Genomic DNA, 230,686 nt, shown 5'->3' on the forward strand with positions numbered 1-230,686 from the left:
TAATTGTATCAGGCCTACCAGCCTCTACCGTAATTTCACGAACCTGCTTCATATTTGGAAATGATTCGTGCATCTTAGCATACAGTAAGTCCATTTCTTCTGCTGTAATACTAGTAGGTGTCCCTCCGCCATAATAAATCGTCGTAATGTTAATTCCACGTTCCTTTAGAAACTCACCAATTTTTTCCATTTCGTAATGTAATCCGTATAAGAATGAATCGACTGCACCTTGTTTCCCTTGAATAGCATAAGCTGGGAATGTACAATAAGCACACTTAGTAGGGCAATATGGGATACCTATATAAAGACTAACCTCATTTTGTAAGTTATATAAATCTGGTATTACTTTTAATTGACGATCGACGATTGATTGCATTAATTCAATTTTTTCGTCATGGATTAAATAGTCATTTCGTAGCTCATCATGTGCCATTTCCTTTGACATACCAGATTTAAGTTTGGAATGAAGGAGCTTAGTTGGTCGTATACCAGTTAAGATTCCCCACTTTTGCTGGATTCCAGTATGCTCCTGTAGTAATGATAAAAAGACAAAGTTAACTGCTTTCTTTTTAAATTTAAATGATTCTCGATCATCTTTACCATCTACATAGCCTGTAGTTGCTTCGAAATTCGTACCTAACCTACCAACTACTTGTTTATTAACTTCATCTAACACAAAACTTACTTCTATATCTGCATCTATTTTTTCTAACGATACATCACAGTCTTCAAAGAATAGTTGAGCTAATAGCTCTAACGGTCTTTGAAAACGAATATCCTCTAAACCTTTAATATATATTTTCATTTTATTATCACCTTTTTAAGTTATCACTTAAGTATAAAATTAAAGAGTAACAAGGTCAATTATTTAAAATCCACTAAAAAAGCCTGGTTTTCGAAGAGAATTCTCTTGAAAGCCAGGCTTTTATTTATTTTTCGATTTTTAAATGTGTTTTTAAGAATGGCAGTGGGAATTGTTTCCTGAAATGCTCCTTGATCATATAAGGAACACCATTTTGATCATTAGATCTTGTAATCCAGTCTGCTACTTTTTTAATCTCTACAGGAGCATTTGACATAGCAACTCCTAAACCTGCATGCTCAATTAATGGTAAATCACTAAAATTATCTCCGATTACAACCATTTCGTTATAAGAAATTCCTAAATGTTCACCTAATCGTTTTAATCCTGAATATTTTGAAATTCCTTTTCGAACGATTTCAATTTTACGATCTTCATCACATAAGCAATCAAGATGTGGATACTTTGCATTCAATTCTTGTTTCACCTTATTTTTCTCTACTTCATCAGAGAAATAACATTCGATTTTTAACGGTGCTATTGAATTTTCCAGAATGCTATCTGAAAGTGATTCAACAAATTGGATTGGATAAAAGACAGGATCAGCATTTGATAAAACTGCTTTTGCCACTAAATTAGATTGTAATTTTTTTCGATTTCCGATTGAAAAATGTTCATGTGATAACCGAATATTACAATCATACTTTTCTAGTTTTTTAACGATGTCATAAGCTTCTTCCTCTTCAATTCTCTTTTCAAATAATGGTTCATCAAGCTTTGAAGAGATAAAGGCACCTGAGTGAGAGACCATAAGGTTATTAACCTTAAGAGCTTTTGCAATTTTTTTTGTAGCTTGGAAATTTCTACTTGTATATAAGGTTACATAAATCCCTTTGTCTTGAACGTATTCAACAGCCTCTTTCGATTCTTTTGAAAGTTTTCCATTGGATTGCAATAAAGTACCATCTATATTAATTGCAAGTAACTTATAAATCACTTAATCTCCCCCATTTCGCGAAGAAATACCTTACTAGAAATATATGACATGCTTCATTTAATTAGAACATTATAGGCTTTTATTATATCCATTCTTATTTGAAGTCTCTCCTATGATAAAAAAGGGATAAAGAAAGGCAGGAAAAAGTAAAAGAATGAAAGATCCTCTTCTTATCCTGCCTTTTAAATATTAAAGTTCAAGTAAAGCTTTATAAAATTCTTCTAATGGACTCATGACAATTTTATTTACATCTTGGATGACTAAATTGAGTCTTTGTTCTACTTGCATTAAGTTTGCAATTAAAGGATTTTGAGACACTCTTGCAACAATTTCTTGTCCTTTTGCATTTTCTTCAGGTGTAACTGCTTCACCTTGATACATTTTTTGTTGCATCGCCTTTTGGAAATTTTGAAATTCCATAAATAATGGTTTTGCATTTGGATCAGCTAATACTTGTGAATATAGTGATTGTAAGTTTTTAAATTCAGGTTGCTCCTTAAAAGCGTTTTGTAGTGAGTATGCAATATCATAAATATTTACAGCCATGTTACTACCTCCTATAAACTTTTGTATCTCCACTATAGCAAACATTCTATTATATGTCAGTCTTTCTAAAATAAATCAAACTTTCTTCCCTAAAAATTTCCTAAAGGCATTCACCAACTAGGCGAATATCACATAGTATACAACGACAATTATTTTGGAAAGGAGGAGAACCATTGCAATCTTTTCCTAAAAATCAAGAACCCCAATCTTTTGTTGTAGTAACTGATTCAATCAATGAGGATTCATTAAATCCGCTCGGTTCAATAACGACACTTTGTGAGGAACTATCAGAGTTATGCGGAGACTCTGATATTGATTTCTATGTAACGACATTTAAAAAACTACTAACGAATGAATTAAAAGGATATAAGCGTTCAGATAATGGCTGGACTTTAATGAATGTACCTGCCCCTTCCATCATTCATAACCGAATTCATTCAAGAAGACTTGAACGAACGAAAGAGTTTAAATTACTTAATTCTTCGCTAACAAGTCAACAAATACCTTTTTTTAATGCTCGCTTCTTAAATAAGCTTGAAGTTTTTAAAGCTCTAATCGATTCAGCCTATATAAAGCCATACGTTCCATATACTGAGGAATGCTGCTCAGTTGAACAATTAGAGAATTTTATTCAAAAATATAAAACGGTTTTTATTAAACCAATTCACGGTAGCCAAGGTAGAAACATTTTTAAGGTTACAAAAGATAAAGATTTGTATCGTTTAAAAAATAGCCAAAATTCCGAAGTAGAAGTTGAATATAAATCAATTTCTCAACTATTTCATCCAATTAAACAGCAATTAAGTAAGCGTACTTTTATCATCCAAGAAGGCTTACCTTTAATTAGTAAAGATGATCGACTTGTTGATTTTAGATTTTTATGTCACAAAAATAAATTTAATAAATGGGAAGTAACTTCAACTGTAGCAAGGATTGGCCACCCTACGCAGTTTGTAAGCAATTTGGCACGCGGGGGTGACCTTCAAAAAATTGATCAGTTTTTAAGTCAATATTTACAAAAGAAGGAGCGAATTCACTTTAAAAAATTATTGATAGAATTAGCCATCGAATGCTGTATATGTATAGACTCCTCCTTTGATGGATTATTCGCTGAGTTTGGAGTGGATCTTGCTATAGACAATGAATTTAACCCTTGGGTTATCGAAATAAATTCAAAGCCATCTAAGGATTTACAAGTTTCAGAATCAATTCAAAAAATTAGACCTTCAACAAAAGCTATTTTTTCTCTTGTTCAATCATATTTATAAGTACAAGGAGTGAAAAGAATGAGAATAGGTTATTTATCTCTTAAAGAAAGACAAGAAGGTGAATACGTTCAGCATATGGCGAAAGAAGCAAGTAAACTTGGTTACGAATTCGTTCAATTTACCCCTTTTAATATTCAACCAGCTACTGAAGAAATTATGGGTTGGAAGTATATAGCAGAAACAGAACAATGGGAGAAAACAACATTTGAAATACCGAATTATATTTATGATCGTTGCTTCTATTCCCCAAGCATTAAAAGTAAGCAAGCAAAGCCTATTGTTGACTGGCTAAAAAAACGTAAAGACATCACTTTTTTAGGATATGGACTGCCAGGAAAATGGGAAACTTATCAAGCTCTAGCAACTGATGAAAGTTTAAATCCATATATCCCTAAAACAAAAAAACTATTACACTTAGCTGTATTTTTTGAAGAACTTAGAAAAACGCGCAAGCTCGTCATTAAACCAATCCATGGTTCAAGAGGAATCAATATTTATTTTATTACGTTAAGTGCCTATTCAATTAGTGTTTCAACACAAAAACAAAAGAAAGTAATTGAAACTGTTTACGAAACACGTGATGAATTTTTTGAGTGGCTACAACCGATTGTTGAATCAAAAGGATATGTTTATCAAAATTATCTAGACCTCCAAACAAAATCGCGTGAAGCATTTGATTTAAGGATCCTTTTACAAAAAAATGAAAATGGTGAATGGCAAGCAGTTGGCAAAGGTGTTCGCATCGGTCAGCCTAATTCAATTGTTGCAAATTTAAGTGCAGGAAGTAATGCAGTTCCATTTGAAGAATGGATTACTCAATTTAGTCAAAGAACTGCTTTAATATTACAGCAAGATATTGAGACAATTTGCAAACAATTACCAGTCACCCTTGAAAAGAATTTCCTTCCTTTATTTGAAATTGGTTTAGATTTAGGTATTGATTCAAATCAAGCCATCTGGATTTTAGATGTTAATTCAAAGCCTGGTAGAAAAGTTTTACTTCAAACCGACCCTTCTATCCAGCAGAAGCTTTACTCAGCACCCATACAGTATTGTTTACATTTACAAACGAAATCTAAAAGCGAAAGAAGTGAAATTAAATAATGAATGAAGTTTATAAAATCGTTACTCATCGACAGAGTAAGAATCTAGTGTGTATCCCTGAAGAGCTTACTACTTCTAGAAATATTGAATATATTGCTTTTGGTCAAAAAAAATACCCTTGTCAACTAGTTACGATGAATACACTTCACCATATTATTTCGATATCAGAGCATTTAGTCGAAATGCTCTGTATACCTTTTGAAGGTTCTATTGAGCCTATTATTATCGGAAATACTTTACAGCTTGGGCCGCTCGTCGGAATTTTCACCGCCGGCTTTACTGAGTCACTACTTCGCCCTATCGGTGATCGTAGCTTTATGTTTGCAAACTTAATTGCAGAAAATAATCACAAAAATAGCTTTATCTTTGTATTTGGTACTCACGGAATAGATTGGGAATCTGAAACCGTTCAAGGTTATTTCTTTACAAATAAAAGGTGGATCAAGGAAGTCGTTCCTTTTCCAACGGTTATTTATAATAGGTTACCTAATCGAAAAGTTGAGGTTCATAAATCAATTAAACGCGTACGTCATAAATTAGAAAAAGAATACAAAATCCCATGGTTTAATCCTGGATTCTTCAATAAATGGGACTTATATTTAAAATTAAAAAATGAAGAATCAGTTGCACATTATCTCCCAAAAACAGTAAAGTTCCATAATTTTGACACGATTGAAGAATTATTATCGCAATACCAATTTGTATATGTTAAACCTGAAAATGGTAGCCTCGGTTCAAAAGTCATTTTAATACGTTATCATCGAGACGAAGGAATTTATTATTGTCGATATCGTGATTTTGAAACAAATAAACTTCAAAAATTCTCATCACTACAATCTTTAATTAATCATGTTTTTCGTAGTACGAAGTTACACGACTTCATTGTACAACAAGGAATTTCACTGATTCGTTACGAGCATCAGCCTGTCGATTTCCGAGTTCATACAAACAAGGATGCTTTAGGAAAATGGCATGTAACGGTTATTGCCGCAAAAGTAGCAGGAAAGGGTAGCACAACTACTCACTTAAATAACGGTGGTCGTGTGAAAACTCTTGAAGAACTATTTGACCAGGAAAAAGCGAAAAGAATACATGATAAATTATCTACGGCTGCATTAAAAATTAGTGAATCTTTAGATCGTCAAGTAGATGGTCATATCGGAGAAATTGGATTTGATATAGGTGTTGATAAGGATGAAAAAATTTGGCTTTTCGAAGCGAATTCTAAACCTGGAAGATCAATCTTTTCAAATCCTAGTTTCCAAGAAAATGACAAACAAATTAAAAAACTATTTTTGGAATATGCTACTCATCTTTCCAAAAAGGGTAATGAACTCGAGGTTTCAATGAAATGATCTCTGTTTTTTATCATCTTGATAAAAATACTTGGTCACATGACCATAGTGAATCAAGATATTCCATAGGCCATAATCGGCATACTATATTACCATCTCAAAACGATCGTTCAAATTCCATACAATTTCAGGTAAAAAAAAAAGGAACACATTTAGGCCCTATTATTGGTATTTTAACAAACGAAGATCGGCTACCTTTTAGTGGAAATATTAAGACCTTTAAAAGAATTTGTAAGAAGGTATTAACTGAAGGCGGTATACCTATCATATTAACTCCTACCGCCCTCTCTGGTAAATCGGTTAAATGTTATACGTTTTGTTTTAAAACAAAAAAATGGCTTAAGCTATTTTCTCCTTTACCAGACGTTATTTATAATCGCATACCATCTGTACAGTACGAATCTAACGAGGATTATAAAAATTTCCGAGTAAAAATCTCTGAACTAGACATTCCTTTTTTTAACGAATCATATCTCTCAAAAATACAAACAACGTCAATATTATCTTCAAACGACTTTTTAAAAAATTATATACCAAAAACAATCGGTTTAACTAGCGAAAAAGATTTATATTTCTATTTGAAAAAATGGAAATTTCTATATGTGAAGAAACATAATTCTTCAAAGGGATTTGGCGTGTTTAAGCTCTCCTTGAAAAGCGATAAAGAAGTCATAATCCGTAATGCATTTCATGTGGAATTGGTGAAATCAATTAGTGAATGTTGGAAATTTCTAAGTTCATTAAGCGAGGATTTTATTTGTCAACAAGGAATAGTGAGCGAATTACCAGATGGAAGAAAGTTTGATTTACGAATTCTTGCACATAAAAGTGAAAATAACTATATTCTTTCTGGTATCGGTGTAAGAGTAGGAACATTTAATGCCATAACAACTCATGTACCTAGAGGTGGTAGCATTATTACGATTGAAGAACTACCGATTGAATTAAATTTTTCATTATTACAAGAAATAGTCAAACAAACAGGAATTGCATTAAATATGGACGATGCACATTTTTATGAATTTTCAATGGATATCGGAATTCAAAACAATCATTACTATATTTTTGAAATTAACTCTAAACCAATGGTCTTTGACGAGATTGCGATCAAAGAAAAAGGACTTGAAAACTTAATTCGACTATTTTATGAACTTTCGAATTTTTAACAGTAGTTACACAGCTACTGTTCTTTTTTATTTTATATAACAATGATAAACTAATATGAAATAATGCTTCGGAAGGTAATGAATAATGAATATGATTGATAAAATTAAGACATTATTTGGGAGTGAGTCTGTTTCAGTCACTCCTGATGAAAATACATATATGGATTACTCTTGGTTTTCTACTGAAAATCAAGAAATATTCGGGATTAAAAAAAATTCAATATCAGAGGAACAAAATAACCTACTGGAATGTCTTTTTACAAAATTAGTATCAGATGCAATTTTGCTGCCATCTGAACAAAGCGAGTGGTTTCAATATTTATTTTTAAGGAAAGGACATAATCCTTTCTCTTTCGAAACCGAAGTTTCTCTCCCTACTTCAATTCGTTTTATTCATTTTTATAGCAATCAGTTATTCTCTAGTAAAACCGAGTTTGAAGAAGCAATCAATGCATTCTTTCATAAAGAAGTAATAGTCGTTTGGAATTCGGCTAAGGAAGGCGTCATTATTGAAAAAATAATCGATCAACCATTTAACAAAGAATTTTTAGAGCATATGCAAGAAATCATTGCAGCTGACTTGTACCATGATGTCACCTTTTTTGTAGGAAAACGCTATTTACCATTAGCGAATCTAAGCCTTTATTTTGATATTGAACATCAATGTTTTAAAAAAGCATTATCCGTAAAAAAGCAAAAAAATATTCTTTGGTTATCAAAAGAAATGCTTTATTATATCCTCTCTTTTTTACCAGATGATTTACAAAAGGAATTACCTAATTTATTTTTGAATGATATGAAAATTGATGATCCAATTCTTTCAACGGTAAAAATCTTTCTTCAACAAAATTTAAATGTTACTGCTACTTCAAAAAAAGCTTTTTTACATCGAAATACTGTTCAATATCGTCTTGATAAGTTTTCGGAACAAACTGGTATAGATTTAAAGCATTTCGAGGATGGATTAGTTATATTTTTAGCCATTCATTTACTTGAGATCGGGATTGAAAATTAATTAAAGCCTATTTTGTGCACCTTGTACAAAGTAGGCTATTTTTTTTTGTGAACCTTTGCCATTGTTTATAAACGCTTAAATGTTTACAATAAAACCAATGAAACCGATTACAAATAGTTGGAGGTAATACTAATGGCAGAATTAAAATTAGATCACATTTATAAAATATATGATAATAACGTAACAGCTGTAAAAGATTTTAATCTTCACATTGAAGATAAAGAATTTATCGTTTTCGTTGGACCTTCTGGATGCGGTAAATCAACAACACTTCGAATGATCGCTGGTTTAGAGGATATTTCAAAAGGTGACTTCTTTATTGATGGTAAACGTGTAAATGATGTTCAACCAAAAGATCGTGACATCGCAATGGTATTCCAAAACTACGCACTTTACCCACATATGACTGTATATGATAACATGGCTTTCGGATTAAAATTACGTAAGTTTGACAAAGCAGAAATTGATCGTCGTGTAAAAGATGCTGCACGTATATTAGGTCTTGAGGAATATTTAAATCGTAAACCAAAAGCTTTATCTGGTGGACAACGTCAACGTGTAGCTCTTGGTCGTGCAATTGTACGTGATGCAAAAGTATTCTTAATGGATGAGCCATTATCAAACTTAGATGCTAAATTACGTGTTGCAATGCGTTCTGAGATTTCAAAATTACATCAACGTCTTCAAACGACAACTATTTATGTAACACACGATCAAACAGAAGCAATGACAATGGCTACACGTTTAGTCGTAATGAAAGATGGTATAATTCAACAAGTAGGTACACCAAAGGAAGTTTATGATCGCCCTGAAAACGTATTCGTTGGTGGATTTATTGGTTCACCCGCAATGAACTTTGTTTCTGGTAAAGTTGAAGATGGTTACTTTAACTTAGGCAGCAAAAAAGTTGCTATACCTGAAGGAAAAATGAAAACATTACGCGATAATGGATATGTAGGAAAAGAAGTAATTTTAGGAGTACGTCCTGAAGATTTACATGACGAACCAGTATTTATCGAAGCGTCTCAAGGTACAGTTCTTGATTTAAAAATTGAAGTAGCTGAGCTTTTAGGAGCTGAATCAATGCTTTACACTAACTTTGAAGGTAATACTTTAGTAGCAAGATTAGATGCACGATCAACATTTACACATGGTCAAGTAATTAAATTAGCAGTAGACATGAACAAAGTTCATTTCTTTGATAAAGAAACAGAATCTCGTATTCGATAATTCAAGAATTAAACATAAAATAACGCGGTACCATTTATATTGGTACTGCGTTATTTTATTTTCTCAATAATTTTAAGAAAACCTTCATTACAATCTGGACAATTAAACATATGTGTACAATACTGATATGAATTATGCTCTGTTAAACCATCAGCTTTTGCTGAAATGTCATAATCTAAATATGGACTATATTTATCTTCGTAATCAACAGCTCTGCCTTTATCTTCACAATGATTTTCACAAATAGGACATTTTAGTTTATAATGTTCAATGCCATTGCACAGTGGACAAATACCATCCATAAATAAGCTCACTCCAATTTTGTTTAGTTCATTAAGAAAGGATGGAGATTAATCTCCATCCCTTATTAGCCATAGATATTATTTTGAATAACCACCTAAGCTTTGTTCAGCCATTTGAACTAAACGTTTAGTGATCTCACCACCTACAGAACCGTTAGCACGAGCTGTAGTATCAGGACCTAAGTTTACTCCAAACTCAGAAGCGATTTCATACTTCATTGCATCTAATGCTGATTGAGCACCAGGTACTACTAAGTTGTTGCTGTTTCCGCTGTTGTTGTTTGCCATGTTGTCTCACCTCCTTAAGTAGTGTAATGATAGTATGACTCTAATCGATTAACATATGTATGTTTAGCTAATGTAAATTTTGGAAAAAACAAGTTAATTTGTTTATTAGCGTATTTCACATAAAAAAAAGCACTAGATTAACATCTAGTACTAGTTTTTTACACGATATTGTAAAATATTTTATTTTACTATTTACTGTATTAATTGTAAAAATTGTTTAGTTCTTGCATGTTTAGGATGTTCTAAAACATCTTTAGGATGACCTTGTTCAACAATATAACCACCGTCCATAAAAATGACTTCATCCGCTACATCTCGAGCAAATTTCATTTCATGTGTAACGACAATCATTGTCATTCCCTCTTCCGCTAACTCCTTCATTACCTTTAAAACTTCTTGTACAAGCTCAGGATCTAATGCTGAAGTTGGTTCATCAAATAAAATGACCGTTGGTTCTAAGGCTAACGCTCTAGCAATCCCCACACGCTGTTGCTGACCACCTGAAAGTTGATGTGGTAATAAATTTATTTTCTCTTCTAATCCTACTTTAGTAAGTAAGTCTATTGCTTTCTTTTTTGCAACATCTTTTTTAAATTTTTGTACAGTTACTAAGCCTTCCATAACATTTTCTACCGCTGTTAAATGAGGAAATAAATGGTGTTGTTGAAACACCATACCTGTTTTACTTCTTAGAGAAATAATTTCTTTTTTCGTAACTTTATTAGAAAAATCTATTGTCTGTTCATCAATGGTTATTTTACCATCAGTCGGATGCTCTAAAACATTAATACATCTCAAAAATGTAGTTTTCCCAGAACCAGAAGGGCCAATAATAGCAGTAACAGTACCTTTTTCCACATTTAAGCTAACATCTTTTAATACTTCTAATTCACCAAAACTTTTTTTAATATTTTCTAGTTTTATCATATGTTCTTCCTCCATTACTTAGCAACATAGCGTTCAACTCGAGCTTCTAATCGACCTTGAATGATTGAAAGGAAGAAGCAAATTATCCAATAGATGAATGCAGCTTCTATATAAACAACTAAAAATTTATAGTTCGTTGCAGCTATTTCCTGGGCTGTTCTAAACATTTCAGTTACTAAAATTAACGAAGCCAAAGAAGTGTCTTTTACTAAACTAATAAAAGTATTTGATAATGGCGGTAATGAAACTCTAGCCGCTTGAGGAATTATAATACGTTTTAATGTTTGATTATATGTCATGCCGATTGAATAAGCAGCTTCCCATTGCCCCTTGTCAATCGACTGGATTGATCCTCTAATAATTTCGGATGCATAAGCACCAACACTTAATGAAAAACCAATAATGGCAGAAATATAAGGTGAAATTGTTACATGTATTGAAGGTAAACCATAAAAAATAATAAATAATTGTACTAAAAGAGGGGTTCCTCTAATAATTGAAACATAAAATTTGGCTACTCCATTTAAGAATTTATTACCTGACAGACGGAAAAGAGCGGTAATAAATGCTAATACAAGACCTACTACAAATGTAATAATTGTTAATGGAATAGTACCTATTAAAGCAGTTTTAACCATTGGAAGGAAAGAATCCTTCACAATGGTTAAATTGTCAATCCACTCTTGGCTGAGTATATTATTTAAGTCCATCTTTACCGAACCATTTTTGTACTATTTCATCATACTTCCCGTCTTTTTTCATATCTGCAAGTGCTTTATTCACTGCTTTTACTAATGAATCATCATCTTTACGGAACATAAATCCACTGTTAGAAGCATCGTTTTCTAAAGCTGCAATTTTAACTTTTTTGTCGCCAGTTTCATTTAAATAGTTTTGAATTGATAATTTATCGTTGATTGTAACATCAGCACGGCCAGTTTCAATTAATTGAATTGCTTGGCTAAAACCTTCTACCCCAACTAATTTAGCTCCATATTTCTTAGCTAAATCACCATAATTACTAGTTAAAGATTGAGCAGCATTTAAGCCTTTAATTCCATCAAATGAGTTAACATTTGAATCTGATTTTACAACTAATGCACCTGATGAAGTGATATATGGATCAGAGAAATAATATTTTTTCTCACGATCTGGTCTAATACCAACTTCATTGGCAATGATGTCAAAACGTTTTGCATCTAACCCTGCAAACATTGCATCCCATTGAGTTTCAAAATATTTTGGTTTTACTCCTAAACGTTTTGCAACTTCATTTGCTAAATCAACATCAAAACCTGTTAATTTACCAGATTTATCATGGAACGTGAAAGGTGCATATGTACCTTCAGTACCAATATTCAACTCTCCGCTATCCTTCACTTGAGTTAATAAATCTTTTCCTTTTGCAGTTTCTTCTTTTTTATTTGTATTGCAGCCTGCCATAACACCAGCTGCTAAAAATAACGAACCTAATGTTAAACCAATTTTCTTAATATTCATTTTTTAATCTCCCTTAACCTTATCGGAATTGTTTGTTTTGAATTGTGTGTCTTAAATATATTGCATGTATTAAAAAATTACAACAAAAAAATCTTATATTTTTATTATTTTTCTTTTTGTCTTTTTAATTCTATTTTTATAATTGAAAATGAAAGTTAGAAAAACAGAGCGTCTAAGGAAAATAAATTTATCATTACCCTTAAATTACCAATATAAGAAAGTAAAAAACGTAATCAACTAAGTAAATATTGTCATATTGATTTCTTTTATGTCCATACTGAATAAATTAAGCACTCAAATCATAAAAAACTCGGCTCCTAAGAACCGAGTTTACTTTGCAAATGGTTTATTTTTACAATTACACTTTGTATTCTTCTATTTTGAACTTCTTTAATGATGAAGGTGAGATTTTTATATTGCAGTAATTCTCCATTTTTTGGTATATGTTTAAAACTTTCAAATAACCATCCACCTAATGTTAAATATCGACTACTAGGCTTTTTTATTTTAAATCGATTAAAAAAACTCGATAAGTCAATTGAGGCTTGGAATTGGTATTCATTCTCATTTATTTGGAAAAAATCTTCCTCTTTCTCGTCAAATTCATCTCTAATTTCCCCAACGAGTTCTTCTATTATGTCTTCAAGCGTAACGATACCGGAAGTACCTCCAAATTCATCTACAACAATTGCTAGATGTGCATTTTGTTTTTGAAGAATTTTTAACACTGTTGAAATTTTCATTGTTTCCATCACAAAAATCGGCTCTCTAATCAACTCATGAATAGTAACTGTTTGTTTTTGTATAAGTTGAGTTAAAAATTCCCTTTCTGAAATTACACCAATTATATGATCAATATCCTGCTCATAAACTGGGATTCTAGAATACCGTTCTTGTAGAAATAAATTACATATAGAGTGCACAGATTCATTTAGATCAACCGCTACCAAATTTGTTCGGGGTGTCAATATGTCATTTACTTTTTTTTCTTTAAAAGTGATAGTTCTTAAAAATAATTCATCTTCGTACAAGTTAATTTGTTCTTCAACATCAACATCAAATAAATAATGATGTGTTAAAAGATGTTTTTCTTTTGAATCTACATTTTTTCGATCCTTTGATTCTTTAGAAAAAAGTCGGTTAATAAAGTTTAAAAAATTTTTTATACCATTACCCGAGGGAGCATCTGACAAGCACTTCACACCCCTATAACAAATTTTTAAATTATTAACTATCGACAATCCTTTACAAATATTTAATTTATATGTATTCAATAAAGGTAAAATTATGCAAAAAAAAGCCTCTTACTTTTAGAAAAGAAGAGGGGGGAAAAATGAGGTATTGTACGAAACGATTAAAAATAAGCTGATTGAAATAGTTAATAAATAACTAGTAGAAGAATTAGAACCTCTGCTCAAATCAACCTTACAACCATATTTTATAATAAAATGAATTGAATTGGCGTTATAAGTTGTTAACTTTTTGTGAATTATTGTACAAAGTATAACACTATAAGGTTTAAGTATTAATTTGTTTAATAAAACAAAAAAAGAAGGTATAAAGACTATGGCTTTATCCTTCTTTGTAATCTGATCTTTATGATTTTACTGCCTGAATAAACTCATTTTTTTTTATTTCAACTAATTTAACTTGATGTGAATCTAATTCAACAACTTTGAATTCAAAGTCCTCAAATAAAACAGATTCACCTTGTTGGATGTCGTGATTTTGGGTTAAAATCCACCCACCAATTGTATCAACATCATCTTCCTCAACATATAGACCGAATAAATCATTAATTTCAGTAATTAATACTCTACCGTCTACAATCTTATGTGATTCCGAAATATGTTGAACAGCTGGTTTTTCATCATCATCATATTCATCACGTATTTCTCCAACAATCTCCTCAAGAATATCTTCCATTGTTAATAATCCCGCTGTTCCTCCATATTCATCATACAGAATTGCAAGTGGAATACGTTTCTTTTGCATTAACAATAATAAATCATGGATTGCGATTGTTTCAATTACCTGAATTACTGGACGAGTATAGTTTGCGAAATCGTATGTTTTTTCAACTTTTCCATCAAGATAGCGAATAAAAAAGTCTTTTACATTAACCATACCTAATATATCATCTTTATCTTCACCAAAAACTGGATAACGTGTATATTTTTCGTTTTTAATTATTTCAATTTGTTCTTCAATTGGGTCTTCTGCATATAAACCGATAATTTCAGTACGAGGGACCATAATTTCTTTTGCAAGTCGGTTATCGAATTCAAAAATATTATTTAAATATTTATACTCAGCCTGATTAATTTCTCCGCTTTCAAAGCTTTCTGATAAAATAATTCTCAATTCTTCCTCAGTATGAACTTCTTCTGATTCAGATGCTGGTTTAACGCCAAATAATCCTGTAAAAAATCTTGCAGAACTATTTAATGCCCAAATAAATGGGTAAGCTATTTTATAGAAAACAATAAGTGGAGTAGAAAGTATTAGTGTGATTGATTCAGCTTTTTGAATAGCAACCGTTTTAGGTGCTAGCTCACCAATTACAACGTGAATAAATGTCATAAATGAGAAAGCTAAAATAAACGAAATAGTTGTAGCAATTGTTCCGTTTAATCCAAGAAATTCTACGACTGGGTGTATTAGATTCTCAAACGTTGGCTCACCTAAATAACCTAATCCTAAAGCTGTAACCGTAATACCTAATTGACAAGCTGATAAATATTCATCCAAACTCGTGGTAACCTTTTTAGCAGCTACTGCACCTCGCTTTTTTTCGGCTACTAGTTGATCAATTCTACTTGATCTAACTTTCACTATCGCAAATTCTGCTGCTACGAAAAAAGCTGTAAGTGCGATTAAAACTGCAATCATAAACAAGTTAACTATGTCCAATGACGAACTCGAGTATAATACTCGAGTATTCACCTCCTGAGAATTTCAATCTACAAAAATATAAAATTATTATTTTACTTACTTAATAGATTACCATAATTTAGTAAAACATACATATTTTATAGCTTTAATAAATTGTTAAGTTTTAAATTAATTTAGTTATTATTTTACAAAATGTTTCAATGTTTCAAATAACGGAAATGTATGATGTGACAATGTATCTACTAAAACATTTTTTTCACAATCATTCATACCCGAAATTACTGGTACTAATTGAGCTAATTTAGCTTCAAGCTCAATAATTTGATTTGATATTTGTTGAATTTGTTCAAAAACACAATTTTTTTGATTATAATTAGTTTTCAATAAATCTTTTATCTCTTCTAAGGATATTCTCATTTTTTTACAATGTTCAATAAATCTGAGAGTCTCAATTGCCTCTGTGGAATAATACCGATAGTTTGATTCTGAACGTTTTGCTTCTAGTAACCCTAATTTTGTATAATAATCAATTGTTCTTTTTGAAACTTGAGCTATTTCAGCTAACTCACCAATTCGATACTCGATCCCAAGTGACAACCCTCCCCCATTTTAAGTAATATTACTATTATATAATTTTAAAAGTATACAGTCAAACGTTACAGTTCTACATAAATTTCGTTAAAAGTAAGAAGTTGGTCGGATGATTTCCTCTCCAGGTACTCGCTTTCCATAGGGCGTAACCTGAGTATCCTCGGCAAGCCTGCGGGGTCTTTAGGCTTACCTCATTTCCTATAGGAGTCGAGCAACTTACGCTCCGATCTTTTTCATTATTTTTTGTTGTTTGAACTAAACCTATAAAAGTTCTAGATTCACAAAACGCCTTTCAATTAATAAATAAACTGGAGGTGTAATTTTGAAATTAAACAATAACATAATTCATAAGGTTCCATTTTTACAGTCAGCAATTTCTGACTTAATGTTTGGTTTTTACTCATATAAATCTACTAATTTAAATACTACAATCAATAACATTCCCTTTTCATTAATTTGAAAATTACATTTTTTTGTGAAATTTTTATTATTTTATTTCATCTTTTATTGACCAACGTATATCAGTAGTTTAAAGTTAGAATATTAAAAAAATAACTAGTGAGGATGATTTTTATGGAACGCGTTTTTAATTTCTCTGCTGGCCCATCTGTCTTGCCTGTTCCAGTATTGGAAAAGGTACAAAAAGAGCTTGTTTCTTACGGTACTTCTGGTATGTCTGTTATGGAAATGAGTCATCGTTCGGCTGAGTTTGAAGGAATTATTAAGAAATGTGAAGGCTTATTACGTGAACTTTTAGAAATTCCATCAAATTATAAAGTGTTATTTTTACAAGGTGGAGCATCAACTCAGTTTTCAATGATTCCATTAAACTTACTAAGAAAGTATAAAAAAGCTGCTTATATTAATACAGGAACTTGGTCAAAGAAAGCAATCTCTGAGGCAAAAAAATATGCAGATGTTGATATTATTGCTTCGTCTGAGGATGAAAATTTTTCATATATTCCTAATTTAGAAGATTTAGCCCTTTTTGAACCATACGATTATTTACATATTACAACGAATAACACAATTGAGGGGACAAAATACTCTACTTACCCTAAAACAAATTCTCCATTAGTTGCAGACTTTTCTTCAAATATTCTTTCTGAACCAATTGATGTCTCACAATTCGGTTTAATTTATGCTGGAGCTCAAAAAAACATCGGTCCAGCAGGGTTAACAATTGTCATTATTAGAGATGATCTCATTGGAAATGCAGATAAAAATTGCCCGACAATGCTCGACTACAAAACACATGTAGAAGCTTCTTCACTTTACAATACACCTCCTACATTTAGCATTTATGTAGCGATGCTAGTTTTAGAATGGATTAAAGAATCAGGTGGTTTAGATCGTATTTATCAAACCAATCTTTTAAAAGCTCAATTATTATATGATTTTATCGATCAATCTGACTTGTTCTCTTCACCAGTTAAAAAAGAGAACAGATCACTTATGAATATTCCATTTACATCAACTTCTGATGAATTAAATAAGCAATTTCTTGCTCAGGCAAATTCAGCCGGCTTGGTGAATCTTGAAGGTCATCGATCAGTTGGGGGAATGCGAGCTAGTATTTATAATGCGATGTCATTAGAAGGCGTTGAGAAATTAGTTCATTTTATGAGTCAATTTGAAAAGAAAATATTAGAGGAGATTGTAAGATGATAAAAATTCAAACATTAAATAATATTTCTGAGCACGGAATAAAAGAATTTCCTTTGGAAAACTTTTGCATTAACAATGAATTACATGAACCGGATGGAATACTTTTAAGAAGCCATAGTATGCATGAAATGAGCATTCCAAGCAGTGTAAAAGCAATCGCAAGGGCTGGCGCTGGTGTAAATAATATTCCAATTGATGAGTGTACTTCAAGGGGAATTGTTGTATTTAATACGCCTGGTGCAAATGCAAATGCAGTTAAAGAACTAGTTCTCACAAGTTTATTCCTTTCTTCACGACGAATTATTGAAGGAATTGAGTGGACTCGTTCATTATTTGGCGAAGAAAATGTTTCCAAAATTGTCGAAGCTGGTAAAAAAGAATTTGCAGGAGCAGAAATCGCAGGAAAGAAATTAGGGATTATTGGTTTAGGAGCAATTGGTGCACTTGTAGCAAATGACGCTCTTGCGTTAGATATGGAAGTATATGGATATGATCCTTATATTTCTGTCGAAACTGCATGGCGATTATCTAGAAATGTGCAACGAATAGATAATTTAGAGCAGATTTTTTCAACGTGCGATTATATAACAATCCATGTGCCTTTAACACCGGAAACAAAAGGATTTGTGAATGAAAAACTTTTATCTGGAATGAAAAAGGGAGCAAGATTACTTAATTTTTCACGTTCTGAATTAGTAGATGATGTTGCGCTTGAATATGCGTTGAATAACGGGACAGTTGGAGTTTATGTGACAGATTTTCCAAATGAAAAAGTTATTGGTATGAAGAATGTCATTCCAATTCCTCATTTAGGAGCATCAACAACTGAATCAGAAGAAAACTGTGCCCGAATGGCAGCAAAACAATTAAAAAATTATTTGGAAACAGGTAATATTAAAAACTCGGTTAATTTTCCAAATGTAGAATTACCTTATACAGGGAAAAAACGTATTACGATTGCACATAAAAACATTCCAAATATGGTCGGTCAAATTACAGGATTACTAGCAAATTATCAAGTAAATATTGCAGATATGCTTAACCGAAGTAAAGGTGCTTTTGCTTATACAATGATTGACCTTGATGAAACAATCAATGGTCCAGTTGAACAGCTGTTAAGAGATATTGAGGGTGTTATTTCAGTAAGAATCATCTAACCTTCAAACTGCCCGTAAACGCTCGCTTTCTTCGTTGCTTCGCCTGTCCGGCGCTCATTACCGTCCAAGGTAACTCCGCTTTTCACTAGGCTTCGTCCTCGAAGGAACTCAGATTTTTTGGTTTATCTTCACAATGAAGCGGTAGGATCATTAAGAGTCCTACCGCTTTTTATTTATTTTTTATTCAAAACAATTTTCAATAATTGTCGCAACGCCTTCTCCACCACCAATACATAGGGTTGCAAGACCGTACTGTGTCTCTCTTCTCTTCATTTCATGAATCAATGTAACTAGTATTCTAGTTCCACTCGCTCCAATTGGATGTCCGAGTGCAATCGAACCTCCATTTACATTGACAATATTTTCGTCAAAACCGCATTCCTTCATGACAGAAAGCGATTGCACAGCAAATGCTTCGTTCGCTTCAATCAAGCCTATTTCACTTAATTCTATCGATGATTTTTCAAGTGCTTTTTTAGCTGCAAATGCTGCCCCAATTCCCATTATGCTTGGATCAACACCTGCACTACTATTTGCATTAATTTTTACTAATGGTATAATACCTAGTTCTCTTGCTTTACTTTCACTCATTAATACAACTGCTGCTGCGCCATCATTTATACCTGAGGCATTTGCTGCTGTAACTGTTCCATTTTTTTCGAAAGCTGTTCTTAGTGATGAAATTTTCTCTACTGTAGCACCAAATTTTGGATATTCATCCTCTTTAAAGATGATCGGGTCCTTTTTCCTTTGTGGAATTTCAATTGAAACAATTTCATCTTCAAATTTACCGGCCTTTATTGCATTCTCGGCTTTTTGTTGGCTATTTACCGCAAACTCATCTTGTTTTTCCCTAGAAACTTCATAACGAACTGCTAAATTTTCAGCTGTGTTTCCCATATGATAATCATTAAAGGCACACCATAGTCCGTCTGCAATCATACTATCAACAATTTGTTGATTGCCCATTCTATAGCCATCTCTTGCACCTTTAAGTAAATAAGGAGCTTGACTCATATTTTCCATACCGCCAGCAACTATAATTTCAGCATCTCCTGCTATGATGGCTTGAGTCGCTAAATGGACTGATTTTAATCCAGAACCACAAACTTTATTTATCGTCATGGCTGAGACAGTATTTGGAAGTCCTGCCTTTAATGCTGATTGTCTAGCTGGATTTTGACCTAAACCAGCTTGAAGTACATTTCCCATAATAACTTCATCAACCTGATTTTCTTGAATACCCGCTCTATTAATCGCTTCTTTAATAACTTTAGCGCCTAATTCTACTGCACTCACATCTTTCAATGTACCACTGAAACTTCCGATTGCAGTTCTAACTGCACTAACAATTACAACATTCTCACCCATTTTATTTCCCCCTTTTTTCATCCTATTTAACCAAACAACATGAAATCTACTATTAACTTTTTATGTTATAAGCTTTACATTTTTCATAAAAAGTTGACTTACTTATTTCTAATAATTTTGCAGCTTCAATTTTATTACCTTGAGTTTCATTTAGAGCTCTCTTAATTGCTTCCTTTTCAGTCTCTTCAATCATTTCTTTTAAAGATTTTAAGGAATTTTGATTATTTAATTGAGATGCATTTTTTTCGGATTCGATTGTATTTTTTTGATTAGTTGGATTTTCATATAAATAAAGAGGTAATTGCTTTGGTGTAATCACTTTACCATTTAGGACATTTATGCATCTCTCAAGTACGTTTTCTAGTTCTCGAATATTTCCTGGCCAATGATGAGACTTAAGAATTTGAAAAACTTCATTTGAAATTTGAATTCCGTTTCGATGAAATTTCCTTTCGAGTTTTTTTATTAACGAATTGGCTATGAGAGGTAAATCATTTATCCTTGATCTAAGTGGAGGAATGTCTATTTTAATTACATTTAAGCGGTAATACAAATCTTGGCGGAATTCTTTTAATACTACCATCTTCTCAAGATTTCGATGCGTAGCGGCAATGACTCTTACATCAATGGAAATAGGAGAACTTCCACCAACTCTTTCAATCTCTCTTTCTTGAAGTACTCGTAGTAATTTACTTTGCATATGCAAAGACATATCACCAATCTCATCTAAGAAAATCGTTCCTCGGTTCGCAATCTCAAATTTCCCTTTTTTCCCGCCTCTTTTTGCACCTGTAAAAGCACCTTCTTCATAACCAAAAAGCTCTGATTCTAGTAAATGCTCTGGAATTGACGCACAATTTACTCTTACAAATGGAAAGTTTCTTCTTGGACTAGCATCGTGAATGGCATGTGCAAACAATTCCTTACCTGTACCAGATTCCCCAAAAAGTAAGATTGCTGATGAACTTGCAGACACTTGCTCTGCCAAATTTTTTGCAGCGTTAAAGACTGGCGTTTCACCAATTATTTGATTGAATCTATATTTACTATTTAATTCTTTCTCAAATTTCCTTTTATAATAGTTTAATTCTTCTACTAAAGGTTCTACTTTTTTAGAATACTCAATCCAATCTTGCGCATTTCGGAACATTACCGTTCCGACAGCACCTACTAATTCATCACCTACATACAGCGGATAACGATTTGCTACCATTTCTGTATTTTTTATTGGATGGATCTCCGCTACCTCCGCTTGACCGGTTTTGGCGACTATATGCATTCTAGAGTTTTCAATAACATCTTCTACAGGCATCCCAATTACTTCATGAGCAGAACGCCCAACAAACTCACAATATGATTCATTCATATACAAAATTTTCCCTTCACGGTTAACGACAACAATCCACTCAGTTGCAAGATTAATAATCTCGGAAATCCAATCAAAAGGCAGACTCTCTAACATACTATTCATACCATACCTCGCTTAAAGTAGTAGAAACTAGAAAGGATAAGAGCAGGAATCTCCCCCTGCTCAAAACAACCATTTCACTCTTATCCTACTGAACTGTATATCCTGCATCAATTACATTCGCTTGTCCTGTAATCCCGCCAGTATATTCACTAGCAAGAAATACTGTATAATTTGCAATTTCTTTTACTGTAAGTAATCTTTTTTGAGGTACTAATGGATAAATTACTTCTTCAATTACACTTTCAATTGGTACATTTCTTGATTTTGCTAAGTCAGCCAACTGGTTTTGAACTAAAGGTGTATCCACATAGCCAGGGCAGATTGCATTGACTGTTATACCGTCACTTGCACCTTCTAATGCAGCAACCTTTGTTAAACCAATAACGCCATGCTTGGCAGAATTATAAGCAGCTTTACCAGCGAATCCTATTAACCCATTGATCGAAGCCATATTAATAATGCGACCATACTTTTGCTTTTTCATAATTGGAAATACATGTTTGATACTAATAAAAGGTGCAGTTAACATGACCTTAATAAGTAATTCGAATTTTTCAGTAGGGAAATTCTCAATTGATGAAACGTATTGTAATCCAGCATTGTTTATTAAAATATGTAATTCACCAAATTGATCGATTACTTTACGGAACGTGTCAACTACTTGTTCTTCATTTGTTACATCACATGCATAACCGATCGCATTAAACCCTAGCTCTTGTAATGAAGTAGCAGACTTTTGAACATTTTCCTCATTTAAGTCAGTTAAGACAACTGTTGCTCCTTGCTCTGCAAAGGTTTTAGCAATTTCAAAACCAATTCCACTACCGGCACCAGTTATCAGTGCAACCTTTTCAGAAAGCATTTGCTGCATTTGTTTGCCTCCTTTTAAAGATTAGTTCACGTTATTTAATAACTTCGGACTAATTGTAAAAGTAGCCTCAGTTTTTTCAGAAATTTCTTGAATCGTTGCTCCACCAACGCATTCTACTAAAACCATTCCATTTTCTGTAAAATCAAAAACTGCTAATTCAGTAATTAATCTATTCACTACGCTTTTTCCAGTTAAAGGTAAAGTACATGCTTTTTTAACTTTACTTTCACCGTATTTATTTGCATGTTCCATCACTACGACGATTTTCTTAGCACCATTTACTAAGTCCATCGCACCGCCCATACCTTTTACCATTTTCCCTGGAATCATCCAGTTAGCAAGATCACCAGTTTCTGAGACTTCCATGCCACCTAAAATAGCTAAATCAATATGGCCTCCTCTAATCATTGCAAAAGATTCAGCGCTATCAAAATAAGAAGCACCTTTCGCAGCAGTTACTGTTTCTTTACCTGCGTTGATTAAGTCAGCGTCAAGTTCAGTTTCTGTTGGATATGGTCCAATACCTAGTAAACCATTTTCAGATTGTAGCATTACTTCAATTCCTTCTGGAAGATAGTTTGCTAATAAAGTAGGTAGTCCAATTCCAAGGTTTACATACATACCATCTTGAATTTCTTTAACCGCAGTTTGAATAATTAATTGACGAATATCTTTCATGTTATTAGCCTCCTATACTCCTGTAGTCATTCTACGTTCAATTCGTTTTTCGTATGTTTCACCGTGGAATACGTGTTGTACATAAATGCTTGGCGTATGAATTGCATCAGCATCAAGCTCTCCAACTTCTACTACTTCCTCAACTTCTGCAATTGTGATTTTTCCAGCCATCGCAGCAAGTGGGTTAAAGTTACGAGCAGTTTTTCTAAAAATTAGATTCCCTTGCTTATCAGCTTTCCACGCTTTAACAAATGCAAAGTCTCCTACGATCCCTTCTTCTAATAAATAAGTTCTTCCATTAAATACTTTATGTTCTTTTCCTTCTGCGATTGGTGTACCTACACCTGTTGCTGTGTAGAATCCTGGGATTCCAGCACCGCCTGCACGAATACGTTCAGCTAGAGTCCCTTGAGGAACAAGCTCTACTTCAAGTTCTCCACTTAAGAACTGCTTTTCAAAAATTTTATTTTCTCCAACATATGAAGAAACCATTTTTTTAATTTGTTTATTTGCTAATAAAAGACCAAGACCCCAATCGTCTACTCCACAGTTATTACTTACGATTGTTAAATCCTTTGTCCCTTTATCTCGTAATGCTAAAATCATTTTTTCAGGAATACCGCAAAGACCAAAGCCACCGACTATAATCGTAGCTCCATCATGAATTTGTGAAACAACCTCTTCAACTGAAGTAATTACCTTATTCTTGCCCATTATTTTGCTCCCTTCAAAAGTAAGATTAGTAGTTTAACATTCTTAAACAAGTCCTGTAAGTTTAAATACTGCAATGATTAAGAATACTGCAACTGTTTTAATGATTGTTATTGCAAAAATATCTTTATATGACTGGCGATGTGTTAAACCAGTTACAGCTAATAATGTGATGACTGCACCATTATGAGGCAAAGTATCCATACCACCTGATGCCATCGAAATAACACGATGCATTACTTCCGGCGGGATATTATATTTATTAATAGCCTCGATATATTTATCAGACATTGCACTGAGCGCAATACCCATACCTCCTGATGCAGAACCTGTAATACCTGCTAAAGTTGTAGTCGTCACAGCACCATTTACTAATGGATCCGTAAATGTATGAGAGATACCTTTACTTACCATTCCAAATCCAGGTAATGCAGAGATTACTCCACCAAAACCATACTCAGCACCAGTATTCATAGAAGCAAGTAGTGCTCCACCGATGCTTGCGTTAATACCTGTCTTTAGATTAGTACGCATATTCTTATAGCCATAAATCATTGCTGAAAGAATTCCAATAACTAGAGCGCATTCAACTGACCAAATACCAACAACTGCAGTTATATCAACAACCCCAAAAGCTTCTAGTCCAATCGATTTAAAATCAAATCCATTTGGATACCATTTTGGGAATGAAACGACAAAAAATTTATTTGAAAAACCAACTAGTAAAAGTGGTACAAATGCTAATATCTGTTTTATAACTGGTGTAGAGGTATTTGTCGTTAATGAAGGAACTTCTGTTTGAGTTTCCTGAGCAGCAGCTAGTTCTCCATTAAATCCTAAATAACCTTCACCCGCTTTTTCTGCTTTTTTGCGTCTGGATTCTAAATACCAAAGACCAACTGCAAGTACAAAAACAGCAGCTAAAATACCTAGAAATGGTGCAGCATAAATATCTGTTTTGAAAAATGTAGTTGGAATAACATTTTGAATTTGCGGTGTACCAGGCAATGCATCCATCGTAAATGTAAACGCACCGAGTGCGATCGTTCCAGGAATCAATCGTTTTGGAATATTCCCTTCACGGAATAAGTTTGCAGCAAATGGATAAATAGCGAAAACAACAACAAACAAGCTTACTCCACTATATGTTAAAATTGCACCCATTAATACAATCGCTAAAATAGCTCTTTTTGCTCCAACTAATTGAATAATCGTTTTTGCGATTGATTCAGCAATACCAGACATTTCAACGACTTTACCAAAAATTGCACCAAGTAAAAATACAGGAAAATATAGTTTTATGAAACCAACCATTTTTTCCATGAAAATATTACTAAAGAATGGAAGTATATAACTTGGCTCAGTTAAAAGTACTGCAAATAAAGCACAAATTGGTGCAAATAAAATAACAGAAAACCCACGATAAGCAACAAACATTAAAAGTCCTAATGCTAATAAAATAATTAAGATTTCCATAATAACCTCCTTGTTATCTTTACGTATTGGCACTTTTTGATAACGCTTTCATTCAAACTGTTTAACTAGTTTAAATACCACTATTTACTATATTTTGCTCCTTTCACAGAATGTCCTTCTGCTTTTATATAAGCAAATAGTGTGCCAAGTTATTAATGGATCGTACTAAAACGGATGTGTATATTTTTAGGACCGTGCCTTCACACAAAATATTTATTTTATAATTCTAATAATATTAAGTTAATTTATAATTTTCAATATTTTTAATCTGTTTTTTTCCGAAATTTCGGAATTCCACTCCAATAAAATTCCGAAAACCTGGAAATTCCAGAAATTCGGAATTTTATTTTTGAACATTTTATGAACTTTTTATAGTGAACAATAATGATGAATTAATTTTTCCATCCAATCATGAACTTCTAAAAATTGAAACCCTGCTTTTTTAGCTTTCTCATTACTCAATGATTGATCGCTATAAGCATCAAATGGTGATTGATATTCGAATGTACCATGAGACTTAATAATAGCCTTTTTTCCAGTTTCCTTTTCACAAAAGTTTATTATTTCTTTAAATGTTATTTCACCATTAGAACACGCATTAAAAGGACCACTTTTTATCGATTCATTTTCACCTAACCAAAGTAAAAACTCAGCGGTTTCATCAGAATCGATAAAGGTCATCTCTTTGTTTAAATCAGATATAATGATTCCTTCGTTTCTTGATACTTTATTAACATAGAAGAGTAATCTCTTCGTATAATCATCCGGTCCTAAAACGATTGGGAATCTAGCTGCAAACACTGGGAAATTTGCTTCTTGATATAAAACAGCCTCACAAAGACGCTTCCCTTCCGCATATGAATATTCATTATCAATGTTATACTTAATAGCATAATTGTATGGAATGAAGTCAGTTTCCACATGGTTTAATCCCGTATCATAAACCGCTAAAGATGAAGTGAAAATATATCTTCCAACATGATTAGCTAATAGTTTAATAATTTCCTTCGCTTCATTTGGAGTATAACAAATATTATCATAAACAAGGTCCCATTTATGAGTAGTTAAACTAGTTAATGTTTCAGGGTTTCGTCGGTCGATTATAAATCTACTAACTCGATCTCCAAACTCATCTCCTGTAAGCCCTCTTGTTGCGATTGAAACATCATAACCTTTTTCGATTAGTTTATGAACAAGTCGTTTTCCGAAAAACCTCGTACCACCTAATACTAAAACTTTTTTCATTTTCTAGCCTCCAAAGAAAAATACACGTATTAACTATTCGCCATAAAGCAACAAAATACCTTTTTATAATAGGAAACAATATGATTAAAACTATTCTAATCAAAAAATAGAACATTAATAGCCAAGCACTCTCATCAATTCTATATAAGTTTATCATTAAAAAAGGGCGTCTCAAAAGCACTTTGACTTTTGAGACAACCCTTTATTGTCAGTTAGTAGATTTCAATCCCCTTCCAAACTAAGAAACTGTTCATTTCGAAAGCTATAAATATACTAACAAATATTACTTAATTATAACTGTACGTTATAATTTAACTCTATTTAACATGGTTTAAAACTTGAATAGTAGAAGCTGAACTTTGGTTTCCTGCACTATCTGTTGAAGTAACTGAAATAATTATATCTTTCTTTTGTTTAGCAATAGTGATACTAAATTTCCCTGATGCATTAGCTGTCCCTTGTGCAACGATTTTATCATTAATTTTCACAACAACTTTTGAATTTGCTTCTGTTAATCCTGAAATTATTGTATCATTTTGATCAATCGGATTAATGCTCGGTGCATTAGGCGCTGTACGATCTAATACTGTAATTGTTGCTGGTTCACTACGGTTACCAGCTGCATCAGTTGCACTCACTGTTAATACCGTTTCTGCTTTTTGTGTGCTTATATCAATCGTATATTTTCCGTCTGCATTAGCTTTTCCTGTTGCAATCGTATCATTATTGTTTTTTACAATAATTGTTGCATTTGCTTCCGCAGTACCAGAAATTGTCGTATCATTGTCATCAATTGTATTGATTGTTGGTACATTTGGTGCTGTAATATCCACTACAGTAATAGTTGTTCCACTACTTACTTTACCATCATCATTTGTTGCTGTAATCACTAAAACAGTACCTGCTTTTTGTTTTGCGATTGGAAGCGTAAAGTCACCTGCTTCATTTGCGTTTCCACTTGCTACAACAGTTTCGCCTGCTTTTACAGTAATCGTAACATTTGGGTCTGTTTTTCCAGAAATTGTTGTATCACTGTCACCTAAGCCTTTGACAACTGGTGCGTTTGGAATTGGCACCACTTTTGTTGTTAAACTCACAGTGTTTGATACACCCGCGTTTAAGCCACCTGTAATCGATACTCTGAATTGATAATTCGTGTTTTCAGTTAAACCAGTTACAGTTACTTTGCCATCAGTCACAGACAATGTGCCGTCTGTTGTTGCCGTTTGCCAGCTTGATCCATTATTTGAAGACTGCTGGATTTTGATCGCTGTTGCATCCACCGCTGGGTCCCAAGTGAATGTTGCTTTGTGTGCACTGCTATCAACGTTTTTGAATGTGTTTACGCTTGATGCGATGCCAAGCACATTAAAGTAGTCAGTTGCGTATTTTCCATCTACCATCTCTTTTGGTGTGATTAAAGCATCAAAGTTTGATTTATACAAGTTACTTACTAAGAAATTCATATCTTTCTTATCTACAATCCCATCTTGGTTTAGATCTTCGATATTGAATTTTGTTGTATTTTGAACTCCAAACATTTTCGCAACTTGTTTCACGTCTAAGACGTCAATCACGCCGTCGCCGTTCACATCACCAGCTAGTCCATTCGGTTGTCTGGATGTAGCTCCAATATAGCCACTAAACGCACCGACATTGTCTCCCCATGGAGTCTGCGTATTCATTGTGATGGTCTGAACGCTCTTTAAGTGCCCTGGTGCTTCGATGATTACTTTGAATGGGTCTTTTGAAATCGGAATGTTTAAGATATTGACATACCCTTTCGCATCAATCGTTCCTGGGTACTTAGAACCATCCGAAAGTAGTGCATATGCTTTCGCATTTAGTTTTGTATAGTCCATCGTTACATTGTTCGCAAACGCTTGAAGCCTAACAAAGGATTGAACTGAATTATGCGTCGGAAGAACTTGGAAGCTGTTGACACGACTTAACGCTGTAATGTTGGTCGGCTGCGTTTGACCATACTGCATCATGCTGAAGTTGGTCATTACATCATCCTCAACCATATTCCCATATAAAATATTAGCCGGCCCTTGTGGATCATCGTTCTTCACCTTTAGGGTTACGTTCAAAAATGGCATCTTATCGCCGCTGAATCCTATGAAGTCTTCTCCGCCGCTTAAATGAGCGCCAACATTGATCATGGTTTTAGCTGAATAAAGAGGGTCAGCCGTTGCAACAGGCGTATCTATATTTACCTTCACGCCATGATCATCTGCCCATTTTTGGAATTCAGGTGCAACCGTCACCCCTTGCAAATCGTACACATCTTTCCAGTACGTTGCATTATATGTCCCTGACATCATTTGTTGAACATTGTGTAGGTTCAGTGTCATCGTGACTGTATCATTCAGAGTCACTTTTTGTTTGTCATACGTCGGCACCATATACGACGTGCCTTTTTTAACAAATGCATATTGATGGAAATCATTGACTATTTCCGCGTTTCCTGCTACATCATTTGGGAAAAGTGTGACGACTGCTGGACCGTTTTCAATGTCCGATTTTTCAATCCCGAATTTCGTATCCCCATTTGGATCTGTCGGGAATGCCCCATCCGGATCGTCAATGCGATTATAGTAATAGAACAACGTGTTATTTGATTGGGTGATGCCTAGAGGAGCCAACTGAGCGGTTCCTTCATCGTATAAGTTGGCATGAACCCAAAACGCATGATAAGTATTACCATCTTGTTTTTCATCCGTAAAGTCTGAATCACTCAGCTCGTACACGCCTGGAGCATGATCTTTATAAGTCAATTTCGGCAATTGGTTGTCCACTATAAATGGCATCGACTTCTCATACGTTTTCGCATACATATTTGTCGTATCTGTTGCGCGTAATTTAATCGTGTACTGACCTTCTGGCAAGGCTGCTTTTGTGAACTGGCTCGTCAATTCTTTCGACGGATCTCCGATAAATGGATAGTAATTAGCTGCATCAAAAGGAGGCATAACTAAGAACTGATCCGTTGGCGCTGTACTTGCACTAATTGGCGATGGGTATGTTGCTCCAAGTGCGTTGCCATTTTTGTCATAAATTACCGCCCACACATATTTCATCGGACTGTTTAATGTGAAGCCGATATTTCGTGCACTGCCAAGATTAAAAAATGAAGGGATGACCGCCTTTCTAGTAGTGGCCGCATTGTCGTCCATCTGCAAGTTGCTGATTCCTTTTTCCACCGAACGAACAGCCAATGGCATGCGGTACGTTTCACTTGGATCATCATGATTTACAATGTTTAAATATCCTTCGTATCGACCATAATCTGCACTACTTGGTACGTTCACGGTTGCTGTAAAGCTTGTTGTTTCACCTGCTTTTACTGTTAGTGATGGTGAACTTGTTGTCACTGTAATGCCGTTTTTAGTTGCATCACTTACCGCTGCATTTGGTTTTATGAAAGTTGCAGATATATCAAACGTTTTGTCAGAGTTTCCTCTATTTTTTACTTTCACTGTACGATTACTTGTATTGACCGCACCGTCTTTTCTATACACTGCGCCAAACGTTAATGAACCTTTTTCGTAATTCATGTTCACAGTATTACCACTACTATCAATGTTTGCAGTTGTATCTTGTGCTTTAAAGCTCACGTCACGTTTTACTGCTTTCACTACATTGACTAAACCAGCACCTTGTTCGTATACAGAGTAATCTCCGTCTAGATTTCCAGAAGTGTTCGACAACGCTGCTTTCACGTCAGCTGGTGTGTAGTCTGGATGTGCTTGTAAGATTAGCGCAGCAATTCCTGCGACATGTGGCGCAGCCATCGATGTACCTGATATACGAGCATACGCGTTACTATAGTCTACTTTATCTGGGCTATGAACGAAATATGGATAAGTTGAGTACACTGATACACCTGGTGCCACAACATCTGGTTTAATATCATATGTCGAAGTGACTGGTCCCCTAGAACTAAAGCTTGCTAAGTGGTTCCCTTCTGTATTCGTTGAACTTACATTCGTAAAAGTGATTGTATTTGTGCCTGTTACACTACGTAAACGTTCACCATCAGCTTTAGTCATACGGAATGTTGGTATAAACCCATCGTCACTTGCTAAGTAACTATCAATGTCACCGTCAATATTGTTAGTCATAATCGCTGCAACCGCGCCTGCTTTCGCTGCGTTTGTTATTTTTTCAGCTAACGAGAATGTCCCACGTGTAATCAGTGCAACTTTTCCAGTTAAATCGATTGGATTACCGTTCGCATCTTTAAAATCAGCTGCTTGTGCTAAACCAACATCAACGAATTGATAAGTTTTATTCTCAAGATCTGATAATTTATCGGTATAACCTTTTCCAAGCAACTTGAAGTTAGTAAATGTTTCATTCCCTACTTTTGCTGATGCAGTCGGGATACTTACCGGGAAATCACTTGCACCAACCGTAATTGCAAGCGCTGATGCACCTGGCGTACCTAGTGAGCCTGCACCCGGACCTGAGTTCCCTGCTGAAATTACACATGTTACACCTGCAAGAGTTGCGTTATTAATTGCCACAGCTTCTGCTGATAGAGGATCATTACTTGGTGCCCCAAGAGATAAGTTGATAACTTTCATACCATCTTGTAAAGCTTTGTCAATCCCACCAATAATCGCATCTTGAGCCCCTGTACCGTAAGGACCAAGTACACGATAATTATACAAGTTTACACCTGGTGCAACACCTTGTGCTGGTAACTCTATATTATTTTTCGATTGAGCTGCAATCGTACCTGAAACATGTGTACCGTGGAACGTATAATACGGTTCCCCACCATCACCTTCAGGTTTGCCAGCTTTTACCCAATCTTCAACTGTTGTTTCCATTGGATCAGCATCGTTGTCAACAAAATCCCATCCTTTAACTGTTGTTGGATCGATTTTGCTAGCATCTTCTCCACTTTTTGCACGGTAGCCTTTATATACGTCTGTTAAATCTGGGTGATTGTAGTCAATCCCTGTATCAATAACCCCTACATTGATTCCTTTTCCAGTAGTACCTTCTTTATGCAAATCTTCAATACCTGGTAATGGAATGTAATTTTCTGGTAAATTATTCTCACCTTGTTCACTTTCAGCAGAAGCTTTCATTTCTCTTGGGTCAAGCTTTACTATGTCATCGTTTAATACACGACTTACTACACCAGAATCAAATAATTTCTCAACTAAATTACCTGGTAGTGTCATTGCCACCCCGTTTAATGCATGTGTGTATTCACGCGTAATTTGAACGGTAGCATCCCCAGCTGTGTCTGTTGTTTCATTAGATCCTTCATTTGGTGCGATACTTAATGCTGATACTGCATTTACTGAATTAGTTTTACTTGCACTATTATTTAACCCATTTACAAATGACTTGAATGTAGAATGTGATGAATTAACTGCGCTATTTTCTGCGCTTAATGTCGTTTTTTCACCAGCCACTTCTTTTTGTAGGACACTTATTTTTGCTGGCTCTTGCGTAAATTCGACAATAACCTTGACCGGTTTTGAACTTTTCGTATCAATTTTTGGCGAAATCTTTACATCACTTTCTGTTGATATTTTCTTTAACGCATCGATTTGATCAGCTGTTAAGTCTGGTGTGCTTGTTTTTTGTGTATGTGAACCGACGACAGTATTTTCTGTGCTAACATTTGGTGTAGCTGCTAGTACATTAAATGGAATCATCGAGCCCACGACCAGAGCACTGATCGTTGTTTTAGCTAAACTCACTTTGAAGTTCCTTTTACTCAAATTGTTCTCCCCCATTTTTAAAATTTTGACAATTTTCTTTCTTTTCATCATTTTATCGTCAGCAATTGACATTGTAAATTGGGGAATTTCACACAATAAAGTTTGAATTTCTTCAATAATCGATCTATTTTATAGGTCTATTTACCCGAAAATATTTAAAATACTATATTTTCAGACATTTTAAACTTGGGTAATTTTGAATTTATTCCACATAAAATTTTTCCTTGATTTTCTTATTTAAAATCATTAACATTTTTTAATTAAAATTTTCGCATTGATCATCAATGAAAACATTTAAGAAACTATATCGATATAAAAAAAGTTATGTTTTCCGCTTAGATAGACAGTAAAAAAGAAAACATGCTATGGTGTTTTTAATTGTCTACTTGAGTAATGATTTTTTCTATGGAGAAAAAATGAAAGAATTTCTAAATTATTCTGTAGAAAAGTGAAGAGTTATAGTTTGAAAGTGGGATTTGAACGTACAGGATAAAAAGAATAAACAGACACACCAGGAGATAATATATCAGGCTTAACATCATAGTCCGCTAGAACTGAAACTTGCAGGATGTGTGCCTTCAGTGTTTACTGTACCTAAACTTGTATACTTAATAGAAGAAGTTGCAACCGCAGCTTTTAATCGTTCTCCATCTGCTTTCGGAAGACAACTTTATCTCGGAAACTATCTTCTGTTAGTCTCTTAGTCGCGATTGAAACCTCATAACCTTTATCTATTAATTTATGAATAAGTCGTTTTCCGAAAAAACTCTACCAAGTTAGTTTTTCTAGATGGCTTTTTTTTACGATTTGGACAAAATCAATTAAAAAGAGAGCCCCATCTAAATGATTAGAGGCTCTCCATTTTTATTATTATTTGTTTAAAACGACTGTTTCAGTTGCAACACTCACATTCCCAGCTGCATCTTTTGCCGTTACAGAGATAACTAATCCAATGTAATCGCCATACGATTTATGTGGTATTTCTAAACTGAAGTTCCCATTTTGATCTGCTTTTACTTCTGTCACTACATTGTTGAATTTTATAGCAACCGTCGCATTTGCTTCGGTTCTACCTGTAATTTTTTGGTCTTTTTTCGTAACTGTATTAATGATTGGTGCATCTGGTGCTGTACGATCTAATACAACAATCGATGCTGTTTCACTTTCGTTTCCAGTTGCATTATTTGCACTTACTGTTAATACACTGTCTGCTTTTTGTGGTTTAATTTGGATACTATAGTTTCCACTTGCATCCGTTTTTCCAGAACCTATTACAGTATTATTGTTTTTCACAACAATATTGACATTCGCATTTGCTTTACCAGTAATCGTTGTATCATTATCATCAATTACATCAATTGTTGGTGTTAAAAGTAATGTTGTCATCTGAATAACGTTTGATTTTCCACCGTTAAGTGTACCATTCAAACCACCCATTACAACCAATCTAAAACGGTAGTAAGTACTATCACTTAATCCTGTCACTTTCGCACTAGTTGAGCTAACTGTAATCGGTGTTTCCAGTTTTGCATCTGTCCAAGTGAAGTCATCTGGCCACGTGATACCATCCTTACTTGATTGTTGCTGAATTTTCACTCCGCCCCATACACCAGCAGGATCTACAGCTAACCAATTAAGTGTAGCTGAGTTAGCATTTTTCGTTGAAACTTTAAACGTGTTTACATTGCTGTATACTTTTGCTAAATTGAAGAAATCTGTTGCATACATATCCTTGCCATCAACTTTGATCACTTCTTTTGGTTTCGTCGTCACATCTGGATTTGATTTATAAATATTTGATGCAACTGACTGCATGTCTTTTTTATCAACAATTCCGTCTTTGTTAAAATCTTCAATTAAATAATTTACATTATCTTGTTGGCCCATTTTATCAAATACTTGCTTCGCATCTAACACATCAATCATGCCATCGCCGTTTACATCTCCAGCTACAGCCGTAGGTTGAGTACCTGCAACGAATTTAAGCTCTCCAATATCTTCGCCCCAAGAAGTCTTTGTTCCTAACTGGACTTTTTGAATGCTCTTTAAATAGCCTGGAGCTTCAAAAACAATATCATATGGATCCTTTGAAAGTGGAATTCCATGAATATCGATAAAGTTATCATCTGCAACTGTTCCTGGGTATTTTTTCCCATCAGAGCCTTGTGCGTATGCACTTGTTACAAATTTCGAAATACCATTATCTGCAAATGGTGAGCCCACTCCTGGAAGACGTACGTATGATGTTACATACGAATGCTTAGGAATAATTTGATAACTGTTTATTTGATTAAAAGAAGGAATGATTGTTTCATTCGTTTCTCCTTGCTTTGTATAACTAAATGTCGTTGTATTTTTTTCACCATCCAATGTATCCCAAAGAATGTTGAATTCATCATTTACTACTTTGAACGTTACATCAAGAAACGGAATATCTCCACTAAAACCTTCATTACCAGTAATGTGCGCACCTAATTTTACTATATTTTTAGAGTTCGTATAATCTGGATCTGGTTTAATAACTGGATCGTCTACTGTGACTTTCAGACCATGAGTGTCTGCATAATCCTGGAACTTTTTATTAACCTTTACATCTACAAACTGAAGATAGTCTTTATAGTAATTAGCATTGTAAGTTCCTGACATTAGTTTCTCAACATTATTCAAATCTAATGTCATCGTCAATGTATCATTTAATGATACTCTCTTTTTATCGTAAGTTGGAACGACATATGGTGAACCTTCCTTAATAAACGCATAAGGATAAAATTCATTCAACAGATGAGCGTTACCCGCTTTATCCATTGGGAATAAGATCATTGTTGCTGGACCTTTTTCAATATCTTGTTTTTCGATTCCAAATTTCGTATCTCCATTGTTATCAATAGGGAAATCTCCATCTGGGAAAAACTTTTGGTTAAAATAATACCAAAGAGTGTTAGATGATTGTGTTAAGCCAAGTGGTGCTAATTTACTTGTTCCTTCATCGTATAAATTTGCATGAATCCAAAATGCATTAAATGCATTCCCACCCATTGTCTCCGTTGTAAAATCTGAATCTTTTAACTCGTATACCTTACCTGGAGCATGATCTTTAATTGTCAGTTTTGGTAACGTGTTATCAATGACAAATAGTTGTAATGGTGAAAGGTATTTAGTTGTTCCGTCTAAATCAACCGCACGTATTTGTGCATAATATTGACCTTCTGTTAATTTACCGTGAGGCGTTGTACTAGGCAATGTAATCACATCATTCGGATTGCCCACATACTGATAATAGTCTCCCGTATCAAACCCTGCAAATATATCTCTATCAAGTAGTTTTGTTCCGGCGTTTGATACTTCTTCTCTTCGATCAGTCACTCCAAGCATTTTACCATCTTTGTCATAGATAAATATACGAACCGACTTCATTGGGCTATTTAATCTGTATTTCAAATAGGCTAAACCTGGTGTACCCTGAAACGGATTTGCAGGAATCCAACTCACTTGGCTAATCGCTTGAGTAGCCATTGTGCTATTTCCAATACCTCGATCAACGACATGAACAGCGAATGGTAAACGATAAGTCTCGCTAGGATTATCATGGTTTACAATATTCACATACCCTTCATATCTGCCCGTTGTAGCAGTTGTTGGAATACGAATTGTTGCTGTCAAATCCGAAGATGCTCCACCAGCAACAGTTACTGATTGTAAAGATGTCTTGATCTCTACATTATTGGATGCTGCATCAAGTACACCTGTTTTTGCTTTCGAGTATTCATAACTAATATCAAATGATTTCGATTCGGATCCTTTGTTCTTAATCGTAACCGTTTTAACGCCTTCATTTGTATCGCTTGTTTTTTTATAAATTGTCCCATAAGGTAGCGAGCCTGTTTTATCGTCAATCTGAATATTCTGCGCACTTCCTGGATCATAATTTAGCGTTTGATTTTTCACTTCAATCGCTACATCTGAGTGAACAGCTTCTTTCACATCGACTAATCCAGCCCCTACTTCGTAGACAGAATAGTCATCTGATAATTTATCTGCTGTATTCTGTAACGCCTCTTTCACTTCAGCAGGTGTGTAGTTCGGGTGCGCTTGTAAAATAAGTGCTGCAATTCCAGCTACATGTGGTGATGCCATTGATGTACCAGAAATACGAGCGTATGCTGTTGAATAATCGATTCCAGGTTCTGGACTATGAATGTATTCTGGATAAGAAGAATAGACAGATACACCAGGTGCTACAATATCAGGTTTAATATCATAGTTATCAGAAACAGGTCCTCTTGAGCTAAATCCTGCTAGATGATTTCCTTCTGTTAACATCGAACCGAAGCTTGTAAACGTAATGGAAGCTGAACTTGCAGCAGTCTTTAAACGCTCTCCATCAGCTTTTGTCAGGCGGAATGACGGGATAAAATCTGTTTCTTGTGCTAAATATGAATCAATTTCCCCATCTATATTGTTATAAAGAAGGACAGCTACTGCGCCAGCATTTTTTGCATTTTTAACTTTATCCGCTAATGCATATGTTCCACGCTGAATTAAAGCAACTTTTCCTGTCAAATTAATTGGCTGACCATTTGCATCTTTAAAATCATCGACCCCACCTAAACCAACATAGACAACTGGGTATGATTTGTTTACTAGTGAGTTTAAATCATCATTGAAGCCTCTACCTAACAACTTCATATTGTTGAACTTTTCAGACCCAACAGTAGCTGATGCTGTAGGGATATTCATTGGAAAGTCGCTCGCTCCTACTGTAATAGCTAATGCGGCTGTTCCTGGAGCACCAAGTGTTCCTTCGCCTGGCCCTGCGTTTCCTGCTGAAATGACACAAGTTACGCCAGCAATTGTCGCATTATTAATGGCGATCGATTCTGGTGCTAGTGGATCATTAATTGGCGCACCTAAAGATAAGTTGACAACGTTCATACCATCCGTTACAGACTTTTCAATTCCCGCAACTATCGCACTCTCAGATCCACTTCCGTATGGACCTAACACACGATAGGAATATAATTCAACATTAGGAGCAACACCTTTAGCCGGAAAACGAACATTGTTTTTTCCTTGCCCTGCAATCGTTCCCGACACGTGTGTACCGTGATACGTCACATATTCGTGACCATCCACAACTGGAGACCCAGCTTTTTTCCAATCGTCAGGAGTCGTCTCCATTGGATCCGCATCATTATCAACAAAGTCCCAACCTTTAACGGTTTTCGGATCAATACTCGCTGGATCGACATTATTTACTTTACGATATCCTTTATATGCATCCGTTAAATCTGGATGATTATAATCAATACCTGTATCAATAACACCGACTTTAATGCCTTTTCCATTAATGCCTTCATTATGCAAATCTTCAATTCCTGGAAGAGGAATCGAGTTCTCTTCTATTGTGTCCGGGTAATTTTGTTGGTTCAGTGCACTTTGCTGTGTATCTTCTTGTCCGTTTTGGTCAACCTTTACCACTTCATCCTTATAGATTTGGTTGACTAATCCAGACTCTAATAATTTCTCCACTAGCGTTCCAGGAAGTGTCATCGCTACACCGTTAAACACTCGTTTATATTCATTCGTAATCTGAACTCCAGATTGATTCGACGAATTAGATGAAGCTTCAGTACTTGGCGTGTAACCAAATGTACTGATCGTATTTACGCTTGCTTTCTCTGGCAACATTTTTTCAACAAACTCTTTAAACAGTTTATGGCTATCATTAACATCTTGTTTCGCTTCTTTTAATGAAATATCATTTCCTGCCACTTTTTCTTGAAGTACAGCGATCTCTGCCGGAGCTTGTTTAAATTCGACAATCACACGAACCGGTGCAGAGTTGTTCACAGCAATATTTGGATCAATTTTGGTTTCACTACTTGTACTAAAATGGTTAAGAGCTGTTGCCTGCTCTGGTGTTAAATGATTTGCATTTGATAAACTACTTGTACTTGTACTTGTAGCCGTTCCTTGAATTGTGTTTTGGATATTGTTTGCCGCCAAAACATTATAAGGAACAATTGTAGAAAGTAAGACACCACCGATTGTTGCACTTGCAAGTACTTTTCTAATTTTGTACTTTCCCATTTGTTCTCCCCCTTTAATTGTCAGTTGAAAAGCTTGTTCCTCTCTAAATACTTGAATCTTATAAATATTCTAAAAATAAATACTAAAATTATTTTACTAAAGTCGACAAAACTCTTGTATTGGGGGAATTTGGTACTTTCGCTGTCGACTTTAATGATTTTAAACTCTGAAACTATTAATTTTTGAGAGGTATATCCATTGATAAAATGAAATAGCATAGAAGAATACTCTCATAACTGAGAACAAGGTCACTTGCTGAAACTTGGGGGAATTTGGCAAATTATTATTATTTTTTTTAACGTTTTTTTGTTATTCCAAATATTTACATCATTTTTAATCTTAATTTAATAATCTATGAATAAAGAACTGTCGAAAATTAAGTACAAATTATTTGAAGTTAAGATTTAAGTGGTTAGAAAGAATGAGGAATACTATCCTTCTGTGTAACAGGGATTACTAATTACTTATCAAAATAAAAAACATGAAATACGTTAGTATCTCATGTTCTAGCAAATGTCCTTATCTATTTTTAATAACAATATAATGAGTTTCAGGTCTCGCATTTAATCTAAGTGGTATTGTCGTAGTACCATATCCATTACTTATTAGTTGAGTTATCCCCTCATACACATGAGTTTTACCTTTTTCATAAGGACCATATCCGAAAATCCTTATTTGGCCTCCATGAGTATGACCACTTAAAACAAGTGATACTCCATGTTCCATCTCTAGTAACTTCAAAATTCTTGGATTATGACTAACTAAAAGCTTAAATGTATTTGGTTTAACATCTTGAAAGGCAAGTTCAAGATCAACCTCTCCTGTTTTCAAATCATCTACCCCAATTAATGTCCATTCTCTTTGCAAATGATTTATCGTAACTGAAGAATTTTTCAAAACAGTTACATTCCACCTATTAAAAATAGTCAGTAAATCCTTCTTTTCAATTTCGATATCATTATTTCCCCAAACAAAGTAGACTTTTCCAAGACTACATAGTTTTTGAATATTTTGCTCGACCCTTTTAAGAGGCACGCCTTTTTCTAGTAAATCCCCGCCAATTATGACAAGATCAACTTGATTAGACATCCTATTTATAATAGAAGAATTTATTTTTCGTCTATGAATATCTGAAATAAACATTATTCTAATTGGCTTTTCAAGAGGAGCATTTGAAAAAGAAAATTCATGTTTTCTTACTATATTTAAATGAGCCTCTATAAACATATAAACTAACAACAGAAAACCTAGTAATATAAAAATGAAAAAATAAATCATATAGCCCTCCATTTCCAACATTAAAAGAAATACCTACTCGCCTATCTTTTCTAAAAAGGAGTTTTGCTTCTATTATTTAATGTCCTTGATAATTCTCGCTGGACTACCTCGCTCACATTAGCCGCCTTTAAAATCGTTTTCCACCTATCTTTTCCGGCTTTTCTTCTCTATTTCATGTTAAAGTATTATAAAAATAAACCAAAAATTGATAGGAGGTATTTCATTGGATTCAACGATTTACTTGTCGTTTATTGGTGTGTCCTTATTATTAATAATTGCACCTGGGCCTGATAATATTTTTGTTATGGCACAAAGCATTTCATTTGGTAAAAAAGAAGGAATTGCAACCGCATGTGGCCTTTGTTCAGGCGTTACAATCTATACACTTGCTGCTTCAATTGGACTATCCGCCATCTTGTATAAATCAGATGTTGCTTTTTCCATTTTAAAATACTTAGGTGCTTTTTATTTACTGTACTTAGCGTATCAAGCCTTTCGTTCAAGCAATGAAGTAGGCTCATTCACGAAACCAAAAAAACAAACTTTACCAAATTTATATCGTCGCGGATTTTTAATGAATGTACTAAATCCAAAAGTTTCTTTATTCTTCCTAGCGTTTTTGCCTCAATTTATAGACAAAAGCGGTATGGCAGTTCCTCTACAGATGATTGTTTTAGGTTTAACTTTTATGGTATTAACTCTCATTGTATTTTCAATTATAGCTTTTTTTGCAGGTAGCTTAGGTGAAAAATTGTTACAAAATGAGAAATCATCTAAAATTATCAATCTAGCACAAGGCATTATTTTTACAGGAATTGGATTAAAACTATTCTTTATGGATCGATAAAATTATGATTATATAAGTAGTCGTGAACAGAAAAATGAGTACTGTGAGTAGTACTCATTTTCTTTTTTGGGGAAGTAAATTTTGGATTTCGTTATTTTTTAATTGTATCACTATCTATTGTATCGTTATCTTTTGAATTTAGTAGGTTTCACCCTATTTATACAAGTTAAGTAAACCATTTTTTGCAGTTTTGGATTTTTTAATTAGATTTAGCTATTAGCTATTTTAATTGCACCTTGGCTGATTTATTTGCACTTTGTTAAATTTAATTGCAGATTTCGGATTTTTATTTGCACCTCATCAAACTCGTGTTTCTTCAGCTCTATCTTTTTATAATATTTTCAATTCACCAGCTTTAATTATACCCGCTTGTTTTAAGAATATGTAGACGATATACGAAACGATCCCTGGTACTAATACGTATGTAACAATCATTGGTATAATAACTGCACTTCCATAAGTAGCTAATAAATTCATTGGGGCAACTAATGCGCATAACCCTAAACCTGCGATTTCTTTTGGTGCTTCAATATGAAATAAGAATGCTGATATCGGTCCTGCCACTGCACTTGCAACTATGGTCGGTATAAGTATTTTAATATTCCTAGTTACATTTGGTAGCTGTAATTTTGGCGTGATGATTAATAATCCAAGAATACTACCCGGATCATTCTCTCGTGCAGAGATCACAGCTAAACCTACAAATTGTGCTGCACATCCCGCTAATGCAGCTCCTCCGGCTATTCCATCTAAATTCAAAGCAATTGCTAATGCAGCAGAGGAAGCAGGCGAAACAATTAAAATCCCCCAAACGACTGCTAATACAATTGAAGCTATAATTGGAGAACCTTCTGTTGAACCTTTAATAAAATTCCCAACCGCTATTAAGATTGGAGAAATCCATTTTGATAAATATAATCCAACTAAACCTGAAATTAAGATGGCAAATAAAGGCACAACCATTAAATCTAGTTTCGTTTTACCTTGAACTGCTTTTCCAATCAGAATTGCAACTAAAGCTGATAATAACGCTCCTACTGGTTCCCCCATTTTAATGGTCATTGCCGTATCTACCATTAATAATGCCCCGGAACCGATTATTGCAGCGGCCATTGCTGAAAAAATGATTAACGTACTTGAACCTAATAAAACAGCTATACCTGCACCAATAGCTGGTGCCATTAATAACTTAGTTGATAATCCAATCGTCATTAAAGATTCGAAATGAAAAATTTTCCCTATACTTTCAAGTAAAGACCCGATACCAATCATGACAAAAACAGCATGTGCTATACCTTCTGATGCTCTAAATACCCTACTTTTTTCTTGCGTACTCATATCATACCTACCTTTTTTTAGTAACTACTTCTATTATTTGCATAATGAATAGAAAATTATTAATAAATAGAAGCACAAAAAAGCGTCCAAAGAAATTGGACGCTTTCAATAGGGAAATTATACTATATTAGTTGTAATGCTTAAACACTCTTCCGCTTTCATTAGTTGTTTCCAAACTTCATTTGTAGAAGTTCCACCTTCACTAATTCTTGCTTCCATAACCGTTTTTGGATTTAATGTATGATAAATATCTTCTTCAAACACTTCATTAATCAACTTAAATTCCTCAAGACTTAATTCCCCAAGAAACTTATGATTCTCTATTGCATATAGAACCGTTTTTCCAACGATTTCATGAGCTTGGCGGAATGGGATATTTTTTCGAACTAAGTAATCTGCAAGGTCAGTAGCGTTTGAATAATCATTTTTAACAGCTTCATACATACGATTTTCGTTTACTTTCATTGTATCGATAATCCCCGAAAGTAATTGAAGTGCTCCCACTACAGTATAAACAGTATCGAACATACCTTCTTTATCTTCTTGCATGTCTTTGTTATATGCTAAAGGTAGTCCTTTTAAAACAGTTAATAACCCGATTAAACTGCCATAAACTCTCCCTGTTTTACCTCGAAGTAATTCTGGAACATCTGGATTTTTTTTCTGCGGCATAATACTAGAGCCGGTACAAAAAGCATCGTCTAATTCGATAAACTGAAATTCTTGGCTAGACCAAATGACAAATTCCTCTGATAGTCTAGATATATGTGTCATAAGTAATGACGAATCAGAAAGGAACTCTACGATGAAATCACGATCGCTTACTGCATCTAAACTATTATGATAAATGTCACTAAAACCAAGTAATTCAGCAGTTCGATGACGGTTAATTGGAAATGTAGTTCCAGCTAATGCACCTGCACCTAATGGTGAAATATCTACTCGTTTTATACTATCTTTGAAACGGCTCTTGTCACGCTCAAGCATCCAAAAATACGCAAGTAAATGATGTGCAAATGAAACAGGCTGTGCTCTTTGTAAGTGCGTATACCCAGGCATAATTGTATTTACATGCTTTTTTGCTTGCATAACGATTTTATTTTGAACTTCTTCAATTAAATCAATAATGGAGGACGTATTATTTTTTAAAAAAAGGTGCATATCCGTTGCTACTTGATCATTTCGACTACGACCTGTATGTAGTTTTCCTCCTACAGGACCAATTTCTTCAATTAACAGGCTTTCGATATTCATATGAATATCTTCATTTTCAATACTAAATTGAACCTCATTTTTCTCAACTTTTTTTAATATATTATTTAAACCTTCTATTATTAGTTCAGCTTCATTGATTTCAATTATGCCACATTCTCCAAGCATGGTTGCATGCGCGATACTACCAGCTATATCTTCTTTAGCCATTATTTGATCAAATTCAATTGATGCCGTAAATTCTTCTACTAATTGGTTAGTCTCCTTCGTAAAACGTCCGCCCCAAAGTTTTGACATAACTGCCTCCTTCATCCAACCCTATATTTTATTTAGTTAAAACTGTATTTTTCTGTGTAACTTCGCTATATACCTTTGTTGGTAATCCCCATAGTTTAATAAAGCCTACCGCTGCATTATGATCAAATAAATCACCCTTTGAATAGGTTGCAAGCTCTTCATTATATAGACTAGTTTCCGATTTTCTACCTACTACTGTATGAGTGCCTTTAAATAATTTCACACGAACAATACCACTTACTGTTTCTTGTGTTGTATTGACAAAAGCATCTAAAGCACCCATTAAAGGTGAATACCACAATCCATCGTAAAGCATTTTAGAAAATTGTTGTTCAATACTTACTTTAAAATTTGTCACCTCACGAGGCAATGTAAGGAACTCTAATTCTTTATGAGCATTGATTAAGATTAGCGCTGCTGGATTTTCATATACTTCACGTGATTTTATGCCTACTAATCTATTTTCAATATGGTCTATTCTTCCAACACCATGTTTTCCACCAATACCATTTAATTGTTCAATTAGTTGAACTAAGTCAATAGGCTGACCGTTCAGGCTAACAGGTACACCTTTTGAAAATTCAATTTCAATATACTCAGGAAGATCTGGAGTATTTTCAATTGCATTCGTCCAATCAAAAGCTTCCTCTGGTGCTTCATTCCATGGATTCTCTAATACACCTGCTTCACAAGCTCTTCCCCATATATTTGCATCAATTGAAAATGGATTATCTAGATCGACCGGAATTGGAACACCGTTTTCATGTGCGTACTGTATTTCCTCATCACGAGTCATGCCCCATTCACGAACAGGCGCCACTACTTTTAGATTCGGATTCAAGGCCATTACTGAAACTTCGAAACGAACTTGATCATTTCCTTTTCCTGTACAACCATGTGCTACTGCAACTGCACCTTCTTGCTTTGCTACATCTACTAATAGTTTTGCGATTAAAGGTCTTGATAGAGCAGATGATAGTGGATACTTACCTTCATATAATGCATTTGCTTTTAGAGCGGGGACAATATATTCATTTGCAAATAAGTCCTTTACATTGATCATATATGACTTAATTGCTCCTAAATTTAACGCCTTTTGACGAACAGCTTCAACATCTTTTCCTTCACCTAGATCAAGACAAAGTGCAATCACATCGTAGTTATATTTCTCTTGTAACCATTTAATACAAACTGATGTATCTAAGCCACCTGAATATGCTAAAACAATTTTTTCATTTCCCATGTTATTACCCCCGATTAGATTTTTAGAATAAATTTTTAGAATTATAAATTTCCCATTAATGCAACTAAGATCGCTTTTTGAGCGTGAAGTCGATTTTCGGCTTCATCAAATACTACCGAATGCTTACCATCAATTACGGAAGCTGTTACTTCTTCCCCTCTATGTGCAGGTAAGCAGTGCATGAATAAATAATCATCTTTTGCGTTTTCTAATAAGTGATCATTTACTTGATACGGGCTAAAATCTCTTAAGCGAGTTTCAGCCTCTTCCTCTTGCCCCATACTGGTCCAAACATCCGTAATCACAACATCAGCTCTACTTACACCATCTACAGGATTATTAACTACTTCAATAACACTTCCTGTTGTTTTTGCTACATGCTTCATTGATTGAAGTACAACTTTATTCGGTTCATACCCAACGGGACATGCAATTGTTAAATAAACACCAAGCTTAGCTGCACCTTCTATTAGAGAATGACAGATGTTATTATTTCCATCTCCTACATAAGCAATCTTCAAACCTTTTAATCTACCTTTATGCTCAAGAATTGTTAAGAAATCAGCCATGATTTGAGCAGGATGGTGCAGATTTGTTAATCCATTAATAACTGGAATTGACGAGTGTTCAGCAAACTCAGTCAACATCTCATGAGTATTTGCTCGAATCATGACCCCATCTACATAACGAGAAAATACTTTCGATGTATCATGAACAGTTTCGCCTCTACCAAGCTGTAAATCTTTACTACTCATAAAGATTGCATGACCACCTAATTGCATCATGGCAATTTCAAATGAAAGTCTCGTTCTAGTAGAATTCTTTTCAAATATCATCCCTAATACTTTGTTTTTTAAATAAGGATGTGCCTCTCCCGCTTTTTGCATATTTTTCATCTCTAATGATTTTTCAAGTAAGAATAATAATTCACTTGATGAAAACTCACTTATAGAAAGAAAATTTTTCCCTTTAAAATCCGACCATTTTACAGAGCTAAAATTTCCTTTTGTAACATTCCCTTTTGTCTTTTGAATATAACCATTTTTCTTTACATGATTTTCTTTCAATACTTTGCTCATAAATCCATCCCCTTTTTTTAGAAGCTCAGATTCTTATATAATGAATGATTATACACAAATATAAATAATTATACAATTGGTTTTTTAGTTTTTTTTGGTAATTTTTTATGAAAAATTTTAATGCATCACTAAACCCCTTAGAAACACACGTTTTATACTAATAAACAAGATAAAAAAAACGGTTAAAATAAAAAAAGATGAACTAACCAATCATATATAATGATAGGTTAATCCACCTTTTTTAATATTTATTCATTTACCAAGAAATGACTTTAACATCCATAGCATCTTTTCAATTTCAGCAATCTTACCAAGGAATAAATCAGCTGTTTCTTGATCATCACTTTCTTCTGCAATTGAGATTAGATCACGCGATTCTTGTACAATTTTTTCATAGTCTTTAATCAAATCAGACACCATTTCTTCTGCAGAAAACGTATGATTACCTTCTTTAATCGTAGCCGTTTCTAAGTATTCACGAAGTGTCGCAATTGGTTTTGCCCCAATTGTTAAAATACGTTCTCCTAAATCGTCTACCATTACTTTTGCATCGTCATAATACAATTCAAATTTTTCATGTAGAGTAAAAAAATTCGGTCCTTTTACATACCAATGATAGTTATGTAATTTTACATATAACACATTCCAATTTGCCAGTTGTTGATTTAATAGACTTTCTAAATTTGCCAACTTCATTCACACTCCAATTTCTTTGTTAACATACAAAGAAATTTTTCCCAAAAAGTGTGTAGTCTATTCTATTTTTCCCCATGAATGTTCAATTGTTGTTCGAAATAGTTCGTTTAAGTTCTCTATATTCACCTTGTTTGATTCAGTTATCCCCTTCACATATTCTTCAAAAAACTGAATTTTATGTTCAATAAAATCATTTAATACTTTTTTTCTAGGCTCTCGATCTAATTCTTCACCTTGTTTTTTTCGGATTAATAACTTCTCTACTTCTTCTAAAAAATCCTGTTCTAACCCCTTCATCTCTAAAAGATCATCAAACAAAATTGGAGGAATTTCGTTGTGTTTTTGAATCCATATACAAGCTAAAATTGGTCTTAATACATAAAAATACTTTTTAATCTTAACTTCTTCACCTTGCAAATAATCACGGTAATTCCCTTTGGCCATATGGAGATAATGGTAAATACACGCCTTTTTAGAAAGAATTTCATTACCGATTTTTCTTAATTCTTCTGAAATCGTTAAATCATCATGATAAACAATTGGAGACCGTAACCATTCTAATAAGGCTGGGTTTGACTTTGCGAAAAGATTAAGTGCCTTTTTTAAGTCCCACCCACTAAAGTCGAGTAAATCATTGATTGGATATTCAATTACATCCCGTTTTTGGTTAATGCTTAAATACCAATCTTTGCGGTGAACATAGACAAAACGTACATCATAATCGCTGTCTTTAGAAGGAAAACCCCACGCTCTACTGCCGGATTCAACTGCAAATAGTATTTTTACGTCATGTTCGACTTCTATTTGTTTTAGTTTTTCTGATATTATTTCCTTCATATTTATCCCCTCCCCCGTCATTAAATGCTTTAGTATAAATAGTTTTATAAATATTAGGGAATATAGATGGAACTTTACTTTCAACTTTTATTATAGAATAAAAATAACTCCTAGATATGTGTTCTTCCTTATATATCTAATATATTGCTCGACTTTTGATTTCTTGGTGATTATGACTATTATCTAAAATTAACAATTTACAAAATAAAACTTTGACTTCAACGAATAGCATTTCCAAGTTTTCACTATGTTCTGAGTTTTGGTTATTGTATAAGCGCTTATTTTATTTTCCATGGAAAGTACCGCCGAAGTTTATTTAATTTTTAACTTGCGATTTCCTTACATCACATGAACGTAAATGGAAATCGAGGATTGAAAAAGGAAAAAGACAGTCGTTTAATGACTGCCCTTTAAAAACTCTCTTAGCCTATCTGATAACTCATCCATATTTTGAATTCCTTCTTTAACTGTTTGAACGGCCATTTCAAAATTTGGTTCTTTCATTTGCAATTCTTCATATAACCAATCATATAGATTTCCAGCGTCGGAACATAATTGATTTAAGCATTCCTTTTTGTTGGAAGGAAAAACTAAATCTTCTAACGATAGTTCTCTATTTTCATTAGCTAGTTCATTTCCTATTATCTGACTTCTTTTCAAATTTTCTTTACCTAATTCTTCTACTTTATCCCACAATTCTTCACTCATTCGATCACCTACAAATTCTCACTTTAAAGGAGTTTCCATTTCTTTAGTAATTGTGTTTACTCCTAGATACTTTCCTTTTCTCACCTCAAGCATAGTATCTCCAAATACATAAAAAAATGACTGAACTCTTCTAGCTAAGATTTAGTGCTGTCACTATCTTTTAATCAATATCATTTCTCCTACTTCAAGGTGATTCAATAAGTTGGCAAATAGTTCAATCAAATTCTACAAACTAGTCTTCTTATTAATGTAGAACTGCATGTACACTTGCTGGGACTTTCTTTTTACCTTTTTTTGTTTTTTTATATGTCACTACTTTATCATATAAATACTACTGCTCTTGATCGTCGAAGATAAATTACTCCATATGGCATTTGCCCATTTAAGTCCTTGCATATATTATGAGAGAAAATACAGAGAATTAATCTAGATTCCATCATAATATTAACTAGTATAATTGATAGGATGTGGCCTAAGTGGAAAACTTTATTTATGTCTTAAAACCAGTTCGATCAACTTTTTTAAATGACTCAACGGAAGAAGAACAAACTATTGTATCAGAGCATTTTCATTATCTACAGAATTTAAATAAAGAAAAGACAGTCTCTTTAGCAGGAAGAACCGAACAAGCTGAATTTGGTATTGTCATCTTAAAAACAGAAAACTTACAGCATGCAGAAGAAATCATGCAAAATGATCCAGCTGTTAAAAAGAATGTTATGACTGCTGAATTATATCCATTTTTAATTGCTTTAAATTAAATATAAAAAGTGCAACGAAATTGACTAATTCAGGCCATTCCCGATGCATTTTTTTACTTTTAATTACTTTAAATTAAAAAATATATTTTCTAATTCTTTTAACGTAGTAGCGTTCTTAGCTACTTGAGATTTTTCTTGATAGAAACTAATATTACTAAAACGATGTAATAATAAATAGGTCATTAATTCTTTTTGTAATCCCTCGTTTAATTCATTATTCATATAGCCATAACTCTCTAGAAAAATCTTATTTAGTCCTTCAACAGGATAAAACATAAACGCTATTGGCCCAAGTAAATCATATTTTGAGTTTCCTACAAAGCAATCAGCAAAATCAATTAAACCAGTAATTCTCCACATGTCATCAACTTTATTCATGATTAAATTAAATGGAGTGTATTCTCCGGTTAATAACACGATTTGTTCTTTTCCTTGCAATGTTTTATCTTCTACATAGCTTGTTAATTGGGTAAATAATTCATCATTCAGTCCGTTATTCTTATGATGGTTTTCAACTTGCTCTATTTGATTTGTCAAAAATTGTTTCCAATAATCATAATCATCTTGTTTTGTTGTGATTGTTGCTTCATGGATTTCTTTTATTATTTTTCCTAAATCAAACGCAATTTGCTTTTTCTCCTCAAAAGTCAGGTCATCAAAGACATCAATTAAAAGAGTCCCTTTCAGTTCACTCATTACTAAATAGCTCCAGCCTTCAAATTGACCAGTTGATATTAATTTAGGAACATCTACAGATAGAGTTCGGTTGTTTAAAAACTCAAGAACCTGCTTCTCTTTTATGAACTCGTCATTCACATAAGAAGGATATAATTTAATTACAATTTCACCATTTATACTAAAAACTATATTTCCACCGTACGAAAATCGAGTAAGCTTCTCATAATCGATCTTTTCTAACTCACAAATTTTACGGATTTTACCTTCCCAAAAACAATTTTTCTCTCGCATTATTCTATATTTTTCTTTTGTTATTTTATAAAGATAGGTCATCCATTCTACCTCAATTATTGAATTATTTTTTTTATTAATTTTCCTTCTACGCAGAAAGATTTTGATTTAGTACTGCTCTTTTTTTAATATTAAGTACAAATAAAGTCGCGACTAAACAAAAGATACCTGCTGCAATAAAGATTGATTGGTAGGCATTTAACCAAGAATAAACTAAACCTCCACCATATGCCGCAGCTCCAGCACCTAATTGATGGGCAGTATAAATCCATCCATAGATTACCCCTACCTTTTCTTTACCAAAATGATCCGTCGCTAGTTTAATAGTTGGTGGAACTGTAGCAATCCAATCCATCCCATAGAAAATGGCAAAAACACTTAAATAAATGATTGAATTAGTAGATAAAGCAAAAGGTAGAATAAGTAGTGATAATCCTCTTAAACCATAATACCAAAATAACAACCAACGATTATCAAAGCGATCAGAAATATATCCAGATAATGTCGTTCCAATAATATTAAATATTCCCATGAATGCTAAAATACTAGCAGCCGTCACTTCTTTATATCCATAATCGATACAAAGTGAGATGAAATGAGTACCAATTAAACCACTAGTTGAAAAGCCACAAACGAAGAAACTTCCCGCTAATAACCAAAAAACTTTCGATTTAGCACCTAATTTTAACCCATCAAAAGCTGCCTTGACTGGATTAACATTGCTCGCTTGCTTCTTATTGCTTTTTTCAGCCCCTAAAGGCAACACCCCAACATCTGATGGGTCATTCTTCATAAAAATCCAAAGTAATACATAAATGAAAACCCCAAAAGAAAAAATGGTTAAAACGGCATTTCTCCAAGAATAATTTTCAACGATATATGCCATAAGCGGCAAGAAAACAAGTTGACCAGCTGCTGAACTAGAGGTCAAAAAACCTAACGCTAAACCACGCTTTTTTTCAAACCAAGTAGTTGCAACATACGCATTTAAAACCGTCAAAAATGTCCCCGCACTTAATCCAATCATAATTCCCCAAATAATAAATAAATGCCAAATTTGCGTCATAATGGTTGTTAGTAAAATAGCAACTAATAATGCTCCCATGCCTACTAACAATACACTTCTTACACTAAACTTTTGATATAAGCCAGCAATAAATGGACCAGAAAATCCAACAAGAGTTATACAAATCGCAAACGCACCAGAAATTGATGCTCTATTCCAACCAAATTCCTTTTCAAAAGGAATCATCATCACTCCCGACATCGTATTTGTTACTGCAGCAATAATGACGGATAAGAAAGTAACAATTAAAATAATCCAAGCATAATGTATTTTTCCGCTCTTCAATCAAACTCCTCCTTCAATGTTAGACCATGATCTTTCTCTCATTTAATAACATTTTTTTAAGTTGATCTACACTATTAACAATTGCATTAGCTCCTGCATCTGTTAATTCTAATTCACTTCCATATCCGTAAGTTACTCCAATCGAGTCAATTTTAGCGTTTTTCGCACCAATTATATCGTGAAATCGATCCCCAATCATTACCGAATCTTCCTTAAAAAGATCATTATTTTTTTCAAAAATATACTCAATTATCTCGCTTTTATTAATTCTTGTGCCGTCTAGTTCACTTCCAACAATTTGAATAAAGAACTCATCAAGTTGGAAATGGCTTACTATTTCCCTTGCGAAAATAGTAGGTTTTGAAGTTGCTACATACAATCTTTTTTTCTCTTTTTGCAAATCGCTTAGAAGTTCACGTATCCCATCATATACTTTATTTTCAATCTTACCACTCTGCGAAAAGTATTCGCGATAAAAACAAACTGCATTTAATAATTCTTTATCATTAAGTTGACAAATTTCAAAAAATGATTGCTGAATCGGAGGTCCAATAAATTTTAATAGCTCTGATTCTAATGGAATAGCTTTTTTCATTTTCTGTAATGCATACTTTACCGAGTTCAAAATCCCTACCTTTGGATCTGTCAGTGTACCATCTAAATCAAACAAGATTGTATTATATGTCATCACTTTCTTCCTCCATCATTATTTCTCCACAAAAAAGCGTTAGCATTTTTAGCTAACGCAAATTGATTCATTTAAATTTTCCATTCTTTTTTCAACATACTATAAACAGCTATATCATAATACTTTTCTCTAATTTGCTGTGCTTCTCTTTGGATACCTTCTTGTTTAAAATTTAATCGTTCAGGAATTGCCCTACTCTTCCCATTTTCAACAGCTGCTCTAATCACAACCCGATTAAGATTCAGTTCATCATAACAATATGAAACTAAACCTTCTACAGCACGAGTCATTATTCCTTTCCCTTGTACATGTTCACTTAACCAATAGCCGATCTCAGTTGTTTGATTCGACCAGTCTATATAATGTAATCCTAACATACCTACTAGTTCATTTTTATAAAAAATCCCCGCTTCAAAACCATTATTATCTGCAAATTTTTGTAACCACATAGGTATTATCGATTTTTGATAATCCTCGATCAATGGAATATTTTCAGCCCAAATCAACCATTCTTTTAAGGAGTTTTGATTTTCCTTCAGTACCTCAACTAATGTTGCTGCATATTTCGGTGTTAATAAATTGATTGATAAATCCTCACTTATATGAACCTTAAACATGTCCATCCTCCTTTTTTTACTAAAACATTATTCCTAATTAGGTAATTACATTTCTTTAGATTTAGGAGAATTATTTTAACCAAATCTAATTTCTGCTTTTATATTAATCTACTTTAATTCTCTATTAACTGCTCTAAATCCTCTCACTTTCAAAAAAATTCACACCTACAATGTAAATCCATTGCTGACCGACATAAAATCTACATTTTACGTGGTTTTTTAATCTATTTTTGGAACAAGTTTCACAATCACTTGCCTAATCACTAGTTACATAGTATATTTTTTCACAAGGAATATTAAAAACTTCTAATTATTCCTTAAAAATAAATATCAAACTTGAGGTAATTTCATGCAAAACTGGATTATTGAAACAATGGATACATTTGGCTATTTAGGTATCTTTTTATTAATTGCATTAGAAAACATATTTCCTCCGATTCCTTCCGAAGTAATTTTAACGTTTGGCGGGTTCATGACTACAGAATCTTCACTATCTAAAATAGGTGTTATTTTCTTTTCAACTTTAGGATCAGTAATTGGAGCAATTATACTTTTTTGGATTGGTACATTACTAGATATAAAAACGTTAGAAAAAATCGTAGACCGTTGGGGGCATTTTTTACGTTTAACTAAAAAGGATGTTCATAAAGCAGACGAATGGTTTTCAAAATACGGTGTTTGGACAGTCTTTTTTTGTAGACTAATTCCATTAATACGTAGTTTAATTTCGATACCAGCTGGAATGGCTCGAATGAATTTTTGGATCTTTTTGTTATTTACAACTTTAGGCTCATTAATATGGAATACAATTTTAGTTTTAGTTGGTGCATCAGTCGGTGCTTCCTGGGAAAAAATCGTCGAGTATATGGATGTGTATTCAAGTATTATTTATGGAACATTAGCGATTGGATTGGTCGTTATGATCTTCCTTATTATCAAAAAAAGAAAACACTCTGCTTAAATAAGAAGAAAAAACTCAGACTAATTTGTTTAGTCTGAGTAAGTGTGTAGACAAATTTCTAAAAACCTGATTATCAGACTGATTGCAAGCGCTTGTCTTTCGAGGCGCGAAGCCTGATGAGGAGCGGAGTTACCTTTGACGGTAATGAGCACCGCAGGCAGGCGAAGCAACGAAGAAAGCGAGCGTTTGTCAACAGTCTGACTCAGACAAATTTCGTTTAGTCTGAGTTTTTTAGCTTTATTTATGTCTTAGTACTCTCATCGAATTCAGTACTGCTAATACAGTAACACCAACATCTGAAATGACTGCTTCCCACATTGTAGCTATTCCGATCACACCTAGTAATAAGAAAAATCCTTTCACTGCTAAAGCAAAAAAGATATTTTGCCATACAATTTGTCTTGTACGTTTAGCGATTTTAATTGCATCTACAATTTTTGAAGGTTCATCCGACATTAATACAACATCTGCAGCTTCGATCGCTGCATCGGAACCAATGCCACCCATTGCAATACCTATATCTGCTCGAGCTAAAACTGGTGCATCATTAATACCGTCCCCAACAAATGCAATCTTTTCTTTCGATGATTTTATCTTTTCAATCAATTCAAGCTTTTCTACTTTCTGATGTGGAAGAAGCTCTGAATAAATATCATCTATTGATAATTCCTTACCAATACTTTTCGCAACCGAGGTGGCATCACCGGTTACCATGACCGTCTTTTTAATTCCAACTTTTTTAAGCTCAAGTATCGCTTTTTTCGCATCATCTTTTAGTTGATCTGCAATGATAATTGACCCTATAAAATGCTTATTTTTTGCTAAGTAAACTGTTGTGCCGACTTCTCTTGTTGGTTCATATAAAATTGAATGACTTTCCATTAGTTTTGAATTTCCTACTAATAGTGCGTCTCCATTAATCGTAACGCTAATTCCATGTCCGGCAATTTCAGTATAGTTAGATAGCTTTTCTTCAACAATATCTTTACCATACTTTTGACGAATTGATAATGCGATAGGGTGAGTAGAATAAAACTCTCCATAAGCAGCTAATTCCAATAACTCCTCTTTCGAATGACCACGAGTAGGGATAATCGAGCTTACTTGGAATTGTCCTTTCGTCAACGTTCCAGTTTTATCAAACACAATATATTTCAAATCATTTAATGCTTCTAAATAATTACTTCCCTTTACTAATACTCCCGATTTTGAAGCTGCTCCGATTCCACCAAAAAATCCTAAAGGTATTGAAACGACTAAAGCACAAGGACATGAAATAACTAGGAAAATTAATGCTCGATATACCCAATCATATAATGTTTCACCTGGAATAATAATTGGAGGGATGACTGCAATAATAGCTGCTGTAATAACAACGATCGGTGTATAAATCTTTGCAAATTTAGTGATAAAATTTTCAGTAGGTGCCTTTTTATTTGTTGCATTTTGTACAAGTTCTAATATTTTTGATACTGTCGATTCATTAAATTCCTTCGTCACTTCAATTTCGAGTAAACCTTGAACATTTATAAATCCACTTAATACTTCATCACCTTCAAATATTTCTCTTGGTAATGACTCACCTGTTAATGCAGAAGTATCAACACTTGAAAATCCACTTTTTACAATTCCATCTAACGGAACCCTTTCCCCAGGCTTAACGATGATCAGATCACCAATTTGAATCTTTTCAGGAGATACTTGTTCAGTTTTTTCACCATTTTTTAAATTAGCATAATCAGGACGTATATCCATTAATTTTGAAATCGAATTCCGTGATCGATTTACTGCAATACTCTGGAACAATTCACCGAGCTGATAAAATAGCATTACCGCAACAGCTTCGGGGTACTCTCCAATAATAAATGCACCAATTGTAGCTACTCCCATTAAAAAATTTTCATCAAATACTTGCCCTCTAAAAATATTCCGAATAGCTTTTAAAACAACGTCAGCACCGGCTATTAAATAGGCAGCTATAAAAAAGATCAATTGATAGAGCATTGGTACATTAAGTAATTGAGCTAAAATTAATAAAGCAGTACCGCTCCCTAATTTAACAATCAGTTTTTTTGTTTCAGCATTCATTCCCTGTTGCTTCTCTTGCCCTAGTTTTGAATCCATTTTTGAAACAGGATTAATATGCGGTTCTAATACACGAATCTTATCTTTAGCGCTCTCGATAACTGATTCTTTTTGTTCCTCACTCGTCGTAATTGTCATCGTTAATGTTGCAAAATTTACTGCACATGCATCAACGCCATCAAGAGTGGAAACTCCTTTTTCAATCTTCATTGCACAATTAGCACAATCAAGACCTTCTAACTTTAATTCACTATTTACTTGCCTTTGCCCCCTACTCACCAAACTCAACTCCTCTCTCAAGAAACACCTTTATTAATCCTCTAAAATATGTTCGAGTGCTTGATTGAAAATTTGCGTAACATGATCATCTGCTAACGAATAGTAAACTACTTTACCTTCTTTACGATTTTTTACTAAATGCGCCTGTTTTAATACACGTAACTGATGTGATATAGATGATTGAGTCATTTCTAATAAGTAAGCTAAGTCACATACACACATCTCAGATTGACTAAGTGCATGTAATATTCTCGTTCTCGTCTTATCTCCAAGAACTTTAAAAAGTTCTGCTACTCCTGTTAGTGTTTCTATCTTTAACATGCTTTCTTTTACTGAAAGAATTATATCCTCATGCATAACGGTTTGTTGACAAGCTTCTTCACAAACTTCGTCAACTTTCTTCTTTTCTTCAATCATAAACTGTCCTCCTATGAATATATGAACAATCATTCATATGATATCTATACTATATTATATGAGTGATTGTTCATATGTGTCAAAATATTATTTGTAAAATTTAAAGGAATATTTCATATGATAAAGAAATGATTAGTAATGCATATAAAAGGAGAAAATTTAATGACTCTAATAGGATATCTTTTTTGGGGAATTTGCTTAGTAGCCGTAATATTTACCTTTTTAATCGAAAAAAAATTAGGAACAACTCCTCCTTATAAAACAGAGCATCAAATATTATTTGAAGAAATTACGAAGATTGATCGAGCTTTAGTGCATGAATAAATATTAAAAAAAGTCAGACAGTTACCGTAATTACTCAGTAACTATCTGACTTTTGATTTTGTCCTATATCCTTAACCCTGTTCTTTTTGCATAGGGGTATTTGTCGGCTTAGCATATCCTTCTTTGTATTTATTATCAATGACTTTTCGAATTTCTAACGGCGTTTTTCCTTCTTGCTGTAATTTCGCTGATTCAACTGCAATTTCCATACAGTTGACACATGAAGTTGCATGGCTATCCCACACGATTGAACCATCTTCTTTTACTTCATGAATAAAGCAATCTAAATTACTTTTATGACCTACACTCTCACCGCAACCACAATAACACGGAATATTTTTAAGTAAATCAACATGTTGTGATGCAACCATATAAATTTGTTGAATCTGTTGTTCTTGAGCGCTTAAAAACTTCGGTAAAGTTTCTTTATTGATTGTTTGTTCTCTAATATCACTTGTTTGAATATGCTCTGCATGATTTTCGTGGTTCTTCGTATTATTCGTTTCAGCTTGTTTGTTACTGCATCCTGTTAACAAAATGGAAACCGTTATAGCTGAAAGTACATTATGAACTGTTTTTCGTTTCATCCTTTTCCTCCAATAAATGCACGTTAATCTTATTTTAATAATTATTGGAGTGGAAAACAAATTCTTTTAACTATGAATAAATTACTGAATCGATCACCATTTGCAATAAACTTGTGAATAAAAAGAAAAACCTAATCAAAAAACCAGCCCATGCAAAACGTCTATATTTTTCCCATCGTTCCTGATGATCATTACGTTTACAGATCCACATTAATAGCCAAAATCCAAGTGGTAAAATTGGTATTTCAATACGATATTGATTAAAATTCAAATTAATACTAAAGACAAATAAACCGATAAGTATTGCAATAATAGCCTTCCATATTTCTGGCTTCAAATCATTTGTTCTATAGATCCAAATAAATAAAATTCCAAGAGTTATATAATTTACTAGCGTAATAATGATGGTAGAAATAAAGTGAAATTCATCAAAATGGATATTAAATTCCATTAGATTTCTCCTTTTAGTTAATTGGATTATTTCTAATAATTATGACGATCTTTACGATAATATTTAGTTAATTCCTCATTTTCATCATCAATTGCTTCTAAAATTAAATTAAATCCTTTTTTCTCAAGGATTTTTACTGAATAGATGTTTTTTGCTTCAACGGTAGCTACAATAAAATTTAACTTTCTGATTTCAAAACAATAATCTTCTATTAAACTAGCAATTTCAGAGCCGTAACCATTTCCCCATTCTTCTTCAGCTAATCGATAGCCTATTTCAAACTCATCTGAATCATTTTTTATGACTGCACATGTTCCAATCAATTGAATAGTCCCACTTTTACTAACTGCCATTACTTCAAAATCAGCATTTTTCTCCTCATACAATTGAAGAATCTTATTTAATTCAATTTCAGTTTCTTCTAATGTTTTGGGACGATTTGTTATGTATCTCATTACATTCACATTAGATTGAAGTTTGTGTAAATAATCTAAGTCGTCCATTTTAAGCTTTCTTAAATATAGTCGATTTGATTTTATAATCATGTTTATCTCCTGTTTCTTTCTAATAAAAAGTCACCATATTAATAGGTGACTAATCAAATTAACAAATACATGTTTTTTTCTTTACTCCGAGCTTTCCCCTCGCCTCGACCTTTTCAATATAATCAGTTGCTAGAGGTACCTTACAAGCCGTATCTCCTACGTTCACGTGGACTTTTCCAATCTTTTGACCAACCATCATTGCTTCAACTGTAAGACTTGGTACATAACTTCCTACTGCAATTACAAACCCATTCATCGTATAACGAACTCTATTTTTTGAAGTATGTATATTACTTTCAATATAATTAAGTAATTTACGAACTTCTTCCTTATCAATCTCTTCATCTGGTGCAATTGATAAATAATGACTATAAGTACTCCATCCACAATTTTCAATCAATTCTTCATCTGACTTCAACCATTCTCTAGCTAATTCAATTGCATACTGGCTTTCTGCGGCAACAGCACCTACAATACTTTCAGAAATCATATACCAGTGAGCTTCTTTCGCCCAATTTTGAAGCTGTTCCTTTGTCATTAACTTTGGATTAATTGATAAACCTGCCAAATACATTGCATCTGAATTTCCTGTATGAAAAAGTGATAATGCTAATTCTTGATCCTTTTTAACAGATTTAACAAGCTTTTTCAGATCACCAATTTTAACGCCAAAGAATGGTTCCTTGGCACCATGTCGCAAAAATGTTTTTTTCGTTTGCTCAGTGCCCATTTCCTCTAAAGATTTCATAATTTCTTCTAATGTCATCATCTTCTCCCCCTTAATAAAGGTTTGTTCCGTAACATCGTTGTCTAAAATGTATCCTATCATACATATCCAGGAAGGCATGATGCAATAAATTTAAATTTATAAACTTTTTAAAATCTGTCACATATTATTTTAATAACAAATCACCTATCATTATTTAATTAAGATGAGGTGATTAACTTGATAATATATTCAATAGGTATATTTGCCCGGAATATAAGAAGAACTGAACAAACTCTTAGAAATTGGGATAATTCCACAAATTTAAACCGTTTCATGTTTCTGTTAGTGTACACGTTATTTTTCGTAAGAACAACTGAATCATTTCTTAAACTTCTTTTATCTAATGTTATAAATATGGAAAATTTAATTCCAATTATTACTGTATTTAGTTGTAGACTTCAATACAAACGAGAAAATAAAGTTAAGAAAATGATTAAGGAGTTCTTAAGATGATACATGGGAAGAAAGTGAGATTAAAACCAACTAAAGAACAAGAAATTCAATTATGGAAATCAGTAGGTACGGCTCGATGGGCATATAATTGGGCATTAGGTAAGCAAGAAGAGAATTATAAAAAAGATAAGAAAGTCCTTTCTGATAATTTGTTGAGAAAAGAACTAACTGTATTAAAACAAACAAATGAATATTCCTGGCTGTATGATGTATCAAACAATATTACCAAACAAGCGATTAAGGATCTTTGTGAAGCCTATAAGAAATTTTTTAATGGATTAACAGAAAGGCCTCGATTTAAGAGTAAAAGAAAGTCAAAACCTTCTTTTTACAATGATAATGTCAAACTAAAAGTTAAAGGGTTTAAAGTATTAGTTGAAAAAGTTGGTTGGATCACAGTCTCTGAAAAGGTTCCAAACGCAAAATACTTCAATCCTAGAAACAGTTATGACAATAAATATTGGTATTTATCTTTTGTAATGGAAATATCAAAACCAAAGCTTGAATTGACAGATGTCTCATTAGGAATTGACGTAGGAATAAAAATTTAGCTGTCTGTTCAGATGGTAAGAAAACGAGAAATATTAATAAAACAATTGTGATGAAAAAAGCTGAGAAACACCTACGTAGGTTGCAGCGTCAAGTTTCTCGAAAATATGAAATGAATAAGGAGGGAAATCGTTTTGTCAAAACAAGCAACATTATAAAAATCGAAAAAAAGATACGACACCTACATAGACGTTTATCAAATATCAGAAAGAATCATATTCATCAAACAACATGTGATATCGTGAAAACCAAGCCATATCAAGTTGTAATGGAAACATTGAACATTAGAGGGATGATGAAGAATAAGCATCTCTCTATAGCCATTGCTAAGCAATGTTTGCACGAATTTAAGAGACAAATTAAATACAAATGTGAACAATATGGAATCGAATTTATTGAAGCTGATAAATGGTACCCATCTTCAAAAATGTGCTCATGTTGTGGACGGATCAAAAAAGACCTAAGACTTTCTGAACGAGTATATAAATGTACTTGTGGCCATGAAATGGATAGAGATTTGAATGCTTCTATTAATTTAGCGCGATATCAATTAGCAAATTAACACTTTAATGTTAATACTAATGTGTAGGATTCGTTGTATCCGAATTTACGCCCTCGGAGTGTCATATCAAACGAAAGTAGCTTGTAGTTTAGCCAAATCGGACACTTAGAACAGGGAAATAAACAAAATTTTGATTTTTATAAATTTTTTGGCAACGGAAAGTATATAATGAACTATTTTTTTCTATTCATCATACTATTCTGTCTTACATTCTCAGCCTGTTCAAATAATCAGATTGTGCATGAGGTTCATCTAAATAAATCAACAGTTTCAGCTGCAAGAAATGAAGACTGGTCTTACACAGGAAAAACTGGACCTAATTTTTGGAGTTCAATCAATAAAAAATATGCACTATGTTCAAATGGAAAACAGCAATCTCCAGTTAATATTAATCAAGCTATAAAAAAATCACTACCTTTAGGTATAAACTATCATAATGATCTTTTTAAAATAGAAAGGTCACAGTACACGGTAAAATTCATTCCGGTTAATCACTCCAACTCAATTAATTTAAATGGAACAGCCTATACATTACTACAATTTCATTTCCATACCCCAAGCGAGCATACAATAAATGGGAAACATAGTGATTTAGAAATACATTTTATAAATGAAAATAAAAATAAATCTATTATTACAATCGGAGTACTTGTAGATAGAGGGAGATTAAATAAAGAATTCCAAAAAATCTTAAATGCAAATCCTATGGATGAAGATCTTGGTGGAAAAGTTGTAAAACTAAATTTGCAGCCCTTCATTCCCTATACTAGTAAAAAATTTTCATACACCGGCTCATTTACAACTCCTCCATGTACTGAAGGGATTAAATGGATCGTCTTTAACAAACCAATACAATTTTCCGAAGAACAAGTCCAGTCTTATCAAAACTATTTCAAACCAAATAGCCGTCCCGTTCAGCCATTAAATGGTAGAGATTTATTTGAATCTTGGTAAACATAACAGGTTCATGAGTCACTATAAATGCTCGAATTTGAAATTTACTTACTCATAACAGGTTCATCAGTCACTATTATTGCAGGATACTGTAAACAACTTACTCATAACATCCTGTAGTGGAAATCAACCACACCCGACTCCTTTTACGAATATTTGATAATTAATTGATAAGATTGTTTTTCAACAACACAAAAAAAGTTATCCTACCTAAAGGATAACTTTTTTTGATTAAATCATTATTCAGCAGTTTTTTCATCACGATGAACTACTTCTAATTTTCCTGTATGAGGGTCAATTACTAAACCATGAATTTCAACCTCTTTTGGAACAAGTGGGTGGTTTTTAATAATTGAAACACTGTGGTTAACACTATCGTATACATTTGTAAAGCCAGTTAACCATTTATCTAAATCTAGACCTGAAAAACCTAAAATTTCTAGGTTTTCTTCTTTAATTCCTCGTTCAATCATTTTTTCTTTCATACGTGTAGGATTTGTATTACCCATTCCACACTCATGGTGCCCGATTACTAAAACTTCTTTAGCTCCTAGTTCATAGATTGAAACTAGAATACTTCTCATAACTGAACCAAACGGATGGGCAATAACTGCTCCAGCTGTTTTAATCATTTTCACGTCACCGTTTCTAATATCAAGAGCCTTTGGTAAAAGCTCAACTAGACGTGTATCCATACAAGTAACAACTACAACCTCTTTATTCGGAAACTTTGAAGCTATGTATTGCTCATATTCCTTATTCTCAACAAACTTCTTATTAAAATCTAAAATTTGATCTAACATAAATTCCCCTCCAAACAAAAATAAAGAGCATTTTTCCTATACCTATATTGAAGGAAAAGCTCAAAATATACAACTATTTTGCACACATTTATAGTATTATTCTAAAATTATGTTTTCATTTATACCATTTTATTTTTTGTTTTTTGTATGATAAAAATACCGTTAGGCAATTATTCAATCGATATGCTTTTTTTTAATTTCCATTAATTTGTATCAAATTTTTTTATTTTTAAAGTTTATATTGTACACTAGACTTAGTCTTTAATAAGGAGGGAATTAAAATGAAGTTTGAACATTCTATTGCATTACATAATGGAGTTAAAATGCCTCAATTAGGTTTAGGTGTGTGGCGTGTGTCACAAGAAGATGGTGTAGATGCAGTCCGAACAGCTATCGAAGTAGGTTATCGTCATATTGATACTGCAGCTGTCTATCAAAACGAGGAGCAAGTAGGTGAAGCAATTCGCCAATCTGGTGTTTCCCGTGATGAACTTTTTATTACAACAAAAGTTTGGAATGCTGATCAAGGATACGATACAACTTTAAAAGCTCATGAAGAAAGTCTTAAAAAATTAGGCTTGGACTATGTTGATCTTTATTTAATTCACTGGCCAGTAAAAGAAAAATATTTAGATACATATAAAGCATTAGAAAGACTTTACGATGAAAAGCTTGTACCAGCAATTGGTGTTTCAAATTTTCATGTCCATCACTTAGAAGATATTGCAGCTCATCGCAATATTAAACCAATGGTCGATCAAGTCGAATTGCACCCAATGTTTCAACAAAACGAATTACATGAATATTGTCATAAAAACGGCATTGCATTAGAAGCATGGAGTCCATTAATGCAAGGTGGCGAAGCTTTAACAAATCCTGTTATAAAAGAAATTGCGGATCAATATGGTAAATCAACTGCCCAAGTCATCATCCGTTGGCACTTACAACGCAATGTTATCGTTATTCCTAAATCAATCACACCTTCACGAATTCAAGAAAACTTTGAAGTATTTAACTTCGAGCTTTCATCAAATGATATGCAACAAATCGCTACACTTGATGCAAATAAACGTGTAGGTCCAGATCCTGATAATTTTGATTTCTAAGAGGCAGGTTTGGGTATAGAGGAAATTTATAATAAAGAATTAGAAATGGCTACCAGTCTTTTAAAAGGTAGCCATTTTTTCTTATCCCTGAGATTCTTATGGCACGAACTTAAAATTCATTTAATAAATTTATATAATCAAATTAAATAAATTTCGATTCGTTCTTTCCCTCCCCCTATATTGTTTCGCTTTAACTTTATTCCCTTAATTTCTCCAGTTCGCTTAATATGTGTTCCACCGCACGAAACTTTACCAAAGCCTTTGATTTTCCAAAATCTTCTTTGATTTTCTAGGTCATCAAACTCACTATTAATTTCCAAATCTGCATCAATCAACTCCTTTGCTTTTGTCTCTAAAAGTGGGAATGTCTCAGAGATTTTTCCATCCCAATAGAAATCAATTCTTGCTTTATCACTAGTAATATTTGCACCAATTTTTTCAGGATTATGATAGTTCTGATACATTAGCTCCAAGATGATTTCTGCAGCAAAATGTAGCTTCATAATTCGATATCGTTTCTCCCAATCGATTTCAATCACTACTTCTTGCCCTTTTTGAAGGTCATGATTTTCTGGTAAAGTGTAGATAATATCTAATCCGTCCTTCTTCGCTTCAATCACCTCATAATTACCAATTCGCCCAGAATCTGATTGTTGCCCACCCGAAAAAGCATAAATAATGGTTTCATTTAAAGTCACATTCCTGCCATCTACTTCCGTAACAATTGCAGTGGCCTTTGTACGATAAGGATCTTCCCAAAATAGCTTTTTTACCCCCATTAATTCACTCCTCAACTTACTTTGTTACAACTTCACTACTTTTTACTAATTCAATACGTACTTTTTTCAGCCCATCTTTTTCATCAACATATGTACTTAAATTCCAATTTGCTGCAAGAGTATGTTTAATTAGATTGATTGCTTCTTCAGATAAATAAATTCCTTGAATTGCAGTTCCCATATCTTCATAATCTTTTTCAACTTCAATGCCAAATTTATATCTTAATAAAGTCATTAATGAGCCTTTTGTTAAAAATTTGATTTGATAGCCTTCATTAATAATTTTATTAAAATTCTCTACATTGTTTTTGTACAGGTTTATTAGTGTTTCCCAGTCAGGAAAACCATTACCATATTGATTTAAAAACTCGAAATTCTCTTCTTTCACAGCGTTTATTAACTGAATGTTTTCTACACCGGCACTACGTAGACTTTCAATCATAATTGCATTATTTATAGCAATACTAACAAAGCTCATCTTTGTTCTCCCTTCGAATTAAAAGAATATTCTTTTTATTAAACTTTATCATAATATGCGGCACTAAACTATTAATTTGATGAGATTTACACAAAGATGATGTGGATAGGGAAATCTTTGAAACTTTACGTATGTTTACTAAAAAAGGACAATATTATTGATGAATAAATAGCTTGAAATTATTACTAAATACGTAAAAACCACAAGATTCCTGTTACATATCTGAACTGGACCCAAAAAGTTAGACACATATTTTAATTATGCTACTAGTGAGGATTGGACCCTGTATTGTACAGGGCTCAATCCTTTTAATTTTGTCTTAATTCGTTTGTGATTGTAGTAGTAGATATAATTTTCTAATTCTAAAATGAAATCTTCGATACTCTTAAATTCCTGAAGATAAAATAATTCAGACTTTAATAAACCAAAGAAGTTTTCCATAACTGCATTATCTAAACAGTTACCTTTTCGGGACATACTTTGGATAATTTTGTTTTCTTTGAGTAGATGCTGATATTTTTTCATTTGGTAATGCCATCCTTGATCTGAATGTAGGATAGGGGAGTCACCATCATTAAGGCGTTTAAAAGCTTTATCTAACATTTTTGTTACTAATGGAAATACAGGACGTTTTTCAAAATTATAAGCCACGATCTCACCGTTATATAGGTCGAGGATAGGCGAAAAGTATATCTTCTCACCAAATAAATGAAATTCCGTTACATCAGTAGCCCACTTTTCATTAGGCTTTGATGCGTTAAACTCACGATTAAGTAGATTTGGAGCTATTCTACCAACGTTTCCACGATAAGAACGGTACTTTTTAACTCTTACAAGGCTCTTTAATCTTAATTCAAGCATTAATCGACGAACTGTCTTATGGTTAATTAAAAGACCTTGATTACGCAATTCTAAAGTAATTCGACGGTACCCATATCTCCCAAGATGTTCATGGAAAATTTGTTTGATAGATTCCTTTACTTCAACATACTTATCAGGAGTTTTAATTTTATTTACCCAGTAATAATAGGTACTACGTGGAATCTCAGCTATTTTTACTAAATCAATTACCTTGTATTCGTGCCTTAATTCATAGATTACTTTCGCTTTTTGTCGTTCTGTAATTTTCTCTCCTCTTGAACTAAGGCATTCAACTTTTTTAAATATGCATTTTCCATTTTCAATCGTTCAATTTCAGCTAATAATGCCTCTTGTGATCCTTCTACAACTTGTTTTTTCTTAGTTTCTCTTTTCATAATTGGACGCCCCCGTTTTTTTGAATAAAGGGCGTCCACACCTTTCTCCTCTAAAATGGATTGCCATTTAAAGATGGTTGATGGTGCTGGGATATTAAAAGCAGCAGCTGTTTCTAAGACTGACGACCCTGTTTCGTTCATATACGTTAATACGTTCATTTTAAACTCGCCAGAGTAGTTTGTATATCTAGAATTTAATCCCTCCAATCCATGCGTATTAAAGAGAGCTACCCATTTTTGAATATGCTTATGGTAAATACTATATTTTTTTCCAATACTTCTTAGTGATCCTTTACCTTCTAAGTACTCGTTAACAACAGTTATCTTTTGATCTAATGTAAATTTAGCCATAAAAAAACTACACCTCCGATTGTTAGCCGTGTCTAACAATCGGGGTCCAGTTCAATCTTGTGGTTTTACTTTGTGTTTGGAGATTAATCCAGCTTATCTAAATTGTGTTTAAAGTGATGAAGGCAGTTGTTCCAACACCATTTTCACTTGTAATTTGTAGATTGCCACCATAGTTTTCAATTAGGTCTTTTGCTATTGATAAGCCTAAACCATTACCGCCGTTAGCTCGACTTCTCGCTTTATCAGCTCGATAAAATCGGTCAAATATATGATTGATATCTTCTTCTTTAATACCGATTCCGTTGTCTTTCACTTTGATTTCGATCTTGTTTGCAACTTGAGCAGTAGTTATATCGATAATGGTGTGTTCTTTACTGTATTTAACTGCATTATCAAACAAAATAATTAATATTTGCATTAAATGTTCTCTTGCAATATTTGCTTTATCGTCTATTTGATTAGGAGTATGGAAGTGAATTTCCAAATCTTCATGTAACAGCTGATAATTGTTTATGATTTCATTTAATACTTCATTAATATTTGTTGGAGCGTATTGTTCAATCTTTTCGCTATTTTTCTCTAGCTTTGTTAACTGTAGAAGCTCATTCGTTAAAATAATCATTCTGTTTGTTTCATTAATACATGTATTTAATGAGTTTTCTAAAACAGTTTCGTCTTTTTTCCCCCAGCGATTAACTAGTGATAAGTGACCATGAATGATTGCTAAAGGTGTTCTTAATTCATGAGAAGCATCTTCAACAAATCGCTTTTGTCTTGTAATTGAAGCCTCTAACTCATCCATCATTTTGTTAAAGAGTAGACCGAGTTCAGATAGCTCATCTTTTGTTTCTCCTACAAAAACTCGCTCTTTTAATTGATTATTTTTTATTTTAATCATTGTTTGATTTAAATTCTTAATAGGATTTAATATTTTTTTTGATAAGAAATAACCACTTAAAATACTTAAAATTAACGATATGGTTGTTCCTAGAATGAGAATCATGAAAGATTCTTTAATTAATTTCGAAAAGATTTCTACATTCATTGCAACTTCTAATACGCCATCAAAATTCTTATAATGTAATGACTTACTCTTAATTATAATTTCTTGATTGTGTAATCTATATTTTTGAATTTCCCCGAAGGCATTTTTATTAATATGAATTTTAGGCATTTTTCTAGAAACTGTAAAAATAACTTTACCATCTTTATCTAATAATCGAATCATTTCATTATTTTGTATTATTTTCTCAAAATACACTTTGTTTTCCACTAAAGAGCTAGCACTTGGTTTCTTCGTTTTATATTCTTCATCTAAATAAGCTGACGTTTCATTTAATCTTTTTTCAATTCGATGTTGCTGCTGATTCATGACTGACATTTGAATCAAAGCAGATTGTATAAGATTACATAATGTAAATATGAAAAACATAAGCACAGCTATTGTAATTGTTATTTTCCATCTAATCGAAAGCTTATTTAACAAGGTAAGATTCACCTCTACATCCTCATTACATACCCAGTACCCCTTACAGTATGAATATAGGTATTATTTTTATCATCTAGTTTTGTTCTTAGGTAGCTAATATAAACATCTACTACGTTAGTTTCAATTGTAGAGCCATAGCCCCATACAGTTTCTAATAAAATTTCTCTAGTTAATACACGATTTACATTGCTCATTAATAAATACAATAAATCGAATTCTTTTTTAGTTAAATCTATGATCGCTTCATCCTTTTTAACAACTCGAGCTGCAGAATCTAATGACAAATCTTTAAACTTTAAGCAGTGTAAATTTGTTGAACGGTCGATACGTCTAAAGATTGCTCGCATATGAGCTAAAAGTTCTTCAATAACAAATGGCTTTGAAATATAGTCATCTGCACCACTATCCAATCCTGAAATTCGATCAAAAACACTATCTCGTGCTGTTATCATAATAATTGGTGTGTCTTTATGCGCTCTAATTCGTCTACAAACTTCAATACCACTTAAATTAGGAAGCATTAAATCAAGCAAGATTAAGTCAAACTCTTGGTCGATGGCTTGGTTTAAACCGTCTCTACCATCATTTGAAATATGAACTTCATTTCCTTCATACTCTAATTCTAATCGTATAAAATTTGCTAATTCTTTCTCATCTTCTATAATTAATATTTTTTTCATATATTTTATCCCTCATTTTTTTATAATTACATCTATAAAATTATTATTTGTATTGTATAAGGATATCTGTTTAAGATGAAAATGGCTTTACGAATATTTTAAAATTAAATTAGAGTTTTATTAGAAATTTTTAATTTTTGCACTTAATAACTTTGATATTACTACCTATTGTGTACATTTTCTAATAATTCAACTTAAAAACGATTAAAATTTATTTAAGAATAAATTTAATGCTTTCAAAAAAGATAAGGTAAAAGCTTCTTACTTTCGTTTAATTTATCTAATTTTTAAAGATAATTTCTTAAGATTTCAAAAAAAAAAGGCTTTAGCATTTGCTAAAGTCATTTTCATACTAAAAATATTTTTTTATCAATTAAGTAAGTCGAATCAAGTTGATTCCCACTATAAAAATCAATTTTCCTAATCTTCTTGACTTATTTATAATTAGGAAACTGAATCGGAATATTTAGTATATGTTCTGGTTGGCCGTCTTTTGCACTTGCTACATATAATGTAAGTACCCCATTTAGACTAGTTGGCTGATTATATTTAATTACTAATTTAAAGTTCCCCCATTCTGGTGCACCTATATCAGCCATTGTGTGACCTTCTGCTAATACATTATGACCATCTTCTATTCGATAAAGAAATGTTGCTTCAAAAACACTAGCTTTCCCTTCAACAATTAACACATTTTTACCCGTTGAGTCATTTACGACTGAAGTGACTTTAAATGCATCGTTTTCAACTGGTGTAAATACTTTAACTGGTGGCTTAGTTTCATCCTTTTTTGGCGGATTATTAGTTCCTTTATCTGGTGTATTGCCCTTATCAGTACTTTTGTCGGTATCTTTTGTATTACCCTTATCAGTTGTTTTTCCCTTATCAACTTGTGATGACTGATTATCTTTTTTGCCATTACCGTAGTCACTTGATTGACAGCTTATTAAACAGAATATGCTTAAAATTATAAGTCCAATAAATAAAAGTCTTTTCATTCGTATATTCACCCCTAAATTTAATTTATAGCTGAAAATTAAATATTGTTCTGAATTAAACTATATATTTTTATCAAAAGATGAATTGCATTTTTATCGAGGAGGACTTCTAAGAATAAGAATGAATTTTTAAACAAATTAAAAGAACGTACTAGCAAGTTGTATTACAATCGGTAATGTTAGACTACTTAATATAGTTGATGTAATTACAGTTTGTGCTGCAAAACTTGCATGCGGACCTTTGAATGATAGTAATGCACTATTTCTTGAACTTGGGAAGGCACTACCTATAAAAAGGGCTTTTGCAACCACACCTTCAAAACCGAAAATTTTTATAAGTGCAAATGCAATGATCGGACCACCAATCAATCTTAAGAAGTTACTAATCGCTAAATTGTTCCAGCTAATTTCTTTCCCCGATTCAGCTAATTGAGCTCCAAGTGTAATTAACGCAAATGGGGCGAATGATTCAGTAATAGGATTTAAAATGGTAACCAATTCATGATTTAATTTCACATGAGCTATTTGAAGAATAAAGCCAAGTACCACACTATATATGATTGGTAGCTTTAGCATTTTCATAATGGCTTCTTTCATTTGAACTGAAGCCTCTGCATTATATACTCCAACAGTAAATGTCATTATATTTTGAAACAAAACAATTAAAACTCCAATACTCAATGCAAAAGGATCATTTTTAAAAACTAACGCATTTACTGGCAACCCAAGATTTCCGGAGTTATTTAATGCAATGCTATTAGCAAATGTACCTTGCATAGATTTTTCAATTCCTCTCCATCTACATATCAATGTTGAAATTAGAGACATGGCGACAAATTGAATAACCAAGTAAAATAAAACACCACCTGCAACTTTACCAGATAACGGACTATCATATATTTTCATAAATACTGCTACTGGAAGAAATAAATAAACTAAGAGGGTTGTTAAAGTACGTAAGTGAAGTTTAAAAAGACGATTAATCAAATAGCCTAATATAACATAAAAAAATAGAGGTAGCATAACTTCTATTAGTAATTTTATGACCATTCCTTTTCCTTCTTTCAGATAATCAACCGCTTTTTTTATCTACATTTCTCGGTTAAAAATTTTTTCTTTTTCTTTTTGAAATTCACTATTTGTGATCACCCCGTCATTTTTTAATTTATTTAATTTACGAAGTTTCACTTCAAAGTCCTCTTTCTCTCTAGTAATATACTTTTCAACAGTAACATCATAATTGGATATACCACGATCACTAAAAACGTTGTATCCATTAATTATGGTAATCATTATCGCAATTCCGGTCCATAACAATCCGAACAGCCCAACTTGTGGTATTACAATTGTAAAACCAAGGACAATAAAAATAATGCCAATCAATAAACCTAAAAATGACTGCCCTTTACTTGGTTTAACTCGAATCTTTCTCAAATTCTCCACCTCTTTTCATTTTAAAATTAATTTCTGAATGAAATAGAAGCTTTGACGGTTAAATTTGATAAAATATTATTTTGCTTTCGAAATACTATATTCGACAAATTATGTTTAAATACCTATTGCAAAAATAAAAAACCACCAAATTAAGTGATTTATTAATTTTTTATATTAACTTATAAAAGAGTTATTTTGAATATTTTTCTTTCCATTCACTTAAATAGAAAACTTCATTTGTTTTTATAGATTCTCCATCAAGTAGCGCTATAAATTCTAAACTATTTCCATCAGGATCTCGGAAATAAACACTTGCTGCTGGCATCCAAGTATTTACTACTGGTTCAATTGGATTTAATCCAAAAAAGTTTTCAGTTGGTAACTCATCGTGAATATCTTCAAGATGATCTGATTTAATTAACTTTAATTACAAATTTAAGGAGGTTAGTAGGTGATTTTCAAAACAAATAAGCTTACTATTCGTAAATTAAAAGAAAATGATGCTCCCCTTCTAGCAAAATGGCTTTCAAACCCTAAAGTCCTTCAATATTATGAAGGTCGAGATAATCCGTTCAACTCTGAAAAGGTTAAAAATATTTTTTTTACTAAAGGTCCTTCTATTCATATGTGTATTGTAGTTTATGAAAACATTGAGATAGGCTATATACAATTTTATAAATTAGACGATGAATCAAAATTTGAATATGGATATGAAAATACAAGTGAAATTATTTACGGGATGGATCAATTTATAGGTGAAATTGATTTTTGGAATCGTGGGATTGGAAGTTTACTTGTCTCATCAATGGTGAATTACTTAGTTAATAATCAAAACGCAAAAAAAGTAGTAGTAGATCCACAAACATGGAATGTACGCGCGATTAAATGCTATGAAAAATGTGGATTTAAAAAAATTCGATTACTTCCGAAACATGAGTTACATGAAGGTGAATATAGAGATTGCTATGTAATGGAATATCGTTAAGACTTGAAAGAAAATAAGTCCTTGAAAAAAGTCAGATATCATTTTTTAAAACTTTGTCTACTAATTAAGGGATCTCTCAAATTTCGAGAAATCCCTCATGATTTTATATAAATTTCTAGTTATTGTACAAAAATTTGTTTTAAAGGTTGTTCGGCTGGCCCTTCTAATACGTCACCATAAATTGAAAATCTTGAGCCATGGCAAGGGCAATCCCATGATTTTTCACCGTTATTCCACTCGACTTCACAACCTAAATGAGTACAAGTTGTGTCTACACAATGAACTTTACCATTTACATCTTTATAAGCTCCAACTCTTTTCCCATCTAGTGCTACAACTGAGCCTTCATCATTGTATAACTCTTCTATTTTTCTAGAAACAGGTTCTAATTTTCCTTCAATTAAATGTTTAGCAACATCTAGGTTTTGCATTAAAAAATGCTTGATACTAGGGTCTGCTTGGAATCTCGAAGGAGTGAACACATCAGCATCAACAGCTTCTTTTTCTAAAATTAAATTACTTATTAACTGGGCAGAGACCGTTCCACTTGTCATACCCCATTTACGGAAACCAGTGGCTACGTAAATGTTTTGATGTTTTGATGATAGTTTACCAATATATGGCATTTTATCTAAAGTGATTAAATCCTGGGTAGACCATCTGAATAATACATCTTCAATTCCAAAGGTCTCTTCACCAAAAAGTTTTAAATTTTCATAAAAACTCATTGTACGAGTTTCTACACCAGTTTTATGACTTTCTCCACCAATTAATACTAGTTCTTCATTATTATATTTAAATGATCTTAGAGACCTTTTCGGATTTTCCGCATTAATGTACATGCCTCCTGGATATGCTGTTTTTACTTTTGCAGCTAAGGCATATGAACGATCAGCATGTAATTTCGTAAAAAACAATTGATTTCCATCATAAAAAGGAAAATGGGATGCACTAACAACATGCTTACATTTAATTTTTCTTCCACTTTGAGTGACAACGACTGGACTGTTACCTGTTTCAACGTCAATGACTACAGTTTCTTCATAGACCTTTAATCCGTTTTCGATTGAAGCTTTTAATAAATGAATCAAGTATTTTAGTGGGTGAAACTGAGCTTGATCCCTCATTGTTATAGAATATTTTGTATCAAAAGGTAATAATGTTTTAACTGCTCCAAATGAGTCGATTCCTAATTTTTCATAGGCTTTCAATTCATTTTCTAGATTTCTTACATAATCATCTGAAGTCGTATAAATGGTTGCATCTTGGGTCTCATAATTACATTCTATTTGGTTATCATTCGTATATTTTTTAATAAAGTCCATTGCATTTTTAGTAGAATGATAAAAGATTTTTGTTTTTTCTAATCCAAAATGTTGAATTAGCTCATCATAAATTAAATCATGCTGTGCTGTTACTTTGGCAGTCGTGTGGCCAGTTGTCCCATTAATTATTTTATTCGCTTCAATTAAAGCCACCTTCATACCAGCTTGCGTTAAAAAATATGCGGTTGAAATTCCCGTAATTCCAGCACCAACGATTACAGCATCAAACTCTCCGTCATCGTTAAACGGTTCAAAAGTAGGAATATTTAGTCCACTTCTCCATATTGGCTTTGAATGCTTCGGCAAGCCATTATAATCAATCTTTTCAATCATCTTTGAATACCTCCATTTATGTTATGTGGTTATTATTACCAAATTGATGGATGTTCATTAAACTAACTTTTCAATACTACTAATTAGTAAATATTGTTAAAATGGAGATAATGATGAAATGCTCATCTAAATAGTAAAAAATTAGTTAATAAATAGTAAAGAGGGTAATTTACATGGCTTATAGAATTAAAGACACTTTAATTTCTGAAAATGATTTAAAAAATAGAGTAAAAGTACTTGCTGAGCAAATTGAACATGACTTTAATAACGAACCACTAATCCTTGTAGTTGTTTTAAAAGGATCATTTGTATTTGCAGCTGATCTAGTTCGTGAAATGAAAAGTAATATTAATGTAGACTTTATTTCTGTTTCAAGCTATAGTAATCAAACTGAATCAACTGGAAAAGTAAGACTGTTAAAAGATTTAGATGAGAATATCACAGATAAAAACGTGGTAATAATTGAAGATATCATTGATAGTGGTCTAACATTGCATTTTTTACGTGACCACCTTCAAATGCATAAGCCAAAATCGATTAAGATTTGTACTTTATTAGATAAACCTGAAAGAAGAAAAATCGATCTACCAGTTGATTATGTAGGTTTTGTCATTCCAGATGAGTTTATCGTTGGCTATGGAATTGATTACGCACAGCAATATCGAAATCTACCGTATATCGCAAATGTAGAAGAATATTAATTTTATAAAAAAACATGCCGTTTGATTTTTTATCAAACGGCTCTTTTTATTACTTGTTAACTTTTTTATTAATTAGGTCAATTAATAAATTTCGATCCTCAGGAAAACTAAGCTCTAATTCAAGAATTTCATCTGCTGATTTCCAAGCAATTTCATATATTAATTGATCAGGGTCTTGAATTTTTGCATTACCACCAATAATTCTAATTTCAAAATAATGTACTTCTACTTGAAAACCATACGAGATACCTTCTTTAATAAACAATTGCTTAATTATTTCAACTTCATATCCTGTTTCTTCTAGTACTTCTCTTATACAGCACTCTGCAATCGATTCATTTTGTTCTAACCCACCTGATGGAGTAGCCCAAAGCTTCTGTTCATTAGGCTTGCCTTGAAGTACCATTAAAACCTGCCCTTTACGATTGATACAAATACCAGTTGCCCCAATCCATTTCTGCATGATAAGCCACCTCTTTTAGTTACTTTATATAATCTAGCTATTCGATCATTTAATGTTTTATCCTGTTGAAAATGGTCCTTTTGATATTTATATAATTTCTTGGGAAAAATAACTTAAAATTAGTAAACGGGGTGAATTTATGAATCGCAAATTACTATTCATTTTCTTGGGCGTTATTTGTTTAATTTTTCCGAACTTAACTTACGCCGAAACTACTGTTAACCCATTAAAAATTGCGTTTGTTCGCGATGGATTCGTTTGGATAAAAATAAATAATAAAGAGGAAAAAATAACAAAAGCAAAAGGGGTTTATTCGAATCAGCCTGAGTGGTCTTTTGATGGGAACTATTTAATGTATCAAAAAGAAATACCCACTGGTCCTACAGCATCATATCCAACTCGCTCAGAAATATGGATTTATAATATGAAAACAAAAAAAGAACAAAGAATTATTTCTGATGGCGAGAATCCTAAATGGTCCCCTACTAAAAATATTTTTGCATTTCTTGATAGTGGTGTATTGAATGTTTCTGATTTTAATAATTTTTACAATATTGCACTTGGTGTGGATGATTATAATTGGTTTCCAGACGGTAAAGGCTTTATAGCTTCATCAGCCGCAGTACTAAATCCGGACGGTTGGACAAATCCAATTTTATATAAAATCACCTTACCAAAGGATTTAAAAAACATTACTAGCGCAACAAACACTGTAAAACAATTTTTTGTTGTTCCGAAAACATTAACAAAAGGCAATACTTCGATTCCTTCCATAAATGCGTCAACATTTCAATTTTCGCCTGATCAAAAATGGATTTCTTTTATAGTTAGCCCAACAGCTTCTTGGTCTATGGATAGCGACATGCTTTGTATCATTTCTTCAGATGGAAAGGTTTTTGAAGTTCAAGATGAGATTATTTTACATTTAGATAATCCAAAATGGGCTCAAACTAAAAATATATTAGGATATATTGCAGGTGGAGGTCGATTAGTTTTTGGATACAAAAATAAAAAGATGAATATTACTGAAATGCCAGCATTTACATCTACAAATTTAACACCACCTCATTATGCTGAATTAGGATTTACATGGTGTGACGACACATCGATTATTGTTTCAAGAGTAAAAGAAAGTGAGTGGTCAAATGATGAAAAGAAACGACCAAAACCATCATTAAACGTGATTAATCTTTCTACTCATAAACAATTTAAAATAACGAATCCACCAACTGGAAAAGGAGATTATAACCCAGTCTACTCTAAGTCTACCAACAAAATAACGTGGACCAGAAAAGGCGAATTAGATGTTCTTGGTAATGTATGGATCGCCAATTTGGATGGTAGTAAACCTAAAATTTTATTAAAAAATGTTAGTTCATATTCTATATTTGAGCGGTAAAAAGGATGAGGATGAATTTTTTCATCCTTTTTCCATTTCAAGACCATTAACGAAAAAATCATTTCGTAATACTGGTACTACTTTAAATTGGTTTAATTGGCTACAATGGGTTACATCATCTGCAAAGCCCTTCATCCTTAGCTCTCTTCCACTTCCACATTCCCAAATCAATTCTTTAATTTTATGTTTCGTGTGAAGAAACGCACCAATACAAACTTCCGCTTCTGGTGATTTTGTTCCTACTAACTCTGCTAAAATTGCTCCTGCTCCTAAATAATCTTCAATAGAAGGTCGCAGTGCATCCTCATTTTCATGTAAATCATTCCAAACCTCACCACACGGAATAACTGTTATATTAACATTTTTTTCGTTTTTAAGGCGATTAGCCAAACTTGCAACCGAAGACGCATTAAGTAAAGTACCAATCAATAACGCGGGCACCTTTGAAGCGATCCATGAACAAAACGCCCCATTTAGAGAACATAAAACAAATTTCTTATCGGCATGACGTTCATTAAATGAAACCGGCGAAAGTGTTGCCTTCCCTAAAACTGCCGCTTCATTTCTTCCTAAAATATACTCCGCTCCAATCTTTTTAGCATAAGCTTTCCCATCTAAATTTGGTGGATATGGATAAACAATTGCGTTTTGAAATACTGCTGTGACAACGGTCGATGAAAAACTAAGAACATCAACAATAATCGTAATATCCCCGCGTTCCGCTGCTTCCCTAGCTCCCCTTTTTCCCCACTCTACTCGGCATTCATAATTAGATTGATCGAACATGTTCTCATCCCTTTATTAATCTTTTAAAATCGTCAAACATAGAAAAAGCAATACTCTTTAAAAGTATTGCATCAGTGTGTAGACAAAGTATAAGATTTTCAGACTACTTGCAAATGTTTATCGAGCAGTCGAAAACTGTTAACGATATGTAACTTCTGTATACCCTAAACTATTTTTAGTTGTCTTCATCGGCTTCTTAGGATAATAGAACACTAAATTTTTATAATTCATCTTATATTTACTTGTTTTAAAGTACTTGTTCAGATACACCGTTCTCATTTTTTCACCATTTACATAGATTGCTTTTCCTTTAGGGCGATCCTTATCAAATCCATAAATTAGTTGATCGTTAAAAAAATGCATTCCCTTTCCATCTCCGGCATACAAATGCTCTGCACCTGAAATTGAAGCAAAATTCATATATAAAAACGATGATGTTTTAAATACATATATACTATGCGGTATATCAGTCATACAAAGAATGTATGGACTATTCGGAATCTTAACCAATTTGTAGTCCGCTTTTTTTAATTCTGGTAAATCCTTATGAATAGCGAAACTAACTGCTTTTTCCTTTGAATTAAAATTTATTGATATATAAGTAGATATGCTCACTAATGCTACAAAAATTAGCACATATGTAATAACCTTTTTACTCATGATATAACTTCCTTATTAGACATTTATTTTATTCAGGAAAAGAGCATACACCTAAACGATTTCCTTCTAAGTCTTTAAATTCAAACCATTTAAACGTTCCATCTTCATTCAATTGCTCTAATTCTACATCATGTTCTTTTAAGTGATTATAAGCTTGTTCGATATTTGGAGTATAAAAATTAAAACTCATATGCATATTTGGATTTTCTACTTGATTTGTTTTTCTCACTAACGTTAATGGTGTTTCCCCAATATTTAATGCCGCATATCCATTTATCTGATCGTTCCATCTAACCGTAAAACCCAACACCGAGCAATACCAATCTACTGCTTTCTCAAAATCAGTAACTTGCAGAAAAACTGTATCAATTCTTTTAAAATGCTCTGACATAGCTAAGTCCTCCTTTTTTACTACTTACTATTTATTCAACACTTGTAAACTATTTCCTTTTATATTTCATGTTAAAAATAAAGGGATTTCACTATAATTAGTCAATTATTTTTAAAGATTCAAACTAAACTATGGAGGGGAAATATTTGATAAAGATTGTGAAAGTAAAAAAAGAGAGGAATCAAAAAATTACACAATTTAATGCAATTTTATATTTATGAAATCGGTGAAAACGGTTCTTATCACAAATTTAATTTGGAAAAATGCTGGCAGGATCTAGAATATACTTGCTCATAAATAGTTCATGAGTTACTAAATAAGCTAAAGTTAGTAAGCAGTCTGAAAGCCACCATTTATAGGTGGCTTTGTTTTGTATCATAGATTTAATTTGCTTTGAAATTATAAAGTGGTTTAATGACTTTAATAACTTCGATTGCATCCTTAGTATTTTCAATGATTTCTTTCATTTCCTTATAAGCCATTGGACTTTCGTCAAGTGTGCTCTCTAATACTGATGTACTCCAAACATCCTTCATTGTTTCCTTAAATTCATCAAGTGAAAGAGTTGCTTTTGCTTTTGAACGACTGAGAATTCGACCTGCACCATGAGGGGCCGAATAATTCCAATCCGGGTTACCTTTTCCGATTGCAATCAAACTACCATCTCGCATGTTGATCGGAATTAATACTTTCTCACCTTTTTGAGCAGAAATTGCACCTTTACGAAGAATCATATTTTCGATATCAATATAATTATGAACAGTTGTAAATTGTTCAACAACTGTTAAATCCATATTTTTTACGATTTCATCAATCATTGCCTTCCGGTTCCATAAAGCATATTCTTGGGCAATTGCCATATCATGCATATATCGATCAAACCAAACTCCTTCTAAATAAGCTAAATCCTTTGGAATATATTGCGATGGAAGGCTTTTTAGGGCAGCCTCAATTTCTTTTTCGCGGCCTTCATCCCTTAATTGTTGTATGACTTTGGAACGATTTTCTGACTGGCTCTTTAACAATTCATACGCCTTTTTCTGATAAAATTCCGCTACAACTTTTCCTAAATTTCGGCTTCCAGAGTGAATGACAAAATAAATATTCCCTTCTTCGTCAGCATTACATTCTATGAAATGATTTCCACCACCAAGTGAACCTAAGCTAAGTTTTGTTCTTATTTCATTTAATTCTTTAAAGCAGTACAGCTTTGAAAAATCAATTTTCTTCACAAATTCATGCTTATTATTTCGAATTGAAAACCCTGATGGAACATGTTTACGAATAACAGCATCTAGTTTTTGAAAATCGATTTTTTTTTTTGAAACTCTTATTGTTTCCATTCCGCAACCTATATCGTACTTTAAGCTCTAATTTCTTAGAGAGTGGACTATACCTTCTCTACAATCATCGGAGTATGCAGCTCCTTATGTAGGCTCACCGTGTTAATTATTCCATCCGACATTAGGAAGCAGAATAATTCTGCACAATCGTCTGCTAACAACGTGCAAGTCTCTGAACCATTTGACTATGTCACCATAGCCTCTGGCTGCTGATTGCCCTCGACTATAATTTACGTTAGGGTTTCCAGCAATTGAGCGAGTTTTTTAACGTTGGAGCCGTTTTAGTTAACCCCAACAAGATTTGGAACGATTTTATCTTGAATCGTCATTGTCGTTCCAATTGTACATCCCTTACCTGCATGAGTATCAGGCATAATTCTAATTTTAGAACTTTTCACGAACTCTTGATTACATAGTTCAATAATTTGTCCAATTGCTCCTTGTTCCACATTATCTGTAAATATTTTAGCTTCATTAAATGAGCCTTTAACTGTAAGCATCATGTTCTCCTTCAATTAGTTTTTTTTAAGGTCTAACTTTATAAAACTATTTCAAAGCATTTGATAATAGTTCTAGATTTTCATTAATTTTATTAGCTACAATTATTTGTAGATCACTTTAGATTTTTTCTAAATTTAATGAATACGAAAGAAATTCTTCTTTTTCAACTTTATAGCCATTTTTTTCATACAAAGCTTGTGCCGATTTATTATCAATAGCTGTTTGTAAATCTAATGCTTTTGCTTTCGATTCAATTGCAAACTTCTTTGCTGCATTTAACAACAATTGAGCTACTCCTTTTTGCCTTGCCGTTTCAGTTACATATAAGTCATTTAAAATCCATAACTTTTTCATGGATACTGAAGAAAATGAAGGATATAACTGAGTAAATCCCATATATTGATCTTCTGCTTTCACAAGAAAAATAACAGAATCTTTGTTATTGATTCGTTCCGTTATAAAATCAATCGCTCCGTTTAAATTGCTTTCTTGTTTATAAAACATTCTGTACTGATCAAATAAATTTGCTACTTCTCTAATATGCTCTGATTTTGCACGAACGACTTCCATCATGTCACCTCTTCTAACTATTAATTAATCTATTAGTTAGTTCGGTACATTTCATTGATTTCCTCTAATCGCTACAAAGAATACAAAACCTATGAAAAATAGTAATTTTTAATGGTAAAGTTAATAATATAAAAATGATCTATCAAATTTCCAAAATTTAGGTTTTCATATGAATTAACTTATAATAAGATTGAAGATGAAAAACTAATTTCATTTTTTATATTATGTGAAAAAATTAACATTCTTACTTGGGGTGATTAATAATGAATCAAAAAGCGCTCATTATTATTGATTATACGAATGACTTTGCAGCAGATGCTGGTTCATTAACTTGTGGCAAACCTGCACAAGTTATTGAGCAAAGTATTCTTCAACTAACTAAAAGTTTCATTGAAAATCAAGAATATGTTGTTTTTGCAGTAGATGTCCATGATGAGCATGATCCGTTTCATCCTGAAACAAAATTATTTCCACCTCATAATATTAGACATACAAAAGGTAGAGATTTATATGGTGGATTAATGGATTTATACAATTCAACAAAAGGCAATTCAACTATTCAATGGCTCGATAAAACTCGTTACTCCGCTTTTGCAGGAACAGACCTTGAAATAAAACTAAATGAAAGAGACATTAACGAACTTCATTTAATAGGAGTTTGCACAGATATTTGTGTATTACATACCGCGGTCGATGCTTATAATAAGGGTTATAAAATAGTCGTTCACGAGCAAGCTGTTGCAAGCTTTAATGCAGCTGGGCATGAATGGGCATTAAGTCATTTCAAAAATACTTTAGGGGCGGAAATAAGATGAATTACAACTTTCAAGATGATAGCCTTGCACTTCATACAGACCTTTATCAAATTAATATGGCGGAAACTTATTGGGGAGACGATATTCACAATAAAAACGCTATTTTTGAACTTTATTTTCGTAAACTCCCATTTGGAAATGGATATGCAATCTTTGCGGGTTTAGAAAAAATAATCAGTTATCTACAGAACTTTAAATTTAGTAGTTCAGATCTTGACTATTTAAAAGAAGAACTCGGTTATAAAGATGAATTCATTCAATTTCTGTCTAATGTAAAATTCACAGGTTCAGTTAGAGCAATTCAAGAAGGTGAATTAGTATTTGGCAATGAGCCAATCATAAGAATTGAGGCACCACTACTAGAGGCACAATTAATTGAAACTGCCTTATTAAACATTGTCAATTATCAAACATTAATTGCTACGAAAGCATCAAGAATAAAACATATCGTTGGTAAAGATACATTAATGGAATTTGGAACAAGACGAGCTCAAGAATTTGATGCTGCTATCTGGGGAGCAAGAGCCGCTTTTATTGGTGGATTCCATGCGACTAGTAATGTTCGTGCAGGTAAATTATTTAATATTCCTGTTTCAGGTACACATGCTCATGCGCTCGTGCAAGCATATCGAGATGAATACATAGCTTTCAAAAAATATGCAGATCGTCATTACAATTGTACATTCCTAGTTGATACATACGATACACTAAAAAGTGGTGTGCCTAATGCGATTAAAGTCGCAAAAGAACTAGGTGACAAAATTAACTTTGCAGCTATCCGACTAGATAGTGGTGACTTAGCCTATTTATCGAAAGAAGCTAGAAAAATGCTCGATGAAGCAGGTTTCGTAAATACAAAAATTGTTGCTTCGAATGATTTAGATGAATATACAATTTTAAATTTAAAATCGCAAGGAGCTAAAATTGATTCTTGGGGAATCGGAACAAAGCTTATTACAGCATATGATCAACCGGCTCTTGGAGCTGTTTATAAATTAGTCAGTATTGAAGATGAAGATGGGAAAATGATTGATACAATAAAAATTTCTCAAAACCCTGAAAAAGTAACAACTCCTGGACTTAAGAAATTGTATCGAATTATTAATACAATTAACCATCACGCTGAGGCTGATTATATTGCCCTTGAAGATGAAAATCCAGGGTCTGAGGAAAAAATAAAGTTATTCCATCCGGTCCATCCATATATCAGTAAGTTTGTAACTAATTTTGAAGCTAGAGAACTTCATCACCAAATCTTTACTAAAGGTGAATTAGTCTACAAAGTGCCTACAATTAAAGACATTCAAGATTTTGCTGAAAACAACTTAAGTTTACTTTGGGAAGAATACAAGCGTGCATTAAACCCTGAAGAATATCCTGTAGACTTAAGTCAAAAATGTTGGGATAACAAAATGGAAAAAATAGCAGAAGCTAGAAAGAAAACAGAGGAAATGAAAAATGGCTAAAATTGGGATTTATGGCAGTTCGTTTGATCCGATTACAAACGTTCATTTATGGACTGCAAGTACGATTGCTCATCGTTGTCAATTAGACAAAGTTATCTTTTTACCATGCTCTTCAAAAAGAAGAGATAAACAATTACATAATACTGATGAACATCGTTGGAATATGTTAAAATTGGCTATTCAAAACAATTCAAAGTTTATTGCAGACGATTATGAAATGAGCAAAGAGGCATGGGAAGTATTCACTTACTATACAATGAACCATTTTAAAGCGAAATATAGTGAAGATGAAGTTTATTTCATAATGGGAGCTGATCTCCTAGAAGATATTGCAGAAGGAAAATGGAAATACGGGGATCAATTAGTTTCCGAAAATAAATTCATTGTCATGGCCCGTGATGGAATTGATATGCTAAAGACCATCTCTCGTTCTCCTTTATTAAGAAATAATGATAATGGTTCAAGATTTCATCTAATTGATAAAGGACTAGCGATGGAAATTAGTTCAACATATATCCGTGAAGAGTTTGCTAAAGGCGGCGAACCAAGATATTTATTACCTGAGGATTGCTACGCTTATATTAAAAAATACAATCTGTATCAAAAGGAGAATGAAGATTGAACAGTTTACAAAAAGAAATCGTCGAAGAAATGAAAGTAAAGCCAGTTATCGATCCTAAAGAGGAAGTAAGAATAAGTGTTGACTTCCTAAAAAGCTATCTTAAAAAACATCCATTTTTAAATGGTTTTGTATTAGGTATTTCAGGTGGTCAAGATTCAACTTTAACTGGTAAACTTGCACAAATGGCAATAGATGAATTAAATAGTGAGCAATCAGAAAAAAGTTATCTGTTTATCGCCATTCGATTACCATATGGCGTACAAATGGACGAAGAGGATTGCCAGGAAGCGTTAAAGTTTATCCAACCGTCTAAGACTTACACAGTGAATATTAAAGCTGCTGTAGATGCTAGTGTTAATACATTAAAAGATATTGGCATTGACCTTACTGATTTTGCAAAAGGAAATGAAAAAGCACGTGAAAGAATGAAAGCTCAATATAGCATTGCTGCTATGAATGGGTGTGTTGTCTTAGGCACTGACCATTCCGCTGAGGCTGTTACTGGCTTTTACACTAAATATGGCGATGGTGGATCAGACCTTTGTCCGATTTTCCGTCTAAATAAGCGTCAAGGAAAGATGCTACTAAAAGAATTAAATTGCCCACCTAAGCTTTATGAAAAAGTTCCGACAGCTGACCTTGAAGAAGATCGCCCACAATTAGCTGATGAAGTCGCTCTTGGAGTTACATATGATGACATCGATGATTATTTAGAAGGTAAAGAAATTAATAGTGAATCTCAAGCAAAAATCGAATCATGGTTTAATAAATCTAGACATAAGCGACAAATGCCTTACACTGTTTTTGATAAATTTTAATTCATGAAAGCTACCTATTTTGGTAGCTTTTTCACTTTTGTGCTCAATTAGTGGATATGAAAGTTAAAATTGGACAACGTAATAATACAGTCATTAAGAAAGGAATGTTCATATTATGTGGATTTTATTTTTTATTCTTTTAATCTTATGGGTATTAGGTTATTTTACTTTCCATATCGCAGGCGGACTAATTCATATTCTATTAATTATCGCAATTATTGTATTTATCGTTAATCTATTTAAACGTAAAAAGTAGCAAACTTTTAGAGACTTTTTCTAGAAACTGAGAGCTTGATTTTTCAAGCTCTTTTTTCTTATGCATTTCTATTCCTAATCCTGCAATTAAACTCTTCTATATTCCTCTATTTTTGAATAAACTTCTATGAATGTCATAAATAAAAGAGGAGCGAAATTATGCCAGTTAGTATGGAGCCTCCTATATCTGTGGAACAAATGCTTCAAACAATTCGTACAGGACTTCCAAAAACACTTGAACCTAAAAAGATAATAATTGTTGGTGCTGGGATATCAGGTTTAGTAGCTGCTTCACTTTTAAAAGGAGCAGGACATGAAGTGACAATTCTAGAAGGAAATAATCGAATTGGTGGGCGTATTTTTACGAATCGTAATTTTTATGCAGGACAGTATATGGAAAATGGTGCTATGAGAATACCATCTATTCACTTGCTTGTATTAGAATATATTAAAAAATTTAACCTTCCTTTAGAAGAATTCATTAATAGCACCCCAAACGATATAATATTCGTAAACAATGTAAGAACCATTCAAAAGCTTTATGAAAAAAATCCAGACATTCTTAACTTCCCTACTTCACCAACTGAAAAAGGCAAAACAGCTGAATATTTGGCCCAATACGCCATGCAACCTGTAACTGACTTCATTAAAATGAATCCAAAAAAGAATTGGGAAATCGTTATTAAATTACTTGATCGTTATTCGATGGAATATTATTTGAAATATAATCCTTATGGCAGAACATTATCAGTTGGAGCCATTGATATGATTAAGGTTATGCTTGGGATGGAAGGCTTTCCTGAGCTTTCATTTACTGCCTTACTTCGAGAAGTAATGATTCTATTTACTCCTGGACTAAAGTTTTATGAAATAAAAGGTGGAAATGATCACTTACCATATTCATTCTTACCTGAATTACAAGAAAATATTATTTACCATCAAAAAATGAAAAAAATTGAACAACATGACTCTTCTGTAACAATTCATACTGAGGATACACAAACCTCGCAGCCATATACAATAAGTGGAGATTTAGCCATTATTACCATACCTTTTTCACTACTAAACTTCGTTGAAATCATTCCACGTGATTTATTTTCTTATAACAAATATAAAGCAATTCGACAATTACATTATGTTCCTTCGACTAAAATTGGTTTACAATTTAAAACTAGATTTTGGGAGAAAGCGGGTTTTATTGGAGGAAAAATGATTTCTGATCTACCTGTTCGTTATTCCTATTTCCCAAGCCAATCCGTTGGTTCAGAAGGCCCAGGTGTCATATTAGCAAGCTATACATGGGAAGATAACGCATCAATTTGGGATAGCTTAACTGAAAAAGAACAAATCGAGAATGCGCTAGAAGATTTATCAAAAATTTACGGTAAAGAAATATATAATGAGTTTATAACTGGTAATACATTTAGTTGGTCAGAAAATCCTTTTTCTGGTGGAGCTTTTGCTATTTTCAAACCTGACCAGCAAACAGAGATTTCCCCATATATTTCAACTCCAGAAGGCTTGATTCATTTTGCTGGTGATCACACCTCTACAGCCCCAGGTTGGATTCAAGGTGCAATCGAATCTGGAATAAGAGTAGCTTATGAGATTAATGATTTACCTAAATCAACAGCAAATGAGAATTTTGAAACACATAATCAAGGTTAAGAAATAGAGTTTTGGATTTCGAACCCTAGATATGCCACGAAATTCAAGAAAAACATTAAACCCACAAGAAAGAACTTGTGGGTTTTCATTTTGATTTTATCCAATTTTTAAATAACCTACTGAAGGAACAAAAGAGTATCCTTGATTAATAACCATATCTGTAATTTCTGTCGTTTCAGTATCTCTGACTTGATGAAATAATTTATATTTTATTGATTTTACTTTCTTTCCTCTTAATACATTATTTAAATAAATTAACTCAATTTCTAAAAAAGGTATCCTGTACTTTAAATTATTCGTGATTCTATTTGTGATTAGTTCATTAAACTCAATATCGGCATTATTAACTGAATTTTTTTTCATATCATCTACCAATTTAGTCTGTTTATCAGTAAATTCACTAATAATATATTCGATTTCCACTTTTGAAAGGGAACGAGTTTCTTTTAATGGCAATGTAACTTGATTTGTTTTTTCTTTACTAAATAGTCGTTTAAAAAATTTAATCATAGTCCCGTCCTCTTCAATTTTTCTTATTTATATTTTGTCATGATTAAACAATATTGTAAAATTAATTTTTTAGGCACTAATACTATTCTATTATTAAACCGAAATTCCTTTGTAGAACTGCCTCTCTTTTTAATTTTTTAATACAAAATTTAATAATTCCAAGAGTCAGTGATTGAATTCGAAAATAAAAAACTTAATCAGATAAAAAACACCTAGAAATAGGTGTTTTTACTCCGTTTCACATGCATAATTATCATGATCACGATCCATTTGCGATTGGTAGGCTTTATTCCCTTTTGGTACTCCATTTGGATAGGCTTTTCTTAAGTCTGGGCAGTTTTTAAACTACTGTTTATTATTATCGACTTTGCTTTGTATTACATATTTAGGAATATAATGATCTCCATAAATAAAACGTTACGTAAGCTTCCCAGCCCTTCCATTTTGTAGCCATTTTTTTAATTTCTTCAATTGAAGGTTTTTTCTCTAATAATAGTTGATTTTTTAATGCATTATGTATTCCTACATCGGCAATTGGAAACGCGGATTTCTCTTGTAAACATTTCATCAAAACGTAATCAGCCGTCCAGTTCCCAACTCCTCGAATTTCTAATAGCTTATTTAACTTTTTCTCGTATGAATCTAAACGATTTAGAGATTCTTTTGAAATAAGTCCATCTGTCATTAATTTTGCGATTCCAATTACGTATTCAGCTTTTCGTTTAGTAAATTTCAAACTAGTTAATTCGGAAACTTCGAGTTTTGATATTACATCTGGAGTTGGAAATAGCCAAAATATTTCATCCTTCCACCTAAAGCTTTCCCCATATTTTTCAACAAAGCTTCTTTTTAAAGAAAACGCAAAAGTAAGATTGATTTGTTGACCCATAATTGCCCATGTAAATGCTTCAAATAAATCAGGTATTCCAATTACGCGAAGTCCAAAATGCTGCTCAATTAGCAATTGTAGCATTTGATTATCTTTACCTAATTGATAGAACTCGGTTAGGTTTCTGCCTAAATCAAATAAATTCCATATAAATGCTGCTGCAGCTATTTTTATTTCTTCACTTGGATTTTGGTCTGGAAAATCAATTAATAATTCGTTAGGATCCCTGCTTACTTTTAGTAAAATTAATCTATTTTCTATTTTAATAAGTTTTAAAAAATATTCCTCTTTAACTTGATGAAGTACCTCATTTTTAGATCGTGCTAGAAATACTAAGCATTCATTAAAACTAAAATCTTTTGGTGTTAAGATGGATACCGAATTCTTATTTTTATCTAATACAAGTGATGCATTGAATTCTTTATACATATTAATCACCTCTTTCCTCAATTCATAAATTAACAGTTTCCTTATCTTGCTGTACGAACTTTCCCCGCTGTGATAGATAGCTATGTAAGATCATACCGATCATGATAATAATCATGCCAATCCAAGAGATAATTGATGGAGATGCCGATGATAAGAAAATCATTTCACCAATTACTGTGAATAATACTTCCATGGATTGGGTTGCTTCTACTGCTCCTAATTTTTGCATATTTCCCCTTACTAAATCAGTAGCTTGAAAAAATAATACAGTAGCAATTACACCCGATGAGATCGCTACAATTAATGATTGTGATACTTGGTTTTGACTTGGTAGTCCTTCAGTATATAAACCATAGATTGATAGAATAAACCAAAACGGTAAACTGGCTAAGGTCATTCCTAAAACGCGTTGATATACATCCAGCTTTCCATCACATAACTCCATCATTTTTCGATTGCCAAGTGGGTATGCAAAGGAGGCAATAATAACTGGTAAAATACCTGTTAAAACTGTTGAAATAGCAATTTTTGTAGCTAACTCAATCTGCATTAATAAAATACCAAATATAATTAATAAAGACATGCCTAATCCTTTAAAAGGAATTTTCCCACGAACCTTTTGGATTGATGTTTGAATTGAAATGAAGAAAAATGGTGCTAAAAGTGACCCAGATATAATTGTTATCTGCCATGAACTTGCTATTAGCCATCCTGGAGAATAAACTGCTGCTAGGCAAATTGGTGCATAAAATAAACCGAATCCAATTGTTGACCAGATAATCCAACTTTTTAATTTGCCTTTCATTTCTTTCAATAGATTATACAAATTTCTTCTAGAGATTACGATGATCAGTAAAAAAGGTACCATAAAAAAGTATCTTAACGATGCGCTCCAAATCCAACTTCCACCAGATAATTCCATCGAGCGATTTAAAATAAATGTGATGGAAAAGAAAAATGCCGCTAATATTCCTAATAATATCGGGCGCATAATACCACCTCTATAACAATTTCAATTATCTTTTACGATAAAATGATTTTCGGTTGAAACTTCCTTTAATTTTTTCCGCAAAAATTCAGGGTATAATTCAATTTCTTCAAGATTATCTATACTCACCCATTTAATAATTAATCGATTACCCTCCTTACCTTAAAATGATTCATTCATTGAATTCTCTGCCTTTATTTTAAAGTAAAAACCAACTTCGTGAATATCATTTCCTTTATAAGAAAAGAAATTTTCTACCGTCCACATCATTTGATCAATTTCAATTTCTTTTCCTAATTCTTCATTGAACTCCCTTTTTAAACTAAATGTGACTCTTCATTTAATGTTATTCTATCACCCGGTAAGGACCAAATTGTATCACTTGCTAGTCTATGAATTAAGACATGCCATTTTAAATCTAAATACCTGCTACCCTTATATTAAATACTTTGTTCTCTGACTTTAATACAACATCCATTATTAAGACCTGACCTTCCATGTTATTTTGCGGCTTTTTCAACTAAATGAACCCCTCCAACCCACCAGTCTATTCCATTTAAATTCATTCGATTTGCTTTTACCGTTAGTACGTCTAATCCCCATTTAGTTAATGCAATTTTTGCTTTTGGGTTATGTTGCTTATAACTTGGTAATTCACTGTCACTACTTATTAAAGGGTAATCACCTTTCATTAATTCATTTAAAATTGCTGCGAAATATAAATCGCTTAATCCATCATTAGTTCTTTGTCTAACAAGTTTATTAAATAGTTCTGCAAAGGAGTTAATACCTTCATTGATCATTGATAATGCTAAAAATTCAACTTCATTTAACCCATTCTGCTGAGAAGGAAAATATGTCATATGACTTAATAAAGCCTGTTTTAGAAACGGAAGCGCATGACATTTTTGAATAAAATCTTCAAGTTCATCTAGATTATTTGAACAATAAGCTTTCCATCCAGCACATGCTTCTTCTATTTCTTCGTCTGTAACTTCTTGTTTAGTTGGAAGTAATCCAATTAATTGTTCTGAAGATAATTGACCTAATCCGTGAAATGGTACAATTCCTTCATAATCATTTATGCTAACCATCGAAATTTTTTGAAATCCAAGTGCCGATAATTCAGATATTAAATAAAGTATTGCCACCTGATCGTATCGATCATGTTCGAACCATAGGACAACTTCCTCAGAACGAGATAGTTCATTTAATAATTGATATTGGCTTCGGCAATTTTCAACAAAAAAACTCGAAGGAATTTGTAGCTTTTGTTCAAAAAATTCTGCTCTTCTTTTATATGTTTCTTCTAAAGTCCAATCTCGACTCAGTGGCCCAAAATCGTACATTTCTCGCCATACAACAATATTGTCATTTAAAGACTTTATTTTTTCTCCAACTACATCACCATTTACAATATGATTCATCTTTCCATCTACTTTCTCCATTTGCTTAATTAAAAAGAAAATACAGTTCTTAATTCTACTTATGATCGTAGATTCCTTTTTTATCAAAATAAAAACCACCTATATAAATAGGTGGCGAGACATTTTTTATAAAATAGGGTTCTAGTTAATCTCTTTTTTGTTTTTTTCTACTAGAAGACTTCTCAACACCAGTTTCAGATGTTGTAGTCCCTTGACCTTGTACATTTGGTGATCCTAAACCAACTCTAGATGGATCTTTTTTAGTTTTTCCCATTTTAAACACCTCCATCTTTACTTTTTCTAAACCTAAACTTCTTTATTCAAAGAATATTTTTCCTGTAAATTGCAAATCTTATATTTCTGAGGAGGTGTTTTTTATGGCTAGAATCGGAGTAGAACAATCTTTAACAAATGTTCAAGAAGCATTACGTTCAGCGGGACACGATGTTGTTGAATTAAAACAAGAATCAGATGCAAATGGTTGCGATTGCTGCGTAGTAACAGGACTTGATTCAAATGTAATGGGAATGCAAAATGTAGCTACACAAGGATCAGTAATCGAGGCAAGTGGCTTAACAGCTGATGAAGTTTGTCAACAAGTTGAAAGTAGATTACAATAACAAATTACAAACTAAAGTTATATTAAACATTCTACAGAAAACTCGCCGATTGGCGAACTTTAAAGCGAAGACAGAGACTCAGTTGCATTTCTCCAATTCCTAAATATGCGACTATTTCAAATCCCCTTCGCCGCTAGAATATTTATACTTACTAATGTGAAAAAAAAGGTAAGCAAAATTCAATAAAATTTGCTTACCCTTTTTTCAAATTTTAAATTTAATCCACCGTATAGCAAAGCTCCCATTACAATAAAAACCGGATGTAGCTTTACTTTCTCCATTAATATGTAACTAATTACTCCTAAAAACAAAAACTGTCTAATACCAATTTGAGAATATGAATCATGAAATGAATTATAAGCCATAACGCCAAGTAAAACTGCGATTGTTGGATTGACGTATAGTGTCATTCGTTTAACTTGAATCGAATGACGATATTTATACAAAATTCTCATTAGAGTCAACATGAGAATTAGGGACGGTGCAACTGTAGCGAATACAGCCAAAATTGAACCTAGTATACCACCTTCATGGAATCCGATATACCCTGCCATTTTCGTAGCAATTTTTTAAAATTTATTTTAAACTTTATAAAATTAAATAATTGCTTAAAAAAAGCACATTCTTTATCTAGTCTTAAATGTTATTATATTCAATTTCCATTGTGTTTAACCAAGTTAAAGGAGTGCACAATTTTAAAAACCTTACCGCAATTCGATAAGGTTTTTAAATTGCCTTTTAAATTTCCTCACTTGAATTAAATCTACATAAAAAAAGAGATAAGGAATGTATCAATCCTCTAATTAATGTAAAAGATAAAATTAAGGGAGGTGTTTTTTAATGGCAAAAGATGTACTTTGTGAAGTTGATAACTGTAAATATTGGGCTTCTGGAAACAAATGTAGTGCGGATTCCATTTATGTTGTGAGCCATAAAGGGAAACAAGCTAAAAACAATGCTGAAACTGATTGTAAAACATTTGAAGCTGGAATGTAATATCTTAAGGGTAACCTAATTGGTTGCCCTTATTTATTTATAGTATTGATAATAACTATCATTTTCATTCAAATTTATTCCAATTATTTTATATTATTTACATCTCAATCTTGGATCTGTTTCAATTAAATCATAATTTATTGGCTACATTTCAAAAAAATTATCCCTTTCAACTTTACACACTCTTAAAGCGAAGGATTCATACCAGTCTTTTTTCCCACGTTCTTGAGCAACTTTATGAGCTGCGTGTTCTTTCCATGTCTTAATAGCATCCAATGACTCCCAATACGAAACCGTTATCCCCATTTCATGATCACGAGCGCTTTCAACTCCTAGGAATCCTTGTTGAGTCGATGCAAGTTCAACCATTTTTTCAGACATCTTACTATACCCATTATCTCCATCCGTTCTTTTAGAACAAAATATTACAGCAAAATATGGAGGATTTGGCGTTTTAGCAAATGAACTCATTTTTATCCCTCCTTCTTCTATTAATCATATTTGATGAAAGAATTAAATAACATAGACAAATTCAAAAAATACAAATAAAAGGGCGATACTCAAAGTATCGCTTTCAGATTGTTGAAATATAAAATGGTCAATAGGGAAAACGGACATTAATATTGTAGACTTTTTTGATGAATAAGTTGATTGGAACGAAAGGGATGCTCGACTCCTATTGGATTAGCGGGAAGGCTGAGACTTTTAACAGCACGAAAGCGATACTCAATGTATCGCTTTCAATATTACTCAAAAATATAAGGATTACCGCTTAAGTTGCTTCTCATTTCTTCTGTTACTTGAATATCCTCTTGTTGAGAGTTTTGTTCTAATGCTTCATTCATTCCACTACCATCATAATGTGCTGGTTTATTTTCCATTAAAATCACCTTCTAATTAATATTAGTTTTATGCCGTAAAACTTCATTATTAGAATATCCAATTCTGAAAAATAAATTATAAAAACGATGCAATAAAAACGCATCGTTTTATATTTTTAGATTAATTTAGTCTCATTCACTTTATTTGTTAAAACAAAAGAATAAATCGCAGAAAGTAAAGCAAAAATAACAATAATTCCTCCTACTAAAGCATTCATTGTTACTGCATATTGAGTAACTATGATCCCACCTAAGCTTGAACCTAAAGCAATTCCTGTATGTGAAAAAGAGTTATTTAATCCAACTTGAATATCAGCCGAATCTTTTGCCACCCTCGCTAGACTATCTTGAACTGCTGGACTAATTGACCAAGATACAGTTCCCCAAAGAACCACTATAATAAATAAACTAATAATTGAACTAGGAGCGAATGTTAGAGTTAAAATAGAAATAGCTAATAAACCTAAATTGAATACTAATGTTTTACTTCCACCAAATTTATCAGTAGACCAACCACCTAACCATCCACCTAAAATCCCTGCCATACCAAATACTAATAAAACAATACTGATCATATTAGTGGATAATCCCATCGTTTTCATTAAGTATGGTGTAAAGTAAGTATAAATTGTAAAATGTCCTGTTAATTGTAAAAAAGATATTAGTTGAATCGATAAAATACGTTTATTTTTAAGTGTTGCTACTTGCTTAATCAATGGAATTGTAGGCTGACCTTTAACTTTCGGTAAGAATTTATAAATCCCCAGCATAGCCAATAAGCTTAATAAACCGACTAAAACAAATGTCATTCTCCAACCGAAGTTTTCACCGATCACTGTACCCAATGGGACACCAAAAACTAGTGATGAGCTGATCCCCATAAAAATAACTCCAATTGCTCTACCTCTAATTTCAGGCAAAACGATGTTTGTTGCAGTCGTTATAGAAACAACAATTACAACCGAGCAACTTGCTGCAAGTATAATACGTGCGATTAATAATACAGCGAAATTCGGGCTAATAATGGAAAGAATATTTCCAAAGAAAAATACAGCTAATGCGATCAATAGTAATTTTTTACGTTCTATTTTTGAAGTGATCGCTATAAAAATAGGAGCCCCAAAAGCAAATACTACTGAAAAAATTGAAACTAGTTGACCAACCGCACCAACTGAAACATGTAAATCCCCTGCAATCATTGACAGTAAACCAGTAATAATAAACTCAACGGTTCCTGCGACAAATGTTGCAATAGCTAAAATATATATACTTTTATGCATTGCTTAACTCCTCAAGTATGATGCTATTTTCATTCATAATAATTTTTTGTCACATTAGTTTATTATATAGATATAACTAAAAATGTCTATGCAAAAAAAAACGAACCTACTTTAGGTTCGTTTTCAGAGTGTTGAAATATAAAGACGTCAATAGGGAAAACGGACTTTAAATGAACATTTAATAATGATAAAATTAGCATTTTTTGAATGATTTTTTAATGTTTTTAAATGTTAATATGTTTGAGCAATTTCATTATTTCAATAACAATAGAAATGATTTTTTTAGACGTTAAAAATATTATAAGCTTTTTTTAGAAAACAAATTCGATTGTTTAGTTTAATAAATGTTCAATATTAATTGATCTACAATCTGATTAAACTTATATTACTCTAAGGAAAGGCTATTTGATTAGGGTTTATCGCAGACATTTTTAGATGAATAAGTTGATTGGAATGGAGGGATGCTCGACTCCTATGGGATAAGCGGGAAGGCTGAGACCCCACAGGCTTGCCGAGGCCACTGAAAAAGTAAATTTTGATCAAATTTTGCTTTTTACGAAAAATCAATTCCCATAAAAACCTCGATTTTTATAGATAAAGTGGGGATGGAAATTTTAGGGAATTGAACTTTTTCAAAAATCATAGAGTTATTCAGCGGCCTAGGCTTGCCGAGGAGGCTCAGGTCTCGCCCCATGGAAAGCGAGCATCCTGTAATGGAAATCAACATCACTCTACTCCTTTCACGAAAATTTGATAATTAATTGACAATGTATTTTTTCAACAGCATGAAAACGAACCTACTTTAGGTTCGTTTTGACATTACTCTTCTTTACTGTCTTTATTTGAATTAACTAGTTTTATACTTTGCTCTTCTTTATTTTCAACTAGATGTTGTAAGATGGATAATTTATTTGCCCAAAATTGCTCGTAATATGATAACCATTGTTTAATCTCTAAAAATGCTTCTGGCTGTAGTCTGTATCTTCTTTCTCTGCCAACTTTCCTTCCACTAATTAATTCAGCTTCTGAAAGGATATGGAGATGTTTTGCAATTGCTGTTCTGCTCATTGGAAAATTACTTGATATCTCTGAAATGGGCAATTCATTATTAGCTAATAATTTAAGTACTTCTCTTCTAGTAGGATCGGCGATCGCTTGAAATACGTCATATTTTTGTGCAGAACTGGACACTAGTATTCAACAACCTTTTTAAGCTTCTGAACAATACCAGCCCAACCACCATTCATATTGTCGCGTACTATACCACTTTTTTGGTTTGGTTTTGGAAGAATTTCTTCAGCAGTTTTCCATCCACTATGGATTAACGTAAATTCAGTTTGATCCCCTAAATCTTTTAAATGAAATGATACTACCCATCCATCAACATCCCAAGTAAATGATACTCGATTTGGTTCATCAATCTCCAAAACTTTACAAGGTGATGGACCGAATGGACCTTGCAAATGAAACTCGTGACCTACGACTGGTTTAAAGTCATTTGGCATGAACCATGCAGATATACCTTCTGATGTTGATACGACCTCCCAGACTTTTTGAATTGGTGCATTATATATTAGAGTTTGTTTAATATCTTCAACTTGGTTTTGTACGCCCATTCCAATCCTTCTTTCTAGTTAATATAAAACCTTTTGGTTATTTGAAATTATATACAACCATTTGGTTTCATGTCAATCAAATTTTACGTACTTATCTTTTCCGTAAGTTTTTAAATTATTAGAAGTCGAAAAACTGCCTTACACTATGAATTTCCCTTAAACAACAAGAATATTTTGTGAAAAGAATAGTATTTCTCTTTATGAACTATTAGAGTTATATGCAGTTGCCCGTGGTGAGCTTGTAACAAATAAAGATAAAGCAGATACGGTGTTTTCATTCAATGAAGAAGTTACACTGTACCGTTATGATTTAATAGTAAGTGAGTTTATGAGCTGAGTTTTACCCCCTAGACAATTTAATAACGTCTGGGGGATATTTAGTTTCCACAAATCATTGTTATAAATTCAGCACGCTCAGTACAAAACTCATATTCCACTTTAAAACCAAAATTTTCATACAGCCGAATTGCTCTTTTATTAAACTTAGCAACTGTTAATCTTAATGTGGAAAGATTAGTCACCTCTTGAATTTCCCCAAGAATAAATTTGAAAAATTCACTCCCAAATCCTTTCCCCGTTAAATCTGGTCTAACTCCTAATCCGATATCAGCCATCCTTTTTTCATAAACACCAAACTCGTTCCCTTTTGGTACTTGAGCTGACTGACCAATACAATAAAAGCCAATTAAGTTATCATTTTGGTCAATAACTGCTAAATACTGATTATTTACTAGCTCATTTAGTCCTTCTTGACTTAATTCATTATTATAAAAATCGTAAGGGTGAGCATAATTCCAATTAAGAATTTCTTTAGCGTAAGACTCTGTCATATTACTAATGTATAATTCCATGATTTCTCCTCATTATCTAATTATTAAAACTGCAAAATAAAAAGCATTACTCATTTAAAATAGAGTAATGCTAGATTTAAATTAAAGTCTATCTAAACTAAAAAACCTGATCGAGCATAATAAAATTACGAAACTACCCTATTTTTAACAAAAAAGAATACTCCGATATTAATTAAAAAAATTCCTAAAAAGGCTGATAATAATAACTGAACACCCGAAATCAGGCTTGCATTATCACTAGCATTAAGGATCCACCAAATACTCGCAATGCCTAGAATGAATAGGTTAATATTAAATGCAATCGACATAGTAGCTAAAACATTGTGTGTTTTATTTTGCATTTTAACCTCTACCCACACAGATAAAATCAAGGATACGAAAATAATACTAAGGAATTCAATAAACTGTAGATTCATTTCTTATTCCTCCTAAATTTTATTTGGCAATCAACTTACTTAGGTTATTCTTTTGATTCGTTATAAAAGAAGTAATTCCTTCCAAAAAATAGCATTATCTGTTTAAATAAGGACTTGTACCTATAACTTTTGATCTAAAATCCATCGAACTTAAATAAAAAGGAACTTGTTCAATAAAATGTCAAAATTCTCATCTATAAGTTGTGTCTGATATATAGTTCAACATTCAATAAAAAAGCAATCTTTTCACAAAGATTGCTTTCCTTTTTTGTTTATTTTTCATATTGAGTCCAACTAGATCCATGGATCTTATTTGAAACATCAATTATTTTCTTCTTAACTCTTTGTTCTTCAGAGCCTTTTAAAAATAATGGTTGGTAATTATTTCGGCTCGATACTGAAGAAATTGAAAATGGTACTACTTTTATTTCTTTTTGATTTGTGAGTATTCCATTATTTAGATGAAAAGTTTGTTGGAAAACAAATGTATCTTTATCTTTTGGATTTTTATTTCCTCCGAACATAAAATTCCCTAAACTATATACGATAAATTTCCCTTTATACTCTTCAATTCCTTGAACAACATGTGGGTGATGACCGACTATTAAATCTGCTCCATGGTCGATTGCATAATGAGCTAAATTCTTTTGAGTACTATTCGGTACGTAATCTCGCTCGATTCCCCAATGGAAATGGATTAGAATAATTTTCACACCACTTTTTCTTAAATTTTGTATATCATTATTAATTTTCACCCTTAAGTCAGGTGAATCATTCCAGCCTTCATAACCTAGTGCACCAACTTTAAAACCTTTAATCGTTGTTACATATTTGTTGTTATAGCCAAAATAACCTATTTTTTCTTTTTTCAAATTGTTAATTGTATCTTCATATCCTTTTTGCAAATAATCATGACTATGGTTATTAGCTAGATTGACCGCTTCAATACCACTTAAAGTTAATATTTTAGCATAAGAAGGGCTCCCTTTAAAACGAAATGTTTTAGTTGCTCTTATCTTTGCATTCGTTAACGTCGTTTCTAAATTAACTGTAGATAAATCATCTTGTTTAAAGATATTATTTAGCCCTTTTGTAAAATAAGCTAATCCATTTTTATTTGCTTCTGCTGGAAAAGAATTAATATATTGAAAATCCTCATCCGAACCAAGTGTAAAATCGCCAGCTGCGCTAATTTTTATAGTCGTTTCTATGTTTTCTCTTTTTGCCGTATTGTTATTTTCTGGCTTTTGAACTGGTGACTTTATAGCTGGTTTTTTAATCGATTTTGGTTTATCTCCTACTTTATTTTTAGTCGTCTCGTTTTTTACTAAATTGCTTTCTTCATAAACTTTCTTATAAACAAAATAACTAAATCCTGATATACAGCCAAATAGAACTAATATCATAATCCAAATAAATATTTTTTTACTATTTCTTTTTTCAGTATTTTTATCCTTCCGACTCCTCATATGTTTTTATTTCTCCTTTTTATATCTTTGCTAGAAATATATTTTCGATTATTAGATAAATAAAAAAATTGTATTTCTTTTTAGTACGGATGCATGAACCTCCCCTACTACATTTAGACAAAGATTTTACATAAAATCGCTCAAAATTTTGATAAAGAATACTCGTAATTGACGAGTCTAAGCGAAGCAAAGGCGTAGTTCCACTTAAGGTCGAGTATGACTCCTCGCTGCCAATTTATACTTACCTCAAGAGAAAAAAGAGAAAGTGAGCTTTTCCCTCACTTTCTATAGAAAAAACTATATTGTTTCTTAATTTTTCAACGTTAATACATATGCCACAAATTCATTTAGATTATCTTTTAACATCACTTTAGAAACCAATATTTTTTTACCAGATGGACTCCAAGTAATTGGCCCAGCAATCTCGTCTAAATCAGTCGATAATTGTGTTATCTTTCTAGATTTGACATCGATTACGAATAATCCTCTTTCTCCCTTATCTTCCGAAATTACGGAAAAAGCTAATGTTTTAGAGTTTGGGGACCAACCTGCACCAAAAATTTGAGTACCAGTAGCTAAAGATACAGTTTTCCTTCCGTTTTCATCGGTAATAAATAACTCTCTTTTCGTTGCTGCAATTTTTCTAACAATAGCGAATTGCTTATGATTTGGAGATGGAATAACCCATTCAACTTTTTGCTCGTTGTATTTTTTTCTTATTAAATTAACTTTATCAGAGTTAGCATCAATTTTTTTTACTTGTCCATTTAGATCAGCTGAATACATTTGCTGAAATATTGTTGAATAAATGATTGTCTGATTGTCGACCCATCGTCCTTCTGTCGCAAATGCATAAATGGTATCAGGCTCTGACACTTTAACCTTCCTAGTTCCGTCAGAATTTATAATAAAGCCTGTGCCAGAATTTCCATCCTCTGTTTGCTTATAGAAAATATGCTTTTTATTAGGTGAAAAAACGGCACCTACTTGATTATGCTCCTCACTTGCTAATGCTTTTGATTTGTTTGTGTTTAGATCATAGGAGAATAAATTAATGTAATAAGTATAATCACCATTATCTGTCATTACTGATTTTGGTAATTTTGGATTTTTTTGTTCAGTTAAAATCGTATGATCATCCAACCAATCCGTCCCACGAATACCCTCAAAACGATCTATTTTCTCAAGGGCTAACTCATTTGTTACAACCTCTTCATTCCCTGTTAATACGGTAATTTTTTTATGTTTTTTATCAATTACAATATCTTCATTTTGACTTTGACATCCAGATATTAATAGTATTGTACTAAATAGAAAAAATATTTTAATCAAATACTTTTTAAACATAACATCACCTTTCTAAATTCTTATAAATTTTATGTTACGTTTAGAATGTTTCTATTTTTAACCTATCTTGTTTCAAATTTGTAAACTTTTACTTCGCTAACGGAAATGTAATGATAAAATTTGTTCCGCTACATTCTATCGATTCAACACGAATCGTACCATTTTGCTTTTCAATTAGATCCTTTGCTAAAGCAAGCCCTAAACCCGATCCTCCAGATTGACGAGAACGATCTTTATTTACGGTAAAAAATGGTTCAAATATTTTATCCACTAATTCCGATGCGATACCAATACCCGTATCTGATATATTAATAATTAAATGATTATTTTCAATCCTATTTGAAACGTATATCTCCCCATTTGTTTTATTATATTTAATGGCGTTATCTAATAAATTCAAAATGATTAATGTAAAGCTTTCTTTATCTATAAGAATCGTTGCGTGTTGAAAATTTGTACGGATAGATAAACCAAACTTAGTCATTTTCCCTTTCATTCTTAAACAAATATCTTCTAAAAGGGAATATACATCGACTTTTTCTTTTACTATTTCAAAGTCATATTTCTCAAGTTCTGCTAGCTTTAATATCTTTTCAACCATATCGTAAAGACGAAGCGATTCTTTTCCTATACTACTTATTGCTTCTTCTAATAGTTTTGGATCATCCGAATACATGTCTAATAAATCAATATAAGCCCTAATTACAGTCAGTGGGGTTTTAAACTCATGTGTAATCGATCCAATAAACTGCTTTTGTTGTTTTTCTAAAACTTTAAGCTTTTCAACAGCTAATTGCAGATTTTCTTTTTCTTGTTGAATGCCTTTTATATTATTTTGAATTTCATTACTCATGTAGAAGATCGCTTGGCTTAAATAACCCAACTCATCTTTTCGACTTAAAATAGAACGGTCTGGATAGTTACCTAATTGAATTTCCTCCGTTACTTTTCTAAGTTTTAAAATACTCATAACAAGAGAATTAAAAAAGAAATATCCTATGATAAAACTTAGAATTGTAGTTACTAAACCTATTTTAATAAACAGTTTAATTGTATTATCATAAAAATTCTGATTATTAATTAATGAATAATCGAACTGAACAACCCCAATTTGATTATTAGCATTATAAATTGGTGCAAAATAAGATAATGTTTCACCGCTCTCCTGATATGCAATCTTACCTTTTAACGCATAACTTAAGATATCTCCTACATCCCTTGTAGATTCTAAAGGAAGAGAATCTCCTACAACTTTTCCAGACATATTAAAAATTGTGACATGAAGACTACTAATAATCCCAATCTGTCTAGCAATTTCCCGACCATATCGTTTGAAAAAATCTTGAGGATTCTCTGATGTTTGGCTTAAATAAACTTGCTTTACATATACATTTGCTAATTTACTTTGCCTAGCAAGCGTTTCTTCAGTTTGTTTTTGCTGGTTTTGTTTGATACCTTGTAAGACTAATATACTTAATACAATGACAGTTCCGATTAATAGCATGGCTAAAAATAAGCTCGACTTAACTTTAATACTCAGTTTCATTTATTTTCACTAGATATCTTATATCCGACTCCAAAAACAGTTTGAATCAAATGTTGATAGGAATTACCGAGCTTTTTACGTAAACGTTGGATATGAATATCGACAGTTCTCGTTCCACCTATATACTCCAACCCCCACACTAAATCTAATAATTCATCTCTAGTAAAAATTCGATCCATATTTGAAATTAATAAAACAAGAAGGTCGAATTCTTTAGGGGTTAATTCTATATTTGTTCCATCAACTGTCACTTTTCTCTGAGCAGGGATTACTTGTAGTTTGCTAATTGAAATGCTCTTTTTTTCTTCAGATGTTGATTGTTTTTTTAATCTTCGAAGTAAAGATCTAGTTCTAGCAAGTAATTCCCTAATATCAAACGGTTTTGTTAGATAATCATCGGCTCCAAACTCTAACCCTAAAACGCGATCAATAATATCATCCTTAGCTGTAAGTAAAATAATGCCAAGTCCTTCTTTATTTCCTATTTGTTTACATAGGTCCAAACCGTTCATTACAGGCATCATAATATCCGATATTAAAATATCTGGATTAAAATCTGGAATCTTATCTAATGCTTCTTTTCCATTAAATGCATTTTCTACGATAAATCCTTCTCTACGAAATGCGTAAGTTAATGGATCGACAATACTTTTTTCATCATCTACAATTAATACTTTTCCTTGCAATTGCCTCACCCAAATTCATAATTTTTACTTTTATTCTTTTTTACTTAAACTTTATTTTTGGATTATTAATATTTTCCTTAGGAAAAATTATAGATGGCTCAGTACTGAATTACTAAACGTTTTTACTATTTATGCAAAAAATTTACATCTTTGAAACATCTTGTTCTTTTTTTTATTCTTTGTTCTTATCATTCATTAGTTTGGACAATATTCTAGTCCTTTATCTGACATCATACATTTAGTAATGAGTACAAATGGGAGGGATTCCATGGAAAGTTACCATATCCGAAATATGCAAGATAAATGTAAAAAATATAAACTCTGCCATGTAGTGTTTCAAACTTCTGAAAGAGCTTTATTAGAAGGAATTTTATTAGATAATAATTCGAGTAGCGCGGATTTACTCGTCCCAGAAGACCTCGCCGCACCTGAATCGCGTTATTTTGAAGTAAGACAAAATGGCGGCGAAACTTTTCGCCCTAGGTACCGAATATATAAAAAGGTCACTGTACCACTTTCTTCAGTTGTAGCAATATACTTGTATCCGTATTACTACCCAAGTTATCCATATATTTATCACAGAAATTATCACCCTCAATAGTAAAAGCATCTACTGTTAATAGATGCTTTTTCATTTTAAGTATTGAAGTTTTATTCCGCTACAAATGCAAGTATTGATAAAGGTTTGATTTCATTAGAAGTAATAGATTCTTCTAGCATTTTTACTTCTGATCGGATCAATCCATTTAATTTACTTGGTATATTCTCAATATTATTAAGTTCACTATCAATATCTGCTAAAATCTTATTAACTTCCCATCTACCATCTTGTAATTTTGGCGAGAATATAGATGTTTCATTTTTTACGGTCCATCCTGAAACTTCACATATATTTTTAATATCATTTGGAGTAAAAAGGGTGCGAATGTTTGATTCACTATTCTGTTTTAATGACTCATACTGAGCTTGAATTAAAATAGATAATAAATGTGGGTATTGCTCAATTGAGCTAATTCTTGTATCCCATTCGGCAAAGCATAATCTTTTACCCCATTTTTTAATCTTTTTTAAGACAGCAATTAATTCTTCATGTGAATTTAAATACCAGGAACAGTGAGACATCACAATATAATCAAACTCATTTTCATAGAAATCAACAGTTGGTGATAATATGTCAACTTCAAAATCCATCTTTAATTGTTTACTTAATTTCGATTGTAATAGGAAGTCTGCTGAATCTCCTAATGAAATTGGACTTCCGTATGTTCTTGGGCCAATATCGATTCCATGAACAAATCCATTTTCACCGACAATATATGCTAAAACGGCAGTCGTATCGCCTTGACCACAGCCGATTTCTAATACTTTACTACCCTTTTCTATATTCCAAAACTCAACTAATTTAAAACGATGTTCTGTTTGAATTCTTTGGATATCAGACATCCCCTTACTTGATGCCATACAATCAATCACTGATTCAACTGCATTTTTTAGCATTGAATTCCTCCTAAGCGATAAAAGGTTTTATGAAACTAGTTTTCGATTACTTTTAAATTGATTTTATATTAATCTAATTTAAAGTTTACCTCTCCTACACCTAAATCTACATTTATTGTTAATTTAACATCAGCTTTTTCGTACGCTTCATTAACATAAACACCATTTCCTTTCGATATTAAATCGACTACATTTGCCTTGCCAATCCCCTTATTTAAATTTATCTTTACACCCACATCAGAAGGTAACACGATGGTAGTTTTTCCAACCCCTGTTTCAATATTTGCTTCAAAGCTTTTATTCCAGCTTCCACCTAAATTAACATTAAGCTCCCCTACTCCGGCCTCGATCTCTAATTTATTTAAATTCAATCCACGTAAATCAAGATTTGTTTTTGATGCGCCAGTATTAACATCTAAATCAATCGGAAGTTTATTCGAAAGCTCCAAATTCCATTCATTCTTTAATTTACCAATTTTCACTTTTGGAAAATGCTTTTTAGATTGCTCAATTCTTACTTTTCCCGTGACATCTTTAAGCTTATATGATACATCTGGATTAAAATATTTATTGTTATATTCAATTGTTCCGTCTACCCAATTTTTTGTACCCTCTGAAAGGTTCATGACGCCAGCACCTAAATCTAAACTAACATCTAATTTTTTAGCTTGATCTTTATGAATAGAAACAGTTTCTTCTTTTACCTTTTCATTGTTAAAAATTGAACAACTAGAAAGAATGAATACCGAGGAAATCATTAATAAAGCAGAAATAATAAATTTTTTCATTTTTTAACCTCCAATTAAAAACTTCTAATAATCACATTTTATGGAAATTAAAAAATCAAGATAACATCCTACAGGATCAATCCGTCTACGACCAAAGTATGAAATGTAAAAAAAGTACGAGATATCCATTAATAATTATTAGATTTTTTGACAGCATTCTCCTTTAATTGTTTATAAAAGAATTCCAACTGAACTAGTCATACCTTCAAATTCAAATCATTACATACGTTTTCTTGAATGCGAATAAAATGTAATGAAGGAATTGTAAAGGAGGAGAATCTATGACGAGTTCTCCACTAACAACTGATCAAATGATTTCAATCATTCAATACGGCTTTAGAAAAACTAACTTCTCAAAAAAAGTAGTTATTGTAGGCGCTGGAATGGCCGGTTTGACCGCAGCTTCTTTATTAAAGGATGCAGGACACCATGTCACAATTTTAGAGGCAAATGATCGAATTGGTGGTCGTGCTTATACTTTGCGTGCGCCGTTTAGTGATGAGTCATATTTAAATGCTGGTCCATTACGAATCCCAAATGTCCATCAATTAACGTTAGAGTATATTAGAAAATTCAATTTGCCAGTAAATGAATTTATTAATGAAACCCCAAACGATATCATTTATGCAAATGGAATAAAAACGAATCAAGTTAACTATAAAAGCAATCCAGACATATTAAATTATCCAGTAGCACCAAACGAAAAAGGAAAAACTTCAGATACATTATTGGATCATACATTACAGCCATTTATCAATTTTATTAATCAAAATCCATTAACTAATTGGGAAATAGTCGAAAAAAGGTATGGTAATATCTCATTTGGTTCTTTTTTAAATTCGTACTTTTCAATTGGTGCAGTTGATATGATTGGGGTGCTCCTTGATTTTGAAGCATTTATGGGAATGTCCTTTTTAGAAGTATTAAGGGAACAGGTCACTTTTAAATCAGCCACGAAATTTTATGAAATAACAGGAGGGATGGATCTATTACCAAAAGCGTTTCTTCCTCAATTAAAGGATAGTATACTATTAAATCGAAAACTGACTAAAATTATTCAAAATGGTAATTCTTTAACAATCCAAACAACTGACAATAAAACTGCAAACCAATACAATATGAACGCAGATCTTGCTATCATAGCTATACCATTTTCACTTTTAAGATTTGTGGAAATTGAGCCATTTCATTCAATTTCTTATTACAAGCGAAAAGCAATTCGAGAAATAAACTACATGTCTGCAACAAAAATTGGAATTGAATTTAAAAGTAGATTTTGGGAGAAATATGGTCAATTCGGAGGTATGTCTACAACCGATTTGCCTACTAGACTTTCACTCTATCCTAGTACTAGAATTGGCACCACTGGTCCAGCAGTAGTGAATGCAAGCTATACGTGGGCAGACGAGGCGTTAACATTGAGTGCCTTAACTGAAGATGAGCGCATTCTTTATGCTTTACGGGACTTGGCTAAGCTTTGGGGCAACCAGGTTTATTCTGAATTTGTAACCGGTACGTCCTTTAGCTGGAGTCAAAATCCTTTTTCAGTTGGTGCCTTTACATTTTTTGAACCGGGGCAAGAGGAAGAACTGAATTCTTATATTTCTTCTCCTGAAGGCAGATTGCATTTTGCAGGTGAACATACTTCAAGTTCCCACGCTTGGATTCAAGGTGCTATTGAGTCTGGGATACGGGCAGCTAATGAAGTTAATAGCATATACTAAACTACTTAAAAGTAAGAAAGACCGGGTAAGCACAGCACGGTCCGATTTTACTCTAACAAGTATTTTTCACTTTTACGTTCACTCATCTACTCGTAGTTTTTATCAAACGTTTTGTTTAGGTCTGTTCAACTTGCCTAAACGAAACCTATTTTTTAAAATTACTAACTATTATTGAATCGGACCACCTGGCCTAAATCGGCACATCATAATTTCATCAACAAATCGGCCATTAGCTTTTATATTCCCTCTTTTAACACCTTCAACTTTAAACCCAAACTTTTCATATAACGCTTGTGCCTTAGGATTGGTCTCTAATACCCCAAGCTCTACTCTTTCTAGCATTAACCAATGATCTGCCAAATCTAGTACTTTCGTAAGCAAAGCTTTTCCAATTCCTTTATTATGATGATTTCCATCAGTTGCGATAAATAAATCCCCTACATGAGACCTGCGACCTGTTCTTTGCACTAAACCAACTAACCCTACTACATCTCCATTACATTCTGCGACAAATTCAAATTCGTTTGCTTGTAAGTTTCTAATTCTATTTTCCATCATATCTACTCTCATACTAGGTAGAAATATCATATATGGAAAAACATTTTCTTGGGTGCATATACGATGAAGTGCCTTAGCATCATTTATTTCTACTGGTCTAATCGATATTTCCATCTATGCTCACTCCTAAGACTTTTGTCCTGATGATCCTTTTCTCTTGTATTTTTAACCTTATATAAAAGCACAATTTCTGGACTCAAGTAAGGAATCCCTTCATTTGTAACGCGATAAAATGAGTCAAGCTTACAAGTAATCGATTGATCTCTTCTAAATTTCCAATCATTTAATTCGATTTCATTTAATAATACTTCTAATTCATCTTTTGTCTTATCATTTTTACCATGTATTTCATGAATAGGTAGTTCTAAATATTCATTCTTCCAAGTTGATACTTCCCCTTTAATGACTTTATTAAACGTCCAGTTATGTAAATATTCTTTAAGATATAGTTGCTCCTTACGTGCAATGGCAATTTCAATATCATGGTGATTTCTCGTTTGTTTTTCTAAGAAAAGGTCAATTGTCCATCCACCAGCTATATACCATCCTTTATTAAAATTCTTCATTCGTTTATTTATTTTATAGCATTGTTCAAAAGACATGACGTTCCCACCTCCTAATTAAAAAAGTACCACACAAAATGTATGATACTTATTTATTGATTTATTTAGTTCTAATAAATAGTAATTTTTCTACCTTAGGATGAATTGGCTCGTCTGCATAAGAACGATTTGATCGATCATATGGTTGAAACCCATCATCTGCAGACTCACTTTGACCAATCTCATCCGAATAAAGTTGTGTCCCTGAATCATCTGAAACAATTGAGGTATCCGAACCATCAGAAACTAAATTAGGACCGTAATTAATAGATAGTACAGTGAACAAACACAATATTGTTATAACGTTGAATAGTCTTTTCATCATGTTATTTCCTACTTTCGATAATTTTTAATAGAGTGCTATTGTATTCTTTATATAACATGTTTTGTTTTTCTAACGATTCGTGTTTTTCATAGTAATCTGTCACAACATCATAATATTTGATTAATTTTTCATGATCATTGGTTTGAACCCATAATGGCAAGCCAACTTCACGTAAATATGTAACTAGATTTGCTTCGTCCTTTTTTGCCTCTAGTAATAAAACCTTCATCCGAATATAGGATGCACTATTTTTATCCTTTATTTTTGAGAGATTCTTACATAACAACTCAGTAGCCGTCTCGTAATCATTTATGATCATCATATTATTCGCTATATTTGAAATGACTAAAAAATACTCTTCAGTCCCCTCCTGTATATTAGATAAATACTCTTGATAATACTTTATTGCTTTTTTATGTTGATTAGAATGATAGTATAAATAGCCTAAATTATGTAAAGCACTCATATGTATTGTTTTATCACTTAATATGACAGAAGAATCTAGTATTTCAATTAGGAATTGCTCGGCTCGATCTAAAAACTTGCTCTTAATTAATTGAAGTGAAAGTAACATTTTTGCATCAAGGATTCGTTTAATATTATTATTTTGTAGAAAAATAGGAATTGATTTATTACAAAAATACATCGATAAGGATGTCTGATTAATAAAGCTATAAACTAAAGCTCTATAGAAGCAATATTCCTGGAAATCTATCTCGAGGTTTGGCGTAATTTCTTGTACTTCATCCATTACTAGAAGTGAGTCATTATATCTTTTTTCTTTTATGTAATATATTGATAGTGTAAACAAATATTTTATCGTTTCATATTGGGAAAATTTCTTCTTTTTTGCCTCAAGTTGTTTCCATTTTTTCTTCGCCATTTTAAGATCTTCAATAAAAATATAATATCTCCATATTGTAATACAAAAATCATTTGATATATTAGTAAAATTTATACTTTCCTCTTTACCAATCAATTCATCAAACAGCATTTTACTAGAATCATAGTCAGCTCGTTCGATTGAATTCCATAATCGTTTAAGTTGACCAGTCACTTCATCGATACTATCATTTTCATCTATTTCAACTCGCATCTTTTTTAAAAGCAATTCAATCGTTTCTATACCGGCCTCTTTTGTACCGTTTTCAATTTTACTTAAATGCGAAACAGAGCATATTCCTTCACATAATTTCTCCTGGGTCCACCCTAATTTTTTTCGATGATGAAAGATCATCATGCCATAATCCATAATAAAATCTCCTGTTCACCTTTATTTAAAATAGCTAATTATATGACTAGAAACTATTAATTTGTTATATTAAAATTTTTAATCTTCTCTTAATAATTAAATTTTATTAGATTTTCTGACATATTAATATACTTTTTCGATTTTTTTCAGACAAATTATATTCAAAAAATTTTCCCAATACAAAAAAGTCAAACAGAATGGTATGATTTTAGTACAAGCAATTAAACGATACTAACGACTAATAACTTCATTAGTATTTTTTAAATGCACCCCCATTTAATAACCAGTTTTAAAGCAAGATGTAATCATTACATCTTGCGATTTTTTTGATTAAAGCCATTTTTATTTCTAAAAAAATAATTTAAATATAGTTTTCCAGCCATCAAGTAATTTAATAAATTCAAGCTAGTAATCTTCCAAATTAATTTATACTCGTAGAGGTCCTATATGACAAAAAAACCACTCACTTTATATTTGGTAATTATTGGAATAACCATCATTATTATATTAACATTAAAACTATCTATTGAAAAAGAAAAACAGAAGAGATCAGACGATGAAGCGTCTACAGAATTAATAATTGAACAAAATGTTCAAAACTCCGTAAGAAACTACATTACAGCTTTAAAGTGGAAAGATGTTGAGATTTATAACTCTGTTGTAGTAGATTCATTAAAAATCAGCAATCACTCTTACTACTTTTCTAAGATAATGACTAACGTAATTGATGCAAAATTCATCGGTGACAATTTATCTGTCATTCATTTAAATAAGAATGCTCATAAAACAACGGTACATATAAAATACGAAATAACATTTGTTGACTGGATCAAGCCTGAAGGAAAATATAAAAACGGTAGAAATATATGTAATGTAACGATGGATCTTGTTAAAATAAAAAATAAGTGGGTCATTACAAGTATTTATGATTTAAAAGTTATCTGAATAAAAATACGTTCTCAATAAAGACCATAATAAATGAAGAAAATCCACTAGGTGATAATTTTTCCCTGTGGTTTTTTTATGTATTTAATCTTTTTTCTTGCCTTTATCTATGCATTTTCAAAAAAAAATTGGATACAAAAAAGGAGGTCTCAAAAGTACTCTGACTTTGAGATCTCCTTTTTAAGTCATCTGTAGTTTCTTCCCAAATCAATTAGCCTAATTACTAAAAAAACCGGATTAAATTGTGTCTAAATCTTTCAGCAACATATCTTTACTTTCTTCAAACTTTACATCTTTTACATATTCATACGCTTTAGTTTTAGCAGCTAAGCTTTCAGTAGACTGATTTAGTTTTGCATACGCTCTTGATAAGGCCTCATATGCATATGCAATGTAAAACGGCTCTAACTCTGCTTCTAAACTAATCTTGACACATTTTTTTGCGTAATCTAAAGCAGTCTCTCCTTGTCCTATAACAGCATATACCCGTGATAATTGCCAATATCCAATCGATATATTTCTTGGTGTATGGCTCTCTACTTTTGTCCAATGCCAAAAAGAGCTGTGACATAAATGAACCATTTCTTCTGTCTCACTTTGAGATCTATTTTCTACTTCAAGTAGATCCCACACTTTATTAAAACATGAAGCAGCAAGCTCCCTATGTGTGAAGCTATTTTGTTTAATCGTCTCTTCCATAATTTACTCCTCCATAAACAAAATCAAGAATATGTATTACTCAAATCTAGCTATCATTTTTATTCACATACCGAGTTTGAGTCAGCATCACAGCTAACTTTCGTTTCAAAGCTTGTTGAGCTATTTTTAATTTGAATAACTGCATTTCTTCGTTGCTCTTCTAACTTCAATCCTTTTTCACCAACGTATTGTTCATAATAGTTTATTTCTTGTTCTTGTCGCTCGTCAGCATTAGCATTAAAGCTCATTAAAATACCTACTGGAGTTGCTAAAACTAACAAAAATACACCAATTCTAAGAGCCGCGTACTTAAATGCTTTGTACCCGTTTTTTAATAATTTATCCATATGTATAGATCTCCTCAAATTGAATATAATATTCGAAATTCTTTAGCAATTATTGACTAACAATACTATTCTCTGTACTATTCATATTTTCCTGTCTGCCAATTATGGATCAAAAAAATTCTATAGGACATTCTGACCAAATTCTTAATTAAAAAAACAAAAAACGCATTCATATAAATGAAAATCAATTCATCTATATGAATGCGTTTATCGTAATTCATTATCTTTATTGTTGCTAAGCTTCTATTCACCTAAATCTACATTGTGGTAAACACGTTGAACATCTTCAATATCTTCAAGAACGTCTAACATTTTTTCGAACTTTGCAAGGCCATCTTCTGGAAGAGTTATATCATTTTGCGCTAACATTGTTAATTCAGCTACTGTAAACTCCGTAATTCCTACGTTTTTAAACGCTTCTTGTATTGCATAGAATTGGTCTTGATCAGCGTAAACAATAACAGCGTCTTCTTCTTCTAAAATATCGCGAACATCAACATCTGCTTCCATTAAGATTTCAAGAACTTCATCGGAAGTTTTACCTTCAAGTCCAATTACAGCCGTTGCATCGAACATATATGATACTGAACCTGTTACCCCAAGGTTACCACCGTTTTTACTAAATGCAGCACGGACCTCTGCAGCTGTACGGTTTACATTATTAGTAAGTGCATCAACAATTACCATTGATCCATTTGGTCCGAAACCTTCGTAGCGAAGTTCATCGAAGCTTTCTTCAGAACCACCTTTTGCTTTTTCAATGGCACGATCAACAATATGTTTCGGTACACTATAAGTTTTTGCACGCTCTAGTACAACTTTTAAAGCTTGGTTTGATTCTGGATCCGGCTCACCTTGCTTCGCTGCTACATATATTTCACGTCCAAATTTTGCATAAATACGACTAGTATTTGCATCTTTTGAAGCTTTCTTCTCTTTAATATTATTCCATTTACGACCCATCTTGTTCCACTCTCTTTCAACTTTAAATCTACGTTTAATTTACTATGTATTTGACTTTCGCCAAACATTTACCATTTAATATTATACCTCATTTATACTTTTTTTCGAAATTAATCGTTACTAAAAATTAGTGGAAATAAAAAACATTCCTTCTAGTTTTAGAAGTAATGATTTTATTTTTATATAACCTTTACTTTTATCAAATAAGTAAAATAATTATTCCCCTTCCAAATACCTTTTACTTCATAAATCCTTTCCCCTTTTTTAGATCCAAGTTGGAAAGAGTAACTTCCATATTTATCTAAATTATGGTCATAAATATATGATTTTTTAGTCCCAGAGTGCTCTAATATTTCCACATTTTCGGGTTGTTCCGAAAAATAAATCTTTAAAAGCTCTCCTTCAAAAACTGGAATAGCAACTTCCTCTTTAATATCTTTATAAGTACCATTTGTTGATTTATCTTTATCTAATAATTTTCCCCAAGAATAATTTGCTATTTTATAAGGAATTGTTTTATCTGCTAACTCAAACTTAACTTCCGGTTTTTCATCTTTAGACAAAATAGTTTGATTAATAATGATCGAAATCGTAAAGATTGCCACTAAATATAAGATCACTTTTTTTAACATCGAACTTCCGCTCCATATTTTTTCATTTAATAAGTTTAATGTAATCTATTTTTATTAAATTGTATATTGGGAAAATTCTGTTGATTTCCACAAATATTTTCAGTTAATTCCGAATATTCGTTTCATTATAAAAGTATTTGTATTAACATATTTTTCTAAATAAGTTAACAAACTAATAAAAAAATTAGGGTAATATGATATGAGTAGTCATAAGTATTTATATTTAGAAAGGATTGAAGACATGTTTAACAATAATCCAGAATATTGGATCTCTAAACTTGGATTAGAAGCACATCCTGAAGGGGGATATTACAAATCTACCTATCAATCAAAGGAGCAAATAACTGATCGTGAATTAACGGTAAATTATGATGATCATAGATTGCTTTATACTAGTATCTATTTTTTGCTACAATCGCATGATATTTCCCATTTTCACAGATTAAAGTCTGATGAATTATGGTATTTCCATGCAGGCAGTTCATTAACGGTTCATGTTATACATGAAAATGGTCAATACGAAGAAATAAAATTAGGACTTAATTTAGAAAATGGAGAAGTTCCGCAATATTTAGTACCGAAAAATTCAATTTTCGCTTCTTCAGTTATGCAAGAAAATACTTTTTCATTAGTAGGCTGTATGGTTTCACCCGGATTTGATTTTAAAGACTTCGAATTATTTACTCAAGAGCAATTGCATAAAAAATACCCTGAACATAAAGAGATTATTAATAAATTAGCTTATAAGGTACTTCCTTATTAGGTCAAAATAAAGAAAGTGAGCTTTTAGCTCACTTTCTTTCAGAGTGTTGAAATATAAAGACGTCAATAGGGAAAACGGACTTTAAATGAACATTTAATAATGATGAATTTAGCATTTTTTGAATGATTTTTTAATGAATTTAAATGTAAATGTGTTTGAGCGATTTTATTTCCTATAATACTAGTAATGATTTCTTTAGAAGTTAAAAATATTATGGGCTATTTTTACGAAAAAAAATTCGATTGTTTAGTTTAATAACTTTTCTATATTAATTGATCTACAATCTGATTAAAGTTAGATTAATCTAAGTAAAGGCTATTTGATTAGGGTTTATCGCAGACATTTTTTGATGAATAAGTTGATTGGAATGGAGGGATGCTCGACTCCTATGGGATTAGCGGGAAGGCTGAGACCCCGCAGGCTTGCTGAGGAGGCTAAAGAATCTCGCCCCATGGAAAGCGAGCATCCTGTAATGGAAATCAACATCACTCTACTCCTTTTACGAAAATTTGATAATAAATTGACAAGGTTGTTTTTCAACAACGTAAAAGAAAGTGAGCTTTTAGCTCACTTTCTTTATTTTTGAATAGGGTAATGAAACAACTAACTAAGAGTTAAGAGATCTTATTTCATTGGAGTTCTCGTTACGATTTCGTCATTTTTAATTTCTAGATAGATTTAGCCATTTAGTGATTACTTCATATTTAAATAACTAGTACTCACAAATCCTTTTTTACCATTGTAAGAAACGATTGCCCAATTATAATCCATTTGAGTTTTCCCTTCAGTTTGATAGCCAAGGAAGCTGACTTTTGCACCTTTTGGTATCACTGTTAGAACTTTATATTTTGTACTTGGCCCAGTACGTAAATTTAAATTAGCTTTTGTTGTAACAGTAGTTGGTACTTTTTGTAAGTATTTAGTACTTACATAAGCTATACCATTTTTAGTAGTTGTTGTTTTAATTTGCGCCCAGCTTGCATTATAGAATTTCACAATCTCAATTTGATCTTTCTTTCTTAAAGTGTCTACTACTTTTGAACTTGTATTTGGAGCACTTCGTACGTTTAATACACTTGCTGTTACCTCATATACACTAATTGGAGCATTTAAAACCGCTGCACTAACATGTGTCGGGCCGGCTGTTATACCATTTGAAACTAATAAAGCGCCAGATAAGGCCATAGTTGATACAAAAGCTTTTAATAATTTTTTCTTCATTTTAAATTCCTCCTCTCACTTTACATCTCAATAATATTGAATCAATGTTTCAAAATTGGTCATGAGATGTATCCAAATTGTAAACTTTTCAATTGTTCTGATTTGATACACCTAATAGGAAAAATTTGCATATCGTTCCAAATTTATGGACAATCTAAATTTTGTATTTGTATGAATGGAGGAAAATTATGGATAACCAAGCGAATAATGAAGAAATATTAACCAATCGGCAAGGCCATCCAGTAACAGATAATCAAAATGTAAGAACCGTTGGTAATCGGGGACCTACAACTTTAGAAAACTATGATTTTCTTGAAAAAATCTCTCATTTTGATCGTGAACGAATTCCAGAACGTGTTGTGCATGCTCGTGGCGCTGGCGCACAAGGATATTTCGAAGCCTATGGAAAAGTAGGCGATCATGCAATTTCTAAATATACTAGAGCAAAATTATTTCAAGAAAAGGGGAAAAAAACACCTGTGTATGTTCGATTTTCTACAGTTGTGGGTGGTGGCCATTCTCCAGAAACTTTACGTGATCCACGTGGTTTCGCTACAAAGTTTTATACTGAAGATGGAAATTGGGATTTAGTCGGTAATAATTTAAAAATCTTTTTTATTCGTGATCCATTAAAATTTCCAGATATGGTACATTCATTTAAACCAGATCCAGTAACAAATCTCCCTGATCCTGAAAGAATGTTTGATTTCCTTCATCTAACACCAGAATCCACTCATATGGTTACATTTATCTTTTCACCATGGGGAATTCCAGCTAACTATCGACAAATGCAAGGGTCCGGTGTTAATACATATAAGTGGGTAAACAAAGATGGCGAGGCAGTTCTTATCAAATACCACTGGGAACCGCTAAAACAAGGAATAAAAAATTTATCACAACGTGAAGCAGATGAAATCCAATCTACAAATTATAATCATGCAACTCAAGACCTTTACGAAGCTATTGAGAAAGGTGATTATCCAGAATGGGAATTATGTGTACAAATCATGAGTGATGATGAGCATCCGGAGCTTGATTTTGATCCACTTGATCCTACAAAACTATGGGATCCAGAAAAGTTTCCTTTTTTACCAGTTGGAAAAATGGTATTAAACAAAAATCCAGAAAACTATTTTGCAGAAGTTGAACAAATTGCATTTGGGACAGGTGTACTAGTAGACGGACTGGATTTTTCAGATGATAAATTACTTCAAGGTCGTACTTTTTCGTACTCAGATACACAACGATATCGAGTTGGAACAAATTACTTACAACTACCAGTTAATTCACCAAAAAATCATGTAGCAACAAATCAACGTGATGGACAAATGGAATATAAAGTTGACGCTGCGCCAGGTCAGAACCCACATGTGAACTATGAACCTTCATCTCTAGGTGGATTAAAAGAAGCGCCAAAGAATGGAAAAGATCATGAACCTGCATACAATAATAGGTTATTACGACAAAAAATTGACCGACCTAACGACTTTATCCAAGCTGGCAATACCTATCGTGCTTTCGACGAAACTGAAAAAAGTGAACTAATTTCAAATTTAGTAAATGCACTAAAAGTATGTAAGCCTCATATCCAAGAAACGATGGTTGGTTATTTTACAAAAGCTGATGAAGAATACGGACGTAGAGTGCGCGAAGGTTTAGAAAAAGCGAATCGTAATCGAACTGAACACACTAGCACCGAAGCAGCTGATGTCTCGTCTGACAAAGCCAAAAACATGGGTCATGAATCGGATCGATATTAAAATTGGGATAGGCAGACGCCTATCCTTTTTAGCGTAATAGTTTATTATTATAAAATTCGAAACGAACAACGACAATCCCCCTTACTTTTGCTTTTGGTTTTTTACCCACTATTTTGTTTCCTATTAAGAATCCCAATTCAAGATGCCTTCAGATATTCACATATCTCTTCATATGCTACGTTTATCTTTTTCATTAATTCTTCTGTACCTTTATTTCGGTCTGGATGATACTTCTTAGCTAATTGTTTGTATTGGTTCTTTATGACATTTAAATCTCTTGTATCAGTAGGTAATTCTAATATCTTAAGTAACTTAGTGATATAATCCTCTCTTTGCTCACCTGTTCCTTCTGTAATATATTTATCTATTAGATTGAGCGCTTGCTCACTTAACTTATCGAACGTTTGGTAAAACGAGCTAATATCTGTATTAGATACAGTTATATGGTGATTACTATAACTTGTAATGATCTTCCTTTTTACTAACATATTAAACACAAGTAGTTCTTTTAAAAATAAACAAGTTCTATTATAAAGGTGTTGATCTACCAATGATGCTTCTAATTCATTTAACAAAGCAGCCGCTGTTCGTCCAACACTCACTGTCGTGTAATCTATACCAGCATAAGTATTTCCATATCGATCAATAACAGGGTGATAGCTACCATTAATATAAAAGTGCATAGGTACTATTCGATTATCACTTATTCTTTTTAGAGCAATTTTCAATTCCCCTGTTGAATTACTAATTTGTAGTACTCCTTCACCAAATACATAAAAACATTCATCTTTTATGGTTGGAGTATCATAAGTAAAGATGGGTCCCTTTGCATAAACATGAATCTGTTCAATATAAAATCCTGTTTCAAATTGACCAGCTGGGTAATAGGTTGAACCATTACTTGTACCTTGATGACTATGAACTTCACTTGAACCTGAAAAAAAGATCGATTTAATAATAAAAAATGCAATGATTAAAAAAATAAAGAACCCCACTATTCCTATCCCTCTCTTGTATTAATAATCAATAAAATTTAACCAATATATAAAATGCATCTTTAAGTATACACAATCAAAAATGTGATAAAAAGATTTTTTTAGATAAAATGACCTATGTAATAGACCTTATTACCCATCAAATCTCCTATTCTGTTTCTTCTATATTCTAAAATTGATTTTAATCATTTTCAGGATGATAGCGACCAGAATTTTTGACTTAAAACTTTTTCTATAGTTGATGGATAAAAGATTATTAACTGAATATTGCAACTTAAATATTCACAATGAAAAGTTAAAAGTTTAAAATAGGTTTGTAAGGACGATGATAATACATATGAAATTAATTGAGAGTGGGCTGATACTTAAATGAATAATGTGACTAAATTTAATATTTTCAAACCAGCAAAAGAAATATTCGAAGCATTTGTTGATCCAACTAAAATAGGCAACTTTTGGTTTTCTTCTAGCTCTGAACGATGGGAAGAAGGTAAAGTCATTACTTTAAAATACGATCTTTACAATGCTGAAGGTAAAATTAAAATCATCGAAGTTGAAGCAAATAAGAAGATTGTGTTTGCTTGGGGACCTACAGAAGAAGGAAATATCGTAACGATTACATTAAATGAAAAAGATCAAAAAAACACAATTATTGAAGTGGTGGAAGAAGGCTTTAGTGAAAGCAACCCTGAATATGTTCATCATTTAATCGACAATAAAGAAGGCTGGGTATTTATGCTTAGCTGTTTAAAATGTTATTTAGAATTTGGCGTAACAAAGTTAAGAGGCGGATTAGTGAAATAATTTTAAAATAATATGAGTAGTCAAAAGGGCTGTCCCATGAGTTAGGTTAACTGACTTTTGGGTGCCCTCTTTTTAATTGTAAATGGAATAAATTATTCGTATAGAATTCTGAAGCTTTAACTTAGAGGGGGAACTCACGGGTGCTTATCATTTGAAGTTGAACTAATTGATCTTTTTTTAGATATGCATGTAGACTAAAAAATGGACACACTGAAATGTTTCTAATGTAAAATAAACAAATTAATTTTTAACTTTTCTAAATTGTTCTCCAATATCTATCGAAAAAAAAGAACCCTAAAACATAATGGGTTCAATATAACTCTTTATCTTCGTTGATTCGAACCCCTTACATAAAGGATAATAATCGCAAAAATAATCATTCCACAAACAATAAAAGGCATTAGGCCTGAACTGTAAACCATATAGACTCGAATATGACGTATTGCATTGATAACTATAAAAAGTACCATGCATAACCATAAAATTACAATAAGAGCCGCATTCTTATTTTTTCGCATAAACATCAGCCCCTTTCAATAAAGCAACTACAAAAAATACTGTTTGTTTTATTATATAGTCGAATTAGCGAATCAATGACCATACGTTTTTGAGTATATGTAAAAGTTTAAAAAAATTAAAAGGATAGCTAGGTTAATATAACTAGAGCTATCCTATGGCTTCCATTAATGATAAATCGAAAAATCTATAATATTTGCATATGGCACATCATTTTTAATCTTATTTTCTAAATCAACAAGTGTATATTTTTGCCACTCCTCTAATCGATTCATATCCCATTTTTGGACAAATAAATGGTGCAAAAATATTTCTCTCAATTTAAGAAAGATCGGGATTTGCTTTACTATGTCATTATGAAGGAAGTTTTCTAGTTTATATCCTTTAAAAAAGTTCACCATAAAAATTTCAATAAACTGTTCATTCATTTGGTTAAAAGAGTTCTGTTGCCAATATGCATGATAAAAAGCTGTAGCAAAATCCTGTGCGAACCAATTAAATGCACAATCATCAAAATCGATCGTATAAAGAGTATTACCGACTAAAATTATATTCCCTTGATGAAAATCATTATGAATAATTCCAAATGTATCGAAAGTCACTTGAAATTGTAAAAGTTTTTCCATGTGTATATCATAAAACTCTATCATATTAGGATCTAACTGATCTCTAATCCCAAAAACATCAACACGATTAGGTGACCAGGCAGGACGATGAACTTCACTTAATTTATACTTCTTGGATAAAGAATGCATCTTTCCTAAATTTTTACCCCATTGTTCAAACAGGTGTTTATTCCAATGGTTAGGGTTTGATACATCAATCTGCTCGCCATCAATGTACTCAAAATTAGTTATGACTCTTCCATCATCTTCTCTTAAATTACGATCCGCTCTTGGAACATTTACTCCTTGCATATGTAAATAATTTATAAAATCAATCTCCTGTAACACCATTTCTTTTGTTCTTCCTAATTTAGACTGCCTAACCACCCTATTATAATCTTTATCATAAAATACATCATTTTGGAGCCCACCGCTTAAACGAACTTGATTACTTTGCTTCCTTTTCATTGAGAGTCCCTACTATCTTATAAAATTTAATACAATCCCATTTTTGTGTTCAGAACAAAAATATATTAAGATATTTTTAAGTGTTTAATCTTTTCTATATAAAATTCTATCTATTCAATTTAAGGAGTTTTCAAAATATGAGTATGCCTTTTGAATTTAATTGGTTAATTGTAACGAACGATCACGCCGTTAGACACGAGAACAATCTATTCACGCTAGAGCAAAACGGATACCATTTATATCCTATTGATACACCCATCAATGTCTCGAGAAAGAATGATGAAAAACCTTTTGGAGTAGCTGTTATACAGAAAATCGAATGGAGAAATAAAAATACTTATATGCTTTATGAACTAAAAGCAATTGATACAGTTAATTAATTAACAAAATTAAACAGAAAAAGTTCAAGAATAATACTTGAACTTTTTTATTCATATTAGAAGTTATTCTAAACATGTTTTTTCAACCCAGAGATTTTAAATACTTTGAATAGATAATTGGTGCATTATTTTTACTAATCATCTCAATAATACCAATCTCCTGTATTTTTCCTTCAATTAGATCCTTTCGATATAAACAATAATTATACGCTTCTATTAGTTTATCCGGTAACAATCTATTAGCTATAGTACAATTTGGTACCCACTTTTCAGGTAGATAGATAGACTTTGGATTATCATTAAAATGTTTAAACTGAATTTGAAAATTCTCATGAAACTCAATCAGATTTTTAGTAGTATGTGGTGAAAAATACAATATGCCAGTATTTAAAAATGATCCAATTGAATTAAAACTAATATCTATTTCCGGCTTATTTTCATAAAAATCATCTAATTGTTCAATAAACCTTTGCTTATCTAAGCTATGATAACTTGCTAAAGTAATATGCGGTTTACGGTTTACTACTTGATCAGCATAGAATGAAATGGATTTTTCTCTTAACTCTGTCCAAATATCTTTAATAATTTGTTCGGTTTCTGCATCAAAAAACCCTACAACTACGTACATCACCTCTTCCTTCTTTCAAACTTATACTAGATCCATATGCATAATAAAGAGCTCACCTTTTCTCCCCATTACTCTCTTTCCTTTATCAATAAATCCGCTTTTTAAATAAACATGCTGTGCAGCAATATTTTTATGATTCACTCCCAAAATAATTTCATCTCGTTCAGGGAAGTTCGCTTTTACAAAAGAAGGCAATAAACTTAAAGATTGTTTCGCAATCCCTTTTCCTTGAAAATTTGTATCAACAGAATAAGCCCTTAATAGAATTGCATTTTTATTATCACTATATTGTCTAACTCCATCCCAACCATGCAAAACAAAAAATCCTACAACATCATTGCTACTCAAAATTAAAATGGCATGACGATCAGCCTCTAATACACATTTTTCTATATTATCTATAGGTAGACCAGTAAATTTTAGATGCTCATCAGCTAGAAAATAGTTTTTTAATTGATCATCATAATGATCATTATAAAATTGTAAAGAAATAGTATTTGTCGGTAATAAAGAATTAGACATGAAAATATCCTCCAAGAAAAATAGAATTACAAGAATAGTACAACAATTATAAGTGTATTTCTACAGTGTTTTTTTACTAGATCATTACAATTCTTAAACAACTATTTTGAAATCATGAAGGATTAAAACCTAATATGTAGTCAAACCACTTCTTTAGTGGTTTTTCCTCAATAGTTTTCTTAAATTAAAAAACCTAAATTTGCTCAAATGGTTCTGGATACTTTTGCTGAAAATACAATAATAAATCGCTTTTCTTAAGAAGGAGATTCAAACAAATTTGCTGACTGATCGCAGATTTAAATACAAGTTTATTGCAAAACTGACACTTTTCCTTTTCAATAAATGCATGTTTAATAGACAAAGGGAAAATCGTTTTTTGTTTTCCTGCTAATAATATGTAACTTTGATGTTTTACAGAAAAGCTTATTTTATAACCTTCGTATCCCCCAAGCTTACTAATTACCACGTTTTGAATATCTAAGTCTTGAATCACCATGTGTAATAGCACCTCCGTTTTCAACAAAATATATGACGAAATGCTATTTTTATGTCTCATTATCGTTAAATATTTTCATAAAAAAATAAAAACTACCCAAAAAGTAGTTTTTTATCACGATTTCTTTATTAATTTATTATTTTACTTTGGTCGACGGTTGTCAAAAGCCATTTTATATCTGATTAAAATTGTTCAGGATAATGTTCTTGGAAATAAGCTAATAATTCTTGTCTTCTATTAAATAATGTTGGACAAACTTGTTGACTAATATTTGATGCTAAAACTAGTTTATTGCAAAGCTGACATGTTCCTTTTTCATTAAAAGTGTGAATTAAAGACAAAGGAAATAATATATTTGTTTTGCCGACTAAAAACACATACTGCTGTTGATTAATCGAAAATCTAATTTTATAGCCTTTATAATCCGTATGTTTTGCAATTTGTACGTTTTCAATATCAAGTTCAAACTTTGTCACTTTTAATTGCACCTCCAATTAAAGGATAGGATTAAGATTTTAATAGACTTTTTACACTTGTATTTCCTGACAACTTGTATAATCTATATTATTAGTTTACTTAACAAAACTTTCACAAAGAGCAATAATCTTATCTATATTTACTAAAAACCATTACAGCTTTTTTCATTTTATTAAATAATAAGAGTTTCATATTCTTCTTTGTTTTTTTTAGTAAATTTTGTTGCAAATTTACTTTTCCGGAAAAATTTGACACTAAATATGTGAAGATTCCTATGATCTTATGTTAGAATTTAAACTGAATGTGATCTCACATTTTAAATAATTTAATTACCAAGTTCATGTAATCTTAGATTTGCCCTTACTATTAAATGAGGTAAGGGATTTTTCTTTGTTATTTCAGTTATTGGTTAGAGGGAAGGTTAGTAATGAAATCGAAATCAGCAAGTACCTTAATAAAGTTAAATTTGAAAGGAGAAAAAAATAAAACGCGAACATTAAACTCATTGGCATTAGTTGGACTTGCTTCAACATTAACAATTCAAATTCCATATAATACTACTGCTGCTGCAGCCTCGATTGATTCCAAGAAAACTCTGCAATCTAGTAAACTTTATTCAAATAATACTATTAGTACATATAAATCAACGGGTAATGGTGTCCGTGTAAGATCTGGAGCTGGTACTTCTTATCAGATTTTAGGCAGTGTTAATAAAAATCAAAAACTAGATGTCATTTCATTGTCTAATGGTTGGTATAAGATAAAATTTAATGGATCAATAGGATATATTAGTGCATCTTATGTAGGAAAAGTTACCGAATCGAATAATAGTATAAATAGCCAAGTGATCAGTTCGGGTAAATACATTTCTACTGGTAATGGAGTCCACATAAGATCAGGTGCTGGAACTTCTTATCAGATTTTAGGTAGTGTTAATAAAAATCAAAGACTAGATGTAATCTCAGTTTCTAATGGTTGGTATAAAATAAACTATAATGGAGTAACTGGATATATTAGTTCATCTTACGTTGGGAAAGTAACCGAATCGAATAATAATAATCAATCGGTTGGTACAGGTAACTACATTTCTACTGGTAATGGAGTCCGCATCAGGTCTGGGGCTGGAACTTCACATCAGATTTTAGGTAGTGTTAATAAAAATCAAAGATTAGATGTAATCTCATTATCTAATGGTTGGTATAAAGTAAAATATAAAGGGACAACAGGGTATATAAGTGCATCTTATGTTGGAAAAGAGACAGGTTCAAATACGTCAGATTCAAATAAGACGGATTCAAACAAAGTAGATTCAAGTCAGACAGATACAAATAAAGTTGATTCAAATAACTCTCAATCATTTGATGTACAAACTTTAATCAACTTATCTAAAAAGTATTCAGGTGTACCTTATATTTGGGGTGGAGAAACTCCATCAGGTTTTGACTGTAGTGGTTTTATTTCTTATGTATTCAAAGAATCTGGAATGACACTTCCTAGAACAAATGTTGCAGGTTATTGGTATAATAATTCAAACTTAAAAACCGTAGATAATTTTCAACCTGGAGATTTAATCTTTTTCCAAAACACTTATACTTATGGACCGTCCCATATGGGTATAGTGATTAATAATAATGAATTTATCCATGCAAGTAGCAGTTCAGGAGTAACTATTTCTAAAATAAACAATTCCTATTGGAACCAACATTTTTTAGGATTTAAAAGATATAAATAATAGCAGGTTCAGGACGCAAAATGATGATAATTACAACTTAATCATAACGGGTTACAGTGGAAATCAACTACTAATCTACTAATTGACCTATTCAGTTTTCACAAAAAAAAAACACCTTTTACGGTGTTTTTTCTTCACGCTGTTGAAAAACTACCTTGTCAATTAATTATCAAATTTTCGTGAAAGGAGTAGAGTGATGTTGATTTCCATTACAGGATGCTCGCTTTCCATGGGGCGAGATTCTTTAGCCTCCTCGGCAAGCCTGCGGGGTCTCAGCCTTCCCGCTAATCCCATAGGAGTCTATCACCCCTCCGCTCCAATCAACTTATTCAAACAAAAAAGTTTACAATAAATGCTAGTCAAATAGCCTTTACTTAGAGTAACCTAACTTTGTAATCAGCTTGTACATCAATTAATATCAAACAATTATTAAACTAAACAATCGAATTTTTTTTCTTAAAAATAGCCCATAATATTTTTAACTTCTAAAAAAAAATCATTACTAGTGTTATTGTAATAATGAAATTGCTCAAACACATTTACATTTAAAACCATTAAAAGATCATTCAAAAAATGCTAATTTTATCATTATTAAATGTTCATTTTAAGTCCGTTTTCCCTATTGACGACTTTATATTTCAACACTCTGAAAAAACACCTTTTACGGTGTTTTTTCTTTATTGATTACTCGTAATGATCTCCTTTAATTCAGACCAGCAAGTAATACGTGGGATGTCCAATCCTCTATTATATGAAGTGTCTTTCACGTAAGCTTTTAAAGGTAATTCTGATAGTGTGTTCAATATTTCTGGTTTATCATCAAAATAGTAATCTAACGCTAATTCTTTTATTATATGAATTTTTTCTGAATCTTTCATTCCGCAATAAAATCGATCTTGATGAACTGGAAATCCATTTTTTAATAACCATTCTTTTGTTCGTTCACCATATTCTTTATTTCTTGCTGTCACATAGTAAATTTCGTGTCCCTGCTTTTCTAATTCTTGTAATGTTTCAACAGCATATGGAAATGGAGGACATGTAGTAAAGTATGTCTCTTCTAGATTACTTTTCCACATATTGCTTCCTTCTTCTGCCGTTAAGCCAAAAGGTTCGTGAATTTCAACAGTTTTTAATTCATTGTAAGCTTCTATCGGAATATTTTTATTTAATTTTTTATTATAAATGTGAAAAGCATGCTGTCTTAAATCAATTAAAGTATCGTCTATATCGAATCCGAATTTCATTCTAAAAGTCCTTCCTCATGAAGTAGTATATTTTGGATAGCCTATGAATTTATAATCAGGACCAATTTTCGTTAATTCAATCTCTTCAAGTTCAATCGCTTGTCCCATTTTATCAAGCCCAGTACCTTCTAAAAATGTAGGTGCATTTTTTCCACCTATTAATTTTGGAGCTAAATAGACAATCACTTTATCAACTAAGTTTTGACTCATAAAGGAAGCATTCACCTCTCCACCACCTTCTACTAATAAAGAAGAGATTGAATGTTCACCTAGAACTTTTAACATTTCGTTTAAATCAACTCTATTTAGATCGCTCGTAACAAATACTTTAACACCTAAGTTTTCTAATTCACTTCTTTTTTGTTCAGAGTGTTTTTGACTTGTGAATATCCATGTTGCAGCTTGCTGATCGGTTACTACTTTTGATTCTAAAGGAATTTTTAAGGTTGAATCTAGAATGACTCGTACTGGATGACGTCCGTTTGGAATTCTAGTTGTTAATTCTGGATTATCTTTTAATACTGTGTTAACACCAACTAATATCGCGCTAATTTCATTTCTTAATTGATGAACATCATTTCGAGCTTCCGCTGAAGTGATCCATTTACTATCAGAGGAATGGGTAGCAATCTTCCCATCTAATGTAGATGCTGATTTCATTACAACAAAAGGAATGTTTTTAACAATATATTTGTTAAATACTTCATTCATTTTGATCGATTGCTCTTCGCAAACTCCGATGATTACTTCAATTCCCGCATCTTGAAGAATTTTTACTCCTCTTCCTGCAACTAGCGGATTTGGGTCAAGTGTAGCAACAACAACTTTTTTCAAGCCTGCACGGACAATCGCCTCTGCACAAGGACCAGTTCGTCCATGATGAGAGCATGGCTCAAGCGTTACATAAATTGTTCCACCTTCAGCTTTATCGCCTGCCATTCTGAGTGCATTAATTTCAGCATGAGGTTCACCCGCTTTTAGGTGAGCACCTATTCCAACAATACGATTATCATTTACGATTACAGATCCTACTAGTGGGTTGGGGTCGGTTTGACCTTTCGTAGCCATTGCATTTTGAATAGCTAAATTCATATAAAATTCATGATTACTCACTTGTACGTCCTCCTTTAAAATGACCAGAACGAACAATTTTAGTCTCTAAATACTTTTCGTTATACTTTGATTTGTCTCCCCATAATTGAATTCTTCCAGATACATTAGCTCCAGATTTTTGAAGTGCATCCAATTTTCTTGGGTTATTTGTAATTAAAGTAACCGGTTTTGAGCGAAGCGTTTTTAATACACGAATAGCATCTTCGTAGTTTCGTGCATCATCCACAAAACCAAGCTCTTCATTTGCCTCAACAGTATCATATCCTTGCTCTTGGAGAACATATGCCATAGCTTTACTAAATAAACCGATTCCTCTTCCTTCATGATTTGCTAAATAAAATAATGCTCCTGATTCATTTGAAGAAATCATTTTCATTGCTTCTTTTAATTGGAATCCACAATCACAACGTTTACTTCCAAAAATATCGCCCGTATGACAAATACTATGCATTCTAATAAGAGCATCTTCTGAATTCTCAAAGTCACCATAAACTAATACGCTTGATTGTTGCATTTCTGCTAAATTTGAAGATGCTAATTTACTAATAATTTTTTCCGTGTTATATGATCCATCACTACAAAAATCTCCTTCGATATCCTCACAGCGTAGCCAACAATACCATTGAAAAATAACTGTTTCTCCATCTAAATTTACTGGTAGTTTAATTGGTCCAACTAAATAAATTGATTTATCGTTATTTTTTATTACATTAATTTTCTCTTTTAATAAAGAAACTACTTTTTCATTGATCATGAGGCTTCCTCCTATTTACTTACACGATTTCATATTAATATCATATATTTCAAAATTTTTACTTGTCCATTTTTAGACATTAAAGGCATTCTTAATTCATATCAAAGTGATGTTTAAAATTACTTTCCTGTGTTAGTTGTTGCTTTTGTAAGTTTTCAACTTCTTCTCGTCTAGCATATTCAAATTTCTTTAACACTATTGTACTAGTATCTTTATTTCGAATAGCTTCTTGTATGATTACTGCTAAAATATCTGCATCTTTCATGGCAATATTTACACCAAGCGCAGCAGTTGGACTCATCGTGTGTGCCGCATCACCCATTATAATTAAGCCATCTTTTACCCATGTTTTACTACGGCTACTTTGAACATTTAATAAAACAAAATCGTTCCAAGATTTTATATTTTCTTTGACAGTTTCAGTCAGTTCTGGAAATACTTCGATTAGCTGATTTACAAAAGGATTAAAAGATTTACTTCTTAAGCTCGGGAAAGAACCTTCATCTATATTCCATCCGATTTGGATAAACCCACCTGCTTGAGTAAACAAAGCCAATTGTTGTTTATTTATCAATGTTAATCTAACTGTTGGATCCCAACCTGCTGGTCTGGGTACTTTAGCCCAAAGGAGATCGTATCCATGTTTAACAATATCTGTTTGAATTTTTGCTAATTTACGGATCGTTGAAAATCGACCGTCGGCACCAATTATAACCGAGCTATTAATTGTTATATCAGTACCATTTTTTATTGCTTTAACACCAATATAGCGACCAGTTTGATCTTCTATTAATTCAGACACACGTGTGCCCATTAAAAGTTTGAAGTTTTCATATTTATTTGCTTCTTTTAAAATAACATTTAATAAATGATTTTGTGGAACATGAATACCAACGTGTTTTAATCCTTGGGATGGAAAAATACTTTTTATTATTTTATTATGATTCCAATATTCAACACGATCCATTAGCAATAGTCCGTATTCTTTTACTTTTTCATAAAGATGATGTTTTTTTAATATTTGTTCACCATCAGAATTTAGATGTTCCCCTCTAAATTCTTTATCAATTCCGCTATGTCGTTCCACAAGAACTGTCGAAATATTATTTTTTGCAAGCAAATAAGCTAATAGTGCACCACCTGGTCCTGCACCAACGATACATACATCTGTATTCAAATTCATGTTGTTTGCCACCTATATAAAGACATTTATTATTTTTCTAAAAAAATTATTTAGTTACTTTATGTAAGTAAGTTTAATTTAGTAATAAAGTTACGTCAAGTAATAAATTTATGTATGGTAATCTTGTTATTAATACAAATTTAGTTATAATATGGATATAGGTGAGGTGGTTTTAAATGGATTTTTCTTTATTATGCCCTCGGTTTGAAAAAAGCGTAGAGTTAATTAGTAAACGCTGGGCAATTCTTATAATTTTTCAACTTCTTTCTGGATCACAACGATTTTGTACAATCGAATCAACTTTGCCAATTAGCGGGCGCGTCCTTTCAGAAAGACTAAAGGATTTAGAACAAGCAGGTATTGTAAAACGAGATGTCTACCCAGAAACTCCAGTTCGAATTGAATATTCTTTGACAGAAAAAGGACTGGCTTTAGAACCAGTTATTAAGGAATTAATGAAATGGTCGCAAGATTGGACAACAATCGATTAAAAATGGTTTTTGTTTTTTGGCTTCGCCTGTTAATTATTTTTTAGAATTCAAATTCGAATAAAGGGGATATCTCATCTGATGGAATTCGAACTATGAGACATCCCTTATTTATTATAATAAAAAGGCTGCCTCAAAAGTACTTTGACTAATGAGGCACCCCTTTTAACAGTTAAATAAATTTCTTACACTACTCAAAACTTGCTCGTTTATTGAATGTCTAATTCACTCTTAATCGTATCAATTGTCTTACCTTTTGATCTCTTAACTGGTTTTGGTGCATTGTCTACAACCGGATTTTGCATAAAGTAGTTCTTCTCAACGAATGCAAAGTCCTTCGCATCAACCGTTCCATCAAAATTGATATCTGCTGAGCGTTTGTTTGTTCCCCAATATGTTTCAATTGCTAGAGCATCATTAATATCAATTACATTGTCTTTATTAACATCTCCTGCAGTTGCTTTATCAATTGTTTCTACACCGATTCTCTTATTAATACCGTACATATTACCATCCATTGTGTTGAATACTCTGTCAAATTTTCCATATGTTGTAAAATGTCCTGGAATATCCGTGATGACTGTAAATTGATCCTTTGTAATCGGTAATCCAGTAATATAAAATTGTCCAAAACCATCCATTGTACCTGTATAAGATTTGTCATTGCTATCAACAATCGTTACATTTGCTCCAATTTTCGTATAATCCGTTTTTTTCAATGTTCCATCTGCATTTTGGAGGCTTTCAGGATGAATATAACTAATTACACTTGAGAAATTTGACAATACTAATATTGGTGCAATATAAGTAAATGGTTTTGTTACGGTATTGTCTACACTTGTAAAAGTTGATGTTACTGTTCTAAAACTAGAAGTAGAAATAACATCTTTTCCTTCTGGTATTTTAATCGTTACGTCAACCATTGGAAGATCACCTGATACTTCTTTTGAACCATCAAATGTTACATTAACTTCAGAGTTAACAGTCGTACTAGATGGATTTGTCGTTGTCACTTTTAATGAACCACCTAGATTTTCAGCTGCAGGGTTTAATGCAATTTTTATAATATTTGTATCAGCAATATTTGTCGTAAAGCTATATATCGCCTTTTTTAGTTTGTTTAGATTATTAGCAGTAAGTGTAATCGTATTTGTCTCACCAGGATGTGTAATTAGTTTATTTAATCTTGTTTTTGCATTAGGTTGGCCGTAAACATATTGAGTACCTTCTTTTACGAAGAAGTATTGCTTATCACCATAAGCATTTGATGCTAAATCGCCTCCAATGAAACGAAGAGAAGATGTTGCAAGACTCGGTACCATTTCAATTTCATCTTTAGCAGAATTTCCATTTTCGTCCAATGTAAGTTTTCCACTCATAAACGGACTATTATAGAAATAACCAATTGTATTTGTAGATTGATCTGCTTTTATACCTTTTGCATTCAAGATTTCAACTGACTTATCGTTGATAGTAGCAGTATATGGAATGGACTTTTGATCTTCTTTATACTCAATGAATGGATTGCCTTCTTTTTCGCCTTCAACATTTACATTGAATTTACTTGGCATTGTATTATCAATCAATAAATCTTGTGATATCATAAATGACTTTCCATTATCATCATATCCAATTAGTTTTACCTTATATAATCCTTCATTTGCTAAAACTGCTTTTGAACTAATTGGATTATCAGGGTTATTTGTAAAAGGATAATAGACTCCTATACCTGCTGAAATTTGATATTGTACACCCTCATTAAATGAAACACCATCAAATGTATTCAAAATACCTAAGTCCTGTCCAGTCGCTGCATCAGAGAGTACTACATCGATGTATCTCATATGTGACTTTAAAGAGAATTTAGCGAATAAGTTTGGATAAAATAAAGGGTTATTTAAATTATTTCGATCTGTTGACATAGACTGACGAGTAAAACTAAAATCTTGAAATCCTTTTTCTACATAATGTACACCAAATGGAACACGATATGTTTCAGATGGATTCTCTTTATTTGTATACACTAGATAACCTTCATAAATTCCTTTTTCAGCGGTGTTAGGAATACTTAACTTAATATTTGTTTTCTTTTGGCTAATTCCTTGTAATGTAACTGAGGTTGGAGCTTGAACGGTTACACCGTTTGCTGCTGGATCTTTTGAACCACGTAGATTTGATTGAAAATTAACTTTGACATCAAATGTTTTCGTTTCTTCTCCTCTGTTCATTAATATAATTGAACGTGAATCTGAGAAGTCTTTTCCGTCGTAAGCTACATTACCAAAACTTAGCGCACCAGTATCCTCATTTATTTGTTTTTCTTTACCATTAATAATCATTGGTGTTTTTTCTTGTACTTTAATTTCAATAGTAGAATGGATTGCATTATACGGATCAATTCGTCCAGAGCCTTGTTCAAACACGCTGTATGGCTTGCTTAATGAATCTGCGGTGTTCATTAAAATTGCTTTCACATCTTCTGGTTGTAGACTAGGATAAGCCTGTTTTAATAATGCAGCAACACCAGTCGTAAACGGAGTAGCCATTGAAGTTCCTGACAAACGTTGGTGTGCAATTTTATAATCTGAAGGATTCTCAGGATTATTTATAAAGCCTGGTACTGTTGAAAGTACATTTACACCTGGAGCTGTAATTTCTGGTTTAATATCATAAGTCAGCCTTGCAGGTCCCCTTGAACTAAAGTCTGCTAAAGTATCCCCTTGTGTCTTTACTTCACCCATATCTGTGATCGTAAAGTTGCTGGAGCCTGATTGTAATTTTTGTTTTAAAGCAATTCCCTCAGCATTGGATAAACTAAATGAAGGAATAAAATTTACGCCTTCCCCTATGTAACTTGGAATAAATCCTTCAGTTGGATTATCGTTGTACATTAATACCGCAACCGCACCTTTAGATTTAGCTACAGCAATTTTGGAATCCAATGTATAAGTACCGCGGCTCATTAGAACAATTTTACCATTAACATCCTTACCAGTATAAGCTTCACCTAAATTCACATCTACTACTGGGAAAGTTTTCCCTTTAAGTTTTGTAATATCATCATTGTAACCACTTGCCATTAATCTTAAATCTGCAGAAACGTTATCCATTGAACCATTTGCAGACATTGTTGTAATTGGTACATCACTTGCTCCAACTGTTAATGCTAAAGCTGCTGTACCTGGCGATCCTAATGTATACATCTTATTCCCTGTATTCCCCGCAGCAACAACTGCTGTTACTCCATTTAGTACTGCATTGTTAATCGCAATACTTTCGGCAATCAGTGGATCATTATAATTTGCACCCAATGATAGGTTCATAATATCCATTCCGTCAGCAACCGCCTGGTCAATTCCTGCGATGATATTTTCTGTCGAACCACTACCACCTGGTCCTAGTACACGATACACATAAAGATCAGCATCTGGAGCAATACCAGTTGTCGCATATTCACTTTCATTTTTTCCTTGTCCTACAATCGTTCCGGATACGTGCGTTCCATGTTTCGTTACATAACTTGCTGCACCTGAAGTTCCTCCTGGCTTACCAACTTTTACCCAATCAGCATAACTTGTTTCCATCGGATCGGTGTCATTATCTACGAAATCGTATCCACCTTTAAATGCTGCCTTAATGTCTGGATGGTTATAGTCAACACCTGTATCCAGTACTGCTACCTTTACTCCTTTACCTGTATAACCTTCTTGATGTAATTTATCTATTTTAAGATAAGTACGCTCGTCTGCCATTCCTTTACCAGTCGATTTCTCTGAAACTTCTTTTCCTTCAACCGGAAGCTCAGCTTTTACAGTTACATCACTATAAATTGCTTGTACAGCAGATGACTTCATTAAATTTGATAGTTTATTTGCAGGAACTTCTAAAGCTACACCATTAAAAGCATGTTTATATTCTCGTTTTATTTTATAATCGCCATCAGATTTCGTTTTAAATAAAGCATCCAAATCTTCTTTAAAAGTTGAATGATCAGCATTTGCATTACTTTGAGCTTTTTCTTCTGATAAGTCTTCTCCTTTTAAAGCTGCTTCTAATACAGCAATTTTTTGTGGCTTTTGCTTAAATGAAACGATTACTGAAACATTTTCTGAACTATTCAAGTTCACGCTCGAATCTAGAAAAAGTCCTGTTTGATCAGCAGTTGAAAGCTTTTGTAATGCCTCTCTTTGCTGTGGAGTTAAATTAGCTAAAATTGATTCTGCAGTTGAAGCATTTTCAGCTTTCGTTACATTAGATACAGTACCTAATGAACCTAAAACAAAACTAGTTGATAAAACTGCAACTGAAAGGCTTTTTACTAGTTTATGATTACCTGTTCTTCTTAACATACTCTTCCCCCAAATATTCTAGTATCAAAATGAAATCTCTTAATGGTAGAGGAAATTGAATCTAAAATAATTGTAGTTTTATATTCAATCATCCCTCATCATTAAATATTTCCTTTGTAAATTAATTATCTAGAATTTTCAAATAATTTACAATTGGGTTAATAGCTGTCAATTAAATCAATACTTTTACAATTTCTAGTCATTTTTTCGACAATTTTCTACTAAAAACACTACGAAAATTGAGCACTTTATTATATTTTTAAAACCTGAGTGGCCTTCTTGCTTGAAGCATTTAGATATTTTTCAATGAAATTAATTGCAGTACTAAAAATGGAGACAAAATTTTTCATAAAAAAATATATTAATAAAAAAGGCAATATTTCAATTAAGAAATGAGCCTTTTTGTTTTACCAATATATTATTTAGTTTAATTTTAATCTTTAAGGCAACTAATCAAATATACCCTGTCTTTCAAAAATCATTCTTGATTATTGGATCGTTCTTTTTCCTTCTTTCTTTTTAGGAAAACAATTAACCAAATGATCCCTATTAAAAGTAATAATCCGCCTCCGATATAATACCAAAAATGATTATTTTTTATTTCAACTGCTTTATTATTCAAATCTGTTGCTTCTTTTCCAATTGTAAATAACTCATCCCATTCCCATACTTGAGTTCCGATGATCGCTTTCATCTTTAATCGGTATGTTCCTGGTTCAATTGGATCATTATTTAAATCGATTGCGTAATCAAAATTTGAATTAGGGGCCATACTCATCCCCGTTTTTTTCGAACTATATAAAACTTTATTGGAACCTTTTTTAAAGATTTGCGCATCTATACTCATATCCTTCACAATGGAGGATTCGCTATTTTGGATTGTCGCGGCAATTGCTGTACGATAATTAACTAATTTAGGTTTAATGTCAAGTAAATGTAAATCCGGCTCGACTTCCTTAGTGTTTTTCGATAATTTTATACCAACTACATATGCGTATTCATTTTTTATATTAATGCTCTCACTTTTTGAACTTTTTTCAGATTCATCGACCTTTTTCTTAAAATGAGCGGCACCTAAAATAACTCCATCATATTCATCTTTCGGCATTGTAATCGAAAAAGACACTACCTTTGATTTACCTGGAGGAATAACAACTTCTTTTTGAGGTTCTTTTATTAAACTAGTTAATGGATTCTTTAATGTTTTATCTGCATCTTTACTATTCCATTTAGAGTAATCAATCAGTCCATTATCATTAGTCGTTGCAAAAGTAATATTCCCTTGGATCGTTTCTTCTTTGTTACTATTATTAAAGACCTTGATTTTAAGATCCTGTTTTTGTCCTGGAGACATTTTTAAATCAAAATATGATTTCAGATGATCAATTTGATTTGTTGGAATGATTGCTTTTACAGAAAAATCGATATTATTCTCTGCTTTTACAGATAGAGGGATAAACGATAAAGTTAACAGAATAGCAGAAAAAAATAGCAATAATTTTTGACGTATAAGATCCATTTTTATATTCCCCCTTTAGAATAGAGACTTTATATCACATTCCTATAAGACATTTAATAAAGTTTCTTCTAATAGGTTCAAAATAATATAAAGTCCATTCCATTAATTGTTATTTTTCAAATTGACTACTATAAACCCGGAGCATCCGTTAATGTCCAGGTAATAATTGCCTCATGATTACCAATCGTTGCTGACCCTGCAGGGATCGTCAAAGTAACATTGTCATTTAATGTCCCATCATTCACTTCTGGATTTGGCCCAAGCCAACGAGTTACCCATGTACCATTACCATTACCTGGAGATGCGGAAACAACAGTTGAAGCTGTACTTCCGTCAGTATTTAAAGCAATTGTTTCAGTTGCTACTGGAGACCCACTTGTACTTAATGAAATAACGGAAGCATTATTAAATGCAATGATTGCACCAGGTAGTGAATCCGCTGTTCCATTTGTAAATTTACTTGCTTTAGCAGTTACAGACCAACCTGCCCCTGTACCACGGCGATCTGACACTTGAATAAATGGCTTTTTAGATTTAGCCGAATAGACTTCTGTTTTATTTGAAATCTCATTTACTCCGAAATCAACTGATGAAACATAATCTAATGTTAATGAACCAGCATTCCCTGTTGGCGGATCTGTTGGATCAGTAGGACCTGATGGTTCTAATGGTTCAATTGGATTTGTAGGATCAACAGGTGTAACTGGACCTGTTCCAGCAACAAATTTTATGGATGATATTGAATTTCCTACAGATGATACCTCCGCAAAAGTTGAGTGAGCAGCTCCAACTAATGATGACATCCCTATTACACTAACAAGCGCGACTTTTGTAAATTTCATTTCACTTTACTCCTTAAAAAATTTATTTTTGCTTCCACGATGTCATTATATCGCTGTAGTAAAGTGATTCCCATGATGTTTTTTACCTTTGATTTAGGTAAAAATAATATCCTGTCTTCAATAAAAATTCACATTTAACTCTAAAAATCGCATTAAAAGGTGTTTTCCAATAGATGAAATAAACTTTCACTGAATGAAGACGGAACATTAAAAGCAATAATAGTAATAAATTGGACAAAATTTTGGAGATTTTGAATGGATAAACCAACTAAACGTAAATTACAAATAATTAATATTTTAAGTAAACAAGATAAGTGGTTTAAAACAGAAGAGTTAGCAAATGAGTTACTTTGTACTGAAAAAACAATTCGAAATGATTTACAGGCAATTAACACACACCTACCTGAGGGATGGCAAATTGAAACAATAAAAGGAAAAGGAATTTATATTAATAAACCGATTTCTTCATCGATTAATGAAATTCGTTCACTTTACGTAAAAAATTCATTGAGTTTTCAAGCTATTATGCTAATACAATTTACTCAAATTAAAAGTATAGCAGAATTAGCAAACGCGCTTTTTACACAGCAACCTGCTGTCTATTCAATACTTGATCGAGTTGAGGAATTATTAGAGGCCTACCATTTAACTTTAAAACGTGGCCCGCTCGAAATCGTAGGAAGAGAATTTGAAATTCGGCTATTGTGTGGTGATATCCTAGATGCTTTATGCGCTTATTCAGATGATCAAGAATGGCCACTTGAAGGATTCTCATTTCAAGATATAAAAAAAATAGTACTAGATACTACTGAAAAGTTTAAATTATTCCTATATCCATCTACTACCAATAAGTACATCTATTTACTTGGAACGATGTTGTATAGAATCGATAAAAAAATGCAACTTGAATTAACTGAGCATTCGATAAACAAGATTTTAGAATCAAATTTTTTTAAAATTGCTAATGAAATTTGTAATCATTTAGAAGTTCACTTTAAACATCATATTTCTATGAATGAACGAGTTGCATTTTCATTATTAATATCAACTCTTCCATATTATAGTTTTGACAACATGAAAAAAAACGAATTTCTTTATTTATATCAAAATCAAAAAACGAGGTATTTTAAGGAACTCTATCACTTAGTTGAACTATTAAAGGAAAAAACAGGTATATCGTTAGATGAAGACGAGGATTTTCTTTACACATTACATGACCAATTCCAAAGATACTCGTTCATTTTATACTCAATTGATAAAAAAGAACCATCCTATTCAATGGACCGCTATGTTAAAAATCAGTATTCAGACCTATATAAAAATGTATCAAAAGCCTTAGAAATCTGGACGAAAAAATATTCATACCCTGAAATCACTAGAGATAAAATTGCGAAAGTTGCATTAAATGTACAAGCATCTAAAATTAATTTCTCTTCTTCAAGGAAGAGAGTCTTGTTATTAACAAGTAATGGTCCAGGAGTTCATCGTTATATTGAAACGAAATTGGTTACTGCTTTTGGACATAAAATTGATTTTATTCTTCCTAATTTAGGAGAGTTTGAATCAACAATTATAAATGAACTAAACATCGAATTTATTATTTCAGATTTCTTACTTGAAGGAGAAATCATTCATCCTGTTATTACAATTGATCCTGTTCTTACGCAAAGAGATATTGATCAAATTTCAAATTTCTTAAGTAACACGACATAAAAAAGTAAGGCGAAATAAGCCTTACTTTTTGCATTTTGACTATCTATTTTCCAACTGTTGTTTAATAAACTGTGCAATTTCAGCGTTCGCTTGCTTACTAATAATGGAAGCCTTGTCCATTAGCTGAAAATCATGAAACATTCCTCTCCATACTTTACATGTAACATCTACGCCATTAGCATTTGCCTTTGCCGCATAAGCTAAAATATCATCGATTAACTCTTCCCTTGCGCCTGCATGGATCAGCATTGGAGGTAAACCTTTTAAATCACCATAAAGTGGTGAAATTAAAGGATTTTTCCGATTTTTATTCCCTACGTATGTATCAACAATATTGATATCATTTCCATGATAGCTTGCATGAATACTATCAAAATCTGAAGTGTATAATTGACTTTCTTTCGTTAAGTCAGTCGCTGGAGAGATCCCTACAACAGCTGTAGGATAACTTCCATTAGAAAGTTTTATTTTATTTAACAAAGCAAATGCTAAATTACCACCAGCACTATCCCCAACGATAACAACTTTAGAATTGGGACCATAATTTTTTCGGAAATAATTATAAACTTTTTCAACATCAGTTAAAGCTGCTGGATATGGATTTTCAGGTGAAAGTCTATACTGTATCGTTAATACCCTATAACCTGTCTCCCTAGCTAAGATTGTTCCTAAATTCCTTGAAAAAACTAACCCACCTCTGGACCAACCTCCGCCGTGTATATAAAAAACAATCTTATCTTCATAAGATCCATTTGGAATTAACCATTCCACTTTTGTTCCTTCAATAATATCTCCCTTAATTTTAATATTTGAAGGAGTTGGGACTATTTGTTTTTCAATTTCGATTCGTTTTTGCTCTAATGATGCCGTTCTTCCTTCTTTTGCTTTTTTAATATTTAATGCTCTAAGAGCTTCCGAGACTTTGTCGGGTTTCTCATTTTGATAGATAAGGGAAGATTTACTTTCACTTTTCACAGTATTTTTTGAAGCAACTAAATAATTCCCGATTAACAAACAAGTCACTAGTGAAAGAAATAAAAAAGTTTTTTTCAATTTAGCTCCCTACTTTACTGGTATTTTTTATCTTCTAATATTAAATTTTCCATTTTCTCATGAATTACTCGGAAATAAAAAAGGTGCACAGAAATTGTGCACCTTTTTAGAGTAGACTTTAAAAAGTAGGTAAATTACTTAAATTATTTGTAGGATCTCCATCAGGATAAGAACGAAGTGTTTTATGTGGGTTATCTCCACGAGTTAGCCCTGTGTTCACATCTTCAATTTGTTCAAGTTCTGCCATCGCAATGGCTTGCTCAATCCCGACTATTTCACCATTTTGAAATTTCACATCTGTAATATCACCATCGCCATTTTTTCGTACTGCAACGATATGTAATTTATTTGGATCATCTTGATGTTCAGGATGTCCGATACCACGATTTTGAAACGACATACCAACACACCTCCATTTATTAGACACAAAAATAGTATGGCGAGATGAAAATAGGTTTATCCTTCCAAATTATTACAGACTTAACTTGTTAAACATTTCACAAATTATTCACAGACATATTGCCACAAACAATATACGATAGATATGTGATCATCAATCCAAACAACTTTCGAAAGAAGGGAAAAATATGACTACTGTTTTAGGAATGACAAGAGAAGGCAGATTAATTCACAAAATTGGTGATGGTTATTACCGATATACAAAATTAACTAAAGACGAACTAAAAACATTAAATATCCTTGTTGGTGAAGGGATGGTGACTGTCGTAAAAAAAGGGATCGGTTATGCGGCTCTTGTTAAACTGACTGAACAAGGCAAAATTATTAATAACGAATGCTCATTTAATTAAATTCATACAACCATGAAAAGTCTTAATTGCTTAAAAATCAAGTTACCCCTTTAATTTAAAGCTTACATAATTAAGCATACTTAAAGGGGTATAGTTTTAATGAAGCGACAATGTTTTTTTGATACATTCTTTAGTGAATCATTTGTTTATTCAAATGGCATAATAGAATTTATAATGTTTATTATTGAATAATTTATTCGCCTACTAAGCCATCACCATCTCGATCATCCATATATTTATAGAGCCATGAATTGCGCGTAATTGGCATTTTAAAGCCAGCAGCTTTGGCTTCAGCGATCGTAACACTTCCATTATGATTGGTATCCACTTTACTAACATCTTCATTACTATTTTTCGTTTTGTTTGCAGGTACGTCTGTTTTCTTTGGCGTACTGCTTGCAACTTTTGTGTTCCCTAAATTTTTGTTCACTTCATCTGGGTTTACATTATCAAATTCATCTGTAATGGATCTGCCCTGAATTTTGTATGTGAATTTATAATGGTTAGGAATTTGCGTTTTAGTATTTAGATATTGAATCACTGCTACGAAATCAGTGCAACCTCGTGCATCTCGAATCACTTTTTCCATATAAGCTTGATCACCGTGCCTATTAAGATTACTGTCCTGAGGTGTAATGTTATATGCGTTTGATACTCCCCCAAGCGAATCAGCAATCACATGCCCTTTATCCAAGGTTGAACTCTCTGTACCAGGAACATTTGCTTCATCAGCGTAATATCTACCTGATGACAAAACATGGTCAATATTTGAATTTTGAAGTGTTATCTTTTTCGCCTCAACGCGTATTAGCTGACCGTATTCATTTGTATACGCCCAATATTCCCGTTCTCCATATCCAACATCTACTTTGACATTCGGCTGTCTATGTCCTGACATATCCCCGCCGTTTACTACAATTAGGGTATATTTGCTGTAATCAAATCCGCCCGTTGTACCTGTTGCCTTTGAAGTGCTAGATGCAGGAGCACTTTTGTTGGGTTCACTATCAATCGTTGGTTTTTCTTTGTCATCTGCAGATGTACTCTTATTGACTTCAACAGTATTAGAAGCCGTGCTCGTTGGGGTTTCCACTTTTTTTGACGAAGTCTGTTCAGTGATTTTACCGCAACCCACAATTACTGATAGTAAAATCACAGTAAATAAAATCAACAATATTCTTTTGTTCACACTTCTGCACACCTTTCTCGTGTTTCTACTCTAGAAAAATCATATATAAACGATAACACATTTTGATCTTTTGTTGGAATTTATCTATCGTTGGTTTTGAATCCTTATGTAAATATCCAGCCAATTAATTGAATAAGAAAATCAACAATCTACTTTAACATAGCCTAAAAAAAACGCTATCTCATAATGAAGATAACGTTTTAGACTGATTTCAACTTTGTTCATTTAAAACCTGTGCCAACCCAGTAAAAAACTTTAATGACTCTGGATTAGCAAGCGAACCTTGATTGACAACTTTTTCAGGAGAAAAGCCTAATAATATTTTACGTATTGGAACTTCTAATTTCTTTCCACTCAATGTTTTTGGAATTTGATCAACTTCATAAATTTCATTAGGGACAAAACGCGGTGAAACCTTGTGTTTAATTTCCACTTTTATTTTTTCTTTTAATTCATTTGTCAAAACAACCCCATGTTTAAGTACTACAAATAATGGCATAAATGACTGACGGCCTAGTAGTTCTAAATCGATGACTAAACCTTCCATTATCTCATCAAGTGACTCAACAACTCGATAGATTTCGCTTGTACCTAAACGCACTCCATGTCTATTTATTGTTGAATCTGATCTCCCATAAATGACACAACTACCTTTTTCATCAATTTTAATCCAATCTCCATGTCTCCAAATCCCTGGATAAACTTCAAAATAACTTTCAAGATAGCGCTCTTTATTCGAATCACCCCAGAAATAAAGCGGCATAGACGGCATAGGAGAAGTAATCACTAGTTCCCCCACCTCATTAATAACTGATTTACCTTCATCATCAAATGATTGTACGTGCGCCCCTAATGAACGAGCTTGGATTTCTCCAGCATAAACAGGAAGAATCGGTGAACCTCCAACAAATGCTGTGCAAACATCAGTACCTCCACTAGTTGAAACAAGCCAGATGTCATCTCTTATATTTTCATATACCCAGGAAAATCCTTCGACTGATAGTGGGGATCCCGTTGAACAAATAGACTTTAATTTAGAAAAACTATGTCTATCTTTTAGCTTTATTGCGTGCTTCTCACATACGCTTAAGAATCCTGCACTTGTACCAAAGAATGTTACACCTACTTCTTCTGCAAGGTCCCATAAAACATGTAGACTAGGATAAGTTGGGCTTCCATCAAACAATAATATCCTACTGCCAGATAACAATCCTCCAACTAATTGATTCCACATCATCCAGCCAGTAGTAGTAAACCAAAAAATGACATCATCATGATTTATTCCTTGTTCAACTACTAATGTCTTAAGTTGCTCAATTAATATTCCACCTTGACTTTGTACAATTGGTTTAGGTAAACCTGTTGTCCCCGAAGAAAATAGAATCCATAGTGGATGATCAAAAGTAACACTTTCAAAAGTAAGTTCACTGCTTCCCACTAATAATTCATTCCAGAAAACGGTTTCGTTTTCCATTTTGTATTCATCATAATTTACATATGGCACTAAAATTGTCTTCTTTAATGTAGGTAATTCAGACTGTAGCTCGTCAACGCTTGATAACTTATTTTGAACTTTTCCATTATAAGAATAACCATCCACCGCAAATAAAATAGTCGGTTCGATTTGTTTAAATCGGTCAATTACACTACTCGTTCCAAAATCCGGTGAACAGCTAGACCAAATTGCTCCAATGCTCGCACAAGCTAAAAAGGCAATGATCGTTTCAGGGATATTAGGCATATACGCCACAACTCGATCCCCAGTTTTAACACCTAATTTTCTTAAAGAATTTGCGACCAAGCCTGTCTTTTCCTTAAGCTCTTTCCAACTTATTTCTGTTTTTGGAGTAATTTCCGATTGAAAAATTAATGCAGGTTGGTCTCCTTTATCATTTCGAAATACATGTTCTGCATAATTAATTTTAGAGCCGGTAAACCATTTTGCGCCTGGCATTTTTCGCTCTTCAAGAACATGATCGTATGGTGCATGGGAAATTACATTACAATATTTCCACATGCTTTCCCAAAAGGACTCTAGTTCATCCACAGACCATTTCCATAACTCACTTTGTGTATTAAAAAATAGATTTTTTTCATTTGCGAGCCAGTTCATAAAATGGCTAACACCAGCATTTTCAATTTGCTGCCTAGTTGGTTCCCATAATAAAGCACCTTCAGTAATCGCTTTCATTATTACTCCTCCTAAATTAGCAATCTATTTATTTTAAGAACACAGTAAGTGCACATAACTCAAACCTTTTGATGAAAACTCAAAATAATCTTCCCATTATGTATTAGCTAAATATTTTTTTCTAAAAATACTTAATATTTAAAAATTAACTATTATACTATTACACACTAAATTTACTGTCAATATCGAAAATGAATCATCGTTCAACTAAAAGCACATTTTTAAATTGAGCTTTCATATAGCGTTCTAGTTAAATTAACCCAAAAAACTTCATACCTTATCCTCATAGAGACACTGTTGATATTTAATTTGATTAAATGTAATATATTAATTGATAATCCTGCAGGTTATTATTACCAACTTTACCATTAATTACCATAAATGTATTATAACTCGTATATACCCAGAAATATGGTCTGGGAGTCTCTACCTAATTCCCGTTAAGAATTAGACTACGAGGTAATTTTTACTTTATTAGTAAAAAAAGCTGAATTTAATAAAGGATAACTATGTCCTTTTGAATAACTACTTATAAATACTCTATTAATCTTAGACTATTTAAAAGTGCGTATTCTTCACCTATTTAAAGGACTTTATATACCTTTAAAATGTCAACTTTTTTGCGAACCAAGATAAAGTAGGACTTATCTCTTAAGTGGAGAATACGTCCTACTTTATCTTGGTTTTTTTATGTCACTTAAATGTTTTCTTACATTTGTTTATAGAAGGGGTTTATTGATATGTATAAGGCCATGTATCATACTTTTGACCACTTAAGATTATCTGACAAGCAAACGCAAGAAGCTAATATTGCGTTCTTACATGACTTTAATGCAGTTTTAGAATCCCCCCATTTAAAAAAATTAGCAAAAAAAACACAGTTAATTCCCAACTCAGAGCATTGCCATAATCGTTTGTCTCATACTATTGACGTATGCCATGTTTCAAGCTTAATCGTGGAACATCTAAATAATTATTTTCATGAGGATAACATTACCCCAATAAATAAAGATTTAGTAAAGGCTATTAGTCTAGCTCATGATATTGGTCATCCACCATATGGACATACCGGTGAACGCGCGCTAGATGAAATGATGAAAAAAATGGGTGGATTTGAATCGAATGCACAGAGCATTAAAATTTTAGTTAATAGTTCGAATGGTTTTAAATACAGAACCCTTACAGCCTTAATGAAATACAAAACCAAAATTCCTTTAATTAGAGAAGAATATAACGGTTTAATCAAAGGTTATTACGGATATATGGCAGGATATTTAGAACCTTTATTTTTGACATATCAAGAAAATGTCATTGAACAATCGATTGTAGACATAGCAGATACGTTATCTTATGCCCTATCAGATCTAAAAGATTTAATTCTATTTTATGGAGAAAATAGATTTGCTCAATTACTTAAAAGATATTTTACTGAAGGCGCGATGCTAGAGGAGACAATGCTTTTTTTCCCTGAAATTAGTAGATCTGAATTACTTTATTTCATTCCAAAGATTATGGAAGACATTATGAATAATATACTTGGGGAAATTTTACAAATTTACCGTAAATTCATAGCAGAACCACTACAATCTATTATTCATGATTTTATAGATTCATTAGTGATCAAGATAAACTATGCACAACCAATGTATAGTAAATTGAGTCTCCCAATAGAAAATGAACTAAAACTTTTTCTATTAAATCAAATTACAAAGAAATGTTTCTTAGAAAGAAACGTTAATAGAGAAATAGATAAAAAGATTACTCATAATATACAGCTCACCTACGATTATCTTTTTAACTTAAATAGTGAGGATTCCTTGTTGAAATTAGATAAGGAAGTTTTGCAACAATTGATCAATATCTCTAATGTTATTGAGCGTTCTCGGTTTGTATGTGACGTAATATGTCATTTAAGTGATATGGAGATTGGAAATTTTGTAAGAAAATCCAATAAAAAAATAATTGTAGTATAACAGGAGGAAATAACATGAGTATAAATGTAAAACAATCTGTCGAGCAGTTCAGTTTAAATAGTAAAGAGTATTATGGAAACAGATACGAATTATATGAAAGATTACGAAATGATGCACCTGTTTTTTGGCATGAAGAAATGCAATCCTGGTTTATAACTAGGTATGAGGATGTGTCCAAGAATTTACTAGGAGATAAATTTATTTCAAGTAATGTAATTCCAAATAAAATGAGTAATCTCGCTGAAGGAGAAGATCAACATTTTAAAGATATTATCGATATCATTAAGACTTGGATGGTCTATAATGATCGACCAATTCATTCACAATTAAAAGGTTATATGAACAGAGCCTTTTTAGTTAATGAAATCGAACTTATTGCTCCTGAAATTCAGAAAATTGTTTCTACAATCGTAGATAAAGTACTTGAAAAAAACATAAGCTCATTTGACTTTGTAAAAGAGATCGCGCACCCTATTCCTGCGATGGTACTTTGTAAAATGTTAGGAATTCCTGGTGAGGAGGTTGACAGATTCATTAAGTGGTCTGATGATATCGCATTATTTATGCAAGATTTCGTTGTGTCTCATGTACCTAGTAAAGAAATTAGTGAACAAGTTAGAGGAAGTGTAAGAGAAATTTGGACATACCTTTCAGATGCGATTGCGGAAAGACGAAAAGAAAAGAAAAATGATTTATTAAGTAGATTAATCTCTGAGACTCCTGGTGAAGATGGTGAACTTACTGATGATCAATTAATTGCTCAAACAATGCACTTAATTTTCGGTGGACATAAAATTCCTCAATTTGTGTTAAGTAATACATTACATCTTCTATTTAAGAATCAAGATGTTCTAGAAATGCTTAAAAAAGATATGTCTCTTCTTCCAAAAGTATTAGATGAGACAATGAGACTAGAAGGGCCAATCCAATATATTGTTAGACATGCTTCAAATGATATCGAATTACACGGACAGCAAATCAAGAAAAATGATTCTGTTTATTTCTTCTTAGCTTCTGCTGGCCGAGATGAGCGAGTATTTGCAAATCCTGACAAAATGGATATAAGTAGAACAGGTTTCCGTCATGTAGCTTTCGGTGGTGGTTATCATACTTGTATAGCTGCTGCTTTCGCTCGTGTAGAAATCATGGAGATTCTTAAGGAAGTAATAACTCGTTTCCCAACAATCGATTCTTTATATGATTTAGAAAATCCAGAGTGGACTGCAAACCCTACTTTCACTGGAATGATCCAGATGCAAGTAAAAATCTAGTATTACTAGGATATTTGATAGGAATAGAACAAAATTCTATTCCTATTTTTTCTAAGTTAGAGGTGATTAAAAATTGAATAATTGCGAGTTTCATAATACCACCATTTTAGTTGTTCACGAAATTTATGGTATTAACAAACATATAAACGATATTTGCGACAGTTTAAGTAAGTTAGGATTTACAGTTGTATGTCCAAATTTATTAGGTAATATAGAAAATTATTGCTATAAAGATGAAAACAAAGCTTATCAGCATTTTGTTCATAAGATTGGGTTTGAGTTAGCTACTAATAAAATTATCGATCTTGCAAAAGAACTTCGAACTAAGTGTGCTAATTTGTATATTTTAGGTTTTAGTGTAGGTGCAACAATTGCATGGCTATGCAGTAAATATGATAGGTTATTTGATGGGGTAATTGGATTTTATGGTTCGAGGATTAGGGACTATTTAGAGGTTAGTCCAAAATGTGAGACCTTACTAATTTTCCCAACGAAAGAAAAATCATTTGCTCCCGAAATTGTCATAACTGAATTGAAAACAAAAGATCGGATTCAAATTATTAAAGTAGAAGGAAGTCATGGTTTTACTGATCAATCAACTTCTAATTATGATCAGTATGCTACTGAATATTGTTTTCAAAAAATGCGTGATTTTATTATGAAACAAAATAATAATTTTTCCGTAACAGGAGGAATCAAATGACCGATCAAAGATGGATGTCTTTACAGTTTTTTGGGTTTTTCTTCACTTTCGGAATCTTCGTGCCTTATTGGTCTGCTTGGCTAACAACAAGTAAAGGTTTTACAGCTGATGAAGCTGGACTAATCATTGCTTCAGGTTTAATAACAAGGTCAATAACAACCTTTTTTATTTTTCCATTTATAAGTAGATACCTAAATTTAGCTAGATTAAATCAAGTAGTTTCCTTAACTTCTGTTACGCTATTAATCATATTAATCCCGTTTAATAGTTTAATTGCAGTAGCTGTTATTACAGTTTTACTAAGCCTTGTTTATCCAATGCCTTTAGCTATGTATGAGTCTATGGCATCTATCCTTATTAGGGAAAGCAAAATAGAGTATGGAAAGAGTAGATCATATGGCTCAATTGGCTATATTATTTCTCTATCATTAACTGGAATACTCATATCTTTAAAAAGTGAAAATGTAGTTATCTACTTTTTGATAATTGGATGTGTGCTACTTTCTTTATTAACATCCATTAACGCTCCTTTACCTTTAAAAGCAAAAATAACATCAAAGAAAGTTCCATTGTTTAAGTTGTTTAAATCAAAAGCATTTTTAATAGTATTAGCGATCTGCATCACCCTTCAAGCTGCACATGCAGCATATTATAGTTATGCTGTTCTTTTCTTGAAAAATATTGGGGTAAAAACAAGTTTTACAGGATTCATCTTAATCATCGCAGTGATATCAGAAATTGCTTTCTTCTATATATCAGACTCTCTATTTAAAAGACGATCTGTTCCAGTTTTATTACTGTTTAGTGTAAGTGCTTCAATATTAAGATGGGTATTGATCTTTTCTTTTAACAGCATTTCAGTTTTTGTATTGTCTCAATTATTACATTCTATTACTTTTGGGCTTACTCAATATGCCTTTGTGAAATACTTAGATGAAAACATTGAAAATAGGTACTTCCCCTTTGCTCATGGAATTTATGCAGCTCTAGGTTTAAGTTTAGGTAGCGGTATTTTAACATTAGTAAGTGGTTACCTGTACTCTATATCTCCATCTTTTGCTTTTTTAGGAATGGCATTGGTCTGTATCCCCTGTTTAGGGTTGTGTTACTTTTTGAAATTAGCATTAGGGGATCAAAATAACTTAACAGGAGAGATAAGTGAAAATGTTACTAGTAAAAGAAAAAGTGTATAGTACTAACAAGTCTGTAAAATCTGATGAAACGATTCATACAGAAGTATTTCAAATGAATGAAGAAAAAGTGATTAAGTTGAAATTTTTGAGTTCAAATTCTCCTAGAAATCAAGGTGTCGGATTTATCTCAGAAAATGGAATATCAATCAACGATGCCCCAAAACAAACAAAAGTGACTATATGGAGAAATGAAATTCAATCAGAACTGATCTTAAAATGCTCTAGTGGCTTTTTAAATGTTTTTAATGTGTGGGAAGAAGAACGAATGGTAGGATTCCATGATTTTCAGTCTGGTATGAGAATCAAAAAGGAGAATGATGTCATGTTCTACAATTGTAATGATGCTTTTGGGAATGGTGATTTTACCTCTCTAGTATTCTCGCTTCAAATATTATAAAGCTAAATAGAAAAAAAAATTCAATTGTCTATCCGATTAAAACTAACAAAAAAGCAGAGTTGAATTTCTCAACTCTGCTTTTTACTAAAAAACTTATATTTTCTTTTCCGTAATCCAAATTATCTTTCCCTGTCTATTTTTGGAAAGAATAGGAAAAACTAAATTAAGATTCGATATAGTAAACTTTTGTTCAATCTAGAAAGTAGGTATTAAACATGACGGAAGATTTTTTTGCTGATTATGAAAAATTTGTTGTTCCACCTTCATATCAATATACAGGTGAGAAACGAAAATTTAATCCTAAGGACTATGCATCATATTACATCTTAACAGTCTCATTATATGACTCTCTTATATCAAATTGGAACGATGCAGCTAAATATAAAATAGACGTCAAAAACTGTATAGATCACGTATTAAAGGATTTTAATGAAAAAAAAGGTGGTAAATATCATCTTCAATTACTTGAATTTGAAAGTGATAAATCCTATTTTGTCATTGCCTTGTCTATAAAGAATAAAATTGAAAAAGATAAAATCAATGGAATTATTTCAAAGTATATTGAACAACTTGTATCAAACTCATTTTATATTGGACAGAGCTGGTACTGGCTAATTGGTCAAAAAGGAAAAAGAGACCGAAAACTCTTCAATATATCAATAAAGGAATACATGCACTAGCCTATATTATTCGGCATTATATTTTTCTTTTATTTAATAAAAGGATTTATTGATCTATTTTTTTCTAACCCAATTCCTATTCTTACTATTAAAAATATCCTCCTCTCTTAAATTTCCCCCTCTAAACAAGCTTTAACAAAGCTACCTAATTGTTCTTTATTCAGAACGAACGAATCCTTGAATTTTAAAGTTGTTCTAATCATCTGTATCGATTACTTCATAAGCTTCTTTACTATTTCCACTAAGAAAAATGAGCCAATCAACTAATCGGCTCATTTCTAATACTTATGTCAGCTATTGTAAGTTAATTTAGTCCTTTAAACCCATACTTCTCTAATATCTTCATAGACTCATCATTTTGAAGATATTCATAGAATTTTTTAGCTTCTTTCGGTTGCTTGCTATTCTTTATTACGCCTAACGGATAAATAATTGGATCATGTGTATTTTCAGCTGCTGTTGATACAATCTTAACTTTTGTCGATGTCAGCGCATCTGTCTTATATACAATCCCTGCGTCCACATTATTTGTTTCAACATAAGAAAGTACTTGTCTAACATCCTTACCATAAACTACTCTTCCTTTAATTACTTTCCAAACATGTAAATTTTCCAATGTTTCTTTACCATATTGTCCTGCTGGTACAGCTTCTGGCGTACCGATTGAGATTTTATCTGCTTTCGTAAGATCTTCAAAAGAGTTAATTTCTTTTTTTGTATCTTTTGGTACAACTAATACCAGTTCATTCCCAACTACATCTTTGCCTTGGCTCTTATCAATTAAACCATCTTGTACTAAATTATTAAATTTATCCTCTGCAGCCGAGAAGAAAAGATCCACTGGTGCTCCTTGAGAAATTTGTTGTTGTAATGCTCCCGATGCTCCAAAGTTCAAGTTTATTTTTACATTAGGATTAGCTTTTTCAAAGTTTGCTTTAATATCATTTAGTGCATCCTGTAAACTAGCTGCTGCTGAGATCGTTAATTCTACATTCTTTTGAACAGTTTCTTGTTTCTTGCCTGCAGACTTAGAAGCTTGTTCATTTGTTGAACAACCAGATACTGCTAGCCCTAATATCATCGTTATCGATAATAATAAAGAATATAGTTTGTTCATTATTCATCTGCCTTCCCTTTTAAAACATAACTAGTTATATCTAATTATATTTAGTTATAACTAAATAAGAAATAGAATTTTAAAATTTACATTAAATTTACTAGGAATATGCTTTTTAAAAGGCATTGAGTTAAAATAGAAAATGGAGGGATGTAAATGACGACGGAACTTTTCTATACTATCGAAGAAGTCTCACAGTTTTTAAAAGTATCGAAATTAACCATTTATGACCTTGTCAAGAAAGGTGAATTACCTATATTCCGTGTAGGAAGACAGATGAGAATAGCAGCAAATGACTTGGACAATTACATAAAAAACAATAAAACAAATCAAAACACCACATTACTTACCTCTGTTTTTGAACCTCGCAGAAGCGATCCAAAAGAATCAAATCATGTTGTTATTAGTGGACAAGATTTAGTTTTAGACATGCTCGGTAAACAGATCGAGAAAAACTCAAGATATAAATCTTTAAGATCTTTTACTGGAAGCTTAAACAGTCTTATTTCCATGTATAATGGAGAATGTGACATCGTTAGCCTCCACCTTTTTGACGGAGATACAGGAGAGTATAATGTACCATATCTTAAAAAAATTTTAGTGGGTCATCCATTTATTTTATTCAATCTGCTATCTAGGAAAGCAGGTTTATACGTTAAAAAAGGTAACCCTTTAAAGATTACCTCTTGGAAAGACTTAGAACGTAAAGATATAAAGATTGTAAATAGAGAGAAAGGTTCAGGTGCGCGAATTCTTCTCGATGAACAGCTACGTATCAACGAGATTTCTTCTAAAAATATTAACGGATATGAACATGAAGAGAGCAATCACTTAAGCGTGGCCTCCGCTGTCTCAACTGGAGTAGCAGATGTTGGAATCGGAATTGAAAAAGCTGCTAAAATTGTAGGAATTGATTTTATTCCACTAATAACAGAACAATATGACCTGGTTATATTAAAAACCCCTTCAAATGAACAACTGATCAGTATTGTCACAGAGATTTTACAATCAAATCAGTTTCAATCAGAGGTTTATTCTTTAGGAGATTATGATATTTCTAGGACAGGGAAAATTATATTTCAGACAAATTAAGAGAAGGCTACTGAATTTGTTGCCTTCTTTTTTGCTGTTTATTGGAGAAGTAAGAGTCATTCTAAAAAGACCAAATCATTTATGATTTGGTCCCTATATTTAAAATATTTACTATAAAGAGTTAAAACAAACACACATCATACATTGTATTAACAGAAGATTTTTTATGTAAGGATTTAATTTCCTCTTCAATTTCCCGACAATTCCTTACGATTTCTTTTATATGTGAAATAATTTGTAAACAACCAACTGAAGGCACAACTTTCGATTCGTTTTCATACTCAATTAGCTCTATGCCAAATTCAATTTCTAAACTAATGATTGATTCTTTCATGTCAGCCTCTTTAATAAAAAATTTCTGTGCTGCAATCGTAAAGGAACCACTCTCTAAAACTTCACAAAGATGACTTAATTGTTCAATTTTCATATTTCTTCCCCCATACTCTACGATGTTCCCTTTCCTAATCTAGTTCTATTATATTAAGTGTTGATGTGATTTTAATTTTGAATAAAAGTATCAATTTGTTTTTTCTGAATAAATGATGATTTTTCACTGAATTAGTTTATAGCTGCTATGTGATCTCCTTTCTAAAAACCAACTGACCAAATTCAAATGATTCTAACTCAATAAAGGAAAAATTCTACAATCAAAATTGATTTTCCTTTGATTTAAACTTGGGTTATTTTTGCCTTGATTTTATTGAATTTTCTAGTTTGACACTGCTAATTTCAAAAGAAATCTATGTTAAATAGGACAATATTATATTACTCAAATAGAAAAACCACCTATAATTGGCGGTTTTCTTAGGGATTCTCTATTCTTGAAATCTTTTTACCTATTAATATTGATTTGGGGTAATTTTGTTAAATAGTATTATTTTTTCCAATGAAACCTAATGATACCCTAAATTTCTAAGCAAAATTTAATTATTAATACAGATTAAATCACTCTATAATTGCATATAAGAAATGGTAGATAGATAGTCAATCTAATTTGCACATTTGGGGGAATAACAATGGTTTTCTTTTATCAATTCGGAATTTTAGTTGTTATTATTGGAATCGTTCTCTTCTTACTGTTTTATAAGGTCTTTATCAAAATAGGTAGATTATTTAATAATCATATTAAAAACATAAAAAAAGAAATCGGGAGAGATGAAGAGTGAACGGATTGAGAAGTCTGATTGCAGGCGGAGTTATTATAATTGGAGGTATTATTTACGCAATTGGTGGTATGTCGCATATAAGTGTTGGTAGTATTGGTATTGAGAAACATATGAGTGGAGAAATTACTGAAGTCCCCCAAGGTTTCCATTGGACTGGTTGGGGAGTTTCAGTACAAGAATATCCCACATATACACAATCATTAGTTTTATCAAGTGACAAACACGAAGGTGGTAGTTCTGATCAAGAATGGTCAGTAGGTACTGGAGATCAGCAAGAACTACCTGTTAATACAAACTTAACATGGAAAATTTCAACTAAAAATGTAGCTAATCTTTATCAATCAGTAGGTGGAAAAGATATTAGTTACATCAAAAATAACATCGTCAAACCTACAATGAAAAATGTTGTTAACAAAATTACACACAAATATAGTTGGAACGACATTAAAGGTTCAAAACAAGCTGATATTACTGAAGAAATCAATATTGCTCTAGATCAGGAACTTGCAAAACAAGGTATTGAAGTCGGCACTTTTGGATTTACCCACGTAGGATCTCCCGCAGGTATGGCACAGTCACAAGCACAATTAGCAACTTCTGAATTGAACGTAAAAAAGGCATTAGCTGACCAAGAAAAAGCTAAGATTGAAAATCAAACAAAAATCCTAAATGCAGAAGCAGATGCTAAAGCAAATAGAATTTTATCAGACTCACTTACTCCAGGATTATTAAAGAAAATGGAAATGGATGCAAGACAAAAATGGGGTTGGGTTACTGTTCAAGGTGGGACACCTCTAGTTCAAGCAAAATAAACAAAGAACCAACCATCTAGAAGCATTCATTAAAGTGATCTAATGTTCATGAATTTGATTTAGAATGTTAGTTTAAAGAAGATTTTCAACCCTGGCGTCAAGCCATTTTAGACATTAATTGATAATTTTATTACTCCCAAAACTTTTTAAAAATAGAAAAATAATAAAGAAATAATCCTCTCTGCAAATAAAAACTCTTTCTTAATTTTTAGAAAGGGTTTTTATTTTCTATAATTTGACATAAAAATGATGCAAGAAAACTATAGATGTATGATATTCTCTAGATGTAATAAAAACGGTTTAAAACGGAGGTAAATATTGAGAGTTTAAGTTAGTAAGTCTGGTACAATTGAATGTTAAATTTCTTATATTCTATCATAATCATTTCTAGCTTTTTTATCTTATTTTTTGTTCATGAAGAAAAAACAGTTCACTATGTGTTTGATACACTTCAAACTTTTGGGAATTTAGAGCTATCTCGTCCAACAAAGACGAGTGTTATGGCTTGTCAAATTGGTTCTCAGCCCGGTAAGGTGCTAGCAATTCGTCCAGATAGCTTGAGCTACTGTAATTCCTTGTTGATCCTTATTTTGGAATTCTTCCAAAGTTTCGAAGTTAATCGATTGTAGAGAACTGTTTTCTTTTTATAAACAAAAGAAAGGTGCCCCTTAAAAGTTTTACTTTTGGGACAACCTCTTTTCTCGTACTATTCATATCGAAGAGCTTGAATTGGATCAAGCTTAGACGCTTTATTTGCTGGAAAAACACCAAATACGATTCCAACTAATAAAGAGAATACAAATGATAACAGCATAACTGGTATAGAATATGCAATTGCTGTTCCAGTCGTTATAGTGAATATTTTTGCACTAATAACGCCTATTACAACGCCTATTATTCCTCCAAGTGCACTTAATACCATTGATTCAATCAGGAATTGAAGAAGAATACTTCCACGCTTTGCTCCAATTGCTTTTCGTATACCGATTTCTTTTGTACGTTCTGAAACCGATACAAGCATAATATTCATAATACCGATACCACCAACAATAAGTGAGATCGCAGCACTTCCACCTAGCATTAATGTCATCGTTTTATTAACAGATGAAGCAGTTTCCATTAAATCCTCTGGACTCGAAACGCTATAGCTATCTTCATCGCCAATAATCGTTAACATCTTTTGTTCGATTCTACGCAATGTAAAATTAATCATATTTTCATTATGTACTTTTACATAAACAGAACCAATTGAAGAAGTAGATGCCAAGCGCTGAGCTGTGCTAAGCGGAACAAAAATTGTACTGTCCCCACTTGTACCTAATGAACTACCAACTGATTGAAGTACCCCAACAACTCTAAATGATGTCCCATTCACTTTAACGTATTGACCAACTGGATTTCCAAAACCGAATAATGTTCGTGCTGTGCTTGAACCAAGTACTGCTATTTTTGAGTGATTATCATTATCTAAATCTGCGATAAATCGCCCTGATTGCAGCTCCAAATCACGAACTTTTAAATAAGGTGAAGTTGTTCCTGTCATTGACACTTGCGCGTTCGTTTGTCCGTTTTTTACAGTTACTCTTCCAGAGACAGTCGGAGCAATTGCTTCAACATCACTAATTTCCTTAAGTTGATTGGCATCATCTTCTTTAAAAGTTACATCTGAGCCAGTAACACTTACTGTTAATACATTTGTACCTAAGCTTCCTATTTGATCTTGCACTTCTTTCGTTGATCCTTGTCCAATCGCAACCATCACAATAACGGAGGATACACCGATAATTATACCTAGCATCGTTAGGAAGGCTCTTACTTTATTTCCTTTAATGCTCTTAAGCGCCATTCTCAGTGTCTGCAAACCATTCTCCTCCATTCTCGTATAAATTGCCATCGTGAATTCGCACAACACGATTTGCTTGTTTTGCTACTTCTAAATCATGTGTAATTAAGATAATCGTATGCCCTTGCTCATTTAACAAATTCATAATCTCCAAAATTTCCTTACTTGTTTTACTATCAAGAGCACCCGTCGGTTCATCTGCTAGTAAAATAGGAGGGCTTCCAGCAAGGGCACGCGCAATTGCGACACGCTGCTGCTGCCCCCCTGATAATTGTGTAGGTAAATGATTTGCTCGATCTACTAATCCTACTTTTTTTAACGCCGAAAGAGCAATTTCTCTTCGTTCAGCTGTTTTCATCCCTCTATAAATGAGAGGAAGTTCTACATTTTCTACTGCAGTTAACTTTGGTATAAGATTGAAATTTTGAAAAATAAATCCAATCTTTTCATTTCGTATAGTCGCTAGTTGCGAGCTCTTCATTTGCCCTACATCTTCATTATCAATCAAATATCTACCAGAATCGGGTCGGTCTAAGCATCCAATCATGTTCATAAATGTTGACTTCCCTGAACCTGATGGACCGATGACTGATATAAAATCACCCTTTTGGATATCAAGCGATACACTCTGAAGAGCTATTACTGTTTCACCGCCAAGTTCATACATTTTCGTCATGTTTTTTATTTGAATAATCGGCTCAAAGTTAGTCATTATTTACCTCCTTGTCCGCCACCTGTTTGGATTCTTTCAGTAGTTCTTCCTCCGAAGCTACCTCCACCTTGGAAGCCACCACCTGGAAAGTTGCCACCTTGCATCATAAATCCACCAGAATTACCTCTAGATTGAACGCTCGGAATTTCAATAGACTCACCTTCACTTAATCCACTTGTAATTTCTACATTCGTATCATTAGAAATACCAGTTTTTACTGTAACTTTCTTTGTAGATTCTCCAGCATCATTTGTAGATGAAGCAACTAGTACATATTTTTCATTTCCATTTTTATACACTGCTTCTACTGGAACATATAGAGTATCTGCTTTACTTTGTATTAAAATACTTGCTTCAGTTGACATACCAATTTTCAAACCTTTTGGATTTTTAATTTTTACAGTTACATCAAATGTTGAAACGCCATTTGTCGACGTGCCTTCATTTGCTACTTTCGTTACAATCCCATCGAATGTTTGACCCTCAAATGCACTTGCTGTTATTTTTACTGACTGACCAACTTTTACCTTAGTGATATCTAATTCATCAACACTGATTGTTGTTTCCAAAGAACTATAATTTGTTATATGTGCCAATGTCGCAGAGCTTTGTACAGAATCTCCACTATTAACAGCAAGACTAGTAATTGTACCAGCAACTGGAGCCTGTAAGATACTACCATCTGTAAATTTCACTAGTGTGTCACCAGTTTTTACAACTGAGCCTTCCTTCACAAATACAGTATCCGCTACTAAACTACTACCTCCTCCAGTACTAGAGTTATTTGAGGAACTGTCACCATCTTCTCTGGTTATCGGTAATGTGACTCCATCTTCATCTTCCATACGCATTAGAACTTTTCCTTGCGATGCTCCGCTACTGCTACTTACATAAACCTTTGTAATTTCTCCATCTTTTGGAGCCGTAACAACATCACCATTTTTAAATGTCACAAGTGTGTCACCCTTATCTACTGATTCTCCAGAAGAAACACTTACACTATCCACAACTAGTATTGTATTTGCCGCAGTAACATCTTCATCAGTATTTGCAGTTACCGAACCCGATCCTGTAACAGCTACTTCTAACTTTCCTTTTTGTGCCGTAATTGTTTGTGCTGTAGCCATCACATTTAGGGCTTGATTTGCTTGACTCTTACTATATATGAACCAACCACTTCCTCCTCCAACAGCAACAACTATAAATGAAATAATAACCCACTTTTTCAATTTTCTTTTCTCCTCTCCATCATTGAGATTGATATGAATAGATACCCGATTATCCTTTACATTTAAGAAAATCAAGGCTTGTCTTTCGTTTATACAGTAAACATACTCTAGTAGTGATCGCTTGTATTAGAGCTCGTTTTATTTATTTTTTTGCTCCTCCTAATTTCATTTGATAAGCTCATTTTGGATTGTGTACCTTAAATTTCCCTTAACAAAAATCAATGCTTTTTAATGAGGAGAGGATATTGGTCATATTCAAAGCATTTAAAACGCTTAATTTACGAGTATATAAAAACCCCCTTCTATGTTTTTGAAAGGGGATTTACTTGTAATTATCGATCTATTTAATATCTATTTCTTCCATTTAAATCTACAAAAATAGGAGTCGATTAAATACAATCAACTCCTTCGTACTTTTTGTATAAAAATAGTGCTTATTCATACTCTATCATGTTCAATCTTTAGTATGATTAAGTGGAAAATACCTATCCGTCTACCCTTAGTATCGTCTTTTTCCCACAAAAATCAAACTATTCTTATGCAACAAATCTGCCATTTAGGACAATAAAAAAATCGACTATTTTGCAGAATTTTATACTACATACGCATGCGTTAGTTACTTAAAGGATCTTCAATTTAAAAGAACTAATCTTTTTTTTATAGAAGTGTATTAACTTGTCCACCACCATATACCAGTTAATACAACATATTCGTAAGTATAGAAACAGTTCAAATCTATCTTTTAGTAATTCTTTCCATATATGTTTATTCATTCCTTAAAATGTTATTTTATGTAAAAAACATATGACTTTTTTCATATTTCAGGAAAAATATACAGATTATATTGGAAATTTTTAACTTAACAGGTAATAGTTACCAATATAATTGAGGGCAAAAGTAATATACAAAGTAGTACAAAAATCATAACAATATATAGTTAGTTAAATATAGGTCAAGTCTAGATATCATCTGAGGAGCTTGCTAATAAATATAGAAAAGGTGATATTGTGAGCAAGGAAGACAAGAAAAAAGAGCATTGTGAATGCGAATGTGAGGACAAGCATCATCATGAACAACACCATTGTCACAAATGCTGTTGTTGTGAAGGGCCAAGAGGGCCAAGAGGTAAAAAAGGTGACGATGGTAAAAGAGGTAAAAGAGGCGCAACAGGTGCTACTGGGGCAACTGGGGCAACTGGCGCAACAGGAAATACTGGAAATACGGGTCCAGCTGGCGCAACAGGAAATACTGGAGCTAATGGTGCGACAGGTGCAACAGGAAATACTGGAGCTACTGGAGCTACTGGTGCGACAGGTCCAGCGGGTTCAGGCGTAGAAAAAATCTATTTAGCATCAGATCAATCAATCGGAAACAATGATTTTATGGGACTAGGTACTTCCTCATCTATGTTTATCCGAAATAACGTTGTCATTGCAGAAGCTTCAACCATTACTGGATTAGTTTTTAGTATTCGAACAAATTCGTTAGGTGTAGGAGATGTCGCAACAGCTCAGATTTATGTTAGTTCAAATTGTGGCGCAACTCCTGTAGCAACTGGCATTATTGCAACTATTATTGGGCCAAACCCTCCAAATTGTTGTGCAATGGCAATCTCTTCTTTTGCAGTTAAACCATGTGATTTAGTTTCTGTCAGAATTACAACTGGTGGCGGAGCTTTCCCTGATGGTGCAGCAGCAACAATTCTACTAACGACACCATAAAGTTAAATGCATTTATGGTTTGGCTATTTCATTTCCAAAAGAAAAAGGATCTTCGAATGAAGGTCCTTTTTTGTTAATTTAAAAACCGAATTTACGACTCATGATCTTTGATCTTATGTAACCTAACGCACCTTTAGTTTAATAAGGATAATGAAATAGAATTCTCAAAACACCCCATAGAAGTAACCCTGCAATAATAACTAGAACTCGAATTACCCAATTCTTCACTCCAAGGCCTCCTGATAATTGTTTAACTAACCTAACATTTTTGTTAAATAAAAAACCGACTAACAGCCTGCATTCTTTTTTGAATAAGACCACTTCAAAAAGCATATACAATGATATGACTTTTAAAGTGGTGAAACGTTACCAGGTCTTATTATTTTTTTCGTTGTTTTTTATTTCGTTCTACAAATAAATGATATTCTTGAAATTCTTCTTCAAGTTTATCTAGTATTCTACCAGTTGAATGTTCATCGGATAATTTTTGACAATACATTTCTATTAAGAATTTTCCTGCTTTATAATTTATAAGAAAAATCGGATAATCTGATTCATATCTGTTATTTCTTTTCCCTTCTACTAAAAAATGTTGAGTCATCTTTTCACCAAATATTTTTATATGAAGTTTTACTAAATCCTCATATTTTTCTTTCTCTTCCTGGTTAAACATTTGTATTTCCCCCTATGTGTTCTTATTGAACTAACGCATGCAAAAGTTGAACATGATTTTAGGAGCTATTTGATCAATCAGCTCCTCTTTCACTATTTGGCAGTATAGTTTACTTTATGTTTTTAAATCAACTGAAATCTTTACTACTATGTTATTCATTAATGATTTGTACTTCGAATTTCGGGTGAATAGATAATTGTGGATAATCTTTACGCCAATTCACTGATTTCCATTCATTTGAGTAATATGCTTTCATTTCCTTCCCTACACCAATCACGTCACAATTTGCTTTTTGCAACGTTTCAATCGTGGATTTAGCTAACCCTTCCATCTGTTTACTTAGCATTTTTTCCATCTTATGAATGTTCGATTTCTTAAATTTAATTGTTTCTGTACCAATCACATATGAATTAATCTTTAAATTGACTCGGATGACTACATTAGGCAAACCCTTTGATTTTTTGGAAACAGTGGTCTTTGAGTCTATTTCTTTTATGGCATATGCATATTCGCTTTTGTTCTCTTGATTCGCTAACTGTTTTTCCTTATTTTTTTCAAGGAAATCTCCTGTCAGATTCAATCGAACAAAATGCTTACCTAATAGCATCATCATCATGGTAAGTTGGTCTTTTGATAGTTTCACCCCAGTGTTTACACCCTGTCTATATAAATACGCACCACTTAATTCTAACGCATTATCTGACTGCTTAATAACAGGTATTGCAAGGTCTTCCATCTTGTCTCTTTTTGATAATATGATGTCCATCATGGAAGTAGATGGAATCATTTTTCTACTCTCCATTGTAAAAATATAGTCATTTAAATCTTTTGTAAAATCTTCTTTTTTTTCAACTTCATCTTTTAAATATTTTTGTAGATTTCCTTCAAAGATAACAACAGGGACGTCTACTGCCCCATACGGCGCATTTAGCATAAAAGATAGATTTGAGACAGGATACTCTTTTGCGAACTTTTCACTTAGCAGATAAACCCTTGTACTAACGCCATAAAAAACTCGATTTGAATAACCACCTCTACCAATTGCTGATAATAGACTTGACCCCTTAAGTGTTGTAAGACCCATTTTAACCTCCCCACTACCTTGTCCGCTGTTTTTTAGTTTAGTATCAACGTAGTAAAGATTAGCTTTATTACTTTCATTCAAATCTAAACCCGCAACATCCATTAATTTAAGAGTACGTAGTGGCAATCGATCCCAACACCCAGTCAATAGCGGAATTAATGATATAATTAATAAAACATTATTAATTTTTTTCAATTTCTTTTCACCACTTTATATAAAGGTAATTTTCCCCTATTTTGACCCTTAAACTTTTTCCTATTCATTTTAGGAGTAATTTTAAGACGAAGTTGTTAAAGTTAATTTGAATAAACATAAACAAATTAATTTTGAGCCACTTTACTGTTATGATAAGTTTTTATATTGATTTGTCTTCGGTAAAGGACGATAAAATGTCATTGCTCTGGGTAGGAACTGGTTTTTTATTATTTATTAAATTTTGTGGATGGATGAATCTAAAACTTGAAGATTAAAAATAAAAAAAGAGAGGAACTCACAAGAAAAGGAGTTTCTCTAAAAAATAGGTGATATTGGTAAAAAAGTAAAACAAGAAATGTAATATTATTATATAAAAATTAATATTAATTGTTTCAGTTATATGCCCCTTTATTGGAAAAATTTAACATTTATTATGCAACTAAACTGCCAAGGGTTTTTATATTCCATGATAATTCAGTAGAAGCATAATTAGCAGTACTTAAATATTTAGAAGAAATCGTCTCTTCAGGGGCAGATCATCCATTACCGATACAATTTCTATCGGTTGTGTTCTATATTGTATTTTTGTATCCTATTCAATTTGTATATACTAGGGTTTTTTAAGCATTTAACTGTCTAAAATTAATCTTAACTCGCTACGAGCGGACGGGAATCCCAACTGTTATATGATCCACCTATGTTCGGTTAGACATGAAACTATTAGGTAGTTTAGTTAAATAAGAACTGCGTAACAAAAAATTAAAAGGCATTGCTCTTGAGCAACGCCTTTTTCACATATTAATTTCCCCTAACAATTAGCAATCTTTTAATCTCTATCTAAAAAGAATTCCATATTTATTCTTTATAAAAGCTTTTAATAGATCCATCTTCTCTTTTGAATCTATGATTTCAAATGGAACATATACTTCATGTTTTTTTAGGAGAAAATTTCTCTTTTCTTTAATTTCAAAATTTAATATTTGTTGGACTTCTTTTTGAACAGGCTTCCCTCTAGTAGATTCTGGATTGCCTGAATCGACATGATGAATTAAGCAATGGTATTTTTTATCTCCATATAGAGTCGCAAATTTTTTAAACGCACCAATTAAGGAAATAGGCTTATACCCTATCGACAAGCTCTTTGCCGCCATTGTACATTTCATTGGACCTAAACTGTTGAGTTAGGTAGAGATTCAAAATCCCCCTCTTACCTTTCGTCCAAGTATTAATTATCCAATTAAGTAAAAAGTAATTCATACAAAAAACCACCTTATATAGGTGGTCCTAAATATACTTCCGATGAATATTCTTCCCATCATAACTAAACAACACTGACTTATTCTCAATATTCGTCTCCAATCTCCAAATGAACCCCTCTACCCCACAACTGATGAATATAAGGCATTACCTTCTCAACATACTTCACATCAAGTTCCATATGTTCATAGGAATGTTTCAAATAAAGCTCACCATTTTTTAAATAATCGCCCTCTTGAACAACTATATAAGGGAATCCTCCATTCACCCTACTAACTACAAGTTGATCTCGTACATTTTCCCATGCCTTATCAGTGACTTTATATTCCTTACCTTGTCGTTGGAATAAATACATATCTTCACGCATGACAAGGTCTTTAGTTAAGTAATTTCGTATAAATGAACTATCAGACTCTAACTCTCGTACTTCAAACATTTTTTCTCGATCGCTGCCAGGTTTAACACCTAACTCTCTCATTTCTTTGGTCGGATTATTATATCGCTCTTCAATATCTTCAAACATTCTTAGTCCTAAGTAGTATGGATTAATACTTGTTTTAGAAGGTTGAACTACTCCTGCGTTTAGTTTTGCGTATTCAATTGCTTCGTTTGAATCGAGGTTTAGTTCACGCATGATGCGTATGTGCCAAAAACTTGCCCAGCCTTCCGTCTCCTTAAGATTTTAAAGACCTACCTTATTGCAATAGAAAAAGGATCTTACTTTAAGACCCTTTTTCTATTTATATCACTGTTACTATTATACTTATGGAAAGTGTATTTGAATAAGGAACATTATTATTTTCAGTAAATACATATTAATTTTAGCGGCAATAAAAAAGTCAAAAAAGATGAATCAATCAATGATTTTTCATAAAATACAAAGCTTAGTGCATTTCTTATATCTATTTAATTACACTTTATTAGTAACTTGTTTTGTATCTTTTTTATAAATTTTTTCCCAAGGCGTCCCTAAAAATGGAAGAGCCCAACGATCTAAACCATACCATCCCGCCACTTTCCACCCTAGAACTAGCCATGTAGCTAAAATAAACAATAGTGGATTAGAACTAAGTGTTCCCGCAAATAAGTAACTTACACTCATTAAACTACCAAAAAATGCAGCAATTCCTGTAAGTAATCCTAATATTAAACCTAATCCTACAAGAACTTCACCATATGCTACTAAATAAGAAAAGAATTTAGCATTTGGAAGTACCGTATGCTTTAAAAAACTAGCATACCAACCTGTTACATCTGGGTGCAGCATATTAGAATTAGCTTTTGCTAAAGCTCCTTGAGTAAACCCTTTTACTACAACACCAGCTTTTGATCCAGTCCAAACATCTGAATTTACTTTATCCCATCCAGCAGAAAGCCACTCATACCCCAAGTAAAAACGAACAAGTAACCAAATCCAAGCAGATTTACTACTATTAAATAAAAAATTAGAAACGGGATTATCAGAAACAACAACATCATATCCGTCTACTTTTTTATTTACCATTTATTTGCCCCCTCTTGTACGAATTACTATTATATATTTATTAACAATTAAAAATATGTACAATGTGAAATTTAATGTTTCGGTGGAGGTTAAAAAGAAATTTATTATTTATTTTTTTAAATTTGATATCGCATAATCTGTCCTAAAATACTATTTCTTTCTTTATTATTGGTATGACATTAATTTATATGAAAATTGTATTTAATTTAAATCATATATCTAATTGTTTAAACAATGAATCCAAGCCTTTTTGCCTCATATGTCAGCAATACCGAAATTTCGGATGGGCTATATTGATTAATTCTAGTGTTCATTGAGATATGATCTTTCTTGCTAATTTAATTAGCTATACCATATCCTGTTACAATATGATCTACATCATATTTGATGTTGTTTCGACTGATTTAAAAGATAGGTAGAGATTAATTTTTGAAACAGTCCCATCCTTTGTTGTCGCACTTTACAATATTTGTAAATTTTACAGAAAAATAGCATCAAGTTAAACCAAAATTACCAAGTTATTATTTAACAATGAATACTGGACAAGCAACTTTTTGCACAACATAATGACTGACGCTTCCTAAGAACAACTCTTTCAGTTTACTCAATCCACGACTTCCCATTACAACAAGATCGGCTTTATTATTATTGATAAAATCAACAATCGTACCAGAAGGGATTCCTTCCAATACAAATGTTTTTGTACTGTTAGGAAGTTCTTTCAGCTTTTGATCTACTGCATTAAGAGCTATTTTTGCTATATCGTATTCTGTTTGGCGAATCTCTTCCACATTCAAAGTACCATAGTAAGTAACATCAACAGGTACATGAAATACTGTAATTACATTCAATTCGATACTTTTATCTTGTTTTGCCATCGTAATTGCCATTTCCAAAGCCTTTTTACTTAGCTCAGAATTATCATACGGAACTACAATTCTTGAACATACATCTAACATCTATTTGATCCTCCTATATTAATTTCTATTATTATTTTTAAATAAAATTTTAGTAAGTTCATAATAAAAATATATTTTATATTAGATACTCACCCTACTAATCTCACAAGCTTTGGAAGTAAAAAAATTTGTAAACCTTGCTTAAAATAAAATTCAATCATTTAACGATTAATACTGGACAAGTAGCTTTTTGCAATACATAATGACTGACACTACCTAAGAAAATTTCTTTTAATCCACTCAAACCACGACTTCCCATCACAACCAGATCGGCGTCTTCCTGCTTAACGAAATTCACAATCGTTTCAGTAGGGTTACCTTCCAAAACAAATGATTTTGTCTTGTTTGGCAGAGAATTTAACTTTTTCTCAATTTCATTAAGTATTTCCTGAGCTGCTGAGATCTCTGCCTCAAGCATCATTCGGTAATACGAGACGGTATAAGGAATATTTACAACTATAATAACTATCAATTCTATCTCTTCATCTTGTTTTGCTATATTCATTGCAGTTACTAATGCCTTTTTGCCTAATTCAGAATTATCATATGGAACTACAATTTTGGAACATACAGTTAACATATATTTCAGCTCCTTCCAGTAAATCCTATTCTCACGTTTAAATTAATATCACATCATAGTTTTTAATAGGCAAAAATATGTTAACTTTTTTAGTTAAATTGAAAACACCATTCAAATCGAATGATGTTTTAGTCTAATCATATTTGTACTACTTATACATTGTTCGTCTTTTGTAACATTTTTTATCCATCTAAAAATCTAGGATTAAATATACTTCCGATGAATGTTCTTCCCATCATAACTAAACAACACAGATTTCCCCTCTATATTCGTCTCCAAATGAACCCCTCTACCCCACAACTGATGAATATAAGGCATTACCTTCTCAACATACTTCACATCAAGTTCCATATGTTCATAGGAATGTTTCAAATAAAGCTCACCATTTTTTAAATAATCGCCCTCTTGAACAACGATATATGGGAATCCTCCATTAACTCGACTAACTACAAGTTGTTCTCGTACATTTTCCCATGCCTTATCAGTGACTTTATATTCCTTACCTTGTCGCTGGAATAAATACATATCCTCGCGCATGACGAGGTCTTTAGTTAAGTAGTTTCGTATAAATGAACTATCAGACTCTAACTCACGAACTTCAAACATTTTTTCTCGACCGCTGCCAGGTTTTACACCTAACTCGCGCATTTCTTTTGTTGGGTTATTATATCGCTCTTCAATATCTTCAAACATTCTTAGTCCTAAGTAATATGGATTAATACTTGTTTTCGATGGTTGAACAACGCCTGCGTTTAGTTTTGCATATTCGATTGCTTCATTTGAGTCGAGATTTAGTTCTCGCATGATTCGGATGTGCCAGTAACTTGCCCAGCCTTGTTTCTCTTAAAGATCTTCTTTTTTCAAAGTTAATATTTAGAATTTATTAGTGTTAGTGCAGCTAATAATGATCTTAACCGATTAGAAATCTAGAAAAAATGAAATAACTATATATGGCTTCTTTAATTTGACAAAGAAGATGCTTCATATTTAGGGATGAACTGAAAAAGCAGTGGACTATAGTTCCACTGCTTTTTCATATTTCATGCAAATTTTAATAAACCTTTACCGTTCTTGTTGCACTAATTAATTCTTTGGCATCCTTTACCGTTACATCTAAATATGTACCAGCTTTTTGCTTTGGTATATTTACTTTAAAATCCCCGTAGATATTTGCTTGAGACGTATAAACTTTTGTACCAATTTTTACTGAAGCAACTGCATATTTTTCAGTTTTTCCAGTAACTGTTGTTGAATAATACCTAACTGAACTCACAACGGGTATATTCGGTGCGACACGAGTAACTTTTAAAGAGTTAGCATTACTAACTTTTCCTGCAACAGTTGCAGTTACATTAATTGATATCCCACTGTTTTGGATCGGTATCGACACTTTGAAATTCCCTACACTATCAGCGTTAGCACTGTATGAATTTGTGCCAATTTTAACAGTTACTACTGCATATTTCTCGGTTTTTCCGGTAACCGTTGCAGCTTTATTGTTGATTGGATTAACAGCAGGTACATTCGGTGCAACTTTAGTAACCCGCATATTTTGAGCTAAACTGATGTTACCTGCTTTATCTTTCGCCGTAATGCTCAATTCCACGCCACTATTTTGAGTAGGTATCTTGATAGTGAATTTACCTAAAGAATCAGCATTGCCACTATATGATAATTTCCCAGCTGTCACAATAACCGTGGCTGCTTTTTCTGATATCCCAGTTACTGTGGTAGATTTGTTTGTTACTGTATTAACTACCGGTATATCAGGAGCAACTCTAGTAACCTGCTTTTTCATTGGTAAGCTGATGTTACCTGCTGCATCCTGCGAGGTAATGCTTAATTCCACACCATTGTTTTGAGCAGGTATCCTAACTATAAACTTTCCATCAGTGCCAGCAATGCCGCTATATGATAACGTGCCCGCCTTCACGAAAACCTTGGTTGCTTTTTCGGTTATCCCTGTTACTGTAGTCGATTTGTTTGTTACTGTATTAACCACTGGTATATCAGGAACTATTCTTGAAACTGTCACCTTTATAGTCTGACTTTGATTCTGGGCAAGATCAGTTGAAGTAACAGAAATCACTGTTCCACTATGTTGAACCGGGATAATTATTTTAAATTGGCCATTTGCATCAGCAGAAGAACTGTAAGTTTTACTACCTATAACAGCTTTAACAGTTGCTTTTGCTTCTGTTTTCCCTGTAATTTCAACTGCTTTATTGTTAACTGAATTAACTGACGGTTCTGATGGTGGAGTTTTATCAATAACTGTTGTCCTAATACTAGGACTCACATTATTTGCAGTATCACTTGCAGTCACGGTTAAAACAGTACCTGCTTTTTGCAGTGAGATCGGTATTTCAAAACTTCCATCCTCTTTAGCATAGTCTTCAGCTATAAGTTCCTCACCCTTCATGATGATAATCTTTGCACCTGATTCTGAGTTGCCTTTAACTTTATTCGATGCATCTGTTACTGGAAAATCAAATGAAAGTTTCAACCATGGCGGTGTAACATCTTTCACAGTTAATCGAACGGATTCACTACTATTGTGGAACAGGTCTTCTGCGAAAACTTCAATCATCGTTCCGGCTGCTTGTGGTTGAAATTCTATTGAAAACGTGCCATCCTCCGCATAGGCCGAGCCGATGACTGTTTCTCCAGCTACAACTTTAATAATCGATCCTTTATCCGTAACACCACTAATTTTTGCCATTTGATCTGTTATTTCATTAGTTAAGAGCTGTGGAACTGCTGGTGGTGTTCGGTCCACCACAGTAACATGCTTAGCCTCGCTAATATTTCCTGATGCATCTTTTGCAAATATAAGTACTTGTGTATCTGCCTTTAATTTTCCGATAGCTATTGAAAAATTACCATATTCATCTGATACATCAGTACCAAGTGATTCACTAGCGATCATTGCCTCAACGGTAGAAAATGGCTCCGCTTTACCTGTGATTTCTACTGCACTATCAGTCACTTCATTTACGATAGGAACTTCTGGTGGTGTTTCATCCAAAACTGTCACTTTGGTGATTGGGCTGGTTCTATTAAAGCTATCTCTAACCTTAATCTTTAATTCTGTTCCAACTTTTTGAAGTTTGATTGGAATCTGGAAGCTTCCATCATGATGCGAATCTCCTTCACCAATCTTCTCATCGCCATTATAAATTTCTACAAGGCTATCCGCATCGGTTATGCCGCTAACCAATTGATCACGATCGCTTACTTTTGCTACAACCGGTGCTTCCAATGCTCCTATTGGGTAACTGTTATCAAAAGGTTTATACGAAATTGTTGATACATCTAGCTTGTCACGATAGTTAATATTATCATTCACATCAACTATCCCTTGGCTAATTTGTTTTGTATCAGTCACGCCCCAATAATTATTTTTCCCATCAAAAAGAATCCCTTTATATCCAGAGATATCCACCTTCAGCCGAGGGTAACCGAAAAAATTATTTTCGTTAATAAAAATGTTAGCAATTCCACCGTCAGGATCTCTACTAGTCAACTTTATGTCTGGAACATAATAGTCAAGTGGATTGATGAAAGTGTTATTTTTAATAATAATCTTCCCAAGACCATTATTAACATTTAGAGTTGCTTTTTGGCTAAAAAAGTTATGTTCAATGATAGAATCCAAAACTGATGAGGAAAGCGATATGGATCCATTTCGATACTGGTTATAGCGAAGAGTAACATTTTTATTTATAGTTGTTACTAGAAAACCACCATTGTATCTTGATGGATAAAAATGGTCCGCATATTCAATTTGAATCATGCTGTTATTAAAATTACTGCCCTTTACATAGACATCTTGCAACTTGATCCGCTCTTGTTCTGTACCAACAGCAATTAATTTACCATTAACCGAAATCGGCGATCCATTTTTCCCAATCAGCTCAACCCCAGGTTCTATCGTCAGTGTTACCCCAGAATTAATCACGATGGGACCTGTTTGAATATATGGTGAGCCCTCTTTTGTTAAAACTCGATCTTCGCTGATTACCCCACTAATAACCGAAGAAACCGTGTTAACTTGTTTCTCGATATAAGCCGATGAAATGGATCCAACATATTGCCCATCTAGTGTTTTCACTGGAAACCAGACAAATTGGTTCTTGCTTGTCTTATCCTCATCAAATTCAAATGGACCCTCAATGATTAAAGATGTATTAATTGGCAAAACTTTTTCAATACCCGATGCACCTGGTCCTTTTCGTAAATTAACTTTATCCTTTGTTGTCAGTACTCGGTCCCCTGCTTTTAATTCAATAGTTGTCGCATGAACACCCTCTACAATATATTCGGACTTTAAGAATTCAATAGGGTCATCACTTGTTCTATCATAATTGAAATCCTTTACATCAAATGGATACCTTGCTAAATCGGTACCGTCCAAATAACTATCTTTTTTGATTTTTCCGAAAACTAACTCTTGATATGCTTCATGATTAATTTCTCCAGTATCTTGAAATAAAGGGCTATTCACTGGCACGGTACCATTGTACGCCATAACAGGAAAATACCAATTTTCAATGATATCTCGTCCTGCTCCATTAATGTGCGGAAGCGATGTCAAACTGGCCTTGTCATTAAGTATACGTACGCCTGTTTCGATATTGTAAAGGATATCATTCTTTAAGCGTTCTTTCTGTTCTTCTGTTAATGTTTTATCTGTGATTTGCATAATCCCAATTCCATTGTCCTTCGAGATGTACGGCTTACCATCTACGAATTGTCTCCAATCGGATTCTTTTGTGGCAATACCTTTTACAACTTCTGGGGGAATATCTGCTTGAATTGCAGCGTTTGTCAACAAACAGTTAATATGTTGGAAAGTTGGGTTTTCATTTGATGTAATGGCACCATATTGATTTGCACATTTCAAAGCCCATTCTGGTTCTGATTCTGCTGTGGCTTTCCCATAAAACAAACTGATCATACATACCGTTAGTAATCCGGTTTTTAATAAAAAAGAATTCATTACTCCTCTCCAATCTATATAATTATGTAGTTATCAATCTATTTTAACATACCAAGTGATGTCAGATTAAGTGTTTCTCCTTGTTGTAATATCATGCATAATGTCTGGTATTCTATATAACTCATTTTTAATTGCACCCTTTCCAACTCATATTGATAATCTCGATTCTTTTACTGGGTTGAATATTCTAATTTTCATTAAAAATTCTAATCACTTATACAACATAAATTCCCATCAGTGCATTCTAAATAAATAAAAACCACCTATAAAAAGGTGGCCTCAAATATACTTCCGATGAATATTCTTCCCATCATAACTAAACAACACAGACTTATTCTCAATATTCGTCTCTAGATGAACGCCTCTACCCCACAACTGATGAATATAAGGCATTACCTTCTCAACATACTTCACATCAAGTTCCATATGTTCATAGGAATGCTTCAAATAAAGCTCACCATTTTTTAAGTAATCGCCCTCTTGAACAACGATATATGGGAATCCTCCATTTACTCGACTATCTACTAGTTGATCACGTACATTTTCCCATGCTTTATTAGTAACTTTATACTCCTTACCTTGTCGCTGGAAAAGATACATATCTTCACGCATGACAAGATCTAGTTAAGTAGTTTCGTATAAATGAACTATCGGACTCTAATTCTCGTACTTCAAACATTTTTTCTCGACCACTGCCAGGTTTTACACCTAACTCTCTCATTTCTTTGCTTGGGTTATTATATCGCTCTTCAATATCTTCAAACATTCTTAGTCCTAAGTAGTATGGATTAATACTTGTTTTAGAAGGTTGAACTACTCCTGCTGGCAGGTTAGTCATAATGAACAAAACGGATTCAATTTTACTTTTCTCTACACATAAATTTCGAAACTCGCTGTCTTTTGCTACAAACTTTGAATAGTAATTCCACTTGAAACACAGGACGTTTTCCTGTCAATTCTTTAAGAATATTAGTCACAAAATCCACATTACTCCCCTTAAAAGTTTTATTTGTAGTTTATACATCATTTTTTTTGTTTATCACAATATAAGGATAGACCATCATGTCACCTGTTGATGTATCTTTCCCAATCTTCTTTATTTCCCACTGATTTTCATGATAATTAGACTTGGCACAATTTAACGCCTCTTCTTGATTGGAAGCACAGACCACGCATTCGTAACTTTCTGATTTCAAAAGATACAAATACAATGGAGGAAGATGAATGTATTTGCGTAAGCCTATTATTTTCTCTAATTTTCTTTCGAACATCTCAAGGTTATGTAATGAATGTTTGTGTTCTGTATTGTTACTCTCCATGTCTCCCAAATAATGATCGACTTCTTTCACATATCCATCTGAAAACTCCACCCGAGTTATGCAAGTTGGATGGTCAGTTGCAAACACATCTGGCTCTGGATAGCTAAATGACTGATAATCGAACTCTTCCAGTAACATTTCTAATTTCTTGATTTTATTCTTGGTAATCATGAATTCTTCTTCACCAAGACGCGCAACGTACATTTGTCCGTTCCATTTAACAGTACCATCGTTTTTAACTTCTACGTCATACACGGGACAAGTGCCGTAGCACATTGTTCTGGACAAAAAGATTGTAGTAAACATTTTCACACCGCCCAAATGTATTATTTATAAATGTATAACCATATTTATTTAAAACAGGTATAGGCACCAATGGTTTGGTACCTCCTCTTAAGTATTTCCCTACATGTAAGTGCTTGATTTCAATTTCCCATTTTTCATTGTGAGATGAAATTCAATTGTTGCAAATATCAAACACACCTTCATCATCAGTCTCTACTTCAACTGCACTTATAGCAGGAATGTTTTCAAGAAACTTTCTTTTTCTATAAAATGTCTACAATTATAGGGGAATGATCACTGTATCTGTGCCATTCTTCGTAATCTCCAATAGTAAATTTCGTAACATTTTGAAGTAATTCTTCATTAACAAAACAATAATCAATATGAAATGGTTTATCAGCATGATTATAATGATAGTAAGTTGCTTTACTTTCCCTTCCATATTCTTCATGATTTAAAGAGTGATAGCAACTTTCAATATTATACCTACTAAATATATCGATGATTTTTTCAAACCCTTGGCCTCTTGAAATTCCAGAATAACTAGTGGCTAATTTTTTATCTATATTAAAATCACCGATAATAATAACTCGTTCATTTTTAAGTAAATGTTCATATTCCATTAATGCTGTATAAAGTAATTTACCATAAGAAGAATAACCTGGAGTCCGTATCATCCAAACTGCGATCAATATAAAATCTGTTTTCCCTGTTACTTTAATTGGAATAAACCACTCATATTTGATTTTATCTTCAAGGAGTGAAAATTGATAATCATTTGAAAATGAGAATATTCCTAAACCTATTCCACCTTCTTTTCCTTTCCAAACAGAGTCGAAATGTTTGGTATTTTGAATTTTTGATGGGTGCACACATTCTGGTATTACAGCAATATCAGAGCCAACTCCCAATAGCTTTTCATACTTTTCTATACTAAGAAGCCCTCGTCGGCAATTCCATGAAAGTATTTTCATTTATAATCCTCCAATATATATAAGTAGGGAATCTCTAACTTGTCAATTACTTCAATTCTATAATTCACATATAATACCTTTTATTTCACATCTCCAGTAACAAATCCTTTTTCAATACAAAGTCTTATAATATCATCAAAAATTTCTTGAAACACTGTACTATTTTTGAATCTTCTACGTCTATTTTTGCTAAATGTTCATATATAAAAGTGAAATCTATTTTTTCTTTAATTTGGCGTAAAATATGGTTACTTGGTACAAAGTCATTTAAATCAATAAACTCTAATTTATTTATACTTTCTTCTTTTCTACCCATCATAAGAATTCCTCCAATAAAAAACCTGTATATACTAAAATCTACACAGGTATACAGATTCCTATTTAATTTGTCAACAGCCCCATTTGGGTGCTTTTTCTTGTGTAAGCCTCAAAACGTGGCTATTGTATTTCCATATTTACAATTATGGCCTGAAATTCACCTGCTCCCTCAAGCTTTTAACAGTACCAGTTCACCAGGTACTATGACTTACTTTATCTCCAATGTTCCATTCTATTGTTTTAAGTATAAAAAAAGTTGTTAGATTTTATAACAAATGGACTGTAACATTTAGTGACTTTTCATTTTTATTAGTCATGGAGTGTATTTTAATACGTTCATTCATTGTATCCTTTACATCAATCATCCCAATAAATAGCTTGCCTTCAACCATTTCTTCGTTTTTTTCCTTTACGTAAACTCCTTCATGGTTGTCTTTAATCAATTCCATATAGTCCATTAGTTCACGTAATCCTGTAACAGCATATTCGGTACGATCTGTATCTTTCACTTCACCAATAATGATTTTTAATAATTCACCCTTTCCTTTTGTATAAACCTCTACAATTATATCTGGTCTACCACGCCAAAAGGTATTAACATCAAAATGGCTTTGCAAACTAGTTTTTGCAATCCTCAAAGCGTCTTTCATTGAACTTAGTTTTTTCATGATAAATGGGTGTTCATCTCTAGCAACTTCTTCAGAAGATATATTAAACGAAATATTAGAAGATCCAGTAGAGTTGTGATAAATTTGGTATAAATGTCCATCTGTTTCCCAGCTTGCAACAAGATTGTTCCGTCCATCAATAAGACGTAACCGGGCATTTTCTGTGCTGTTTTTGATTAATTGTATTACCCAGAACAACTCAAATAACACTTCTTCTTTTTCAGGAAAGATAAAGGTTTCAGTAATCAATGCTTCCAAAACTTCCTTGTCAATCTTCCTTGTCATAATTTCTCGATAATCCATGAGAAGTTTAGCAGCTTGATTGTATAAAGAATTACGGTGCCTCAATGTTTTCATAATCATTCGGTTAGTGACCTTGCTGTGATTCGAATCTACCTTTGAAAGATAGATATTTTTTCGAATCATTTCTTCAACAATGTCCTTCAGTATTTTCCACTCAGAAAAATACGAGTAATTCTCAAGACGAGTAGTATCTATTTTAAAAAATAATATGTTATAAAGTGTATAGAGCAACTCTTTTAGGACGAGGTTTTCAGTAATATCATAGGATCGAATTGATTCATTGCATGAAAAAATTGTATGGTCTAGATGATTTATCTTTAGACGTTCTTTCACGGTATTTGACCAATGGATTTGTCCTCGTACTTCTCCCATATAAGTTTCATTTGTCATTCTTGTAGAAGTTTTAAAGTTGCGAATCAGTATAGGCAATTCCCGAACAAACTGCTTAACATCATCACGAAGTAAATAATGAATCATTAACAGCTGTTCAAACTGCGATATATTTAATTGTGCCTTCTTGATAAAAGAATTTATCCCAATCTTTCCATCTTTTAGATAAATAATCAGAAAGTCACTAATCTCTTCCATGATTTCAGTCCGATTCATCATTTACTCCTTAATCTGATAAAAATCATATACAAAATTTATCAAACGATCCTTCTCTATTTCTTCCATTTCTCCAACTCTATTAACAAACTCCACGATTTGATGTTCCATTAACCCCTCAAACTGTGGTAGGGCATATAAAATAACCGCTGATGTAAAATCACCCTCCTCATACGAAAACTTCGCTAAGTCCTCCACAATTGCAGGACCCATTTGTCTGTATTCGTTTATGATTTTCCATAATTGTGCTAGTGGACGAATATAGTTATAACCCTCAAGCTTCCAATGAGTTAGATAAGATACAATTAGCTCCTCTGTAATATTCTTAGGAACACCTACTGGGATGAAGGCAAATCGTCTCATAAAAGCATAGCTCATTTCATAAAGGGATGCTTTATCAAATGTATTCATTGTCCCAATTAACCGCCAATCATTCGGAATCATGTAATCGTAATCATTTTTGGAGATGTTTCCTAGCGTTTGCGGGCGGACCATAACTTGGTTCCCACTTTCAGCCGTAAATGGAAGTGTAATCGGATCTCCAGTTAAAGCCGAAAAAAGTGCTCCGAACGCTTTATCAATATCCGCACGATTCATTTCATCTATTATTAACCATTCATTTTGCTGTTGATAGGTATTCGGATTTTTAAAGCACGACAAAAATAAACCTGGTTTAAATGATAATGTTCCATCAGCTAAGGGGCGATAACCTCCAATGGTTTCATAGGTTGACCAATCTGAGGTCGCTGTAGTCATTTGATAATTAACTCTGTAACTTCGGCAAATTTCCTTTGCCAACTTCGACTTTCCGGTCCCAGGAGGACCGGTCAAAATGACATTTTTACCATTCTTAATAGCAGTTTGGGCCTGCTTAATAATAATTTGTTCATCTTCAAAATGGAGGTTTCCAATTGTAATTGGTGTTGTAAAATCAATTTTTGATAATTTGAGTACATCTGTAGATATTTCTGTCTCCTCTAAAGCAAGAATTGTTTCATACTCCTCTTTTGTCAATTTAAACAAGCTTCCTTGTGCAGCATTTTTTACTGGAGAAGAGTTCACCAATCCCTCCACTGCCAAAATTTGAGCCCAAGAGATGGGATTTACATCTCTTATATAACGGAAGGAAACCCCGTTAACCGGCTCAGAAAATCCCTCATGTTGTTCCTCATGGAATCCTTTCAAAACCTCTCCTAACGCTACCACTTCTTTTCGGGGTGTAGATTCATAAAATATGATTTTATCTTTTGGTTGAGCGGATTGAAAAGCATTGAAGATCCTTCTCTTATTCCCTTCTTGATTGTAAGCAGTATAAAAAACTGCCTCCCCATTCTTTATCTTGCTTACATCCCAAATTGATGGATTAGCTGTTAGCCAAAAATGCTGTACAGATTCGTCTTTAACCCCAATTTCCAATCCGTTCATTAAGAGATTATCCCTCATCTCATAATTAAAAATTGCTGACTCTATTTGTACCTGGTTATGGATACGATAAGGGGAACGTTTCTGTGTTTCAAATAGATTCAAAATGTATTGGAGTGTGTCTTTATAATTCTCTTCTAATGTTTTAGGAAGTGACTGAACATCCACTAGCGGCATATAGTAGAGTCTTACATTTCTCTCTAAACTCTTTGAAAAAGGATCGGATGATTGAACACTTTCAAGTTCTTTTGCTTCAGTGAAAGGAATAAGCATGAAAGTTTGATTTTGTTTATTGTTATAAAAACCTGATAATAACCAACTACAAAAGTTTATATGTATTGTTTTTCGATCCTTTGGATAGGTGATCGCAAGTCTTTCATCTCCTGGTCCTTGTATACCAAGTTGTGTCACCATGTCTTGAATAAAATTAAAGGCCCAATTTGCTTCATCAAATGAATTAAAGACATTGCCTTTTCCAATAAGCTGCTCTAAATTTTTGCCCTTAGTCTGGGAGAAGTCCATACCAATAGTTTGGTCTGTCCCTTTTAATACAATAGAGAATCCATTTTTTAACAAAAAGTTATTGGATTCATCGCCACCGCTAAAATTATAGAGGTCATCGCCATTTGCAATTTCATTTGCAAACCTAATCACTTCCTTCGGTGGGTATCGCTTTCCATCGAAATACAATTCAAACTTAGATGGAGGCCGTAAATTTTCTATTCCCATTTGGTCAATTTCTTCTAAAGCCTTAATGATATGTTCCCTAGTAATATTATTAGGTATTGACATTTACACAGTTCACCTTTCTGCCACACTAACATTTACTTATTAAAGGTCTTGCTGTTCAAAGGTTCAGTTTATCACTATTTAATTTATATATTGAATCGAATTTTATACATCGTTAGACAATTCAACGATTACATACACTGAAGTATCCCTGATGTTGCATAAAATAATGGGGGGATATTCAAAAAAACTTACTCAATTATATGGTCCGATTGTTCAGGAACGCTACATGAATATCGCTAGGCCATTAATAGATTTTAAGTTACAGTGATAAATAGAGTTGATATATTTTTTTTTCTAAAATTAATTTATATTTTAGGAACCTTTTATTTATCACTTTCGTCTAATGTATGTGAAGAAAGGGGGATTTAGATGCAAGTAGAGACAATAGGGGAAGAAATCTCAAGTTCATCTGAAATCAGTCACATGTCCAATGAGCAACTGTTAGTCTGGCTGATGGAGGAGTACGGCAATATGATTGTTCGTCTTGCCTATACATATGTTAAACAAAAACAAGTAGCAGAGGATATCGCGCAGGAGGTATTTATTAGCTGCTATAATGGACTCGATTGTTTCCAAAAGAAAGCTTCATTCAAGACGTGGCTTTACAGTATTACCGTTAATAAATGTAAAGATTATGTTAGTAGTTGGTCTTATAAACATATTCATTATAAAGATTTCTTTAGTATGTTAAAGAAAGACACTTTGGTGGATTCCGAGGTTATGGATCGTGAAAAGAATGAGGTTATTTTTAATAAGACGCTAGAACTACCAATCAAGTTGAGAGAGGTAATTATTCTTCATTATTATGAGGATCTGTCGATAAGCGAAATCTCCGAATCGTTAGCAATTAATTCAAACACAGTCAAAACCAGGCTTCATAGAGCAAGGAAGAAGCTCAAAGTTTTTTTTGAGGAGGATGAAATTAATGATTAATAAATGGAGATATCCTAAGGATCTGGTTCTGCGTTTTGAGGAAAAGCACAAACAACTTGTTTTAGAGTCTATTAAGAAAAGAAAGACACTGTTGTCCCTTTGAGTCATAAAAGTTCAAGGAAAATCAGGAGATCATTATATGGGATTATCGCAGCTGCGTTTTTAATTCTTTTAACAATAACATCCACTTATGTTTCTCCTGCCATGGCTAAGGTAGTCGCAAATATTCCTTATTTTAGATTATTTATTGACCAGAAAGAATATAAACAGGCATTAGATTCCGTTATTTTTGAAGTAGTTCAGGAAAAAGGATTGGATATATATCAAATGGATGTATCTGTGCATGATAAAAAATTAACTCTTACACTCGTAGGCTCAAAGTTTCATGTCGATAAACTGCGATCTGACGTTATAAAAGATATTAATGCAAAGTTGATTGCGGAGAACTATGGGAAATTTGATATTACTGTAAAACGGGTAAGTCCTAAAGTTAGAGAGAATATAGGCAGAGACTTGACCCCGTTAGAAAAGCAGTTTGAACAAAAATCGAGGGAACTTCAAGCAAAGGTAGAGGAATACCTAAAGAATAACAAATACATAACTCCGTTTCCTCCTCAAGTGCGAATCAATAAACTTGAAAAATATATATATGTATCAATTACAAAAACAGAGAAAAGAGATGCTGAGTTGGATCAGGCGATGCGAGATCTGTCCAAACCATATGGTAAAGACTTTGAAATAGATATACGGAAGTCAGATATGACAGCTCGCCAACAAGAAATAAGATGGGAAAATAACGGTATCATTGATATCCTTGCCAGTGGACTAATGGAGAATAAAGAATTTAAAGTAAGGGGCTTCTCGTACTCATTTCATCCACTTCCTCTATTAATTGAAGTAAGAGTTACATTGAAGTCAACAGACCCGAAAGCCAAAAAACTGGCAGAAAGAATACAGCAAGAAATCAATACCTTCATCAAGACGGACAAACTCACAATAGATGTGAGAAATGACCCATATGTGGTTACTGTAATTGGCAAGGATGAAAAGAAAATAACAAAAAATAATGCGCCTCGATTATAAGTTGGGCGTTTTATTTATTCACTGCCTAGTTGAAGAAAGAGTTAGGGAGATATTTGGGATTCAAAATCCCCCCTTTCCTTTCGTCCGAGTATTAACTGTCCAATTAAGTAGAAAGCAATTCATACAAAAAACCACCCAATAAAGGTGGCTCTAAATATACTTCCGATGAATATTCTTCCCATCATAACTAAACAAAACAGATTTATTCTCAATATTTGTCTCCAAATGAACCCCTCTACCCCACAACTGATGAATATACGGCATGACCTTCTCAACATACTTCACATCAAGTTCCATATGTTCATAGGAATGCTTCAAATAAAGCTCACCATTTTTTAAATAATCTCCTTCTTGTACAACGATATACGGGAATCCTCCATTTACCCTACTAACAACTAACTGATCTCTAACATTTTCCCATGCCTTATCAGTGACTTTATACTCCTTACCTTGTCGCTGGAATAAATACATATCTTCGCGCATGACGAGATCTTTAGTTAAATAGTTTCGGATAAATGAACTATCAGACTCTAACTCTCGTACTTCAAACATTTTTTCTCTTCCGCAGCCAGGTTTAACACCTAGCTCACGCATTTCTTTTGTTGGATTATTATATCGCTCTTCAATATCTTCAAACATTCTTAGTCCTAAATAATACGGGTTAATGCTTGTTTTTGATGGCTGAACTACTCCTGCATTAAGCTTTGCGTACTCAATTGCTTCATTAGAATCAAGATTTAATTCTCGCATAATTCTTATATGCCAATAACTTGCCCAGCCTTCATTCATAATTTTTGTTTCAAGCTGTGGCCAGAAATAAAGCATTTCTTCTCGTAACATAGTCAGGATGTCACGTTGCCATTCTTCTAGTTCTCTAGAATATTCTTCAATAAATAATAAAATATCTTTTTCGGGTTGTGGTGGGAATTGTTTACGTTTAATTGGGATCAGGTTTGAATCATTTTTCTTTTCTTTACTTTGATCCATATTCCATAGATCATCGTATGGTGTCACTCTTTTTTTCTCTTTCATTGGGAAATCAGTTTCTAAATCGTAAGCCAGTTTTGGTCGCATCAATGATGGATCAATATGCTCTTGAATTGAGAGTACTGCATCAAGGAAATTTTCTACTTCTTGTTTTCCGTATATATGTTCATAGTGTTTAATTCGTTCAGCAGTAGCTGCCATACTTTCAACCATATCTCTCTTCGTGTTTGAGAAACGAATATTATTTTTAAAGAAGTCACAGTGAGCTAAAACGTGTGCAACGATTAATTTATTTTGAACGAGAGAGTTTGTATCCAATAAAAATGCATAACATGGATCAGAGTTGATTACCAATTCATAAATTTTGCTTAACCCTAAATCGTAATGAAGCTTCATTTTATAAAACTGTTTTCCAAAGCTCCAGTGGGAGAATCTTGTAGGCATACCGTAAGCGCCAAATGTATAAATGATATCTGCAGGACAGATTTCATAGCGCATTGGGTAAAAGTCTAGCCCAAATCCTCTCGCAATTTCTGTAATTTCGTCAATAGCATATTCCAACGCTCTATAATCACTCGCCTTCATCACACTCTCCTCCTGTCTCTTCTTATATTATTCTATGAACTGAAATTTGAATTAATGTAAAAATAGTCATATCTCTACTATATTCATTTGCCTAATTCGAAATTTTTTGAAATCATAAACAAAAAAAAACGTATGAAAAAAATTCATACGGTAGTTCATTTTATTTGTACAATGTGATTGATATAACTTTATTATTTGAATTTTTTTATTTTTGTGTAAGAAAAATTTTAAGGCTGTTCGGAGTACATACTTTCTCCAGTATTGCTTATTATTTTAAGCTTATTATCCCTGTTTCTTTTAAAAGTATACTTAAGTTTTGGAAAAGATTTTTTCTGAAATTGTAGGCAGCGAATCTCTGTTTAATTGCAATAATCGTAATTAAATACGGAATCGCAATTATGTTCCATTTGTCAAAACCAATAAAGTATTTCTAAAATACAAAAAACACAACACTATACTTCCTGTTTTCCCTATCCTTTCAGCACTTAACCATCCTTTTTTTACCTAACCACTACCGTAACCTTTTGTTAAATTCTCTCATGGCTAATTAATTTTTTTCGCCATAAACTATGTGTACCCTCTAAAAAGGAGGTTCACAATGCAAGTACAATCCGATTATGATTTAGCATTGTATTACACTTATTGTTGTCAATGGGATAAGCTTCTCGTGTTAATGGTAAATACGAAAGACGAACTTTTTTCAAAGCGTATCGAACATTTTCTACATGCCTTTAAATACGAGAGGGACTTAGCGATCATTGATGAAAAACTAAAAGGTATGTTCCAACATATTGAGCATGCTACTAGGGAAGAAAGTGCAGAGGAACAATCTTTTATCTCATCATTAGAGCTTAACTAAAAATAAATGAAAAGAGCGACTAAATAGTCGCTCTTTTTTTAGACTAATACTTCAATTTTTTCCATAAATGCTTGTTGTAAACTATCCAATTTTTGGATGCTATCTTGACGAGATTGTCCAACAATTCCGAAATAGAACTTGATTTTTGGCTCAGTTCCAGATGGACGTAAGCACACCCATGAACCGTCTTCTAGTTGATACTTTAATACATTTGATTTAGGTAGAAGTATTTGTTCTTTTTCTCCTGATTCTAAAGTCGTTTTCTCTTGAAGTTTATAGTCTTCAACTGTAACAACTTTTAGACCATTTATATCAACAGGTGGGTTTTGACGGTAATTTGTTAAAATCGATTGGATTTTTTCTGTACCTTCTATCCCTTTTAATGTTAACGACTTTAATCCTTCTAAGTAATAGCCATATTGCTCATATAGGCTATTTAGGCCTTCATATAAAGTCATACCTTTTGTTTTGTAATAAGTAGCTATTTCTGCAGCTAGTACTGTTGCTTGGATTGCGTCTTTATCACGAACAAATGGTTTAATTAAATAGCCATAGCTTTCTTCATAACCAAATAAGAATGAGTATTCGTTCGTTTGCTCATATTCTTTAATTTTTTCACCAATAAACTTAAATCCAGTTAGTGTATCGATTGTACTAACACCGAATTTTGATGCGATTACTTGACCAAATTCAGATGTAACGATTGTTTTAAGTAATAGTGCATTTGAAGGTACATCTTGCTGGCTTAATAAATAATGAAGCATTAATGCTCCTGTTTGATTTCCAGTTAGGACTACATATTCACCGTTTTCATTTTTTGTAGCGATTCCTAATCGGTCCGCATCAGGGTCAGTTGCAATTAATACATCCGCATCAATCTCTTTACCGTAACGAATTGCATATTCAAACGCTGCGTGTTCCTCAGGATTCGGTGATTTTACAGTTGTAAAATTCGGATCTGCTTTTGCTTGTTCCTCAACAATTGTTACATTTTCAAAGCCAACTGCTTTTAATGACATCGTTGCAGGTAGTAATGCTGTTCCATGTAATGGAGTAAAGACAATTTTTAAATCCTTACCATGTTCTTGAACTAAATCGTTGTTAACAACAACAGTTTTTAGTTGCTCTACATATAATTTGTCCATTTCTTCATCTAATCTATGTATTAAGCCTTTTTCAACCAATTCTTTTTCTGAAGATACTTCAATTTCCAACTCATTTTCAAATGAATTAACGTATTCAATTACTTGATCAGCAGCTGCTGGTGGTAATTGACCACCGTCATCACCATAAACTTTAAATCCGTTATATTCAGGTGGATTATGACTAGCTGTGATGACAATTCCACCGAAGCAGTTTAACTCACGTACTGCAAATGATAATTCAGGTGTAGGACGTAATTCATTGAATACATACGCTTTAATACCGTGTGTCGCAAGTGTTTTTGCTGCTTCCATTGCAAACTCTGGACTTTTATGACGAGAATCGAAAGCAATTGCAACTCCACGGTTTTTTGCTTCTTCTCCAAAGCTTTCAATATATTTTGCAAAACCAGCAGATGCTTTACGAATAGTATAGATGTTCATACGATTCGTTCCAGGTCCGATTTCTCCGCGCATTCCACCAGTTCCAAATTCTAAATTTTGATAGAAGCTTTCCTTAAGTATAAGGTGATTATTCTCAAGATTAATTAATTGTTCTTTAAGTTCTTGATCTAATGTCGGTGATTGAATCCATTTTTCATAAGTTGCTTCCCATTTCATTTTGTTATCCTCCTATACTTAATCAGAGTTCAGATTCGATAAAAGTCTTACGAACTCCTTCTATATAACAAAAGTTTACAATATTCTTACTAAAATTTCTATAAATGCACTGTTTTAAATCTGAATGAGATTGAAAAGTATGAAGAAAATAAGAACTAAAGGAGGGCGAGGTTCATGCCAGAAATTAGATGTAGTGTTGCAAATTGTAATTTTTGGGGGCAGGGAAACTTTTGCCAAGCAGACTCAATTCTTGTTCAAACCGAAGCATACGAATACTCAAATGACTTTGATTTAACGATTCAAAATGCAGTCTTAGACGGTGAGATAACTACTTCTGCTGTACATAGTGGTGAAACTTGCTGTCACACGTTTCGACCTAAATATTAATAAAATGGTGCCATTTACATTTTTTGTAAATGGCACCATTTTATTAGTTTAGCCGTTCACAATTACTCCACCATTAACATGAATGATTTGTCCTGTAATATAGGAAGCTTCATTGCTAGCTAAATAAAGATATGCTGGTGCGAGCTCTACTGGTTGCCCAGCACGTTTCATCGGAGTTGTGCTACCAAACTTTGCTACTTCTTGTTCATCAAAACTTGCTGGGATCAACGGGGTCCAAATCGGTCCAGGAGCTACACCATTAACACGAATTCCCTTTTGAGCAAGATTTGTAGAAAGTGAACGAGTAAATGTGACAATCGCTCCTTTCGTCGCAGAGTAATCCAATAATTGATCATGTCCTTTATAAGCAGTTATTGACGCTGTATTAATAATAGAGTCCCCTTGTTTCATATGTGGAAGGCAAGCTTTTGATAAAAAGAACATTGAAAAAATATTCGTTTCAAATGTTCTTTTTAATTGCTCTTCCGTAATGTCTTCCAAGTTCTTTTGAGGATATTGAACAGCTGCATTGTTCACTAAAATGTTAATTTTTCCGAAGGTTTGAAATGCATTTTGAACGATTTGTTTACAAACTTCCTCTGTTCTAATGTCACATCTCATTATTTCACAATTTCCACCAAAATCATTTATAAATTTCTTTGTATCTTGTGCATCAACATCCTCATCTAAATATGGAATAAAAACTGATGCCCCTTCTTTCGCAAAAAGTATTGCAACTGCTCTTCCAATCCCACTATCTCCCCCAGTAATAATGGCTACTTTATCCTTTAATTTACTACTTGGTGTGTAGTTTGGATCATCTGATATCGGTATTGGCGTCATTTCCTTTTCGATACCTGGTTGCTTATTTTGATGTTGCGGATTAAATTTAGTCGGAAACTGTTTCTGATTCATTTACTACATCCTCCTTTTAAATAATTCAGATTTAGCATACCCAAATCATTCTTTTTGGAATACTAAACATAATCGAAATCGTTAAAAGAGGTTAATCTAATAAAAACACTTGCACTTTTACAATAAAACGAATATTATTAATAACTGTTGAGTATATCATTCGTATTTTACAAGGAGATCTATTATGTTTAAATTAAAAGAGGCTAACACTTCGTTTAAAACAGAAATTATAGCTGGTTTTACCACTTTTTTAACAATGGCTTATATAATAATTGTTAATCCTATAATATTATCTGCGGCTGGCGTTCCATTCGACCAAGCATTTACTGCAACAATCATTGCAACTTTAGTCGGGACATTATTTATGGCATTGTTCGGAAACTACCCAATTGCAATTGCACCCGGAATGGGAATGAATGCATATTTTGCCTATTCAGTTGTTTCAAAAGCACATGGTATTTCATATCAATTAGCATTCTCAGCTGTATTTATTACAGGTATATTATTCGTTATTCTATCTTTAACTAAATTTAGAACGCATTTAATAGATGCTATTCCTAATACATTAAAACATGCAATTAGTGTTGGTATTGGATTATTTATCGCTTTTATAGGCTTACGTCTTTCAGGTATAATCGTTGCTAATAAAAGTAATCTTGTCGGATTAGGAGATCTCCATTCTCCTGGAGTAGTTCTTACTTTAGTCGGAATTGCAATTACAGTTATCTTATTTGCTTTAAATGTAAATGGAGCTTTATTCTTTGGAATGGTCGCAACAACAATCATTGCGGGATTTGCTGGAAAATTACACATTAAAGGTAGTATTTTCTCTTTACCTAAATTACCTGAGCATATCATTGTTGCTAATCCAATTACAGCAGCTTCAGATGTCATTCATTATGGACTATATTCAGTTGTCTTTTCATTCTTATTAGTTACAATTTTTGATACGACAGGTACATTCTTAGGTGTAGCTTCACAAGCTGGTTTATTAGATAAGAAAGATGAAAAACGTACTGGTCGTGCGATGCTTTCTGATTCATTCGGTACAACAATTGGAGCTATGTTTGGTACTTCACCTACAACAGCCTATATCGAATCTACAGCAGGTGTTGCTGCTGGAGGTAGAACAGGTTTAACGGCACTTGTTGTTGCATTACTATTCGTTTTTGCAGCATTCTTTAGCCCACTTGTTAATTCAATTTCTGATGTAGCGGCAATTACATCACCATCATTAATCGTTGTAGGTTGCTTAATGATGGGTAGTGTTCGTCATATTGAGTGGGATAATTTTGAAGAAGCATTCCCTGCATTTCTAGTTATTATCACAATGCCACTTACATCAAGTATTGCTACAGGTATTGCTCTTGGGTTCATTACCTATCCATTATTAAAAGTCGTTAAAGGGAAAGCTAAAAATGTTAAACCAGTCATTTATATATTTGGTATTTTATTCTTAATCCAATTGGTTTTCTTCCCACATTAATATTGAATAATCAAAAGCACATTGTCTTTAAACAGATTAATGTGCTTTTTTATTTTTTCTTTAGGTACTAGCCTTTCCTTGATGGGACATCTATGCATACTTTGTTTATGTAGATTATTAGAGGAGGTGTTCTACGATGTGGAACAACCAAGATCAAGTCAACATGAACTCAAGTAGATGTAGACGTAATGACTGTGATTGTGATGATTGCAGAAGAAGACGTTGCGATTGTGATGATTGCCATCGAGATCGTTGTGATTGCCATAACCATGATTGTCATTGCAGATGCAGATGCTGTTGTACTAGAAGAAAAAGTAACTGTGGCTGTATGAATCCGTGTTTAGGTGTCGATATGGTAATGTTTGAAATGATGATGAAAAACATGATGAACAATAATAACAACAAAAATAATAATAATAATAAGGATTAATCTATTTTCTGCCTCCCCCAAAAAAACAACCTGAATTTAACAGGTTGATCAAACTGATGCAAACGCTCGCTTTCTTAGTTGTTTCGCTTTTTTGATATGCTTTGTACTTTGAAAGCCAAGTGTTTTCAATCAGTCTAAATAGTTTAGTTTAATTTTCATATATATTAAAACGACCTGATTAACAGGTCGTTTTTTCATACGATATAAAACCTAAAATTTGTTCACGAAGTCGCTTAGCATCTTCATAGCCTTCTTTATAAAGCTCTAATAAACGCCCTTTATTTCGTTCAATTCGTCCAACCTTTAACTTTTGTACAGGACGAATGACTAATATATTTCCAGCTTTTTCTTGCTCCTCAATATATTCTAACTGCTTATTATAAACTTCATATCTTTTTAGTACGGCCTGAACAAGTCCAGGATAATCTTTATACTTCTTTTGCAAATACCAAGTTCCTTTTGAAGACTTTTTACGATAACCAGCATTTCTAGTTAGAACAACTATATTTTTAAGATTGCCATCCGCTTCAGATTTACCAATCGGAATCGGATCTGCAATGCCACCATCCATCAAGAAATGATTATGAAACTGAATGATTGGTGCCATTAACGGTAAAGAACTAGATGCTCGAATTATATTTAACATATCTGTTGATTCTACAATTTGATCCTTATCAAAATAGACAGGTTCTCCTGTAACACAATCAGTCGTACCAACTACAAATTTTTGCTCAGCATTATAAAAAGAATTAAAATCAAATGGATCTAACTCATTAGGAATAATATCAAATAATAAGTCCATACCAAAAAGCTGCTTATTACGAATTAAATTTTTAAAAGAAATATAATCTGGATGCTGTAAAAATTCCGTATTTACTCGTTTATTACGACCATGTTGTTTTGATAGATAAGAAGTACCCATACAAGCACCCGCAGAAACACCTATCACATAAGGAATTTCTATATTTTGTTCTAGAAAATAATCAAGAACACCGGCAGTATAAATCCCCCTCATTCCTCCACCTTCGAGAACTAAGCCCATTCCATTCATTTTCACAGCCCCCCTTTTTCAATTTGTTTTGGATAATCTATTTAAACATTTTATTATATGAGGTGACGAAAGGGAAGAAATTAGAGTTGTGTGTGGATAAGGTATTTAAATCTTAGTTAGCTTGATTAACCTTTATGGTGATTTTAAATTCCACTAAGCTGTAATTAAAATCGTGTATTGTAATATAACCCTGGGTATCGCAATTAATTCTAGGAAATCGCAATTATATCCTGGAAAATGGCAATTAAAACCTGGTATGTAATTAAATCATTAATTTTTACTTTTCAAACAAAGTAAACAGACCCTATAAAGGTCTGTCCGCTTGTCTTCATTCTACTTCTTCTTTGTTTTTCCCGGCTCGAATATTTCTTTAACACCTTTAACATTTTTCAGAGAAGTAGTATGATATGTTCCATTTGCCCAATCTTCCATTTGATCACTATACCATTTGCTTCCGAGGTTTCCGGATTGTCCTGGTCCGACTACGTTTACTGATTTACTTAAATTTGCAAAGTTCACAACAGTTCTCCATGATGCACCATGATCTACGATTCCTTGGTCATCGTATCCTGCTGCTTTTACTGTAGTTGCGCTACCTCCTACTGGGATAGGATCTCTTGCATTAAAGAAATAGCTTAAAATTTTAATACTGGATAATGGGTGTTCGAAAGCAACTTTATGGTGATCACCCCATTTCCACTTAGCTGCATTTTCACCGTCGGTTTTGCTAATATTTTTAATTGTTGTTTTGAAGGTTTTTAATAAAAGTTTATCAATTCCGCCTTGTTCATCAACCCAGATTACTTTTTTCCCATTTAAGCTGTCACGTAGCAATTGATCGACTACGACTTTACGGTCTCCAAATAAATCCATCATTTCGTTTGAGATTTGTTGATCGAACAATGCTTTATTTATTTCAGTCATCCACATTTGGAATATGAGAGGAGAAGCTTCATCTTTATCATCTATAAAATTCCATTTTTCAAGTTCCCTTAAGGCTAATTTTTCAACAGATGATAATTGATCTTTATTTTGTTTTATTGACTTAATAAACTTTGGTGCATGTTCTTTCGCTTGTAAGTTCATTTCGTCCATTTGTAGCTTTTGCATATCTTTTACAGTCAGCTTGTTATTCTTTTTTAATACTTCCTGAATGCGTAATTGACGGTAAGGCTGTGCCCATGAATTTGAAATATGGTATGGATATGAATCGTCCACTACTTTATTATTTGCAGATGAAATAAATCCTTCTTTTGGATTAACGGTTGTTGGTAATTCATCATATGGAATAGATCCTTTCCAACCGTATTCACTAGTCCAACCTGGTACTGGCATTAGCCCATCACCTTTTTTACGGATTGGAATTTTTCCATTCGCTCGGTAGGCAATTGTTCCGTCATCCGATGCAAAAACGAAATTTTGAGCAGGAGCTTCAAATAAAGCTAATCCTTCTTTAAACGAATTCCAATCCTTTGCAACATCAAACTTTAAAACGGCTTCTAGCTCCGTTGTTGGTTGTAGCGCTGTCCATTGTAAAGAGAATACAGTATCTTTTCCAGCATCGCTTGCAAATTCCGAAATCACTGGACCATGTCTCGTAATCATAACAGGTAAAACCTTATTCTTTTTACCTTTAATTTTGATCGTTTCATTTATGACCTGTGCCTTTTCCCATTGACCATCATATAAAAATTCGTCTGACTTATTTGGATTTCGTTTTTCTATATATAAATCTTGTACATCCGGGCCAACGTTTGTTACTCCCCAGGCAATATGTTCATTATGACCAACGATGATTCCTGGAACCCCTGCAAAAATTACACCACTTACATTCATATCACCAGACTTTAATTGAGTTTCATACCATATTGCTGGTGTCGCTAATCCTAAATGAGGATCATCTGCTAATAACGGTTTACCGGACTTAGTTTTAGATCCACTAACAACCCAATCATTACTTCCATTCCAAACAGGTGGAATAATTGCGCTTGCAAAGCTCTTTTCTACGTCTATTTTTGAAGTATTACTTGGAATAATATACGGATCTAGATCATTATTAGCTGGGAAGAGCTCCAAAGCCTTATCCTTTGGAAATTTATTCATTGCATAATAACGAAATGCTTGTTCATTCCAGTGACCGCCTAAATCAAATGCCATATATTTACCAATTACAAGTGAGTCAATTGCTGTCCATTTAGTTGGTTTATATTTTAAAATTTTAAATTCAACTGGTAGTTTATTTTCCTTAATTGCGTATTTTATGTACGCATTTACTCCTTCTGCATACCAATTTAATACATTTTGTCCATTTTTATCGTATTTGCTGTAAGAAGCTTCAGCAGCTCTTCTTAAGCCAAGCGTTCGAAAATATGAGTCACGATCCACTGTAGCGTCACCAATTACTTCACTTAATTGTCCGGACGCTTGTCTTCTGCTTAAATCCATTTGAAATAATCGATCTTGTGCTGTTACAAAGCCTTGCGCAACATACAAATCATGTAAACTTTTAGCACTAATATGAGGTACTCCTTTACCATCCCTAACTACCTCTACTTTATGGTTTAACGAACTGATCGTTAAATCTCCTTTAATGCTTGGTAATGATTTTTTGGTTAAGTACAAGCCCGTGCCCACAATTATTAAGACGAAAACGATTAAGATAGTTGATGTAACTTTAAACCACTTCGGAAAGCGCTTCCGTTTTTTTGATATCTCAATAGGCGCACTCATTTTTCTCCCTCCTGCTTAAACTGCATATAAAACATATACTGTATAATAATTCTGCAAGTCTTATTGCATTCCTTCTTATGACGAATGGGGTATAATACTATTTATTAACATTAAAGGAGTGTATGGAAATGTCATTAAATTCTTGGTTCAAAAAGGGCATGACTTTTCAAGAATATGTAGAAGCAATGAATGTAAATAAAGAAGAACTTCTAAAAATCTATCATGAAGTTACAATTCCTGAAAGTACACAAACAAAACTTGAACAATTAAAGAATCTTAATTGGAAGGTTGTTACTTTAACTGCAGATTGGTGTGGAGATGCATTACTTAATGTACCAGTTATTCAGAAAATGATGGAAAAAGCAAATATAGATACTAGATTCCTAATACGAGATGAAAACCTAGAATTAATGGATCAATATTTAACGAATGGTAAATCTCGTTCTATTCCAATTTTTGTTTTTATGGATGAAAAAGGAAATGAAGTAAATGTATGGGGTCCACGTTCTGCGGAGATTGAAGAAATTGTAGTTGAAATGAAAAAAGAGCTTCCAGATAAAGAAGATCCAAATTTCCAAGAAAAACAAACTGCTGTTTTTAAAGCGATTCGAACAAACTTCGTTGAAGACAAAAAATACTGGAATTCAGTTATAAATAGTGTAGAAGAGAAATTATTCTCATAAGAAAAAGTATTGGTTATTTAGTTGAAAAATTTTCAATTAAATAGCCTTTTTATTTATAAAAAATGATATCGTAAAATTCTAATAGATTTTCACAATAAAAATAACTAATTAAACCACCAAATGAGATGAATGGACCAAAAGGAATCGGATTTCGTTGCTTTAATTTACCGGACAATAGTACAACTAACCCGTAGAAACTGCCTGAAAAACATGCAAGCATAAATGCAATGAGGGTTAGTTTCCAACCTAAAATGATTCCTAGCACACTAAATAACTTTATATCTCCTCCTCCCATACCACCTTTACTAATTAGATTAATTAGAAGCAAAACTACAAATGCTCCAAACGCTCCTACTATGCTACTCCACCATGGATTCAATGGAAATAAGATTCGCTCAAAGCTAAAAATAAATAAAAAGAATACTAGAATCCGATTAGGAATAATCATAAAGTTCATATCCGAAACAACAATAATGATTAATAAAGAAATTATCGAAAGAGCGATCATTAACTCTTTATGAAAACCAGTTTCATAGATGGAAAAAACAAATAATATACCTGTTAGTATTTCAATTAATAGATATTGTTTGGAAATTAGCATCCCGCAACTTCGACATTTCCCTCTTTGGAGTAAAAACGAAAATACCGGTATTAATTCTAAGGAACTCAGTTTATGTCCACAATTTGAACACGAGGAACCCGGTGAAATAATCGATTTCCCGATTGGTACCCTTAACCCAACAACATTAAAAAAAGAACCCAATACTAGGCCAAATACAAAAAAAACAAAGTAGACTAATGCTATAATTATCAACTCCTTTAAAGTTATTTAACTAATTTAGTTAAGGGTCATTATATCATTGGAACATACTCTACTTATTGATTAAAAAAGAAAACTTTATGAAAAGATAAAGAAAACTTACCATTTGGAAAAGACAGAGGCGTAGTTGCACTTATCCTTTTTTCTAAAATTGGTATTTGCATCGGATACTCCTCCTGGCTGCTAATCGATCCTTTCTTAAAGTACAAAAAAAAGCAATCTACCATTCTTAAGAAAAGTAAATTGCATTTATGATTATGTTTATTTGATTACACTACCTGAGCCAGCGAATTTCGGTTTCCAATATGAATTAGAAAGACTGACAACAGCTACTCCCTTACTTGAAGTCGCTGAAATAAAATTATTATTTCCCATGAAAATTCCTACATGGCTAATACCTTTTTTGTATGTATTTTTGAAGAAAACTAAATCACCAGGAACAGGCTTTTTAACAATTGAGCTGACAGTATACATTGACGAAGCAGTTCGAGGTAATGTAGTACCTACTTTTTTGTATACATACCCTACGTAACCTGAACAGTCAAAACCTTTAGTACTTGTACCACCAAAACGATATGGTACTCCAGTATATTGTTTAGCGATTTTTGTTACCTGATTTTTCTTTGAGTATGGGTTATATGTAGATGCTGCTTGTGATTTAGTCGTAAAAAATACCATGCTCAGTAAGCATACGAAAGCTATAAGGACTTGCTTTTTCATCTCTTTCTCCCCCTTCATTGATAATGTAAGTCTAACAAAATACAATTTTGAAAGCCATTACAGGAGTGTTACAAATTGTCGAAGTGTTTGTAATACTATAAAACCTTGTTGGTTTTTGCCAAAAATATGCAGCAAAAAATGACTATCATTCGACAGCCATTTTTAGGGTATTGAAATTAGAACACTAATTGAACTTAACTCATCAAGTTGTGAGCCCCATTATATAGGGATGTTCTTATTTGATTTATCGGTGAAATCTAGTGTTAAAAAGTTCGGATCAATCTTTGACAATTGATGAGAAGATTTCATTTGTTTTTACTGGATTATGTTAAGTTTTGGGTCGTTCAAAGTCTTAATTTAATGTTATTTCTACTATTTTTTAATTATATTATTCTATTACCGTATGTTTCGTAGTCCTATTTGCAGTTTTCATAATTTTTATTGCAGTTTCAGCTTTTTTATTTGCACTTCCACAGATTTCCCCCATGGAAAGCAATCATCCTGTACAAAATGAAAACAGACTGTCATTTGACAGCCTGCTTAGTAAGTACCATATAAAAAAATTAAATTAAGCGATAAACTCTAGCTTCAAAAGGTTTAAATTCCATGTTTTCAACTAATTGGTGATCTGTTAATTCAATGTTCGTTAAACTTAATTCTGCATTCTTTTTCGTAAGTTCTTTCGGTAAAGTAAATTTTTGTTTCTCTGATGATAAATTAGTAAGCACTAAGAATGTTTCTTTTTCACCATTTCGAGTGTATGCATAAACAGGTTCATTTTTAACGTCTAGATATTCATACGGTGCATAAACTAGTGCATTATTTTCTTTACGTAATGTAATCATTTTTTTATAGAATGATAAAATAGAATCTGCGTCTTTTTCTTGTATTTCAACATTTATTTCATTAAAGTTATCATTCGTTTTAAGCCATGGTTTACCCGTTGTAAATCCTGCATTCTTAGTACTATTCCACTGCATTGGTGTGCGAGAATTATCTCTACCTGTTTTCCATAAAATGTCTAGTACATCTTGTTCAGTTGAACTATTTTCAATCATTGTATTATACATATTTTTAGCACTTACATCATTATAATCGTTGATTGATGTGTAATGAACATTTGTCATGCCAATTTCTTGCCCTTGGTAAATGAATGGCGTTCCTTGCATAAAGAAATACATTACTCCAATAGCTTTTGCTGAAATCTTCCAAAATGCTTCATCATCGTTACCTAATGTACTGACTGCTCTAGGAATATCATGGTTCTCTATAAATAATGCATTCCATCCATATCCTTCTAAGCCAGTTTGCCATTTAGTAAGTACTTCTTTTAAATCAGCAATCGAAGTTTCAGATTCATCGGTTTTCTTCCAAAGATCTAAACTTTCGAATTGGAAAATCATATTGAACTTACCTTCTTTTTCTCCAACCCACAGGTGAGCATCTTTCGTTGTTACACCATTTGCTTCACCGACTGTCATGATGTCATACTTATCAAATGTTTCACGTTTTAGTTCATCCAAATAGTTGTGAATTCCTTCTTGATTCATGTGCATATCAAAGCTTGCCACATATTTTTCTTTATTTGGATTTGGCATATCTGGAAAACCTGGTCGTTTTCTTATATGACTGATCGCGTCTACTCGGAAACCGTCAATTCCTTTATCTAACCACCAATTAATCATATCATAGACTTTTTGTCTTACTTCTTTGTTTTCCCAATTTAAATCAGGCTGCTTTTTGGAGAATATGTGTAAGAAATATTCATCTGTTGCTTCATCATATTCCCAAGCAGATCCACCGAAAATACTTTCCCAGTTATTTGGCTCATGGCCTGATTTTTTTCCTTCTCTCCAAATATAGTAGTCTCTATAAGGATTATCTTTAGATTTTTTAGATTCTAAAAACCAAGGATGCTCGTCACTTGTGTGATTGACTACCAAATCTAAAATTAACTTCATTCCTCTTTTGTGAACATTCTCTAATAACTCATCAAAATCAGCCATTGTTCCAAACTCATCCATAATGTCCTGATAGTCTGAGATATCGTAACCATTATCATCATTTGGTGATTTGTAAAATGGACAAATCCAAATGACATCTATTCCGAGCTCTTTTAAATAATCTAATTTCGAAATTACACCTCTTAAATCACCAATTCCATCACCATTTGAATCCATAAAGCTACGTGGATAAATTTGGTAAGCAACCGCTTCCTTCCACCAACTTTGATTTGTCATAATTTCTCTCCTCCAAATTCATAAAAGCGTTTTCATCATCGACTATATTAGTAGCCTTCATTAAAAATTAAGTACAATTTCATTGCAACCGTTTGCACATTATTATCTTAACATTCAACTAACTATAGTTCAATAACCGAAATACTTTATTAGAACTTCCTTTTGCAGCCTTATTTTAAAAACCGTTTTCAAAAAACAAAAAAAAAGGCAACTTAAGATCTCCCTTAAGTCGCTTATAGTTCTAATTTCTTTACATCCTTTACCCTTGCTGAAGGATGAATTTGAACATCTTCTGTATATTCCACAAGGTCTATTACACATTTTGGTCCAATTGTTACAGCATCGCCTCGTACTACACTCGCTGTTGTATAATCAATCTTTACAGCACTTCCCTCAATTACATCTGATTTGAAGTTCAATCGATTGTTAAAAAGTTTACTAAAAACACGTGAAAATATATTATGGTCATCGAATCGACTAATTTCAATTGTTTCTCCACCAATTTCAGGTATATAACTAAATCCATTATGAGATAAATAGCCGAATCCTCCATGGGTAATTTTTACGTTTTCAGCATTTAATAAACCATTCATTGATAAGTGACCTTTAGCTGTAAATACTTCACATTCAGATCCTTTTTCTGTAGAAAGCGACCCTTTTACAGTAATTACTTCAGCCTTTACAATTCCTGTCGTTTTCATTGAGCCTGAAACATTAATACTTTGAACATTTAGGTCGCCCTTTGTTTTAAAGCTACCGCTAACATTCACATCTCCACCAGAAACTTTTCCATCAATTGAAGCCGAACCACTGACACTCATTTTTTTTGCATCAACATCACTTAGACATTTAGCGCTACCACTGCAATTAAAATAATTAGTTTCGACTTTTCCATTGAACTTTGCTGAGCCACTTACTTTCACTTCATCACAAAAAATATCACCTAGTATGCGTCCGCTTCCACTAATTCTAACGTCATCATATTTGCCAGTACCAATAGTACCTGACCCGTTAATAATTGCATTCTGCTTTGATTGCACGCTCACAATAATCTCTCCTCCATAATTTATTTAATTGATTTATTTAAATAGCTCGAAAGAGTAACATTGATTAAGATCGAATCCTTTTGGTCAACAAACGTCTCATGATTTCCAATAATCCATGTACCCATACCAAATTTTCGAATATAAATGACAGTCGCTTCATCCATGTTAATTTGGTTTTTATGCGTTTCGACCAAATTTAAAAATTGTTTTATTTCATCTATTGTTACACTTCCATTTGAAAGCCACTCGTTTACAAAAAGTAACGAACATAGTTGAACCGTGCCTAAATGCTCTAATTTAGTATTTGGAAAAAGTGATTGATATATTTGTACGACTTGTTTAGGGATTTGCTCCAAAGATAAAGTAGCATTCCCACGATCAGAAACGATTTCTTCATTAATTGAAAACACTCTAGCAATATCATCTAATGATTGATCATCCTTTAACTCTTTTATTTTTTCAATCCGATCTAAAATTTTCTGTTTTGGAAAAAACGTTTCCTGCCCAGTAAAGCTTGATTTTTTCATAAACCACTCTTCAGGAATGATGTTTTTCCTTTTCCATCTATAAAGCTGTCCGTACGATATGCCTGTAAGTTGTAGTAAATCTTTTTTGGAAATTAATTCTTCACTCATATGACATTCCTCCTGACACGAGTATAACAAAACAATGTTTCATTGTAAAGTGTTCGGATGTAGCACTTTTGACATAATTCTTATTCAATTTCACAACAATATTTTGCGTAACATTGTTTTAACAAAAGTCATTTTCATATAAAGAAAACTCGTCGATTAAAGCCTCTTAGAAAGAGACGTAGTTGTACTTATACTTTTTTCATAGAATTGTCTATTACGTCGAGTATTCCCAAAATTTCTTGAAGTGAAAAAAATACCCAAAATCCATTTATTCATGAATTTTGAGTAGCTATCTCATTTTAAATCTATTTAGTTAAATGCATCTTTTCTTCCAGCCTAAATTAAATCTACATCTTCTTTCTCAAGGACTACACTTACTTGATATTCCTTCAGATTAATGATTCTCTCGCTCGTAAATTTGATCCCTTCGTTTTGTAGCAAACGCTTTTGTTTTAAAAATCCTTCTTCATCTTGGATTCCTATTTCACCTTTAGCATTTATAACTCTATGCCATGGCAATTGGTATTTTTGGCCCATCGAGTGTAAGATTCTGACAACCTGTCTAGCTCCTCTCGCACTTCCTGCCAATTTTGCAACTTGACCATATGTCATTACTTTTCCTGGTGGTATATTTTTAATAATTTCAATCGCTCTACTTGTAAAAGATTCCATTTGTTCCCCTTCTAAAATTCACATTTTGGGCTATTTTATATTAATTTTATCACATAACTTATTATGCCTATTTATTATTATAATAGTGTCCGTTTCTACTATTAAAGAATAGTCTAGTTAGTAGATTTAAATATAATCGGGAGGATGATAATGAATTGAATGCTAATTTTTTAATAGCTTTACGAGAAGGCCTTGAGGTTTCTTTAGTAATCGGGTACTTACTCATTACTTTAATTCAGAGTAAAAAAGAGCATTTAATTAAGTCAGTAGTTTACGGAACAATACTTGGCGTAGTAGTTAGTATTTTTGCTGGATTTTTCTTATTTACAACATTCGGTGAACTAGTTGGAAATGTTGAACATACTATTGAAGGTGTAATCCAATTAATTGCAGCATTGCTAATCTTCTATTTTATCTACTGGTTAAGTGGTCAAAGTAGCATAAATATTTCAGATAAACTAAAATCAGAAGTTAAAATTATGGACAGTAGTGTTTCATTATTTTTAATGGCAAGCGTATTTGTGATCCGGGAAGGTTTAGAGCTAGTTCTATTTGTTTTATCAAATGCTCATACAATCGCCTTTGTTGGTATGACTTCTATCTTACTAGGGATTTTTGCAGCTGTCTTAATTGCATATGTATTTATCAAGACTACAATTAATTTAAATATTAAAGTGATTTTTACTTTACTAGGTATTCTATTAATTTTCTTTGGCGCTAAAGTATTCACTGAAGGTCTTTTCTCTTTTATCGATGCTACCCCACTAGTTGAACAAATCATCTACTATGGATTTGTCGTCATTTCACTATTTATTTTATTTAAAAACAACATACTATCATTTTTCAAAAAATAAGAAAGCTTTATCTTATGCGCCTGGCTTTAAGTACTTCAATACGAGAAGAAAACCTACATGATGTGGGTTTTCTTCTTTATTCTAGTTTCACTTTTGCAATAAACATCACTTTTCTGTATAGTTTTTCACATTCATACTATAATATTTTTATAAGATAAAGAAAGGTCGGATACAATGAAAATTACAATTTCCGAAGATGCATTAAAATGGTTTCAAGATGAGATGAATGTCAAAGGAGGAGACACAATTCGTTTCTTCGCGCGATACGGTGGAAATAGTACAATACATAAAGGCTATTCTTTAGGTGTTACTAAAGAACAACCTGTGGACATCGGAGAATCTATTACGATTGATAACGTAGTCTATTTTATAAACGAAACAGATTTATGGTATTTTAAAGATTATAATTTAAGCGTAATTGTAAATGAAAATAATGAATTGCATTTTGATTATGAACCAAAATAATAAGGGGAGCTTAGGTAGAGTTTATGCCTAAGCTTTTTTTGTTTATTGTTCTGTTGAAGTAGATTATTGAGTTTCTTGTACTTGTTACTGGCAAGATTGCAATCATTAATTCTGATATAATACTTGTTGAATTAGTCGTCCTGGAGGAATTTATTTGGAAAAAGATATTAGAAAAGGCCTCATTTATGGCTTTTTATTTGGAGTAGCAATTGCGATTTTATTTATTAAACATTATGAAATTGTCACAAATTCTGATGGAAATGAGATCAATTATTTAAGTATATTTGATTATTTAATCATTATTTTAAAGCGTGGTATAGTTGGTTCTTTTAGTGGAGCAATGATTGCTTTTATTATATTTAAACTAAATTCTTCTTTAAAACTAACTAAAAAAATGAAACTTGGTGGCCTTATTTTTGGCTTATGCGTAGTGGGACCGGTTATTCAATATTTAGTGTCTTTAAAATTAAATGAATTGTTACTTTTCAACTGACAGAATTTAGCTTGAGGAATTGGAGGGATTCACTTGATAATGACAAGTTTGTCAGCTTTTTAATAAGTGCTTGGATTCTTAGCTCGTTTAAATTTGAACAAATATTTGTTCAAGTGTTTAAAGAACTTTAAAAATAATACAAAAGAGTGCCCCACTATTTAAGTGAGGCACTCTCATGCTGTTGAAAAACTACCTTGTCAATTAATTATCAAATTTTCGTAAAAGGAGTAGAGTGATGTTGATTTCCATTACAGGATGCTCGCTTTCCATGGGGCGAGATTCTTTAGCCTCCTCGGCAAGCCTGCGGGGTCTCAGCCTTCCCGCTAATCCCATAGGAGTCGAGCATCCCTCCATTCCAATCAACTTATTCATCAAAAAATGTCTGCGTTAAACCCTAATCAAATAGCCTTTACTTAGAGTAATCTAACTTTAATCAGATTGTAGATCAATTAATATCGAACATTTACATTTATTAAACTAAACAATCGAATTTGTTTTCTAAAAAAGCTCATAATATTTTTAACTTCTAAAAAATCATTTCTAGTGTTATTGAAATAATGAAATTGCTCAAACATATTAACATTTATAACCATTAAAAGAGCATTCAAAAAATGCTAATTTTATCATTATGAATGTTCACTTAAAGTCCGTTTTCCCTATTGACGATTTTATATTTCAACACTCTGAGAGTGCCCCACTATTTAAGTGAGGCACTCTTCTTTAATTATTCTTCAATCTTTTTCTTTTTGCTTACTAACTTATAAATAACTGGGATGATGATTAGTGTTAAGAATGTTGAAGTTGTTAAACCACCAATTACAGTTACTGCTAATCCTTTCGAAATTAAGCCAGATGTTGAATTTGAAAGGGCCATTGGTACTAATGCTAGAATTGTCGCTAATGCTGTCATTAGGATTGGACGTAATCTTGTCTTTGAAGCCTCAATTAATGCGTCAGTTACATCTAATCCATTTTTACGGTTATGCTCAACACGGTCTAATAATACAACCGCATTCGTTACTACTATACCGATCAGCATTAATAGTCCGATCATTGCACTCATTGATAGTGTTTGCTTACCAATAAATAGCGCTAAGAAAGCTCCGACTGGTACGAAGATTAATGATGTTAAAATAACAAACGGTGTTCTTAACCCACCAAATGTCATACTCATGATTAAGAATACTAATCCAACAGCAACTACCATTGCTATTCCTAAACTGCTGAATCCATCTGAAATCATATCTAAACCGCCGCCAATTTTCATATCGACGCTTTTTGGTAAATCAATTTTATTTAAATGATTTGTTACATCTTTTGTAATTGCTGCAGTATCTTTACCTTTTACTTCGGCACTTACTGATGCATACATTTTTCCATCATCATGGTTGATTGAAACTGGTGCATCTTTTTGAGAAATAGTTACATAGTCTTTAATTTCTTTCGGACCTGTTGCAGTCATAAATTTAATTTTTTCAATATCTTCTTTTGAAGTTGCTTTCGTTTTATAACCAACAGTAAGCTTATTTGTTTCGCCATTTAAATCGTAATCACCGATTTCAACGTCGTTAATTTTTTCATTTATAGCTCCCATAACTTGGAACATTGAAATATTTTCATCGCGTGCTTTATCGTTTAGTGTGATTTCTAATTTAGGTTGTACATCTTTTAAATTATTAGAAACATTTTTCAGACGATCATCACTATTTAATTCTTTTTCAATTTTTGAGGCTGCTTCTTTTAAATCAGTAAAGTTAGCAGAATATAAATTTACATCAATATTGTTCCCTGTTGGAGGACCATTTTGAGAAAGTTCTTTTGCTGTGATTGTTGTACCTTTTACTTTCGCATCAACAATTGAAGGAACCTCTTTGTTGATTTTTGAAAGTTCTTTATCCATGTTCTTTCCATCTTTAAGATTAATTTGGAAGATTGCTTTATTTTTGCCACCATCCATATTCATCATAAAATCACGTTTACCACCAACAGTAGCTTGTACACTGTCAATTTTGTCTGAATCGGCAAAGTATTTTTCTAATTCTTTTGCAACGATATTTGATTGATCCACAGTACTATTCGATGGAAGAGTTGCTGTCACTTGAAGTGTTTTATTTACACTACCTGGTAAGAATGAGAATCCTAACAAAGGAATCATCGATAATGAACCAGCTAATAAAACGATTGATAATAAGATAACAATCCATTTACGTTTTAATGCCGAACGAAGTAACTTTTCGTAACTTCTCATAAAACGAGTATCATTACTATGTTCTTTTAAAGGTTTTGATAAGAATTTTGCTCCTAATGTTGGAATTAAGATAATCGCAACAATTAGAGATGTTAAAATCGAAACTACTACTGAAATAGCAAATGGTCTAAAGAATTCTCCAATAATACCACTTACAAATGCTAAAGGTAAAAATACTACTACAGTTGCAAATGTAGATGATGCAATGGCACCAATTACTTCTTTAGTTGCATATAATGCCATCTCTTTTTTCTTATATTGATTACCTTTTTGTTGTTTCCACCTGTATATATTTTCAATTACAACGATACTATCATCGACAATACGTCCAATCGCAACAACTAGACCACCTAATGTCATAATATTTAATGTGTAACCTAATGAATTTAATACTGATATTGTTGCAAAGATTGATATTGGTAATGATAAAATTGAAATGAATGTCGCTCTAATGTTTCTTAAGAATAAGAGAATAACGACAACTGTAAATAACGCACCTAATAAACCTTCTTTAATTAAAGAACTAACGGATTTCTCGATTTCTTTACCGTTATCCATAATGACATGCGTTTCTACATTATTATCTTTCTTAAATGATTTAATTTCTTTTTTAACTGCTGTTGCTACATCCGCTGTATTTGAATCTTGTGTTTGTGAAACAGATAATATATAACTTTCTTTTCCGTTATATCTAGAAATTTGATCTTGAACTGATACGACTTTTACATCTGCAATGTCAGCAACCGTAACATTTTTTGATTTTACTGTTTGTGCTTGTCCTGCACCTCTACCTAGTTGTGCTCCTTGAGTCATCGTACCCATTTGTGAACTTTGAGTAGCTGCACTAGATAAAACTGTTTTTTTGATTTGATCGACTGAATTTAACGTACCTTTCATTCGAACAGAAACTGTTTTTCCATTATTCTCAACAGATCCTAATGGCACTACATAATCAAGACCTTGAATTGCCGTTTTAATTGTATCTAAAGAAATCCCTTTTTCTTCTGCTTTTTTATTATCTACAACGATTTGAATTTCTTCTTCCTTTGTTCCTTGAAGACTTACATCACTAACACCAGTGGTTTTTTTAATTTGAGGAAGTAAATCTTTTTCAATTGATTGTTGTAAGTCTTTTACTTGACCGTTATTTGCAATTGCAACTTGATAAATAGGAGCAGAATCCATCGCAATACGTTGAACTGTCGCTTCTGCTTTATCTGGTAACTTAGTTTTATTGATTACATTATCAACGTCTTTTTCAATTTTATCCATATCCGATCCAAAGGGATAAATTAAAAAGATTGAAGCCATATTTTCACTTGATGTACTTGTTAACTGATCATAGTTTTCAAGCTTCATTAAACCTGATTCGATTGGTTTAGTGACTTCAGTTTCTATATCCTCAGATGATGCACCAGGATATACTACCTGTACTGCAACAGCTGGAAATGAAACATCAGGAAATGTTTCAATTTGTATTTTTTGGGCTGAATAAATTCCCCCAACTAAAACAAGAACACTTAATATAATAACTGATATTGTGTTCTTCAAACTTAATTTCGTTAAGCCTGCAAACATAATGTATCTATTTCCCCTTTCGATTCGTTACAATTCTAATACGTGATTAGTTTATCAAATCTATATGAACAGAATATGAACAATTAAAAACATAATTTGAACTTTTTAAATTTACAAGCTTTTCGGAAGCATAATCGTAAAGCTAGTTCCTTTTCCAACAACACTTTCAACCTCTATTTTCCCATGATGTATTTCAATAATTTTTTGAACAATCGAAAGACCAAGACCGGTTCCTTTTTTATTTCTAGAACGGTCTGCTTGATAAAAACGTTCAAATATCCGCTCAATATCTTCCTTACTTATTCCTAATCCACTATCGCTAATGATGACGTGAATAGTATGATCCAATTCCAAAATATCTACTTTAATATACCCAGCTATACTTGAGAACTTAATCGCATTTTGAAGTAAATTAATCCAAACTTGTTCAAGTAGTAAACGATCTGCTACAATTTCTGTTTGGGGTAAATTTAAAACTAATTGAAGCTTTTTACTTTCCCAATGTGGCTCTAACGCCAAAATAATCTTTCGAATTTGCTCATCTAATTTGTAAGTCGTAGGCAAAAATGGATGTTGCTCAGAGTCTAATGAAGCTAGCTTTAATAATCTTTCACTCATCATAGAAAGACGTTCACTCTCTTCCTCAATAATAGATAAATAATGTTCCTTTTTCTCTTCAGCTAACTGCTTATTTCTTAAAACCTTTGCAAATCCCTTAATAGATGTTAACGGTGATTGAATTTCATGAGAAACATTTGAAACAAATTCACTTCTCATCTCTTCTAACTTGTTTAATTTGTTCGTCATAACATTAAAGTTTGAAGCAAGTAATCCGATTTCATCCTTACGTTTAATCGTTACTTGAACATCATAGTTACCTTTAGCTAGTTCTTTTGTAGCCCGAATTAGTTCTTTTACTGGCTTGACTAATAACTTAGCAACAAATAAAAATGTTACTGATCCAATGATTAATGTTGTAAGCAAACTAAAAAATAAAACTCTATGCATTTTAAAGAACCCACGATCAATATTGGGCTGAATAAATAAAGCATATTGATGCCCATCTTTTTCAAAAGGTAGACCGATTAGATATCCTTTTGTTTGAACAACACTTTTGTTTAGTACATTTAATACTTGTTCTTTTTTTATATTCTTCTTTTTTAGTGTTGTATTTTTCAAAACGATTTTACCCGACTCATCATACAGTGATATATAAAAATTTTTACTAAGAATTTGTAAGGTCGCATCTACTCCATTTTGATTATCTTGTTTAGAATAGATAGAAATAAAATTTTCTCCAACATCAATTAAATCACTTTGTACTTCTGTTTCAACATGTTTTATAAAGTATTTTGAAGCGATAAAAAAAGTAATGACTAAACTTAACAAAATAACTGAAATAAAAATTAAAACCAATCTCGTATACATGCTTTTCATGCGTTATTTTCCTCTAATTTATAACCTAAACCTCTTATTGTAACGATTTCGACTGTAGCCTTTAACTCTCTTAGACGCTCTCGTATTCTCTTTATATGCACATCAATTGTGCGTTCATCTCCTTCATAATCCAGTCCCCATATTTGCTCAATTAAATCATTTCTCGTAAAAATTCTTCCTGCTTGACTTGCAAGCTTTAACAATAATTCGAATTCCTTTAATGGTAACGTAATCGATTGATCATTCACTGAAATTTCATATTTAACTTGATTAATCGTTAAATTACCTACAAAAATAGTATTATCAGATAGTACTTGAAATCTTCTTAATAGAGCTTTTACACGGGCTACGATTTCCAAAGGATCAAAAGGCTTAACAACATAATCATCTACCCCAAGATCAAAGCCTTTTAATTTATCTTGAGATTCACCTTTTGCTGTAACCATCAAAATCGGAATATCATAATACTTTTTAACCTCTTTTGTCAGCTCATAACCATCTACTTCAGGCATCATCACATCAACTACTACTATTTGAATATTATTTTCTTCCATTAACATTAATGCTTCTTGACCATTTTCTGCCTCAATAACTGTATAGCCTTCACCACTTAAAAATATAGAGATTAACTCCCTAATATTTGGATCATCATCGACAACTAATACTTTTACATGATTCAATAAAATCCACCTACTTACATTTACAAATAATTATGTACATATTATATAAACTCATTATGAACTAAATATGAATTATGGAACCAAAACTAATATATAAAAAAGAGAATGGCTAATTGGCCACTCTCTTTAGGAAGTTTTAAATATTTTTTACCTATTTTAAATTAGTGATTTTCTAAAATACTAATCAATCTATTCTCACAACTTTACCTGATTTTCTCTCTCGAGCGATTCTCTTCCTATTCCCAGACTTTCTACATTTATATTTGCCATTTTCATCATCTACTACTGAATCATTACGAGTCATAAATACTGCTATTAACATAGTTAAAATAAGAATCCCACCAAATATATACATTTCTAGCACTACATAACCCCCACTTACTTTATCAAAATTGAATGCAAAAAAAAGACACTAGGAAAATCTCCAGTGCCTTAATAAGACATCATTTTGGAAACCTTCTCCCTACACGCCTACGAGGTTAGCTGTCGGATTCGGACCTAAAAAGTAGCCCTACCTAAAAAGGATTCACCCCAAAGTACAATTGCACAAAAATTGGTTCCCCCGCTTCAAAATTGAAATGTCTCTCAATAATAGAAGAAACACTCAACTAAAACTCAGCGATCTATGGTCATTTAATTTTATGTATATTACTTAAATTACATATCAACTACTAAATTGTAAACTATTTTACTACTTAAAGAAACTAATATGTCTTTTGATTAAATATGCTGGGCGTATAAATGACCATTATAATCATCTTATCCATACCAAGATGTTCAATATTACTTACTCTTAAAGGAGCTTGAGTTCATCTCTGTTATGAAACCTTAATTCACATTGCTAACGTATGTATTCGTTGACTAAGATCCTTAAAAATAGAAAAAGGATTGCCGCAGCAACCCTTTCTTAGCCCAGTTTATTTCTCCCAAAGTTCAACCAATCTACCTTCAGGATCTTTAATCCATGCAAACTTACCATAATCACTAATCTCTTTTTCCTTTGCAAGTGGTATACCTACTTGTTCAAGATGCTTAATCGTCTCTTCTAGATTATAAACTTGAAAATTTAACATCACTTGCTGTTCTGTAGGGAAATAATCGTCTTCTTCCGTAAAGAAAGAAAAGATTGTTTCATTTTCAGAATCGGGTTTAATAATAGTGCCATTCCAATTTTCTATTTCAACATTGAGCACTTTACTGTACCATTTTTTTAAAGCACCCAGATTTTTAGTCCTCCAAAATATTCCCCCGAAACCCTTAATCATCATAGTCTACTCCCTCACTTTTTATAAATTAAAAAGCACTTTTGTTTACTTACTTTGCATAACTTTCTCAATTCGACGATCCGGTAATAACCACATAATTGCAACGATGACATAAATTATTTGAGCGAACCAAGGCCAGATTAAAGACGTGCAAACTGCAGATAAGTAACAAACCAATGAAGCTTTTCCTTTCCAATCATTACCTACTGCCTGTTTTAACTTTGAATTCTTTCCCTCTTTTCGGATAATTATACCTTGTAATATGAAGTAAGCTATTGCGGCCGATAAGAGTATTACTCCATAAAGCATTGTTGGATATGGCTTATAATGGTTTTCTCCCATCCAACCAGAGGCAAATGGAATTAAGGATAACCAGAAAAGCAAATGAAGATTTGCCCACATGATTGATCCTGTAACCTTTTGTAAAGTGTGTATCATATGATGATGGTTGTTCCAGTAAATACCTACATAAATGAAACTAAGTAAATAACTAAGAAAAGTTGGGAAAAGTTGTAATAAGTCTTGGATATCAGGACTGTGAGGAATCTTAATTTCTAGGACCATAATTGTAATTATGATAGCAAGTACTCCGTCACTAAAAGCTTCCAATCGATTTTTATTCATTGTTTACTCCCTATTATTATTTGTCTTGTTCTTTTATTTATATTTTTATCTATTTAAATTTCTTATTTCTTCGTAAAAAATAAAATGATCATATAGTTTAGAGAATGCCCGTCACTTAACAAGCTTTTGTTCTAATTCACTTTTTTGGCGCAAGTGATGACGAAAATGCATATAAACCAAATCATACCATTCCCTTGCATTTAGCCATCCGAACCCTCCATGTTGGACTTTGTAATTTGGGTTAATATGATCCACTTTCGATTCCCAATGGCTCAACCTTAGAATTACTTGATCTATTCTGCTGATCAGCTCTTCTTTGCTTTCTGAATTATTAGGTGGGTCATTTAGTTCATCTGGTAATCTAATTTTAATTGGTGGAAATCCCCCAATCTTATATAACTGCTCACCAAATTCCGTTTTTCCAAGGGGTTGTTCATCATTTAAGGTGGCACAAGTTTCCATGCTATCTAGATATTCATGGGCACAAATGATTAAATGGTCATACATTTGACCAATAGACCAAACTGCCTCTTCAGATTTATACCTTAACTGTTCCAAAGAGTAATTGTGAAGTTCGTTTTTGTATGTATTAATCAGTTCAAGTTCATTCAGGGTAGATTCCTCCTTTGTATTCACTTAAATCTAAAATTTTACATTTTTGGCATATGTAACTAATCATTCAATATTCGTTTACAAATACCTTTTAAAAAGTACCTAGCATCTATCTCAATTAAAAAATCGACTTTGCAGTCGATTTTTTTTGTACATCTAAATTATACTTTACATACGAACTTTAATAGAGTCCAAATTACTTATATAAAGTATTATTTAGATAGTGTAGAAATTCATATTAACTTTCTTTCCTTTTAAATTGCGTATTATGCAATCTTTGGCTTTTGAATTTTTATAATATATGTAGATTGGGTAGTTTGTGGAATAGGCTATAAGACGGCCTAAAAATTTTGGGATGAAGTTGGTTAAACTGTTAACTTTCACTTATGATTCAAAAAAGTTTCAATTGCAGTAACTAATTTTGTTTCATCTTTTTTTGTCTTTCCTTCTATTTCACTAGTTGTGAAACTCATTAATTTTTTGTTTTGATTGTAAAATGTAATACTGTATAACCACCCCTTTACATCAGTCTTTTTATATTGGGCAATTTTAATATCTTTAATATCACTTATAAAGTTATTAATTACGTTCTGTTCTGTTGTTACTGTGTTCTCCCCATTCTGACCGTTAGTCACTTCAATTTTATTAATTTCATTTAAATTTATGTGATACACTTCTGAAAAACTCTTGTTTTCCGTATCACATCCAGATAGTAATGAAAATACAATAAAACAAAGAAGTATACATATAATTTTTTTCAAATTTACTCCACCTTCAAATAGTTTTAAGTTAATTATATCAACTTAACGACTTGTAAAAATTGGGGGAATTTCGAATTTTTTCATATAAATTCAGATAATTCTTATGTACCATTAATTACATACTGTCTTAATAAAATAAATAAAGGGCACTGACTAAGTCAGCACCCTATGCGACTATCCGTCACACAAAAAGACTACCTAAGTAGTCGATCCTTGTACAACTTTTTTAATCTACTTTTTCTACCAATGATTGATAAATTTCCTTCAGTGACCACACTTTCCCTTTTTCATCTTTATAAACGACATGTTCACTTTGAAAGTGGGCAGGGGAATCCAAACCTGCAGCAGCAGCTAACCGAAATAAACCTTCACGCATTGAAATTAGATAATTCGCTGTTCGGTATTTTTTTTCATCAATGACAAGGGCTTTTTGTAAATCAGGATCAGTTGTGGCCACACCGACTGGACATGCATTGGAGTGGCATTTTAATGCTTGAATACAACCTATCGTAATCATAAACCCTCTTGCGATATTAACAAGGTCAGCCCCCATTGCTAGTGCAATTGCAACTCGATCTGGCGAAAATAATTTTCCTGAAGCTATTATTTTAACTTGGTCACGTACACCATATTTTCTTAAAGCATGATCCATTAAAGGTAATGCAGATTTAATTGGCAACCCTACACTATCCGCCAGTTCCTGGTATGTGGCACCTGTCCCCCCTTCACCACCGTCTACAGTAATAAAGTCAGGGCCCTTCCCAGTACTTTTTATCTGTTTTGCTAATTCATCAGCTTCGTGACCACTTCCAATAACCACTTTCATTCCTACTGGTTTTCCAGTTTGTTCTCGAATTTGTTCCATAAAGTCAAACAAAGAAGGAAAGTCCTGAAACTCTCGAAAACGATTAGGACTGTCAATCGATTTAAACGGTTCTACCATTCTTATTCTTGCAATTTCCTCTGTTACCTTTTCGCCATCAATATGCCCACCACGTGTTTTGGCACCTTGGGCTAATTTAAGTTCAAAAGCTTTCACTTGAGGAATTTTACTTTTTTCTTTCAAGGCATCCCAATTAAAATTCCCCTCTTTATCTCTAACCCCGAATAAACCTGGACCAATTTGCATGATAATATCAACGCCACCCTTTAGATGGTATTCAGACAAACCACCCTCACCTGTATTCATCCATGTCCCCTTCGCAATTGCTAATCCCTCTGAGAGTGCAGTAATTGCCTTTTCACCTAGGGATCCATAACTCATAGCAGACATACCAATCTGGCCTTTTACAATAAAAGGATACCTCGTGTTTTTACCTATCACAATTGCATCACTATCATCCAATAAAAATGCAAGTGAATCATTTTTCTCTAATATTTCTTCCTTCTGTGTAAATAAAGGCTCATTAATCAATAAATATCGGTTTGTTGTTACGTTTATTTGCTGGTCCATTTTTAATTCTTCTGACAGTTTTGGAAACATCGAATTTCGAATATAATATCCTTTTTCTTCAAAGTCTCTTTTAGACCCAAACCCAAGGACATCTCGTTTATATTTTGCTTTTTTGACAATATGCTCATATTCTTCTCTAGAAAAAGGTTTCCCTTCTAGGTCACTATTAAATAAATACTGACGTAGCTCAGGACCGATAGTTTCTAAGAAGTACCTAACTCGTCCGATTACTGGATAATTACGGAGTATTGGATGCTGCTTCTGTCTTCGATCTATAAAAAACAAATATAGAGTACCTATTATTAAAACTAAAAGTATTAAGGCAAAAAAAATGAATCCAAGGATAATTAAAACATTTGTTATATTCAATTATAATTCCCCCTTGAAAAAGTTCCGTAACATAGCTATGAAATTTATTTTAAATTAAAATACTTCATTCTTACTCTCCTTAACTGAGTTTACATTTTATTCTTTACATATTTCCTGCCAATTTATACTATGCTTTCATCATCGAATACACTCTTATTCAGCTATAAAGCCTTATCTAATCATTTGAATATTTTTCAAGAGATGTTTGAATTTCTTTTCTTTTCCAAATAAGAGGTCTTCCTTTTTTATATAGATCCCATTTAATATTTTCATTTAAAAATATTCAAAAAATCATAAATTAGTCCTTTCATAATTTAACTTTAATACTAATCGCAAAATAGTCTTAAAATTAAAATCTAATTAACTTTTTAACTACAAAATAATAAGTTATTAAATTTTCTAGGACGTGTTAATATTCTTCTTGTTAAATAGTGGAATAATATGGAATACTAAAGCTAATAACTATTATTTTAATTGTTGAATAATAACTTCAGGAGTGTCTTATGAATAAGATTAGGATTAGTAAAGTAGGTTTATTTAAACTAATTTTCATTTCAATATTACTAGTTACATTTATATTCGTTGGAAAAAACGTACTATTAAACTTCGATTTTAAAATGTTCTTTAACTATATGGAGTCTCTTACATTAATACAGTACTTTTTAATTTTTGCATTAGGTATATTAGCCGTATCTCCAATGTTTTTATATGACTTCGTACTTGTAAGGCTATTGAATTTAGATTTCAGTTTTCGAAAAATATTAATGGTTGCTTGGCTTGCGAATACTTCCTCAAACCTAATTGGTCTTGGTGGGGTTGCAGGTACCACTATTCGAACACTATTTTATCGAAAAAATCGCACCGGACCAGAAATTGTTAAAGCAGTGAGTAGTGTAACGATATTCTTACTTTCTGGATTATCGATATTGAGCTTAGTTTTATTTACTGGAATATTTGATCTATCATTTTTAAATGAATATAAGTATTTATATATCGCTATTATCATTGCAATTTGTTATTTCCCGGTAATGTTTTTAGTCGTTTATTTAAAACGTAATTTTTTCTCGGAGAACTTCTCCGCAAAATATATGCTTTCATTGGTTGTCATTTCCTTATGTGAATGGTCTTTTATCTTATTATTCATTTACTTCATTTGTTTATTTTTACATATCGACATTTCAATCATTGAGGTTTTACCTGTTTTTTTAGTAGCATCTGTTGCAGCACTTTTAAGTATGATTCCAGGCGGCCTTGGATCTTTTGATTTTATTTTCTTACTAGGTTTTACATACTTTGGAATCGATAAGGAAACGACACTTCTTGTTTTATTGATTTATCGTTTCAGTTATTTCTTTTTCCCGTTTGCTTGCGGTATTATTTTAGCTCTTAAATTATTATGGAATAAAATCAATCAATCATTTAATAATATTCCAAATCAAATTTCTACTTATTTAGGGCATAAACTTATTACGATTTTAGTTTTTTTATCTGGTGTTATCCTATTAGTTTCTGCTGCTGTACCAAGCATGCTTTTAAGAATTAGTCTTTTAAATTTAATTTTACCTTCGACAATTATTAATATTTCACATTTAATTTCAGTCACAGCAGGCTTTACATTGTTAGGACTCTCTCGTGGAATTGATTATAAAGATAAAAGAGCATGGTATATAACACTTTTCATGCTAATTGTCGGGGCAGTTACAACGTATTCAAAAGGATTAGATTATGAAGAAGCACTTTTTGTATTAGCAGTTGCATTTATATTATTTATTTCAAAGAAACAATTTTATAGAGAAAGTTTCGTTTTAACTTGGGGTAAGCTTATTGTTGATAATTTTATTTTATTTTTCTTTTTAGGTAGTTATTTACTTATTGCTTATATCAATCTACCTCAAACAAATGTCAAAATACCTGCTAAATATTTACCTTATATACTGGTTAATTCGAGAGATATCGTGATTAGTGCAGTTCTTGGTTTTGCAGCTGCTTTACTATTTTTTTATATCGCATTTTTTAAAGTTAAAAGAAAACAATTTGAATTTATAAATACGAAAGCTGAAGAAGAAAAAATAAAAGAACATTTTAATAAGTATGGTGGTACAGAGCTTTCACATTTGGTTTTTTTACATGATAAATATTTATTCTGGGCTCAGGATGAGACAGTATTATTTATTTTTCAGCCATATGCAGATAAATTAGTTATTTTAGGTGACCCGGTTGGTGAAAAATCTCGTTTATATCCCGCTATTGAAGAATTATTAAACTATGCCGATCAATTTGGATATACACTCGTCTTCTACCAAGTAAACTCAAATTCACTATCCTATTTACATGAAAATGGATTTGATTTCTTTAAACTTGGTGAAGAAGGATTTACTGATATTTCAACATTCACTTTATCTGGAAAACGTAATAAAGGAATTCGTGCACTTTACAATAAATTTGAACGCGAAGAATATAGTTTTGAAATTGTTGAACCACCTTATTCAAATGAATTCTTTACGGAATTAAAGGAATTATCTCAAGAGTGGCTGAAAGGGCGAAAAGAAAAAGGATTTTCACTTGGCTATTTTGATGAGGATTACATCAAACTTGCGCCAGTAGCTATTATTAAAAACAATGAAAATAAAATGATTGCATTTGCATCCATTATGCCAAACTATAATGATCATACGATTTCAATTGATTTAATGCGTCATAGAGTTGACGCTCCAAAAGGAATTATGGACTTTATGTTTGTTAACTTAATTGAATGGTTTAGGTCTAGAAATTTTCATTATTTTAATGTCGGTATGACACCTTTAGCAAACGTGGGTCTATCTAAGTATTCATTTACAAGTGAAAAAATTGCAGCGCAAATTTATCAATATGGACAATTTTTATATCACTTTCAAGGTTTAAGAAGCTTCAAAGAAAAATATGTTAATTCTTGGACGCCTAAGTTTTTGGCGTATCATAAAAAAACATCCTTACCAATCACAATGCTACAAATAACTTCATTAATTTCTAGGTCTAGAAAAAATTAAATTTACAGCCAGTTAATGTATTGAACATTGACTGGCTTTTTTATGTTGGAGAAGCCTTTTCCCCCTTCAAACCTACTCAATTAATAATTAAAATAAATAAATTGGTATAAAATAATCGTTATTATCGCTTGCAAAACTATTTTTCATCAGTTATGATTGTGTCATATTAAATTGTGCACAACTAATATGTAAGGATGTTGATTCGAATGAATAAAGAAAATCAGCTTTTGCTTGAAAATCAATTATGCTTTTCAATTTATGCTTGTTCTCGAGAAATTACTAAATTATATCGACCAATTTTAGATGAAATCGGTATAACGTATCCGCAATATCTTGCCTTGCTTTCACTTTGGGAAAAAGACCAACAAACTGTGAAAGAACTTGGAGAGACTCTTTTTTTAGACTCAGGAACTCTTACACCAATGCTAAAACGAATGGAATCTGCGGGACTAATTTTCCGTAAACGTGATTCAAGTGATGAGAGAAAAGTATTTATTACATTAACTGAAGAAGGTACTAAATTAAAAGAAAAAGCTTTTTGTATACCTGAGAAGTTTTTCAAGGAAAGTAATACTACCCAAGAGGAATTTTTAACAATATTAAACCAAACAAAAGCATTATTAAAGAAAGTTCAATCTGCAAACGAAAATAAAAATAGATAATTTATATTAAGGAGAGATTGTAATGGAAAAATTATATACTGCTACAGCAACTGCAACAGGTGGACGTGACGGAAGGGTTATTTCATCAGATGATTTTATTAATTTATCACTTAAACCACCAGTGGAATTAGGCGGACCTGGTGGAGCAACGAATCCAGAACAACTTTTTGCCGCTGGCTATTCAGCTTGCTTTGATAGTGCACTAAATTTAGTAGCTCGCCAACAAAAAATTAAATTAGAATCTACATCAGTTACTGCAAACATAACAATTGGTAAAGACCCTGCTGATGGAGGTTTCAAATTAGCTGCTCAACTTGATGTAAAAGTACAAGGTGTTCCAACAGAGGTAGCTGTAGAACTAGTAAAAGCAGCTCATGGCGTTTGCCCATATTCAAAAGCAACTAGAGGAAACATGGATGTACAATTAAGAGTAATCGGATAATATTTAGCATAATGGGAGAAGGAGAAGAAAAAGTTTTTACTTACACCTTCTCCCTCTATCCCTATCCTTGTTCTATTATCGTTTCATATTTCAATGAATCATCTTTTGTGAAGAATTTTCTATAGGATAGAAGTGTTGAGGAGAATACACTAATTGCGATTGCGCCAATTAAAATACATTCTATGAGCAACTGATATTTAATCGCATATAAAGGACTTATACCTGCAAAAATCATTCCCGTCATCGAGCCTGGTAAAGTAACAATTCCTACTGTTTTAGCTCGATCAATTGATGGAATTAAGGCAGCCTTAATTGCATTTTTTATGACACTATTTGAAGCTTGTTTTGTTGTTGCCCCTAAGCATAATGCAGCTTCAATTTGATTTTTATTTGCCCGAATTTCAGCTCTGAGCCTTGTTAAGGCTAAGCTATTTGCATTCATTGATGTACTAATAATCATACTAGATATTGGAATAACATATTGAGCTTTTAATGCAATTTTGTTTGCTACCAATACGACTCCTAAAGAAATCATAACGCCTAGCAAAATACTAATAAATGAAATAAAAAATGCGCCTTCAATTTGTTGTGACCTTTTACTCGAAGTATAAGCACCGAATAAAATCATACAAAATAAAATAATGATGACAATTAAAAAATGCTCAATTTGCAGTATGTATTCAAGTACATAACCCATGATCATTAATTGAATGACGGCCCTAACTGAAGAAATGCCAATGTCTTTTTCAACACCAAGCTTTTGATAATAGGATAAGGCGATAGCAATCATAATTAATAAAAATGTCAAAGATACTCCTGTAATATGCAAATTACCTTCCATCATTTCACCTCTTTAAGCAATTGTAGAAAGAAAATTTTTCCCTAGTTCTGTGCTTGGATTCATAAAAAATTCATTAACTGGACTCACTTCTACTAATTTACCGTCAATTAGTAACCCTACTCGATCAGCTATTTGTTGAACTAAATCCATATTATGTGTAACAAGAATAATCGTTAAATTTTCTTCTTTTTTTAAAGTTACTAGAAGCTCCTGAATATGTAGAGTCGATTGTGGATCTAATGCTGAAGTAATTTCATCACATAATAAAATAGTTGGTTTCATTACTATTGCTCTTGCGATCGAAACTCTTTGCTGTTGACCAATCGAAAGTGTTGAAGCATTACGATCAAGTAATTTCGTCTCTAATCCTACTTTTTCTAATAAAGATTTCGCTACTGTTTTGGAATCTGTCTTGTCATAGCTACTATTTATTTTGACTCCATACAAAATATTATCCTCAACAGTCCCTTCAAATAATGAAGGAGTTTGTAGGATCATTACAGCACTTTTTCTTAAATTTTGAGGAGTCATTTTGTATATTGATTGTCCATTTAAATGAATTTCACCTTGACTAATTGACTGTAATCGATTTAATGTCCGAAGCAATGTCGACTTCCCCGCTCCTGAAGTTCCAATTAGGCAAAAAATCTCACCCTTATTCGTTTGAAAATGAATGTTTTTAAGGATTGAACTTCCCAAAATATCTACACTTATATTGTTAATTGATAAGGACATTCTCTCTCACCTCTTACTAAATGAAAGGTGCCCTATACAAGGACACCTTTTTATAATTAACTAAATTATTTTTCTTCCACGGCCATGAGGTATGCAAAGTGGCGTTCCGAATAATGGATCCTTCACAATATCGCAGTTCATACAGAAAACGTCACAGATTAAGTTCTGATTTATGATGTTTTCTGGGTCTCCTTCTGCGTATACATCACCGTTTAAAATTGCAACAACGTTGTGTGCATATCGACATGCTAAGTTTATATCATGTAGTACCATAACAATTGTACGCTGCTCTTTTTCATTTAATTCGTAAAGTAAGTCTAAAATCTCGATTTGATGTGTTAAATCCAAATAGGTTGTTGGTTCATCTAATAAAATTGTATCTGTGTCCTGAGCCAATGTCATCGCAATCCAAGCACGTTGACGTTGTCCACCAGATAAAGAATCGACTAATTGATCCTTTAATTCATGCATATTCGTCATTTTCAAAGCATGATTTACTTTTTCTTCATCTTCTTTTGACCATTGTTTTAACCAAGTTTGATATGGATATCTTCCTTGTTTTACTAATTGAAAAACGGTTAAACCTTCTGGTGCAACAGGACTTTGAGGCAGGATTGAAAGATTACGTGCAATTTCCTTTGTAGGTCGCTTACTAATTTCTTTTCCATCAAGTAAGATCGTTCCACTTTTTGGTTGAAGTAATCTTGCAAGTGAACGAAGTAATGTAGATTTTCCACATCCATTAGCTCCAATTAAAACTGTGATTCTTCCTTTTGGGACTTGAAAATTTAACTCGTTTATAATTGTACGATCATCATATGATAACGTTAATTTTTCTGTTTCGATTGCGCTCGTTGACATCTAATCACCTTTTTCCAGTCTTAAATAATAAATAGATAAAATATGGTGCACCAATTACAGCAGTAAATACACCAGCAGGTATTTGAATTGGACTAAACACCGTTCTTCCAATTGTATCAGCTACCAATACCATGATGGCACCGATGATTCCAGATAAGGGAATCAATACACCGTAAGAAGCACCAACTATTTTCCGAGCAATATGAGGTGCAATTAGTCCAACAAATGCGATTGCTCCTGCAAATGCAACTGCACCAGCTACTAATGCTGTACTTATAAATAACAAGATTAGGCGATTTTTTTCTACCTGAACTCCTAAGCTTGTTGAAACTTCATCTCCAAGTTGCTGCGTATTGATCTGTCTAATAAACGATAATGCTAATACGATTAAAACTAACGTCCAGACTGAAATGATTTTAACTTGTTCCCAGTTCGCTCCATAGACGCTCCCGGTTAACCACATATTCGCTTCAGTTGCTCTAAAAATAGGGCCAATAATCATAAAGAATGAAGTTGTCGCTTGAGCTAATGCCGAAAATCCTACTCCTACTAAAACTAATCTTAATGGTTTTAATTCCCCATCCTTATAAGCTAAAGCATATACAAAAACTAAACTTATGATGGCACCGATAAATGCCGCTAATGGTAGCCATTTTATACTTACTGTTAATTGATTAGTACGATTATCACTAAAAATAGCGAAAAATAATACAACGGCAGCGCCAGCTCCACCTGTTATCCCAAGAATATCTGGAGATGCTAGTGGATTTCTAACTAGCCCTTGAAGAATTGCTCCAGCAATCGCTAAAGAAATCCCAGCAAAAATTGCAATGATGATTCGTGGCATTCGAAATGCTTGAATAAATAATTCATCTATTTTTTCCCCTTCACCAAAAATAACAGATAATACTTTTGGAATTGAGATATAACGGTCACCTATGGTTAAGCTCACTATAAATGAACTGATCAGTAAAAGAAGGGCAATTATTAAAACGGAAAATGATCGTTTATTAAATAGTAGAGAAAAGTACTTGTTTCTTAATTTGATCATGTTCATTTTACTGTACCGCCTTTTCTTGCTAAGTAAATAAAAAATGGTGCACCAATAACTGCGGTCATAATACCAACTGGCGTTTCTTCTGGCATTAAAATGTAACGAGATCCTACATCAGCTAAAAGAAGTAAAATTGCTCCGAAAATGCCACAAAACGGAATCATCCAACGATAATCATTTTTAACGAACATTCTAACTATTTGAGGGACAATTATACCGACTAATCCTATTGGTCCTGCTATACTTACAGCACCACCGGCTAAAATGATGACTAATACAACTAATGTCGTTTTTAATAAAGCTGTATTTTGACCTAAAGCTCTAGATACATCTTCTCCTAACATGAATGTATTAATCTTCCCACCAAGTGCAAATGAGACTACCCAAGCTATTACGATATATGGTAGTACCATATGTAAAGAATCAAGTGAACGCCCTTGAACAGAACCAGCTAGCCAAAATAGTACTTGCTCTAATGCCACTTCGTTAGTTACTAGCAAACCTTGGGTGATTGAGCTAAACATAGCTGCAATTGAAACACCAGCCAAAGTAATTTTTAATGGTGTCGCTCCGTCTTTCCCTATTGAACTTAAACCAAATACAAATACCGCTGATAATGTAGCTCCCATAAATGAAAGCCATATAGTCGCATTAGGTGATTGTAAATGAAAAAAAGTGATACTAAGTACAATTAACATCGAGGCACCAGCGTTAATTCCTAGAACGCTTGGTGATGCTAGAGGATTTTTAGTTAAAACTTGCATAAATAAACCAGCGATTGCTAAACTTGCTCCTACTATTGCAGCAATAATGGCTCTTGGAACTCGAACATTTTGAATAATTAACTGTTCATTAGACCCATCAAATTGTGTAAATGAATGAATTAAGCTTGTAAAACTAGTATCCGTATACCCTAGTAAAATACTAGAAAAAAAACAGATCACTAATAATAAAATACAAGCAACTAATACAATAACTCTTGATCTTGGATGAATAAGCATTTTATATCCCCTACTATTCTATTCTCTTCTATTAGTCTAAATGATATGAATTATCAAGTCAATGAGAATGATTTTCATTTTCTTGTTGACTTCTAATCAAATCTTAATCTATAATGCTATTTGTCGAGGCAAATGATAATCATTATCAAACAAAAAGGGAGACCATTCTATGAAAAAACTAAAAATTTCCTCACTAATTGCTCTATTCATTGCAGCAATTATGGTATTAGGTGCTTGTGGCACAAAAAAATCAGATGAAGCTTCTGGTAAAGAAAGTAAAAAAGCAAATACAATTACGATTGAGCATGCAATGGGTAAGACAAAAGTTCCTCTTAATCCAAAAAGAGCTGTTATTTTAACAAACGAAGGAACTGAAGCTTTACTAGCATTAGGTGTGAAACCAGTTGGTGCTGTTAAATCATGGACAGGTAACCCTTGGTACGATCATATATCTAAAGATATGGATGGCGTAGAAGTTGTAGGTGTGGAAAGTGAAGTTAACCTTGAGAAAATCGCTAATTTAAAGCCAGATTTAATCATCGGTAATAAAATGCGTCAAGAAAAAGTATATGAGCAATTAAGTGCAATTGCACCAACCGTTTTCGCTGAAACATTACGTGGAGACTGGCAAGAAAACTTCAAATTTTACGCTAAAGTTTTAAACAAAGAAGAACAAGGTAATACAGTATTAGCTGATTATACAAAGCGTGTTGATGAACTTAAAGGTGAATTAGGCGAAAAAGTAAATCAAAAGATTTCAATGGTACGTTTCATGGGTGCTGATGTACGAATCTATCACCAAGATACTTTCTCTGGTGTAATACTTAAACAATTAGGTTTCCAACGCCCTGAGGAACAAAATGCTCCTGATTTTGCTGAAAAAGGTGTAACAAAAGAACGGATTCCAGCGATGGATGGAGATTACATATTCTACTTTACATTTGATGACGGTAAAGAGTCAGGCACTAAGCTTGAAAAAGAATTTACAGAAGATCCTTTATTCAAAAAGTTAAATGCTTCTAAAAATGGGCATGTTATTAAAGTAAATGATGTAACTTGGAACACTGCAGGTGGAATCAAGGCTGCTTACTTAATGTTAGATGACATTGAAAAGATTTTTACTAAATAATAGAATTTAAAAAGGTTTACCTTTATTGTCAGATTGAATGACAATTTAGGTAAACCTTTTTTGTTAAAGTCAGGATCTACTAATTTCCATTCCTGCAATACTTGCTTATCCCACTTTCCCCTCTTCTTCAGCATTTCCTGCAAATAATGTAAGCAGCATATGCTCTTGGTCCCAATATTCATTGTTAAATTTTAGACTATTAGGGGTTTTTGCAAATGTTTTGAATCCTAGTTTTTCATATAGTTTTTTTGCTGTTTCATTACCTTCTACGATATTTAATGTAAGTTGTTCAAGTCCAAAGCTTTTCGCTAAGTGGATCGCTTCTTCAATTAAAAGATAGCCTGCCCCCATTTTTCGAGCGCTAGGAGAAACATAGACAGACTCAATTTTTCCTTTATGCTCTGCTTTAACTTTTTCAAATGTTTTTAAAGTTGCTACTCCAATTAATTTCCCTTTGTCAGTAAATGCACCGATCGTATAGTTTTTATCTTGATCCAATATTTCTGCTTTGTATTCTATAGGGTCATCTTGATCAAGTATTTCATCCATAGTTGTAATAAAAACTTCAGGATTCTCATTTAAACCTTCTAAACGAATATTAAGATAGATTTCTGCATCTTCTTTAGTTAATAAACGTATTTTCATAATTTTCCCTCCGTAATTGTTGCAAAGTATATTGTATAGAACAAATGTAAGGTTTTCAACGCTTTCACAAACGATACTCTAACAAACTGATATTGTCACAAACTTGTAAAAAACATAAAAAAACGCTTGAATACCAAGCGTTTAAACGATCCTCTTATCATGATTTTTCACAATTCCTGTTACAGAAATGTTAGGTTTGTCATAGTCATTAAGTAAACTTTACTAAATCTCGGAATCTAGTTTTTTATTAAATAAACTCTTTCTGGCCTGCCAATCGTTCCATACGCTAAATCCGCTAATACTTTCCCTTCAGATACTAGATATTCTAAATATCTCCGGGCAGTAGTACGGCTAACGCCAATTTCTAATCCTATATTCTCAGCAGTCATCCCGTTATGAACTTCTTTTATCGCAAATAACACTTTATCTAAAGTAAGCTTATCAATGCCTTTAGGGTATATACTTTGCTCTTCAATTATCGAATTATTTTTTCCGATTAAACCATCTATTTCTTCCTGAGTTAGATAAGCACTTTTGGATTGTAGGCTTTGCACTTTATTTGAATAATTTACATAACGAATTAAAGACTTTTTAAACCGATCAAAAATAACTGGCTTAATAATAAAATCAAATACACCATAATGTAAGGCCTTATTAACTGAATCGATTTCTTTAGATGCAGTAATCATAATAACATCTGCCAAAATTGAATTTTTTTTCATCCATTGTAAAAAATCTAAACCATTCATATCCGGAAAATAAACATCTAATAATACTAACTGCGGTTTTAGAATTTCAATTAAATCAACTGCATCTTGATAATTTGTTGCAATACCAATTACACTAAACCCTTCTATTCTTTCAATAAATCGCTGATGAATTTCTGCAATTCTACTATCATCTTCAACTATTAACACTTCTATTAAATTCTTTTTCATCGTATCTGTTACTCTCCTTTTGGCTTTTCGGAATGGCAACAATAAATGTAGTTCCCCCATGTTCGTTTGAATGAAAAGTAATTTGTCCGTTTAATTTATGGAGCAATCTCTGGACTAAGTGAAGTCCAATCCCTGAGTTTTTAGATTGCTCCTTAGTAGAAATACCATATTCAAAAATCTCATCGATTAATTCCTCAGGGATACCATTTGCATTATCCTCAATTTCAATCACTAAATCTTCACCTAAATCAGTAAGAAATAGTGAAACAAGCTTTTCTGATTTATTTGTTTCTAATACTGCATCGAAAGCGTTATTTAATAGATTTCCGATTATCGTTATTAAATCTTCCCTATTAATTTCTTTTGGGACATCTGCAAAACTACTATTATAATCAATGTTAAAGTCTACTTTTAACTCATTAGCTAAACTGATTTTGCCTAAAAGAAGTCCTGCAACAACTGGGTCTGAAATTTCTTCCATAATAAAATGGATAATATTTTGAGTTATATTTGATTCCTTTGAAATTAATTCAATCGCTTCTTGATAGGATTCAAGCTGTATTAAGCCTAAAATTGTATGCAATTTATTAGAATATTCATGTGCCTGTGCTCTAAGGCCTTCTGAATATGCTTTTATTTGCGATAGTTCATTTAGTAATTTATTCAATTCTGATTTTTCCCTAAAGGTTGTTACTGCTCCTACAATTTTAGAATTCACTCCTACAATCGGTATACAATTAATAATCATTACTTTTTCATTTATTAAAAACTCTAAATCATAAATTGGCTTACCAGTTTCCACTACTTTCTTAAGATGCGAATTATGCAATATGTCTTCTATTTTTAATCCTCTAAGCTTTATATTATTAGGAATAGACAGTACTTTATGAGCATTTTCATTTACTACCGTAATTTCTCCGTATTCATCAATCGCAATAATCCCTTCATGAATCGATTCTAATATTGCGTGTTTTTCTTTGTACATCCTTCCAATTTCTTTCGGCTCCAATCCGAAGATCGATTTTTTAATATTAAATGAAATTAAAAAAGCTGCTCCTATTCCAAGAAGTAAGATGACAATACTATTTTTTATTAGTTTTTTACTAAATGCATTTGCCTCATGGTCGATATCTTTTATTAAGTAGCCTACAGAAACAACTCCAATTACATTTCCATTATCATCAAAAATAGGAGTTTTTCCCCTTAAAGAAGGGCCGAGTGTCCCAGTCGATTCCGATACGATTTCCTGTCCCTTAAATACTTTATTATTATCCCCCCCTACCATTTTCTGACCAATTAGTAATGGGTTTGGATGTGAATAACGTATTTCATTTTTATTTCCGACAACGATAAATTCCGCTCCAACCTTCTTTCGAATCTTTTCAACGATTGGCTGAATGATTCCTGATGGATTTTCACTTGAAAATGCTTCACGTACTTCTGGCATATTTGCCACTGTTTGAGAAATGGCTAAAGCCTTTAATCCCTTTTCATGTTTAAGGTTTTTTAAAAACATTTCTTGTGATACTATTTCAAAAACACTACTAATAACTAAAATGAGAACAGAAATAAAGATGATTAACTTATAATGTAAACGCATAAAATTTCTCCTTATATTTTTATAATAATCAAAAAACTCCTTTTATTAAAGGAGTTTTGTTAGAAATTTATGCTTCTACATTAATAACTACTTCCTTACCCTTCAATTTAATCATAATTGGAATGAGGATCCAAAGTAATCCAATTATTAAAAATACTAATGAAATAGGATGAGTAAAGAAAATACTATAATCACCATTTGATACAGTTAAAGCTCTTCTTAAATTATTCTCAATCATTGGACCTAAAACGATTCCTAATACTAGTGGTGCGATTGGAAAATCATTTTTTGAAAGAAAATACCCGAAAATACCACAAGCTATTAATAGAAGTAAATCATTTACAGATACTTGTACTGCATAAACACCAAATATTGAAATGGCTACAATTAGTGGCAATAAGTATTTCTTTGGCGTTTGAATAATCTTAGCAAATATTTTTACTAAAGGCATGTTTAAAATAATCAGCATTACGTTACCAATAAACATACTCGCAATTAATCCCCATGCAACATCAGGATGTTCATCGAATAGAAGTGGTCCCGGTTGTATGTTATACATCATTAAAGCACCCATTAGGATCGCAGTTGTTCCTGAACTTGGAATTCCTAAAGTTAATAAAGGAATCATCGCTCCTCCAGACGCGGCATTGTTAGCTGACTCAGGAGATGCAACACCAGCAATTGTACCAGTTCCAAACTTTTCTGGCGTTTTACTAACCTTCTTTTCTAAAATATAAGCAAAAAATGAAGCTAAAATAGCACCCGCTCCCGGTAATAACCCGACGAAAAATCCTAATATAGAGCCCCTAGCGATTGGTGCTACACTTTCTTTTAATTCTTCTTTAGATGGTAATAAATTATTAATCTTTGCCATCTCTCCATCTTCTACTTCATTTTCAATAATTGTTTTAAATACTTCCCCTAGAGCAAATAATCCTACCGCTACTGTTAAAAATTCTAACCCCTGATATAGCCATGGGATGTCATATGTAAAACGAGAAACACCTGACACGGAATCAATTCCAATTGTAGCTAGTAGTAATCCAAAGATTGTCATAATTAATGCTTTTGTTACCGACTTTCCTGCTAGTCCACTTACTGCACATAAACCAAGAAGCATTAATGAAAAATATTCTGCTGGTCCGAACTTAATTGCTAATGCAGATAATGGTTTTGCTAAAACGATCAGTGCAATAAGAGTAAAAATTCCTGCTACAAATGAACCAATTGCGGCAATTGACAAAGCACTTCCTGCTCTACCTTTTTTAGCCATTTGATAACCATCTAAAGTCGTCACTACCGATGAAGATTCACCTGGAGTATTTAATAGAATTGATGTAGTAGAACCACCATACATAGCACCATAATAGACACCAGCTAATAGAATAATTGCACTACCCGCTGCTTGCTCAGGTCCTAAAAAGCCAGTTACCGAAGCAGTAACAGGTATTAGTAACGCGACCCCACTCATTGGCCCAATACCAGGTAATACTCCTACTGCTGTACCAATTAATACTCCGGCAAAAGCAAACAATAAGTTGTACCATGTAAATGCAGTTTCAAATCCCTGCATTAAATATTGAAAAGTACTCAAGTTAATAACTCTCCCTTCTTTTTTCTAAAACCAAATTGACCAAACAGGTAAAGTTCCTTTTAATACATCCACAAAAATGAAATAAATAATGAGTGAATAACCTAATGAAATCGAAAGTGATTTTATCCAGTTTCCACGCTCCATTGTTTGAATTGCTACAATTAAGAATAAAAACGAACTAATAATAAAACCGATTTTCTCAAGTAAAAGCGCATAAAGAATAGCTGAAGCTAGGATGATAAAAAATTGCTTATAATTATATTGAACTGCTTCCATTTCTTTTCCCTTATAAAAAAATGTTTCGTAAAATAACCTACAGCTTAATAAAGAAAGCGCACAGCCAAGTATAAATGGAAAAACATTCGGACCAACCACACTTCCATAAGCAGTGGCTGCTATACTCCGACTTTCTATAATAAAAGTAATACCTGTAATAAGAAAAATGATTGCTGCTAATCGATCAAATTTTTTATTCATGAATCTCACCTCTTTATGTTCAGTAATGGAAAAGAAGGAGTGTTTTCCCCCTTCTTTATTTCAACTATTTTTTCATTCCTAATGCTTTTAATAAATCTTGAACTTGTGTTTCTTGTTCTGATAAAAACGAATTGAATTCTTTACCATCTTTATATTCTGGTTGCCAGCCTTGCTTTTGTACTTCTTCTTTCCATTCTTTTGTTTCAACTAATTTTGAAATTGTCTTTTCCCAATAGGAGTATGCATCCTTAGACATTTTCTCCGGCCCAAAGACCCCACGCCAAATGATAAACTCAGCATCAATCCCTTGTTCTTTTGCTGTTGGAAACTCAGACAATACATCTCCTTGTAAACGTTCAGGTGATGTTACTGCTAAAACTTTAACTTTACCTGATTTAACAAACTCAAGCGTACTAGATACATCTGTCGAAATGACATCCGCATTATTACCTAATAATGCTGTTATTGCTTCTGAACCACCATCATAGGATACATACTTAATTTTCGTAGGATCAATTCCATATTTATAAGCAGGTAAAATTCCGATTAAATGATCCATTGACCCTGGAGCAGATCCCCCAGCTAAAGTAATACTCTTCGGATTCTTTTTAATATCATCTAAAAGTGACTTTAAATCCTTATACTTAGAATCAGCCTTTACAACGATTGCACCATAATCCTTTGTTAGCTGAGCTAAAGGTGTACTATTTTTATAGCCATAAGGACTATTTCCCTCTTTTTTCAAGTTGTTAATGATAATAGGTGGTGAGTTTACAAATAATTTTTCATTATTAGCTTTATCTTGGGTAGCATATTCAGCCATGAATACTGTACCGCCACCGCCTGGCTTATTTTCTACCGTCATAGGTTCTTTAACAAGTTTTGTTTCACTTAATACTTTAGTGAACGATCTAGCTGTTAAATCCCATCCGCCCCCTGCTCCTGATGGTGCTACAACCGAAATTGCCTTATTAGGATAAGATGAGTTATTGCTTCCTGTTGATACACTACTACTTTTACATGCTGCAAGACTCACAGCGATTAAAGAAGTCATTACAAACAAACTAGTCTTTTTAAATTTCACCTTTAGTTCCTCCCTTTTTTGAAAACGCTTTCTAATACAAGTATTATAGTTTAATAATTCTGAAAAAAGTTTTTATGAACGTTAAAGACGTAAAATCCATTAAAACCATTTTGTTCATAAAAACCACAATAAACAAAACTCTCCGATTGGCGGAACTTAGGCGGAAACAGATGCGTAGTTGGATATTAAAAATTACTTACTAATAGTAGGTTTACGGGGAACTTGATCCGTTGGGAATTGAGAATTACTTCCTCATAACGGATTTATGGGGACCTTGATTCGCTAAAACTCAAAAATTACTGACTCATAACTGGCACAAGAGGAACCATATACGCTAGAATGCGAAATTAACTTACTCATAACAAGTTATAATGGAGATGAACGAAGATACTATAAAAAACTTATATTTTGAACAGCCTATAAAAACAAAAAAAAATACGAGTCTGAAATGATATCAGACTCGTATTCTTTTATCTTACTTATGAATCCAAACAGCACCAGCTGAATTATCTTTTGCTTCTCCAATTACTTGGAATTTTAATCCGTAGTTAGGTACTTTTCTTCCTGCATCAGGAATTAAAGTATTTTGGTAACTACGTGAATCATCAAACTCTGTTACACCAGTTAGTCCTTTATAATCAAAGATCCCACGAGATGGTGAATTAAAGTAGAATTCAGGAGATTCGTCATAACTGAATGCTGCATCGGCTACTTGGTAACGAGTACTTTGTGACACAGATGGTTTACCATTTAAAGTACCAATAATAGCTTCTGGATGAGCGTCTACAACACCTAAGAAACCTTCACCAGGGTGAACACCTACCCAGTTTTCTGTGTAGCTATCATCCCCATACCAAACTACTAAACCAGTATTATACTTAACCCCACGAGCATATTCTAATGCTTTATCAGAGCCATCATAGTTTCTCCACTCTAAGTAGTAGTAGTGATTTTTAAAATCAGTACCATTTGATACAGTTGCTTTGTCTAATGCAAATGCTGGAGTTCCTTCAGCACCATCAGTAAATTTAACTGCACCGTCAACAGTTAATTTTGCTTCGTCGAAAGCAAACCCTTCAGGAGCTAGTCCACCATCAGTTACATATTCAAACTGAACTTTTACGTTTTTGCCTTTGAATGCAGATAAGTCATAAACTTTATCTACCCAAAGTCCTTTAGATGTTTCAAGTCCACCTGCAGTATTTTCATCACCAATCGTATCAATTGTTGCAAGTTTAGCACCAGTTGCTGCATCTAATACATTTACAAATACATAATCGTAACCATATTCAACTTCATAGTTTGCTTTTACTGCGAAAGTTGCAGTTGTAGCTGTTGTTAAATTAAATACTGGTGAAGTCATTTTAGTGTGAATGTCATCGCCTTTTGTACTATAGTAGTACTTTGCACCAAATTGAGGTTGAATTTTACTTTTTACTTCTTTCTTTGGTAAGTTAACTTTTACTACACCTGGATTATTAGATTTAGTAACACTTTGGTCAATAAAAGTAGCAATACCTTTTTCATCAATATCCTTATAGTCTACTTCGGTCATATTTGCCCAGTTTCCACCATAAGTTTTTTGGAAGTACTCTTTGTTTTGTGGTGAGAAACTTGTAGGTGTTGTACCAGCGATTGCACCGTTCCAACTACCACCACTCATGATTGACCAAGAAGCAACTGGTTCACCATTTCCAGTGTACGCGGTATCGTACTCATCTGGTAATCCTAAATCATGACCAAATTCGTGAGCGAATACACCAACTGCTCCATCTTCTGGCTCAATAGTGTAATCATATGCAGCCATCAATCCGTTCCAATTTGTAGATTTTGATTTTGTTCCTGAGAAAGTAGTTACTCCATTTAAAGTCCAACGATGTGACCAGATTGCTTTATCTCCTAATTTACCGCCACCAGCTTCTTGACCAGTTCCAGCATGAAGAACCATTAAGTGATCCACTAATCCGTCAGGCTCATTAATATTTCCATCGCCATCAAGGTCATAAATATCTAGATCATCAAAATCAGCTAAATTAATACCTGAATTAATTGCAGCACGTAGTGATTCTTTAACTAGATCACGAGGACCTTTTGGTGCTAAGTTATCATGGCCACCAGTTGGGCTATCATCGCCATAATCAGCTGCATTACCAGCAACTGTTAACCAGTTTGTAACAGTCCCCTTAACAGTATAGCTCCCACCAGATTGCTCTTCATAAAATTGTTTAAACGTTTTTACTTTAGAGCCATCGTATAAAGTAAATTCTTTATCTCCAAAAAGCATGTCTTCGTAATGTTTTTTGCTGAAATCATCAGAGTACATGTATCCATTTTGTTTATCAATATTGTTATGTTTGAAATCAGCGAATTCAGTTAAAATTACTAATACCTTATCTTCACGAACTCCGCCGTTATAGCTAGCCTGTTTAGCAGAATCAACTTTTACTACACCAGTTGGTTTGCCTTTTTTATAGTTTTCATGGCCTTTATTTAATTGTGATAGAAGTTGAGCTTTGCGTTTTTCTAGTGTTTCTCTCTGCTTATCAGCAATTATTGAATCTGATTGTGCATTAACTTTCTCTTTATATGCACCTTGTTTTTCTTTTATGTATGCTTGTACTTTTTCTTTAGCTACTTCAGCGCTATCTGATTCTTTGATCACGCCTCTGTCTCTTAAAGCTTTTTCTAATCTTTCTTCATCCACTACGTTTAAATCTAAATAAGGACTTTCTACTAACTGCTTACTTTCAGTAGGAATTGCCGCTTTTGAAGTAACTCCAGTTGAAAAAATGGACATACTTAAAGCTGCTGCAAGTGATACACTCGATAATACCTTCCAGTATGATGGTCTTGCCATAAATCTACACCCCTTTTCAGAATCTTCTAACAAATTATATAGTACTAGCTTAAGGGGTAATGTACAATGAGTAATTATGAATAATTTCTAATGATTAACTTAATCTATTTAATCCATTTTTAATGATTTTTTAACATTAGGAATAGGTACATATACTTATTATGGTGACAAGAAAATACATTTTCTCTTTTTATCAATCAAATTTAGAGGAGTTTATGATGAATTCGACAATAAAAAAAGATTTCTTTTTAAAACCAACTTTACAATTAGCAAAGGAGCTTTTGGGTTGTAAATTAGTTCATCGTACTGATGAATTGGAACTTTCTGGAATAATTGTAGAGACCGAGGCATATATGGGCCCAGATGATCGTGCTGCACATAGTTTTCAAAACCGACGTACGAAGCGGACAGAAATTATGTTTCATGAGCCAGGATTCATCTATACTTATCAAATGCACACTCATACTTTAATAAATGTTGTTTGCGGGGAAGTTGGCATACCTAATGCAGTATTAATTAGAGCACTAGAACCTGTGGACGGGATTGAAAAAATGATCGAATTCCGAAAAAATCAGCCCATTTCTAATTTAACAAATGGACCAGGTAAGCTTACAAAAGCATTGAATATTACGATGGAATCTTATGGAAAACCAATTTGGCTCCCCCCCGTTTACATTAAAGAAGGAATTAAACCAGAACATATTAGTAGTGGACCTAGAATCGGTATTGAAAATACAGGTGAAGCGAGGGACTATCCATGGAGATTTTGGATTACGGAAAATAAATTTGTTTCAAGGTAATAAAAATACCCAGGCTGTTGATGAATTCTCACTTTCAAACAGTCTGGGTATTTTTAATTTCAGATCCTATTTTAAACATCATTCATCAGATGAAAAAACTGCATTTTTTATTTGCTCTTCCAATTCCAAACGATATTCTAAAACTTGGTACTTATTCCAACTTAATCTATTCGCCATATAACGAATCACTTCGTTTTTATACTTATTAACTAGATCAATATGAAAATATAAAAATCCAGTTCTCCTAATAAAAAAGTCGACTGGCTTTACAATCATTTCGTTTTGAATTCCATATTCTAGTTGTAAAAATAATGATAGTGGTAGATTAGAATCATTTTTCAATTCACTAAATGATATATTCATTAAATGTTCTATATTCGATCCGTATATTTTACTTAATCTTTTATATTCCGATTCACTTAATCCAATGGCAATACCAGCAGATGAAAATCGTTTTTTAAAGTAATTAAAACCTTTTGAACCCCCAACATCGCCGCCGGATATTGGTAAAGTTTTAGTCTGACATTCTTTAAATCGATTTCCATTTTCTTTTGAAATAAGGTCTACAATTGTCTCCGCCATTTTCCGGTAGCCTGTTAACTTTCCCCCAGCAATTGAAATTAACCCAGAGGATGATTCCCAAATCTCATCCTTTCTTGAGATTTCAGAAGGATCTTTATCTTCTTCAAAAATTAAAGGACGAATGCCAGCCCAACTTGATTCAATGTCAGTATCTTCCAGTTTTATTGTTGGAAACATATACTGAACACAATTTAATATATATTCTCTATCTTCATTACTTACTTTGGGATTAGCGGTATCTCGATCAAAAAATGTATCTGTTGTACCAACATAAGTCTTTCCGTCTCTTGGAATTGCAAAGACCATCCGACCGTCCACCGTATCAAAATAGACAGACTGATTTAGAGGGAACTTCTTATGATCAATTACTAAATGAACCCCTTTAGTTAGTTTAAGATTTTTATCACTTTCTAATCGTTCCATTTCTCTAAGCTGGTCAACCCATGGTCCGGTTGCGTTAACAATCCTCTTTGCCCGAATTTTAAAAGGTACTTTCGTTATTAAATCAATTGCTTTGACCCCTACTATTTTATTATTTTCATAGATGAAATCTATTACTTCTACATAATTGATTGCCTGTGCTCCGTGTTCAACTGCTTTTTTTATTACTTCAATTGTAAGGCGAGCATCATCGGTTCGATATTCAACGTAATATCCTCCAGCTTTAAGCCCTTCTCTTTTAACTAATGGCTCCTTTTCTATCGTTTCTTTTCGATTTAACATTTTTCTCCGCTCATCTTTTTTTACACCAGCTAAGTAGTCATATAATCTAAGGCCAATAGAAGTAGTAAACTTACCAAAAGTCCCACCCTTATATATGGGCAGTAGCATCCTTTCAGGTGTAGTCACATGTGGACCATTTTCATAAACAATTGCACGTTCTTTACCAACCTCTGCTACCATTTTAAATTCATATTGTTTTAAATATCGTAAACCACCATGAACTAGCTTAGTAGAACGACTAGAAGTACCCGATGCAAAATCCTGCATCTCAACTAGGGCCGTACTCATCCCTCTAGTAGTTGCATCAAGTGCAATACCACAACCAGTTATTCCTCCACCAATTACTAATAAATCGAACTCTTTTTCAGCTAATGTTTTCTTAATCCTTTTCCTATTTAAACTTGAAAATTGTTCTTCCATTGTAAAACCTCACTTCAACAAATTTTCTAGTTGTCTTAAAAAAGCGACACAAAAAGAAATCAATCTAAAATGAAAAAGGACCGCTACAATTACATCTGCATGTAGAAAGGTCCTAGAGTTTCGAATTAAAAAATATTTAAGTGGGTTACTTATTTAAATGCTAAAGTGGCATTTACTGCTTTTTTCCAACCTGAATATAGCTCATTACTTAATTCAGTTGTCATTTGTTGTTCAAAGCATCGATCCATTTGCCATTGTCCGGCTATTTCTTCTCGGTTTTTCCAAAATCCAACTGCTAAACCAGCTAAAAATGCAGCACCTAAGGCTGTTGTTTCGTTTATTAAAGCCCGTTCTACAGGTACATTCAAAATATCACTTTGAAATTGCATCAAGAAATTATTCTTAACAGCTCCCCCGTCTACTCGTAACGTTTTTAACGAAATAGTTGAATCCGCCTCCATTGCTGTAAGCACATCTTTTGTTTGATATGCAAGTGCTTCTAATGTAGCACGGATAAAATGTTCTTTAGATGTACCTCTTGTTAACCCAAATATTGCTCCACGGACATCACTATCCCAATATGGTGTTCCTAGAC

At 32.7% G+C, this 230,686-nt stretch carries 211 protein-coding genes, 10 pseudogenes and 2 riboswitches (2 of these 223 running past the window's edge); of the genes and pseudogenes, 64 read left to right on the forward strand and 157 right to left on the reverse strand.

Annotated elements, in window-relative coordinates:
- The 3 genes from MY490_RS17180 to MY490_RS17190 form a co-directional block, all read right to left on the reverse strand.
- Positions 1 to 805, reverse strand: the 5' portion of a protein-coding gene (locus MY490_RS17180) for a coproporphyrinogen III oxidase (RefSeq protein ID WP_248266763.1). 683 nt of this gene lie to the left of the window's left edge; the window shows 805 of its 1,488 coding nt (coding positions 1–805); its start codon is at positions 803 to 805; its stop codon lies beyond the left edge, outside the window.
- A 124-nt stretch (positions 806 to 929) separates the two neighbouring features.
- The gene (locus tag MY490_RS17185; protein ID WP_248266764.1) at positions 930 to 1,799 is read right to left on the reverse strand and encodes a Cof-type HAD-IIB family hydrolase; all 870 of its coding nucleotides are present in this window, start codon (positions 1,797 to 1,799) and stop codon (positions 930 to 932) included.
- A 189-nt stretch (positions 1,800 to 1,988) separates the two neighbouring features.
- Positions 1,989 to 2,345, reverse strand: a complete 357-nt coding sequence (locus tag MY490_RS17190; protein ID WP_097973772.1) for a YlbF/YmcA family competence regulator — start codon at positions 2,343 to 2,345, stop codon at positions 1,989 to 1,991.
- A 173-nt stretch (positions 2,346 to 2,518) separates the two neighbouring features.
- Between MY490_RS17190 and MY490_RS17195 the strand changes: the two genes are divergently transcribed.
- From MY490_RS17195 to MY490_RS17220, 6 genes are all read left to right on the forward strand, one after another.
- Positions 2,519 to 3,613, forward strand: coding sequence for a YheC/YheD family endospore coat-associated protein (locus tag MY490_RS17195; RefSeq protein ID WP_248266765.1), 1,095 nt, complete (start codon positions 2,519 to 2,521; stop codon positions 3,611 to 3,613).
- An 18-nt stretch (positions 3,614 to 3,631) separates the two neighbouring features.
- Positions 3,632 to 4,717, forward strand: coding sequence for a YheC/YheD family endospore coat-associated protein (locus MY490_RS17200; protein WP_248266766.1), 1,086 nt, complete (start codon positions 3,632 to 3,634; stop codon positions 4,715 to 4,717).
- On the forward strand, positions 4,717 to 6,072 hold the full coding sequence (locus tag MY490_RS17205; RefSeq protein WP_248266767.1) for a YheC/YheD family endospore coat-associated protein: 1,356 nt from the start codon (positions 4,717 to 4,719) through the stop codon (positions 6,070 to 6,072). Before MY490_RS17200 ends, MY490_RS17205 begins: the two co-directional genes overlap by 1 nt.
- Complete coding sequence (locus MY490_RS17210; protein ID WP_248266768.1) at positions 6,069 to 7,238, forward strand: YheC/YheD family protein; 1,170 nt, start codon at positions 6,069 to 6,071, stop codon at positions 7,236 to 7,238. Before MY490_RS17205 ends, MY490_RS17210 begins: the two co-directional genes overlap by 4 nt.
- Positions 7,239 to 7,323: 85 nt before the next feature.
- Positions 7,324 to 8,253 (forward strand): PucR family transcriptional regulator, encoded by a 930-nt coding sequence (locus MY490_RS17215; RefSeq protein ID WP_248266769.1) that lies wholly within the window; start codon positions 7,324 to 7,326, stop codon positions 8,251 to 8,253.
- Between the two features lie 132 nt (positions 8,254 to 8,385).
- Positions 8,386 to 9,483, forward strand: coding sequence for an ABC transporter ATP-binding protein (locus tag MY490_RS17220; protein ID WP_248266770.1), 1,098 nt, complete (start codon positions 8,386 to 8,388; stop codon positions 9,481 to 9,483).
- A gap of 50 nt (positions 9,484 to 9,533) precedes the next feature.
- On the opposite strand, the gene MY490_RS17225 is transcribed toward MY490_RS17220, so the two are convergent.
- The 8 genes from MY490_RS17225 to MY490_RS17260 all read right to left on the reverse strand — a co-directional run bounded on the left by MY490_RS17225 (position 9,534) and on the right by MY490_RS17260 (position 15,992).
- A complete protein-coding gene (locus MY490_RS17225) occupies positions 9,534 to 9,785 on the reverse strand; it encodes a hypothetical protein (RefSeq protein ID WP_248266771.1) in 252 nt (83 codons plus the stop codon).
- Between the two features lie 78 nt (positions 9,786 to 9,863).
- Positions 9,864 to 10,073, reverse strand: a complete 210-nt coding sequence (locus MY490_RS17230; RefSeq protein ID WP_025568533.1) for an alpha/beta-type small acid-soluble spore protein — start codon at positions 10,071 to 10,073, stop codon at positions 9,864 to 9,866.
- A gap of 192 nt (positions 10,074 to 10,265) precedes the next feature.
- Positions 10,266 to 11,000 carry an amino acid ABC transporter ATP-binding protein gene (locus MY490_RS17235; RefSeq protein ID WP_248266772.1) on the reverse strand — a complete coding sequence of 245 codons (735 nt, stop codon included), beginning with the start codon at positions 10,998 to 11,000 and terminating at the stop codon, positions 10,266 to 10,268.
- Positions 11,001 to 11,014: 14 nt separating this feature from the next.
- A complete protein-coding gene (locus MY490_RS17240; RefSeq protein ID WP_248266773.1) occupies positions 11,015 to 11,710 on the reverse strand; it encodes an amino acid ABC transporter permease in 696 nt (231 codons plus the stop codon).
- Complete coding sequence (locus tag MY490_RS17245; RefSeq protein WP_432707091.1) at positions 11,697 to 12,494, reverse strand: amino acid ABC transporter substrate-binding protein; 798 nt, start codon at positions 12,492 to 12,494, stop codon at positions 11,697 to 11,699. Before MY490_RS17245 ends, MY490_RS17240 begins: the two co-directional genes overlap by 14 nt.
- Before the next feature lie 323 nt (positions 12,495 to 12,817).
- Positions 12,818 to 13,693, reverse strand: a complete 876-nt coding sequence (locus tag MY490_RS17250; protein WP_248266775.1) for a hemolysin family protein — start codon at positions 13,691 to 13,693, stop codon at positions 12,818 to 12,820.
- A 403-nt stretch (positions 13,694 to 14,096) separates the two neighbouring features.
- Positions 14,097 to 15,413 carry a hemolysin family protein gene (locus tag MY490_RS17255; RefSeq protein WP_248266776.1) on the reverse strand — a complete coding sequence of 439 codons (1,317 nt, stop codon included), beginning with the start codon at positions 15,411 to 15,413 and terminating at the stop codon, positions 14,097 to 14,099.
- A gap of 162 nt (positions 15,414 to 15,575) precedes the next feature.
- Positions 15,576 to 15,992: a MerR family transcriptional regulator gene (locus tag MY490_RS17260; RefSeq protein WP_248266777.1), complete on the reverse strand. Its 417-nt coding sequence runs from the start codon at positions 15,990 to 15,992 to the stop codon at positions 15,576 to 15,578.
- Between the two features lie 567 nt (positions 15,993 to 16,559).
- Between MY490_RS17260 and serC the strand changes: the two genes are divergently transcribed.
- Positions 16,560 to 17,654 carry a 3-phosphoserine/phosphohydroxythreonine transaminase gene (gene serC, locus MY490_RS17265; protein ID WP_248266778.1) on the forward strand — a complete coding sequence of 365 codons (1,095 nt, stop codon included), beginning with the start codon at positions 16,560 to 16,562 and terminating at the stop codon, positions 17,652 to 17,654.
- Positions 17,651 to 18,811 carry a phosphoglycerate dehydrogenase gene (locus tag MY490_RS17270; RefSeq protein ID WP_248266779.1) on the forward strand — a complete coding sequence of 387 codons (1,161 nt, stop codon included), beginning with the start codon at positions 17,651 to 17,653 and terminating at the stop codon, positions 18,809 to 18,811. Before serC ends, MY490_RS17270 begins: the two co-directional genes overlap by 4 nt.
- Positions 18,812 to 18,991: 180 nt before the next feature.
- Here MY490_RS17270 and MY490_RS17275 read toward each other — a convergent pair whose 3' ends face one another.
- The 10 genes from MY490_RS17275 to MY490_RS17320 all read right to left on the reverse strand — a co-directional run bounded on the left by MY490_RS17275 (position 18,992) and on the right by MY490_RS17320 (position 39,752).
- On the reverse strand, positions 18,992 to 20,182 hold the full coding sequence (locus MY490_RS17275) for an acetyl-CoA C-acetyltransferase (RefSeq protein ID WP_248266780.1): 1,191 nt from the start codon (positions 20,180 to 20,182) through the stop codon (positions 18,992 to 18,994).
- Between the two features lie 52 nt (positions 20,183 to 20,234).
- A complete protein-coding gene (locus MY490_RS17280) occupies positions 20,235 to 21,653 on the reverse strand; it encodes a sigma-54 interaction domain-containing protein (protein WP_248266781.1) in 1,419 nt (472 codons plus the stop codon).
- A gap of 85 nt (positions 21,654 to 21,738) precedes the next feature.
- The gene (locus MY490_RS17285; RefSeq protein ID WP_248269411.1) at positions 21,739 to 22,515 is read right to left on the reverse strand and encodes a 3-hydroxybutyrate dehydrogenase; all 777 of its coding nucleotides are present in this window, start codon (positions 22,513 to 22,515) and stop codon (positions 21,739 to 21,741) included.
- A gap of 30 nt (positions 22,516 to 22,545) precedes the next feature.
- The gene (locus tag MY490_RS17290; RefSeq protein ID WP_248266782.1) at positions 22,546 to 23,202 is read right to left on the reverse strand and encodes a 3-oxoacid CoA-transferase subunit B; all 657 of its coding nucleotides are present in this window, start codon (positions 23,200 to 23,202) and stop codon (positions 22,546 to 22,548) included.
- Positions 23,203 to 23,214: 12 nt separating this feature from the next.
- Positions 23,215 to 23,916 carry a CoA transferase subunit A gene (locus MY490_RS17295; RefSeq protein WP_025568519.1) on the reverse strand — a complete coding sequence of 234 codons (702 nt, stop codon included), beginning with the start codon at positions 23,914 to 23,916 and terminating at the stop codon, positions 23,215 to 23,217.
- 42 nt (positions 23,917 to 23,958) lie between these two features.
- Entirely contained in the window at positions 23,959 to 25,389 is a 1,431-nt protein-coding gene (locus tag MY490_RS17300) for a GntP family permease (RefSeq protein ID WP_248266783.1), read from the reverse strand.
- A 369-nt stretch (positions 25,390 to 25,758) separates the two neighbouring features.
- The gene (locus tag MY490_RS17305; protein WP_248266784.1) at positions 25,759 to 26,634 is read right to left on the reverse strand and encodes an NAD-dependent epimerase/dehydratase family protein; all 876 of its coding nucleotides are present in this window, start codon (positions 26,632 to 26,634) and stop codon (positions 25,759 to 25,761) included.
- A 317-nt stretch (positions 26,635 to 26,951) separates the two neighbouring features.
- Entirely contained in the window at positions 26,952 to 32,384 is a 5,433-nt protein-coding gene (locus tag MY490_RS17310; RefSeq protein ID WP_248266785.1) for a S8 family serine peptidase, read from the reverse strand.
- Positions 32,385 to 33,254: 870 nt separating this feature from the next.
- The gene (locus tag MY490_RS17315) at positions 33,255 to 38,474 is read right to left on the reverse strand and encodes a S8 family serine peptidase (protein WP_248266786.1); all 5,220 of its coding nucleotides are present in this window, start codon (positions 38,472 to 38,474) and stop codon (positions 33,255 to 33,257) included.
- Positions 38,475 to 38,993: 519 nt separating this feature from the next.
- The gene (locus MY490_RS17320; protein ID WP_248266787.1) at positions 38,994 to 39,752 is read right to left on the reverse strand and encodes a metallophosphoesterase; all 759 of its coding nucleotides are present in this window, start codon (positions 39,750 to 39,752) and stop codon (positions 38,994 to 38,996) included.
- A gap of 223 nt (positions 39,753 to 39,975) precedes the next feature.
- Between MY490_RS17320 and MY490_RS17325 the strand changes: the two genes are divergently transcribed.
- A complete protein-coding gene (locus tag MY490_RS17325; protein ID WP_248266788.1) occupies positions 39,976 to 40,599 on the forward strand; it encodes a LysE family translocator in 624 nt (207 codons plus the stop codon).
- Between the two features lie 330 nt (positions 40,600 to 40,929).
- On the opposite strand, the gene MY490_RS17330 is transcribed toward MY490_RS17325, so the two are convergent.
- The 7 genes from MY490_RS17330 to MY490_RS17360 all read right to left on the reverse strand — a co-directional run bounded on the left by MY490_RS17330 (position 40,930) and on the right by MY490_RS17360 (position 48,009).
- Positions 40,930 to 41,937, reverse strand: coding sequence for a PTS sugar transporter subunit IIC (locus MY490_RS17330; protein ID WP_248266789.1), 1,008 nt, complete (start codon positions 41,935 to 41,937; stop codon positions 40,930 to 40,932).
- A gap of 117 nt (positions 41,938 to 42,054) precedes the next feature.
- The gene (gene argH / locus MY490_RS17335) at positions 42,055 to 43,446 is read right to left on the reverse strand and encodes an argininosuccinate lyase (protein WP_248266790.1); all 1,392 of its coding nucleotides are present in this window, start codon (positions 43,444 to 43,446) and stop codon (positions 42,055 to 42,057) included.
- Positions 43,447 to 43,474: 28 nt separating this feature from the next.
- Positions 43,475 to 44,689 carry an argininosuccinate synthase gene (locus MY490_RS17340; RefSeq protein WP_248266791.1) on the reverse strand — a complete coding sequence of 405 codons (1,215 nt, stop codon included), beginning with the start codon at positions 44,687 to 44,689 and terminating at the stop codon, positions 43,475 to 43,477.
- Between the two features lie 41 nt (positions 44,690 to 44,730).
- Entirely contained in the window at positions 44,731 to 45,768 is a 1,038-nt protein-coding gene (gene argF, locus MY490_RS17345) for an ornithine carbamoyltransferase (RefSeq protein ID WP_248266792.1), read from the reverse strand.
- Between the two features lie 252 nt (positions 45,769 to 46,020).
- Positions 46,021 to 46,464, reverse strand: coding sequence for a Dps family protein (locus MY490_RS17350; RefSeq protein WP_248266793.1), 444 nt, complete (start codon positions 46,462 to 46,464; stop codon positions 46,021 to 46,023).
- A 57-nt stretch (positions 46,465 to 46,521) separates the two neighbouring features.
- Complete coding sequence (locus MY490_RS17355) at positions 46,522 to 47,301, reverse strand: nucleotidyltransferase domain-containing protein (protein ID WP_248266794.1); 780 nt, start codon at positions 47,299 to 47,301, stop codon at positions 46,522 to 46,524.
- Positions 47,302 to 47,697: 396 nt separating this feature from the next.
- Positions 47,698 to 48,009, reverse strand: coding sequence for a hypothetical protein (locus MY490_RS17360; RefSeq protein WP_248266795.1), 312 nt, complete (start codon positions 48,007 to 48,009; stop codon positions 47,698 to 47,700).
- A 476-nt stretch (positions 48,010 to 48,485) separates the two neighbouring features.
- Here MY490_RS17360 and MY490_RS17365 point away from each other — a divergent pair, with 476 nt between their 5' ends.
- A complete protein-coding gene (locus tag MY490_RS17365) occupies positions 48,486 to 48,770 on the forward strand; it encodes a YciI family protein (protein WP_248266796.1) in 285 nt (94 codons plus the stop codon).
- Positions 48,771 to 48,833: 63 nt separating this feature from the next.
- Here MY490_RS17365 and MY490_RS17370 read toward each other — a convergent pair whose 3' ends face one another.
- The 4 genes from MY490_RS17370 to MY490_RS17385 form a co-directional block, all read right to left on the reverse strand.
- Positions 48,834 to 49,781 (reverse strand): aminoglycoside phosphotransferase family protein, encoded by a 948-nt coding sequence (locus MY490_RS17370; RefSeq protein WP_248266797.1) that lies wholly within the window; start codon positions 49,779 to 49,781, stop codon positions 48,834 to 48,836.
- Positions 49,782 to 49,827: 46 nt separating this feature from the next.
- Positions 49,828 to 51,090 carry an MFS transporter gene (locus MY490_RS17375; protein ID WP_248266798.1) on the reverse strand — a complete coding sequence of 421 codons (1,263 nt, stop codon included), beginning with the start codon at positions 51,088 to 51,090 and terminating at the stop codon, positions 49,828 to 49,830.
- A 19-nt stretch (positions 51,091 to 51,109) separates the two neighbouring features.
- Positions 51,110 to 51,778, reverse strand: a complete 669-nt coding sequence (locus MY490_RS17380; protein WP_248266799.1) for an HAD family hydrolase — start codon at positions 51,776 to 51,778, stop codon at positions 51,110 to 51,112.
- Positions 51,779 to 51,849: 71 nt separating this feature from the next.
- Positions 51,850 to 52,395 (reverse strand): GNAT family N-acetyltransferase, encoded by a 546-nt coding sequence (locus MY490_RS17385; protein WP_248266800.1) that lies wholly within the window; start codon positions 52,393 to 52,395, stop codon positions 51,850 to 51,852.
- Between the two features lie 349 nt (positions 52,396 to 52,744).
- Between MY490_RS17385 and MY490_RS17390 the strand changes: the two genes are divergently transcribed.
- Positions 52,745 to 53,356 carry a DedA family protein gene (locus tag MY490_RS17390; protein WP_248266801.1) on the forward strand — a complete coding sequence of 204 codons (612 nt, stop codon included), beginning with the start codon at positions 52,745 to 52,747 and terminating at the stop codon, positions 53,354 to 53,356.
- 237 nt (positions 53,357 to 53,593) lie between these two features.
- On the opposite strand, the pseudogene MY490_RS17395 reads toward MY490_RS17390, so the two are convergent.
- A pseudogene (locus MY490_RS17395) lies at positions 53,594 to 55,681 on the reverse strand (heavy metal translocating P-type ATPase); the annotation flags it as partial.
- Positions 55,682 to 55,753: 72 nt separating this feature from the next.
- Positions 55,754 to 56,137: an ArsR/SmtB family transcription factor gene (locus tag MY490_RS17400; protein WP_248266802.1), complete on the reverse strand. Its 384-nt coding sequence runs from the start codon at positions 56,135 to 56,137 to the stop codon at positions 55,754 to 55,756.
- A 162-nt stretch (positions 56,138 to 56,299) separates the two neighbouring features.
- Here MY490_RS17400 and MY490_RS17405 point away from each other — a divergent pair, with 162 nt between their 5' ends.
- Positions 56,300 to 56,461, forward strand: a complete 162-nt coding sequence (locus tag MY490_RS17405; protein ID WP_248266803.1) for a hypothetical protein — start codon at positions 56,300 to 56,302, stop codon at positions 56,459 to 56,461.
- Between the two features lie 71 nt (positions 56,462 to 56,532).
- Here the strand turns inward: MY490_RS17405 and MY490_RS17410 are convergent, their stop codons facing one another.
- From MY490_RS17410 to MY490_RS17425, 4 genes are all read right to left on the reverse strand, one after another.
- A complete protein-coding gene (locus MY490_RS17410) occupies positions 56,533 to 57,048 on the reverse strand; it encodes a PCYCGC domain-containing protein (protein ID WP_248266804.1) in 516 nt (171 codons plus the stop codon).
- Between the two features lie 70 nt (positions 57,049 to 57,118).
- Entirely contained in the window at positions 57,119 to 57,499 is a 381-nt protein-coding gene (locus tag MY490_RS17415) for a hypothetical protein (protein ID WP_248266805.1), read from the reverse strand.
- A 32-nt stretch (positions 57,500 to 57,531) separates the two neighbouring features.
- Positions 57,532 to 58,044: a GNAT family N-acetyltransferase gene (locus MY490_RS17420; RefSeq protein WP_248266806.1), complete on the reverse strand. Its 513-nt coding sequence runs from the start codon at positions 58,042 to 58,044 to the stop codon at positions 57,532 to 57,534.
- Positions 58,045 to 58,102: 58 nt separating this feature from the next.
- Positions 58,103 to 58,810 carry a DNA alkylation repair protein gene (locus MY490_RS17425; protein ID WP_248266807.1) on the reverse strand — a complete coding sequence of 236 codons (708 nt, stop codon included), beginning with the start codon at positions 58,808 to 58,810 and terminating at the stop codon, positions 58,103 to 58,105.
- Positions 58,811 to 59,167: 357 nt separating this feature from the next.
- On the opposite strand from MY490_RS17425, the pseudogene MY490_RS17430 reads away from it, so the two are divergent.
- From MY490_RS17430 to MY490_RS17440, 3 genes and pseudogenes are all read left to right on the forward strand, one after another.
- Positions 59,168 to 59,300 (forward strand): annotated as a pseudogene (locus MY490_RS17430) (IS607 family transposase); the annotation flags it as partial.
- Positions 59,266 to 60,377: pseudogene (locus MY490_RS17435) on the forward strand (RNA-guided endonuclease InsQ/TnpB family protein). The pseudogenes MY490_RS17430 and MY490_RS17435, both read left to right, overlap by 35 nt.
- A 168-nt stretch (positions 60,378 to 60,545) precedes the next feature.
- Positions 60,546 to 61,331: a carbonic anhydrase gene (locus tag MY490_RS17440; protein ID WP_248266808.1), complete on the forward strand. Its 786-nt coding sequence runs from the start codon at positions 60,546 to 60,548 to the stop codon at positions 61,329 to 61,331.
- Positions 61,332 to 61,570: 239 nt separating this feature from the next.
- Here MY490_RS17440 and MY490_RS17445 read toward each other — a convergent pair whose 3' ends face one another.
- Entirely contained in the window at positions 61,571 to 62,134 is a 564-nt protein-coding gene (locus tag MY490_RS17445) for a beta-class carbonic anhydrase (protein ID WP_248266809.1), read from the reverse strand.
- Positions 62,135 to 62,415: 281 nt separating this feature from the next.
- Between MY490_RS17445 and MY490_RS17450 the strand changes: the two genes are divergently transcribed.
- Complete coding sequence (locus MY490_RS17450; protein ID WP_248266810.1) at positions 62,416 to 63,240, forward strand: aldo/keto reductase; 825 nt, start codon at positions 62,416 to 62,418, stop codon at positions 63,238 to 63,240.
- A gap of 137 nt (positions 63,241 to 63,377) precedes the next feature.
- On the opposite strand, the gene MY490_RS17455 is transcribed toward MY490_RS17450, so the two are convergent.
- The 9 genes from MY490_RS17455 to MY490_RS22185 all read right to left on the reverse strand — a co-directional run bounded on the left by MY490_RS17455 (position 63,378) and on the right by MY490_RS22185 (position 71,030).
- Entirely contained in the window at positions 63,378 to 64,019 is a 642-nt protein-coding gene (locus MY490_RS17455; RefSeq protein ID WP_248266811.1) for an alanyl-tRNA editing protein, read from the reverse strand.
- Positions 64,020 to 64,035: 16 nt separating this feature from the next.
- The gene (locus MY490_RS17460) at positions 64,036 to 64,497 is read right to left on the reverse strand and encodes a hypothetical protein (protein ID WP_248266812.1); all 462 of its coding nucleotides are present in this window, start codon (positions 64,495 to 64,497) and stop codon (positions 64,036 to 64,038) included.
- Positions 64,498 to 64,755: 258 nt separating this feature from the next.
- Positions 64,756 to 66,104, reverse strand: a protein-coding gene (locus MY490_RS17465) for an IS3 family transposase (protein WP_248266813.1) whose coding sequence is annotated in 2 segments (ribosomal slippage) — positions 64,756 to 65,660 and positions 65,660 to 66,104 — 1,350 coding nt in all. Because the reading frame shifts where the segments join, the coding sequence is not laid out codon by codon here.
- 97 nt (positions 66,105 to 66,201) lie between these two features.
- Complete coding sequence (locus MY490_RS17470) at positions 66,202 to 67,590, reverse strand: HAMP domain-containing sensor histidine kinase (protein WP_248266814.1); 1,389 nt, start codon at positions 67,588 to 67,590, stop codon at positions 66,202 to 66,204.
- 14 nt (positions 67,591 to 67,604) lie between these two features.
- Positions 67,605 to 68,273 carry a response regulator transcription factor gene (locus MY490_RS17475; protein WP_248266815.1) on the reverse strand — a complete coding sequence of 223 codons (669 nt, stop codon included), beginning with the start codon at positions 68,271 to 68,273 and terminating at the stop codon, positions 67,605 to 67,607.
- A 434-nt stretch (positions 68,274 to 68,707) separates the two neighbouring features.
- Positions 68,708 to 69,271, reverse strand: coding sequence for a Gmad2 immunoglobulin-like domain-containing protein (locus tag MY490_RS17480; RefSeq protein WP_248266816.1), 564 nt, complete (start codon positions 69,269 to 69,271; stop codon positions 68,708 to 68,710).
- A gap of 138 nt (positions 69,272 to 69,409) precedes the next feature.
- Positions 69,410 to 70,321, reverse strand: a complete 912-nt coding sequence (locus MY490_RS17485; protein WP_248266817.1) for an AEC family transporter — start codon at positions 70,319 to 70,321, stop codon at positions 69,410 to 69,412.
- Positions 70,322 to 70,360: 39 nt separating this feature from the next.
- Positions 70,361 to 70,705, reverse strand: coding sequence for an SHOCT domain-containing protein (locus tag MY490_RS17490; protein WP_248266818.1), 345 nt, complete (start codon positions 70,703 to 70,705; stop codon positions 70,361 to 70,363).
- A gap of 190 nt (positions 70,706 to 70,895) precedes the next feature.
- On the reverse strand, positions 70,896 to 71,030 hold the full coding sequence (locus MY490_RS22185) for a hypothetical protein (protein ID WP_282439808.1): 135 nt from the start codon (positions 71,028 to 71,030) through the stop codon (positions 70,896 to 70,898).
- Positions 71,031 to 71,156: 126 nt separating this feature from the next.
- Between MY490_RS22185 and MY490_RS17495 the strand changes: the two genes are divergently transcribed.
- Positions 71,157 to 71,690 carry a GNAT family N-acetyltransferase gene (locus MY490_RS17495; protein ID WP_248266819.1) on the forward strand — a complete coding sequence of 178 codons (534 nt, stop codon included), beginning with the start codon at positions 71,157 to 71,159 and terminating at the stop codon, positions 71,688 to 71,690.
- A gap of 119 nt (positions 71,691 to 71,809) precedes the next feature.
- Here MY490_RS17495 and MY490_RS17500 read toward each other — a convergent pair whose 3' ends face one another.
- Positions 71,810 to 73,348 (reverse strand): FAD-dependent oxidoreductase, encoded by a 1,539-nt coding sequence (locus tag MY490_RS17500; RefSeq protein WP_248266820.1) that lies wholly within the window; start codon positions 73,346 to 73,348, stop codon positions 71,810 to 71,812.
- 173 nt (positions 73,349 to 73,521) lie between these two features.
- Between MY490_RS17500 and hpt the strand changes: the two genes are divergently transcribed.
- Positions 73,522 to 74,049: a hypoxanthine phosphoribosyltransferase gene (gene hpt, locus MY490_RS17505; protein WP_248266821.1), complete on the forward strand. Its 528-nt coding sequence runs from the start codon at positions 73,522 to 73,524 to the stop codon at positions 74,047 to 74,049.
- Positions 74,050 to 74,098: 49 nt separating this feature from the next.
- Here hpt and MY490_RS17510 read toward each other — a convergent pair whose 3' ends face one another.
- The gene (locus MY490_RS17510; RefSeq protein ID WP_248266822.1) at positions 74,099 to 74,512 is read right to left on the reverse strand and encodes an NUDIX hydrolase; all 414 of its coding nucleotides are present in this window, start codon (positions 74,510 to 74,512) and stop codon (positions 74,099 to 74,101) included.
- Between the two features lie 139 nt (positions 74,513 to 74,651).
- Between MY490_RS17510 and MY490_RS17515 the strand changes: the two genes are divergently transcribed.
- Positions 74,652 to 75,911, forward strand: coding sequence for a TolB-like translocation protein (locus MY490_RS17515; protein ID WP_248266823.1), 1,260 nt, complete (start codon positions 74,652 to 74,654; stop codon positions 75,909 to 75,911).
- A 21-nt stretch (positions 75,912 to 75,932) separates the two neighbouring features.
- Here MY490_RS17515 and MY490_RS17520 read toward each other — a convergent pair whose 3' ends face one another.
- The 6 genes and pseudogenes from MY490_RS17520 to MY490_RS17545 all read right to left on the reverse strand — a co-directional run bounded on the left by MY490_RS17520 (position 75,933) and on the right by MY490_RS17545 (position 80,162).
- Positions 75,933 to 76,697, reverse strand: coding sequence for a 2-phosphosulfolactate phosphatase (locus MY490_RS17520; protein WP_248266824.1), 765 nt, complete (start codon positions 76,695 to 76,697; stop codon positions 75,933 to 75,935).
- 138 nt (positions 76,698 to 76,835) lie between these two features.
- Positions 76,836 to 77,357 carry a hypothetical protein gene (locus MY490_RS17525; protein ID WP_248266825.1) on the reverse strand — a complete coding sequence of 174 codons (522 nt, stop codon included), beginning with the start codon at positions 77,355 to 77,357 and terminating at the stop codon, positions 76,836 to 76,838.
- A gap of 28 nt (positions 77,358 to 77,385) precedes the next feature.
- Positions 77,386 to 77,748, reverse strand: coding sequence for a VOC family protein (locus MY490_RS17530; protein WP_248266826.1), 363 nt, complete (start codon positions 77,746 to 77,748; stop codon positions 77,386 to 77,388).
- Positions 77,749 to 78,131: 383 nt separating this feature from the next.
- A complete protein-coding gene (locus MY490_RS17535) occupies positions 78,132 to 79,091 on the reverse strand; it encodes an RtcB family protein (RefSeq protein WP_248266827.1) in 960 nt (319 codons plus the stop codon).
- A gap of 284 nt (positions 79,092 to 79,375) precedes the next feature.
- Positions 79,376 to 79,591, reverse strand: a pseudogene (locus MY490_RS17540) (RtcB family protein); the annotation flags it as partial.
- 118 nt (positions 79,592 to 79,709) lie between these two features.
- Positions 79,710 to 80,162 carry a GNAT family N-acetyltransferase gene (locus tag MY490_RS17545; protein WP_248266828.1) on the reverse strand — a complete coding sequence of 151 codons (453 nt, stop codon included), beginning with the start codon at positions 80,160 to 80,162 and terminating at the stop codon, positions 79,710 to 79,712.
- 263 nt (positions 80,163 to 80,425) lie between these two features.
- On the opposite strand from MY490_RS17545, the gene MY490_RS17550 reads away from it, so the two are divergent.
- From MY490_RS17550 to MY490_RS17575, 6 genes are all read left to right on the forward strand, one after another.
- A complete protein-coding gene (locus MY490_RS17550) occupies positions 80,426 to 80,977 on the forward strand; it encodes a cysteine hydrolase family protein (RefSeq protein ID WP_248266829.1) in 552 nt (183 codons plus the stop codon).
- A complete protein-coding gene (locus MY490_RS17555; RefSeq protein WP_248266830.1) occupies positions 80,974 to 82,443 on the forward strand; it encodes a nicotinate phosphoribosyltransferase in 1,470 nt (489 codons plus the stop codon). The genes MY490_RS17550 and MY490_RS17555 overlap by 4 nt, the downstream gene beginning before the upstream one ends.
- Entirely contained in the window at positions 82,436 to 83,065 is a 630-nt protein-coding gene (nadD, locus tag MY490_RS17560; RefSeq protein ID WP_056471873.1) for a nicotinate (nicotinamide) nucleotide adenylyltransferase, read from the forward strand. Before MY490_RS17555 ends, nadD begins: the two co-directional genes overlap by 8 nt.
- Before the next feature lie 29 nt (positions 83,066 to 83,094).
- On the forward strand, positions 83,095 to 83,883 hold the full coding sequence (nadE, locus tag MY490_RS17565; protein WP_248269413.1) for an ammonia-dependent NAD(+) synthetase: 789 nt from the start codon (positions 83,095 to 83,097) through the stop codon (positions 83,881 to 83,883).
- Positions 83,884 to 83,998: 115 nt separating this feature from the next.
- Positions 83,999 to 84,139 (forward strand): lmo0937 family membrane protein, encoded by a 141-nt coding sequence (locus tag MY490_RS17570; protein ID WP_248266831.1) that lies wholly within the window; start codon positions 83,999 to 84,001, stop codon positions 84,137 to 84,139.
- A gap of 158 nt (positions 84,140 to 84,297) precedes the next feature.
- A complete protein-coding gene (locus tag MY490_RS17575) occupies positions 84,298 to 85,806 on the forward strand; it encodes a flavin monoamine oxidase family protein (protein WP_248266832.1) in 1,509 nt (502 codons plus the stop codon).
- Positions 85,807 to 85,902: 96 nt separating this feature from the next.
- On the opposite strand, the gene MY490_RS17580 is transcribed toward MY490_RS17575, so the two are convergent.
- The 6 genes and pseudogenes from MY490_RS17580 to MY490_RS17605 all read right to left on the reverse strand — a co-directional run bounded on the left by MY490_RS17580 (position 85,903) and on the right by MY490_RS17605 (position 90,323).
- Complete coding sequence (locus MY490_RS17580; protein ID WP_248266833.1) at positions 85,903 to 86,316, reverse strand: hypothetical protein; 414 nt, start codon at positions 86,314 to 86,316, stop codon at positions 85,903 to 85,905.
- Positions 86,317 to 86,544: 228 nt separating this feature from the next.
- Positions 86,545 to 86,661 (reverse strand): annotated as a pseudogene (locus MY490_RS17585) (excalibur calcium-binding domain-containing protein); the annotation flags it as partial.
- A gap of 40 nt (positions 86,662 to 86,701) precedes the next feature.
- The gene (locus MY490_RS17590) at positions 86,702 to 87,634 is read right to left on the reverse strand and encodes a DNA-3-methyladenine glycosylase family protein (RefSeq protein ID WP_248266834.1); all 933 of its coding nucleotides are present in this window, start codon (positions 87,632 to 87,634) and stop codon (positions 86,702 to 86,704) included.
- A gap of 22 nt (positions 87,635 to 87,656) precedes the next feature.
- Positions 87,657 to 88,625, reverse strand: a complete 969-nt coding sequence (locus MY490_RS17595) for a DMT family transporter (RefSeq protein ID WP_248266835.1) — start codon at positions 88,623 to 88,625, stop codon at positions 87,657 to 87,659.
- Between the two features lie 497 nt (positions 88,626 to 89,122).
- Positions 89,123 to 90,136: a DUF1835 domain-containing protein gene (locus tag MY490_RS17600; RefSeq protein ID WP_248266836.1), complete on the reverse strand. Its 1,014-nt coding sequence runs from the start codon at positions 90,134 to 90,136 to the stop codon at positions 89,123 to 89,125.
- 58 nt (positions 90,137 to 90,194) lie between these two features.
- The gene (locus MY490_RS17605) at positions 90,195 to 90,323 is read right to left on the reverse strand and encodes a YuzL family protein (protein ID WP_248266837.1); all 129 of its coding nucleotides are present in this window, start codon (positions 90,321 to 90,323) and stop codon (positions 90,195 to 90,197) included.
- A gap of 103 nt (positions 90,324 to 90,426) precedes the next feature.
- On the opposite strand from MY490_RS17605, the gene MY490_RS17610 reads away from it, so the two are divergent.
- Positions 90,427 to 90,669, forward strand: coding sequence for a YkuS family protein (locus MY490_RS17610; protein WP_056471845.1), 243 nt, complete (start codon positions 90,427 to 90,429; stop codon positions 90,667 to 90,669).
- A 179-nt stretch (positions 90,670 to 90,848) separates the two neighbouring features.
- On the opposite strand, the gene MY490_RS17615 is transcribed toward MY490_RS17610, so the two are convergent.
- Positions 90,849 to 91,223: a chromate transporter gene (locus MY490_RS17615; protein ID WP_248266838.1), complete on the reverse strand. Its 375-nt coding sequence runs from the start codon at positions 91,221 to 91,223 to the stop codon at positions 90,849 to 90,851.
- 286 nt (positions 91,224 to 91,509) lie between these two features.
- Here MY490_RS17615 and MY490_RS17620 point away from each other — a divergent pair, with 286 nt between their 5' ends.
- The gene (locus tag MY490_RS17620; protein WP_088012223.1) at positions 91,510 to 91,665 is read left to right on the forward strand and encodes a DUF1540 domain-containing protein; all 156 of its coding nucleotides are present in this window, start codon (positions 91,510 to 91,512) and stop codon (positions 91,663 to 91,665) included.
- A 144-nt stretch (positions 91,666 to 91,809) separates the two neighbouring features.
- On the opposite strand, the gene MY490_RS17625 is transcribed toward MY490_RS17620, so the two are convergent.
- From MY490_RS17625 to MY490_RS17670, 11 genes are all read right to left on the reverse strand, one after another.
- Positions 91,810 to 92,136: an antibiotic biosynthesis monooxygenase family protein gene (locus MY490_RS17625; protein ID WP_248266839.1), complete on the reverse strand. Its 327-nt coding sequence runs from the start codon at positions 92,134 to 92,136 to the stop codon at positions 91,810 to 91,812.
- Positions 92,137 to 92,411: 275 nt separating this feature from the next.
- Positions 92,412 to 92,546, reverse strand: a complete 135-nt coding sequence (locus MY490_RS22190) for a hypothetical protein (RefSeq protein ID WP_282439810.1) — start codon at positions 92,544 to 92,546, stop codon at positions 92,412 to 92,414.
- 116 nt (positions 92,547 to 92,662) lie between these two features.
- Positions 92,663 to 93,826: an MFS transporter gene (locus MY490_RS17630; protein ID WP_248266840.1), complete on the reverse strand. Its 1,164-nt coding sequence runs from the start codon at positions 93,824 to 93,826 to the stop codon at positions 92,663 to 92,665.
- Between the two features lie 819 nt (positions 93,827 to 94,645).
- The gene (locus MY490_RS17635) at positions 94,646 to 95,017 is read right to left on the reverse strand and encodes an ArsR/SmtB family transcription factor (protein WP_248266841.1); all 372 of its coding nucleotides are present in this window, start codon (positions 95,015 to 95,017) and stop codon (positions 94,646 to 94,648) included.
- Complete coding sequence (locus MY490_RS17640; protein WP_248266842.1) at positions 95,017 to 95,442, reverse strand: SRPBCC family protein; 426 nt, start codon at positions 95,440 to 95,442, stop codon at positions 95,017 to 95,019. Before MY490_RS17640 ends, MY490_RS17635 begins: the two co-directional genes overlap by 1 nt.
- 377 nt (positions 95,443 to 95,819) lie before the next feature.
- The gene (locus tag MY490_RS17645; RefSeq protein ID WP_248266843.1) at positions 95,820 to 96,293 is read right to left on the reverse strand and encodes a GNAT family N-acetyltransferase; all 474 of its coding nucleotides are present in this window, start codon (positions 96,291 to 96,293) and stop codon (positions 95,820 to 95,822) included.
- 125 nt (positions 96,294 to 96,418) lie between these two features.
- On the reverse strand, positions 96,419 to 96,709 hold the full coding sequence (locus tag MY490_RS17650; protein WP_248266844.1) for a hypothetical protein: 291 nt from the start codon (positions 96,707 to 96,709) through the stop codon (positions 96,419 to 96,421).
- Between the two features lie 272 nt (positions 96,710 to 96,981).
- Positions 96,982 to 98,178: a CapA family protein gene (locus MY490_RS17655; protein ID WP_248266845.1), complete on the reverse strand. Its 1,197-nt coding sequence runs from the start codon at positions 98,176 to 98,178 to the stop codon at positions 96,982 to 96,984.
- A 309-nt stretch (positions 98,179 to 98,487) separates the two neighbouring features.
- Complete coding sequence (locus tag MY490_RS17660; protein WP_248266846.1) at positions 98,488 to 99,525, reverse strand: hypothetical protein; 1,038 nt, start codon at positions 99,523 to 99,525, stop codon at positions 98,488 to 98,490.
- Positions 99,526 to 99,613: 88 nt separating this feature from the next.
- A complete protein-coding gene (locus MY490_RS17665) occupies positions 99,614 to 101,071 on the reverse strand; it encodes a sensor histidine kinase (RefSeq protein ID WP_248266847.1) in 1,458 nt (485 codons plus the stop codon).
- The gene (locus MY490_RS17670) at positions 101,068 to 101,757 is read right to left on the reverse strand and encodes a response regulator transcription factor (protein WP_248266848.1); all 690 of its coding nucleotides are present in this window, start codon (positions 101,755 to 101,757) and stop codon (positions 101,068 to 101,070) included. The genes MY490_RS17665 and MY490_RS17670 overlap by 4 nt, the downstream gene beginning before the upstream one ends.
- Before the next feature lie 268 nt (positions 101,758 to 102,025).
- On the opposite strand from MY490_RS17670, the gene MY490_RS17675 reads away from it, so the two are divergent.
- Positions 102,026 to 102,358, forward strand: a complete 333-nt coding sequence (locus MY490_RS17675) for a hypothetical protein (RefSeq protein WP_248266849.1) — start codon at positions 102,026 to 102,028, stop codon at positions 102,356 to 102,358.
- 50 nt (positions 102,359 to 102,408) lie between these two features.
- Here the strand turns inward: MY490_RS17675 and MY490_RS17680 are convergent, their stop codons facing one another.
- The gene (locus MY490_RS17680; protein WP_248266850.1) at positions 102,409 to 103,254 is read right to left on the reverse strand and encodes a class I SAM-dependent methyltransferase; all 846 of its coding nucleotides are present in this window, start codon (positions 103,252 to 103,254) and stop codon (positions 102,409 to 102,411) included.
- 68 nt (positions 103,255 to 103,322) lie between these two features.
- Positions 103,323 to 104,042, reverse strand: coding sequence for a toast rack family protein (locus MY490_RS17685; protein WP_248266851.1), 720 nt, complete (start codon positions 104,040 to 104,042; stop codon positions 103,323 to 103,325).
- 281 nt (positions 104,043 to 104,323) lie between these two features.
- Here MY490_RS17685 and MY490_RS17690 point away from each other — a divergent pair, with 281 nt between their 5' ends.
- Positions 104,324 to 105,766: a flavin monoamine oxidase family protein gene (locus MY490_RS17690; protein ID WP_432707019.1), complete on the forward strand. Its 1,443-nt coding sequence runs from the start codon at positions 104,324 to 104,326 to the stop codon at positions 105,764 to 105,766.
- A gap of 168 nt (positions 105,767 to 105,934) precedes the next feature.
- Here MY490_RS17690 and MY490_RS17695 read toward each other — a convergent pair whose 3' ends face one another.
- The 4 genes from MY490_RS17695 to MY490_RS17710 all read right to left on the reverse strand — a co-directional run bounded on the left by MY490_RS17695 (position 105,935) and on the right by MY490_RS17710 (position 108,503).
- On the reverse strand, positions 105,935 to 106,438 hold the full coding sequence (locus MY490_RS17695; protein WP_248266852.1) for a GNAT family N-acetyltransferase: 504 nt from the start codon (positions 106,436 to 106,438) through the stop codon (positions 105,935 to 105,937).
- A complete protein-coding gene (locus MY490_RS17700) occupies positions 106,414 to 106,926 on the reverse strand; it encodes a nucleotidyltransferase domain-containing protein (protein ID WP_248266853.1) in 513 nt (170 codons plus the stop codon). The genes MY490_RS17695 and MY490_RS17700 overlap by 25 nt, the downstream gene beginning before the upstream one ends.
- 61 nt (positions 106,927 to 106,987) lie before the next feature.
- On the reverse strand, positions 106,988 to 107,251 hold the full coding sequence (locus MY490_RS17705) for a hypothetical protein (RefSeq protein WP_248266854.1): 264 nt from the start codon (positions 107,249 to 107,251) through the stop codon (positions 106,988 to 106,990).
- Between the two features lies 1 nt (position 107,252).
- Positions 107,253 to 108,503, reverse strand: a complete 1,251-nt coding sequence (locus MY490_RS17710; protein WP_248266855.1) for a helix-turn-helix domain-containing protein — start codon at positions 108,501 to 108,503, stop codon at positions 107,253 to 107,255.
- Between the two features lie 447 nt (positions 108,504 to 108,950).
- On the opposite strand from MY490_RS17710, the gene MY490_RS17715 reads away from it, so the two are divergent.
- Positions 108,951 to 109,448 carry a hypothetical protein gene (locus MY490_RS17715; RefSeq protein ID WP_248266856.1) on the forward strand — a complete coding sequence of 166 codons (498 nt, stop codon included), beginning with the start codon at positions 108,951 to 108,953 and terminating at the stop codon, positions 109,446 to 109,448.
- Positions 109,449 to 109,685: 237 nt separating this feature from the next.
- On the opposite strand, the gene MY490_RS17720 is transcribed toward MY490_RS17715, so the two are convergent.
- From MY490_RS17720 to MY490_RS17735, 4 genes are all read right to left on the reverse strand, one after another.
- Positions 109,686 to 110,147: a hypothetical protein gene (locus MY490_RS17720; protein ID WP_248266857.1), complete on the reverse strand. Its 462-nt coding sequence runs from the start codon at positions 110,145 to 110,147 to the stop codon at positions 109,686 to 109,688.
- Positions 110,148 to 110,206: 59 nt separating this feature from the next.
- Complete coding sequence (locus MY490_RS17725) at positions 110,207 to 110,494, reverse strand: hypothetical protein (RefSeq protein WP_248266858.1); 288 nt, start codon at positions 110,492 to 110,494, stop codon at positions 110,207 to 110,209.
- Between the two features lie 243 nt (positions 110,495 to 110,737).
- The gene (locus MY490_RS17730; protein WP_248266859.1) at positions 110,738 to 111,457 is read right to left on the reverse strand and encodes a YebC/PmpR family DNA-binding transcriptional regulator; all 720 of its coding nucleotides are present in this window, start codon (positions 111,455 to 111,457) and stop codon (positions 110,738 to 110,740) included.
- A gap of 179 nt (positions 111,458 to 111,636) precedes the next feature.
- On the reverse strand, positions 111,637 to 112,089 hold the full coding sequence (locus tag MY490_RS17735; RefSeq protein ID WP_248266860.1) for a hypothetical protein: 453 nt from the start codon (positions 112,087 to 112,089) through the stop codon (positions 111,637 to 111,639).
- Positions 112,090 to 112,330: 241 nt separating this feature from the next.
- Between MY490_RS17735 and MY490_RS17740 the strand changes: the two genes are divergently transcribed.
- Positions 112,331 to 112,852, forward strand: coding sequence for a cupin domain-containing protein (locus tag MY490_RS17740; RefSeq protein ID WP_248269415.1), 522 nt, complete (start codon positions 112,331 to 112,333; stop codon positions 112,850 to 112,852).
- A 693-nt stretch (positions 112,853 to 113,545) separates the two neighbouring features.
- Here MY490_RS17740 and MY490_RS17745 read toward each other — a convergent pair.
- Positions 113,546 to 114,073, reverse strand: coding sequence for an SH3 domain-containing protein (locus MY490_RS17745; protein ID WP_248266861.1), 528 nt, complete (start codon positions 114,071 to 114,073; stop codon positions 113,546 to 113,548).
- Between the two features lie 206 nt (positions 114,074 to 114,279).
- Between MY490_RS17745 and MY490_RS17750 the strand changes: the two are divergent.
- Positions 114,280 to 115,833, forward strand: a pseudogene (locus MY490_RS17750) (catalase); the annotation flags it as partial.
- A 137-nt stretch (positions 115,834 to 115,970) separates the two neighbouring features.
- Here the strand turns inward: MY490_RS17750 and MY490_RS17755 are convergent.
- On the reverse strand, positions 115,971 to 116,828 hold the full coding sequence (locus tag MY490_RS17755) for a J domain-containing protein (RefSeq protein ID WP_248266863.1): 858 nt from the start codon (positions 116,826 to 116,828) through the stop codon (positions 115,971 to 115,973).
- A gap of 369 nt (positions 116,829 to 117,197) precedes the next feature.
- Between MY490_RS17755 and MY490_RS17760 the strand changes: the two genes are divergently transcribed.
- The gene (locus MY490_RS17760) at positions 117,198 to 117,632 is read left to right on the forward strand and encodes an SRPBCC domain-containing protein (RefSeq protein WP_248266864.1); all 435 of its coding nucleotides are present in this window, start codon (positions 117,198 to 117,200) and stop codon (positions 117,630 to 117,632) included.
- A 323-nt stretch (positions 117,633 to 117,955) separates the two neighbouring features.
- On the opposite strand, the gene MY490_RS17765 is transcribed toward MY490_RS17760, so the two are convergent.
- Together MY490_RS17765 and MY490_RS17770 are read right to left on the reverse strand one after the other, a co-directional pair.
- The gene (locus MY490_RS17765; protein WP_248266865.1) at positions 117,956 to 118,150 is read right to left on the reverse strand and encodes a hypothetical protein; all 195 of its coding nucleotides are present in this window, start codon (positions 118,148 to 118,150) and stop codon (positions 117,956 to 117,958) included.
- A gap of 165 nt (positions 118,151 to 118,315) precedes the next feature.
- Positions 118,316 to 119,221 carry a phosphotransferase enzyme family protein gene (locus tag MY490_RS17770; RefSeq protein WP_248266866.1) on the reverse strand — a complete coding sequence of 302 codons (906 nt, stop codon included), beginning with the start codon at positions 119,219 to 119,221 and terminating at the stop codon, positions 118,316 to 118,318.
- 137 nt (positions 119,222 to 119,358) lie between these two features.
- Between MY490_RS17770 and MY490_RS17775 the strand changes: the two genes are divergently transcribed.
- The gene (locus tag MY490_RS17775; RefSeq protein WP_248266867.1) at positions 119,359 to 119,601 is read left to right on the forward strand and encodes a DUF2584 family protein; all 243 of its coding nucleotides are present in this window, start codon (positions 119,359 to 119,361) and stop codon (positions 119,599 to 119,601) included.
- Between the two features lie 82 nt (positions 119,602 to 119,683).
- Here MY490_RS17775 and MY490_RS17780 read toward each other — a convergent pair whose 3' ends face one another.
- From MY490_RS17780 to MY490_RS17795, 4 genes are all read right to left on the reverse strand, one after another.
- Positions 119,684 to 120,229 carry a 2'-5' RNA ligase family protein gene (locus tag MY490_RS17780; protein WP_248266868.1) on the reverse strand — a complete coding sequence of 182 codons (546 nt, stop codon included), beginning with the start codon at positions 120,227 to 120,229 and terminating at the stop codon, positions 119,684 to 119,686.
- A 21-nt stretch (positions 120,230 to 120,250) separates the two neighbouring features.
- On the reverse strand, positions 120,251 to 120,751 hold the full coding sequence (locus MY490_RS17785; protein WP_248266869.1) for a GNAT family N-acetyltransferase: 501 nt from the start codon (positions 120,749 to 120,751) through the stop codon (positions 120,251 to 120,253).
- A 193-nt stretch (positions 120,752 to 120,944) separates the two neighbouring features.
- Complete coding sequence (locus MY490_RS17790) at positions 120,945 to 121,247, reverse strand: hypothetical protein (RefSeq protein WP_248266870.1); 303 nt, start codon at positions 121,245 to 121,247, stop codon at positions 120,945 to 120,947.
- Between the two features lie 182 nt (positions 121,248 to 121,429).
- Positions 121,430 to 121,723 (reverse strand): hypothetical protein, encoded by a 294-nt coding sequence (locus MY490_RS17795; protein ID WP_248266871.1) that lies wholly within the window; start codon positions 121,721 to 121,723, stop codon positions 121,430 to 121,432.
- A gap of 428 nt (positions 121,724 to 122,151) precedes the next feature.
- Between MY490_RS17795 and MY490_RS17800 the strand changes: the two genes are divergently transcribed.
- Positions 122,152 to 123,456: a C40 family peptidase gene (locus MY490_RS17800; RefSeq protein ID WP_248266872.1), complete on the forward strand. Its 1,305-nt coding sequence runs from the start codon at positions 122,152 to 122,154 to the stop codon at positions 123,454 to 123,456.
- 677 nt (positions 123,457 to 124,133) lie between these two features.
- Here MY490_RS17800 and MY490_RS17805 read toward each other — a convergent pair.
- The 4 genes from MY490_RS17805 to MY490_RS17820 all read right to left on the reverse strand — a co-directional run bounded on the left by MY490_RS17805 (position 124,134) and on the right by MY490_RS17820 (position 127,753).
- Entirely contained in the window at positions 124,134 to 124,703 is a 570-nt protein-coding gene (locus MY490_RS17805) for a 5' nucleotidase, NT5C type (protein WP_248266873.1), read from the reverse strand.
- Between the two features lie 15 nt (positions 124,704 to 124,718).
- Positions 124,719 to 125,816: a bifunctional diaminohydroxyphosphoribosylaminopyrimidine deaminase/5-amino-6-(5-phosphoribosylamino)uracil reductase RibD gene (ribD, locus tag MY490_RS17810; protein WP_248266874.1), complete on the reverse strand. Its 1,098-nt coding sequence runs from the start codon at positions 125,814 to 125,816 to the stop codon at positions 124,719 to 124,721.
- Complete coding sequence (locus MY490_RS17815; protein ID WP_248266875.1) at positions 125,809 to 126,570, reverse strand: GTP cyclohydrolase II; 762 nt, start codon at positions 126,568 to 126,570, stop codon at positions 125,809 to 125,811. The genes ribD and MY490_RS17815 overlap by 8 nt, the downstream gene beginning before the upstream one ends.
- A 91-nt stretch (positions 126,571 to 126,661) precedes the next feature.
- The gene (locus tag MY490_RS17820; RefSeq protein ID WP_248266876.1) at positions 126,662 to 127,753 is read right to left on the reverse strand and encodes an FAD-dependent monooxygenase; all 1,092 of its coding nucleotides are present in this window, start codon (positions 127,751 to 127,753) and stop codon (positions 126,662 to 126,664) included.
- Positions 127,754 to 127,929: 176 nt separating this feature from the next.
- On the opposite strand from MY490_RS17820, the gene MY490_RS17825 reads away from it, so the two are divergent.
- A complete protein-coding gene (locus MY490_RS17825; protein WP_025671317.1) occupies positions 127,930 to 128,244 on the forward strand; it encodes a winged helix-turn-helix transcriptional regulator in 315 nt (104 codons plus the stop codon).
- Between the two features lie 206 nt (positions 128,245 to 128,450).
- On the opposite strand, the gene MY490_RS22195 is transcribed toward MY490_RS17825, so the two are convergent.
- The 3 genes from MY490_RS22195 to MY490_RS17850 all read right to left on the reverse strand — a co-directional run bounded on the left by MY490_RS22195 (position 128,451) and on the right by MY490_RS17850 (position 134,951).
- Positions 128,451 to 132,590 carry a S8 family serine peptidase gene (locus tag MY490_RS22195; protein ID WP_282439811.1) on the reverse strand — a complete coding sequence of 1,380 codons (4,140 nt, stop codon included), beginning with the start codon at positions 132,588 to 132,590 and terminating at the stop codon, positions 128,451 to 128,453.
- A 478-nt stretch (positions 132,591 to 133,068) separates the two neighbouring features.
- Positions 133,069 to 134,109 (reverse strand): WxLIP family cell surface protein, encoded by a 1,041-nt coding sequence (locus MY490_RS17845; protein ID WP_248266877.1) that lies wholly within the window; start codon positions 134,107 to 134,109, stop codon positions 133,069 to 133,071.
- Between the two features lie 128 nt (positions 134,110 to 134,237).
- On the reverse strand, positions 134,238 to 134,951 hold the full coding sequence (locus MY490_RS17850) for a WxL domain-containing protein (protein ID WP_248266878.1): 714 nt from the start codon (positions 134,949 to 134,951) through the stop codon (positions 134,238 to 134,240).
- A gap of 255 nt (positions 134,952 to 135,206) precedes the next feature.
- Between MY490_RS17850 and MY490_RS17855 the strand changes: the two genes are divergently transcribed.
- The gene (locus MY490_RS17855; RefSeq protein ID WP_248266879.1) at positions 135,207 to 136,664 is read left to right on the forward strand and encodes a BglG family transcription antiterminator; all 1,458 of its coding nucleotides are present in this window, start codon (positions 135,207 to 135,209) and stop codon (positions 136,662 to 136,664) included.
- 39 nt (positions 136,665 to 136,703) lie between these two features.
- Here MY490_RS17855 and MY490_RS17860 read toward each other — a convergent pair whose 3' ends face one another.
- Both MY490_RS17860 and MY490_RS17865 read right to left on the reverse strand, forming a co-directional pair.
- The gene (locus MY490_RS17860) at positions 136,704 to 137,717 is read right to left on the reverse strand and encodes an alpha/beta hydrolase (protein ID WP_248266880.1); all 1,014 of its coding nucleotides are present in this window, start codon (positions 137,715 to 137,717) and stop codon (positions 136,704 to 136,706) included.
- Positions 137,718 to 137,835: 118 nt separating this feature from the next.
- Positions 137,836 to 138,117 (reverse strand): DUF3892 domain-containing protein, encoded by a 282-nt coding sequence (locus MY490_RS17865; protein ID WP_069032911.1) that lies wholly within the window; start codon positions 138,115 to 138,117, stop codon positions 137,836 to 137,838.
- Between the two features lie 187 nt (positions 138,118 to 138,304).
- Between MY490_RS17865 and MY490_RS17870 the strand changes: the two genes are divergently transcribed.
- On the forward strand, positions 138,305 to 138,526 hold the full coding sequence (locus MY490_RS17870; protein WP_248266881.1) for a hypothetical protein: 222 nt from the start codon (positions 138,305 to 138,307) through the stop codon (positions 138,524 to 138,526).
- A 193-nt stretch (positions 138,527 to 138,719) separates the two neighbouring features.
- Here MY490_RS17870 and MY490_RS17875 read toward each other — a convergent pair whose 3' ends face one another.
- Both MY490_RS17875 and MY490_RS17880 read right to left on the reverse strand, forming a co-directional pair.
- Positions 138,720 to 139,715 (reverse strand): DNA/RNA non-specific endonuclease, encoded by a 996-nt coding sequence (locus tag MY490_RS17875; protein WP_248266882.1) that lies wholly within the window; start codon positions 139,713 to 139,715, stop codon positions 138,720 to 138,722.
- A 211-nt stretch (positions 139,716 to 139,926) separates the two neighbouring features.
- Positions 139,927 to 141,906, reverse strand: a complete 1,980-nt coding sequence (locus MY490_RS17880; protein ID WP_248266883.1) for an acetoacetate--CoA ligase — start codon at positions 141,904 to 141,906, stop codon at positions 139,927 to 139,929.
- Positions 141,907 to 142,279: 373 nt separating this feature from the next.
- A riboswitch (purine riboswitch) is annotated at positions 142,280 to 142,381 on the forward strand.
- A 265-nt stretch (positions 142,382 to 142,646) separates the two neighbouring features.
- Between MY490_RS17880 and MY490_RS17885 the strand changes: the two genes are divergently transcribed.
- From MY490_RS17885 to MY490_RS17910, 6 genes are all read left to right on the forward strand, one after another.
- Entirely contained in the window at positions 142,647 to 143,879 is a 1,233-nt protein-coding gene (locus MY490_RS17885) for an HD domain-containing protein (RefSeq protein WP_248266884.1), read from the forward strand.
- 14 nt (positions 143,880 to 143,893) lie between these two features.
- A complete protein-coding gene (locus tag MY490_RS17890) occupies positions 143,894 to 145,150 on the forward strand; it encodes a cytochrome P450 (protein WP_248266885.1) in 1,257 nt (418 codons plus the stop codon).
- Positions 145,151 to 145,223: 73 nt separating this feature from the next.
- Positions 145,224 to 145,853 (forward strand): dienelactone hydrolase family protein, encoded by a 630-nt coding sequence (locus MY490_RS17895; RefSeq protein ID WP_248266886.1) that lies wholly within the window; start codon positions 145,224 to 145,226, stop codon positions 145,851 to 145,853.
- Positions 145,850 to 147,046 carry an MFS transporter gene (locus MY490_RS17900; RefSeq protein WP_248266887.1) on the forward strand — a complete coding sequence of 399 codons (1,197 nt, stop codon included), beginning with the start codon at positions 145,850 to 145,852 and terminating at the stop codon, positions 147,044 to 147,046. Before MY490_RS17895 ends, MY490_RS17900 begins: the two co-directional genes overlap by 4 nt.
- Positions 147,018 to 147,443 (forward strand): hypothetical protein, encoded by a 426-nt coding sequence (locus tag MY490_RS17905; protein WP_248266888.1) that lies wholly within the window; start codon positions 147,018 to 147,020, stop codon positions 147,441 to 147,443. Before MY490_RS17900 ends, MY490_RS17905 begins: the two co-directional genes overlap by 29 nt.
- Before the next feature lie 215 nt (positions 147,444 to 147,658).
- The gene (locus tag MY490_RS17910; protein WP_248266889.1) at positions 147,659 to 148,123 is read left to right on the forward strand and encodes a hypothetical protein; all 465 of its coding nucleotides are present in this window, start codon (positions 147,659 to 147,661) and stop codon (positions 148,121 to 148,123) included.
- Positions 148,124 to 148,427: 304 nt separating this feature from the next.
- Here MY490_RS17910 and modA read toward each other — a convergent pair whose 3' ends face one another.
- On the reverse strand, positions 148,428 to 149,240 hold the full coding sequence (gene modA / locus MY490_RS17915; RefSeq protein ID WP_248266890.1) for a molybdate ABC transporter substrate-binding protein: 813 nt from the start codon (positions 149,238 to 149,240) through the stop codon (positions 148,428 to 148,430).
- Positions 149,241 to 149,396: 156 nt separating this feature from the next.
- On the opposite strand from modA, the gene MY490_RS17920 reads away from it, so the two are divergent.
- Positions 149,397 to 150,332, forward strand: coding sequence for a substrate-binding domain-containing protein (locus tag MY490_RS17920; RefSeq protein ID WP_248266891.1), 936 nt, complete (start codon positions 149,397 to 149,399; stop codon positions 150,330 to 150,332).
- A gap of 121 nt (positions 150,333 to 150,453) precedes the next feature.
- On the opposite strand, the gene MY490_RS17925 is transcribed toward MY490_RS17920, so the two are convergent.
- Positions 150,454 to 150,759 carry a LysR family transcriptional regulator gene (locus MY490_RS17925; protein WP_248266892.1) on the reverse strand — a complete coding sequence of 102 codons (306 nt, stop codon included), beginning with the start codon at positions 150,757 to 150,759 and terminating at the stop codon, positions 150,454 to 150,456.
- A gap of 589 nt (positions 150,760 to 151,348) precedes the next feature.
- Between MY490_RS17925 and MY490_RS17930 the strand changes: the two genes are divergently transcribed.
- The 3 genes and pseudogenes from MY490_RS17930 to MY490_RS17940 all read left to right on the forward strand — a co-directional run.
- Complete coding sequence (locus tag MY490_RS17930) at positions 151,349 to 151,498, forward strand: hypothetical protein (protein ID WP_179887080.1); 150 nt, start codon at positions 151,349 to 151,351, stop codon at positions 151,496 to 151,498.
- Complete coding sequence (locus tag MY490_RS17935; RefSeq protein ID WP_248266893.1) at positions 151,495 to 152,310, forward strand: SPFH domain-containing protein; 816 nt, start codon at positions 151,495 to 151,497, stop codon at positions 152,308 to 152,310. The genes MY490_RS17930 and MY490_RS17935 overlap by 4 nt, the downstream gene beginning before the upstream one ends.
- 413 nt (positions 152,311 to 152,723) lie before the next feature.
- Positions 152,724 to 152,864 (forward strand): annotated as a pseudogene (locus MY490_RS17940) (amidohydrolase); the annotation flags it as partial.
- Positions 152,865 to 153,016: 152 nt separating this feature from the next.
- On the opposite strand, the gene MY490_RS17945 reads toward MY490_RS17940, so the two are convergent.
- From MY490_RS17945 to MY490_RS17955, 3 genes are read right to left on the reverse strand one after another with little or no spacing between them, the layout of a single operon-like run.
- Positions 153,017 to 154,171: an ABC transporter permease gene (locus MY490_RS17945; protein WP_348983773.1), complete on the reverse strand. Its 1,155-nt coding sequence runs from the start codon at positions 154,169 to 154,171 to the stop codon at positions 153,017 to 153,019.
- Positions 154,146 to 154,865, reverse strand: a complete 720-nt coding sequence (locus MY490_RS17950; RefSeq protein ID WP_282439812.1) for an ABC transporter ATP-binding protein — start codon at positions 154,863 to 154,865, stop codon at positions 154,146 to 154,148. The genes MY490_RS17945 and MY490_RS17950 overlap by 26 nt, the downstream gene beginning before the upstream one ends.
- Complete coding sequence (locus MY490_RS17955) at positions 154,865 to 156,094, reverse strand: efflux RND transporter periplasmic adaptor subunit (RefSeq protein WP_248266894.1); 1,230 nt, start codon at positions 156,092 to 156,094, stop codon at positions 154,865 to 154,867. The genes MY490_RS17950 and MY490_RS17955 overlap by 1 nt, the downstream gene beginning before the upstream one ends.
- 1,007 nt (positions 156,095 to 157,101) lie before the next feature.
- Here MY490_RS17955 and MY490_RS17960 point away from each other — a divergent pair.
- Entirely contained in the window at positions 157,102 to 157,815 is a 714-nt protein-coding gene (locus MY490_RS17960) for a hypothetical protein (RefSeq protein ID WP_248266895.1), read from the forward strand.
- Positions 157,816 to 158,194: 379 nt separating this feature from the next.
- Here the strand turns inward: MY490_RS17960 and MY490_RS17965 are convergent, their stop codons facing one another.
- The 15 genes and pseudogenes from MY490_RS17965 to MY490_RS18035 form a co-directional block, all read right to left on the reverse strand.
- Complete coding sequence (locus MY490_RS17965) at positions 158,195 to 158,488, reverse strand: hypothetical protein (RefSeq protein ID WP_248266896.1); 294 nt, start codon at positions 158,486 to 158,488, stop codon at positions 158,195 to 158,197.
- A 151-nt stretch (positions 158,489 to 158,639) separates the two neighbouring features.
- The gene (locus tag MY490_RS17970; protein WP_248266897.1) at positions 158,640 to 159,767 is read right to left on the reverse strand and encodes a Ger(x)C family spore germination C-terminal domain-containing protein; all 1,128 of its coding nucleotides are present in this window, start codon (positions 159,765 to 159,767) and stop codon (positions 158,640 to 158,642) included.
- Between the two features lie 833 nt (positions 159,768 to 160,600).
- Positions 160,601 to 160,903 (reverse strand): hypothetical protein, encoded by a 303-nt coding sequence (locus tag MY490_RS17975; RefSeq protein WP_248266898.1) that lies wholly within the window; start codon positions 160,901 to 160,903, stop codon positions 160,601 to 160,603.
- A gap of 148 nt (positions 160,904 to 161,051) precedes the next feature.
- Positions 161,052 to 161,691 (reverse strand): annotated as a pseudogene (locus MY490_RS17980) (SpoVR family protein); the annotation flags it as partial.
- Between the two features lie 243 nt (positions 161,692 to 161,934).
- The gene (locus MY490_RS17985) at positions 161,935 to 162,528 is read right to left on the reverse strand and encodes a DoxX family membrane protein (protein WP_248266899.1); all 594 of its coding nucleotides are present in this window, start codon (positions 162,526 to 162,528) and stop codon (positions 161,935 to 161,937) included.
- A gap of 521 nt (positions 162,529 to 163,049) precedes the next feature.
- Entirely contained in the window at positions 163,050 to 163,487 is a 438-nt protein-coding gene (locus tag MY490_RS17990; RefSeq protein ID WP_248266900.1) for a universal stress protein, read from the reverse strand.
- Positions 163,488 to 163,644: 157 nt separating this feature from the next.
- Positions 163,645 to 164,067 carry a universal stress protein gene (locus tag MY490_RS17995; RefSeq protein WP_248266901.1) on the reverse strand — a complete coding sequence of 141 codons (423 nt, stop codon included), beginning with the start codon at positions 164,065 to 164,067 and terminating at the stop codon, positions 163,645 to 163,647.
- 204 nt (positions 164,068 to 164,271) lie between these two features.
- Positions 164,272 to 164,904, reverse strand: a pseudogene (locus MY490_RS18000) (SpoVR family protein); the annotation flags it as partial.
- 214 nt (positions 164,905 to 165,118) lie between these two features.
- On the reverse strand, positions 165,119 to 169,069 hold the full coding sequence (locus tag MY490_RS18005; RefSeq protein WP_248266902.1) for an Ig-like domain-containing protein: 3,951 nt from the start codon (positions 169,067 to 169,069) through the stop codon (positions 165,119 to 165,121).
- Positions 169,070 to 169,348: 279 nt separating this feature from the next.
- Positions 169,349 to 169,898: pseudogene (locus MY490_RS18010) on the reverse strand (SpoVR family protein); the annotation flags it as partial.
- Positions 169,899 to 170,085: 187 nt separating this feature from the next.
- On the reverse strand, positions 170,086 to 170,694 hold the full coding sequence (locus MY490_RS18015) for a DUF6438 domain-containing protein (RefSeq protein ID WP_248266903.1): 609 nt from the start codon (positions 170,692 to 170,694) through the stop codon (positions 170,086 to 170,088).
- A gap of 242 nt (positions 170,695 to 170,936) precedes the next feature.
- Positions 170,937 to 171,647 (reverse strand): exonuclease/endonuclease/phosphatase family protein, encoded by a 711-nt coding sequence (locus tag MY490_RS18020; RefSeq protein ID WP_248266904.1) that lies wholly within the window; start codon positions 171,645 to 171,647, stop codon positions 170,937 to 170,939.
- Positions 171,648 to 171,771: 124 nt separating this feature from the next.
- Positions 171,772 to 171,966, reverse strand: a complete 195-nt coding sequence (locus MY490_RS18025) for a hypothetical protein (protein WP_248266905.1) — start codon at positions 171,964 to 171,966, stop codon at positions 171,772 to 171,774.
- A gap of 265 nt (positions 171,967 to 172,231) precedes the next feature.
- Positions 172,232 to 173,542, reverse strand: coding sequence for a hypothetical protein (locus MY490_RS18030; protein ID WP_248266906.1), 1,311 nt, complete (start codon positions 173,540 to 173,542; stop codon positions 172,232 to 172,234).
- Between the two features lie 3 nt (positions 173,543 to 173,545).
- On the reverse strand, positions 173,546 to 175,756 hold the full coding sequence (locus MY490_RS18035) for an AAA family ATPase (RefSeq protein ID WP_248266907.1): 2,211 nt from the start codon (positions 175,754 to 175,756) through the stop codon (positions 173,546 to 173,548).
- A 369-nt stretch (positions 175,757 to 176,125) separates the two neighbouring features.
- Between MY490_RS18035 and MY490_RS18040 the strand changes: the two genes are divergently transcribed.
- Both MY490_RS18040 and MY490_RS18045 read left to right on the forward strand, forming a co-directional pair.
- Complete coding sequence (locus tag MY490_RS18040; RefSeq protein ID WP_248266908.1) at positions 176,126 to 176,689, forward strand: sigma-70 family RNA polymerase sigma factor; 564 nt, start codon at positions 176,126 to 176,128, stop codon at positions 176,687 to 176,689.
- Positions 176,690 to 176,788: 99 nt separating this feature from the next.
- Positions 176,789 to 177,772, forward strand: coding sequence for a DUF4179 domain-containing protein (locus MY490_RS18045; RefSeq protein ID WP_248266909.1), 984 nt, complete (start codon positions 176,789 to 176,791; stop codon positions 177,770 to 177,772).
- A 150-nt stretch (positions 177,773 to 177,922) separates the two neighbouring features.
- Here MY490_RS18045 and MY490_RS18050 read toward each other — a convergent pair whose 3' ends face one another.
- Positions 177,923 to 179,344 carry a SpoVR family protein gene (locus MY490_RS18050; RefSeq protein WP_248266910.1) on the reverse strand — a complete coding sequence of 474 codons (1,422 nt, stop codon included), beginning with the start codon at positions 179,342 to 179,344 and terminating at the stop codon, positions 177,923 to 177,925.
- A 598-nt stretch (positions 179,345 to 179,942) separates the two neighbouring features.
- Between MY490_RS18050 and MY490_RS18055 the strand changes: the two genes are divergently transcribed.
- A complete protein-coding gene (locus MY490_RS18055) occupies positions 179,943 to 180,203 on the forward strand; it encodes a YhdB family protein (protein WP_248266911.1) in 261 nt (86 codons plus the stop codon).
- A gap of 38 nt (positions 180,204 to 180,241) precedes the next feature.
- On the opposite strand, the gene MY490_RS18060 is transcribed toward MY490_RS18055, so the two are convergent.
- Positions 180,242 to 181,966, reverse strand: coding sequence for a phospho-sugar mutase (locus MY490_RS18060; protein ID WP_248266912.1), 1,725 nt, complete (start codon positions 181,964 to 181,966; stop codon positions 180,242 to 180,244).
- A gap of 174 nt (positions 181,967 to 182,140) precedes the next feature.
- Between MY490_RS18060 and MY490_RS18065 the strand changes: the two genes are divergently transcribed.
- Positions 182,141 to 182,353, forward strand: coding sequence for a DUF1540 domain-containing protein (locus MY490_RS18065; protein WP_056471273.1), 213 nt, complete (start codon positions 182,141 to 182,143; stop codon positions 182,351 to 182,353).
- Between the two features lie 48 nt (positions 182,354 to 182,401).
- On the opposite strand, the gene MY490_RS18070 is transcribed toward MY490_RS18065, so the two are convergent.
- Complete coding sequence (locus MY490_RS18070) at positions 182,402 to 183,268, reverse strand: SDR family oxidoreductase (protein WP_248266913.1); 867 nt, start codon at positions 183,266 to 183,268, stop codon at positions 182,402 to 182,404.
- 184 nt (positions 183,269 to 183,452) lie between these two features.
- Between MY490_RS18070 and MY490_RS18075 the strand changes: the two genes are divergently transcribed.
- The gene (locus MY490_RS18075) at positions 183,453 to 184,754 is read left to right on the forward strand and encodes an NCS2 family permease (RefSeq protein WP_248266914.1); all 1,302 of its coding nucleotides are present in this window, start codon (positions 183,453 to 183,455) and stop codon (positions 184,752 to 184,754) included.
- 188 nt (positions 184,755 to 184,942) lie between these two features.
- Entirely contained in the window at positions 184,943 to 185,086 is a 144-nt protein-coding gene (locus MY490_RS18080; protein WP_248266915.1) for a hypothetical protein, read from the forward strand.
- Positions 185,087 to 185,362: 276 nt separating this feature from the next.
- Here the strand turns inward: MY490_RS18080 and MY490_RS18085 are convergent, their stop codons facing one another.
- Positions 185,363 to 186,235, reverse strand: coding sequence for a patatin-like phospholipase family protein (locus tag MY490_RS18085; RefSeq protein WP_248266916.1), 873 nt, complete (start codon positions 186,233 to 186,235; stop codon positions 185,363 to 185,365).
- A 333-nt stretch (positions 186,236 to 186,568) separates the two neighbouring features.
- Entirely contained in the window at positions 186,569 to 188,965 is a 2,397-nt protein-coding gene (locus MY490_RS18090) for a penicillin acylase family protein (protein WP_248266917.1), read from the reverse strand.
- A gap of 128 nt (positions 188,966 to 189,093) precedes the next feature.
- Here MY490_RS18090 and MY490_RS18095 point away from each other — a divergent pair, with 128 nt between their 5' ends.
- Complete coding sequence (locus tag MY490_RS18095; RefSeq protein WP_248266918.1) at positions 189,094 to 189,648, forward strand: thioredoxin family protein; 555 nt, start codon at positions 189,094 to 189,096, stop codon at positions 189,646 to 189,648.
- A 49-nt stretch (positions 189,649 to 189,697) separates the two neighbouring features.
- On the opposite strand, the gene MY490_RS18100 is transcribed toward MY490_RS18095, so the two are convergent.
- From MY490_RS18100 to MY490_RS18125, 6 genes are all read right to left on the reverse strand, one after another.
- Positions 189,698 to 190,462, reverse strand: coding sequence for a prepilin peptidase (locus MY490_RS18100; RefSeq protein ID WP_348983774.1), 765 nt, complete (start codon positions 190,460 to 190,462; stop codon positions 189,698 to 189,700).
- 267 nt (positions 190,463 to 190,729) lie between these two features.
- Positions 190,730 to 191,188 carry a C40 family peptidase gene (locus MY490_RS18105; RefSeq protein ID WP_098231151.1) on the reverse strand — a complete coding sequence of 153 codons (459 nt, stop codon included), beginning with the start codon at positions 191,186 to 191,188 and terminating at the stop codon, positions 190,730 to 190,732.
- A 563-nt stretch (positions 191,189 to 191,751) separates the two neighbouring features.
- The gene (locus MY490_RS18110) at positions 191,752 to 193,428 is read right to left on the reverse strand and encodes a glycoside hydrolase family 13 protein (protein ID WP_248266919.1); all 1,677 of its coding nucleotides are present in this window, start codon (positions 193,426 to 193,428) and stop codon (positions 191,752 to 191,754) included.
- A 233-nt stretch (positions 193,429 to 193,661) separates the two neighbouring features.
- Entirely contained in the window at positions 193,662 to 194,474 is an 813-nt protein-coding gene (locus MY490_RS18115) for a polymer-forming cytoskeletal protein (RefSeq protein ID WP_248266920.1), read from the reverse strand.
- A 20-nt stretch (positions 194,475 to 194,494) separates the two neighbouring features.
- A complete protein-coding gene (locus tag MY490_RS18120) occupies positions 194,495 to 195,109 on the reverse strand; it encodes a DUF4004 family protein (protein WP_248266921.1) in 615 nt (204 codons plus the stop codon).
- A 336-nt stretch (positions 195,110 to 195,445) separates the two neighbouring features.
- Positions 195,446 to 195,781 carry an MGMT family protein gene (locus MY490_RS18125; RefSeq protein WP_248266922.1) on the reverse strand — a complete coding sequence of 112 codons (336 nt, stop codon included), beginning with the start codon at positions 195,779 to 195,781 and terminating at the stop codon, positions 195,446 to 195,448.
- Positions 195,782 to 195,936: 155 nt separating this feature from the next.
- Between MY490_RS18125 and MY490_RS18130 the strand changes: the two genes are divergently transcribed.
- From MY490_RS18130 to MY490_RS18140, 3 genes are all read left to right on the forward strand, one after another.
- On the forward strand, positions 195,937 to 196,635 hold the full coding sequence (locus MY490_RS18130; protein WP_248266923.1) for an FTR1 family protein: 699 nt from the start codon (positions 195,937 to 195,939) through the stop codon (positions 196,633 to 196,635).
- 174 nt (positions 196,636 to 196,809) lie between these two features.
- Positions 196,810 to 197,100, forward strand: a complete 291-nt coding sequence (locus tag MY490_RS18135; RefSeq protein WP_248266924.1) for a HesB/YadR/YfhF family protein — start codon at positions 196,810 to 196,812, stop codon at positions 197,098 to 197,100.
- Positions 197,101 to 197,254: 154 nt separating this feature from the next.
- Positions 197,255 to 197,593 (forward strand): hypothetical protein, encoded by a 339-nt coding sequence (locus tag MY490_RS18140; RefSeq protein ID WP_248266925.1) that lies wholly within the window; start codon positions 197,255 to 197,257, stop codon positions 197,591 to 197,593.
- 724 nt (positions 197,594 to 198,317) lie between these two features.
- Here MY490_RS18140 and MY490_RS18145 read toward each other — a convergent pair.
- The 9 genes from MY490_RS18145 to MY490_RS18185 all read right to left on the reverse strand — a co-directional run bounded on the left by MY490_RS18145 (position 198,318) and on the right by MY490_RS18185 (position 208,620).
- Positions 198,318 to 201,419: an efflux RND transporter permease subunit gene (locus tag MY490_RS18145; RefSeq protein ID WP_248266926.1), complete on the reverse strand. Its 3,102-nt coding sequence runs from the start codon at positions 201,417 to 201,419 to the stop codon at positions 198,318 to 198,320.
- Between the two features lie 111 nt (positions 201,420 to 201,530).
- On the reverse strand, positions 201,531 to 202,856 hold the full coding sequence (locus MY490_RS18150; RefSeq protein WP_248266927.1) for a sensor histidine kinase: 1,326 nt from the start codon (positions 202,854 to 202,856) through the stop codon (positions 201,531 to 201,533).
- On the reverse strand, positions 202,853 to 203,536 hold the full coding sequence (locus tag MY490_RS18155; protein ID WP_248266928.1) for a response regulator transcription factor: 684 nt from the start codon (positions 203,534 to 203,536) through the stop codon (positions 202,853 to 202,855). Before MY490_RS18155 ends, MY490_RS18150 begins: the two co-directional genes overlap by 4 nt.
- A gap of 184 nt (positions 203,537 to 203,720) precedes the next feature.
- Complete coding sequence (locus MY490_RS18160) at positions 203,721 to 203,900, reverse strand: hypothetical protein (protein ID WP_248266929.1); 180 nt, start codon at positions 203,898 to 203,900, stop codon at positions 203,721 to 203,723.
- Between the two features lie 90 nt (positions 203,901 to 203,990).
- A riboswitch (cyclic di-AMP (ydaO/yuaA leader) is annotated at positions 203,991 to 204,130 on the reverse strand.
- Between the two features lie 323 nt (positions 204,131 to 204,453).
- Entirely contained in the window at positions 204,454 to 204,801 is a 348-nt protein-coding gene (locus MY490_RS18165; protein WP_248266930.1) for a VOC family protein, read from the reverse strand.
- 45 nt (positions 204,802 to 204,846) lie between these two features.
- A complete protein-coding gene (locus MY490_RS18170; protein WP_248266931.1) occupies positions 204,847 to 205,425 on the reverse strand; it encodes a TMEM175 family protein in 579 nt (192 codons plus the stop codon).
- Positions 205,426 to 205,536: 111 nt separating this feature from the next.
- Positions 205,537 to 205,983 (reverse strand): DinB family protein, encoded by a 447-nt coding sequence (locus MY490_RS18175; RefSeq protein ID WP_248266932.1) that lies wholly within the window; start codon positions 205,981 to 205,983, stop codon positions 205,537 to 205,539.
- Between the two features lie 434 nt (positions 205,984 to 206,417).
- Positions 206,418 to 206,798, reverse strand: coding sequence for a hypothetical protein (locus tag MY490_RS18180; protein WP_248266933.1), 381 nt, complete (start codon positions 206,796 to 206,798; stop codon positions 206,418 to 206,420).
- A 226-nt stretch (positions 206,799 to 207,024) separates the two neighbouring features.
- Positions 207,025 to 208,620: an FMN-binding glutamate synthase family protein gene (locus tag MY490_RS18185; protein WP_248266934.1), complete on the reverse strand. Its 1,596-nt coding sequence runs from the start codon at positions 208,618 to 208,620 to the stop codon at positions 207,025 to 207,027.
- A gap of 503 nt (positions 208,621 to 209,123) precedes the next feature.
- Between MY490_RS18185 and mprF the strand changes: the two genes are divergently transcribed.
- The 3 genes from mprF to MY490_RS18200 all read left to right on the forward strand — a co-directional run bounded on the left by mprF (position 209,124) and on the right by MY490_RS18200 (position 212,750).
- The gene (mprF, locus tag MY490_RS18190) at positions 209,124 to 211,646 is read left to right on the forward strand and encodes a bifunctional lysylphosphatidylglycerol flippase/synthetase MprF (RefSeq protein WP_248266935.1); all 2,523 of its coding nucleotides are present in this window, start codon (positions 209,124 to 209,126) and stop codon (positions 211,644 to 211,646) included.
- A gap of 206 nt (positions 211,647 to 211,852) precedes the next feature.
- The gene (locus MY490_RS18195; RefSeq protein WP_248266936.1) at positions 211,853 to 212,308 is read left to right on the forward strand and encodes a MarR family winged helix-turn-helix transcriptional regulator; all 456 of its coding nucleotides are present in this window, start codon (positions 211,853 to 211,855) and stop codon (positions 212,306 to 212,308) included.
- Between the two features lie 22 nt (positions 212,309 to 212,330).
- Positions 212,331 to 212,750, forward strand: a complete 420-nt coding sequence (locus MY490_RS18200) for an organic hydroperoxide resistance protein (protein WP_097976564.1) — start codon at positions 212,331 to 212,333, stop codon at positions 212,748 to 212,750.
- Between the two features lie 61 nt (positions 212,751 to 212,811).
- On the opposite strand, the gene MY490_RS18205 is transcribed toward MY490_RS18200, so the two are convergent.
- From MY490_RS18205 to MY490_RS18225, 5 genes are read right to left on the reverse strand one after another with little or no spacing between them, the layout of a single operon-like run.
- On the reverse strand, positions 212,812 to 213,591 hold the full coding sequence (locus MY490_RS18205; RefSeq protein WP_248266937.1) for an ABC transporter permease: 780 nt from the start codon (positions 213,589 to 213,591) through the stop codon (positions 212,812 to 212,814).
- 12 nt (positions 213,592 to 213,603) lie between these two features.
- Positions 213,604 to 214,326 carry a phosphate ABC transporter ATP-binding protein gene (locus tag MY490_RS18210; RefSeq protein ID WP_248266938.1) on the reverse strand — a complete coding sequence of 241 codons (723 nt, stop codon included), beginning with the start codon at positions 214,324 to 214,326 and terminating at the stop codon, positions 213,604 to 213,606.
- A 60-nt stretch (positions 214,327 to 214,386) separates the two neighbouring features.
- The gene (locus tag MY490_RS18215) at positions 214,387 to 215,187 is read right to left on the reverse strand and encodes an ABC transporter ATP-binding protein (protein ID WP_248266939.1); all 801 of its coding nucleotides are present in this window, start codon (positions 215,185 to 215,187) and stop codon (positions 214,387 to 214,389) included.
- A gap of 4 nt (positions 215,188 to 215,191) precedes the next feature.
- Positions 215,192 to 216,244 carry a FecCD family ABC transporter permease gene (locus tag MY490_RS18220; RefSeq protein WP_248266940.1) on the reverse strand — a complete coding sequence of 351 codons (1,053 nt, stop codon included), beginning with the start codon at positions 216,242 to 216,244 and terminating at the stop codon, positions 215,192 to 215,194.
- Positions 216,241 to 217,242 (reverse strand): FecCD family ABC transporter permease, encoded by a 1,002-nt coding sequence (locus MY490_RS18225; protein ID WP_248266941.1) that lies wholly within the window; start codon positions 217,240 to 217,242, stop codon positions 216,241 to 216,243. Before MY490_RS18225 ends, MY490_RS18220 begins: the two co-directional genes overlap by 4 nt.
- A gap of 169 nt (positions 217,243 to 217,411) precedes the next feature.
- On the opposite strand from MY490_RS18225, the gene MY490_RS18230 reads away from it, so the two are divergent.
- Positions 217,412 to 218,371, forward strand: coding sequence for an ABC transporter substrate-binding protein (locus tag MY490_RS18230; protein WP_248266942.1), 960 nt, complete (start codon positions 217,412 to 217,414; stop codon positions 218,369 to 218,371).
- A gap of 105 nt (positions 218,372 to 218,476) precedes the next feature.
- Here MY490_RS18230 and MY490_RS18235 read toward each other — a convergent pair whose 3' ends face one another.
- From MY490_RS18235 to MY490_RS18265, 7 genes are all read right to left on the reverse strand, one after another.
- Positions 218,477 to 219,016 carry a GNAT family N-acetyltransferase gene (locus MY490_RS18235; RefSeq protein ID WP_248266943.1) on the reverse strand — a complete coding sequence of 180 codons (540 nt, stop codon included), beginning with the start codon at positions 219,014 to 219,016 and terminating at the stop codon, positions 218,477 to 218,479.
- A gap of 236 nt (positions 219,017 to 219,252) precedes the next feature.
- Positions 219,253 to 219,954: a response regulator gene (locus MY490_RS18240; RefSeq protein WP_248266944.1), complete on the reverse strand. Its 702-nt coding sequence runs from the start codon at positions 219,952 to 219,954 to the stop codon at positions 219,253 to 219,255.
- Positions 219,920 to 221,554: an ATP-binding protein gene (locus MY490_RS18245; RefSeq protein ID WP_248266945.1), complete on the reverse strand. Its 1,635-nt coding sequence runs from the start codon at positions 221,552 to 221,554 to the stop codon at positions 219,920 to 219,922. The genes MY490_RS18240 and MY490_RS18245 overlap by 35 nt, the downstream gene beginning before the upstream one ends.
- 67 nt (positions 221,555 to 221,621) lie before the next feature.
- Complete coding sequence (locus MY490_RS18250) at positions 221,622 to 223,127, reverse strand: tripartite tricarboxylate transporter permease (RefSeq protein WP_432707092.1); 1,506 nt, start codon at positions 223,125 to 223,127, stop codon at positions 221,622 to 221,624.
- Positions 223,128 to 223,172: 45 nt separating this feature from the next.
- Complete coding sequence (locus tag MY490_RS18255; protein WP_248266947.1) at positions 223,173 to 223,625, reverse strand: tripartite tricarboxylate transporter TctB family protein; 453 nt, start codon at positions 223,623 to 223,625, stop codon at positions 223,173 to 223,175.
- 64 nt (positions 223,626 to 223,689) lie between these two features.
- Positions 223,690 to 224,709, reverse strand: a complete 1,020-nt coding sequence (locus MY490_RS18260; RefSeq protein ID WP_432707020.1) for a Bug family tripartite tricarboxylate transporter substrate binding protein — start codon at positions 224,707 to 224,709, stop codon at positions 223,690 to 223,692.
- Between the two features lie 475 nt (positions 224,710 to 225,184).
- Complete coding sequence (locus MY490_RS18265; RefSeq protein WP_248266948.1) at positions 225,185 to 227,566, reverse strand: immune inhibitor A domain-containing protein; 2,382 nt, start codon at positions 227,564 to 227,566, stop codon at positions 225,185 to 225,187.
- A 218-nt stretch (positions 227,567 to 227,784) separates the two neighbouring features.
- Between MY490_RS18265 and MY490_RS18270 the strand changes: the two genes are divergently transcribed.
- Entirely contained in the window at positions 227,785 to 228,366 is a 582-nt protein-coding gene (locus MY490_RS18270; RefSeq protein WP_248266949.1) for a DNA-3-methyladenine glycosylase, read from the forward strand.
- A 78-nt stretch (positions 228,367 to 228,444) separates the two neighbouring features.
- On the opposite strand, the gene MY490_RS18275 is transcribed toward MY490_RS18270, so the two are convergent.
- Both MY490_RS18275 and glpK read right to left on the reverse strand, forming a co-directional pair.
- Positions 228,445 to 230,091 carry a glycerol-3-phosphate dehydrogenase/oxidase gene (locus tag MY490_RS18275; protein WP_248266950.1) on the reverse strand — a complete coding sequence of 549 codons (1,647 nt, stop codon included), beginning with the start codon at positions 230,089 to 230,091 and terminating at the stop codon, positions 228,445 to 228,447.
- Positions 230,092 to 230,240: 149 nt separating this feature from the next.
- On the reverse strand, positions 230,241 to 230,686 hold the 3' end of the coding sequence (glpK, locus tag MY490_RS18280) for a glycerol kinase GlpK (RefSeq protein WP_248266951.1). Its footprint extends 1,045 nt past the window's final position; the window shows 446 of its 1,491 coding nt (coding positions 1,046–1,491); its start codon lies beyond the right edge, outside the window; its stop codon occupies positions 230,241 to 230,243.

It is taken from the genome of Gottfriedia acidiceleris, from assembly GCF_023115465.1.
GTDB classification, from domain to species: Bacteria; Bacillota; Bacilli; order Bacillales; family Bacillaceae_G; genus Gottfriedia; species Gottfriedia acidiceleris_B.

Coding starts and splice junctions, on each gene's coding strand:
- MY490_RS17820 (WP_248266876.1), bottom strand. CDS start 127,753: ATGAATTTGAATACAGATGTATGTATCGTTGGTGCAGGACCAGGTGGT.
- MY490_RS17720 (WP_248266857.1), bottom strand. CDS start 110,147: ATGGAAGAGACGATTAAACAAAATAGCTTCACACATAGGGAGCTTGCT.
- MY490_RS17645 (WP_248266843.1), bottom strand. CDS start 96,293: ATGGAATTATACATTAGTAATATGACAGAGTCTTACGCTAAAGAAATT.
- MY490_RS17270 (WP_248266779.1), top strand. CDS start 17,651: ATGATAAAAATTCAAACATTAAATAATATTTCTGAGCACGGAATAAAA.
- MY490_RS18035 (WP_248266907.1), bottom strand. CDS start 175,756: ATGTCAATACCTAATAATATTACTAGGGAACATATCATTAAGGCTTTA.
- MY490_RS18215 (WP_248266939.1), bottom strand. CDS start 215,187: ATGTCAACGAGCGCAATCGAAACAGAAAAATTAACGTTATCATATGAT.
- MY490_RS17785 (WP_248266869.1), bottom strand. CDS start 120,751: ATGTCTAATTCTTTATTACCGACAAATACTATTTCTTTACAATTTTAT.
- MY490_RS17640 (WP_248266842.1), bottom strand. CDS start 95,442: ATGGGCGTACAAAACCAAGTTGAAGATATTAAACAAACTCTAATATAT.
- MY490_RS18135 (WP_248266924.1), top strand. CDS start 196,810: ATGAAAATTACAATTTCCGAAGATGCATTAAAATGGTTTCAAGATGAG.
- MY490_RS17215 (WP_248266769.1), top strand. CDS start 7,324: ATGAATATGATTGATAAAATTAAGACATTATTTGGGAGTGAGTCTGTT.
- mprF (WP_248266935.1), top strand. CDS start 209,124: ATGAATAAGATTAGGATTAGTAAAGTAGGTTTATTTAAACTAATTTTC.
- MY490_RS17690 (WP_432707019.1), top strand. CDS start 104,324: ATGACGAGTTCTCCACTAACAACTGATCAAATGATTTCAATCATTCAA.
- MY490_RS17360 (WP_248266795.1), bottom strand. CDS start 48,009: ATGAGTGAAGAATTGTGGGATAAAGTAGAAGAATTAGGTAAAGAAAAT.
- MY490_RS17405 (WP_248266803.1), top strand. CDS start 56,300: ATGACTCTAATAGGATATCTTTTTTGGGGAATTTGCTTAGTAGCCGTA.
- MY490_RS18105 (WP_098231151.1), bottom strand. CDS start 191,188: ATGAAAAAGCAAGTCCTTATAGCTTTCGTATGCTTACTGAGCATGGTA.
- MY490_RS17390 (WP_248266801.1), top strand. CDS start 52,745: ATGCAAAACTGGATTATTGAAACAATGGATACATTTGGCTATTTAGGT.
- MY490_RS17620 (WP_088012223.1), top strand. CDS start 91,510: ATGGCAAAAGATGTACTTTGTGAAGTTGATAACTGTAAATATTGGGCT.
- MY490_RS17280 (WP_248266781.1), bottom strand. CDS start 21,653: ATGAATAGTATGTTAGAGAGTCTGCCTTTTGATTGGATTTCCGAGATT.
- MY490_RS17450 (WP_248266810.1), top strand. CDS start 62,416: ATGAAGTTTGAACATTCTATTGCATTACATAATGGAGTTAAAATGCCT.
- MY490_RS17655 (WP_248266845.1), bottom strand. CDS start 98,178: ATGAGGAGTCGGAAGGATAAAAATACTGAAAAAAGAAATAGTAAAAAA.
- MY490_RS17305 (WP_248266784.1), bottom strand. CDS start 26,634: ATGAAAAAAGTTTTAGTATTAGGTGGTACGAGGTTTTTCGGAAAACGA.
- MY490_RS18050 (WP_248266910.1), bottom strand. CDS start 179,344: ATGAAGGCGAGTGATTATAGAGCGTTGGAATATGCTATTGACGAAATT.
- MY490_RS17525 (WP_248266825.1), bottom strand. CDS start 77,357: ATGAGTAAAAAGGTTATTACATATGTGCTAATTTTTGTAGCATTAGTG.
- MY490_RS17615 (WP_248266838.1), bottom strand. CDS start 91,223: ATGGCAGGGTATATCGGATTCCATGAAGGTGGTATACTAGGTTCAATT.
- MY490_RS18060 (WP_248266912.1), bottom strand. CDS start 181,966: ATGAAATGGGAAGCAACTTATGAAAAATGGATTCAATCACCGACATTA.
- MY490_RS17715 (WP_248266856.1), top strand. CDS start 108,951: ATGACAAAAAAACCACTCACTTTATATTTGGTAATTATTGGAATAACC.
- MY490_RS17760 (WP_248266864.1), top strand. CDS start 117,198: ATGAATAATGTGACTAAATTTAATATTTTCAAACCAGCAAAAGAAATA.
- MY490_RS17680 (WP_248266850.1), bottom strand. CDS start 103,254: ATGCTAAAAAATGCAGTTGAATCAGTGATTGATTGTATGGCATCAAGT.
- MY490_RS17595 (WP_248266835.1), bottom strand. CDS start 88,625: ATGCGCCCGATATTATTAGGAATATTAGCGGCATTTTTCTTTTCCATC.
- MY490_RS18055 (WP_248266911.1), top strand. CDS start 179,943: ATGCAAGTACAATCCGATTATGATTTAGCATTGTATTACACTTATTGT.
- MY490_RS17900 (WP_248266887.1), top strand. CDS start 145,850: ATGACCGATCAAAGATGGATGTCTTTACAGTTTTTTGGGTTTTTCTTC.
- MY490_RS17220 (WP_248266770.1), top strand. CDS start 8,386: ATGGCAGAATTAAAATTAGATCACATTTATAAAATATATGATAATAAC.
- MY490_RS17865 (WP_069032911.1), bottom strand. CDS start 138,117: ATGTCGTTTCAAAATCGTGGTATCGGACATCCTGAACATCAAGATGAT.
- MY490_RS17685 (WP_248266851.1), bottom strand. CDS start 104,042: ATGAAAAAATTTATTATTTCTGCTTTATTAATGATTTCCTCGGTATTC.
- MY490_RS17735 (WP_248266860.1), bottom strand. CDS start 112,089: ATGTTAAAAAAAGTGATCTTATATTTAGTGGCAATCTTTACGATTTCG.
- MY490_RS17780 (WP_248266868.1), bottom strand. CDS start 120,229: ATGTACGTAGTTGTAGGGTTTTTTGATGCAGAAACCGAACAAATTATT.
- MY490_RS17710 (WP_248266855.1), bottom strand. CDS start 108,503: ATGGATTATGGCATGATGATCTTTCATCATCGAAAAAAATTAGGGTGG.
- MY490_RS18250 (WP_432707092.1), bottom strand. CDS start 223,127: ATGCAGGGATTTGAAACTGCATTTACATGGTACAACTTATTGTTTGCT.
- MY490_RS18245 (WP_248266945.1), bottom strand. CDS start 221,554: ATGCGTTTACATTATAAGTTAATCATCTTTATTTCTGTTCTCATTTTA.
- MY490_RS18270 (WP_248266949.1), top strand. CDS start 227,785: ATGAATTCGACAATAAAAAAAGATTTCTTTTTAAAACCAACTTTACAA.
- MY490_RS18170 (WP_248266931.1), bottom strand. CDS start 205,425: ATGAATAAAAATCGATTGGAAGCTTTTAGTGACGGAGTACTTGCTATC.
- MY490_RS17340 (WP_248266791.1), bottom strand. CDS start 44,689: ATGGGAAATGAAAAAATTGTTTTAGCATATTCAGGTGGCTTAGATACA.
- MY490_RS18090 (WP_248266917.1), bottom strand. CDS start 188,965: ATGAGTGCGCCTATTGAGATATCAAAAAAACGGAAGCGCTTTCCGAAG.
- MY490_RS17355 (WP_248266794.1), bottom strand. CDS start 47,301: ATGAAGGAAATAATATCAGAAAAACTAAAACAAATAGAAGTCGAACAT.
- MY490_RS17285 (WP_248269411.1), bottom strand. CDS start 22,515: ATGCTTTCTGAAAAGGTTGCACTGATAACTGGTGCCGGTAGTGGAATT.
- MY490_RS17440 (WP_248266808.1), top strand. CDS start 60,546: ATGAACTATTTTTTTCTATTCATCATACTATTCTGTCTTACATTCTCA.
- MY490_RS18120 (WP_248266921.1), bottom strand. CDS start 195,109: ATGAGTGAAGAATTAATTTCCAAAAAAGATTTACTACAACTTACAGGC.
- MY490_RS18205 (WP_248266937.1), bottom strand. CDS start 213,591: ATGGAAGGTAATTTGCATATTACAGGAGTATCTTTGACATTTTTATTA.
- argH (WP_248266790.1), bottom strand. CDS start 43,446: ATGTCAAAACTTTGGGGCGGACGTTTTACGAAGGAGACTAACCAATTA.
- MY490_RS17200 (WP_248266766.1), top strand. CDS start 3,632: ATGAGAATAGGTTATTTATCTCTTAAAGAAAGACAAGAAGGTGAATAC.
- MY490_RS17385 (WP_248266800.1), bottom strand. CDS start 52,395: ATGTTTAAGGTTCATATAAGTGAGGATTTATCAATCAATTTATTAACA.
- modA (WP_248266890.1), bottom strand. CDS start 149,240: ATGAACAAACTATATTCTTTATTATTATCGATAACGATGATATTAGGG.
- MY490_RS18005 (WP_248266902.1), bottom strand. CDS start 169,069: ATGAATTCTTTTTTATTAAAAACCGGATTACTAACGGTATGTATGATC.
- MY490_RS18020 (WP_248266904.1), bottom strand. CDS start 171,647: ATGAAAATACTTTCATGGAATTGCCGACGAGGGCTTCTTAGTATAGAA.
- MY490_RS18110 (WP_248266919.1), bottom strand. CDS start 193,428: ATGACAAATCAAAGTTGGTGGAAGGAAGCGGTTGCTTACCAAATTTAT.
- MY490_RS17605 (WP_248266837.1), bottom strand. CDS start 90,323: ATGGGAAAAACTAAAAAAGATCCATCTAGAGTTGGTTTAGGATCACCA.
- MY490_RS18210 (WP_248266938.1), bottom strand. CDS start 214,326: ATGTCCTTATCAATTAACAATATAAGTGTAGATATTTTGGGAAGTTCA.
- MY490_RS17520 (WP_248266824.1), bottom strand. CDS start 76,697: ATGTTCGATCAATCTAATTATGAATGCCGAGTAGAGTGGGGAAAAAGG.
- MY490_RS17790 (WP_248266870.1), bottom strand. CDS start 121,247: ATGGTGATTCAAGACTTAGATATTCAAAACGTGGTAATTAGTAAGCTT.
- argF (WP_248266792.1), bottom strand. CDS start 45,768: ATGAGCAAAGTATTGAAAGAAAATCATGTAAAGAAAAATGGTTATATT.
- MY490_RS17205 (WP_248266767.1), top strand. CDS start 4,717: ATGAATGAAGTTTATAAAATCGTTACTCATCGACAGAGTAAGAATCTA.
- MY490_RS17350 (WP_248266793.1), bottom strand. CDS start 46,464: ATGAAGTTGGCAAATTTAGAAAGTCTATTAAATCAACAACTGGCAAAT.
- MY490_RS18225 (WP_248266941.1), bottom strand. CDS start 217,242: ATGCTTATTCATCCAAGATCAAGAGTTATTGTATTAGTTGCTTGTATT.
- MY490_RS17885 (WP_248266884.1), top strand. CDS start 142,647: ATGTATAAGGCCATGTATCATACTTTTGACCACTTAAGATTATCTGAC.
- MY490_RS17225 (WP_248266771.1), bottom strand. CDS start 9,785: ATGGATGGTATTTGTCCACTGTGCAATGGCATTGAACATTATAAACTA.
- MY490_RS17870 (WP_248266881.1), top strand. CDS start 138,305: ATGACTACTGTTTTAGGAATGACAAGAGAAGGCAGATTAATTCACAAA.
- MY490_RS17660 (WP_248266846.1), bottom strand. CDS start 99,525: ATGTTTAAAAAGTATTTGATTAAAATATTTTTTCTATTTAGTACAATA.
- MY490_RS17420 (WP_248266806.1), bottom strand. CDS start 58,044: ATGATTATAAAATCAAATCGACTATATTTAAGAAAGCTTAAAATGGAC.
- MY490_RS17740 (WP_248269415.1), top strand. CDS start 112,331: ATGTTTAACAATAATCCAGAATATTGGATCTCTAAACTTGGATTAGAA.
- MY490_RS17455 (WP_248266811.1), bottom strand. CDS start 64,019: ATGGGGGTAAAAAAGCTATTTTGGGAAGATCCTTATCGTACAAAGGCC.
- MY490_RS17800 (WP_248266872.1), top strand. CDS start 122,152: ATGAAATCGAAATCAGCAAGTACCTTAATAAAGTTAAATTTGAAAGGA.
- MY490_RS17500 (WP_248266820.1), bottom strand. CDS start 73,348: ATGATTGAAAAGATTGATTATAATGGCTTGCCGAAGCATTCAAAGCCA.
- nadE (WP_248269413.1), top strand. CDS start 83,095: ATGAAAGTAAAGCCAGTTATCGATCCTAAAGAGGAAGTAAGAATAAGT.
- MY490_RS17985 (WP_248266899.1), bottom strand. CDS start 162,528: ATGGTAAATAAAAAAGTAGACGGATATGATGTTGTTGTTTCTGATAAT.
- MY490_RS18150 (WP_248266927.1), bottom strand. CDS start 202,856: ATGAAAAGCATGTATACGAGATTGGTTTTAATTTTTATTTCAGTTATT.
- MY490_RS17210 (WP_248266768.1), top strand. CDS start 6,069: ATGATCTCTGTTTTTTATCATCTTGATAAAAATACTTGGTCACATGAC.
- MY490_RS18095 (WP_248266918.1), top strand. CDS start 189,094: ATGTCATTAAATTCTTGGTTCAAAAAGGGCATGACTTTTCAAGAATAT.
- MY490_RS17995 (WP_248266901.1), bottom strand. CDS start 164,067: ATGTTAACTGTATGTTCCAAAATTGTAGTTCCATATGATAATTCTGAA.
- MY490_RS17625 (WP_248266839.1), bottom strand. CDS start 92,136: ATGAGTTCATTTGCTAAAACGCCAAATCCTCCATATTTTGCTGTAATA.
- MY490_RS17545 (WP_248266828.1), bottom strand. CDS start 80,162: ATGGAAGTCGTTCGTGCAAAATCAGAGCATATTAGAGAAGTAGCAAAT.
- MY490_RS17905 (WP_248266888.1), top strand. CDS start 147,018: ATGTTACTAGTAAAAGAAAAAGTGTATAGTACTAACAAGTCTGTAAAA.
- MY490_RS17555 (WP_248266830.1), top strand. CDS start 80,974: ATGAATTACAACTTTCAAGATGATAGCCTTGCACTTCATACAGACCTT.
- MY490_RS18015 (WP_248266903.1), bottom strand. CDS start 170,694: ATGTTTACTACAATCTTTTTGTCCAGAACAATGTGCTACGGCACTTGT.
- MY490_RS17580 (WP_248266833.1), bottom strand. CDS start 86,316: ATGATTAAATTTTTTAAACGACTATTTAGTAAAGAAAAAACAAATCAA.
- MY490_RS17765 (WP_248266865.1), bottom strand. CDS start 118,150: ATGCGAAAAAATAAGAATGCGGCTCTTATTGTAATTTTATGGTTATGC.
- MY490_RS17515 (WP_248266823.1), top strand. CDS start 74,652: ATGAATCGCAAATTACTATTCATTTTCTTGGGCGTTATTTGTTTAATT.
- MY490_RS17485 (WP_248266817.1), bottom strand. CDS start 70,321: ATGGTCATAAAATTACTAATAGAAGTTATGCTACCTCTATTTTTTTAT.
- MY490_RS18085 (WP_248266916.1), bottom strand. CDS start 186,235: ATGAATGGAATGGGCTTAGTTCTCGAAGGTGGAGGAATGAGGGGGATT.
- MY490_RS17400 (WP_248266802.1), bottom strand. CDS start 56,137: ATGATTGAAGAAAAGAAGAAAGTTGACGAAGTTTGTGAAGAAGCTTGT.
- MY490_RS18240 (WP_248266944.1), bottom strand. CDS start 219,954: ATGAAAAAGAATTTAATAGAAGTGTTAATAGTTGAAGATGATAGTAGA.
- MY490_RS18200 (WP_097976564.1), top strand. CDS start 212,331: ATGGAAAAATTATATACTGCTACAGCAACTGCAACAGGTGGACGTGAC.
- MY490_RS17575 (WP_248266832.1), top strand. CDS start 84,298: ATGCCAGTTAGTATGGAGCCTCCTATATCTGTGGAACAAATGCTTCAA.
- MY490_RS17445 (WP_248266809.1), bottom strand. CDS start 62,134: ATGTTAGATCAAATTTTAGATTTTAATAAGAAGTTTGTTGAGAATAAG.
- MY490_RS17190 (WP_097973772.1), bottom strand. CDS start 2,345: ATGGCTGTAAATATTTATGATATTGCATACTCACTACAAAACGCTTTT.
- MY490_RS17990 (WP_248266900.1), bottom strand. CDS start 163,487: ATGTTAGATGTATGTTCAAGAATTGTAGTTCCGTATGATAATTCTGAG.
- MY490_RS17475 (WP_248266815.1), bottom strand. CDS start 68,273: ATGAAAAAAATATTAATTATAGAAGATGAGAAAGAATTAGCAAATTTT.
- MY490_RS18065 (WP_056471273.1), top strand. CDS start 182,141: ATGCCAGAAATTAGATGTAGTGTTGCAAATTGTAATTTTTGGGGGCAG.
- MY490_RS17805 (WP_248266873.1), bottom strand. CDS start 124,703: ATGAAATTCGGATTCGATATAGACGATACTTTAATTGATTTAAGACAG.
- MY490_RS17610 (WP_056471845.1), top strand. CDS start 90,427: ATGGCTAGAATCGGAGTAGAACAATCTTTAACAAATGTTCAAGAAGCA.
- MY490_RS18265 (WP_248266948.1), bottom strand. CDS start 227,566: ATGGCAAGACCATCATACTGGAAGGTATTATCGAGTGTATCACTTGCA.
- MY490_RS18030 (WP_248266906.1), bottom strand. CDS start 173,542: ATGAATCGGACTGAAATCATGGAAGAGATTAGTGACTTTCTGATTATT.
- MY490_RS17330 (WP_248266789.1), bottom strand. CDS start 41,937: ATGAGTACGCAAGAAAAAAGTAGGGTATTTAGAGCATCAGAAGGTATA.
- MY490_RS22190 (WP_282439810.1), bottom strand. CDS start 92,546: ATGGAAAATAAACCAGCACATTATGATGGTAGTGGAATGAATGAAGCA.
- MY490_RS17300 (WP_248266783.1), bottom strand. CDS start 25,389: ATGGAAATCTTAATTATTTTATTAGCATTAGGACTTTTAATGTTTGTT.
- MY490_RS17845 (WP_248266877.1), bottom strand. CDS start 134,109: ATGGATCTTATACGTCAAAAATTATTGCTATTTTTTTCTGCTATTCTG.
- MY490_RS17965 (WP_248266896.1), bottom strand. CDS start 158,488: ATGTTTAACCAGGAAGAGAAAGAAAAATATGAGGATTTAGTAAAACTT.
- MY490_RS22195 (WP_282439811.1), bottom strand. CDS start 132,590: ATGTTAAGAAGAACAGGTAATCATAAACTAGTAAAAAGCCTTTCAGTT.
- MY490_RS18230 (WP_248266942.1), top strand. CDS start 217,412: ATGAAAAAACTAAAAATTTCCTCACTAATTGCTCTATTCATTGCAGCA.
- MY490_RS17695 (WP_248266852.1), bottom strand. CDS start 106,438: ATGGAAATATCGATTAGACCAGTAGAAATAAATGATGCTAAGGCACTT.
- MY490_RS22185 (WP_282439808.1), bottom strand. CDS start 71,030: ATGCCAGCAGCAAGTGTTTATTTCCGAGATCCTGATGGAAATAGTTTA.
- MY490_RS17275 (WP_248266780.1), bottom strand. CDS start 20,182: ATGGGTGAGAATGTTGTAATTGTTAGTGCAGTTAGAACTGCAATCGGA.
- MY490_RS17295 (WP_025568519.1), bottom strand. CDS start 23,916: ATGGGCAAGAATAAGGTAATTACTTCAGTTGAAGAGGTTGTTTCACAA.
- MY490_RS18040 (WP_248266908.1), top strand. CDS start 176,126: ATGCAAGTAGAGACAATAGGGGAAGAAATCTCAAGTTCATCTGAAATC.
- MY490_RS18235 (WP_248266943.1), bottom strand. CDS start 219,016: ATGAAAATACGTTTATTAACTAAAGAAGATGCAGAAATCTATCTTAAT.
- MY490_RS17290 (WP_248266782.1), bottom strand. CDS start 23,202: ATGAAAGATATTCGTCAATTAATTATTCAAACTGCGGTTAAAGAAATT.
- MY490_RS17530 (WP_248266826.1), bottom strand. CDS start 77,748: ATGTCAGAGCATTTTAAAAGAATTGATACAGTTTTTCTGCAAGTTACT.
- MY490_RS17910 (WP_248266889.1), top strand. CDS start 147,659: ATGACGGAAGATTTTTTTGCTGATTATGAAAAATTTGTTGTTCCACCT.
- MY490_RS17410 (WP_248266804.1), bottom strand. CDS start 57,048: ATGAAACGAAAAACAGTTCATAATGTACTTTCAGCTATAACGGTTTCC.
- MY490_RS17315 (WP_248266786.1), bottom strand. CDS start 38,474: ATGGGAAAGTACAAAATTAGAAAAGTACTTGCAAGTGCAACAATCGGT.
- MY490_RS17855 (WP_248266879.1), top strand. CDS start 135,207: ATGGATAAACCAACTAAACGTAAATTACAAATAATTAATATTTTAAGT.
- MY490_RS17770 (WP_248266866.1), bottom strand. CDS start 119,221: ATGAAAAGGAAGCAAAGTAATCAAGTTCGTTTAAGCGGTGGGCTCCAA.
- MY490_RS17630 (WP_248266840.1), bottom strand. CDS start 93,826: ATGCATAAAAGTATATATATTTTAGCTATTGCAACATTTGTCGCAGGA.
- MY490_RS18195 (WP_248266936.1), top strand. CDS start 211,853: ATGAATAAAGAAAATCAGCTTTTGCTTGAAAATCAATTATGCTTTTCA.
- MY490_RS17725 (WP_248266858.1), bottom strand. CDS start 110,494: ATGGATAAATTATTAAAAAACGGGTACAAAGCATTTAAGTACGCGGCT.
- MY490_RS17230 (WP_025568533.1), bottom strand. CDS start 10,073: ATGGCAAACAACAACAGCGGAAACAGCAACAACTTAGTAGTACCTGGT.
- MY490_RS18075 (WP_248266914.1), top strand. CDS start 183,453: ATGTTTAAATTAAAAGAGGCTAACACTTCGTTTAAAACAGAAATTATA.
- MY490_RS18145 (WP_248266926.1), bottom strand. CDS start 201,419: ATGTTTGCAGGCTTAACGAAATTAAGTTTGAAGAACACAATATCAGTT.
- MY490_RS17425 (WP_248266807.1), bottom strand. CDS start 58,810: ATGACATTAGAAGAAATTATGAAATCTTTAGAGGAAATGGGCACTGAG.
- MY490_RS17370 (WP_248266797.1), bottom strand. CDS start 49,781: ATGACCTATCTTTATAAAATAACAAAAGAAAAATATAGAATAATGCGA.
- MY490_RS17815 (WP_248266875.1), bottom strand. CDS start 126,570: ATGATCAATGAAAAAGTAGTTTCTTTATTAAAAGAGAAAATTAATGTA.
- MY490_RS18255 (WP_248266947.1), bottom strand. CDS start 223,625: ATGAATAAAAAATTTGATCGATTAGCAGCAATCATTTTTCTTATTACA.
- MY490_RS17825 (WP_025671317.1), top strand. CDS start 127,930: ATGGATTTTTCTTTATTATGCCCTCGGTTTGAAAAAAGCGTAGAGTTA.
- MY490_RS17920 (WP_248266891.1), top strand. CDS start 149,397: ATGACGACGGAACTTTTCTATACTATCGAAGAAGTCTCACAGTTTTTA.
- MY490_RS17925 (WP_248266892.1), bottom strand. CDS start 150,759: ATGAAAATTGAACAATTAAGTCATCTTTGTGAAGTTTTAGAGAGTGGT.
- MY490_RS17950 (WP_282439812.1), bottom strand. CDS start 154,865: ATGACTAACTTTGAGCCGATTATTCAAATAAAAAACATGACGAAAATG.
- MY490_RS17700 (WP_248266853.1), bottom strand. CDS start 106,926: ATGTCTTTTGAACAATGCTATAAAATAAATAAACGAATGAAGAATTTT.
- MY490_RS17320 (WP_248266787.1), bottom strand. CDS start 39,752: ATGATTTATTTTTTCATTTTTATATTACTAGGTTTTCTGTTGTTAGTT.
- MY490_RS18025 (WP_248266905.1), bottom strand. CDS start 171,966: ATGATGGGTAGAAAAGAAGAAAGTATAAATAAATTAGAGTTTATTGAT.
- MY490_RS17380 (WP_248266799.1), bottom strand. CDS start 51,778: ATGACATATAATACAATCTTGTTTGATTTAGATGGTACACTGACAGAT.
- MY490_RS17890 (WP_248266885.1), top strand. CDS start 143,894: ATGAGTATAAATGTAAAACAATCTGTCGAGCAGTTCAGTTTAAATAGT.
- MY490_RS17240 (WP_248266773.1), bottom strand. CDS start 11,710: ATGGACTTAAATAATATACTCAGCCAAGAGTGGATTGACAATTTAACC.
- MY490_RS17850 (WP_248266878.1), bottom strand. CDS start 134,951: ATGAAATTTACAAAAGTCGCGCTTGTTAGTGTAATAGGGATGTCATCA.
- MY490_RS17550 (WP_248266829.1), top strand. CDS start 80,426: ATGAATCAAAAAGCGCTCATTATTATTGATTATACGAATGACTTTGCA.
- MY490_RS17535 (WP_248266827.1), bottom strand. CDS start 79,091: ATGGAAACAATAAGAGTTTCAAAAAAAAAAATCGATTTTCAAAAACTA.
- MY490_RS17235 (WP_248266772.1), bottom strand. CDS start 11,000: ATGATAAAACTAGAAAATATTAAAAAAAGTTTTGGTGAATTAGAAGTA.
- MY490_RS17745 (WP_248266861.1), bottom strand. CDS start 114,073: ATGAAGAAAAAATTATTAAAAGCTTTTGTATCAACTATGGCCTTATCT.
- MY490_RS17510 (WP_248266822.1), bottom strand. CDS start 74,512: ATGCAGAAATGGATTGGGGCAACTGGTATTTGTATCAATCGTAAAGGG.
- MY490_RS17675 (WP_248266849.1), top strand. CDS start 102,026: ATGGAAAGTTACCATATCCGAAATATGCAAGATAAATGTAAAAAATAT.
- MY490_RS17665 (WP_248266847.1), bottom strand. CDS start 101,071: ATGAAACTGAGTATTAAAGTTAAGTCGAGCTTATTTTTAGCCATGCTA.
- MY490_RS18125 (WP_248266922.1), bottom strand. CDS start 195,781: ATGGAATCTTTTACAAGTAGAGCGATTGAAATTATTAAAAATATACCA.
- MY490_RS17705 (WP_248266854.1), bottom strand. CDS start 107,251: ATGATGAAAAGACTATTCAACGTTATAACAATATTGTGTTTGTTCACT.
- MY490_RS18070 (WP_248266913.1), bottom strand. CDS start 183,268: ATGAATCAGAAACAGTTTCCGACTAAATTTAATCCGCAACATCAAAAT.
- MY490_RS17880 (WP_248266883.1), bottom strand. CDS start 141,906: ATGAAAGCGATTACTGAAGGTGCTTTATTATGGGAACCAACTAGGCAG.
- MY490_RS17775 (WP_248266867.1), top strand. CDS start 119,359: ATGAGTATGCCTTTTGAATTTAATTGGTTAATTGTAACGAACGATCAC.
- MY490_RS17570 (WP_248266831.1), top strand. CDS start 83,999: ATGTGGATTTTATTTTTTATTCTTTTAATCTTATGGGTATTAGGTTAT.
- serC (WP_248266778.1), top strand. CDS start 16,560: ATGGAACGCGTTTTTAATTTCTCTGCTGGCCCATCTGTCTTGCCTGTT.
- MY490_RS17590 (WP_248266834.1), bottom strand. CDS start 87,634: ATGTATAAAGAATTCAATGCATCACTTGTATTAGATAAAAATAAGAAT.
- MY490_RS17650 (WP_248266844.1), bottom strand. CDS start 96,709: ATGAATCTACAGTTTATTGAATTCCTTAGTATTATTTTCGTATCCTTG.
- MY490_RS17930 (WP_179887080.1), top strand. CDS start 151,349: ATGGTTTTCTTTTATCAATTCGGAATTTTAGTTGTTATTATTGGAATC.
- nadD (WP_056471873.1), top strand. CDS start 82,436: ATGGCTAAAATTGGGATTTATGGCAGTTCGTTTGATCCGATTACAAAC.
- MY490_RS18220 (WP_248266940.1), bottom strand. CDS start 216,244: ATGAACATGATCAAATTAAGAAACAAGTACTTTTCTCTACTATTTAAT.
- MY490_RS17415 (WP_248266805.1), bottom strand. CDS start 57,499: ATGGAATTTAATATCCATTTTGATGAATTTCACTTTATTTCTACCATC.
- MY490_RS18165 (WP_248266930.1), bottom strand. CDS start 204,801: ATGATTAAGGGTTTCGGGGGAATATTTTGGAGGACTAAAAATCTGGGT.
- MY490_RS18080 (WP_248266915.1), top strand. CDS start 184,943: ATGACTGTGATTGTGATGATTGCAGAAGAAGACGTTGCGATTGTGATG.
- hpt (WP_248266821.1), top strand. CDS start 73,522: ATGGCTTATAGAATTAAAGACACTTTAATTTCTGAAAATGATTTAAAA.
- MY490_RS17480 (WP_248266816.1), bottom strand. CDS start 69,271: ATGAAAAGACTTTTATTTATTGGACTTATAATTTTAAGCATATTCTGT.
- MY490_RS17460 (WP_248266812.1), bottom strand. CDS start 64,497: ATGAGCTTTGTTAGTATTGCTATAAATAATGCAATTATGATTGAAAGT.
- MY490_RS17730 (WP_248266859.1), bottom strand. CDS start 111,457: ATGGGTCGTAAATGGAATAATATTAAAGAGAAGAAAGCTTCAAAAGAT.
- MY490_RS18275 (WP_248266950.1), bottom strand. CDS start 230,091: ATGGAAGAACAATTTTCAAGTTTAAATAGGAAAAGGATTAAGAAAACA.